The sequence below is a fragment of the Brevibacillus composti genome (assembly GCF_016406105.1).
Classification (GTDB): domain Bacteria; phylum Bacillota; class Bacilli; order Brevibacillales; family Brevibacillaceae; genus Brevibacillus; species Brevibacillus composti.
This window is the reverse complement of sequence record NZ_CP066308.1, coordinates 507,501-738,186: the sequence shown is the minus strand read 5'-3', so window position 1 is coordinate 738,186 and position 230,686 is coordinate 507,501. Positions and strand designations below refer to the sequence as shown.

Sequence of the window (230,686 nt, the reverse complement as noted above, 5' to 3'; positions counted from 1 at the left end):
GATGTAATTCTGGATCGAGCTGATCTCGTGGTCGATAAACAGCTTGTGGCCGTAGATATTCCGGGTAAATCCGCGGACGCGGTAATCGATCGTCATGATATCCGTATCGAAGGAGTGGATCAGGTAATTGAGCGCTTTGAGCGGCGAGATCTCTCCGCAGGTAGAGACGTCAATATCTGCGCGAAACGTGCTGATCCCCTCATCCGGATGGTACTCCGGGTAGGTGTGGACGGTGATGTGGCTCTTGTCCAGCTGCATGACCACCGATTCGGGCAGCGGTCCTGGCGACTCTTCGAAAGACTCGTTCGGAACCTCCACGACCGGCCCCTCGGACACCAGCAGAGTGACGCTCGCCCCCTGCGGGACGTAGTCCTGCTTGGCAATATTCAGGACATGTGCGCCGATAATCTCGGAGACGGCCTTCAAAATCGCGGTCAGCCGCTCTGCGTTGTACTGCTCGTCGATGTAGTCCAGATAGGCTTGCCTCTCCTCTCTGGTCTCGGTGTAGCAGATGTCGTACATATTGAAGCTCAAGGTCTTCGTCAGGTTATTGAAGCCGTGCAGGGTTATTCGCTGCTCCAGTGTCAGGCTCATCACGCACTCTCCTTCCTCTCGGCCGTGGGCAGCACCAGTGTACCGCGTGGCTTGCCCGCGTATCAGGAGTGACTATTTCTGATGGAAACACTGCTTTAGGATGCCCGGTTTCCATGAAAGAAATTCCACCCCTGCACGGATGCGGGGACTGTACGCCCCCATAGCGGCCCAAGGATCGTGGCTGCCGGGTGAAGAATCATGCTCCCCTGCTACGCTCCGGGTTCCCGCCCTGCACGGATGCGGGGACTGTCCGCTCCATAGCGGCCCACGGGGGTGCGCAAAAGGAGTGCCGCTTCGGGGTCATCCCACGTTGCGCCCCTTTATCCCGTGGGCCGCTATTCCGCTGGGCGGGGGCTCCACAGTCGCTCGCACGGGAGCATGATTCTTCTGCGAGCCTTTGTGCTTCTTCTCGCTGCGGCCACGTTCCCAAAAGTAGACAAAAAAAGGGGCTGTCCAATAAGTCCCCAAAATAAAAAGTTGGGCGGAAAAACGTAATGTTTTCCGTCCAACTTTTTTGTGCGGCTGCTTTTGCAGGAAAGTAGCGAGGCGGATGCCTGCCACTTTCAATAGATTGTGGGCCAATGCCACAATCCCAAACTCGACGTGAACCTTGTCCAGCCCCCGTAAGGAGAACCGTCGGAACGACCGGTTGCCCTTGAGGTGACCGAACACGCTTTCTACCTCCACTTTACGCCGAGCATAGATCGCGGACTTCTCGTCATCCTCAAGGGCTCTTTTGGCCTTTGCCTTTAACTCTTCCCATATCGTGTTCCAGTGTACCTGGCGATTCCCTTTTGCTTTGGTGCACGAGAGCTTGAGCGGGCAATCGCTACAATCCTCACATTCATAGATCTTGAAGCTTTGCTCCAGGCCAGAAGCGTTTTTTTTCGTCTGGTATTTCTTAAAGCGAACGTATCGACCATTCGGGCAAACAAAGCGATCATCCTGCTCTTCATACGTCCAGTTGGAAGCGTGCCGGATGTCCTTCTGGTATCGTCGGGTTTTCTCCTTCAAATAGTTGCCGTAGGGTATGAGAAACTCAAATCGCGGCTGTTTTTCTTCGCCCATCGCATACAAGTAGTTTTCCTCGCTGCCATAGCCAGCGTCGGCAATCACGGTTTTGGGCATCGGCAACGAAGACGCCGCCAATCGCTCCATATGCGGAATAAAGCATCGTGTATCCGTAGGACGCTGATGGATGCTGTAGAACAAAACAAACTGGTTTTCCGTGGCCATTTGCACATTGTAGCCTGGCTTCAGTTGGCCATTTTTCATGTGATCTTCCTTCATGCGCATAAACGTGGCGTCCGGATCGGTTTTCGAGTAGCTGTTGCGATCGCCAAAGCAGGCTTTCTGCTGCTCATACTTGGCGAAGCGAGGAAGGAAATCCTTCCGAATCTGTTTCAGCGGCCTCTTCAAGGCACTGCGCGCTTTGCGCAAGGCTTTCCGCTCTTCGCTGCCGCTGGTCTGCGTGAGCTGTTCGGTTAAGCCTTCGACTCTTTCCTCCAGCACGGCCGCTGCTTCTTCGAGCTTGGCAGGGAGCTCTTCCGGGTCTGCCGCTGCATATTCGCCAGCTTCTTGCTGCGTGAGCGTATGAATATGCGCAAGGGTGGCCTGCACCTTTTCCTTGAGCTTTTCCTCGAAGCGAAGCGTGGATTTTTTCCACACAAAAGAGTACTTGTTCGCATCGGCTTCAATCTTTGTGCCATCCAAAAAGTACTGCTCCATCGAAATGTAGTTGTCCGCGATGAGCTTGCGGATCATCGTTTCAAACAGTTCGTCCATGAACGCTTTCATGCGCACGCCGCGAAAATCGTTCAAGGTACGGAAGTCAGGCTGCTGCATCGCCGCCAGCCACATGGCCGGGAGGTTCTCACGCAACAGCTTTTCAATACCGCGGCAGGAATAAACCTTTTGTGAGTAGCCGTAAAGGATCACCTTAAGCATCATTTTGGGATGGTAGGAACTGCGGCCTCCGCCCGTGTAATGAGCAAACAACTGCTGATCCGGAATGGCTTCGATCATTTCATCAATGACACGAGCCACATGATGGGTGGGAACATACATCTCCAAATCCAGAATCATCTGAGCCTGCTTGTTATCGTACGGTTTGAAGGTAGGGGCAAGATGTCGCGTGGGCATCATTTTTTCTTCCACATCCTGTAGAGGAAGAGCCAGTTGCATGGTATAATCATGATTAGTAGTCGTCCGATTACGCAAGAAAATCGTCCTTTCTTGAATTGGTAGTGTGGTAACTTCCATTTTACAAGAAAAGACGGTTTTTTTGTGCTTATTTTTTACATTCAACAAAAACGGGGCGCCCAGAAGTCAGTTTATGCTGACTTTCTGGACAGCCCCTTTTTTTGCAACCACTATTTCGGGTGCTAGGCATTACAGCAGTTCTTTTCTCAGCTCTTCCGCAGACTTAGGCGACAAGTAGACAGGCGCCACCTCAAAGACCGTTTTCGCTCCCGTCTGCCCCTCCAGGTGCAAGCGATACGCAGCGCGAGCATAGGCGACCAGCACGCTGGCGGTAAATTCGGGATTGCTGTCCAGCTTGAGCGAAAACTCGATCACCTGATGATGCGCCTCCCCCGTCTTGCCGCCGCGGATGACGAAACCGCCGTGGGGCAGTTTGGAATGATTGGCTTTCAGCTCTTCTTCGGTGATGAAGTGGACAACCGTGTCATAGTCTGCGAAATAGTTCGGCATGGTCACGATGTCCTGCTCGATCTTAGAGCGGTCATACCCCTCTTCCGCGACGACATAGCAGATCCGCTGATGCTTTTCCGCTGTGGTCAGCTGGGGATTTTCGCCGCTTCTCACCCGCTTGATGGCTTCTTCCATCGGCACCGTGTACTGGACGCCGCCTTTTACTCCCTTCACCCGGCGCACCGCATCCGAATGCCCCTGGCTCAGTCCTTTCCCCCAAAACGTGTAATTCTCCCCGTTGGGCAGGATCGCTTCGGCCATCAGGCGATTGATCGAGAACAAGCCCGGGTCCCAGCCCACGGAGATGATGCTGGTTTTCCCGCCTTCTTTGGCCGCATTGTCTACCACTTGGAAATATTCAGGAATCTTGGCGTGCGTATCGTAGCTGTCCACCGTGTTGAAAAGACGGGCAAAAGCAGGCCCCTGCTCCGGAAGATCGGTCGCGGAACCGCCGCACAGGATCATGACATCAATCTCCCCGGTATACGCCTCCGCCTCGGAAATATGTAAGACCTTTACGCTCGGATTCTGAACGGCGATGCTCTCCGGCTCCCGGCGGGTAAAAATGGCGACCAGCTCCATGTCCGGACATTGCCCGATCGCCGCAACGGTCCCCTTCCCCAGGTTTCCGTACCCGACAATTCCCACTCTGATTTTTCTGTTCATGGTTTCTCCTCCATTACTGCCATGGTCCCGAGGACGCGCGGTCCTCTTTTTTCGCTTATGTAATAATAGACACTCCATCCTATCATAAACGAGGGAATCGTTTTTTGCATCGTGCTTTTCCTTTTTTGCCACCCTCTCCCAGACTACTGCCTGCTCCGCTGGGCAGGGCTGCGCAAGTCCGGTACGTCAAGAAGAGCACGGACGGCAAGCCCGTGCTTTTCCAAGCTGCAGATGATTCGGGGAGACGGCGCTTGTGCGAAGCGCTCGACTATCGGCCCAGATACGCTTTTTTTACATTGTCCTGCTCGCGCAGATTTTGCGCGGAGTCGTGAAGCCTGATCTCGCCGTGCTCCAGCACGTAGCCGCGGTCGGCGACGGAGAGCGCCTTGTTTGGCTCGGCAAAAGAAGCCTTTACCGGAGCCGCCGATCAGACCGGATTGTTCGAGTACGCCCAGGACGGAACGCTGTTTTTGGACGAGATCAACTCCATGCCCATCTCGCTGCAGTCCAAATTGATCCGCGTCCTCGAAGAGCGCGTGGTCAGACGGCTCGGCTCGACGAGCGCAACGCCTGTCCGCTGCGTGGTCATCAGCGCATCCAATGAGGATCCCCAGATGCTGATCGCCAAAAACAAGTTCCGCCTCGTTCTGGAGGAAGCCGGCTAAAACATTACGCGGGCGGCCAAAAACCTCGGTCTGCCGCGGCAAAGTCTGCGATACCACTCGCTGGGCGGCCGGCATCCCGCCCTTTCGTCTACGTCCCGAAGCGCTGGCGGTAGCCGCATTTGCGGCATAGCTCCTCGACCGCTTCCCGGCGGGAAAAGCCTTCGTAGATGTTGTTGGCCCGCTCCCCTTCGACAATTTCCGAAAAGGAGGTCCGGTGAATATTGCCGAGATTGATGACGCCCTCCCCGTCCAGGCAGCAAGGCACCACCGTCCCATCCACCAGAATCGCGGCCTGGGTGCGCAGCCCGTGGCAAAAGCCTTTTCCGTCGTCCTCCGGCGCGTCCAGGCTGGGCCAGCGAAATTCATGATCCTGGTTCAAGTAGATCCGCTCGGCAATCTTGACCCCGCCCCCGGGAACGACTTTTTCTTCGATCCGGTAGTCGAGGCTGTACGCTTTTTCGAGGAGTTCCAGCGTCTCCCGGTTCCTCCTCTTCTCCCCGCTGCTAAGGTCCTCTTTCTGCAAATTCCACAAGCGGTAGGAGATGATGACGCCCTGCTCCGCCGCCTCCTGTACGAACGACAGGATGTTGCGGAGATAGCCTTCTCTGTCCACCGAACCTTCGTGGCCGTCAAAGCTGTGCAGGGAAAAGTTCATCTGGCGAAGCGCCGGTTTCCCCAGGAGCTTGTGTCTGTTTTTCTGAATCAGCGTGCCATTTGTCGTGATATTGACCTTAAAGCCCTTCTCGTGGGCGATGTCCAGGAGCTCGTCTATCCGGGGATGAAGCAGCGGCTCCCCTTTGACATGCAGGTAGATATACTTCGTATGCGGTTTGATCTGATCGAGCGTGGCCGCAAACACATCGGTTTTGAGGAAATTGGCCTGTCGGCCCGTTTGGGGGCAAAAGCTGCAGGCCAGATTGCACACACTGGTAATCTCGATATAGACTTTCTTAAAGGTTTTCAAGGCTTGCTCTCCATTTCCGGCATACGGGGGGGAACCGGCTTTCTCCGCGGCTCCGTTCACCCGTAATATCATGCACCCACATTATCTATAAGAAAGAAAAAAAACTCAAGCGATTTCCCGCCCGAGTTTTCCGCTCTGTCTGCGCTATTTGAACCATCCCTGTTCTTTGAACCGCATGATCGCTTCGATCCGGTTGCTGACGCCCAGCTTGTCGAGAATCGTGGAGATGTAGTTGCGGACGGTTCCGGTGGTCAGAAAGAGCTGGCTGGCAATTTCTTTGGTGTTTTTTCCGTCGGCGATGAGCAGCAGCACTTCTTTTTCCCGCTCGGTCAGCGGATTTTCCTGCCCGTACGCCTCATCCACCAGTTCTGATGCGTAGATGCGCCGCCCCGCCATGATGCTGCGGATGGAGCTGGCCAGCTCTTCGCTCGGGCTGTCTTTCAAGAGGTAGCCGTGGGCTCCCGCTTTCAGCGCCCGCTCAAAATAGCCGGGACGGGCAAAGGTGGTCAGAATCATCACCTTGCAGCCGCAGCCCCTCAATTCCTCTGCGGCTTCGAGTCCGCTCTTCACCGGCATCTCGATATCCATGATGCAAATATCCGGCTTGTGCAGGTGTACGAGCTTGACGGCATCCTCGCCATTGCTGGCCCGCCCGACGACCTCCATATCTTCTTCCAGGTCGAGCAGGGAAGCAAGTGCGCCCAGCAGCATGCGCTGATCCTCGGCAATCACAATGCGAATCATACCCCCGCCTCCTTTTCCATTTGCTTGAAGACATTTGGCACCCGCAACATCACGGTTGTTCCGCTCTCCGAAGAGAGGATTTCCATGCTTCCATTGACGAATTCCAGCCGCTCTCTCATCCCGCGCAACCCGTTTCCTTTGGCCGACAGCGATTCCCCTCCGATGCCGATCCCGTTGTCCTTGACCTGGACGATCAGATCGGTCCGGCCCGGCTCAATCGCGATGGCGCAACAGGTGGCATTGCTGTGCTTGACGATGTTGGTCACGGCTTCCTTCAGGCACATGCTGAGGACATTCTCCGTCATCAGTGCGGTATTGGTCAGATTGGGGTCGCCTTCGAGCGTGAATTCAATCTCCGCCGCTTTCAAGATCTGCCGGATGCGGTAGATTTCATCCTCCAGCCGCGTCCCCCGCATCTGGGTCACCATCTCCCTGACTTCCTTCAGGGCGATTCGCGCCGTCTGCCGGATCTCGCTGATTTCGATCTGTGCCCGGACCGGGTCTTTGTTCCACAGTTTGTTCGCCAAATCGCTCTTCAGGCCGATCAGGGAAAGCTTCTGTCCGAGCGTATCATGCAAATCGCGCGCGATGCGCTGACGCTCTTCCAGCTTGACCAGCTCCGAGATGCGCTTGTTGGCGTCCTCCAGCTGTCCCTCCAGCTTCTCCCGCTTGTTGCGGTTGTACGTCGTAACGGGCAGCAGGATGACAGCGATCATGCTGACCAGCACAAAAGGCAGCTGGGTAATCATCTCCGAATTTTTGAGAATAAAGCCCAGGTTGACCGTGACGACCGTGCTGATCAGATGGATCGTGTACAAGGTAAAAAAGCCGATCTTGTTCTGGATATTGCCGATAAAAAAGGCTAGAAAAAGTGCGAAGTAGACATAGCCGAACAAGAGGGTCATGAGGATGGAGATCACGATCTGCAAACTGGTCCAAAAGTAGATCATCCTGCCTTTGGACAACAGCGAAAACACGTAGCAGATGAAAAAGCCCAGAATCATGACGATTCCGATCACGACCTCATACATGGAGGAGGACCGGAAGATAAAGTAAAACGGAAGAATATAGAAAACGACCCATACGTACGGACTCAGGCCTGTATTTTTATGAAGGATTTGATACCACTTCTGCATGGACCACCCACCTTTTTTGCCGCTTCTCTCTAGTGTAGCGGAATTGCCGGGCTGATGGCAGGTTTATTTCCTTCCAGATGGCTTTATATGCTTTCAGTCGCGGACTTCGCTTTGCGGTAAAACGCGTTCAGTTCCTTAAAGCTGATGAACCGTTTGCCCTGTTCATCCCAGAGGCGGAACCGGAGCGACTTGAGACTGGTCGCCAGCGTGATCGTCGTGGCCTTCTGCAGAGGCGGAGTGGAGTTATGCGCCTGCTCCAAATAGTAGTTCGGCACTTTGGGACTCAAGTGGTGGACGTGGTGAAAGCCGATATTGCCCGTCACCCACTGCAGCGGCTTCGGCAGCTTGTAGTAGGAGCTGCCTTCCACAGCCGCCTTTACGTAGCTCCACTGGTCTTCATTCTCATAATAGGTATCCTCGAACTGATGCTGCACATAGAACAGCCAAATGCCCAAGAAGCCGGAGATGAAAAAGATCGGACCTTGAATCAAGAGAAACGCCTGCCAGCCGATCGCCCAGATCAGGGCGGCATACAAAAGAACGATCAATACATTCGTCAGGTACGTATTCAGTCGCTCTTTTCTTCTCGCGCCTTTGCGGTTAAAGCGGTACTGAATCAAAAACACAAAGATCGGACCGATCCCGAACATGACGAAAGGATTTCGGTAGACCCGGTACGCGAAGCGTTTCCAAAGAGGGGCCGACAAGTACTCGTCTACGGTCAGGATCCAGATGTCGCCCACTCCCCGCTTGTCGAGGTTGCTGCTGGTCGCGTGGTGGATGGAGTGGCTGAGCTTCCATTGTTCATACGGAACGACGGTCAGCACGCCGGTGATGGTGCCCAGGATGTCATTCGCCAGCCGGCTTTTGAAGAAAGACTGGTGGCAGCAGTCGTGAAAGATGATAAACGTGCGGATGACAAATCCAGCCGCAACAATCAGGAGCGGAAAGGTGAGCCAATACGAGACCGACAGTGTCTGATAGGCCGCATACCAGAGGATAATCAAGGGAACCAGGGTGTTGATCAACTGCCAAATGCTCGACATGGTGTTGGTTTTTTCGAAAGGAGCGATGATCTTTTTCAATTGGGAAATCCGGGTATCATGCATCAATTGTTTCCTCCTCGTGTTGACGCGTGGGGGACGTTCAAGAACGTTAGACCTTCACTGACTCTCTCCATTATAGAAATTGTGGACGGCGAGCTGTAGTCATAAACGTCAAGAAGAGGATATGACAATTGTCATGCTTTGGCGGATATTTTTCCAGATGTGATACTTATTGGCAAGAGAGTGCTCCCTATTTCAGCCGGGTTTGTTCAATGGCAACCGCCTCCGCGCCATGGGCAGCGGCGAATGCCTGCAGCGCTTCATGCACCTTTTTCTTCAGCGTTCTCGTGAATTTCACCTGCCGGTCAATTTGCAGCAGCTGTACCGTCAGATGACGGTTCTTTTTATCGAGGCGCGGGTCCATGCGGCCGATCAGGCGGTCTCCGGCCAATATCGGCATGGCGTAATAACCGTACTGACGTTTGACGGCCGGCGTGTAGATTTCCCAGCGGTACTCGAAGGAAAACAGGTCTTCCAACCGCTTGCGGCTCCACAGCAGATTATCCAGAGGCGGCAGGAACCGAATCGCTCCCTCCCCCTCAACATCGCTCTCCCGCTCTTCGGTCCACGCCAGCACATGGTCGCTCTGCATCTGCAGCCGCTCGCGATCCGCCGCGAGGATGTAATAAGGCTTGGGGAGTCCCTCCACTTCCACCGGCATCACTGCTCCCGAAGCAATGCGCCGCTCCAGAGCCGCCCGCCGCTCGCCCGCGCTCATCCGCTGCCAGCCAAAGCGCGGATCGCTCGGCTCAAACACGCGGTACGCCCGAAGGTACTTGTCCAAGAGCGCGTCCAGCGCCTCTTCCGTCCGAATCTCTTTGCCCCGCTGCAACAAATCTGTCGGCACGACGCGGCTGGTGAGATCGAACAGGCGCTGGTTCCCCTCGCGACCGACGATCGTGATCTCCGCCGCATCCAGGAGCAGATTCAGGGCGTGCGAGGTCGCTTTTGTTTTGGCGCTGACATTGTCCCAGTACCCGTGGACCCTGAGATCCGATTCAAATGCTCTGGACGGCAGCGGCCCTTCCTGACGCAGCTTTTCCAGCACGCTGTCCGCAATTGGACGGAGCTGGTCGAGATGCGGCTGGACCCGCTCGCGCATACGCTGCCGCGTCGGCTCAAAGATCGGGTAGTCCTCGATGGGGATGACGCAGGCGGCATTGGCCAGGTACTCGAAGAAATCCCCTTCGGTAAGCAGCTCGCCCAGCACCTGCGGCTCGTATCCGGGAATCCGCGCCGCCAGCACCAGATGCTGGTTGGGACGGACGGCATTTACCGGATCAATCTGCACGCATTCCAGCTGCCGGATCACGCGCCGTACCTGGTCGCGAAGCTGCGGGGCCGGGTCATCCGGGTGCCCATCCAGCAGCAGTTGGGTCTCCAGCAAAAACCGCCGCAGCGCCCGTTTGGTTGTTTTTAATGTCTTCACTGTTTTCATCACGGCACCTCCGAATAGCTCGCCTCTGATCGGGATGGTTCCTGCCTTCCGCTTGGACGGGGCAAGAGGAACAGTGCAGACAGCAATACCAACAGTCCGCTGAGCCCGCCTGCCGCAACCATCCAGGGCAAAGGCAAGATGGATAAGAAAAAGCCTCCGAGTGCAAACCCAATGGTGTGGCTTACATTCATGATACTGAAACCTTCTGCCTTTCGCTCGTCCGGCATTTCCTTTTCCGCCGCGAGGGAACGGACCGTCATCAGCGGCGCCGTGCATACCCCGATCACGATCATCGAGAGGGCGAGCGTCACCCAATGGGTGGAGAGGGCGAACAGGAAACAGCCCAGTGCGGTACAGAAAAGGAGGAGGCAGGCTTGCAGCTTTTCCGAAAGGCGAATGTGATGGGAAAAGAATGCGTAGGCCAGGCCGCTCGCAGCGCTGCTGACAGCCAGTACGGCAATCAGCGCGGCCGCGGCACCGCTGCTGCCTCCGGATTGCTGCACGATCGGCAGCGCTCCCACTTCGGCCGTGCCCAGCGCGTGGCCAAAAGCGATGCTGAGCAGGATCCAAAAGACAAAACGGCGCTGGAGCCACCAAAACGCTCCGGTAGAGGCGGGCTTCTTTTTGGCATGCGGGCCAGAGCCTTGTTCGTCTGCCTGGTCCCCTGACTGATCGGACCATGGAGACTGCGGCTTCCCATCGGCGGATGACTGCGAATCTAGGCTTCCAGCGGCGGATATCCTGCCCTCCGGCTCCCCCAGAGCGGCCAGCCTCCAGGTCAGGAACGAAGCAATTGCGGCGGCTGCGCTCATCGCGAGTACCGCACCCGGCACCCAAAACATGGCGGCTGCCGCAGCGATCAGCGGCGCACTTACGACCACCAGCTCGATGACAGTCGCGTCGAAAGCGATCGCCGAAGGAAGCAGCTGCGGCGGAACCGTCCTGCTGAGCAGGGAACGCATGCCCCCGGGTATCCCGCCCAGGAGCGCTCCGGTCAACCCGGCAAGGGGGATAAACAGCCCGTGTGCGCCTTCGCCCTCTATCGCAGCGGCAATCGCGATCCCGGACAATACCGCAGCCGCCAGCAGCAAAAAGAGCGGGGCTCCCTTTTTTATCCCCATCCGGTCGATCAGCCGCCCGCCCGGGATGGCGAAAAACGTGGAACAGAGGATGTAAGCGGTAATCATCAATCCGCCGACCTTGTTCCCCCCGACCAGCACGAATGAAAATGAGGTCATAATCGACGGCATCCGCATCAGCTGAACCGCCGCTGACCATTGCAAATACTTTCGGTGCGTGAGCAAAAGGCGCAGGGGCGGCCGCCCCTGTTTTCCACTAGACATATCCATGTACCTCCCGGCTTCCTAGATAGGGCCACAGCATCGTCGATGGTTTCCCCCCGCTTACGCACAGATGGTAGAATGAAAGCAACAGAAGGAAGACCTGTCTGGAAGATATTGTTTGGTAACCATTAAATGAATTATAGTGGTTCCGACTGTTAACAGTCAAGGAGTGTTCGCGTTATGAATCCTTACGATGCTTTGGAAGTCCTGGCTGACTTTTGCAATACCCGCGACCAGCGAATGCGCTATGAAAACGATCCCGGCCTCGATCATCTACTGACGCGGGAACAATTGCAGCAATGGCTGCACCAGCATGAGCTGCTCGCCGAAGCCGCGCAGGTTGGCGACGAGGAGCTGCATCTGGCGCGGGAGCTGCGCAGAGGGCTCCGCATGGCGATCGATCCGCGTGCTGACTGGCAGGCGGAGGCGGCCGCTTCTCTCAATGAGGTGGCCTCCCGCTGCCCGATCGGCATTTATTTTGATCCGGCTGTACAGGGGTCTCTTCATGCTGCCGGGACCGATGCGAGACAAGCCATCGGGAAGCTGCTCCTCCTGGTGCTTCAGGTCCAGCAGGCCGGTTACTGGGACCGCCTGAAAATGTGCGCCGCATCGGACTGCCTCTGGGTCTTTATTGACCGTTCTCGCCCGGGAAGCGGCAAATGGTGCTCGATGCAGGCCTGTGGAAACCGGGCGAAAAAGAGGACGTTTCGGCAGCGGCAGAAGGCGGGGAAAGAAGAAATCCCTGAGTAGAGTAAACTCAGGGACTCAACCTAATTCCTTCAAATTCATTCTGGGCTGTTTCTGCTTTTCAGCTATCTGGTCCAAATACCGGGTATATCATCTCTCATGCCTTCAGCAGATGCAGACAAAAATCCAGGTCTGCCTGCAGATGCTCTTGCATCAGGCGCTCCGCTCTATCCCCGTCATGCGCGCTGATTGCATCGTAAATCTCCTGATGCTCATCGATGAGAAAAGGACGCTTGTGATAGACGACGGTTTTGCGAAACAGGTAGATAATGGACGACATGCGGTCGATAATATCGATCATTTGGGGATTGTTGCTCGATTGCACGATGATGTCGTGGAATTCCTTATTGGCCTTCATCGTCTCCTCGATGGTGCCGCTTCTGGCGATGGTGATGCAGTCGTGGAGCCGTCCCAGGGTCTCTTCACTCATATAGGTCGCCGCACAACGGGCCGAGAAGCCTTCGAGCAGGATGCGCACCTGAAAGATGTTTTGCAGGTCCACGCTCGATGGATTCACGACTCTTTTCTGTTTGATCAGGCCCTCCTGCTCCAGCTTGCGGATCGATTCGCGGACAGGCGTCCGGCTGATTCCGATCTCCTCCGCCAATCTCTCCTCGACCAATTTGGTCCCCCGTGGAAGCTCTCCGCTTAAAATCTTGTCCCGAATATATTCATACGCCGTCAGGTACGCTAATTGAAACGGTTGTTTGTTCATTCGTTACCCTTCCTTTTCCTGCCAGTCATCCTGCAAAATGCGGGGTCCTATCTGAAAGTATACGGTGTACGGACACCCATGGGAAGTTTAAATGATACAAGTTGTTTTGTATACAAAATTGAAATAATGTATACAAAATTTATTTTTGTGTGTACAATTACGGTACAGATTTATACAATCACCACAGACGAGGAGGATATACGATGAAAGTCGGCTTTATCGGACTTGGCATCATGGGCAAGCCGATGGCGAAGAATCTCTTGAAAAAGGGATATGACGTCACGGTCTATGACATCAATGAACAGGCGGTAGAAGAGTTGACCATGGACGGCGCGGTCGGCGCATTTTCTCCCCGTGAAGTCGCGATTGCAAGCGCTCTCATCATCACCATGCTGCCCAATAATGAGATCGTCAAGAATGTCATTCTCGGAGAAAACGGGATCATTCACGGTGCCAAGGCTGGCACGATCGTGGTCGACATGAGCTCGATCTCCCCCGTGGTCAGCAAAGAGCTGGCGCTGGCCCTCAGGGAAAAAGGTGTGGAGATGCTGGACGCCCCCGTCAGCGGCGGCGAGCCAAAAGCGGTCGACGGCACGCTGGCGATCATGGCAGGCGGAGATCCGGAAACATTCAAGCGGGCAGAGCCGGTGCTGGCTTGCATGGGCAAAGAGGTGACCTGGGTAGGCGAGAACGGCTGCGGCACGATGACGAAACTGGCCAATCAGATCATCGTCAATGTGAACATTGCCGCCATGTCGGAGGCGCTCGTCCTGGCCGCCAAAGCCGGAATCGATATCGAGAAAATGTATCAGGCCATCCGCAGCGGCCTCGCCGGAAGTGCGGTTCTCGATGCCAAAGTACCGCTCATCCTGGAGCGCAACTTCCAGGCCGGCGGACGCATTGACATCAATCTGAAGGATTTGACCAACGTCAAAGAAGCGGCAGAAGCCATCGCAGCGCCGATCCCGCTGACGCGCCAGGTGCTGGATATCTTCCACGCGCTGCAAGCCGAAGGCAAACAGGCAGACGACCATGCCGGAATCGTCCAATATTATGAAAAACAAGCTGGCGTGATCGTCGAAAAACGCAAATAGAAACCGCCATTCCGAGAAAAAAAGTTGAGGGGGGTCTCCATGGTTACGGGGACGATGTTAATTGTCATTTTTCTGTTATCGTTGGCTGCTTTGTTTTTCCTTATTCTCAAATTGAAGATGGAGCCGTTTCTCTCGCTCATCGGGGTCGCCTTTGTCACGGCACTCGCCATCGGGATGCCGATCAAGGACGTACCTGGCATCGTCACCGCAGGGTTTGGAAATACCCTGGCCGGTGTCGGGATTCTGATCGGTCTGGGCGTGATTTTCGGGCAGTTCCTCGCCGCGTCCGGCGCAGTTGAGAAGATCGCCGAGTCCATCATGAAGGTATTCGGCATGAAGCGCTCGCCTGCCGGACTGGCCCTGACCGGAACCGCCGTCTCCATTCCCGTTTTCTTCGACGCGGCCTTCGTCATTCTGAGCGGACTGGTCAGAAGCCTGGCGACGCGGACCGGCTTTTCCTTTCTCACGTTTGTAACCGCTCTCAGCATCGGACTGATCGTCTCTCACAATATGATCGCACCGACGCCGGGGCCGCTGGTGGTCGCGGAAAATACCGGCTCCGACCTGGGACTGTTTATTCTCTACGGCATTATCTGTTCGATCCCGGCCACGCTGGTCGGCGGCTATCTCTACGGCTTGTTCGTCGGCAAACGGCTGGACACGAGCGTCCACAGCGACGATCCTACTGCCGCTGACACCCCGGCGCAAGCAGCGCCCCGCAAGCAAATCGGCGCCGGCCTGTCGCTGGCCATGCTGGCTTTGCCGATCGTGCTGATTCTGGCCAATACGGTGTCGAAGCTGTTGTTCCCCGATACCGTGATCTCCACGATGTTCGGCTTTATCGGTGAAAAGAATATCGCCCTCTTGATCAGTACCATTGTCGCTATCGTCGTGCTGTCGCCGTACATTTCGACGCCGAAAGCCGAGCTTTTCAACGAAGCGATCAACTCCGCCGGGATTATCATCCTGGTGACCGGTGCGGGCGGCGCATTCGGTGCGGTGATCAACAAGAGCGGCATCGGCGACTACCTGATCCAGACCATGCAGAGCTGGAGCATCCCGGTCCTCATGCTGGCTTTCATCTTCTCGCAAATCCTGCGGGCCTCTCTCGGCTCCGCTACGGTAGCGCTAGTCACCACCTCTAGCATTCTCGGTCCGCTCGCCGGCGAGCTGGGCGTATCTCCCCTGCTCCTCGGCCTGGCGATCTGCGCAGGCGGCATCGGCTTGTCCCTGCCGAATGACTCCGGTTTCTGGGTCGTCAGCAAATTCGGGAATCTGACCATCCCGCAGACGCTCCGCGTATGGACTGTGGGTGGATTTATCGCCGGTCTGACGGCGCTCGGCATGGTCTATGTACTCAGCATATTTGCAGGGATTTTGCCAGGAATATAAGCAAAAAGGATGATGGTTTACGTGAACACCAAAAAACGAGCAGCCCGCGACGTATTCGACAGCTTGCCTCAGGTAGACCGGAGTGCAGTAGATGACCTGCTCGCGCAAGAACTCCGGCAATTGGGTCGAAAAATCATCGTGCTCGACGATGATCCCACCGGCGTACAAACGGTTCACGGTGTATCGGTCTACACCGACTGGTCCCCGGAGAGCATTGAACAGGGATTCGCTGAGGAACATCCGCTCTTTTTCATCCTGACCAACTCCAGAGGCATGATCGCCAGCGAGACAGAAGCGGTTCACCGCCAGATCGCCCGCCAGATCGCCGAGGTCGCGGATAAGCGCAACCAGCCTTTTATGCTCATCAGTCGCGGAGATTCCACGCTGCGCGGGCATTATCCGCTGGAAACCCAGACGCTGCGCGAGACGATCGAGGCTCAGACAGAGATCGTCTTTGATGGCGAAGTGCTGCTTCCCTTCTTTCAGGAAGGCGGCCGCTACACGGTGGACAACATTCATTACGTGCAGTACGGGACGGAACTGGTCCCTGCCGGCGAGACGGAGTTTGCCCGGGATCGGACGTTTGGCTACCGCAGCTCCCATCTGGGCGAATGGGTCGAGGAAAAGTCGGGCGGCGCCTATACGGCGGCGGATACCACCTACATTACGCTGGAGAGCATCCGGGCGCTGAAAATCGACCTGATCGCGGGCCAGCTCCAGCGCGTGACCGACTTCCGAAAAGTCGTCGTCAACGCTGTCGATTACGTCGACGTCAAAATCTTCGCCATCGCCCTGCTCCGCGCACTAAAGGCCGGGAAACAGTTTCTCTTCCGCACCGCGGCCGCTTTCACCAAAGTCATCGGCGGCATCAGCGACAAGCCCTGCCTCACCCGGGAAGAGCTGATCGCGGAAGAGACCGGCACCGGCGGCCTGATCCTCGTCGGTTCACATGTAAAAAAGACGACGGAGCAGCTCGCAGAATTGCAAAACAATCCGGCGATCCGCTTCATCCAGCTGGACAGCCATCTGGTGCTGGAGCCGGCGCGGTTCCAGGCCGAAGTGGATCGGGTCGTTGCTCGCTGCGAGGAGCTGATCGCATCCGGCGAGACCGTGGCGGTATACACGCGGCGGGAAAGACTGGATCTCGGCCCAGACAAACAAGAGGAGGAGCTGCAGCTCTCCGTCAACATCTCGGATGCCGTCACCAGCATCGTGCAGCGGTTGACGGTGCGCCCCCGCTATATCATCGCCAAAGGCGGAATCACCTCCAGCGATATCGGCACCAAAGGCCTTCGCGTGCGCCGCGCGACGGTGGCCGGGCAGATCAAGCCGGGTGTCCCCGTCTGGAAGACAGGAGCCGAAAGCAAGTTCCCGGGAATCGCCTACGTCATCTTCCCTGGCAATGTGGGGACGACGATGACCTTGCGCGAGACCGTGGAGATTTTGGAAGGATGCGGACAGCGATGATCCTGCATGCAGACCCGTCCAATATCAGGGCACGGAGCCGGAGCGCAACGGCCCAGCAGGCATAAAATGGCAGATAAAGAACAGCAAAAGCGCAGACGAGGAGGAACATCCCTGTCTGCGCTTTTTACTTATTGCTTGGCCAAATTCACCTGCCAGGAGACCCCGTACCGATCTTCCACCCAGCCGAATTTTTCACTGAAGGGCGAAGGTTCGAGCGGCATCAGCATCTTCCCTCCCTGCGACAGCTTATCGAAAACCGTGTCGATTTCCTCCTCGCTGTCGCATTGGACAAAGAGAGACAAGGCGGGTGTATACGCATGAGGATGCCCGGTCAGATTGTCGATGCACATAAACGACTGCCCTTTTAAGGCAAAAGTGGCATGCAGCACGCTCCCATTCTCCTGATAGGTAATCTGCTTGATCTCGGACTGGTCAAAGACCGAGAGATAAAAATTCATCGCCTCTTCTGCCTGGCCTGCGAACATGAGGCTAAATCATTTAGCTTGTATCGGATCTATACATCGACCAACCAAAGAGGTGTAGCCATGTCAGGCCAGGGAAGCATGCCCCCATTCGAAGAGGTATACGTCGAATCTTTATCTGGACGCAAACCAGGGTGAAAAGCCCGGTGCTGCCGCTCGGACTGTTTTCAAACAGCATCTTTACCGTCTCCAACTTGGCCGGCTTTTTCCTCAACGCCGGGATGATGGGCGCGATCATTTACGTTCCTTTCTTCGTCCAGGGGGTCAAGGGCATCTCTCCGACTCTGGCTGGCTATGTCGCCATGCCGATGTCTATCGCGCTGCTGCTTACCTCCGCTATTGCAGGGCAGGTCATGACCAAGACCGGCAAGTACAAAAAGATGGCGATCATGGGGCTGATCGTGATGACGCTGGGCATGTCGCTCATGTACTTCATGGATCCCGCCACTCCCATCTACCAGTTGGTGATCTAGGCCGGCTGATCCGGCCCTGGCCGAAAAGCTGGCACTGTTCCAAAATCCGCAGAATCTGCTGGACCAGCCGAAGATCGAAGCCACGCTGCGGAGCTTGCCGCCGGAATCACAGGCTTTGTTTCTCAAGGTTCTCGATCTGGTCAGGGAAGCGATGAGCTACGCCATCACCACCACCTTCCTGACCGGTGCGATCATCGCCGCCGTCGCTGTGGTGATCACGCTGTTCCTCAAGGAGATCCCGCTCCGCTCCGGCAAAAAACCGGAACGAAAGACGGAAAAAATGGAGCTGCGGCGAAAAGGCGCACCGGAGACCAGCTAACGATCGGATGGCCAATGAGAAGGGCAGGAGCGTGGATGCTCCTGCCCTTTTTGCTTATGCCTCCGCGATGCTCGGGGAAATTTTCCTTGCTTCGATGGGAGATGACATGACGATCAATGTCGTAGAATCCCCATGCACCCCGCTCTCATTGATAAACGACTCCAGCGTCTGCATCGAATCCGTCACGACTTTCAGGAGGTAGTTATACTGTCCGCTGATCCTGTGCAATTCGATCACATCAGGGTATTCCCGGCAAAACTCAATAAACTTTTCACAGCGCTTGGTATGAAACAGCAGATAGGCGCTCACCTGTTTATTTGCCTTTTCCGGGGAAACAACCGCGCGATACTCCCTGATGACACCTCTCTCCTCCAGCCTGCGCACCCTCTCCGTGACGGCCGGCTGAGACAAGCCGACCATTTTTCCCAATTCTGTCATGGAGATGCGGGCCTGCTCCTGTAAAATCAGCAGGATTTCCTTATCGACCGAGTCCACTCTTGCCCCTCCTATTATTTTCAAAGAATTGAAAGGGAAATAACTTTTTTTTCTAACTTAATTCAGCATACCGCCTTTATTCTTGTATGTAAAACTTAACTTCCATCCCTTACCATAGAGATGCATCGAGGCTGGCAGACCAAACAGAGCGAGATAGGAGAGAAAGCGATGAAAACCGTAAAGGAAACCCTTTTGCAACCGATTCAAGTGGGCGCGTGGCATCTGCGAAACCGGATCGTGATGGCTCCGATGACACGCTGCTTTGCCGATGCGCATACAGGAGTGGTCGGTCCCGATGTGGTCGAATACTACCGAAAGCGGGCGGCAGATGGCGTCGGCCTGATCATTTCCGAGGGGATCATCATCGATCCGCGCGGCAACCTGTGTCTTAAAATGATGCCCTTAACTATTGCCACATCTTCGGCTTGACCGCTTTGGACAAATGATTTGTCAATTTTTATGTGGTCAATGGGGAAATGCTTCAAATAGTGCAGGGAAGAATAACCGGTGCCAAAATCATCGATGGAAATTTGGATTCCCATCGCCCTAATCTCCTCCAGGTTTCTCGCAGTTAATTCGATATCCTGAATGACGGCGCTCTCTGTCAGGCCAGAGCAGGTCGGTCAGCGTATGCTTGCTCGCCGTTTTTTCCCGGTGAAACAGGAGATAGGCAAATAGCTCCGCTGCCTTCGAAGTCTTCCACGGAGATGTCTGTGCCCTTCCCTCTTTGTCGATATAATGCAGATTTTGCAAACAGCAAAGCATTTCGCCGGTTGAGTCCAGGCCATTACGAGCTACGGCTGACGGAGCAAGTCGGACTCGTTGCAGGCTTTAGCCAGCGCAAGCCACTCATCATCTACAACGATAGCTTTCAATTTTCTCCACCTCTCCATTCCAGCCGCTTTAGCGGGACGGATCGCTCTTTCCATTCACGCATCGCTTGCAAAGATGCGCACCTCTTACAATTCTACTTTTGCGTTCAAATCTTTTCCATACGATTTTGTTTAAACAAAGAGCGGGTTGGTGAACTGACACCCCCGCTCCGCTTTCTATCCATTCCTATGTGCTTCGCTTATTCGGCTGCTCCGAAGTGGATGCGCGCCTTGGCCGCGATGTCCTCCGGTACTTTATAGGACAGCGGCTCCCGATGCAATGCCTGAAAGAAGTTAATGTCGCTGGTATGCAGCATCCCGAGCGTAAATCGCGGGATCAGGCGGGCATGCACAGGCTGCCTGGCTTCCGGCCGGATCGGTATATTCACCGCCGCGTTAAAGCTGGCAAAGCCCTGTTCCGTCAGGACGGCAAAAATCCGGGTCAAGCCTTCCCCGAAGCTGAGCCAATCCTGCTCCCTCAGCTCTTCGAGGGAATGCGCCCGTGAAAAAATGGCCTGAAAATCATTGTGGCCTTTTGGCGCATAGGCATGCATCCAGCCGACATCACCGCACTCCCCGATCCACCTGTCCCCCAGCTTCTTCTCCGTTTCGTACAGGTCGGTGAAATACTCCGTCCCGTACTGTTGTCGATATGCCGCAGCCTTCTCCTGGATCAGCGCTTGGTCATTTGTCGGCTGTTCCGACACGACGACGTGGATATGCGGATGGAGGATGCTTCCGCCGGAATGGGGCAGGTAGTTCCAGTTGATCGAAGCGTAGCGCGCCTGAGGATCGGCGGCCGCGACGCTCGCGATGTACCGCTGGGCGGCCAAAAAGGCGTCTTTGATCATCGCCGCCGTGAATTCTTCCAGCGTGACGTAGTGCTGCGCGGAAAAAATCGCCACGCCATTATGCTTGCTGTAGGGAAACAAGTTGGGGAAAACGACGGCATCCCCTTGAAAAATCCTGCCCTGTTCGGCAATCTCGCTGGGGAAAACGGGAGTAATCTTCAACAGATTTTCCGGACAAAAGGGGCATTTGGCGCCGCTGGTCATCTCGGCGGCCTCTCGCAGGTCAGGAGGCGCAATGGCCAAACCGGCATCATACACCAGCCGGGATGACTCCCCGGTCAGCGGATCGAAGCGAATCTCTGTTTTTCGCTCGATGGCGTTTCCCTGACTGTCGTGGAACGCAAACCATTCTTCGGTCTTTTGAAAAGCAATGGTCATTTTTCGTCTCCCTTTCTTTTCTTGAATATACCATTTTTCTATCAATTTTTCAGTATATTCGCGAAAAGGACCGGGTCATCTCCACGAGGTCCCCGTCTTTCAGCTCGGACTGTCCCCGAACGACCACTAGCTCCCCGGCTTCAATCCCTTCGCCAATCAAGACAGAAGTCGCACGGCTCTCTCTCGTTTCCACTTCCCGTTTGATCGCCCTGCCTTCAGTCACCACGAAGACGAAGCGGCGTCCGTCCTCCTCCATGACGGACTCGACCGGCAGCACGATTCCTTCCTCTGGGCTCTGCCCTGCCACCGTGACATCGGCCCTCATCCCCGGGCGAATCGCATGATCGGGGTTGGCGAGGCGAATTTCTACCGGATAGAGCTTCGTCTCAGGAGAAGCGGCCAGTCCGGCAAAAGAAATCTGCGCTTCTGTAACCAGTCCCAATGCGGGAATCGACACCTGGACGCTCTTTCCTTTGGATAACGCCGGCAGGTGGTCCTCCCCTGCCTGGATGGTCACCACGACGTGATCCAGGGAAATGATCTCGGCAATCGCGGCCTGCGGAGAAGCCGGATCTCCAACCGCCACCGGGAGATGATTGACGATCCCGTCGAGGGGCGCCTTGATTTTGGTGTCACGAAGCGCTTTTTTTGCTTTCTCCCAGGTGATCGTGGCCCCCTCCAGCTGTGCGGACGAGACCGCAATTGCCGCCTGATCCTTGGCTTCTGACACGGTGGCGGCGCGATAATTGCTCTGTGCCCGTATCCACTCCGCTTCTGCCGCATCCAGCTGGGAAGCCGGGAGAGCGCCTGCCTCCACCAATTTTTTCACGCGCTCATAAGTCTCCCGAGCGTTTTCCAGCGCTTGCCGGCTGAGGGCATCGGGTGCGCGGCTCTCGTCGGCCGTTCGGACTGCCTCTGCCTGGGTCAGCCGGGCCCTCGCCTCGGCCAGCCTCGTCTCCGCCTCTTTTAGCTCCAACAGCTTCTGTGTCGGATCGATCTCTCCGATCACCTGTCCTTTTTTGACGGCGTCCCCCTTTTTCACAAGCAGCGAACTGATCGTCCCCGTCACTTGCGGAACCACGCTGCCCGAAGCCTCCGCTGTGACCGTACCGATAAAGGTCTGCCGGCCGGAAAAGGGCTCCACTTTTGCCTCTTGAACGACGACCGGATGCGCCACCGGAGCCGGCTTTTTCTCTATCGGGGGCTCATCCTGCGCGCTGCATCCGGCAAGTGCGAGGCTCAAGACAAGCCATGCCTGAACACTGCCTGCTAAGATCCGTCTATGCTTCATCACGTATACCTCCTCCGATTGCCTCATGAACCGTTTTGCCAGCCTTTCGGCAACGATCGCGGCTTGCCAAGCGGTGCAGGCTTTCATAGCCGACGGGGACGATGACGAGCGTCAGCAGCGTAGACGAGAGAAGTCCGCCAATCACTACGGTGGACAGCCCTTTGGAGAGCAGGCTCCCCTCGGAGAACCCTAACGCCAGCGGAAGCATCGCGGCTATCGTCGCGACGGCTGTCATCATGATCGGACGCAGGCGCACTCTCCCCGCTTCGATCAGGGCTTCACGCACACGCATGCCTGCCTTCATCAGCTGCTGGACCCGATCCATCAGCACGATGGCATTGGTCACGACGATGCCGATCAGCATTAGAAATCCAATCAGCACAGTCATATCCAGCACACCCCCGATCAGCCACAGGCCCAGCATTCCGCCGATCGACGCCAGCGGCAAAGAGAGCAGGACAGCCAGCGGCGACCAGATGTTTCCAAAACTGGCTACCATCACGAGGAGAACCAGCAAGACGGCCGCACCCATCGCGGCAAACATTTCGATGAAGCCCTTTTGCATATCTTGCTGGATACCCTCCGAGCTGATGTTCACGCCTGCGGGAAGCTCCATTTGCTGCAGTGCCTCCGTTTGCTTTTTCGAGATTCCGCCTTTATCCGCTCCGAGAATATCTGCCGTGATCTGGACGTACGGTTCGCCGTCTTTGCGGAGCAGGGCGCTTTGCACCTCTTCCATTTTCAGCGCGGCCAGCTCGGTGAGCGGCACCTGATGGCCCTGCGGGGATTTGATCCAGAGCTCTGCCAACTGCTGCAGGTCCGCCGCATGATCGGTGCCAAAGAGAAGGTCGTACTCCTCGCCGTCCAGATACATGCTCTTCAAGCGGGAAGTGCCCATGGCGACAGCCACTTGCTTCGACACCTGATCCGGCGTCAATCCCCACTGCAAGGCCCGCTCCCGATCCACCTGGATGGTGAGTTGTTCCCGCCTGTCGGAGACATTGTCTTTCACATTGGCGAGCAGCGGGTTTTCCTTCAGCTTTTGCTTGACCGAGATCGCTGCCTCTTTCAAAGTGGCAAAATCGGTACCGTACAGCACCGCCTGGTAGCCTCCCTGTCCTCCGGCGGCGGGCTTGCTGTAGGCAATTTGGGCATCCGCCGGTGCCAGCGGCTCGATGCTTTGACGCAGCCGCTCCAGGACGGCGTCCTCGTCTGTGCCTGCGGTCAGCTTGACGGTTATTTCTGTCGTATGGGTCGCTTTGGCCGCGTCATCGGCTGAGCCTATTTTGCTCTGGACGTACAAGACCTCCGGCTCCCGCAAAATCGCCTCTTCCAGGAGCCTTGCGTATTCGCTGGTACGATCCAGCGCCGTTCCCGCCGGCAGATTCAGCTTGATAAAGAGGAGGTTGGTATTCAGCTCCGGGAGAAAGCCTGACGGCAGCTGAAAAGCAAGGCCCAGGCTTCCCGCAAAGAGCATCAAGGCGATCGCCATCGTCTTGCCTTTGTGCACCAGCGCCCAGCCCAGCAGCTTCGGATACAGCAGGCCCAAACGGCTTTCGCGGTGTCTTTGATCCGTGTCCCGGCCCATGGTGAGACCTGCGAGCAGCGGCACCACGGTTACGGCCACCAGCAGCGACGCCAGGAGAGCCCAGGCGACAGCAGCCGCGAACGGCTTGAAGAAATCGCCCAGGATGCCGCTGACAAACGCAATCGGCAAAAATACCGCCACGGTCGCAAGGGTAGAGGAGGTAATCGCCCCCGCCACCTCCGAAACCGCCTGGATGATTGTCCTGTTGCTGCGGGGCTCGGTCTGAAATCGCCGGTAGATATTTTCGACGACGACGATGCTGTCATCCACGACGCGGCCGATGGCCACAGTCATCCCGAACAGGCTCATCAAATTGATGCTGATCCCGTTCCATTGCAGAAACATCACGCTCACGAGGATGCAGAGCGGAATGGACACCAGCACGATCAGCGTCGATTTCACATGGCGGAGGAAGAGAAAGATGACGGCCGCTGCCATGAGGATGCCCATGGCACCCTCTTTGGCCATCCCTCCGATGGACGTTTTCACGAAGTCAGACCGGTCGGAGACGATTTCAAATGTCAGGTCGGGGTATTCTTTTCGATAATGCTCCAGCTTTTCTCGTATCTGGTTGCTGACCTCCACGATATTGCCGTCCGCAGTCTTGGTGATGTGGACGGCTACGGCTGGCTTCCCATTCAATCGGCTGACAGAAGTGCGCTCCCCTTCCCGCTTGATCTCGGCCACATCGTCCAGCCGCAGAGATGCCCCCAAGCCCTCTCCTCCTGCGGGCAAAAGCAGCCGGGTCTGTCTCAACTGCTCGAAATCAGAGTAGGCGTTGTTGACGCGCGCGATCGCTTCCTTTCCCTCCGATGTGACGCTTCCCACCGAGGCCGACACATGCTGCGCCTCGATTGCCTGCTTCAGATCTGCAGGAGAGAGTCCGTAGTATTGCAGGGTTTGCCGATCCGGCCTGATCCGGATCACTTGCTTCTCCGCCCCGATCATCTCTACAGCATCGACGCCTTCGATCATCTCCAGATCGCGGATCAGCTTGTCTTTGACCAAACGGTAGAAGGCTTCAGAGGACCGGACCTGCTTTTCGTTGCTGATCGCGAGGAAGTACATCGGCTCCGTACCGATTTGGCGGAGCGTTACCTCGGGACGACCTGCCGAAGCGGGCAGCCTGGCGGCGGCGACGCTTTTCTCCACCTCATCCCGCACCCGATCCGGATTCGCCTCCGCCTCGATCGAGACGGTCAAGAGAGAATGATTCTCCTGGGAGCGGGAGATGTATGATTTCACTCCGCTTACCCTGTCCACGGCTTTTTCCAATGGCTTGGTTACATCCTCCAGCACATCTTGGGAAGACGCAGTGGGGTATGTCGTCGAGATGGTCAGCATGCCCAGCTTCGCCTGGGGCTCGCTTTCGATGTTGATTTGCGAAAAGGAAAACATACCGCCCAAGGCGACCAGCAGGGAGATGATGACGACCATCGCCGGGTTTTGCAAGGACTGTTTTGTCAACCACTTCACCAGAACAATGCCTCCTTTGGTTCCTTACGTACCGGATTTACGCGCCTTGCCTTGCCTGCAGGAACCACTATAGAGGATCAATGTGAACGGATGGTTAACAAAGAATGACAATCACAAAGAGAAGTGCTGACAAGTGCACGCCTCCATTCTCAAACGTAATTAACTATCAATGGGGCCTGCCTGATAACACGGATAAAGTGGCCCCGAAAATATCCTACACGGAAGTAAATCCTCATTGGGGCTGGTATATTTCAGCCGGCTCCTACATGGAGGACTACAATAACGGTGCGAATCGGGTGCTCGATATTCTCCTCGTCACCCTTGGTGCTTCCTTGCTCGTCGGCATGGTCATCATTTTGCTCTTTTCCCCATCATCTGGCGAAACCCCTGCAGCTCTTGACCAAGCAGGTGCAACTCGTGTCATCCGGTCATCTGGATGTAAACGAGCTCCGGATTTCCAACAGAGATGAGATCGGCACTCTGGCTTCGAGCGTGAATCAAATCAATGTTTCCCGTTTGGAAATGGAGAAGGTCATTCAGGTTCTGGGACAAAAATCTGAGCAAATCGGGAATGTCATCTCCCTGATCACCAACATCGCCGCACAAACCAATCTTTTGGCGTTAAATGCGGCCATCGAGGCGGCGCGGGCTGGCGAACATGGAAGAGGCTTTGCCGTCGTGGCCGATGAGGTTCGCAAGCTGGCCGAAGAGTCCAGCCGAGCAGGCGGACAGGTACATGACCTGATTTTGGACATTCAACTGGAGGTTGGCAAAACAGTTGAGGCGATGGAGAGAAACGGTCACGCGATAGGACAGGGCCTCAACTTGGTCAATCAGGCAGGAAAAGCATTCGAAGAAATTACAAGCGGAGTGGATCAAGTAAGCGAGCAGATCCAAACCATTTCCGCCGCCATCCAAGAGATGAACGCGAGTACGGATACATTGCTGCACACCGCCTATCACGCCGAACAGGCGACACGGGAATCTGAAGCCCATGCGCAAAATGTAGCAGCATCGGCCGAGGAGCAGCACGCATCCATGGAGGAGATCTCATCGGCAGCCGAGACGTTGGCCAAAATGGCTGAAAATCTCCAGAGCGTCGTGAATCGATTCAAATTGTAAATGAGTAACGTTTGCTGCTTGTACGCAAGCAAGAGGGAACCGGAGAAGATCTGCCGGTTCCCTCTCTTTTTTCGAATCACGTACATATCTGCCACGCTGCCGGGATACCCGCATACCTCAGCGGGCAGCCTCCCCTGTTTATTCTCCGGATGCAGCCGGGCTCGGGATCAATCGCTCCCCTAACTTGTGCCCCAGCAGGACAATCGGCAGCAAGGCGAGCCCAAGCGGAAGGCTGATGAGAATATCGGACAGCTCCACCAGATTTTCGCTGAGCAGCCGGTAAAACAGATAGATACTGTAGGGAAAGGTGATCCCGACAGCCGTCACGACGCCGGGCACCAGCATCTTCAGATACAGCGCCTGCCCGATATGCATAAACACATGGAGCAACAACACCGCGTTGAAGCCGAGGAACCATAAATAGGTCCCTTGGTCCGCAGCCATATAGGTGACGGGGATAAAAACGAGGAACTCAAGGCAGACGGCCACGGCAAATTGGGAAGACGTCATGCGGGAAAAGGCTTGCACGTCCCTGCGAAACCGATGGGGGACTTTTCCGATGATGCGCTCGTAATGTCTGCGGTACCAGGGTTCGATCCGGATGATCTCCTCGAAATCGTGCAGCATGAAAGCAGCGAGGAATAGCCAGATCAACGAATGGGTACTGATCGCAGAATCCAATAATGAGATCATTCGATACAGCTCCCCCTTCCCTGTGTATTTGCGAGGCCAAACAGCAGAAGCTGCGTGAATTCGCAGGCGACTTCCTCCGCCGGGCGCTGTTTTTCAATGAGTTCCTTTACGGTGACCTGGATAAACATGCCGATCATGCTGCTGGCCACCATCGCGGGAGACAAGTCCTTCCGCACGAATCCAGCGGCCCGGTGGTGGAGCAGATTCCCGACGATGGTCTGGTGAATCAGCGTTTCCACGTCGTCGATGCTGCGCTCTTCTGTCAGGAATATTTTTGTCAGCTTGGGATCCGTTTGAAACAAGCGGAATAACGCTGCAATATTTTCCTGTACCCGGATCGGAAACACTTCCGCAGTCACTTCAGCGGGTACAGCCGCGGCCAAAAGATGCTTGACAACGTCTCGCGAGGATTTCGATGAAGGCATCGCGATCCTTTGGCGAGATGAGGACGAAATCGTACTTCCCGTAGGCAATCTCGATTCTCTGCAGGGATAGAGCCGGACTGGACAGCGGATTCCTCGTTTTTTTCACGGAGCGGATCGACTGGAGCGGAATGGTCTTGGAAAAAGGGCCGTACCTGATGACCAAGCTCTCTTCATCCAGGATGTAAAAGGTCGTGCACCAGATCCACAACAGGAACAGGGGGAGAATCACGGAGAGGATCAGGATGACCAAAGCAGGCGCCTCATTCTGCGTGTCTGCCAGAAGTGAAAATACACCGCTGCCGATGGCAAACAGCATCGATCCCCAAACAATGAGCGTGAGCCACCCGTCTTTTTTGGACGCAATCTTCAATAGAACAGCCTCCCGTAAGACTTGTTTTCGCCTTGTCAGATCTTATGGATGGGCGTTACACCCTTTCTCTTTTTTCTACGGTTGGATTGGCGTTTTTGTTTCCCCCTTTTTCTTGAATCTAGAAAAAAGAAAGAAGCTCACGCCGGAATTCAGCTTGAGCTTCTCGGTAAAACCGGTCATCCGCCCATTTTGGCAGGAGCCTTTACCCTCTCTTTTTCAAAATGCCCAAGTATTCGATCCACGGCCCGACGTCTGCACGATACCGGCCCGCCATCACCCGGACGATTTGCGCGGTGTGCGTCAGATCATGAACCACCCACGTCGAGATCACCTCTCTTGCCTTGACCGGACCAAGGGCGGGATGGACGCCCGTCAGCTCCAGATGCTCGGGCCGGATCAGTTCTTTCAATTTCTGCAAATTTTCCGTGCGGAGCGATTGGAATTCCTGCAGCTTTTCTTCCAGTGAGGAATCCGCGCTTTTTTGCAAGTGGGAAAAGCGGTCAAACGGTGGGAAGGAGTTGCTCTCGCCGTCTTGCAGGATCATTTCCAACCGCGGGATCCAGTTCCACTTCTCCGCTTCGACCAGGTGCTCGATGACTTCCCTGGCATTCCAAGTCTCTTCGCCTTCATTGCATTGCAGCCAGCTGTCTGACAAACCCGCCAGCAGATGGGCCAAGGATTGCGGGGTGCGCTCCAAGACCTCGATTGCTTCGCTCATGGAAAAATTCATGGAAAACAGCTCCTTTCGGGACGTTCAGAAATCTTTCTCTTTCAGAAAACCGAGCCTTGCACGCTGGCATGCAAACAGCGGCTGACATTGCAGCGGACCGCAAGCCTCGCCAGACAAGAGAGGACTCGGATCAATCGACATTCCGGTTATTTTGCCCTCGTAGAACCAGCTGGCTTCGTAAATTTTATAGCCGCCGATGTTCCGATATTCCTCTGTTATTGAGATAAGGTTCACCACGCGGCCCATAATTCCTCTCGGAGAATCTCACGTCGCAACGGTTCGGCGTGATCGCATTCCCGGCAAGCGGCGACGCCAGGTTATCGATCGCGATATCTTCCTGAGTGCCTGTCATCTTGCTAGTTAACACAAAAGGAGAGGTTTATCTCCCCCTCCTTTTCTCATAGCTATCCATGCGTCTCCGATTTCATTGTCCTTCCTCACCGCTAGCGTTACACTCTCCGCATGAGTGCACTAGGCAGAAACATTTGGACGCCGGAGAACCAGTTCTTCTCCCAAACGCTCGCCTGTCTCGACAAATCCGACACTTTGGTATAGCCGATAAGCAATCTCGTTATGGGGGTATACCGTAAGCCGGATTTCTTCACACTGAGAAAAACGATTGGTAATATAAGCAATCATCTGCTCCAAAGCAGCCTTTCCATATCCTTTTCCTTGATACTTCGAATCGATCAGGAAACCGTTAATCCAATACATATTTGCAGTTCTTTCTACAAATGCATGCATCATAAACCCGACCATCGTCTCCCCATTGTAGATGGCAAAAGGAAGATACTCCACCTCATCTCCGTCAGGTTTTATATGAACTTTTGCGAGTGAAACAGCGACTGTTGGCACAAAACCGCTCTGCTCCTGATTTACCTGCAATGCCAGTGCCTCAAGCCAATTATCTCTCGTGACCGGTTTTAATGTAATCGTCAATTGATTAGACCTCCTCGGGACTGTGTGTCATTCAGCTTTACCAACAGTGATAAGCGTTTTAAACCACTAGAATCTGTTGATTTCCCCTATAGCCCCTTTGTTCATTCGGACTCCCACTGTTCATTCGGGCGAGCAAAATGGCCATACAAAGAACTTCCCTTTTTTAACGTTAATGGAAGATGAATAGCGTCATGTGAAAATGAAAAAGACCGCTTGATCGTATTTCATCTAAAAAGTAAGCGGCAAACAGCCCCTATCTCTCCAATCGATTAGGGGCTGTTTGCCGCTTGACTTGGATGATCCCGTAACTTCCGCTGCCTTTTTCATTCGACACCAGAGCGTCTGCTCCCCAGTATTTTAGACCCGTAGCGAGCCGCGGAACCCTCTTGCACCATAGTAGGATTCTGCTCCATTGTGGTACACGAAGACCGTGTCGTAGCGGCGATCGCAAAAGATGGCCCCGCCGAGTTTTCGAATGTTAGCGGGTGTTTTCACCCAGCTCGAACTTTTTAAATCGAAGTTTCCCAGTTTCTGCAGCTTCCGGTATTGTTCTTCTGTCAAGATCTCAATGCCCATGTCAGCCGCCATATCCATCGCGCTATTTTGCGGTTTATGTTCTTTCCTGGACTCCAGCGCTTCACGGTCGTAACAAACACTTCTGCGACCTTTGGGACTTTCCGCTGAACAATCGTAAAAAATGTACGCGCCCGTCTTCTCGTCATAATCAACAACATCCGGTTCGCCGCCCGTTCTCTCCATTTCATGGAGCGACCACAGTTTTTCAGGATGCGCTTCGAGCTTTGCTTGTACGTGAGCCCATTCAAGACCTTGGTGGCGGTTCATGTTTTTCTCAAAGCGGGCTTTTACTGTTTGGAGTAGGTCTTCACGTTGTTCGGGCGATAACTCTTTTTTAGTGGTCATGTTCATTTCCCCCTTTCAATGTGCTGCTTCCTCGTGAGCGATACGCAGGCTCTACATGACTCGCGTGTCGGCCACTGTGAGATAACCTGTGCAGGGCGCGTCTTCAGTAATCATTTGCTTATCCCTTGGTGCTTCTTCACGAACTTTTGATGTAACGCTTACTGTTGTCTGCCGCCCTTGAACAAGTCTCCAATATCAGGCGGGTTAGATAAAAATTTCCATACGCGGATATATCCTGAACCTCTCATAGTTACGCAACCCCTTCCCTATGAGAGGTATTGGTTGTTTCCTTCATTGAAATGCCAGAGCACTACTACGACTCTGTCAATCTCCGCTGCTACTAACGGTATGAACAAGTTCAAGAATGAATGGATGCCACCAAAAGTTCGTCCGATTTTCACTGTGTATTTGGCAAGTAGAAAATGTACCGTTTGGCAATTAAAAATGCACACTTGCCAACCAGGGTATCATCGATTCATCAGTGAATCCTTATGACGAAAACTATCACGATTAAAAACAATCAAATGCGAATAGTGAATGAGACGATCAATGAATGCTTCCGTCAGTATTGGATCGCCAAAAACGTGATTCCATTGGCCGAACTGTAAGTTCGTGGTTATGATGACACTACGCTTTTCATAACACAGATTGATCACTTGAAACAGTAATTCTGCTCCTTGCTTGTGAAGGGGTACATAGCCTAATTCATCAAGAATTAATAGATCCAGGCTCTCTATTTGTTTAAACAGCCTACCGAGAGTTCCTTTCTCGTTAACCTCTAACAGGCTGTTCACGAGTTGAGCGACTGTATAGAAGCGCACCCGTTTTTGGCTTTTTTGGATGCAGTTCCAGCCTGCCAAGGCTGCCATAAGCGTTTTCCCGACCCCGACGCCTCCATATAGGATTAAATTCTCTTTTCTCTCTATGAACCTGCCTTGCAAGATTTCTTCCTTTGTAATGTTTCCATTCATATGAATACCGTGCCATTCTAGCTGCTTGCCAGATATATCCGGCAAACAGGATTGACTGAGAAGGAGATTGAGCTTCCGTTCCTCTCGTTGCTGTATTTCCCTTTCGAATAAGCAGAGCAGAAATTCTTCATGTGTTTCAGCTTCCACCGCGTGATAATTCTCCCGTATCCAACTTAATTTCAAACGCTTGGCATGCTCTTCAATGAGGCTTCTCACCGCTGCTCACCTCCTGGCATAATCATCAACCGATCATAATGAGAGAGGCCTCTGCTTGAATTTCTAGTTGATGGCACTGAAGGCGGAAGCGACAGTGTTTCTCGAATGCCTCGTCCATTCACAAGCTGATAATAGACGTGCTTGATGGATTCCGTGGTAGGATGTCCATGTTCGGATGCAATCCGTAGGGCTTGTAGAGATATGTCGAAATCCTGTTCCTTTAATATGACGGATAAAAGTTGGAGAGCATTCCGTTTCTCCTCGACTGTACATTCACCGAAAAAGGCTTTCCATTCCTCCGGCAATTGATCGTAGAATGAGCTGTATTTCAAAGCGGTTGGCCTCTTTGCCATCAAGGTCAGATAAGGTTGCCAGTCCATCGACTTCTTTGTCTCCCCATATAATCTGGGGTGGCGTACGATCACTTCATTTTCCTCGTTCAGAAGCGAGATCGTATCAAATGAGATCTTCGCCAAGACCGCTTGTCCCGCAAAGCGTGGCGAAGTGGAATATTGCTTTTGGTCAATACGGACGATTCCGTATTTATCCGCTTTGACCTGCTCGAACCGAACGCATTCGTACGCTTTACCGGGCAGTTGGAGGAAGCGCTCCTTGTCTTCCAAATATAGTTCGGCAATCAGGGTATCCTTTTCATAGTGGCAACGTTTCCGATCCCCCAGGCTCCAATTCAGGGTCTTCTCATTCAAGACCGACAGGTCTTCATAGTGGATTTCCGGCAACAGATAGTTGTTTCGTATGTATTTGACCATCGCTTCCACGTGCCCTTTCTCGTTTCCGCTTCCCGGATTGCAGAATTCATATTGGAAGCCATAATGGGCAACAAAACGAGCGAATTCCTCTGTTACTTGCCGTTCCCCGTTTGGCAGCACTTTCTTCACCGCAGGTGACAGGTTATCGAAACGGATCGTATGCGGCACGCCTTCTAGAAAGGCGAACATGTTCGTCAGTCCTTGTAGAAAACACTCCCGGTTTTGGGAAGGGAACACTTGAAACAGGAATGAATTGCTGTAAGGGAATGAGAGGACGAGGAAGGGCAAGATGACCTCTTTTCCCCTGTGCTTAAAAGGAGCTTCCCCAAAATCTACCTGTGCTGTGCCGGCCTTCGCCTCTAACGGTAAGGCAGTGTCATTGCTCTCGTCCAATAAGGCGGCTTTCCTTTTCGCCACATAGGCACGAATCGTACGGTCAGAGCCTTGGAATCCATGTTCCGAAACGAGAAGAGTATAGATTCGCTTTGCGGTTCTTCTGAACTTCTTTTTCTTCCCCATATCTTCAAGTAGCCATTGATCAACGATTGGTTTAACCGGATCCATTACATTGGCTTTCCTTGTCTGTACAGACTTCACCTCCTGATTGAAATCCTCCATCTCCGAATACTTCTTGATTGTCCTGCGATCCATATTCATCTGTCTTGCAACAGAAGAGTAGGAGCGACCTTTTGTGTTTGTTTCATGTCTGATATAATTGACTTCAGCCATTGCTAACATCTCCTATATACCTCCCATGAACGTTATGCCCAACGGGGAGTGTATGTTTTTTAATAGATGTTGGCAAGTGGCTCTTTTTAATATGAGCATAAATTAGCTGCCATTTAGTACATTTAAATCATGCCATAAACATTTGGGGATGCATCCCGTGGACCTGTTACCGCAGGCCCACTTCTTGGGAGGCATCCTTTTTCCTTTTCAATGATAAGGTCATTATATTCAGCAACGATTGGACAGGCAATTCCGTCAGCAACTGGGTGTGAGTCAAGCCATAGTGGGCAGGATTTTTTTGTCTCCAAAATAAGACTTCTGGTTTCCTCTTCTTGAAAGCGCTTTATTTTTGTATGATTCCTTTCTTCCACTCGATTTTTGCCTCATCCGCGAAGGGCTTTTAAGGCCAGCCCGGTAGGGCTGCTTTGATATGGCCCGTGCAACAGGCGGATCGTCCCGTTTATATAGCCTTTTGCCTGCTCTTTCACTTCCCGTAGCAAGTCCTTCACTCGGACCATTGGGTTGGGCTGTAACACTTGCTTCTTCGCTATCGCCTGGCCGCTCAAACGACTTCCCTCTTGTCGTGCCATAATGGCTCGCAACATCGCTTGTACTCCCCGTACACTCCAACTGTAGCCGCCTCGTTTGGTCCTTTTTGCCATCACCCGCATTTGCGCTTCCGCACTCCCCATTGGACGCATGCCCGTCGTGTCGATACCAGCTTCACCCAGAACCTTTCGATAGTCGATAAGATGCCTTCGATGCCGCCGTAAATAGGCCACGTATTTCCGCCATTCGTTCCGGTGCTCTTCCAGAATCTTTTCCTCCGGTACGGACTCTACTGTCGCCAGCAAGATATCCGCTTCAAAGGCCGCCAACGCCTGCCTTACCGTCTGCCACGTCTCTGGCAACTGACCCAGGAATCGGCGCAATTCTCGCGCCACATGAAAGCGATCCAGTGTGTAAATACAGCGGTGAAAGTAGGATTCGCATTCTCCAATCCAATTGGCCCCATCCCCATTGACTACGATCCATGTGTTTTCATCCATGTCGTAATGACGAACCAGAAAGTCGCCAAACCCTTCCCAGAACTCTCCCTTCGTCGTATGCAGGTAATGGCGTTTCGACCTAAGCCGCACTCGGTCCCCCTCTTGTTCCCATCCTTCGTGCACAATCGCCATTCGATTTTCCATTCCCCGCTGGCGTTGCCTCTGCAATGAGGTGTAAAGTCCATCCACTTCCACAAACAATACGCGAACCGACCTTCGGGTCGCTTTCGACACGATGGTTGATGCTTGTTCAACCCGCGTGATTAGTTTGTCCCGAATGGCCTCATGGCTCAGTACCCGATACCCCAGTAACGCTTCCAAGCGTTTTGCGCTGTCCCGGTACGAGGGGCCTTGGCTAGCAAATTCGATCGCTATCTCTTCCAAAAACGGGCTTAGCTTCTCCCGCCCGTCAAAGGCCAGCATACGATCCAACAAATACACATGTTGACCCTTCACGCGATCCTGATACAATCGCCGTTTGAATCGAACCGTACCAAAGAGCGTGTCGATCTGGACTTCTCGTTGGTCCTTCAGCCGAAAGCGTGAATGATCCCGTTGATGCATCAGATACTCGTCCAACGCTTCCAAAATATAAGCCATACCGGCAGCGAACTGTTCCTGCAACGTTCGAAACAACAACGTTTCAAGCTCTTTCATTGTGGGAAATTCCGTGGTAAACTTGCTCACAGGGTTTCTCCTCCTTGGTGTGTTTGGTTTTGGCGCTTTACACTTTACCAAGAAGAGAAGCCCTTTTCTATACCCTCCAACTGATTTTTCTTCAAAAATTTCTTTTCGGTTTGCCCACGAACATTTTACTCATACTCATATTCGCCGCGTTGCAAGGGCTGGCCTCTAAACAGATCGACAACCGCCTGAACAGCTTCCAATTGGTGCGGCTGCTGATTGTCAAATTGAATCTTCACAAAAACACACTCCTATACGGTCCGAAATTCGATGTCATGAGACTTCATCTCCAGCACCGCATTCGTTTTTAAAGGATCGTTGCCATGAAATGCCGAGTCAAGACATATGACTGAATCAGGCTCTAGTTCGATCATGCCTCGGACAAGTTCTTCTGTTAGAGTCTCCGCAAGACAGACGAGAAGGCTTCCATCGGCAACGGAATAAACGGTTTCGCCAAGGGCAAGGACAGGAGCAATTCGTTCCGAAAGTTGAAAGCCTGATTTCAGCAGGATTTCATACAGCATATCCAGCTTCGAACGGCCAGGTTGAACATTATCAGCAAAAAGGGTAAGCTGTTCGACCAAAACTTGCGCATTCGGAATGTTCTCGAACGAACCATCCCAAATTTTAAAGTTGCTTGAAGAAAGTTTGAATACTTTAAAGCCGCGATCCTGGGTATGAACATCCGCAAGATCCAGTTCGTTTTCTTCTTCTTGATTGATTTTCGCAATCACGCGGCGGACACGTTCCTTGGTGATTTCAACGATTGTAGGGTAGTCCTGCCGATCTATCGGTTCGGGAAGCTGAACAAGGATAAATTTGCGATTGCCTCCATCCTGACGGTTTAATTCCAGAACGGCTTGAGCCGTTGTTCCGGAACCTGCGAAGAAGTCGAGGACGATGTCGTTTTCTCCCGTACATTGATCAATAAACGTTTTTATTAGTTCTGTAGGTTTTGGGTAAGCAAAGATTCTTTCTCCAAGCAACTCTGTAACTTCCCGTGTTCCGTCAGTAGTAAAACCAACATCTTTTAAAATTGATGAAAAACCCGTAGTGCTACTTTGGAGATCTCTTAAAAACTTCTTCTGCCGCGGCCTTCCATTTGGATTCTTTGGAAAAAGTATTTCATTATTTTGGATCATTTGATCTATTGTTTCTTTTGATTTTGACCATCCTCTGGCTGGATTAGGTGGATAAGCAATGCCCGTCTCTGGATCAATGATATCGAAATGTAAGTTAGGTCGTTGTTCTTTAGTTGCTAAACCTGTTAAATCAATACTTGCCCATGGTCCCCTGGGATCATTATCGGGGTTTTGATATTTCGAAATATCAATATCTTTTCCTCTGAGCGTTCCTTTTTGAGTTTTTTGATACACAACAATATATTCATGATCCGTTGATGCATTTGTCAGGTTTCTATTGTCCGCATTTTGTCGCCTGTGCCAAACAGTAGTGATAACGTGATTTTCTTCCCCGAAAATTTCATCAAGTAACGCTCTTAGGTTTTTGATCTCATGATCGTCAATGGAAATGCATATAATTCCATCTTCTTTGAGCAAGTTTCTCGCCAGAAACAAACGTGGGTACATCATGTTCAGCCAGTTGGAGTGATAGCGGCCATTTGTTTCCGCATTTGTGCTCAACCGGATGCCATTTTCATCAGTCTGTCCCGAGAAACGCAAGTATTCTTCCAAACCCTCTCTGAAGTTATCCGGATAAATGAATTCATTGCCCGTATTGTAAGGCGGGTCGATATAAATCATTTTAATCTTGCCATAATAGCTTTTTTGCAGCAGCTTCAATACTTCCAAATTATCTCCTTCAATAATGGCATTTTCGGATGTATCAAAGTGGATGGATTGTTCCGGAACCGGAAGGAGGGTCCCGACACTAGGAACTTGTATGTTTTGTATCGCCTCACTTTTCCCGGCCCAGGTCAGTACGTAGCGTTCTTTGCGGTTATCCACCAATTCTCCCAAAACTTCTTTAAGATGATTAAATCAACTTTGCCCTCGCGAAAAAACCTCGGGAAAAAGCTGCTTTAATTTTTCTGTCCGGTCGGCAATCATATCTAGTGACGCTATTCTTAATCTTCCACTCATAATGAACTCTCTCCCTGATCTATTCCGATTAGTTTCTTTTCCCATGCTTTCTTGTCAGTTTCATCAGGAACAGCAAGTACAAGCAGTTTTCGCGGCCTAGTAATGCCTACATATACGATTCTTAACTCTTCACAAATTGTTATACTAGTGTTATTTTTTATATACGTACTGTAATAACTTTTTTGGCCAGCTTTCTTTTTCAAAAAAAGTAGCACAGCATCAAAAGTCTCGCCTTTCGCGGTATGCACCGTTCCCAATCTGTACTCAAGATGTTCTGCATATAATTCGGCAGTTTCAAACAATTGTTCGAACGTCAGACCTCCAAAACTAGAATCAACCTCCAGTTTTATTTTGATCCCATTTATTTTGAAATTCTGATTTGCTTGATTAATCCAACTCATAAGATCGGCGTTCGTCTTTGGCAGTAACTGAAGGATATCTAGAATACGTTTTCGATATTTCAAAAAACCTTCCTCTGATATCCTATCAGCAATATCATTTTCTGAACAGTAATTGTTGCCTGACAATGCTTTATGTATTGCACGCTCAATCATTTTATAACCGTCTTTAAAATGTTTACGGTCGTATAAATATTTGCCTTTGGCGAACTCTCTTGTGAACATTTTTCCGGGGAGCCAAGGGTCTTCCTGCTTTATTGCACCGTCGATACCTATGATCTGATTGTAAAAGCCCTTACTTCTGTACAATACAGCAATTTTTTCACGGTTTATATCGATTTGGTGCTGAATGCATAAGCGAAGAAAATCATCGATTGTATGCTGTAAATTGTCCGCATTATAGGTAACAATAGTTGGCTGTAGTTGGCATTCTTTCACATTTTCGTTTACTGCTACTGATGGACTATCTAAAGAAGACAACCGATAAGTAAAATTGCAGATATTACGGGAACTTCTTCTATTTTCGTTTAAAACGACTGAGTTTTCTTTCCAAAGAGCATACTTTTCTATAAATAATTCCGGTTTGGCGTCATTCCATTCATATATTGCCTGATCCGGATCTCCAATCATCAAAATGTGCTCAAGCCCGTGATTCAGGAGACAGTCGATGATTTTCATTTGAACATCCGATGTATCCTGTGCTTCGTCAATCATAAGTTCGGGGAATCTCTGCACAATTGATTTGGCCACTGCAGGATAACTCTCCAATATTTTAGTTGAAATGTAGTTGGCATCTGATTGTGTAGCAAATCCCTGTTTCCAGAAAGCGTACTTCATGTCTTTCAGGTGCTTGACATGACCACTTTCGGAGCCATCTTTATTGAACCATTTAAAATGGTATTGTGTCGGGCTCTTGGTACGTATCGCAATATCCTCAGCATTGAAACTTACTGCATCAAAGTATCGGTTATAATCTCTCTCATATTTTCCACCCGCCCAAGTGCCATGTGGTTCACCAACAAGGATGGGACGCCTACTGCACCCCATAATGAGATGGCCATAAGGCAAAAAAATGAATTTATTAACGAAGCTGTCGATTGTGCCTAAAAAGTGAGGATATTGAACGGGTATTCTAATCTCAAACTTTTCATTAAGTTGTTTTTCAATCTCCTTCCATGCCACATTCGTAAAGGAAATAGCAGCAATACCTTGGCATTTTCGATCCCACTTACTTATTCTATAGGCCAATCTCGCGGCAAGCGAGTATGTTTTCCCACTGCCGGGACATGCTCTGACGACAGATCTTCCGATTTTTTCAAATACAATCTCGCGTTGCTCTGAGGACAGAGAACTAAACATCGGCATCATCCTGAACAACCCATTTGATTGCTTGTGCGATGTACTCAGGGACTTTAAAGTTAATTTTGGTTGCCCCTTGATTTGCATCGTTTGGGTGTGCTTTATTAGCCAATTCCTTTTCGGAGTGACGATAGGCAAACAGTTCGGCTTCAAGTTTCACTGCCAGTCGATAAGCCAATTCCGACTTATCCTTGTTGGTCCCAAGCTTTTTCATAAATTCGCGAGCATGCTGAATATCGGAACTACCTTTTTCAATAACAGTACGCTGATGCATCTCCTGATAGATATCCAGCAACAAATCCCTGTTCGCTTTGTCCTCTAGAAACAGATCATGTTCAAAGGTGACTTTTGCTAACCGCACTTTTAAAAGCCCTTGCTCCAAAGCCGCAGCTTTTACAGCCCTCTCTGAAATTTCTCCAGTTGATTTAGGATCACTATCCGTTATAATAGCTGCTCTTGCATGCAGTCTTTTTCCTTCATCCGTAGAGTTAAACAACTTTCCAAAATGCTCAAAGGCCACGCCGTTCACGTTCACAATTTCAATCCCGTTTTTATCCAGATCATACTTTCCGTCTTTATCCATTAACTTTGCAAAAACAGGGAGAAGCAATGCTTCGGAAATGCCCTCGACAAAGATGACTCCATTTGCGAAAAATAATTGCGATTTCGTTACATCCAGAAACTTGGCTAAAAACGCTTTGTTCTCATCTTTTAAGTCAGAGTTTTTAATAGACAACGCCGAAATATTGTTTTTTTGATTTTGCAGAACGGTAAGTGCATTTAAATCGGCTTTGGCAGTAATAGTCGGAGAATGCGATGTAATAAAAAGCTGGAATCCGATCTTGTCCAATTCATTCAGATATTTGAAGAATACGTTTTGCAACTGTGGGTGCAGATGAGCTTCCGGTTCTTCGATTAACAAGGCAATATAGGTCTCAGGTTCGACTTGCTGTCTATTCTTTAAATCGCCGAGAACAGTTGCAGTATATATCAGGTTATTATACCCTAGTCCGTTCTGATAGAGTTCAAAATACTCTTGCTTTGAAGAATCGGTTTGCAGATTCTCTTGGTTGAAAACAGGAATTTGCATGCGAAGGTTATCGACTATGCCTCTAAACTCGTAAGGAAGAAAGTCGATCTCAACTTCTTGTCCTTTTCCATGAAAGGTTGTTTGCTTTAAATGTTCGTTGACTTTTTCTTTACCTGTGTTAATTAAATCTGTCCATTCTTGATTATTTTTCAAAGCATCCGTTACTTTTCTGGCCAGTTCCTTTCGCTTATCTTCATCAATTCGATTTTTGTTTCTGTCCTCGTTCAGATTCATGTAAAGTTGTCCGATACGATTTCCTCTGGAGGGTCTCAAATACTGTTCGGCATCTCTTAATGCCCCGAGATATACATGCAACAGCAGATCCCATACATCGGGTTCAATTTGCTGGCCTTCATTATGACCGCCCCAAACCCTGTACTTTATTTTTTCTATATTTTTTTGTCGATCTATGTAATATCGATAATGTATTTGCAACTCACTCTGACCATTATCGTTGAGTGCATGCAAATCGTTAAACCAGCCCGTCTCTTCATCTTTCTCTACTTTAAAATTCAAATGAAACTCGATGTCAGGAAGCAGAAAATCAGGGTTCGACCTATCGATGTAAAAATCGCTTTTCCGTACGTAAATGTCACGGGCTTGTTTGCCGTAACTTAAACATATTCTCAAAGCATCGATGATCGCGGATTTGCCAGCGTTATTCTCCCCGACAAGAATATTTAACCCCTTATTAAATTCAAGCTTCAGCTCTTTTATAGCTCTGAAGTTCTTGATAAGGAGATATTTTAAATACATACGCCCATCTCCTCTGCGTTTATGCTAAAACCGAAACTTAGAAGTCCGTAAGCCCAAATAATAAATACGACAAAACTGGACAACATTCCTGCTTTATCATCTTTTGTTGATGTCGGTTGCAACCTGGGAAGAAGTGCTTGTGACGGTTTCCAAAACTGGGATTCTATTCTTTATAGTAGCTGTAGCCGCGACTATGAAACATAATATCATCATCGTATCGTTCTGAGGAAGATTATCTCACGGGCTAACATCGCTCGCCAGATACGGGCCTGCCAAAAAACACCTGCTTTTCCGAATCGAACAGCCCGCGATAAACCACTTGTCCCCGAGTGGAGGAAGCGTCCACTACTTTGCCGTCTCCCGCATAAATGCCGACATGCGTAATATCCATGAATCTGCCATTACGCTCGTAGCTCCAAAATACAAGGTCACCTGGAACCAAGTCGGCCGCGCTTACTGTCAGACCATTCTCCACGCAAAATCTGGCCTGCTCCGCAGCGGTTCGCGGCAAGCTGATACCCAGTTGACGATAAACCCATTGGACGAGATAGCTGCAATCCGTAAAGTGGTCCTGACCGGCCTTTGGTTGGCTGTACGGATCGCCTAGACGAGTCAGCGCCAACTTGACGGCTTCACTGCCCAGTTCCCCTTCGGGCAATTGCTGTTGAACCAAATCAAGCTGCTCCGGCGTCAAGCCAATATCCGCATCTTTTCCAAGTATCGCAAACATAAGCGGGCGGAACTCCTCGGACAGCATTTCCTTCATTAATTCTATCTGTTCATTTGTAAAGCGGTATATATCTGCCTGTTGCTCCGCAGTATGGCTAGTGACGGTAATATGCAAAATGCGCTCATATCGGGTAATCGTCTCTTCGCTGGTGCTCCCGTCCTCATGTTCTACCGTAACCGTTTCCTTATGTTCTACCGTTTCAACACGAGATTCCAGCGAATTCATATCCCAAAACACCGATCGGATGATACCGATTCTTGTTGCATCAAGCGTGGCCACATCCATTCCGTTTTCCGCATCCGTGACGGTCTTCACGGCAAAGACGGCGATAATGTCCATCCAGTTATCAATTCGAGTGTTGTCCGCGCTGCCGGGATAATGAAATTCCACCCGGTCTACATTTCCAGCGGATCGCTGTAATTCTGCCAGCCGGGCGGCAAATTCATCGTCTATTTCCTGAACGATTCGGGTAAGCGGCTTTACATCGGCATCCGTATTTTCAACTGACACAAAGATACCGAAAGGAGAGGAAATAACCGCCGCGCTCACCATGACAATGCACAAAACTACAATTACCGAACCGCTGATCCCCAAAAGCGCCGTCAATCCATTGACAAGCAAGGCGGTGGCTCTTACAACCATTTTAATGATAAGGCGATTCAATCTCGCGATGGCTCGCGCGGTTTGAATGGATCGGTGGGCAGACATCGCCATCTGCGCAGCCCGCTGTGCTTCCTTGACGGCATTCATTTTCCCTTCAGTTTGGGCATCCGAATGATTGTTAACGTGCTCTAGCCGATGCCCATTTTTTATAAATGGCGATAATGTCTTAAAATTTCGTACTTTCCGTTTGATCGTATAACCTGATTGTTTTGATATAGCAGAGGGGACTCGGGTTAACGGTTTCACGCGTCCATTTGCTGAACGAGATACCGCGCCGGAGAATGTTTCCTTCTTCCCGGCCGGTTTTGGATGTCCGATATCCCGTTTTTGCATCCGTTCAGGAAAGCTGCCTGTTCGAGAACAATGCAGAAGCCGGGCATTGACCCGGCTCCGTATAAAACGTTGTTTTCCTGAATGCGAGCCAGAAGACAAGACGTATTTTCCATTAACCGGCTTACGGAGACGTATGCTACGGGCAAGTCGCGGTGTACGCGCAATCGAAGACTCCGCATTAACATCAATCGGGCTCTGACTTGTGACAGAATCACCATCTGGCAACGGCCGCCTTTTTAGAATGTGCCGGATCAATCTCTTGTTGATACGCAGACTCATCCCCATTTGGGCACGAATCGTTTTTTTCGTAGCCGCTGCGGAATGGCGCTGCGCATATTCAACTGGAGACGAGGAAGTCGTCTTGTCATTCTCAACTTGCCGCTTGGCACGATCGCTTGAACGCCTTACACGATGCAACACGTTTGGGAATCTGTCCAGACGTTTGATGTCTTTAACAACACTCCTCGTTTTAATTTCCTTCATCGTCCCATTCCACTCCCGTCGTTGGCAGCCATTCAGCGAATTTGTTCGGCCAGCCGATTGATCGTTCTCTCGTGACTTCGGCAATATTCGGGATAACGAAGACGAATCGCTTCAAAAAAGTAGGGGGCATAGCTGCAATCGAATAATTCGTGGGGAGTGGAGTAACGTTCGCCGCCTGCTTCGGTCCAGCCGTTCCATAAATTAAAGGCGAGCCGACACACTCGAATGGAACTGCCGGTTTGCCAAGGGGCCGAAAGACCTTCGGGCTTAATGCCGCTATTGGAAAAATCATACAAATCGCGGATATAACTTCTGGTTTCCCGGGAAATGCCCAATGTATAGAAAAGTGCCCGATGGTACCCGTCGTTGCATTTCCTTTCATCCAGCATCTGAACATAAAATCTCTCGTGTTCCTCATCTCGAAATCGAATCGAATGCATCGCTACAAACCCCTTTCATGGAAAATGAGCGGCTGGTTGCAACCAGCCGCTGACTGAACATGGTCCTCTATATAACAGTTCATTTTGGCAGGAAAATCGGACCCTCCGACGAAACAATTACATGTTTTTGAGCAAGTATTCCATTTGTTTCAAGCCTCTTTGGATAGATTTACGAACCGCCCGCTCATCGACATGCTCGGCTCTGGCAATAGCGACTTTGCTCATGCCCAAGAAATAATGGGCATAGATCCGTCTGGCGGATTTCACCGGCAATTGGCACATAGCTTCATAAAGTTGCTGCCGTGAAAGTTTGCGCTCGTAATACTCCTCCGGTGAAATCGAAAGAAATAAAACATGCTGCTCAATCCCGTCATTGCGATCAAGCGAAAAATAGGCCCGATGGCGATACGTTCGCAGCCTGTAGGCGCTTTCTTCCAAGTCGAAGCGGCGGATTTCATGGGCAACTTCTTCATCTACATCGACCCATACATCCGTCTTAAAAAAAGGATACATATTCCGCAAATTCATCTTTTTCATTCAAGTCCCTCCATTTTGGTTTGTTGGCAAACCAAAACAGAGGGGGGAGAACGACAGCCAACGTTCCATTTCAAACGTTTGTTTATTTTTCGTGAAAAACAAAAAAGACCTTGCCGCAGAGCATTCCAACACTCCATTGCGACTAAGTCTGAAAATGATATCCATCGTTGATGTGTTAGAAACCGTACTAGTAGGACAGACACATAAAGAGACCGCTGCCTGACATTGCAGGCATCTGAGAGCACATAATATCAGCTCCATCTCACATGGCAACACCGCTGCGAGAAGAAAGATAGTCTGTTTTTATGTTGGTGCTGTCATACGTTTTTTGTCCAAACGCTCCTTTTCATCTCGAACTCAGCCGGTTATAGGTCATTTGTTCGATGAAATTGAACTTACAAAACGACATTTTTTGGCGCCGTGAATAAACTCCTTTCAAAAGGGGACTTAATACCCTTGCATATAATTGTTAGCACCTTTGTTCAAATGATTATCCTCTAAAAAGCATTGGACAATCTCATTAAATCGTTGTGGTTGGCACAAGTTGCTTGGGTTACAGGAATCCTCAATGACTTGTAAACGAGCATTGGACAACAGCCCTGCAGTTTCATTCATTTGCCTGATAACTGGATAGGAATGGTCCCCCGCAATACAAAGCGCGGGCACTTTAATTTGCGGCAAGAACGGGGTGAAATCAATCCCCCTGACCGCCAGACGCTGTTTATACCATTCTCCAGATCTTTTTTGCAGCATTCCTTTTCGAATTGCACGATAAGCCAAGTCCCACTTATAATAAGTGATCTTCATCGAGCGTAAAAAGAATTCACCTGGCAAATAATACGAGAGCGAACTGATGAGATCGATCATGGAGACGAATTTGCCAAGCATAGTTGTCCTGACATTTATACTCAAGCAGTCTGAAATCACGATTGCGCTTACTTGGTTTGGATACAAATTCGAGAATTTCTGAGCAATGATTCCACCATAGGAAACGCCAACAATTACAGCTTTTTTAATTCCCAAATACCCCAGGAGGAGACTTAGATCCTCACACTGGGTTTCTATAACTCTTCCAACCGGAACTTTCAAATTTCCAGACTGTCCGTTTCCTCTCAGATCAAGGAACACAGTTTGATACGATTGTTTAAAATAATTTTTTTGAATTTCAAACATTTCATGTGTTAGTCCAAGACTATGAATAAAGACGAGGGATGTTCCTTGACCACAAACTTCATAATATAGCGAAGTTCCATTCACTTTCCAAAGTGGCAACATTCCCAACTCCTTTTCGTTAACATCTATTAACTTTTTTCCATTAACTATCTGCTAAAACGTAATTATTTTTCATGAGACGATAAGCTATGTTACCCTTCATCTTGATAATAGCAAGCCTCAATATCCGCAATCACCAACACATCCATATGGCGTCCATAACGCAGAATCGGCCTGATTACGGATCGTTTCCATATTTTTTCCCACAAGGTCCGCTTCGATTGCCCGACAATCATCTGCGTACTTTGGATATCGTTGGCTTTATTCAGCAAAAGGTATGGAATCTGCCTTCGGCTCCGGGCAAACAGCATCATAAACTTACCGCCCAACCGCGCTGTCAAGTCTTCCAGCACTTTGATGCGTTTTTTCAACTCATCAGCAACCTCAGCATGATCGTGAACATACGTTACAACCCAGTCAGCCTTCAAACGATAAGCAATTCGAAACCCCCGCCTGATTAAGCGCTCAGCATTGGTGCTTAATGTTACCCCGACGAAGACCGTCTCCTGCTTTCTCAAAGGTCCGCGAAGCGAATCGTTTCTTTCCCAGGCTTCCAATCGTTCGTCCACATCGTCAGCGATTTCCCGTAGCGCCAATTCACGCAAAGCAATCAAATTGCCCGTTCGGAAGAAATGATTCAAGGCCTGATCCACTTTATCTAGCGCATAGATTTTTCCTTCCCGCATTCGTTGCTGCAGCGTTTTTGGATCGACATCAATGAGCTCGACTTCATCGGCCATGCGCAACACGTGGTCGGGGAGGGTTTCCCGAACTCGCACGCCGGTAATCTGTTCAACCGCATCGTTCAAACTTTCCAAATGCTGTACGTTCATCGTCGAAATAACGGAAATGCCTGCGTTCAAAATGTCTACAATATCTTCGAATCTTTTTTTGTTTTTACTGCCGGGCACGTTCGTATGTGCCAGTTCATCCACGAGTACGACTTCCGGATTGCGGCGAATGATGGACTGGACGTCCAGTTCTTCCAGATTCGCTCCACGATACTCCAACTTCGCCCGCGGGATCGTTTGCAGCGAACCGACTTGCGCTAACGTTTCTTTTCGTCCATGCGTTTCGAGAAGTCCGATGACGACGTCAATGCCTTTCTTCTGCAAATCGTTCCCCTCGCGAAGCATCGCATACGTTTTCCCGACCCCGGGGGCGGCGCCGATGAGCACCTTGAATCGTCCTCTCCGGATTTCCCCTATTTTTCGCTCCACTTCCTGATCGCTTAGCCTGCGGTAGCGATCATCCGACCGACCTTCCGTCAGCATTTTGGTCGGCAGTATCCGCTCTCCTTCCTTTTCAGCACGATCCGCAACGAAGTAGATATCCGTATGTCTCGATTTTTTAAGGATGCCGTTTGTAATCGATCCCCGCCACAGCTCCTGCCAGCGATTTAGCTTGGAATGGCCGAGTACAATTCTCGTTACCTGATGCAAGGTTGCGTAACGAGCCAACATGCCGGGAAGCTTCCGTCTACTTGCCAAGGTGAGTTCTTCGAATTTAGCTCCTATTTTATCGGCCAATTTCAAGAGGGAACGCTTAAATGCAGTTGCTTCGCGAGACAGCATTTTTTTCGGATGGACAAATGTGACGATCATCAAATCTCCACCCAAGCGTTTGGCAATTTGTTGGCCGCGGCGGACATGAATGGATCCGTTCCAATGGTATTGCGCCGAGACGAGAATGCGTTCCGCTACTCCGGAAGGCCCGGTTAAACCTTGCTCCATGCGGTATTTTTCGTGGGAATCGTTCACATCTTCCGCCACTAGCCGCAAAGCCAGCTCCCGTAATTTTCCGATGTTGCTTCGCTCAAACAACATGGGCGAGGAGTCACCGTTGACATGCCCCTCCTCCAGCCGTTTCAGTATCGTTTCCGGCGATACGTCGATCAATTGGACTTCATCCGCCATCTCCAATGTGTTTGCCGGGACGGTTTCCTCCACCACGACACCGGTCCATTTTCTCGCCAGTTCCGTCGCGCCGTCGAGTTCGTACACGTTGACGGTTGTGATTACGCTGATGCCATGATTCAGCAAAAATTGGATGTCATCCAGACGTGTCGGAAACTGTGCTCCTTCCCGATTGCGATGGGCAAGCCCGTCAACTAATACCACTTCCGGATTGCGTTTGACCAGCGCCTCGAGGTTCAAGTCCTTACGCTCCATTCCATCCTTGATCCAGTGAATGCTGGGTACACGTTCCAAGTCTCCGAGTTGCTCCACCGTTTCCGGCCGCTGTCTTGTCGAAACCGCACAAATGACGACATCGATTCCCTGCTGCTTCAAATGCTGACCTTCCTGAAGCATGTGGTACGTTTTACCCGAACCGCTGACCGCGCCGATATAGATTTTGAGCCGACCACGGTGCAGCTTGGAAATGGAGTACAGGATTTCTTCCGGCGTCTTCCTGCGAAAACTTCCCACTCTTGTTCCCCCCTTGCGCAAGCTCTTTACTAAAATGCGATAACCCCGCCTATTTGGCCATAGGCAGGGCTCGCAGATGATATTTAACTATTTCATAAGTTCGCGCAGCGCGATGTTCAATTTCAACACATTGACTCTTGGATCCCCGAAAATCCCCAAATCCCGTCCTTCGGTATGTTCTTGTACCAGTTTCTCGAGCTCGCTCGAAGACAAACCGGTCAACTTGCTGATACGCGGAATTTGCACGTTGGCGGATTCTGGCGTAATATGGGGATCCAGCCCTGAACCGGAGTTCGTGATCAAGGCAATCGGCAATTGGCTAACAGGAACGTCCGGATTGTTTGCCTTCCACGCTTCAACGGATTCCTCCGTCCTTTTCAGCAAGTCCGGGTTCGATGGCCCGTAATTGTTGGAACCGGAGGCTTCCGCTTTGTATTCAATGCTGGAGACCCGGCCTTGAAAATATTTTGGATCGGTAAAGTTTTGCCCGATTAATTCGGAACCGATGATTTCTCCGCTGCTGCTTTTGATCAAACTGCCGTTAGCCTGATCTGACATCAAAAGTTGCGCGATGCCGGTGCAAACGAGCGGATACACAATTCCGCATAGCAATATGAACAACAAACTGAGCCGAATCATGGAAAACAAGTAAGATCCGCGGGAAAGTCCCTGAAAATGCTGCTCTGAATGATTCATTCCATTTCAATCCTCTCTGTATTCCGTTTCAACTACACCCATAAGTGAACGACCATGTCGATCAATTTAATCCCGACGAACGGCGCGATGACACCGCCCAATCCATAAATAAGCAGGTTCCGGCTGAGCAATTGGGCGGAACTCATCGGTTTGTAGGCAACGCCCTTCATGGCCAACGGAATAAGCAACGGGATAATGATCGCATTAAACACAAGCGCCGACAAAATGGCCGACATTGGTGATCCGAGTCCCATTACATTCAATACGTTCATTTCCGGAATCGCCTGCATGAACATGGCCGGGATAATGGCAAAATATTTGGCGATGTCGTTCGCCACGCTGAAGGTGGTCAGAGCGCCGCGCGTCATTAGCAGTTGCTTGCCGATCGCTACGACTTCAATGATCTTCGACGGATCGGAGTCAAGATCGACCATGTTGGCCGCTTCCTTGGCTGCCGTCGTGCCGCTGTTCATCGCAAGTCCTACATCCGCCTGCGCGAGTGCCGGGGCATCGTTCGTTCCATCTCCGGTCATGGCTACCAGCTTACCGGCCGCCTGTTCCCGCTTGATCACGGCAATTTTGTCTTCCGGCTTGCTCTCGGCGATAAAGTCATCCACCCCGGCCTCTCGTGCGATTGTCGCTGCTGTCAACGGGTTGTCTCCTGTACACATGATCGTTTTGATTCCCATCTTTCGCAACTGATCGAAACGCTCCCGCATGCCGGGCTTCACCGTATCCTTCAAATAAATGAGTCCGTAAATTCGATTGTCGACGGCAACGGCGAGCGGCGTTCCGCCCTCCGATGCGATCGCGTTCCCTTTTTGTTCCAAATCGGTGGGAATAACCCCTCCTTGTGCACTGACCCAAGCCTTGACTGCGTCAACCGCGCCTTTGCGAACTTTTCGTCCATTCGGCAAATCGATACCGCTCATGCGAGTTTCCGCTTTAAATTCTATGAATTCCGCACCTTCAGCCGCATTCGTTGGATACGTATACCCTTCTTTTTTCATGAGTTCGAGTACGGATCGGCCTTCGGGTGTTTCATCCTTCACTGAACTGACGGCTGCCCATTCGGCTACCGTCTCTACGGTCGTATCCCCAACCGCGATGAACTCGCTGGCCATCCGGTTCCCAAACGTGATTGTACCTGTTTTGTCCAAAATCATCGTATCGATGTCGCCTGCCGCTTCCACCGCTTTCCCTGACATGGCCAGTACATTGAAACGGGTTACTCGGTCCATCCCGGCAATACCGATTGCGGATAATAAACCGCCGATCGTTGTTGGAATGAGACATACCAGCAGCGAAATCAGAACGGGAATCTCCAATTTGATTCCAAGATAATCGGCCATCGGCGCCAATGTCACCACAACGATCAGGAAAATCAGGGTCAGGCTGACAAGCAGGGTATTCAGCGCGATTTCGTTTGGCGTTTTTTGTCTCTTTGCGCCTTCGACTAATGCGATCATCCGATCGATGAACGATTCGCCAGGGTCGCTTGTAATCCGTACGGTTATCCGGTCGCTAACGACCCGCGTGCCGCCGGTTACCGAACTGAAATCGCCGCCTGCTTCTTTGATGACAGGAGCGGATTCGCCGGTAATGGCTGACTCGTCCACGGAAGCGAGCCCATCAATGACCTCCCCGTCACCCGGAATCATCTCCCCTTGCGAGACAATTACAACATCGCCTTTGCGCAGTTCCGTGGACGGAATCACCTTCACACTGTTGCCGATTACTTTATTGGCCATGATTTCTTTTTTCGTCTTCTTGAGAGTGTCGGCCTGCGCTTTTCCTCTGCCCTCAGCCAATGCCTCGGCGAAGTTGGCGAACAGCACGGTAAATAGCAAAATTAGAAAAACCGCCAGATTAAATCCAACTCGTCCTTCGGTACCGAAGTAGCCCGGAAACAACGTCATTAACAACACGACGAACGTTCCTGCTTCGACGACAAACATGACCGGATTTTTCATCATGACAACCGGATTTAATTTGATAAAGCTGTCCAAGATCGCCTTTTTTACGATCTCGGCGGACAACATGTTTTTTTGTTTCGTATTCATGATCTCACCTCTTCTATTTCAGGAGCGTCAAATGCTCTGCGATCGGACCCAGAACAAGGGCGGGCAAAAAGGTCAAAGCTCCGATAATCAGTACGGTACCGACGAGAATACCCGCAAATAATTTGGTGTCCGTGCGGAACGTTCCGATCGTTTCAGGCACCCATTGTTTCGCCGCCAGGGAACCGGCTACGCCGAGCAGTGCCACAATAGAAATGTAACGTCCGAACAGCATGACAAGTCCCGTAGAAACGTTCCAGAACGTCGTATTGTCGCCCAAACCTTCGAAGCCGGAACCGTTGTTCGCGGCGGAAGACGTATATTCATACAGTACCTGCGAGATGCCATGGAAGCCGGGATTGCTGATGGCCCCTTTCCCCAAATCCGTCAAAAAGGCGATTGCCGAGGGCGCCAAAATAATAAGCGGGTGAGCTAAAATAGCGATGGCGACTAGTTTCATTTCCCGGGCTTCGATTTTGCGCCCCATGAATTCCGGCGTACGGCCAACCATTAGTCCGCAAAGGAAGACGCCCAATATCGCATACATAAGCATGTTGACCAGCCCGACGCCGTCACCGCCGAATACACAGTTCAGCATCATTTGCGAAAGCGGCACCAGACCACCCAGCGGCGTCAAGGTATCATGCATATTATTGACCGTACCTGTTGTCGCCGCGGTCGTAACCGTTGTAAACAAGGCCGACTGCGCTATCCCGAACCGGACTTCCTTACCTTCCATGCTTCCTTGCGAAGCGTCGATTCCGAGCGCATTCAGTGCCGGGTTCCCCCGCAGTTCCGACGTGTACACAACCGAGAGGAAGGCGACAAACAAGATAAGCATCGCGCTGAAGATCACCCAGCCTTGTTTTTGATTTCGCGCGAATCTGCCGAATGTATACGTCAATGCGGCCGGAATACACCACATCGACAGCATTTCAATCACGTTCGTGAGCGGACTCGGATTTTCAAACGGATGCGATGAATTGACACCGAAAAATCCGCCCCCATTCGTTCCCAGGTGCTTGATCGATACGAGGGAAGCCACCGGACCGATTGCAATTAGCTGTGTCTCGCCTTCAATCGTTGTCGCTTGAACGGTCGGACTAAGCGTTTGCGGCACCTTTAAAGCCACCAGCGCCAGCGTCACGATGATCGCCATCGGGATAAGCAAACGGGTGTGCGCTTTGACAAAATCGGTGAAGAAGTTGCCGAGCGTTTTCCCTTTGCTTGTCAAACCGCGAATGAACGCGATCGCTACGACGATGCCGGATGCCGCTGATGTAAACATCATCATCATAATAACAGCCATTTGCGAGAAATAGGACAATCCTGTTTCGCCGCTGTAATGCTGCAAGTTCGTATTCGTCATGAAGCTGATGACCGTATTGAAAGAAAGCGTTGACTCCATGTTATCGATGCCGTTCGGGTTGATCGGCAGCCATTTCTGGATGCGTAAAATCAAATAACTGACCGCCACCAAAATAACGTTGGTCAATATCAAGCTGAGCGTGTATCGTTTCCAGCTCATTTCAGCGCGGTTTTTCAAACCGGTCAGTCCGTAGATCAACCTTTCAATCGGTCCGAATATTTTGTCGGTCCGGTTGGGTTCATTGGAAAATACATGAAAGATGTATGCCCCCAAAGGTTTGACCAAAAAAACTAAAATCACAATGACCGCTACCAGTTGCAAAATGGCCATTTCATGCCCTCCTCAAACATATACAGATCATATTAAAATTTTTCGGGATTCACCAAAGCAAAAACGAGATATAAAAAAATCAAAACCGTAAAAACAGCAACTATTATCATGAGCGTTCTCCCCCCGATTCACCTGCAACTCGTCCGCACCAAGCTAAAAATAAGCAAAACAATCCATATACGCCACCTAGTGTTAAAATCATTGCGATATCCATCATGAATGATCATCCCTCCCTTCAAGCATGTACCCGGTACGTTTGCCTGATATGGATTCAGCTTTCGTTATCAAGCAGAAACGAAACATCATCGCTGCGGGTGTAAATGACATAGCTAGCGCCAAGTCCTTTGTAGATGAGTCTTGCATTGTTGCTGCCGGTGATGATATAGATCGGCTTGCCTGTCCAGGATCGGCAGATCTGAATGTATCGGCAAATCAAGGGCAAACTTGACTCAAACAAGTACACCTTCCCTACCGGTAACTCTGGAATGAGCCAGGTTTCCCGGTCTACAGTATCGACCATTAAGATGTGCTTGACGCCCAAATGTGTCAATCTCGACTTCTCTGTTTCATGATTGGTAATCGCTGCATAAGTTATTCCTTTGATTCGCAACGCTTTAATAAACTGCTCCCCGGTTTTGTTGGGCGCAGAGACGAGTACAAACTCATCTTGAGCTTCCATAGCCAATCTCCTCCATCCTGGTACAGGCAACAAAAAAGAAGCTTTCGGAAGAGGAACTCTTCGTCAGCTTCTTAGGCACGAAAAAACACCGTGTCTAATCACGACAATTGTTGCCTCTCTTAAAGACGCTTACGAGGTTAGCTGTCGGATTCGGGCGTAAGAGTCGCCCTACGCCGGATTTACCGGCGATTCACCCCATGAAGCCGACAAGACCGGCTTCGATTGGTTCCCCCGCTCCTTCGTGTTAATTGAAGAATTCAGCGATTGAAACGATGATTATCATGTTCACGAAACACCACAGAGGCATAAGCACTGTGGTCGAAACTTACGATCACAAGCTTCATCATCCTCTCTCTACAAGGGCCACACTTTTGAAAAGAGCTGCTTCCGCATTTACGAGTTTTGCTTATGGATTCGGGCGGTGAGAGTCGCCCTGCCCCTGCTTAAGCTTCGTATAAGCGGGGGAATTCATCCCTTACGGATCCGGTTGACTTGCTCTCACACAAGCACTGATCCGTAGTTGGTTCCCTCTTGTTCCTGAGTCACAATTAAGCAACTGTAAATGAAAAACAATTCAATTCATGGACGTATGTTACTCCGAGACAAAAAAACTGTAAAGTGAAGCATATTGTATATCCGCTTAAAAAGAGTGCTTTATGTTTGGGAATTCATGACCCTGGCAGAAGATCTTCATTTTTCTCGTATTTACTCATTATTTTGAGGTTTTTCAATCATTTTTACGAAATTTTTACGCCCAGTACCGGTTTATTTTACTCTTTTTTTACAGTAACCTAGAGAGGAGAGACACAAAAAAGAGCAGGATGTGTTTTGCTATGCATAAATGGAATGCGGTATGGATTTCGTTGCGATCGTACGTAAGCACGACTTTGCTGATCGCTCTCATGACCATGGTATTAAAACCGTTTGGTCTTGCTTTTGACTTGGTCAATATTGCTCTTATCTATTTACTCCCGGTTCTTTTCAATGCCGTCTTCGGGGGACTGCGTCCTGCTTTCTACGCGGCGATCCTGGGTGTCTTAGCCTTTGATTTCTTCTTCGTGCCTCCTGTACTGAGCTTTACCGTATCAGACTTGCGCTATCTGGTTTCATTTGGCGTCTATTTGGCGGTGGCAGCATTAACGGCCAGCCTAGCGGCCAAGCTGAAGCAGCAGGTCCTCTTTTCCAAGCAAAGGGAAGCTCACACAGCTGCGTTGTACGCGCTTAGCAAGCAGATGAGCGCGATCGCGGACATCCATTCCATGCTGGACAATTTTTCCCGACAAGTTTCGCAGACCCTTGACACAGAAATCGCGATCTATTTGGCGGATGACCAGAATACCCTGAAACTTGCCCATGAGTCTGCCGATCTTCCTGACTGCAGGCAAGAGAATACGGAAATGTCTATCGCAAAGCGAGTGTTTGAGCACGTCGAGACGGCCGGAATGGAAATTTCGCGTTTGAACGAATCTCCGGGTTATTTTATTCCGCTTCGGACCGAAGACCGCACATATGGTATCATCGCGCTCTATCCGAATGAAGCGCGAACCGGGATCACAACCGAGCAAAAGCGGCTCTTCGAGGCTCTCGGAGGCTTGGCGGCCAGCGCAATCGCTCGCCTCAGGCTGGCGGAGGAAGCCCGAATTGCTCATCTAACAGCAGAGTCGGAACGCCTTCGTACTGCAATTTTGGATTCGGTCTCCCATGAACTACGCACCCCTTTGGCAACCATCATCGGCTCGGCAACCGGTCTGATCGAGGGCGGGCATATTTTCTCTGCAGAGGATCGAATGGAGCTTCTTGTCACGATTCGTGACGACGCCCTTCGTATGAATCGCCTAGTGACGAATCTGCTCAGCATGGTGCAGCTGGAGAGCGGGATGCTGCGCCTCAGGAAAAACTGGTGCGATGTGGAGGACTTGATCGGCGTCACGTTATCTCAGGTCAAAGACTTTCAACAACATCGAAAGCTGCGCACCGAGTTGCCGGATGACGGGCCCATTATGGTCCTGGGTGACGAAGTATTGCTAGAGCAAATGTTGGTCAATGTCGTGAGCAATGCGATCAAATACAGTCCGGATTATAGTGAAATCGTCCTGTCAGTGAAAACCGGGGAAGCAGGCGTTGTCATCTCGGTCTCCGATACGGGGATTGGACTGAACGAGGACGAATACGATCGGATATTCGAAAAGTTTTACCGTTCAACCGCTGCGAAGCAAATAACCGGTACGGGATTGGGACTTGCCATATGCAAAGGAATCGTCGAGCTTCATGAAGGAACGATATCGGCGCAGCCGAAGGAACCGCGAGGGACCATTGTAACGATAACCCTTCCCTTAAACAAGCAAGACGACTTGCTTGCAGCAGCTGAAGAAAGGGGAACCACGAATCATGACCATGAATGAACATGGGGCTCGCATTTTGATCATCGATGATGAACCCCAAATTCGAAAGCTTCTGAAGGTAACCCTGCAAGCCCATCAATATGCCATCTACGAAGCCTCGACAGGAGAGGAGGGCCTCCAACAGGCATCCTTGATGTTGCCGGACTTGATCATACTTGATCTCGGGTTGCCGGGCATATCCGGCATGGAAGTGCTCGGCCGCATCCGGGAATGGTCAAATTCGCCGATCATTGTGCTGACGGCAAAAGACAGGGAGGAAGATAAAATCGTCGCGCTCGACAGCGGCGCCGATGATTATGTAACCAAGCCGTTCGGGATGGGAGAGCTCGTCGCTCGAATGCGTGTTGCGCTGCGGCACGTAGCCAAATCGTCGAATGAGCCCATCCTCCAGATCGGCGAGCTGACCATCGACCTGGCACAGCGAAGCGTGGAGTTGAAGGGAGAACGGATCAAGTTGACCCCAACAGAATACGATCTGTTGAAAATTCTCGCCTCCAACGCCGGGAAAGTAGTCACGCAGCGTCAGCTGCTCCAACAAGTATGGGGCAGCCACCACAATGAGACCGACAGCCATTATTTGCGGGTGTACATCGGACATCTACGCAAAAAACTCGAGGAAGACTCGACTCGGCCCAAGTTCATTCTGACGGAGCCGGGGATCGGCTATCGCTTCCTGTCCAGGGAGTAACAGAGTCGCTTACCTCGGCTACGTCCATCCTCCGTTCAAAAACGTAAGAACGGGACCTTCGTGTAGAAATATTGCCGTCTCCGTAAGTTTTTGTCCGATGCATCCGTTTTCGCGCACGAGAAAAGGCTAAAAATCAAAAATAGGCGTTGGATTCGGCTTTTACATTGTCTTGCAAAAAGCGTATGATCTCTATCAACAACTTCAAATTCATTTGAATCGCTGAATTCCCTAAGGGGAAACGGGGGAACCAACAGAAGCCATTAAATGGTTTCACGGGGTGAATTCCTTGTCTGCTTGGCACTTGGAAAGGGTACTCTCAAGCCCTAACCCGACAGCTAACCTCGTAAGCGCATTGAGAGAGAACCGTATCCGAGCTGCGTTTGTCTGATGGACTGACAACAGACTGCCCGAGAGCTTCGTTTCTCTGCTCTTCGGGCTTTTTGTCGTACCCAAAAAAACATTTAGGGAGAGTGGCAAGCATGTTACACGTGCAAGAAGCGGATCCACTGCCGGGTCTTGAATCGCCCGGTTTTCGGTATGAGGAGAGAATCCGTTCCATCGAAGTATTTCGCTTCGATCAAGAGTTGACCCGGCGTTTATTTTTCGAAAACGAAAAAGGTAGCGTGTGCGGATATCTGAAACTATCCGGCAACGGGTTTAGCGGTTGGGGAGAATACCGATTGCCTAATACGAAAAAACCGTTCGACCTCGTCGGATGGGCATCCGTATATATGAATCTGAAAGGTCTTAACATTGCCCAAGCCTTTCAATTGCTACAGGGTAAAGAAGAGAATTGGGGAAGGATTCGAAAAGAGTTGGCCGAATCGGCGTTGATGGACTTGTCATCCACTCTCGAGACCCCTTTTCTTTTGCCACATCACGGTGATTTTCCGATAAAACAACAATATATCATGGAACATGCCGAATCTTACGTCTCATTCTGATCTCGTAACGGAAAGGAGAAATGCATGGTGCAGGAGCTTGTAAATCAACTGAAAGAGGCCTACTTGCAATGATCGGTGAACATCCGCAGGAGGTGGAAGTAAGAGTCATTAAAAACCATATCGTGATCATTGCCAAAGGAACTCCAACAATTGAGCATTCCATCTCTGTCCATACCATACGCGGCAGAAGCATTCATCAGACGATAGTCGAAATGGATCGCGACCGATTGCAAGCGCTGTTGAAACCTAAAGTGGCTGCAATTGTCGGTTGCCGCGTCACTTCCATTCAATCCGACATTTGCATCGGCACCGGGGAAAAAATGGAGCTGATTCATCTGGATTGCGATATCGAGCACAAGTATATGCATGATTAGGTTTGAAGAGACGTTTTATTCCAAGGCCTGTCCGTCAGTTAAGTGGAACAGTATTCGAATTCATAATCGGGAGAGATAATGTTGTCATTATTGGTGATGAAATATGGCGGCAGTTCCGTAGGCGACGCCAAACGGATAAAGCGCGTTGCGCGTCGGATAGCGGACCGAAGGCAGGAAGGCCATCAGTGCGTCGTGGTGGTCTCCGCAATGGGAGATACGACGGACGATTTGATCGAGTTGTCCAAAGAAATCGCGGAGGCAACCCCTTCAGCGCGTGAAATGGACATGCTGCTCAGTACAGGAGAACAAGTTTCGGTTGCCCTGTTGTCGATGGCGCTGCACGCCCTGGGCGAACAAGCGGTCTCTTTAACCGGCTGGCAAGCCGGCATTCGTACAGAAGCCAACCACGGGAAGGCACGGATTATCGACATTCAGGCAGATCGAATAATGAATGCGCTATATCAGGGGCGCATTGTCATTATAGCCGGTTTCCAAGGAGTGACAGAGAATGGCGAGATTACGACGCTTGGACGCGGGGGCTCCGACACGACGGCTGTCGCGCTTGCAGCAGCGATCCGGGCAGATTTGTGCGAAATATACACGGATGTGGACGGTGTTTATTCAACCGATCCGCGCATCGTCAAGCAGGCCAGAAAACTGAAGGAAATCTCTTACGACGAAATGTTGGAAATGGCTCATCTCGGAGCGGCGGTTCTTCACCCCCGTGCGGTGGAATGTGCCAAACAAAATAAAGTGAAGTTGGTCGTTCGATCCAGCTTTACGAACCATGAAGGTACGCAAGTAAAGGAGGAAACGGATATGGAACAAGGAATCGTGGTTCGTGGCATCGCGTTCGACAAGCCTATTGCGCATGTAAGCTTATTGGATATGCCTACAAACCCAAGCCGACTCGCTGCGGTTTTTAATTCGCTTGCGAATGACGACATTGATGTCGATCTTATCGTTCAAGGCGGAATAAGGAATGGCAAGGCTGACCTGTCCTTTACCGTTAGCCTCGCCGATCTGGAGAAGGCAAAAAGTGTGCTTTATCACATCCAGGCAGATGTTGGTTTCAAAAACTTGGAAACCCACTCCGATTTGGTGAAAGTATCTATCGTCGGGGCGGGAAATGTCAGTTCCCCTGGTCTTGCAGCGACGATGTTTCATACCATTGCCGAAACCGGCGTTAGCATTTACACGGTCAGCACGTCTGAAATTAAAATTTCGTGCGTAATCGAAGGGAGAAGGCTCCATGAAGTTATTCGATCCCTGCATACCGTGTTTGGACTCGACGAGCACGAATATGTCTTTGTAACGGACGTAAGTAATGAATGAATGTTACTCAACGGAAAAACACGCTGTATCTTAGTTCAATTAACACTAGAAATTAGCGGTACATTCGAAAACCTAAACCACTTAGAAAGAGTAGCACCATTGGCAGTGAGTTTTACAAGAGTGTTTAAACCGGAAAATGAAAAACAATTTAAAAAAGTAAGCGATTGTTCTCGGTTAAGACCAATCGCTTACTGTTGTTTGTTAATGATCCCCAGGCTTCGTCGTCATCAGGCGATACAGTTTCGTGTTCCGCGGGAACTTGTCGGTAAACGGCACAAGGGAACTGCCTACCTTCATCAATCCATTCCCGGCGTCAACATTGGTAATATAGGAGAGTTGCAGGTCCGAAATATTGAGAAGCCCGGCAAGCTCCATCCGATCGGTGCTGGCCTGATTCAGCATGACGATAAATTCGCTGTTCGCCAGCATAGTCCGGGCCGTATGGCTTTGCAGCAAATCATCCACGTTTTGCGTAATTCCCGTACAAAAAGCGCCATACTTTCGGACGCGCTTCCAAAGCGTGAACAGAAAGTTGGCGCTGTATTCATGCTGAAACAAAAGATAGATTTCGTCAATAATGATAAACGTATTTTTGCCTTTAACCCGATTTTGTGTAATCCGATTCAGGATGCTGTCCAAAACAACAAGCATGCCAATCGGGAGGAGCTGTTTGCCCAAGTCGAGAATGTCGTAGCAGATGAGCCGGTTATGGACATTGACATTGGTCGGCTTGGCGAACGTATTCAAACTGCCAGAAGTAAAAAGTTCAATCGCAAGCGCGATGTCCTGCGCTTCCGGCTCCGATTGCTTGAGCAGCTCCGCGCGAAAGTCCTGAAGCGTCGGCGGCTGCCCCTTATAGTTGCTCTGCAAATACTTCCTGTACACGCTGGCGGTGCAGCGGTCAATGAGCGACTTTTCCTTCGCTCCCAGTTGATATTCGCCAATCAACTGCTCGCATAACGAGAGGACGAATTCCGATTTGAGAATGATCGGATTGGCTCCATCGCCATATTGACGATTCATATCCATCGCATTGATATGGTTGGGCGAAGTGGCGGATATATGAATCGTCTCGCCGCCCAATGCGTTCACCAGTGCGGAGTATTCCCGTTCCGGGTCGATCAAAATAATATCGTCGTCGCTGGCCAGCATCTGGTTGACGATTTCCCGTTTCGCGGTAAAGCTTTTGCCGGAACCGGATACGCCGAGGATAAAGCTGTTTCCGTTCAACAGTTGCTTGCGGTTGGCAATAATCATGTTTTTGCTGATCACATTTTGTCCGTAGTAAATGCCGCCCGGATGCACGATTTCCTGCGCCCGAAACGGAATAAAGACAGCCGTGCTTTCCGTCGTTAACGTCCGCAAAGCGTGAACCTTCCGCAAGCCGTAGGGGAGCACCGTATTCAGACCGTCCATTTGCTGGTAGGTAAGCGTGGAAAACTGGCACAAATGCTTGCGGGCGGTTGTGAGCAGCGCCTCCGTATCGCTGTCGAGCTGCTCCTTGCTGTCCGCGATATGGACCATCGTCAGCAGGCCGAACATCATCCGCTGGTCGCGGGTGGTCAAGTCGTTCAGAAATTCTTTGCTCTCCTTGCGTTGCTGCTCCATATCGTAAGGGACCACGGCAGAAAAATTGTTGTTCCGGTTTTGTCGCCGCTGCCAGTTGGTAATGTTTGTCTCCACGCCGAGCAAACGGCTCTCCACCTCACGAACGGCCTCGTCGGTCGGAATCGGGATGATATCCAGCGACAGCAGCAAATTCCGGTTCAGGTCGCAAAGCTCGGACACCATGCTGTCCTTAATATAGCTGGCGTATTCCCGCAGAAAGATGACGCGGCCAAAAAAGTGGCCCATCCGAAAATGATCTTTTTCAAACTCGAACGTATCCGGGCAAATGTAATCCTTGAAATCATGCCCCTTGCGCATTGTTTCGGACAGATGGAAACGAAAATCCGCTTCCTCGCCAATCCGAAAGAAATCATGGAAAATGCGCAGACGGTCGGTTGCATCCAGTTCGATACATTTGGAACCGAGACGGGAAAAATGCGACATCAATTCGGTTCCGACCCTCGCGAAGTATTGGCGGGCTTCCTCCACATTTTTCTTGGCGACAGAAATGGTAACGTACTTTTCCTGAATCGTTCCGTTCGCGCCGATGGCCTTTGCGAGCAACATCTCGTTGTACTCTTGCCGGTACACATCAAGATGGTCTTGCCGAAGCGGAATCAGAATCGAGCTTTCAAAATCGGTCCGATTCATACGCCGGTTATGGATCGTGATCTTCGTGGTCGCTCCGCTGTCAAGGGAATTGAGCAGCTCGGAATAAGACAAAAACATCGCTTCCTTGTCTTCCCTGGACGCTACGGCGTAGTTGATGTCCTCGAACCGATACGATTTGGAGAACTTGTTGCCGACAAAAAAAATCCCGTCCGGCCAAAGGGCGCGAATCGGGATGACTTGCTGAACGCCTTTCGGGATAACAAATCGTTCCTTGTCCTGCTTGATGATGCGTCTGAGCGTTTTAATCACGGCGCTTCATCCTTTCCTGCTCATGATACTGCATGCTCTTTTTCAGCGCTTCAACATAAATATTGGTCGAATAGAAGACGAATCGCCTTGGCAGCAGAAATTCCGACTTCACATACGCCCAAAGCAACTGCTCGGCCGTCATGCCGTGATAGTTGATGAAACCCAAGGCTGCGCAAGGCGCGGCCCCCATAATGCACATCCAACTGAGCGTTTCCAAACCAAAGCGTCCGCGCAGTCCAAAATAAAGGACGATCGCCACGCCGACAGCCAGCACAGAAAAAAAGAACTGCCGCAAGGACAGTCCAAAGAATAAGCTTTCCGTATAATCCCGGATTTCCCGGTTGATTTTCACTTCCATTTGAAGTCCTCCCATTAACGATGCTCGCTATGGTCTACAGCTCGGCCCCATCCTCCGATTTAACCGTTGTTGGCTCTGTCTTTTTCGATCTTGCCAACAACTCATCGCCGGATGGAAGGGGATCGGCCAAAAGCGCAAATACAAGCTGAGCGCCGTCTCTCATCCCCTGTAAATACAAGCGTTCATTCTCTAATGCCCTTGTGAAATGTTGTTTGTCCTCCCATTCCATAAACGCCGGCAACTGCGTCATCTCCACGCCGGAAAACATCGCTTGAAAAGCCGATCCCTCTTCATCGCGACATCTGCGCAACTCGGGATGGCGTTCGATCCGAGCTGAAACGTGGTCCAGCCGCCGCTGGATCGCATTTTGAAACCATAACGGAAACTCCATTGACATCCCCCTCCTTGTGCGAATGCGATCTAGCGCAGCTGATGCTCTCGTCCGGACTTCCTTTGAAGCCACTGGACGATCCATTCGTCCACCTTCCGGCTTTGAGCCTGAACCGCCTCATTCTCGAACAGAGGAATTCCCTGATCAAGAGATTTTTTCCCGAGTTCGTTCAACTTCCTTCTTTCCTCCTCCAATTGACCAAGCAAACGTGTCATCGGTCGGCCTCCCAGCGTCTTCATTAGATCGGCGTTCCTGGCTGTCTAAATGATAGAGTATCTCTACATTTTATTGCGAAAATCGGTTTATTTCATTTTAATGCGATATTCGCATTAAAACAATGATGCACTCACGTACAATTTTGCTTGTAATGTGAGGTGCATACAAATGAAACATCGAAAAGAACCGCCAGGCGACAAAAATATAATCGGCGTGAGAGTCGTTGCCATCCGCAAGGCAAAGGGGATGAAACAAAAGGAGTTTCTCGCCAGACTGCAAACGGCTGGTCTCGACATCAGTCCTACCAGTCTTTCGCGTCTGGAAGGGCAGTATCGGCTTGTCCAAGACTACGAAGTCGTTGCGATTGCCAAAGCGCTGGATGTTTCCGTCCGGGAATTGTTAGGCGAAGAATCGGAATGAAGCTACAGCCCCATCATCTCCCTCACCACCCGGTCCGCCATTTTGACCGTCCCCACGAGTACCAGCATGTTGAAAATCAACTCGCCAATGTACGTCCACACCATCGTAACCGCGCCTGCGCCTTCATCGACCGCCGGGGGAGCGGAGGCAAAGGCGGAGTAGATGATGCAGGCGAGTACGATAATCGCTCCCTCCAGACAAGCGGCTGCATACCCTTTGAGAAACGATTTGCCGATATTTTGGCTCGGCTCCCCGGCAAAGGCGGATAGCGGAACGGGAGCGATGGCCGTATATAAATAGATGCGAAAAAACCGTCCGTACACCGAGAGTATCATCACAAAAGACAACACCATGATGAACAGACTGCCCAAAAGGGAGACGACCCACAGCGGAATGCTTTGCCAAAAGCCGACGTCTTCAATCGCTTTTGCAATGGTGTTCGGCAAGGTCATGGCCTCCGTCTTTCCAAACCCGGAACGTCCCATCATCGTGGAGATGATTCCCTGAACAATGGTAAACAGCGCCATCATGAGCTCCAGCCCGTAGGTGACGACCGCTTTGGCCAGGACAAAGCGAATAAACAGCTTGACGGCCATCTCCGGCTTTTTCATTTCGGCGAAACTGCCGGTCGTTTTCACCACGCCAATCACAAAAAACAAGACCAGTAGCGCCAATCCCGTCGCCTGCAACGCGCCGTGAATGTCGGTAATGACGCGCCAAACGCCGCCGCCCTTGAAGTCGGCCGGCGACTCGGTGACAAGCTGCCAGATTTCGTTCATTTTCTCGTTCCACGTATCGAGCGCATGTTCGAGATTGTCAATAATCCAACTGTTTTTGGCCATATTCTCACCCCTTTTCTGTAGACGGGGAACGGACAAACCGTCCGTTCCCCTCATTTGCGACTCCCGTTTATCCGGCAATCAGGGTAAGAATTTCCTTCGTGAAAGTAATGATAATCCCGCCGGCGAGCGTCAGGAACCCGTTCGCTCGCTGGGAAGGATCGTGAGACTTGAGCGACAATCCGATCTGGACAATGCCGAAGCCGAGTATGATCATGCCGATGGCCCGGATTAAGCCGAATATGAAAGTGGACAAATTATTGACCGTCGTCATCGGATCGCCCTCGGCATAAGCGGTAGAGACGAATACGGTTCCCGTTAACATCAGCATGATGTACAGCGCCAGCAGCCGTTTCCTTTTGATTTTCAATTTCATCATTCCCTTCGTAAAAATAGCGACTCCATGTCTTCTTCCGATAGAAGCTCATACTCTCCGTTTTCATCAAGCGTCACGGTTCGCCAATCCAAAGCGTGTTCCGTGCCGCCATGCTGGAAGGGAGGACCTTTGCCATCCGTCGTGAGCGCGACATGGGGATGCCTGAGCAAATCGTATTTGTCGTCTTGAACAGGACGCTCGCCGCGAATAAAGAGCAGGGCATAGCGGTTATCGAGAAGCCGCACCTCATCGGGCGTAAGCAAGTCGCGGCCGGACAACTGATAGTTGATCGAATAACTGCCGCTGCGGCCCTTGCTTTGGCCGTATGTGTTCGTGTCGATCGTTTCCTTGCCTAGCAGCTCCGAGACGTATTTGTGGGTGGATTGTTCATTGCCGCCCAGGTACAAAAACACGTCGCAGTTCCCCACGATCGATTCCCACGACTCCTTATACAGCGCTTTGAGCTGCGCCAAATTTTGCAGGATGATGGAAACCGAAATCTCGCGGCTGCGCATGGTGGAGAGCAGCTTGTCGAATTCATCGGGCAAGGCAACGTTGGCGAATTCGTCCATCACGAAATGCACGTGCACCGGCAAGCGTCCGCCGTGCCGGTAGTCGGCCTCATACATCAGGCATTGGAAAAGCTGGGTGTAGAGCATCCCGACGATGAAGTTGAAACTGCTGTCGTTGTCGGGAATGACGGCAAACAGCGCCGTCTTCTTTTCTCCCATGACAGCCAATTCCATTTCATCGACCAGGCTCATCCCGGCGATCGAATGCAAGTTGAACTTCTCCAGCCGAACGCCGAGGCCGATCAAAATCGATTTGGCCGTTTTCCCCGCCGCCAGCTTGAAGATGTTGTACTGTTTGACCGCCAAATGCTCCGGGTCGCGCATGGCCAGCCGTTCAAACAACTCGTCCAGCGGACTCTGGTAGGTTTCGTCTTCTTCCCGCACTTCGGCTGCGGCGATCATCTCCATCACCATCGGAAAATTCTGTTCCTCCGGCGGCGCTTCATAAAGCAAATACAAAACGAGCGCCTCCAGCAACGCCGTTTCGGATCGTTCCCAGAACGGGTCGTTCGTGTTGCTGCCTTTCGGCGTCGTATTGCGAATCAGGTTCGTGACCAGTTTCAATACGTCCTTGTCGTCCTTCAAATAGGCGAAAGGGTTATAGCCATGAGAACGATGGGGATTGATCAGGTCGAGCACCTTGATGTCATATCCTTTGGCCTTGAGCAGATGGCCGGTATCCCGCAAGATTTCGCCTTTAGGGTCGAGAACGACGAACGACGTGTGCGCCTGCATGACGTTCGGTTTGGCATAAAACCTTGTTTTGCCGGATCCGGAACCGCCTACGACAAGCACATTCAAGTTTCTCCGGTGCTTGCGACCGTCCAGACCGATGCACACCTGCTTGGTTAAAATTTTGTTTTGTTTCGACTCTTTACTGCTATATTTGGCGCATATGGTTTTCGCCCGGCCCCAACGGGCGCTGCCATGCTCCTCCCGTCGTCGATAGTTTCGCGGGGAGGCCAGATAGACGCCGACGCCGAGTCCATAGGCCAGCGTAAAAAAGAGCAGACAGCGCGGCGTATCGTCCACCCATCGGATGTCAAAGGGGCGGTGGATCGCCACGCTGAGATGCTCCACCATCGCCGGAAGCCCGCTGGAAAGAGAAGGGGCGGTGAGCAATGCCGCCCAAACGACGGGAATCAAAAAAATCGCAAAGAGTATCAAATGACTCCTTGCGGTTTCAACGCGCCTCATGATGGCTCCGGCGTTTATGTTTTTGATAAGGAGCGTCAATTGTTTTGAGCAACAGATCATCGACGGCATCGGTGGGGCGCTTCTCGCCGATCAAATCGTTTCGCAGCGCATTCAGCGCATGCACCACAATGCCATGCTCGTAATGATCCAAACATAAAATCCGTTCTTCTTCCTTCACAGGCGCTCCCTCCCTAAGCAAAATAGAACTTGACGGCGCTTACCTTGCCGGTTCCGTCCGTAGTTGTTGCCGCTGCTGCGCCAGCATCCGGTTCATCCTGCGGGCCATGTCGTGTGCGGCATCCTTCATCACCGTCAGTTCGGCGCGAACTTGCTGCGGCTCGATGTCCTTCAACTTCTCCTGCATACGATGGAAGCGAAAGGAAGACGTGTCCACGCCGAACTGTTTGCACAGCATGTAAGAGGCGCAATATGCATGGAACGTAAAATCGGAACGGCTGTATCGGCCATCGCCGCGATCCAGTTCCGCATGCGCCAGCTCCTGCGCGAGCGACCGGAAAATATCCCCGGCATCCAGGCCGCGGCGGATGACAATATTTCTCGTGTCCGGCTGGTATAGTGCATGCATTTCCGGCGGCAGCGCATCGTTAATGACGATCGGGACGGGGGCGCGATCCACCAGCGCTTTGATACGCATCCGGTCGTCCGGGTAAGTCGGCTGTTCCCTCTTTTGGCTGGCCGTCGTTTGTGCGATGTCGAACATCTTTTTGGGGTTATAGCTAATGCCGGTGCTGCCGTCTTCCCTCCGGTACTCCTCACCCGGCTCCAAAATGTAAAAGCCGGTTTCCTTGCGACGAATAAATACGCCTTGTTCTTTCCATGTATCAAAATCGGCGATGCGGGTCGCCTCCGGCCGCTGCGCGAGAATCAGAAGCGCATTGGATACGCTGTAGCGATCGAAACGGCTCTGCACATCCAGATAACGCTGAAACTCATCGCCGCTTTGCGCAATGGAGGATGTCGCGGCATCAATCGTCTCATAAGTCCATTGCCTAAGTTCCTGCTTTTTTTGTGCCCAGGCTTCCTTGTCAAACGGTTGCTCGGACGGATTCGTGGATGATCGACTGGCTGCATCCTGACGGAATAAATCGTCCAGATTGTTCATTTGGCTTTCCCTCGCTTTCGAGATCCGTTGGATTTGGTTTTCCCCGTCTTCGCTTTACCGGCATTTCGCTCGCTTCGTTGGGTCAGCGACGGTTCCTTGACCAACTGACGCCGCTCTTTCTCCGCTCTCCTATTTTCTTCCCGAATCTCGCGCAGCAGTTCACGGATCGATGGCCACCGCTGCACGGTCTCGGCTTTCTGTTCAATCGTACCCCTTGCGGATGCTTCGCTGCGCCCGGAGGTAGGCTCGAACGGATGGGGCGGCTCCGTCGTCGCCATCGTGGGGTTTGGGTTGCCGTTCGCCGGGGAAGTTGGCTGCGCCGATTCGGGCCTCTGCATCAGTTCGTCCAAAAAATCGTTGGTGCTCTTCTCCGCAGAAGTTCCCTTGACCGCCGCTCTTTGTTCCTCCATCTGCTGACGGGTTTGGTCCGGTGCTTGTTGCCGGTGTTGCCCGGATGTTGATTGGTCCTGCTGATTCCCGGCGCGGGATTTCTCAATTTCGCTTTTAATGCTGGCCGTATCCACGGTCGCCAGTTTGAAGCGCTCGACAATGCGATTGATTTTGGACGCGTCCTCGGCCCGTACCATCACGTCGCATAACCCATCGACATTCTTTTTGTCCCGCAGGGCACAGTACAGGACGCCGTAACGTTTGGCCTCCTTGCAGAACGTGGGCAAGTCTTCGTTTTTGACGGCAAATACTTTCAATTCCTTGCCGCTGCGAAGCAAGCTTTCCAGACGGATGCTGCCCTTCGTCCGCTTCTGCCCTTGCAGGGCGGCAAACAAATAGGCGGCCAGATGCTTAGCGCCTTCACCGGAAATCTTGGCCATTACCTCGATACCCCGCAGACTCATGTTGACGACCTGATCGGCCGCCTCGGCTCCACTGCTCATGGATGGAATCCTCCCTTCGTAATGGTTGATTTTGCTTGTCGCCATGTAGTTTAGTCATCATTTCACCGGATCGGGCAAGGATGCCCGCACACAGCTTCACCTCCTTTCGGAGCGTGGCAAGCCGCTTGGATAGTACGGCTATTTGCTCTTTGTAAGCGACGATCTGGCTTTTCTCCTTGCAGCGGCGGAGGCGGTTGTATAGCGCTTTGCGTTCGCCGTAAAGCGAGCGCATCTCTTGCCGGGTGACAGATACATAGTCCAAAAGCTGATCCTTGCTGGAAATACGGTGCTGACAGAGCAGCTTGGTCTGCGCGGTAATAACCGCCAAATGCCGCAAGTCTTCACGCAATAAAAAATGCGTCCTTCTCACGGACGCGCGAAAATGAGGCAATATGCCCATCTCATATAAATAGCGCAGGTACAATGCTTGCAAGCCGCTGAACTTCCTGCCGGATCGAAGCGTTCCTTTGCAAACGGCGCGCCTGCTTCGTGGCATTGACAAAGGCTGTGGTTTACGGGGAATGCGGTTTCGCAAAATCCGCTTTTTCAGAGCATCTTCCGTATAGTCGTCCCCCAAGCTGCGCAAACGAACGAAACGTTCCTTTCCGGGTGGACGCACCGCCATATGCTTCACGGTCGTTTTCACTTCATAACCCTGCTTCTGCAAAGCAGCGATAAACTGGGTCCACGTCATGGATGCCGCAATCGCCTGATCCACATCGGTCCGAATCAATCCTCGCCAAGTCGGCTTGCCTTCCTGATCCGCTTTCCATTCTCCGTAGTGCTTGGCCTTGCCCGGCTCGGGCTGCTCAATTACTGACAATGCATGTTCCCGGCATAACCGGTCGGATGTTCTCCGCAGAAGTGCGTAGGAGGCTTTGTTGTCGTAATACCGTCTGCCGTCTATAAAGGAAACGGAGTTGAGCACGAAGTGATTGTGCAAATGCTCCTTGTCCAGATGGGTCGATACCACGACTTCAAAGCGATCTCCCCATAGCTCCTGCGCCAGCTTGACGCCGATGGCATGCGCGATCTCCGGCGTAGCTTCGCCCGGCGCAAACGCCTGATACCCGTGAAAAGCCACAATGCCTTCCGTCTTTTGAAACTGCCGCTTGGTGCGCTGCATTTGCTCGTATGCAGTGAGCGGGTCGCAATTGATGCCGCTCACATAAAGCTGCCTTTCCGTTTTGGCATCCGCTTTTGCATATTCCAGCACCTGCCGCAAACCTTCATTCTTCTCGGCGCGATCTTGCGCTGTTTTGTCGGGATTGGTGGCGTAATCAATCACGCGCTTCAATCGGTCGGTGACATCCCATATTGCCGTCGTCGCCATATGTGACGCCCCCTTTACGGCGGATGCACATTTGGAGTCGCTTGCTCGGTTCTTCGTTCCGGCGCAGTCACGGCCTGTTGAATCTGTTGGACGGCGCGGCGCAACTGATCGGCCTCCCGCTGAAAAGTGGCCCGATCCAGATGGCCTGTCGCATGTGCTTTCGCCGCCAGTTGATTAAGATTGTTGCCAATGGCGTGAAGCTGGCGCATCATCGCGTAATAATCCGGTGGCGGCAGCGCCTTCGGGATATAGCCATTGATCAAGGAACGGAGATAACCTTCCCGTGAAAGTCCGGATTTTTTCGCATTGGTTTGGAGTCTTGCGTCTTCTTCATTGTTCACCCATACCTGAATGCGAATCCCTCGTTTTCTCATCGCTTTCGCTTCTTTCTTCAAAAGAATGGTCTTAATAAAAATGCTAAATGGCTTCTGCCGTCTCTGAAAAATACCGTTCATTGTTGCAACCTTTATTCTTGAAAAACAGCGTGTTGTTTAGATGTGGGGTATTAGGGGCCTGCCCCTAACAAGCCGAATTTGGGAGACCAAATTCAGTGCTTGCTGCAACGCAAGACATTCGTCTCGCGCTGCCATCAATCCACCTGCCGGGAACAAGAGAGGACCCCAAAAACACAAAAAGACGCCGATTCGCTCCGGCGTCTTCCGCAATACTTTTTTATTATCGCACCAACCAGCGGTAATCCTGGCGGCAGTCTACAATGAAATCGACATACACGATTTCATCCTGAATCTGATACAACACCAGATACCACTTATCCACGAACATCTTGTGATACTTGTTTGACGGGATAAATTCCGCTTCGAGAAAAGGATAACGTTCCGGCATTTGCGCTAAGGAACGTATCGCATGCAGCAATTCGTTTTTCGTTTTCCGCGCCGCATCCGGACTTTTCTCCGCAAGAAATCGCACATGAACCGCCAGCATTTGGCGGGCGCGATCGGAAACGACGATCTTATAACGGGGCATCTTTTCCATGTTGGACCTCGTCAATAATGCCCTCCAGGTAAGCGTCCAGTTCATCCGGCGTCACACCAGCACGGCCAGCCAAACGATCCTCTTGCACAGCGAGCAGTTCTTCGCGCAGCTTTAACATCTTCTCGCGACGGGAGAACGTCTCAATGTCCATCACGACGAGATCGCCTTCACCGTTCTTGGTCAGATAAACCGGTTCCCCGGAAGATTTGCATAGATCGGCGATTTCATTATAGTTTTGCCGGATACTGGCGGAAGGTTTGATAATCATCTTGGTCACTCCTTGCATAGCTGTATATTGATTTTATTATACCTATTACATGCTATACAATCAATGCGGTTGCGCTTATCCTCAACCTATTCACATTTTATCCACATGCTGTGAAAAATTTCGCAACCCCAAAAAGACATTGACCGTTCAGCGTCTACCGCTATCGGGATGGTTCACCGCGTCTTCGCCGGAATTCCATCAATTCGTTGTTTACATCCTTTCCGAACTTAGGCGGCTCATCAAATATAAGAAGAGTGGGGGAGAAGAGCCTCTTTATCGTGGCTGCCGCCAATCGCCCCGGTTCATCATTGTCCAGGTGCAGGACAAGTCGATTCACCTGGGGAAAGCACTGCAAGTAATGCGTTAAAGCAGCCGGAGGAGTAGAGTCCTCCCCATTTGTTTTGGGCCTACATATTCCGGCTAATGAAAGCTTATGCGCCTGCCGCCAATTCCGGCCAACGAGATGTTCCAGCGTACAATAAGACAAAAGATCAATAGCGCTCTCAAACAGATGCAATTCCGTACTGTTTTCCGAGGCCGGAATAGAAAACGAATACCGCTTGTCGCTGCCAGCAGCTTCCCCCATATAGCGGGTGCTTGTCGTACCGCGTATCGCCGCATAGCGCGGCGTCCCATCTTGGTCAAAACCGACGAATACCGCGTTGTGGTAACGGCGGCTTTCATACAACCTTCCCGTTTCCAGACAGTAGTCGATCAACGTGCGATGGATACCACGTTTGCTGAGATAGGCCATGACGCGATGCGATGTACGATTCGGTTCGGGAAGCTCAAACCGCGCTGGAGAAGAGCGTTGTTGCAAAAATTGCGAAAATGCAGGTGCGCTGCCCGGATGAACGCCTTCAATTTGCAGCACCGCATTGGGAAAAGACATGCCCCGCACTTTGATCAAATAGTCCAGCGCCGAACGTCCGCCGATCCCCCTTGACCACCAGTACCATTTTCCGTTGGAAATTTTCAAGCTGTCATGTGTCCGGGTGGTGTAGACATTGCGGGAGCAACGTACCAGTTCCGCAGGCTCGTACATTTGCAAATATGTGAGCAGATCCAGTCTTTTGGCACGTTCGATCTGTTCCTTGTTTACGTAGCTCATTGCCGTAGCTCCTTTTGGAAATCCAAGCAGCGTCCGATGGGTATATTGTTCATCGTGCCTTACCCCGCTTTTTGGGGTACAGATAAGCTCTGCCTTCCTTCAACTTCGTAACGCCATTCTTTTTCATGAATGCGTCTAAATCGCCTTCATAAACTTGATTGGTCACCCCGTTTGAGTCGCGGATGTAATAATACGTGTCGCCAAATCCGTTCTTCTCTTTGGATATCAACTCCAATGATGGCACGGTTTCTCCCTCCTCGATCAAGCCGGTTCCGTAACAAAAAGGCGGCAGAATCGGACAAAAGCATCCGCCGGTTGGGATGGCATACAACATGTTCATTCCTCCGGAAATGAGAAAAGGACCCCAAAACCGGAGTCCAATTCATCATGTGATTTATAACTTTAACAAGTGAGCTATCTTCGACCTGTGAAATGCTCGCACCGATACCATGTTCTTTTCCGTAATGGTCAGCATGAAGTTCCCTTTCAGGGGTAGGAACGGCGGTGTCAGACCGTTATCGCTCACGGCCCACCACTCGCCGTTCGGGCGCTTCCGGTTCTTCGTCCGGAACGCTGTCCACGGCTTCATTCTCCCGCTTATCCATATTAAGCAGGGCATTCAGTTCCGCGAGTCGCGCCGATTTCGTTAGCAGCTCCTGTTCTTTCTCGAAAGGAGCTTCGACTTGTTCCTTCGCTGTTTCCATCTGCTGGAGCAGCGTGGAGAGTTGCTGGCGGCTATGTTCCAGTTTGGCTGGCAAATCCGCCAACATATTGTTCAACCGGGTGATGTTGCCGCCTGCATCCATCCCTAGCGAGACGGTATGGCCCAATGCGCCGCGCAGGGTCGCCTTGTATTCTTTATGGAAGCTGTCAAAGGATAACCATAGGGAAAAACCGAGATAACTGCCCGCCTCCTGCGGCTCGGATGAAGTCATTCCCTTGCACGCCTCCAGCAAGGCCGCGCCTGCTGCCGCTCTCTCCGTGTAGGTAAAATCCTTAATGACCATACCTGGGAACTTGGATTCATCCGTTCCCTCCGGCATAGCCGATTTGGAACGCAGATATAGAGCGACATCCTGTTCATACCCGGCAATTCGATCTTCTGTAGATTTGACTTGTTGCGGCAATACTTTCAGCAACCGATCCTCCAATGCGTAGCGTTGGCTCAAGTGATTAGCCTTGAGCAGCTTAAGCTTGGAAACCTGGATATCCAGGTCCATCTTCTCTTTGATATACGGATTACCGGTTGCCAGCGCCTTGACTTCGGCATAAGAAAGGGCTGCTTCATCGATATCCTCAGCAGAACGTACCGGCGATTTACTGGTCATGATTTGCGAGATAAAGCGCTGCTTATTCTCCAGCGTCTGATACAAATAAGCGTCGAACGTGTTCTCCGTCACATACCGAAAAATGTGTACCTCGCTATTCTCATTGCCTTGCCGGATAATGCGTCCGCTTCGCTGCTCCAGGTCGCGCGGGCGCCAAGGGCAATCGAGATCATGAAGCGCAATCAGCTTCGTTTGTACATTCGTTCCCGCGCCCATTTTGAATGTCGATCCAAGCAGTATCCGAACCTGTCCGCTGCGTACTTTGGCGAACAATTCCTTTTTCTTGATCTCGGTATTAGCGTCGTGAATAAAGGCGATTTCGTCAGCCGGGACACCTTTCTCCATCAGCTTGCGCCGCAGCTCGTCGTACACATTGAAGGTACCATCCTGTTTCGGAATGGACAAATCGCAAAACACCAACTGGGTCAACCGCGTCTCCTGATGTTCCTCCCAATACCGGAAGACATTGTCCGCGCAGGCGCTGACTTTGCTGCCTTCGTCGTCGGGAAGCAGGGGATTAGCCAGCCGCTGATCGAGCGCCAGTTTGCGTCCGTCATTGGTGATCGTCAGCATATTGTCCTCATGCGGCTCTACTTCCTTCGCCCGCACCCGCTCGGCGCGGCGGGCAAGATCCGCGACCATATCGCGCTGAAAGTCGCTCGGCGGCACGGCCACATTATGGAAGTGGGCTTTCGGCACGGGAAGCTGGAGCATGTCAGCCGTCTGGATATCGGCCACTTCTTTGAACATATTCATCAGTTCCGGCAAATTGTAAAAACGGGCAAACCGGGTTTTCGCCCGATAGCCCGTTCCTTCCGGAGCCAATTCGATGGCGGTGACGGTTTCCCCGAACGTGGACGCCCAGGCGTCGAAATGCTGCAATCCTTGCCGCTTGAGCCGCTCGTATTGCAAATAGCGCTGCATCGTATACATCTCAGTGATGGAGTTGGAGATCGGCGTACCCGTCGCAAAGATGATACCCCGGCCTCCGGTCAGTTCGTCCAGATAGCGGCATTTGGCAAACATGTCCGACGACTTCTGCGCTTCGGTTTGCGACAGTCCGGCCACATTGCGCATTTTCGTGTAAAGAAACAGGTTTTTGTACGAATCGGCTTCGTCCACGAATAGCCGGTCTACGCCCAGTTCCTCAAAGGTGACGACATCATCCTTCCGGCTGGTGTCGTTCAGCTTCTCCAGCTTGGTTTGTAGCGTCTTTTTCGTTTTTTCAAGCTGCTTGATCGCATAGCGTTCGCCTCTGGCTTCCTTGAGTTCCCGGATGCCGCTTGTAATCTCCGAAATCTGTTCGTACAGTTGCTGCCGCTGCCGCTCCGTCGAAATCGGAATTTTCTCAAACTGCGAATGGCCAATGATGATCGCATCATAATCGCCGGTGGCAATCCGCGCGCAAAACGTTTTGCGGTTTTTCGTTTCAAAGTCCTTCTTGGTCGCCACCAGAATATTCGCCGACGGATATAGCTGCAAAAACTCCGCCGCCCACTGTTCGGTCAGATGGTTCGGAACGACCAGCATGCTCTTGTTGCACAGCCCCAAATGCTTGCTCTCCATCGCCGCGGCGGTCATCGCGAAGGTTTTACCTGCACCGACACAATGCGCGAAAAGGGAGTTGCCGCCGTACAGCGCCCGGGCAACCGCATTGACCTGGTGCTGGCGGAGCCGGATTTCCGGGTTCATCCCGGTGAATCGGATATGACTGCCGTCGTACTCGCGAGGACGGATGGCATTGAACCGGTCATTGTACAGCCTTGTCAGCCGTTCACGCCGCTGCGGATCTCGCCATATCCAGTCGCGGAACGCTTCTTTCATCATCTCCTGCTTTTGCTGAGCGATGGCCGTTTCCTGCTTGTTCAGCACACGCTTTTCCACGCCGTCCTCATACACAGTGTCAAATACGCGCACGTCCCGCAAATTCAGCGTATCTTCAAGAATTTTATACGCATTAACGCGGTTGGTGCCGTACGTGACGTTCGCCTTGATATTGTTGCTGCGGTCATCGCTTTTGCCTTTGACGTTCCAGGCAGCCGTATATTCGGAATACATGACATTGATGTAGGTCTGGTACATCGGCGGCGTGTCCACCAGTTCAAACAGAAATTGCCGAATGTCTTCCGGCGGGAGCCAGGTTGCGCCCAAGCGGACATCGATTTCGGCGGCGTCCAGGTCTTTCGGCTGCACCGCTTCAAGCGCTTTGACGTTTTCGCCGTAACGTTCGGCATCGTATGCGGCAAACTGTCTGGCCACCCGCAGCTTCTCCCGCACATTGCCGGACAAGTACGCATCCGCCGTTTCGTAGATCGGCTTCCCTTCCTCATCCAAATTTTCGGGATTGGGAAAGATGACGCCGCGCAGCTCTTTTATCAATTGTTCTTCCGTCCAGCCGGTTAGCTCCGCCATATACGGCAGATCGACACGGGCTTTTGCGCCGATGGAAACGGCCAGCGCCTCCGAAGCGGTATCCACCTGTTCCACGCGGATGCGCTGCCGGATGGTGCGTTTGGTGAACATATCCGCCTTGCGCAGCAACCGCCCTTCCTCGTCGATGATTTCCAGCGAGCAAAGAAGAAAGTAAGAACTGTCGTCCGAAAAAGCAAGGCTGTTGGCGCGGCTGTTGATCAGGCCGTATTGCGCCGTAAACCGATCATACTGCGTATTCAGCTTGCGCTGTTGCTGCTCTATCATCTCATCGCTGTAGTCTTCGGTTTGATACTCGATCAGCTCGCGCACGGTGTCCCGCAGCAGAATCATTCCCTTGATGCGGCCTGACGCCGTAGCCGAAGTGTCCACGCGCCGCATCCGGCTGTTCTCCCGATAGTAGATTTGTCCATCCACCAACGCAAAGCTGAAATTGCGCACAGTCGGATCAGCAGGGAGAGAAGGGTCTTCTTCCTCCGGCTGGTCTTCCCGTTCCAGCTCCACCCATTCGGCATGGATGCCCGACAACGCTTCGCGCAGCAGCTCATCCAGATTGGCGTCCGGGAATGGCTTGCAGGACGTTTCCTGCCGGTTGCCGTACATCCGGTCGTCAAAAACCATGGTGCCGAGCACCATATCGGGATGTTCTGCGAAATAGCGATTCACCGGAACACCGTCCGCTGTCTCGGAAAGGGATAGCCATGCTTCGGTTTGCTCGCTGACGGCGACCATGCGATCCCGTTTCTGCAAAAAGATAATGTCGGCGGTTACTTCGGTTCCGGCATTGGCCAGAAACGCATTGCTCGGCAGACGCACCGCTCCGAGCAATTCGGCGCGTTCCGCAATATATTTGCGAACCGCCGGGTTCTGCTTGTCCATCGTGCCTTTGGACGTAATAAAGGCGATGATGCCGCCCGGACGCACTTTGTCCAGTGTCTTAGCGAAAAAGTAATCATGGATGAGAAACTTGTGTTTGTCGTAACGTTTATCCGCCACGCCATAACCGCCGAACGGCACGTTCCCGATGGCGAGATCAAAGAAGCTGTCCGGCAAATTCGTCTGTTCATAGCCGCTGACCGCAATCGACGCCTGCGGGTATAGCTGCCGGGCAATACGGCCGGTAATGCTGTCCAGTTCCACGCCAAACAGCCGCGAGCCTTGGAACGACTCCGGCACCAGTCCGAAGAAATTGCCGATGCCGCAGGACGGCTCCAAAATATTGCCGCTGCGAAAGCCCATCGATTCTAGACAGTCGTACATCGCCTTGATGACGGACGCAGACGTATAATGGGCATTCAGCGTTGACGCGCGAGCGGATGCATATTCCTCCGGCTCCAGCACATTTTTCAGTTCCGCATATTCGGCTGCCCATTGCGTGTTCGCTTCGTCAAATGCCTGCGGAATGCCGCCCCATCCGACATAGCGAGCCAGCACCGCCTGCTCTTCCGCTGTCGCTTGCCGCTGCTCCTGCTCCAGCTTGTTCAGCAGCCGAATCGCTTCCATGTTCCATTTGAACTTCGTTTTTGCGCCGCCATGCCCCAGCTCATCATCCGTAATCCGGTAGTTGACAGCCGGGACAGACGGACGGGCTGGCGCGGTGCGGCCGGCCGCACCATCAGAGGAAAGGGAAGTGTCTGGCTGCGATACGGTTTCTGGCCCCTCCGTCACCGGCTCTTCCGGTAAAACCGCATCTTCCGCCGTTTCCCATGCCGTTTCGCCAATCCATTCCGGCTCCTGCTCTCCGGTAATCAGATGATCGTTCAGCGGGTTTTCGCGCAGCATCCGCTCAAAATCCCGGCGATTTACCTCTTTGATGAAGAGCGGGAACTGCCGGTCTTGCAGCACCACCGTTCGCTGCGCCAGTTCAACAATTTCATATTCGTCCGCACCAATCCAGACCATACTGCCAGTATCAAAACCGTAGCGCGCTCGTTCCCGGTTCACCGGCGTTTGTTCCGGTTCCACCTGTGCGTCTCGTGGGGAAAGCCCCGACGATGCATCCGACTGAGGCACATCGTTCCTGGCCATTTCCGCCGCCTGCTGTCTCCGCTTTTCCTCCTGTTCCTCTGCAAAAGCGGGCAATCGCTCGGCTTCCTGCCGGTTCAAGTAACGACCCGCTGCCAGCAGTTCGCCGATACGTTTCTGCACGTTCATCCACGGCAGCACCACCTGCGTATCCGGGTTCATGATGGAGCCGCGGGTCAGCGTGATGCCTTTGCTGTCATAATTCATGTGAATATCCGTGCCGATCAGCGCGGGAAGACGCCCGCCGGTTCCGTATTCCTGTTTCAGGAAATCGGCGTTCTCCTGTGCGGACAGCGACTGCTGGAAATGCAGCGCGATGCGATACTTGCCGTTCTCAAAACCGCTGCCGTTTTGCAAAATGGCGTCAATGACCGCTTGCGGCATGAAAAAAGCGGAGGCTTTTGCGTCCTCCGCTTGTTCCATCCACAGCGTCTGTTGCTCGATGGACGGTTCCAACTTTCGCGTCAAGTCAAATTCGTTCAACAGTATCATGCTGGCGATATGCCCGGCGATGACGCCCCAATCGTAAAAGCTTTGCGCCGTGCGTTCCTCCGCCGTCCCTGTCCACAGATGCAAAACGTTTCGGTACGGTTCAAATCCTGCTCGTACGCCTTCATCCAGCGTCAGTTCGGTGATGCCTGACGGAAACAAACCGCGCACATACAACATGCGCTCGCGCTCGTCTTCATGGGCAAGGAAAAATGCTGCGATGTCCGACTTGCTCTCCCGCAGCGGCGCGGCTCGGAGCATGTCATTAATGAGGGCATGGTCGTGAAAAAACGGAAGACTTCGGTCCTCCGTTTCCCGGTCGTACCATTTTAATGATAAATCAGTTCCGCGAGAATCAGTTCCTCCGCCTGCTGCTTCAGGTTGTTCATGTGTCCCGTCCAGGCCAGCGGATCGCTCGCCTTGTCCGGCGCCGGGTGAGACGCGAGCAGCTCCTGCATCGTCCGGTCGATCTGCTCCCGCGCTGTCCGGTCGACTTCCGCCAGATGTTGGTTCAACTGCCCCGACAACATCAGATGGGCGTACATGCCCTTCCGCTCGGTTTTCAGGAACGTCTTGCGCATCATCCCGTACTTCCCGATGGTCGTCTCCGCTTCGCTCAGCGTCAGGTTGGGCAGCAGATAATCCCCTTGCGGCGAGTACGTCAGTTCCATGTTCATCCTTCCTTTCTTGTCGAGTAGCTTCATTGTGCGGCAAGGAATCGGGTCTTGCAAGGGTATGAAACGATTGCCCCTCATTTGCATGTTGTGCATCCCGACGCAGTGCTCGGACGGTCGATTCCACTTCCCGTAGCATCATCTCGGACACATCGCTGATCGCTGCGCCCAAGTGGGATAATGCTGGAAGCGTATTGAAATAACCAATGGAAGACAAATCCTCGGTGCTAATGTAAAGTTCGGGATTCAACTCGCAGCGGGTTAAGGCCATATAAGCGACGGCTTTTTCAGACGCTTGTTTGAACAACAATTCCACATGCGGAACGTCCAGGTCCTCAAGCAAACTGTTCTCCCGCTCTTTCATCAACTCCGCCACATAATCGGCGCTGTTGTCATCCACCGCATTCCGCGCAGCAGCGAGCAACGCGGCAGGCAGATCCGCACGCCGTTCGCTCTCGTCCGGCGCTCCGAACGCATTTTCCAGCGTTTCGATCACATGAGCCGTGTCGCTGTCCTGCAACCGCCAAAGCGACACCTGCGGCTGGCGTCTGCTTTGGGTATCCGATACGTCAAACACATGGCGCAGGCCCAGGTGGTTGCCTCGGTCTTCAATCAGGGCAATCCCTTTTGCGCCGCGTTTCACCCAGCGATCCAGCCGCTTGTTCCAGACGTCAATCGGCGCGCAGGCCGTTGCGTCCGGACGTTGGGCGTAGATCAACAGTTGATCCTGAAACGGATATTTATAGTTCCAGGCCGCCGTCCGCAAAAAATCCGCCCACCGCTCAGGCTGATTCGTTACCGTGCGAGCCGTGCCGGCAGCCAGTTCGACGATGCGCTGCAACTTGGCTGTCACGAGAGCACCTCCCTTACCGAAACGTTATTTGATTGGTGAGGCGAATGCCTTCCTCCGAATAACGGGCCGTAATCCGAATGAGTCCAATAAGTTGCAGGCGATGCAGATTTCGGCGGACAGTGGAAGGAGAGAGACCCACCTCCAAAGCCAGCTTTTTGCCGGACAACAAGACGCAGCCGTGCCGCCCGCCCGCGCGGTCCATCAGGTAGCTGTACAATAGCTTTGCTGCAGGAGGGACCTTCGCTTTGGCCAGCAGTTGATACCGGGTAAGATCATTCATAAACTTCCTCCTCGGCAGACGCTAACGCTCCGGCGACCGTTCCGACAAACGATCCGGCCGGATGTAGCAGTACAGATAGAAATTGTAGTCTCCCGCATGCGGGAAACAACGCAGGTAGTACCGATGGCGCTCTGTTTGAAAACAAAAGCCGTATACGCCGGAATGCCACGCCCCCGATAATCGGGCCTCCGGATGCGACAGGCAAAAACGGTGCATCTGGCTGCGGCTTTGAAGAAGTCCCTGCTCCGTCAATGCCCGCACAACCGCATCCAGTTCCGCCCGGAAAGCCGGCGTTTTTAGCGCTGGCAAATGCTCGAACCAGTTTGCCCAGAATGTCTCGCCGCTGCTGCCAAAATAACCGCGCAGGTGCCCGATGCAACCCCGTTCCGTATCCTTCTTTATCGAAGCGGAATAAAAATAGGCCGCATCCTCCGACACGGCCGTTTGCAGTCTTTCCAGCATATTCTTTTCCTCCCGGCTGGTAGGTGTTCGCTCTAGGTTGCGACACACATAGAAGGGGAAAGTCCGATATCTGCCACAAGCCGACGGGAGGAAAGCGGCTGTTTTTTCCGCCCGCCAAATTCAGTAAATAGCAGTACACCAACTTGGCCGCAAGCGGAAGCGAGGCTCCGTCCAGCAGCCGATAACGAGTGAGATCGTTCATTGCGTCCTCCTATCGTTGCGTTTCCGTTTTTTTCTTCTGTGCGGCAGGCGTGGAAGGCGCTTGCTGTTGCTGCTCCACCAAGCGCTCCGGCCGGGCATAGCAGTACAAGTAAAAGTTGTAATCCCCGGCAAAGGGAAAGCAGCGCAAATAGTAGCGGAGATCCTGCGTTTGCATGCAAAACCCGTATACATCCGTGCTCCAAGCACCGCCGATGCGCGCCTCCGGGTGCTCGCTGCAAAATCGTAACATATGCTTGCGGCTTTTCAGCACCTTCTGATCGCCGATAGCTTGAAAGACCTTACCCAATTCTTCTTTAAAAGCAGTCGTTTCAAAGGGAGAGCGCCGGGGAAACCAGGTTACCCAGAACTCCTCGCCCGACCGCCCAAAATCGCCGCGCAGGTGGCCGATGCAGCCACGTTCGATCTCCTCTGCGGCAGAAGCGGAATAAAAATAAGCCGTATCCTCTGGCGCGGCACTTTGCAGCTTTTCCAACATGTTTATCCCTCCCGTCTGGTGAATTTAATGGGTGCCTCCCGTCCCAAAGTCGTCGTGGCTGGACAAATTGGCATGATAAAAGACGACGTCGCCGTCCAGCAGGGAGAACGTTGCCCCGTATGGATCGACGAAGCTGGGCTGAAACCCTTCCATCCGCCACTGATTGTCCAGCGGCGCGTTTTTGTATTGCAGATGCGGATGGTTCAAGTCTTGATTGCGGATCGTTTCGATGTTGAAATTGACGATGATGTACCCATCCTTCAGAAATACGGGCGCATGGTCGTCCAGCCGGTGCGTGCGGCCGTACTCCGCCAGATTGAAGCCTTTCGGCACCACGTACGGCGCGGCGGGCAAACTGTAGTCCCCCCGCCATCGCTGAACCGAAGCGTTGGCGCGGGCCGCATCGATGCCGGAGGGCACCTGCGTGCTTCCGACAAACGTCCGAAGCTGAGGCGGCAGCAGCATGATATCGTAACCGCCCACATAGGTCGGCTTCTGCGCATCCTTTACATATTGATCGATAAACGTCTGCCTCGCTCCGGGCGAACCGTTCAGCGACCAAAGCATTGCGGCGGTGCCGGTCAACTCCTGCTTCGGCACATTGCGCAGGCGAGCGTCGAGCGTCACATACCGTTTCTCCACATCGTCGCTGGAGCCAATACGAATAAACCGCTGACTGCCTGAATGATAGTAGAGATCGACTTCCTGCCTGTTCTTCCCCTTGCTGTCCACAAAATAAAACGTCGGTGTAATGAGGATGCCGTCGCCCGAGCCGAACATGTTGCCTTTCGTCATGACTTCGAATTTGACATGGTAACCCGTTTTGACCGCAACATTTTTCTTGCCGCTCTCCGGGTGACTGCCTTGCCGTACCGGCAGCACGTAAGGAGGGGTATTGCCGCGCGGTGCGCCGTCAATGCCTTTCGTGCCGACCCAGTAGGCGTTTCCTGTCGGCGTCGCGCTGCCCTTTTGGGTGCGGAACACCGATTCCCAGGCAAAATCGGCAATGTCGGTGATGCGGAAATCATAGAGACGTCCGATCACTTCCACTGGAACCACCTGCGTAGCCACATGGTTGGACAAGTCCAGATTGGCATTCATCTGGGACGTAAAGGAGGCCGGACTATTCTCGGCAAACGTCCGGAATAATACGTCGTAATAGCCTTCATCCACCCAAACGGGCAAATAGAAGGTCGTCTGTATCTGACCGACCGGGATGGATACCCACGTTTCCTTGGGGACAAACGTCGTGCGATCCGCTTTGTACACATCGAACGGAAACCAAATCTGTTTGTCCCTCACATACTTGGCATAATCCCGATTGCCGTAGCCCTTGATGTCCTTGTGCGGGCCGCTTGTCGGAATCGTTACGGTAAAGGGCCGGTCCAGAATGAGCGCAGCCCGACCGGCGGTTGGCTGCGTTTTCTGATTATGCGCCTGGTCGTCGGATACGGACGCCTGATTGACAACGGGCGTATGCACCGTCACCGGATTGATGCCGCCGATCGGAAAGCTCTTGTTTTCCCCGCCGCCAATGCCCTTGACCAGCGTATAAAAGATGGTGCCGGTGCTCGGTTGATTCGCTTTGTTTGTTTTGAAAGCGTCAATGAGATAACCTTTGCCGTACAGCACATCTTGCCCAATCATCGGCGGGGCCGGTATCGCCCCCGGCGTCGGCGCTTTTTCCTCAACGATTCGGTTGTCCATGATTGTATTTCCGTTAAAAACGAACGAGTCGTTTTTTACCTTGATCTTGCCAATAGCTCTCTCGGCCTCGTTTGTCCAGTCCTCGTTCGGTACGGAAGGCCGGCTGGAACCGCCGGAAATCGTTTGTCCGGGCAGCGTCACATTCGAATAGACCGGATCGGTCATATGCGCGCTGAGCGACGCATCATGCGCAGCGGAAACGGTTGGCGGCGTATAGCCATTCGGCTCCAGCGTAACTGTTCCCGAAGGAAGCGCATAATTGGAGACCGTCGCCTTTTGAATGCCGTACACTTCGAGATTTTGAATCGTCCAGAAGCTGTACTTGCGTTCAATCGAATAGTTTTTGGTGACCGTCTGTGTATCTGAACGCGGAACGGTAATGGTGGTCGGATTCCCGTCCGCATCGGGCGGGCCGGATCGCGTCTCCGTCCAGGTGAGGGTATATGTTTTACTCACCTGAATCGGGTATTGCTTCGTGCCGGTCGTTTCCGTGAACGTGTTGCGATACAAGTACGATTTGGCCAAAGCGTTCACATACAGGTTCTCTGAAGTCGGAATGCCTTGCAGCACATCAAATTTTTCTGCGCCGCGCGCATCCGCCTGAATGACAGCAGAAGCGCTTGGCTCCATCGCTTCGGCCTGCTGGGAAGCGCCGGGCTGCGGTTTTCCGTCGCCGTCGCCTTTGCGTACCGTATGATCGGATGTCGAGTCCCCCGTATTGCCGTCCACATCCTTCACAACGACGGTGATTTGCACGCTCACTTTGTCGCCGGACGTGAACGGGATTTTGATCGGAATCGTTTTACTCGTTGACGTGCCGGAGAGGTTTCCGGTTTTGTCGCCCGTTTGAACGAGCCTGGCATTTCGAATATCCGTGATTTCGTATGACTGCAAATTTTTTAACGACTTGACTTCAAAAACAAAATTCCCGTCCACTTCGGTCACGTTTTGGTCGACCGTTTCCGGCGCTTCAATCCGGGACGCGACCGTTACCGAGGAGGGAATTTTGTAAATGCCGATAAAGTTGGAGCCGCCCGATCCCACCAGAATGGAGCGCTCTTTGAGCTTGGGGTCGCCTTTTTCCTGAATGAACAGCTTCTCGTCGGGTTTGTTATTGTTCGTAATGTAAGAGCGGATGATTTCATACGTCTGACCGCCGGAAGTGATTTGTCCTTCGAACGTATGGTTCGCTTCCTCGCCGGTTGCGAAAACGCCTTTGTCCACTTCTTTGAGTTTGGTGCCGTCTTCTTTTTGATAGATGGCCTTCACCGGATTGTTCTCCGCATATTCGGCAACCGCGTCCGTTCCGCCCAGATGCACCGTAAAGCTTCGCGTTCGCACCTTCGGATTGGTTTCCGGGTCTTCTTGCAGCCAGTCTTTCCGCGTCGGGTCCTGCTTGGGCGATAAATAGGAACGAACGATCGTATACGTTTTTCCGTTGTCCTCAATCGTTTCGGGAAATTCATGATTGATCGTTTCCCCGACTTTGTACTCGCCCTTTAGAAATGTAACTTCCGGTCTTTGAATGACTATGCCGTCTACGGTTTTTGCAATGACATCGACGGGAAATTCCGCGCTTCGATAGGGTACATGAATGCCGAAATAATCGTCCAAGTCGTCCGGGTGCGCCCAAGGTTCGGCTCTCTTGATCTCATCTAACGTATAAAAGGGCCCTTTGCGCACGTTGCCGTTTCCGTCGATGGACACCATGATGGCATACAAATATAAGTCGTCGTTGTCTTTGATGTCGCCCATGCCCGCGTTCCACATGCCTTCCGTGACAAGCGCCTCGCTGACTTCGTAATAGGTCGTGACAGGCTGGCCGGGGATGGGCGGATTCGGTTCCTGTCCTACTTGCCGTACTTGCTGGTCCAAAAAAGAAGCGTGTTGGCCGCTTCTCGGATCGCCGCACTGCTTGGGCGTCGTATTCGAACATAATTGGTCACGGCGCACTGTCCACCCCACGGTTCTGTATTTAATGGACGATGTTGCAGCCGTACTGGTGATCTTAAATTTAATGGTGCCATTTTCAGTTCTGACATCGGGAGGTCCCGCGAAAACAGAGGTTGGAATGGAGAAAAACAAAAATAAGCATGCCAGCAGCATGCTCAACAATCGTTTATGCAATTTGTTCATATCTCTACTCCATCCTTTTAATCGTATGGTTGTAGAATAAACTAGCGCTCGGACTTACTTTCAACGTTGGCCCCCAATCGCCTCCCACATTCGTGGACATCGAGATATCGGTGTAGCCTTCATACCAAATTCCTTTTTCCAAAGATTGTTGGTTAGGGAACCTTTCATCATAGAGCAAGTCTTTACTTTCCTTAAACGAAACAAATTTAATCCTGAATTTGGATCGGATATAATTATCGCCGAATCCGTTCCGATAGATCATAGAAGGCTCGGGATCAAGGTATCCTTCGATCTGAATCTTGTTTTCTTTCACCCACTCCACATACCGCCGGATATATTTCAATTCCGCATTGGAGCTTTGCACTTTCGTGGCGAATACCGCCTGCGCCCACGAATCGTCGATCGTGTTGTAATCCACATTCAGCCACAACGCGCCGAACGTTTTCAGCCGGTTCATCCATATATCCACGTTTTTCTTATTGAATTCCGGTATGGTCGAATAGAGCACCAAAGAAACCTTGCTGTCCGTAGGATGCGAGTAGGGATAGGCCATTTCATAGGCTTCATTCGGCACATCGGCCAGAATGTACGAGTAATCTTTCGCGTTCTTCGGCAAATGGGTTGTGCGAATCAGGCGGCCCCATTCATCGTACTTTGCATTGGCATCTTCTTGTGTGGAAATAAATACGGTCGATGTCGGGCTATCCCAATTCACTTCCGCCCCCAGCGCTTCGCTGACAAAACGCAGCGGGACAAACGTCCGGCCGCCGCTGGTAATCGCCTTCGAATCGAAGACCACTTCTTTACCGTTGACGAGCGCCTTGCTATCGCCAATCGTAAGCACAATATGCAGGTCGTCCCGCTCAATCGGTACGGTCATGGTTTCGGGTTCCCAGCCTACGTTCGCGCCCATCTTTTCCGCGATGAATCGAACCGGCACGAGCGTCCGGTTGTTTTCATCGACAAATGCTTGCGCATCGGGAAACCAGATTTTTTGTCCGTCCATGACGACGCTGACAAAGGACGGAGGGTTGCTCGCCGCGCTTGCCGTTACGGTGAACAAGCTGCAAATCATCGCGGCGACAAGTCCTGCAATTACCCATTTTCTCACGCCATTCGCTCCTCTCTTAATATGGATCATGACAAGTTTGGAAGATTTCGACTGTTAGGTTCATCATAAAGCCGATCTGACGGCGTGTCCACTTTCCGAAATCACCGCCGTCTCGTTAAGATGGCGAGTCAGGACAGCCCAGCGGCATATAGCCTTTTTGCGCGGCCGCTTTTTCGCTGGAAAACGTCTCTTCCACCGGATAAGTAAAGTCGCATGTGCTGCGATAATACACTTTCATGCTTCCTTTCCTGGCTCCGACAATCTCCGGCTTTTTGAGCACGCGGCTTCCGCCGAGCGCATAGTTGTTGTAAAACTTGCCTCCCATCGGAATGCCTTGGATAAAGGCAAGCACCCCGACGTCATCCACGGTATTGTGCCATTCCTCCTGCGAAATGGTCGGCAGCGTGAAGGTGTAAGAAAAGCCGTATCGGGAAACCGATTCGTTGTGTTTGTTGATCCGGTAGGCGAGTTCGTCTTCAATTGCGCGGACGATGGTGCTCCGGCGCACCTGCTCAAATCGCTCCGCATCCTTTAATAGCGCAATATTCGTCTGCTGCCCGACGTCGGCCCGCAAGCCTTCGTGCCAGCTCCGGCTGCCCGCATCGTAAGCGAGGACGAAATCGTCCAGCGTGAACGAAAGGCTGTTACCCGATGAATCGGCGTAGGCATACGGCCTCTTTGCTCCCCAAACCGGTTTTCGTTCCGTGCTCCCGTCGGCTCCCGTCCACTCCTCCTCGGCATAGACGTAGAAACCGTCGTAACCAATCACCGCAATAGCCGGGATATACCGATTGAGTACGCCTTGCGCAACGGGAGCGTCGGCAATGCCGAAGCTTGCGTACAGCGTCCGATAAAAAGCGGCAATCGCTTCGTCCTTGTTCAGCGCCACCCGCTTGGCCGATTCGTATTGCGTCTCCCGCTGCTGATTCGCATTGACGGTCAACATCCGCGCTGCGTCATCCACCGCCGCATCCAGCGCGGTGTTATAGCGCAGCTCGGAGAGTAGCGCCTTCCGCTGCGTTTCGACTTCAATCCGGTTCACGGTCGCAAACGGCAGGAAAATGAGCGCCCCGACAATGGCCCATTCAATCAGCCTCATTGCGCACCACCCCGCCGTAAGGAATGAAGATTTTTTCGTTCGGACTGATGGCCTGGTTCAGGAAATCGAACAGGATCGTGCCGGGAGTCCGGTTCGTATTTTTAACCGTGACCGCAAATGTATCGCCGACCCGCAGTTTGTAGCGTCTCGCCGGATCGTCTTTTGCGGCCGCGCTGTTCGGGAACAGCACAGGCAAAATCTGCGCGTTGTAAAATAGGTCGTAGTGCACTTCGTAGCTGCCCCGAAACGTATCCGGCCTTGTCGGGTCGTCGTAAACCGGCACGTACTTTTTGCTGCCGTGTTCCATTTGCACATCGAAGGTGTTGCCCGTTGCCGCAATCGCCTCCATAAAGTCCGTATACATGGTCGGCGACACAAAGCCTTTGTCCCGCACCGCATCCACAAATGTTGTCGTCGCCCGCAGGACGACCAACTCCGAAATATCGTCCTGCTGGTCGAAGGCTGCGGAAATGGGGTAGAGGTAGAGCAAAAGAACGGCAATGAGCGCCGCGAAAACTTTCGAGAAACTGTTCATGGCATTCTCCTTAGCGTAAAGCGAAAATGAGGCGCAGCAGCCGCCCGGACGCATCCCGCTGGGCGACTGCCGTATACCGGGCATTCAGGCGAATGCCGGCGGGGACGAACGGGTCCCGATCGAGCGGCGGCGCGTATCGAACGCCGTCCACCACAATTTCCGCGTCTCCCGTCTCCAGCCGGGCAACGGACTGCGCTACCTCTGCGCCGGATACGGTGCCGTCGCCGGCAATCGGCGTAAACGTCATCTGCATGTTGCGATCCAGCGTCTTTCCCGACACATAGGCGGTGGCGTTCAGCGCGGCCCCGGTTTGAAAGAGCATGAGTCCGCTCGTTGCGGCCATCAGAAAGAGAAGACAGGCCACGCTCATTTCCAGCATCGTTCTGGGGGCATATTCCATCGGCTTCCTCCTTGAAAACGCAGGGGCGTCCGTCTATACCCGAAAGGACGCCCCATCAGCGTTGTGATGTCAGTACGGACGCTTACTGCTGCCGGAACACGATGCCGCGAATGACGTTGCTGCTGTCGTGCACCAGTTGCGCCCGAAATTTGCCGCTCGGATTGACGTAGTTGATATTCGCTTCATCGAGCGCATGGCTCAGTTGCCCCGGCGCTTCACCAACCACTGAGCCGTAGGTCACACTGTCGATTGGAACCCCCGTGTTGATCACCTTGCCATACCACTGACCTGCCGGATTTTTCCCGGTGACAATCTGGATGCCGAACTGGTCTTGATCGCTGAACTTGCGCAGCGCGTTGACCACCTGACTGCCCGACAACGTCGTGTTGTCGTACACCGTAAACGCCGTTTGCGACAGCTCCGTCTGGATATTGCTGAAATTGCTTTGCGCCGCCTTGGTGGAGTCTTGCGCGGAAATAAACAATACGACGGCGAGGGTAATGAGCGCGATGGCAAGAAAAATGCCTGCCGCCATCACGAGTGCTTTTTGCGCGTTGGACATGAACCGATCTCTCCTTCAAATAAAATTCGAAATAAAAAGACACTTCCCGATTGGAAAGCGCCGCAACATGTCCGTTTACTGAATGCGTTGAATCTGTTCGTAGTAAACGGACATCTGGTGCAAGCTGACGATGACGAGCGGAATGACCAGATAGCCGAAAATGAGGGCCATCATCGGCGCAAACCCGATCCATTTTCCCCAGCCCGCCTTTTGCTCGATCAATTGCTCGTACTCCTGTTTGCGCTGCTCCTGCGCGTAAGCCTGTTCCGACTCCAGGTCGTCGAACGCTTCCCGAATCGGCAAACTTTGCGCCGCCAGTTCCAGCTTTTCGACCGTGCGGACGAACGGCACAAACGGCGCATCCTCTTTCAGCTGCGCCAGCGCCTGATCCGCGCCCTGTTCGAAGTGAAGCAAGCAGGTTTGCAGCGGTTCCTTGAACACGCGGGCAAACTGTTCCATCCAGATGAGCAGATGCTCGACCGACATCCGGTCCATATCCGCCAGCATGGCGATGACGGCATGCAGTTGATCCACTTCATGCTTCATCTCCATCTGCCGCATGCGCCGCTGGAACAACCGAACGCCGACCGGCATGGCGTAGCCGCCCCATCCCGCGAGAGCGGCGAGGAGCGCTTCCCACCACTTCACATACTGATTGTCCAGCTTCGTGAGCTTGACCATAATGCGCCGAGCCGCGGCGCGAAGCTGATCGTCCTGATTCGCCGTCGGCGTTTCGCTGCGGAGCAGGGCCATCACCGTTTCTTCGGTGCGGTGCTTCACCTCCTTTACGCGATCGATGATGCGGCGATCGAGCGCCGCCGCCTCGCGCGCCTTGGCTTCCTCCTCCGGCGAAAGTTGGCCGAACAGGATGCCCGGCTTTACCGGCGCATACAGGATTTGATGCCGGCTTGCGGCATGAAGCGTAATAAACATCCCGAGCACTGCCAGAAAAGCCATGCCCCCCGCCACGATGCGCTGCACATAGAGCCATTCCAGCCGAAGCGGCGACGCGGTGTCTTTAAGCAGCTTGACCATGCGGTCAGCTTCCCGGGAACTGGGGGCGGGACCGAAACGATGCACAACCCAGCGCATCCACGGCCATTCGCAAACCCGTTTCTCCCATCTTTTTCGGCCGGTTGGTTTTGGACTCGCGTCCAGCTCCTGAATGTTCCGCAGCAGGACGTAGGACAGCCATACGACCGCAATCAGGCCGATTTTCACGATCCAGCCGGTCGTGCTCGCATAAAAGGCGTCCATGGCCGGAAAGTAATGGCTGGCCCAAGCTTCGATCGGCCGGGTAAACAAGAGCGGCAACAGCGCGATGGCGGTCAGTCCTTGCAACAGGAAACTGAGGCGCTCGCGGCGCAGCAGTTCCAGATTCAGTTCTGTCGCGAGCTTCCCGAGCGCCTTCAAGTACACGGAACCGGCTGCGGTTCGTTTGTCGCCGTATTCCTTCACCAGATGCGACAGCCCGGCCAAGCCCTGCAAATAGCGGTTCGGCGCGCTCTCGATATACTGCGCCAGCCGCTGCTCGGCGTCGCTTGCCGTGAGCACTTCGTATATTTCGTGTCCGTGCAGCGCCATCTCATACGGCGCGCCGTCCGCCGCTTCATAAATGGCTTCTTCCACCATGCCATGACGATGATAATGATGACGCACATCCGAGAAAAAATGCCGGAGTTGCCGAAGCAGTCGCGTCTCCAGCCGATGGACCAGGTTGTCCGAAAAGATCCCGTGGCCAACCCAGAAGCCGATGCCAATCATGCCGAGCGCGGCCGGGTCGCGCACGCCGAGCGCCAGCGGAACAGCCGCCGCGAGCAGCACGCCCCAAATGAGGAGCGCCGTCCTCATCGTTTCCAGCCGCAGCTTCCATTCGTCGCCAAGCTGGAGAATGGTCATTCGTTTGCGAAGTTGGTACAAATAAGCGCGTAGAATCGGTACGCGTTCGCATAGTCGATACAACTGCTGCAACACGCTGTGCAGCGCTTGCTTCTTGCGGGCTTTGCCCGGTTTGCGCAGCGCTTCATACTGCCGAACGGCCTCCACGTCCGAACCGTGACGGGATACCCATTGAAACGCCGCCACCATCGCGAGAAACAATAACGTCGAGGCGCCCAGCAACAGGGACAGCCATTCAATTTTCATCGCTATCCCCCCAGTGAACCGCCAAAAACGCCTCGAACGCCGCCTGGTCCGGCCCGGCGAGGCATGCAGCGATTTCCTTGCGGCTTCGCTCGGACAACGGATGAACGGCGACATAGCGTCCGTCCCGGTATTCGATGACGTTCCGCGCGACGTAAAGCGGTCGGTCCGTCGATCGGCGGAAATATTCCAGCATCGTCTCCATGAACGCCGTCATTTTCTCCTCGGTCGTCGTTTTGTGGCGGAACGTCTCCGGGTAGCCCTCTTCCTGCTCCACCGGGACGCATTCGGTAATTCGTTCAATGTAGCGATGTCCGTCCGCGTCCCGCCTGAGGTGAATGTCGAAGTTGATGACGCTGACGACCTGCTGCTCGGCCACTTTTTCGTTCGTAAACACCCCTGTCTTCAGCAGCGAGTTGCGCAGCGAATAGACGAGATCGCGGAATGTTTTGGCATGATGCGTAAACAAGGTGAACAGCGAAGCGACCTGCGCCATCTGCACCATCCAGGCGGCAACCGGGTCGGTCGCCACTTCTCCCAAAATATTGACCGAGCCGTCCGTTTTTTTCTGAATGTCCAGCCCGTCCTGCCCGGAGATCGTTTCCGTTTCCCGCAGGCTTAAAATGTTGCGATCCCGGTATATTTTCCGAAGCTGAAGCTCAAAGCTCATTTCCTGCACCCGAATCGGCAAGATGGCCGGAATGTAGCGCACCATCGCCATCAAGAGCGTCGTTTTGCCGCTGCCCTGCGCACCGGTGATGGCCGTAATGCGCTCGCCCATGACCAGATATCGGATCAGCCCGATGGGCAACTCCGCATTGTCGTCCTGAATCAATTGTTCCAGCGCGGCGTTTTGCACATCGAATTTGCGCACAAAAAAAGCCCACGATTCGCTGAACCGGGGGCGCAGCACGACGACGCGGGAGCCGTCGGCCATTTCGTTCACCTTAAAGCCGTTCGCCTCGGACAATTGGCCGGGAAAATTATGTTTGTACACGTTCTGGCACACGCGCCTCAGTTCTTGCTCCGAGCCGAAGGACAGGAAGCTCAAATGAATGGATTTCCCTTTATAAAACAGCCACACGCTGTCATGCGACCTTGGCACCTCGCGCAGCAGCGCTTCTTCCTCCAGGCTCCACTCGCCTTCCCACATCGAGGGCGGGATGCCGGAGACGCCGCCCGATACGCCGTCGATTTTCATGTCGCGGATTTCGTCGATGACGCTGAATCCTTTGTATTGCTGATAGATCCGCTGCACAACGATCTGCATTTTGTCCTCGGCAGACAGCTTGCGCGCTTCCCGCTTGTAAATGTCGCGGATTTCGTCGGCGGTAATCCGATATGACTCGGTTTCTTCGTCTTCCATACTCCGTTTGGGGCGATCCAATTCGTATTTTTGAATCAGTTCGTCCAGTGCTCTCAACCGATGTTGTTTCTTAAACAGATAGAGCAGGATGTCAAACTGATCTTGCGGTGAGAGCGCCTGCGGGTCATCAAACGGCAGAAGCCGATTCAGGTTATTGTCGTCCAGATTGTAGCGCTGTTCGAGCAAATCGGCGATGACCTGCTTCACATACGCCTTGTCCCGCAAATCTCCGGACGTGCAGCCCCGCAGCGCTTTCTTGAGTTCTGCGCGCTTGTTTTTGCGACGGCGGTATTCTTCTTCCGACAAGCCGAAGTCGATCAGGTTGCTGCTTGTCATCTCGTGCAGCGCCTCTTTCACGAACTTGGTCATCGCTTCCAGCGTGTAGACCGGTTTTTCGTCCGGCTGCTCCGGCAAGCGGCGGCTCATACGTAAATAGAGCAAGACGCCAATCGCGATGAGGATGCCCGCCAGAAGCAAAGCGTTCAGCGCGAACATCATCGGTCATCGTCCTCCTTCCCGCCGAAAAGAGGCTTGTTCAGTCCGGCGTTGTTGATGATCGCCTGCGCCAATGCCCGCACTTGTTGCATAAAGGGATAGTTTTCATGGTCGCGCGGCACCTGTCGGTTGCGAAATAAAAAACGGACGGCTTCTCCTTGCTGGGTCGCATCCAGCCAGCCCGTATTATGGACAATCGGGTACGCAGGCTCCCGCCGATGGAACTGGCGCTTGATATTCTTAACGGTCAAAGCGGAGCGAGGATCGTATTTTCCGAATACAAGCAAATGCTTCCGGTTGGACTGAAGCTGCGCCTCCATTAGCGGAAAGACCTGCTCCAGCTTGAGCCCGTTTTGCGGCAGACAGACGACCAGTAAATCCGCCTGACGCAGCAGCGCCTGTGTCCACGCCGACAAACTGCCGCTTCCGCCGTCCAGCAATACCAGATCGTAAGCGCGCCTTGCCAGTTCCAAAAGAGGCGCAAGCCATTCCTGAGCGGCTGAAACAAACGATGCATCCGGCTTGTTCGATCCCGGAAGGATGTCGAGCCGGTCGGCGAGCAGCGGCAGCGTGTAATCCCGCAACCTGTTCGGTTCCAGCTTGCGGTTCTGCAAGAGCCTGAGCAGCGCATCGATACCCGCGTCAGGCGGAGCGTCCGCTTTGCTCATCCAGGTCCGTCTCGGGTAAAAGCTGCGTTCGATGACCGCGTATTCGCTTTGCAAATGCCCAAGCAGCAAAAGACGGGAGGAGTATTCAAGTCCAAGCAGCGCGGCGGAGGCGATCAGGTTGCTCGTCGTACCGGCTTGTCCCGAAACCGGACTCCAAAACACCACGGTAAAACCCATTGCTTCATCTCCTTTCGTGCAACTTTACCGGCCTCACGCACGCTTTCGCGCACGCACCCATGCCCGCCGGGCCGTTTTGGCATCGCATTCAAACAACTGTTGCAGCATGTCCAGCACGTTCCGGCGATACACCCCTGACAGCCGCCTGATATCGATGCGGCCATGATGCTGGTTGTCCAGTTCGACCGACATATCCCGTTCGTCCAGCGGAAAGCGGAACACGGCCTCCTCCCAGCGTACAGCCTGCTGCGGCAGCAGCAAATCGATATACGACTCAGGTATGGCGATCGGCAAGGTAGGGGTAATCAGTTTGTAAAACGAGAGCGGCTGGCCCTCCGCTTCGTGAAGGCACAGCCGCTGCATCAGATTCGCGTTGATTTGCATACCGAGCCGACGATAATTGCTGCACCAAACCCGCTTGTCATAGCCCGGCAACTCCCGTCCTTTCACAAATTCGGTGTGATCGGTGTCGAGCAGCATGACATCGTATGCTGTTTCGCCACCGGCTTGAAGCAGGCAACGCTCCAGTTGCGCTGGCGTGATGAACCCGGTCGCCACATCGATGCCTTCAAACTCCCGCAGCGAATAGCCGAATTCTACTTGCGGCAAATAGCCTTGCATGGACTGGGCAAGGGTGGAATCCACGATCAGCACCTTTCGCTCCATCGCCGTGAGCAGCTTGCCTAGCACGAGAAGCAGATGGCTTTTGTCCGGCGCGCCGAAAAACACGACTTTTTTCATGACAGCCTCCTTCACTGATTAAAAATTTGCTTCAATTTATCCGTGCTGGCAGGCGCTTCCGACGGCGATGCTGGCGTTGATGGCGCTGGCTCCGCGGACGCTTCCGGTTGATCTTCATTCGTCGTTGTCGGAGCGGAAGGGGAAGGCAGCGGTTGCGCGGCTGGCGGTTCGTGATCGACCGTAGCCGTTGCGCCTGCCGGTTGCGGCGATGGAACCGCTTCTTGCATGGCATTGCCTTGCCGCGTGACGATCCGCTCGTTTTGCAGTTGCTGCTGAACCGTCACGCTGCCGCTCGTTACGCGCAGTTTGTCCGACTCGCTCATCGCCTTGAGATTGTCATCAAGTTTCAGGCGAAGCTGGCGGGCAAGCTCGGTTGTCGCTTTTTCGAGCAGGTTCGGATCATGTTCCATCAAATCAAGCACTTTCGGATTTGCGGGATAATTGACCACAGCTGCTTCCTGCAATCCCGGCTCGATATACGGCAGGGCATACAGCCGTGCGCCTTGCAAGTAGGCATCGATAATCGCGCTTGACGTTTGCAAAATATCCTTCTCGTTCATTTCGAGCCAGATGACCGTTCCTGACAACTCCCGCGCTTTCTTCTTCGCTAACAGGACATAATCTTCTCCTGTCGGGAAGTTGATTCGCACGTCGATGTACTGTCCCTTTTGCAGATTGGAGGGAAGCTGAATGACATGAAACTCCTGCACCCGCACATCCTTCGGGATCGGCGTGCTCTCGTACAGCATGGACGACATCAGCGGTGTTCCGGGCTGCAATTCGATTTTGGCGCTTTTGCCGATGGCCGCTTCCCGTTCAGTAATCATCCCGGATGGCACCAGACTCGCGGGCATCGGGACGGACTGGAGATCCTCCGCCGTGACGGTACCTCCGGCCGGAATGGTTCGTGCCACGGTCCAGACGTTCCTGCGCGATTGTTCCTCTATCGTTTTCAGTTCCTTGATCTGCCTTTCGTAGTGTTCCTTCATCTGTTGCTGTTTCTGCTCTTGCTCTGATTGCTTTATCAGAGAATAAATGGCCGCAGCCACAAGTAAACAAACACTTACGGCAATCGCGGCGATAATAAGCGTCTTGCGGTGCCGATACGTCCACGACATCGCTCACGTCTCCTTTCTCCTATATATGGAATTGCATCTCTTACCGGGCCTCGTCACGGCGCTTAGGCTTTTGCCGGGATACAGCCTGATGCTGCTCCAGTTTTTCTTGCGCCCATGCGGGCATATGCTCCGGTTTTATCAGACCCATAAAATCATCCCGATTCCAGCGAGCCTCCTCACCGGTATACAGATTGATCACGTAAACGGCGCGACCTCGGGAATAGGCAGAGGTGCCAAACCCGCTTAGCGCCAGCACAAGCTGGTTAACTGCGGTGCGATATTCGGGTCGCAACCGTTCCGGCCGGATGACAACAACCTGGTTGTCAATGCGCATGTCTTCGCGATTCGGCTGGCATTGGGCTTGGGTAAGGGGAGATAGGGGCACCTTGACACTGGCCCTTTCTTCTTTGAGATCCTCCAGCTCCCATTGCACGCGGGAAACAAAGTCATGCACGGCCTCAAGATAATCCGCGCCGGCCGCAATCGCGTAAAATTGCTCGACACCCAACGAATGGTTTCGGGTGCAGGTACAAACCATGTACGGACGTTCGGCATTGGTTTCGTCTATGCCAAGCAGCACTTCCACCTTCCCGATGGAGATGGCCTGAACGACTTCGTAGTTGTCCACCATTCGCTTCATTTCTTCCATCGTCCGTCCTCTTTTCCTGGAAAGTTGCGGTCTTCCTGCGTTCTCCGGTTTCGTTTTGATTGGCCGGCTTCACGAGATTTCTTGTTTCGCGTGCGCGGCTGCTCGGTCTCATCCTCCAAAACTTCAACGCGGTTGAAACCCGGCTTTTCTTGCATCAGGCGCTCATATTGACGACGCCTCCCTTTCGTGAAATACATCATGAATCGCCTCCCCAAAAATGGGCATAAAAAAGCTCTCCGTCCTAAGGGAGAGTGCCTGCCGAACAGGATACAGGTTAACGTTCCTGTTCCCGTTGCCGTTTTTTATACCAGCTTTCCAACAATTGTACGATCAGATCTTCCTTTTGCTTTTCGGTAAAGTCCCTCGGGAAGAAACGGTCGACCCGCTCGCGCCGAATGGTCATCTTTTCTTTCTGGTTCGGCTTCTCCTCTGTGAGAATCGAGAAGATGACATCCACGTTAAGCCGCCCGTCCTGGCTCAGTTTTTTCATGCGCTGCGCCTGCGCCAGCGAAGGCGTGCAGTCTTCGGACTGCATCGTTTCGTACAGGGCATTCTGTTCTTCTTCGGCCAAGTATGAAAGTTCTACGGCCGGATTGAAGGCGATCCGTTTATCGTCTACCATTTCGAGAATGGTGGGGGTCAGTTCGGTAAGGCGGATATAACGCTGGATTTGATTGCGGCTTTCGCCTGCCTGATCTGCCAAAATTTCAACTGAATATTTGCCTCGTAAATCCTGCCCAACTTGGGTAGAATTTTCTTTACTCGGTCTGCCCGCCTGTCTTTTCATCGCCTCCAACTTCATCTTATAGGCGAATGCTTTCTCGCTTGGCGCAATATTTTCCCGTTGCAGGTTGCTGTCCACCATAATGATCGTCGCCTGATCGTCGTCCAGTTCGCGGACGATGCAGGGCATCGTTACTCTGCCTGCCAATTCGCTCGCTTTTTTACGACGATGCCCGGCTACCATCTCGTAGCCGCCACCTGCCTTCGGACGTACTAGTCCGGGAACAAGTACTCCGTATTGCTTCACGCTGTCCGCCATTTCCAGCATCACTTCGTCCGCCTTCACCTTGAACGGATGGCTGGGAAAATCGCTGATTTCCGATAATGGTATTTCCGTCACCTTTTCCCGCTGCTGATCGGCGCGGCTCTCCTCCGTCGAGAATAAATCAGCGACTGTGGTCAGTTTGATGCTGGCGCGCATGTCGTCTTTCGCTGCCAATACTCTGCACCTCCTTCGTAAAGGCGGCATAAGCCTCCGCAGCTTTCCCATCCGGATCATGGACGTAAATGCTTTTCCCCTTGGCGCTTGTTTCCGCCGCGCGAACGGATAAGGGAATTTCGGTGTTGAACACGCGAAGCTTGTCGCCGTAGTCGCGCCGAAGAATAAAGGAAATGTCTTTGGCAAATTTAGTCCGACTGTCTACCATCGTGAGCAGCACGCCGTCCAAAAGCAACTTCGGATTGATCTGCCTGCGCACACGGGCAATCGTCTGCAACAGTTGGGTCATTCCTTTGGCCGGTAAATAATGCGCCTGTACGGGAATGATGACGCTGTCCGCAGCGGCAAGCGCATTGATGGTCAACATGCCCAAACTCGGCATGCAATCGATCAGCACGTAGTCGTAATCGGCTTTAACCGAATCGATGTACGAACGCAAAATCGTTTCTCTGCTCATCGTATTGACGAGCGATACCTCAACAGCGGACAATTCAATATTGCCTGGCATCAGGTCAACGCCTTCATGGTGATGCAAAATACCTTCCCGCGCTTCATAGGATTCTTCCAGCATCGTTTTCGCCAGCAATGTGGCCAAAGATACCGGCAGATTATCCGGTTCGTGGAACCCTAACGAATCCGTCAGGTTGCCTTGCGCGTCGGCATCGACCAGCAAAACCTTTTTCCCATCGGCTGCCAGACCGATCCCCAGGTTGACCGCCGTTGTGGTCTTGCCCACGCCGCCTTTCTGATTGGCGAGGGCGATCACCTTGGTCATTCTACACTTCTCCTTTCACGCAAAAAGCCGGTTTGCTCTGATATTTCAGGGCAACCGGCTTTTTTAAAGTATCTATAATAAAAGAGAACGCCGCATAAAGGGCGTCCTCTTGAATATTCAAATCCATATCGTATAAGTAGCTTGCCTTAGTGTTTGGAAATGCGAAGCCATTCGGTAAATTGTTAGGAGCCGCAGTGTTAGTGTTCTTCAGCAGACATTGCAATTGCTTTTGTTTCATGAACTGTACCAAATGGATGCTCGGGCGGCGCATAAATGACGTAAATTTTAAGCGGTGTATTTCCTGTATTGGTTACATTGTGCCATTTTCCAGCAGGTATCATGATGGCATAGTCATCATAGGCCATTTCTTGAAAATCTAATTTATCTTTGCTATCACCCATTTGAACAAGTCCTTGGCCTTCTTCAATACGTATGAATTGATCGGTAGTTGGATGGACTTCTAAACCGATGTCATCGCCAACGTTAATGCTCATCAAAGTCACTTGAAAATGTTTCCCTGTCCATAAAGCGGTGCGGAACGTATTGTTTTGTTTAGCGGCTTGGTCAATATTCACTACAAATGGTTTTGATCCGTAATCCATTAATTTAGGGTATCTGTAATATGGATAACGGTTGCTAATGAGCCAGTTGTAGTAATGCGGGTTCCAATTATAGCCCCAATAATTGTTATTCCACTTGTTATGCATAGGATTATGCCACGGACTGTGAGAGCCTGTATTCAGGTACATATTCATTCCTCTCTTCTCAGGATTCATGATTTACCTTTTATCCTATGCGGTTGCCTATTGTTAAGGAATACAAATGTACAATAATGGGCTAGAACCCAAATGGCGACGCTAATCAAGCGTCTGTTCCTATGAATTCAACATATCTACGCATACGACGTCCAAATCCAGGTCCAAAACGACGGAAACCTCAATTTTGTCTTTGAGCACCTTATTTTTGAAGTCGTTGCCGTCCGCCGTGAAAGTCATAAAACGCGCAAAGTGTTGAAAATAAAGGATTTCTACGTATCGATTCGTTGCATTCCTATTACGCACTCCACATGTGTCGAGACCGTGAAAGGAATATATTGCGGTTTCTTTGTCCATCCAAATCGAAAAAATTATATGATACAATACAATTGATCCCTGTAAATGTCAAAGTTTATTTTAATGAGGAAGCTCAAATATGAAAACAAATGTCTTCCAAACAGCAGTAGAATGGATGAAGGAAAATAAATCAAACCTCTTTCCTCCCGTCTCTTTTCAAGATTACCTGAAAAAGAACGGATTGCCAATCGCAAATACCGCAGCATCCATCTCCGTCGATTCAATTGAAAAGTTAAATCCGCTATTACGATTCGAACAAACAATGGTGTTTCGATTGGGGGCTTCGGATTCGGGAACGGGTACTCAGTTCGCTTTGAGAAAAGTGGACGATCTACGAGAGTATTTCTTGATTGACGACGAGATATTTACGGATAAGAGTGGCAGCGAATTTTCAATCGAAGAGTCGTCAGGCCTGTTGGCTTTCAAGGTACTTCCTTATTTGTCCGAAACATCGCTAGTCAATCTAGGTTTAGCGACAGGATTAATTGGCCGGGCTTTAGGTTTATCCGATGAAAAAGTTTCGATTACAACTGCAACTTGTCAGGCTGCATTCTCCTTTTCACTGAAGTTGAATTCTGAGGATACCACGTCGTATTTGCACAACAGAGGACAAGTTGAGATTGATGCTATGTTTGTTGCAGAGAAAAATAATCGTCCGACACTATTCGTAATGGAAGCTAAGAGCGATACAACTCATAGGTCATTAGCAAAGCATAAACTCGTTTACCCGATTCTTGCGATTTCAGAGAGCGTTTCTACTGAAATACCTATTATCCCCGTCTATCTAAAAGTATTCGAAGCTGATAATTTTTGGCATTTTCATATTATTGAGTGTTCATTTCCTGATCCAAGAAATAGTATTCGTGCAATTAACGATTTACGACCAAAATCACATACATATTTCCGAGTGCGGCAATAGCAATGTTTTTGCACGATTATAGAATAGGAGTGAGAATTTATAATGGCAGCCGGAACAATTGAAGCAAACAAAGAGATTCTTCAAAAAATATTCTCAGAAGATTTTTGGTTTCTTATCCCCGAGTATCAGCGCTCATATGTATGGCAAACTGATAATATTACTGAGCTTGTAGATGACTTGTATTTTGCTTTTGAACACAAGCCAGAAAATGATTACTTCCTCGGATCATTAGTTCTGAAGAAGTTAAAGGAAAGTACTTTTCCAGAATACGAAGTACTAGATGGACAACAACGACTAACAACATTTTTTATCATGATGGCTGTGTTAAGAGATACCATTGATAACCCACAATATAAGAAAACACTGCATAAAAAAATATTTCAAGAAGAGAGTCCTCTTGAAAATATCCCCTCCAGAACTAGGCTAACTTACAAAATTCGAGATAGTGTAGAAGACTTCATCCATCAATTTGTTATTAAATTAGAAGGAACAAGCAATATAGATGCGCTGAAATCCTATTTAGAGAGCGACAACGTATCCATCTCAAATATGTCCAACGCCATCCTCGTTTTGCGTGAACAGATGCTAAAAATAAAACAAGAGCATGGTCTGGAAGAATTCGTGAAGTTCATCTTTAACAAAGCACTATTCATTTATGTATCGACAGAAAATACCGAAGATGCATTCCGGTTGTTCACAATTCTGAATAATCGGGGAATCCCACTGACAAATGCAGACATATTGAAATCACAAAATATTGGGGCGCTGCCCACTGAAAAGGAAAAGAATAAGTACGCAAAGATATGGGAAGAAATAGAAGGGAAACATGGTGATGATTTTGATCGTTTCTTACAATTTATTAGAACGATCTTAGTACAGGAAAAAGCCAGAGCAAATTTACTGGAGGAGTTCAATGAGAAAATCTATAGTGTTAAGCCTCCTCAAACTCCTCGGCTCCAATTAGGTAAAGATACAATCGACTTTATTAATCGATATAATGAAATATATGAGGAGATCATTGAATTACAAAGCACAACTTTAAGTAATAGCTTTAAAAACTTACTTACCATCATGAAAATCGGTTTGCGTTCCGAAGACTGGATTCCACCTTTAATGCATTATTATGCGAAGTTTGGAACGAAACAATTGGAAGAATTCCTCAAAAAATTGGAATATAAATTTACGGGAGACTGGGTTTGCGGAATTACTCCGACGATCCGATTAGATGCAATGAATAGTATTCTTAAAATGATCGATCAGACTCCGCAAAGTCAATTAGATAATTTACTTAATAATAGCCAATTATTCGAAATAGACCTTGAGGAATTTAAACGTAATATTCAAGGGAATATTTATAAAAAACAGTATGCTCGACATCTGCTTTTAAAGGTTGAATATTTGTCGGGAGACAATACCGTTCATTTGTCGAATTATGAATATATTACTGTTGAACATGTTCTACCTCAAAATCCACCAGACAACAGCCAGTGGACACGCGATTTTAACGAAGAAGAAAGAACTAATTGGGTTAATAAAATTGCGAATCTAGTCTTGATAAGTCAAAAGAAAAATAGTGCATTAAGCAATCAGGATTTTGAACAGAAAAAGAAAACATATTTATCAAAACGGATTGATGCTTTCCACGCAAATAAAGTGTTTATTGAGCAGAATTCAAAATGGACTCCGAGCGTCTTAAAAGATCGACAAGCCCAATTGATTAATATGCTTTCTGAAATACAATAATCTCATATCAAACCTTGCCATCCCCTCCCATGAGTTAACATCGACACACTTGAATTCGGGAGGGGATTTTGCTTTGCCATATCAACAATGGCCGGATTGGTTGCGGCCAGCATTGGATCAGCGGTTTAATAAACTGGCTGCATTAGCCGGTAAACAGCATCAGGTTCATCATTTGCGGAAAAAACTCGATCAAATCACCTTACAGTTGAAGAATGAACTTGCCATTGAACAATATCAACTCATTCTGGAATGGATGCCGTGAACTATCAGCATGCGGTGGAAAAAGAATGGATGTATGCTGAGGGGACTAAGGATGGTGTCCGGCTGATGTGTTGCGTTGGCGAAATCGCATATATGGATAAAACGCTGGAATGTCATGCCGGAAATAACGAGAGGGTAAAGTAAGGATTTGCAGCGTCAAAATATGCTCAACGGATTGGGCGGGGAAGCTTTGAAGGCCGATATGCGGTTTTTGTATTTATTCCTGTTGCTTCAATTCTTGCCTATATACTGATCCGATAATCCGAATGTATGTTAACAGTAACCGCAGGGACTATAGATTAACGACCTGCGGTTCCGTTTATGTTCATGTGTTATACTTCGTTTACTCAATGTTCTCTTCAATATCCAACCCGCTTTTCAAGGTAAAAACAAAATGCGCTGGCGAGAGAATAGTTATCTTCTCAACCAGCGCATTGAATATGTCATCGTCAAATTGTTCGAGCAAATCTTGACGTAAGCTTAGGACTTGAATAATTTCATCGATTCGATCCTTGATTTGTGCCTTTTGGTCGTTGTCATTTTCCAGCAGGGATTTCTTCTGCCGAAGTTCGTTCAGTTGATTTGAGATTCGAGCATTTTCTTCGACGTACACCGCTTCGTCAAGCTGATCCCGAAGCTTCAGGTTGACCAATCCTTTGAGATCCGATTTTAACTGTTCTATCTGCCGTTCGATTTCCAATAGCGGTTCATGTCCTGCCCGTTTGGAAAGCACCGCTTCAATATTAGCCTTCAGCGTTTGGATGAAACTTTCCTTATCGCCGTGCATCCGATTGAACACTCGTACAAATGCATTCTGCAAAACAACTTCATCGACCGCCTTGGCATCACAAGCATCTTTACCTTGCGTCACGTAGGTTCGGCATTGCCATACCACCTTCTTGGACGGATTATTGCTGTTCCAGGTTCGCCGCTTGAAATTGGCTCCGCAGCATCCACAGAATACTTTGCTGCTAAGTGGATATTTGCTGGAGTATTTCTTGCGGTCGCCCATGACGTTTCCCTTCAATTTTGCACGGCGCTCTTTTTCCCTTTGAACCGCATCGAACATTTCCTTGGAGATAATCGGCTGATGGTTGTCCTCAATCAAATATTGTTGTTCCTGCCCTTTATTCTTGACTCGCTTATGCGTCAGAAAATCGACAGTGACGGTCTTTTGCTGGAGTAAAGCTCCGTAATACTTCTCATTGGTCAGGATCAGCGTTATCGAAGAGTCCCACCATTTTTCTCCACCTGTGACGGTTTTGATTTTATCCTTCATTAATCCATTGGCAATCGCCTGATAGCTTTTACCATCCAGATACTCATCGTATATGCGTCGGACAATCTCAGCTTCCTTCTCATTGATGACCAATTCACCGTTTTCATCCTTATCGTATCCGAGGAAGCGAGTGGTGTTGCAGAATACTTTGCCGTTCTGGAATCCTCGCAAGATTCCCCACCGGCAGTTCTCGGATATATTCCGGCTTTCGTCTTGTGCAAGGGAACTAAGGATGGTGAGTAATACTTCACCTGTCGTATCCAATGTGTTGATGTTTTCCCGTTCAAAAAATACTGCCACACCGAGACTTTTCAGCTCACGCACGTATTTCAATAAATCAAGCGTGTTTCTCGCAAATCTCGAAATCGATTTAACCAGAATCAGATCGATCTTGCCGTTTCGGGCATCCTGTATCATTCGATTAAATTGAACACGATTCTTGGTATTCGTTCCCGTGATTCCCTCATCAGCGTAAATATCGATCATTTCCCATTCCGAGTTACTTTGGATATACCGAGTATAGTGGTTGACTTGGTTTGTGTAACTCTCTTTTTGTTCTTCCGAGTCCGTGCTGACCCTGCAGTATGCTGCGACTTTCTTCTTTTGAATTTGCGGAACCCCATCCACCGACTCCACGGTTTTAACTGGTACGACGACAACCTTTTTCGCTGTTGCTGCTTTTGCCATAGCGTTTCTCCCTTCCCATATATTCTTATTACTGTGTCATGTTATAATTGCCCCCGCACAACATCAACTCATTTCTGCCAAAACTACACGCTGCTAAAGGACTTTTTATTTAGCATATCAATCTCCAAAAATTCCTCTTCGGTAATCAATTTTTGGGATTTCAGTTGTTTCAATAGGCTCAAACTGAGCATGTAATCGATGGATTTTCTTTGCATATGTAGTTGCCTCCTTTTAAATAAAAAATGGCTCACCCAAGAGGGCAAGCCGTATGTTCAGTGGTTAGATTAGACTTTTAAGCTGAATGGTCTTTTCAATGGTAACTGTGGGATCGCTTGATAGCGTGGCTGTCAACACGATGTATTTATTGTAGTAACTGCTGCTACTTCCGGCTTTCACGGTTGCACTATTTCCTGTACTGGCAGTGATGCTTCCCATAACGGGAGTCGAATTATCTTGATTCCGCAAGCTCCAAACGACCGACTGATCAAATACTTCAATGCCATTGTCATAGATGTGGCTAACGTAAGATGCGCTTTGCCCGACTTTAATGGTTGGATTGCCTGTAATCGATATCGTATATGTATGTGTCTGCGTTTCGACGGTTGTAATCTGAATCGTAGCCTGAACAGTCGGATGATATGTCAACGCAGCTGTAATTGTTGCTTGCCCAGCTTCAACCCCCATCACCATACCCTTATTATCCACGCTAACCACATTCGAATCAGATGAGGTAAAGGTAATCGCCGGATTTACCATCGGACTCCCATTATCCGTAGCTGTAACATTCAATTGTAAAATATCATTGATCAGCACATTGGCTGTTGTCCTGTTATCTATGGTTAAAGCGTATGTATGAGCAATTTCATATTTCCAACGATCTACAATATTATTTTCGACATCATCATAAGCGGTAGAGATAGAATCCAGCGAACAACTGAGCTTGATGATTCCATTAACAGTGCGATCAATGCCTTTGACTTTAAATGGCTGATGGGTATTGTAAAATCGCTGGCTTAAAGCAATATCTCTTGTATCCGCATTGTCTTGGAGGATAACGGTTATCGTTCCATCCGGCATCGAAATGATATTACCAGCGTCAATGGAAAAGGTTTTACCTTCCACAATCCCATCAAACCATTTCACGTTGCCATTAAAGTTAAACGCTATGCTATAATTGCATGTACGCATTCTGCCGCGACACGAATTGTTATTCTGATCAATCTGACTTGTGAGTAAGTATCGTTCATTTCGATAATCAATAAAATCACCTGTTTGAAGCGGTGTTGCTGATCGGATGATTTTTTCATCTGTTGATTGTATTTTATCTGTCGCATCCCGAATGAGAGCCATCAACTGCACACCGTTAACAGATACTGATTCCCCTTTCTCCCGAAGGAAAAAGTCCATTAGCGGTTCTATACTTCGTGTCATTAATTCATCTCCTATGCAAAATCCGGCTTACAACGGTATAAAAACAATTCTAGATAATCGCTCCATTCCTTCAAGTCCAAGATGATGTAAATGTACTCGTTGATTCGGACGTAACGGTACAGTTGCAAACTGGAATCCTTGGGACAAAAGACGCGATGGGTCATTTCCAATGTATATCCATCTTCAAAAGTAATGCTTTTATGATAAGCTTGGACATCCGCATCTACTTCTTTCAGCGTTGTAAAATCTGCCGAATTTACAATTTCCATTCTCGTATCGTAGAACATTCTCAGTACCCCACCTTAATTTTCGGAAGAGGAAGAGCGAGTCGGATGCTTGAAGGGATACCTGGTTCATAAGCGGCTGATCGTTCGCCTTCCTGCTTTTGAGTGAATCCGACCGAATCCCGATTTTTATACAGGTAGACAGCATAATCGACCACAACACTGTCGTAAACAGAGGGAAGATCATCAATGTTGCAGTAACCGAGGATGTTGCTTCTGGCTTTATCGAGATAATGGGTTAAGATATCGTCGAACGTGTTGTCTGATATATCCATACTTAATAATCGCTTTAACAAATCCAATTGGTCGCTCATGATGTCGGCCTCTTAACATTCGATGTGGATTTGGGTTCAGTTGTTTCTTCTTTCGACGGCGATTGATCCTCGGCCTGAGGTCGTTTCGTTTCTTCATAGCGCTCATTTGCGGTGAGTCGACGGATGAGTTCGTTATCCGTTACTTCCCAAACTAGTCCTGTATCCTTGTTCAAAAGCCACATGGCTTAGCCACCTCCAAAAAAAATGAAAATGGGGCATCCCAAACGGATACCCCGAACGTATTTCGTCTATAAATAATGTATTTTCGATTAGGACTTGTTTGCCGTAAGCACAGCCAATCCTTCAGGCTTGATGCACTTGGCTCCGAACACTTGCAAACCTTTGATCGCATCGGAGAATTGCTTCTCTGGACGATACGCTTCAACTGAGTCTACTTGTCCAGCAAAAGCAATGGCACTCTTATGACCCGCCATGATTTTATACTTGGCTCCTGCGTTATTTGGCACATTATTGGATTTGTAGACCGCCATGTTATCGATATTGCCGACAAAGCCCGTTCTCATCACATTGACATCCTTTGTAAATCGAGGATCTTTGACGAGCAATCCGTAAAAGAACGCCGGAACGACGACAAATCGGTCGGTTTCAGGCACATCGTTTTCATCCAGAATCACGCCCAAATCCACCAACAGGTCATAAGCCGTGTCTTTGGTTGGAACAACGGGCGTAGTATCACTGCCAATCACGTTTTCGGCTTTCACTTCGGTGTAAAATCCCGCAATATATTGGTCAACGACATTCGCAAGTCCGTAAGCGGCTTCTTGAATTCCGCCATCGAGTAAATCAACATTGGCTTGCGCGGCATCCACATCATCGACCTGAAAATTGAAAAACTTGGCTTGATCGATGACCAGATTCTTTTGCGTAGAGTCGAGTTCTTCCGGATTGCCGATACCAATTGACTTATCATAATTGCCGATGGTTACAGCTCCAATCGAGTTTATTTTAACGGTGGAGCCTTGACCTTTGATCTCACCTTCATAATCGGTATTGACCACATTTCCATAAACCAGATTTTTCTTAAAGTTCTCATTGAGCCTTGCGCTCCAGATTGTAGGAATAAAATTAGTAACTGACATATTCTAATCACCTTGTCCTTTCGCGTTTTATTTGTTTTGTAATGCCTGTTTCACTTGCTCCCAATTCTTGTTGATTTCATCTTGGGACATTCCCTTGAGGGCATCCAGCGTAAATGTCTTTCTTGTTGAATCAGCAGGAGGCGTATAACCTTCACCTTTCAGCCGTTGTTCCACTTGTTGCTGTACTGCCGATTGAAATGATTGTTCGAGTGCAGTCAGATTGGCAGTCGTGGTTGCCTCATCTGCGCCAATAAAAAAATCCACTAACGAGAGTGGAAGTTTCTTTTCACTGGCTATTTTGATGGCTTGACTGGTCAATCGTTCACGGAGTTTTTCCTGCTTCATGTTTTCAATTTCTGCCCGTAAACGTTCGACTTCGATCTCCTTTTCATCTTTGGCGGGGAAACGTTTCTTGATTTCTTCGGAAATCAGGCTTTCCAAATGATTCGCTTTCCATGTTTCCAGCGATTTCGCTAACCGCTTATCGACTGTGCTGTCGAACCAACTTTTGGCTTCTTTGTTCGATTGAATAAACCGTTCGATACCTTCGACGCTGTAAGGATTCAAGCCCTGAAGATACGATTGCAATTCCTCATTCGTTTTGTTTTCCTCAATAAATTGCTTCACTTGTTCCAAATTCATTATCATTAGTCTCCTTTATAGCCCATTCGACTCCGTAGAACCGAACACGCATCAATTTTTTTGGAGCAGTTTAATGTCTTACTCAGGACAGTCAAGTTACGCATTAGAAAGTAAAAAAGTGAGGAATAGGTACAAACATACCAGCCCCTCTATTTTGGGTATTTGCCATCCTTGATTTATATAGCTTTTTTGAACCCCTAAAGCGTAACATCAAGCCTGTTTTTTCTCATCTGCTGCATCCGTAATTTTGACTTTTCATTATGATTCTTTTTCCTGCATTTTTCACAATACAGCTGCCGGTTAGAATTAGCCGAAAATGTCTCCCCACATTTCTGACAGTTCACTTTCGGCTTGGCTGTCTTTCTCTCAACGTCCATACTTCGCTCTGATTTATATTCTCGTTCCAGCTTGTCGTCTGTTGGCAACACTCCATTTTCAAAGTACCCGCAATGAGGAAGAGGTTCTTCTTGTCCGAAAAATTCGCACGATCCATCCTTCCAACAGCAATAATTCGAAATGCCATGCTTATCACCAAGATAGCAAGCACAATTGTTTTTAACGAGTTGCTTGATTTTATTTTTATTCTGCATTCGGAACTACCTCAGTCATATCGGTTAATCGTTGCTGTTCGGCTTTAAACTTGTTCAATTCCAGTTTTGGATTCTCTACAAAAGGTAAGAGGGAAAGCAAACTTTCTTGAGATACAACCTGTTGCAACTTCACAATGATATCAGCAAGCCCCGTCAAATCGGTTGGCAAATTGCGGGTAAACTTGACTGCAATATCCCGATAGTCGTACTGTACTCCTTCTTTTTTCAGGAGATAGGTGAAGAAATTGCGTAACCGTTGCTTGATTGTTTTTTCCATGAAGGCTTCTCTCATAGCCACTCGATTTTCGAGATTGAGCAGTTTATTCCGAAGAGCTAGGGAGGAGGTATTGCTTGCCCAATTCTCGTTAAAATTGACTTGATCCATCATGTCGAAAATTTTTCGTTCGATGTTATCGAGTTCATTTTTAACGAAGGAATCATTGATCTCCTTGGTCAACCATGAAACCTTACCACCAGCCGGAACCTGGATGATGCCCATTTTCTTCATATTCAATAAATCCTCGGCTTCCAGCTTTGCGTTCTCGATGACCAAATAGGCGTTGCGATGATCGGCAATTTCGTTGACGAGATCCGAGTTCAGAGCATTATAGGCATCAAAAAGAGAAATCACATCTTGGAAGCCGCTTTTTCTCTCCGTATTCGCTGGACAGGAGATAAGGGGGACTCTTCCAAAGATGTGATTGTGCTTATCGATATATTTTAGCTCTGGTGATTTACTGTGATTATCGCTGCCGTTGACAATTTCATAATGTAAGATTTCATTGCCGGTATAAATGTCCAAGTAAACTTTATCGTCAAATCTGCGGGTAAATTTATGTAGCCCAAGCAGTACATTTCGATCTGCGGTTCCGTCTTCCAAGACGTAAGCATTGAGTGGGGTGAGTACCATGGCCGAAAACTGCCCATCGGAATCGACGTAATTCAGTTCGTAACTCTCACCGAAGATTTCACTTTGCTTCCGAAGATTAATGTTATGCTCCTTATCCCAATGGTTCGTATGTAAATCGATTTTATGGATGACGGTATCATTGTCCGACTTTGAAACGTAATTCACTGGCTTGCCAAGCAGATAGCCTACCTCATTGTCCACGAACTTGCGGGGAAAGTTAAAGATAAGCTTCCGGTTACTTCGGCTCTCCTGCATGGCGTAATCCTTCAAGATAGCGTGATTGCCGTTGTAGTAATCCAAATATTTCTGTTTGGTTAGCGCGGCTTGATTGAGTTCGTTTAGACACTCTAATATGATTGATTCGGTTATTTGCATTGCATCATTTCCTTTCAGAAATATAAAAAACCTGCATCCATAGGACACAGGCACAAGACACTTGCTACTAAATACACAATCAGTTAATCCATTCGCGATCCACATTCTTTGCAAAATCTACCTTCTGGTACTTTCTGACCACAATTTGGGCAAAATACCTTTCTTGATTCAGAATTTGATGTATATCCCGGAGTATAATCATTTGAAACAGGAGTTGATGGTTGCAATCTCTCCAAAGCACTCATCATAGCTCGTTCTGATCCCCATGCTCTTCTAATATTACTAGGATCGATTAGTCTACAATGATCGGTTAATTTATTTTTTTGAAGCTTCCAGCCACCTGACTCAGCTAAGGTATCCCAAAACACCTTGCCACCCATTGTCGGAAAGTCAATATTAGGCATCGAACCAATAAGATCACATAGTTTCCCAACTAATTTGGGATTTGCAGCGATCATAGCTATTTTGTTTTGATACATGGTTATTCCCCCAATAGCTTAGTGAATAATATTTCGATATAGTGATAGGAAATCCTTCATTAGCTCCATAATTTTACCTAAATATATACCGTTTCACTAGCGTTGCATAAAAAATGCGTTCGTAATTTGTCAAAGTATTCTGAATGACATTTTCAGCTACACAACCAAAAACGGCAGCAACCAAGCAAAAGGTAGCCACTGTCCATTTGGTAGTTTTATACATTTATTACAATCGTGATAACAGCAACCAATACCTAATTCCTTTTCTGTCGCCCTCTGGATGTTCGTTTGGACTGGTAATTCATTCTACCTATCCATTGTTCGAACGTTTGCCAAAGAAACACTTTTAGCCATCTCCTGATCTGCAACAAGCTGTGCTGACTGTTTTGTTCCAGTTTGACAAGGAGCAACAGGCAGTAGGCAATGAGTGCGAGTAATACTTGGTTTCGTACCGCATTTTCACTCGTTCCATAGAAGTTCTTGATCTTTACATGCTGCTTTATCCACTTGAAAAACAGCTCAATTTGCCAACGCCAACGATAGATGTCGCTGAGTTCTTCTGCTTCCAGGTCGAACCGATTCGTAATGATTCGAATGAGATTTCCCTTCGAATCAAGCGTTTCAATGAGTCGCAGCACGTTATCTACCCGCTTTTGAGGCGTTCCAAGAAGGATCATGGAATCCGATAAAACGGAGCTTTCCAAGGGGATTTTGAATTCATAAAGATGACGGATTTCGGCGTTATCTTTTAGACGAGAAGCGAAAAAGATGCCTTTGTCCGTGTATTCATCAAATTTTTCATAATCCACATACCCTCGATCAAAGACGTACATCATACCGATCTCATCAATCAACGATTCCATTTGAGTGCGGTCATTGGACTTGGCACCCGTGATGGTTATTTTTTCAGGATACACATCCCCCTAGTCGGCAAAGACGAGACGAAGATGAAGTTTGATGCCAGCCTTGGTTTTACGGAAAGTTGCCCATTTGTACTTCTGCAAACACAGCCCAATCGTTGTAGAATCAATGATTTTCATGTCTTTTCGAAGGGAATACGTGTTGCCCGAGTGTCTCTGAATTTGCCCTACAAGGTCAACAAATATTTCTTCAAGCAAAGCTGGATCTACTCGATTGTTTTTGCGACTAAGCTGAGCGGGACTAATCGACGACAGTCCTAACTCTCGCTGGAATTTCTTTGATAAAACATCATCTGCAATGGCTCGGAGTCCTTCTCGTTGCTGAAGTTGAGCATGCAAAAACAGGAGTAGATATGCTTTGGTCGTTAACTTTTTCACGTACTTGTCCTGATCCGTTTCGTCTATCCGTTGTTGAAATTTCACAATATTAATGGGTGAAATGTATTTACCAAATGAAGAAAATAGGGTATTCTTGTCCATGGTCTATCCTTTGCGTTGGATTTGGACAGGAACTACCTGACCTTTCCAGTGTAAAGGATTTTTTTATGCCTGAGAACACTTGAACGCTGAAAGTTATGATGATTTTGAATGGTATGAAAAGATTAATGCAACGCTAGTGATACCGTTTTTAATTTTCAAAAAAGCAAACTCCGATCATAAAACTTCAGACTTTTTACCGATTGAATCAACTGTACAGCCCCATACAAACTATCTGGCGCATCATCAAATTTACAATTTCGGTTATAGTCCTTGATCTGATTGTTATATCGGATATTCGCAGAATTGAATAGAATATGCCCTTTCTTCACATCCGGCTCCAAGCTGATGATTCTCTCATGTTTCTGGCCTTTGGAGTTTATACTCTCAACAGGCGTGTATATCTTAGCCTTCCATAGCTGCTCTTCAAATTTTTGCTTCATATAGCTCTGAGCCTGATTTACTTCAAATCCAATTTTATCCACAGGATATGTGAATAACTTGTGAATAGCCTGTTGAAAAAGATCATCCGGCAACAGTTTATAAACATTACCGTCAATCACATATATCTGCTTTGTCTTTCGATGCTGACCAATTATTGATATGGCAGAGTAGTCATTCTTTTTACCCGCTTTGATCGCAGGGTCAATGTACATGACTACTTCCATTTCTTCAAATTCCGGAAGACGATCCCAATACATAATGTTCTGGAATATATAATCGTCCGTTGATCGCGGATTGTTTTGAAGTTCCTTGTAAAACGATTTTTCGCCCATCGCTTGTTTCTTGCACATGAGATAGTAGTAGTCCAGATATTCTGGCCACAATATTTCGGTTCCTTCGAGCATTTCATCTTTATGGGCAATAAAAAAAGACCGAGCCGTGTTGACTCTGTCCTCGTCTTGTAAATTGTTATATTTGACTTCCCATTCTGACCATAAATCATCTCGTTCCGAAAATTGAATTACAGCCGACTTTCGGATACTTCTGACACCAGGTATTTTACCTTTGAGTAGATCAGCCATCAGGTCTTCTTCGTTTAAAATTGTACCGCAAATAAGAATATTCGTGTCCCTTGTTCCGATGGGGAGGATGACATCTGTGAATGTATTTTTGATCTGTTCTCGCTTGGCTTCAGATCGTGCTGTATCTTCCTTAAGTAGGTCATCCATAAGTACCAGTTGAGGCCTCAGGTGTTTGTAATGAATTCCTCTCAAACTTCCATCTATACCCCTGATGGCGATACAGGAATCAATACCACTTTTACTTCGAATCCATATTTCGTTATTGTTCCAGCGGTTTCCTTTTCGAACTCCAAAATCCTCTGTCAGCAATTGGTTGGTTTCAAATTCGTCTTTTATCATATCGAGGAAAGGCAAACAGCCCTGCTCCGTACTTGAGACAATCAACGTAAACTGCGATTTATCGTACAGAGTCGCATATAGTGGAAATAAAAAAGAACTGATCGTTGACTTTCCGTGTTCCCGAGGAAGTCCGAAAGCCGTAATCAGTCCTGTATTAGCCAGCATATGTTTTAACTCTGCGAATAATTCTTTATGAAACTTGCCAAACTGGCGATCAAAGTATTTTGGGAAGTAGCATAGCGCAAAGAATTCGATGTCCATCTCTCCGATTAATTTGCGAAGCTCGGAAAAGGAGAAGGTTTCCACCAGTTGCTTGATTTTCGGTGGCTTGAAATACTTCTCCATGTATTGTTTGAGCAGTTCAGTTTGGCGTTGTTGTTCTTGGTTTATTGTTTCAATGGTAGAGGCTCCTTTCTTAGTACAAACAAAAAAGCCGAGAACAGCAACATTACGAAGTGTTCATCGGCTTATTCAAGTATATAGTTAAAATCGTTCTTCATATTCAACAGTTCTTGGCAAAGTACCTTTTCGCATCTCATCTGCCAGAATTGATACATTGATTTGCACACCAGAGGAGGTATATTCCTCATAACAACCAATCTTATTGCAACAGAGAGTTGGAACATTACGTATGGTATACTTGTTTCCATTGGAATCGCTCCAAGATATGTCCTTTACAATTTCTTGCATTGGAGTTCCACATCTGCAACGAATTTTCTCAGCTACAATACCCATCGTAACCCCTCCCTACCTCGATATCGTTATTATAACACATCTGAACAGTGTATAAACATCATCAATCAAGACCAAGCAAACTGCGTTTAAATTCTCGAAGCTTATCGCTAATTTCTGGAAGTTCCATTAGAGAAGCCGTCAGTTCACTAATATGCTCATTACTCACTGTAATCACTTTTATATGTTCTTGATCGACCATTTCAAAGGAAACTGTAATTTTGAATTTTTCACCATATCCAGTATGTACTAAGGTGTAAGCGAGCTTCGGATATCCTTTCCATTCAGCATGATCATCAACAAAATCACTTTCAATAACCAATTGAACAACAAGTAAAATACTTTCAAATGTAGGTGGAGCTTCTTTCGAAAATTTATCTACACGAACAGCAATTCTTTCTCTTGCGTGTCGGGTAAAAATAATTGTGTCACCCTTAACCAATTCACGTTTATCTTTCGCGGCTACTAAGCCATTCTTCAATCTCAATACCGTTTCTCGCTGTTCAGGATGCAATGGAATTTTCACACCCGATTCAATGTCAATCCACTGTTCAAATGTTTTGTTTTTTGAAACTTCAAGTATAATCGCTCGTTGTTCATCGGTTAATTCAATGATATCTTGAAAAGATATTATCTGATCGAGCAGAGGAATTTCAAAACCCACTCTTTACACCCTTTCCAAAATCCCAATATGATTCTATCTTTTTCGACTCTATTATACACCAAATAAGAGTTTCCACCGTAAAATCACCACAAAAATTTCCACTCCCTTTGCTGTCGGCTCAATTTTCACCGTTCGAAGTGCCCCTGCCCATACAACGACAAAAAGAGTGGCTCATCACCACTCAATATTCGTCAATGCCAATTCCATATCTTGTTGTGTAGTAAGGGTGTAAATATTCGTTGTGGATACATGATCGTGGCCGAAAATTTGCTGAATCGTCGTCAGCGGTGTCGTTTTTACCAGTCTATACCCAAGCGTATGCCGAAGCATATGAGGAGTAACTTCAACTTTAACCCGATCACCGTACTTTTTCAGGATTAAATTGATCGCATTCCGTTCCAATGCTCCTCGCTGTCCAATCAGCAAGTATTCGGATTCCGTAGTCGGTCGAACCTCTATATATCGCTGAATTGCTTTTCGAACATCCTTATTGATCGGAAGGGTTCGCTGGGCATTTCCTTTGCCTTGTATCCTCAATGATCCTTTACGTTCGCTGATTTCGATATCCTGTAGCCGGATTCCAACCAATTCGCTTACCCTGATGCCGGTTCCGATCAATATTTCGATAATTGCAATGTGCATTCGGTTGCCGTGTCGGTGAATCTCATTCCGCAGCTTCCATAAATCCTTATCCTCAATTCCTTTGTACTGGCGAACATCTCGGTTCCGTACCGCTTCGATCCGTATTTCTTCCTTTATATGGCCTTGTTTCAGCATCCACCGGCAAAATACGTTGATACTGGCGAGCTTTCGGTTAATGGAAACGATATACAAAATTGCTGGCTTGCAAATGCTTTTTGTACTCCACACCGTCGAGTTCAATCAACTTGTCCAATCCATATTCCGTTTTGCCCCGATACCAAGCGTTAAACTGCATTACGTCCCGAATGTAGCAGAAAATCGTATTCTCGCTCCGGTCTTTGCTACGTAAATGCGCCTCAAACGCCTGTAAATACGGCATATCGCCCCCACCTTTCGCTTCATTGTGTGACATGATACCGTTGGCGGGGGAGACAGTCAACTCAATACATAACCTCTTTTATGCGGTCAGTTCGGGCGATTTTGGGGCTGTTTTGGCGACGATTTTGGCATTTATCTATTGAATTACTGACGACATAACCTTATGGAGTCTCGTCCTCCGGCTCCTCGAATCCTTCCTCTGTATGGCAGGACTCTTCAATAGCCTCGTATTCAGCGTCGAGCACATCGGCTTCGATCATTTCGAGGAACAGCTTCTTGCGTTCCTGCTCCAGCGCCTTCGTATCCACAACAAGTTCGCGGCGATCATTCCATTCATCCGGCGAACGATTCTTGAGCCAGAACACAATGGCAGTTGGGTTCGGAGGCATATGTCTCTTTACTTTTTCAATCCGGGTGCGTTTTTTTCCATTTTTGTCCTCTTCTACAATCGTCTTGATTTCCTCGTATTCGTAACCCATTGCTGCTTTCAAAAGTGAATTTTCCACCCGAGAATTAGTAACAGACCGGCTCCAATCAATTAAGTTTTTCAGTACAGGATGCTTGTTTACATATTCGAACCAAGATGACGGTGCAATACCGATTCTTTCACATATTTGATCAATCGTAACACCGGCTTCGATCCATTTTTGAATGTCCGATAAATTGGGCAGTATGACCGTTTCCCATTTGGTTGGTCGCTCCATCATTTTTGCAAATTGAGGGTACTGCTTTCTGTATTCTCTCAATGTCCATGAGGTCATGTCCAAACGTGACGCAATCTCTTCATCGGTCAGGCCTTCTTTGACCCATTGCTTAATCTCATCCCAGCGTGGCAAAATAACTGTATCGTATAAGGTTATCCTTTTCTTATTCTCTTTTCCTTTCCTCATTACCACATCACCTCCAGTCAAACGAAAAAGGGAGAGCCGATAAATCAGCCATCCCTTCAATCATCACGCCATTTTAATCTTCCAACTCCGCTTCATAAAACAACTCAATATCTTCGATCACCTTTTGAATTTGCTCAACATCAGCCTTGGCTTCATCTTCCCCAAGCACGTTGACCTTCTCGGCTTGCATTCCCTTGAGGAACCGTATAACCATTTTCACTTTTGCCTTGCCCATAGGTTCACCCTTTCGGTTTAGTCAGCACATAATACCTCTGATCTTGTCGACTCAGCAACCACTTCTTGATACGGAATCTTCACGCCATCCCGAATCAAAAATACGCCGCTATCCCTGCCAACATGAGCGATATAGCGATTTACGATGACATCTGCATATTTGGGGTCAAGTTCCATCGTATAGCAAATCCGATCCGTTTCTTCACAAGCGATAAGCGTTGAGCCTGAACCGCCAAATGGATCGAGGACTATATCGCTAATTTTGCTTGAGTTTTTGATCGGGTAGGAGATGAGCGGAATCGGTTTCATAGTCGGATGGTATTCATTCCGAAACGGACGATCAAACTGCCAGAGTGTCGTCTGCTTTCGATCAGCATTCCAGTAATGCGCGGCTGTTGGTTTCCAACCGTATAGAATAGGTTCATGCTGCCAGTGATAATCTTGCCTTCCCATTACCATCGTTTGCTTCGTCCAAATACAACATTGTGCCAATTTGAATCCAGACTCGATAAACGCCTTCCTGAAATTCAAGCCTTCGCTATCAGCGTGGAAAACATATATACTCGCTCCGTCATCAGCGTTCTCATACATTCGACTATAAGCTGCCAATAGGAAATAATAAAACTGGTCATTATCCATCTTGTCATTTTCAATTTTCAGTGCATCTTTCGTCTTGCCGGTATAATCTACATTGTAGGGAGGATCGGTGACAATCAACCTTGCCTTCCTACCGTCCATCAACAACGCCATATCTTGCTCATTGGTCGAGTCTCCACAAAGCAGCCGATGCTTCCCCAACAACCACACATCACCTTTGCGTGTAAGCGGTTCATCCGGCAAAGCTTCGTCAACATCAAAATCATCTTCTTCATCCGGCTCATCACTCTTAATAAACTCATCCATCAATCGCTCCGCTTCAGAAAAATCAAAGCCAGTAAGTTCAATATTGTAATCCTCAGACTTCAATTCATCGAGTAGGGAGGAGAGAGCTTCAAAATCCCATTCACCTGTAATTTTATTAAGCGCAATGTTAAGTGCTTTTTCTTTCGTCTTGTCCACGTCAATTAGCACACAGTCCACTTCATCGTATCCGAGAGCCTTTAACACCTTAGCACGTTGATGGCCACCCACGATTGTATAATCCTGATTGACAATAATCGGTTCCACATAGCCAAATTCCGATATACTCTTCCGAATCTTCTCAAACTCAGCATCACCCGGTTTTAAATCCTTTCTTGGATTATACTCTGCATGTTTCAATTGATCGATTTTTACTTTTACAAATTGCAATGGATAGTCTCCTTTCAAAAAAGAGAACCCTGGTCGAATGATCAGAGTTCCCGTTGATAGTTGCCATTTTAAATTTTGGATGGTTTGAATCGATATTTACCTTGATGATTTTGAATATGAAAAAGGAAAAATTTCAAGTCGCTGTACAGGTTATGGCATTATTTGCGTAGGGAATCAGAGCTTCGATTTCCAAAAATATTATTTCCAATCCAATTCACCAGCCCTTCAAGTCCTTCACTTAAAACTTTCACAACAAAAACTACTACACAAAAACCATATAACCCAACACAGAATCGCAATGTTTCCTTTGCAAGCAATAGTAATAATTCCATCTTGTGTTCTCCTTTCAATATAAAAAAGAGAACCCTAGTCGAATGACCAAAGTTCCCTTACTAAATTAATTTTTAGTTGCATCAATTACATTCTTTATTGTTTTTTAGCCTTTCATAACAATTCGAGCATTTTGCATAATTCCGATTTTAGTTACAGAAAGTCAAAATCTGAAGGCTCTTTGGTTATGAAATAGGTTCATTTCCAAAAATGGGCATACCTGCAGAATTTTCGTTTTTCCGTTTTTAAGCAGCTATTTGCTTTTGCTTGCAAGCGGCGGCAAGGGCGGATATAAGTAGTACGATAGCGTTCAAATACTGATGTGTCGTCACTTTCTGGATGCCCCAGACATGCAGGTCATTCGCTGTGAGATACGATTTTAATCTGGAGTTGCAACGTTCCACACTTGTCCGTTCGTTGTATAGCTCCTTCCAGCGCTTCGTATCCCGATGCGGGCTGCTAAATCGCCGTAGGTCATCCTTTATGTCAATTTTGACCACCATGCCATAGTTGGAAGACGAGCATGCAGCCATGCCTAGCGGGCATTCGACTTTGCCTGTTGCGTGCGGGCAACGAAACTTCAAATCATCTCCGTCGGCTCCCCAATAGGTCATCGCGAATCCCATCGAGCAGCAAGGCGTTCCGTTCGATGTGAACCCGGCAGGCGGTTCCTTCTCGCCGCGTGGGTTAAGCGGAATGATCGCTTGCGCTCTCACATTGCGGGCAGCTTCGTACACTTTCAGTTGATCATAGCCCGCATCAAGCATGAAAAATCGCGTATTGGCTTTGGAGGCGATTTTTCGAATCAAACCAGGTGCCTTTTCGCCGTCGTTTACATGCGCCGGCGTGATCTCCAGCGCTAACGGCAGCTCGCTTTTCGTATCGACAGCAAGATGGAGCTTATAGCCGAACCAGGTGATCTTGTTGCCAAAAGAATCGAACTTCGCGCCCCAATTTGCATTGCCGGTTTGCTCGCTTTTGCGTTTGGGCTGCTTCTTTTCGTAAGCATGGATGGCGGCGCTGTCGATCGCCACGTGACTGCCGTCGATGACTCCGTCTTCCTGGCAGCGTTTGACCAAATCCTCAAACAGTTGCTGAGCTAAGTTTTTCTTTGTAAGTTCGGCAAACACTCGGCTTAATGTGGAGACAGACGGTGCTTCACGATCAAGCGAAAGTCCGCATTGGTAGCGAAAACGAAGGTCGGTTTCCAAGCGATGATGCAGGGCGGTAAACGTATGAATGTGCTCAATTGGTGCCGCCAAAAGCGCCCGCAAAATACCTTCCCTGCAATGACCGTCAGCGCCTCGGGGTGAACGACTTCTTAGTTCCTTGGCGTAAGGACGAAGATCCAGCACACCAAAAAAGATCGGCAATCGCTCTTTGGATTGCATTTTTAGTAGTTCTTCGAAGGAAAACAGACTTTCTTGGAGAATATACAAGGTGACTTCCCCCCCTTGGGTTTTCTGGTTTGATCACTTGAAAACTTCTCCAAGTCGGGGTGAAGTCCCTTTTTTATGTTTGAAAATCCTTGCCTATCAAGGGCTTAGATTTATGCAAAATGCTCATTCAACAGAGTATCCAGTTCTTGACTTATCTCTAACACATCAGAACTGGTTAAAGAACCATACAATATATAGGTAGTAATCATTTTTTGGCGAAGTGATTCAATTTTGGACTCTAAGTCAACAATATCCAACAGTAGTACCCCAAATAAATGTCATTTTGGGGCTATTTTACTATTGTTCTTTTATCAACACAATTGCTTGTTTCAATATTTCGCAAATATGTCACATATCAGGAAATAAAAATGCCATCTGATAAAATGATCAGATAGATTATTTCCTTGCCCTCGGTTTTATATGTTTCTTCTTTCTAAGTAATCTTTTTAGCCAACTCTGACTCTTTCTCTCATGTAGAGTCTCATCAATTAACTTGAAAAGCAAGTTTTCTCTCATCTCATCTTTACGATCTAATTGGTGCAACTGTCTAAGTAGATTGTCATCCATTAGCATCACCTCATAGTACTATTGTACTACTTGATGCCGAATAATGTCAAAAAATGTCGGTGCTATCATACACAGATAATACGTTCGTATATTTGACTTCTACCGTATCTTTCTGCATGGAGTAAAGTGGAACGCCGTCTTGTATTATTGCCATCATTCATATCCACATATATTTCATATCTCGTCGAGTGACCAAAGTTCCCATAGATATTTGCCATTTTAAAAATTCGGCAATTTGAATCGATATTTAACTTGATGATTTTATAACTGAAATCAATAGCGTTGCATAAACATTGCTTTTCTATCGTTTATAGAATTTTCTGAAAACGGACCTGCCGCCGTATAGGCTAAAAAGTTAAGGGGGCTATGCATGCAAGGCAGTCATTGTCCATTTGGTAATATATAGGATTTCAAGGTGCTGATTACCTTTTCTTGCTTTGCGTTGCCTTAGCTCTTCACGACCTTCTGCCGACCTTTCGAAGTGCGTGCTGGTTTTCGAAATACAGCCGCTTTAAAAACTTCCCACGACTTGGTGAGATTCGATTTTAGTAGTCGGCTTAGATCAAGCAGCGACTTAGTTGTCGAGAGCTCCAGTTTCATCAGGAGCAGAAGGCAGTAACTAATCAGGCAAATCAGGATCTGGTTCCATACGGCGTTTTCATCTTCACCGTAGAATCGCGTCAACTTCAGATGCTGCTTCAACCATCGGAAGAAGGTTTCAATCTTCCAGCGATTGCGGTACAAGTCGCCGATTTCTTCAGCGGTCAGATCGAATCGGTTCGTTATGATTCGGATGGGATTTCCTTTTAAATCGACGGTTTCGATGAGGCGAAGAACATGCTTCATCTGTTTGGCCCCTTTGCCGATCTTCACCATGCGATCCCGAGTCATGACCGAGCCTTCCGCTGTTGGAAATTCATCCATCACTTCGACAATAGCATTGTCTTTCAACCGAGTAACGAAGAAGACTCCATCCCAGCAGTACTGGTCGTATTTCTCGTAGTCCACGTAGCCGCGGTCAAATACATAAGTAGCGCCGGTTTCATCGATGAGCGCATCCATTTGGGTGCGATCTGACGGCTTGGCCGGAGTGAGCACGGCCTTCTCCGGATAGACCGTATCCGGATCACAGAAGGTCACGCGTAAGTGGAGTTTCACGCCGGCTTTCGTTTTCCGGTACGTTGCCCACTTGTACTTGCTAAGACACAGACTCATGGTCGTGGAATCCAGCAGTTTAACCGTACCGACTCGCCCAGCGGCAGGCGTGCGAATGCGAGTGACCTGAGCGACCAGATCGACAAATAGCTGCTGTAAAAGTTCCGGCGACAGCTTGTTGTTCTTCCTGGAAAGCTGCGAAATACTGATGGAGGTGATGCCGAGTTCTTTCTGGAAGGCTTCGTTATTCTCAATTTCGGTGACAATGTCCCGCAAAGCCTTGCGCTGATTCAGCTGAGCGTCCATGAAGATGAGAAGGTACGCTAGAGTGGTAAGCTTCTTCACATACTTGTCTTCGCCGGTTTCTGTGGTCCAGTCGGAAATTATTTTTGCATTTAAGGGTGCAACCCATTTACCAAATGACGAAAGTAGTGTATCCTTGTCCATGCGTGATCTCCTATGATTAGGGATTTGGACAGGACTACCTGCTACCCTAATTATGGAGATTTTTTCTTGCAATGGACGTCTTTAATTTAACATTTTTAGCACAATTTAGAATAACAGAGAAGGGTTCGAATTTAATGCAACGCTATTGATTAAAAATAAAAAACTGAAGGAATAAACCTCCAGTTACAATTTTACAGCAAAATTATTTGTTATTGTAGTATTTTGGAAAATGGTGTCGTTTGCTTATTCTTTCAATAAATCATTCAACCGCTCATATCCATTTTCAGTGAACAAATAATCATAATATCTATTTTCATCTTTTATTAAAACCCTGCAATGACCAATTAAACAGTTAGCATTCTTTTTAAATGTCATTGGTAAATCACCATAATATTTGGAATCAAGGCTGACGGAATAAAAGTCTTGTTTGTTCAGATGAATGGTACGAATAAAATTAAGGATATCGACCTGTATCCTTTCTTCAATTGTAAGAGCATTAAAATCTTTTTTCATCAGCTTTTTTAATTCGAGTTCGTTAAATTTCATTTTGAATTCCTTTACACCAGCCCATTCAATAAATCCCGCAACGCTACAATCTCTTCCTTCGACAAAGTGACACCCTTTCCCATTTTCTCATGCTCTGGTGACCATTCACGGATATCGAACTTCGGTTCACGGTCGTTCCAGCTTATGAGATTAAGTTCTTTTTTCCATCCTTTTGATGATTCGGATAGAATGCCAATGTGCTGGGTAATCGTGTATTTGATATCGGCCATCATGCCTACTCCTTTCATCATCATTCTGTGACTCAATATGTTGCCTTATTTTCAGCAGCCATTGAATGGTTATAGTTGTCCATATGTGAATCATACAAATTGTACTTCATTTGCAACTCAGCTTGTTTGATAACCAATTCAGTCGCATCTGGAATCTCATCCGGCGGGTACTTGTACCTCTTCAACATTCGCTTGATGAGAGAACGCATATTGGCTCGGGCGTCGTTGCGTTTGTACCAGTCCGGCGTCTTGTTTTCGTTGATCAACTTAATGAGTTCCTTCGCCATCTCCCGAAGCACATCCGATTGGTAATGCACTTTCACAAGTTCAGGCTTGGCAAGAGCATCATAGAAGGCTTGTTCTTCGGGTGACAACTGCATATCTATGCCTTCGTTAATCGAGGATTCGATTTCTTTGGCTATATCGATCATCTCGGTAATCAGGACATTGATATCTTCTGCTTGATTGTACCGTTCAACAATGTTCTTTAGCTTCTCGGAGAAAAACCCGGCACGCACGATATTGGTCTGCTCGAACCATTTGATTTTATCGTCGATCAGTTTCTTAAGAATGGCCGCAGCGACATTTTTTCGCTTCATCGCCATGATTTTTTGCAGGTTTTCAACCGAAAGAAGGCTTTTTTCTTTCTTTGCTGATATTGACACTACTTCATCGCCATCTTTAATGATCGCTTGTTCAATCATGGCGGTAATCTTTTTCTTGAATTCCTCGACATTCGGCATGCCGTCACGTTCCACTTTTACGATGAACGATTTAACCGCAATAAAGAAGCTGACCTGAACTCGCACAGTGAAATCCAGCGAAGTTGCACAGATATTGTAGGCGCTTTGCAGCCTTGCCACGTGCTTTAGAAATGTTTCCTTTGCTCTTTCCTTTAGGACATGCTCAACGCCGTCTTGAATCAATTCAAATCGATCCTTCGGTGTTGCATTCATATATGCGCTGAAATCGAAGCCGTGGAACATTCCTTCCAGAATCTCCACTTCGGTCATGAGAATTTCCTTGGCTTTTTCAATCTCAGGAATGCTGTTTCGGTCACGGTTGGTGTAGGTGTTGAGCGCCTCTTTGAGATATTTGCTCAGTCCGATATAATCAACGATCAATCCGGCTTGTTTGTTTTTGTAGACACGGTTTACTCTTGCAATAGCTTGCATCAGGTTGTGTTCTTTCATGATCTTGTCAATGTACATGGTATCAAGGCAGGGGACATCAAAGCCAGTCAGCCACATATCGACAACAATGGCGATTTTGAAGTCACTGTGTTCATCTTTAAACTGATTGGCGAGTGCTTGCCGATGCTGTTTATTGCCGACAATATCTCGCATCTCCTGTGTATCTTTATTGCTGTCGGTCATGACCAACCCGATATGTGGGGCAAGATGAGGTGCCTTCTCTTTGATCAACTGGTACACACGATAAGCAATCTTGCGAGAGTAGGCGACAATCATCGCTTTGCCTTTGAGCATATCTTTGCGTATTTCGTAGTGAGCGAGAATATCGTCTACAACTAGATTGAGGCGGTCTTCATCGCCAATGACTGCCTCCATTGTGACAAGATCTTTTTTCAGCTTCTCAATTTTCTCAGGAGTCAGTCCTTGCGCCTGAATGTTGGCGACCTCTTGGTCAATCTGATCGAGGATACCCTCATCAAGATGCACCTTAGCCAAGCGATTTTCATAATGCAGATCGACGGTTGCTCCGTCCAGCTTCGCTTGCGTCATGTCATACACGTCAATCAGTTCGCCGAATACACCGATGGTCGATTTATCGTTCGAGTTGATCGGCGTACCGGTAAAACCGATAAAAGTCGCATTCGGCAATGCGTCACGCAAATATTTGGCATAGCCATAAACAAGCTCGGCTTCGAGCGTTTTTTTGTCAATCTTGATATCGGGGTCGATGCCGTATTGGGAACGGTGCGCCTCGTCCGCAATGACGATGATGTCATGACGATTCGAGAGTAAGCCTGTTTCTTCGGTGAATTTCTGTATCGTCGTGAAAAAGATACCGCCAACAGAACGGTTCTCCAGCAATTCAATCAAGTTCTCCCGAGACTCGGCACGAACTGGCGCTTGGCGTAGGAAATCCGCTGCACTACTGAATGTGCCATGAATTTGCTCATCGAGGTCAATGCGATCCGTCACCACTACAATCGTGGGATTATTCAAATGATGAATCAGTCCGGCAGACAAAAAGACCATCGAAAAAGATTTCCCTGAGCCTTGCGTATGCCAAACGACACCGCCGCGCTTATCTCCATCAATCGCACGAATAACACTTTCAATGGCTTTTTTCATACCGAAATACTGATGATAACCTGCTATGATCTTGGCTTTGCCGCCAGCGAAGAAAGTAAAGTTGCGAATGATATCCAGCAATCGCTCTTTATGCAGCATGCCTTTGATCAGCGTACCGATCTGAGCAATATGCGGTTCATCGACAATAGGGGAATGAAGATCCACTTGCTTCCACTGCATGTAACGGTCGTAGTCAGCCGTAATGGAACCAAATCGCGCATTCACACCATCGCTGATGATGCTGAAGGCATTATAATGAAACAATGGCTTGATGATGTCCTGATACGTCTTGATCTGAAGATAGCCATCATGAATCGTCGCATCTTCCCGAACCGCTGATTTTAGCTCAATGACGACGAGCGGCAAGCCGTTTACAAACACAACAACGTCCGGTCGCTTCTCTGCTTTGTGAATGACTGTGAACTGGTTGATCGCCTTGAATGTGTTGTTGTGCGGATGGTCAAAGTCGATAACCTTCACAATGCAGGAGGGGATGTCCTCGCCGTAAACTTCAATACTTACACCTTCAATGAGATATTTGTAGAATTGTTGATTGGCAGCTACAAGACTAGCATCATCAATATATAAAAGTTTGCGAAGTGTAGCTTCAATTATTTCTTCGGGATGATCAGGATTCAGCATAAATAGTGCTTCGCGCAAGTCATCTTCCAGCACAACGGAATGATAGTCGCGCACGAAGTCATAGCCGTTCTGTATGGTATAGTTCAGATCGTCTTGCAACAGTTCGAGTACGACCGATTCTAGGCTATCTTCGGTAAACATGGAATCACCGCCAATCTATAGTTCAATTTCGGATACATCGATTTCTCCGGACATCAGTTTTGGGAGAAGGATATCGCGGAGAGAGGATAAATAATCGATTTGTTTTTCGTTATTTTTAATCTTATCATTGTGAATTTTGACGATCTCAGAGAACTGCTTTATTAAATTAGGTTCAGGTAACAGTGCAGGTATATTTTTGAGCACATTTCCTGAAACCTCTTTAAAGGTTGAACCAGTCGCCATATTTTCTATTGCTGAAAGATTTTCTTTTAAAAAACAATATACAAATTCAGTCCCTACTTCGTCATCCGGTATAATAGATTTGAATCCCTGATTAGTTGTTACTGAATTTCCAGCAATTGCAATATATCCAATAGGAGCTCTGGAAGTAAATAATACCGTACCCTCCGGCATTAATTTAGCTGCACTATTTTTGAGACCTGCTTCCGTAATATCACGAGATCCTCTATAAATAAATTTATTTTTATTCATGGATAGGTCTTTCGGGGTAATCCATGGAATTCCTAAGTCAGCATAAAACTCTTCTTTTGATGAAGAAGGTGTACCACCTCCAACAACTGTTCCAAGATTTGATACCGTTCCAACTCGCCATCCCCTTGGTATCTCTTTCCCAAGTTCCTCGCACCATTCCATCTCGCCGCCGCTAGACTTATAAGGTTCACCGTTCTCATTCGGGAACTCGAAATCAACAAACCATTGCTTGAAGATCACCTGAGCCATTTGCTCCAGAACTTTGTTCATGCGGTTGTTAAGTTCGATTTTGTCGTCGAGAGCGGAGAGGATGGATGCTATTTTTTGCTGGGTTGATTTATTTGGAATCTGGGTAACAATTTCTTTTAAGATTGATTGTGTAAGTAGCGGCTGAGAGCTACCTATTCTCATACTAGATAAATTCAAATTGATTAATTTATAATATAGAAATTTCCCTACATTATTATCTTTAGGTCTAGCGAGAATTGCATTATCTGAAATCCAACAAGGTTGATTCTCGTAGTATACATTTCCACAATAAGCTCCAACCCGACCGATAATAATATTTTCTCCTTCAGCATTACTTTGACTGCAATAATCCATAACACCATTTCCACCATAGACAGGAATTGAACCATCGTTTTTTGGTCGTTTCTTTCCATTAGAAAACTCTAATACAGCATCTAATGTCTGTTCTTTCCATCCATCAAAACTCATACCCGATAGCCCCCAGACTTTTCTTGATCTTCTCGTCCAACACAGAAGACTCAGACATCAAATCTGCAAGCTCGGAAACCAGCTTTTCCATCTTTTCCTCAAACGGCTCATCGTCCGTAATTTTTTTCACGCCTACATATCGACCGGGAGTGAGGACATTATCATGCTTCTGGATATCTGCCAGTGTAGCTGATTTGCAGAAACCCACTTCATCTTGATAGCCATCATTATTCAGCCACTTGTGGTACGTATCCGCAATAGTTTTGATTTCATTATCTTCAAGTTCACGCAGTTTACGACTGATCATCGTTCCTTTATCACGAGCGTCGATAAAGAGGACTTCGCCTTTCCGTTTCTTGCCGCGACGAAGGAACCACAAGCAAACGGGAATGCCTGTGGTAAAGAAGAGTTTATCCGGCAATGCCACAATGCAATCGACCAAATCTTCTTCGATGAATTTCGCCCGAATATTGCCTTCACCTGAAGTTTGGGACGACAAAGAACCGTTCGCCAGAACAACACCAGCGACACCTTTTGAAGGTTTCAATTTCGTGAGGATATGAGATAGCCAAGCATAGTTGGCGTTTCCTTTAGCCGGAATACCCCACTTCCAACGAGGGTCATTCAACAGGCTTTCTTGTCCCCAATCGCTGATGTTGAAAGGGGGATTGGCTAGAATATAATCAAATTTTTCATCTTTGAATTGATCGTCGTGAAATGTATCCGCATGAATTTTGCCAAGATTTGCTTCGATCCCACGAATGGCAAGGTTCATTGTTGCAAGTCTGCGAGTCTCCGCATTGAGTTCTTGACCATAGACGGATAACTTGTAGGCATTGCCGCCATGCGCTTTCACGAACTTCTGTGCCTGAACAAACATGCCGCCTGAACCGCAACATGGGTCATAGATTGTTCCTTCGTATGGTTCGATCATTTCGACAAGCAGTTTTACTACGCTGCTTGGCGTATAGAATTCGCCGCCGCCTTGCCCGAGCATGAATGCGAATTTGCCAAGGAAGTATTCATAGACACGACCGAGCGCGTCTTCTTCAATCAGCAAGGTATCAGCGTTTTCAAATACCATGACCACTTCGCCAACTCTGCGTTGGTCAACATCTGCGCCAGAATAAATCTTGGGCAGAACTCCGGCAAGCTTTTTGTTTTCTTTTTCAATCGCGATAAAGGCTTCATCAATGATTTGACCGATATTCGGCTTTGTTGCGTTTTCAATGATATGCTTCCAGCGAGCTTTCTCAGGTACATAAAATACATTGAAACGCTCGTATTCATCGCGGTCGTCTTCAAATCCGTCACCTTCTGCAACAAGTTCTTTGTAGCGCTGGTCGAAGCGATCAGAGATATACTTAAGAAAAATGATGCCAAGTACGACATCTTTATATTTGGAAGCGGCAATACTGCCTCTTAGTTTATCGGCTGCTGCCCATAGTTTGTCTTCTAAACTAGTAACAAGGTTCTCTTTTGCCATGATCATATTGCTCCTATCGTAATGTATAGTTCAATAGTCTTATTCCACAATCCAACGGAACTCCCTTTTTTCGACAGTCTCTCAACTATTATACACTATCAACGCGGCACATTCCTGTCAGCGAGTATATGTTCGTATGAAAAAACCTCCGCCACGTGTGAGGGGAGGTTAGCTAGACACGATTATCCAATAGTACACCATACTCTTTCAAATTGTCTGTTACCCTTTAGTTTAAGATCATTCTCAATTTGATTTAATATTTCATCTTCGTCTTGAAAACAGCGTTGCTCAGAGGACTTTTCTGTTTCGTCGTTGGTAATTGTCAATATTAATATTTCTTCAATAGATTGATCTGGGTCTTTCCTATTGTGTGCAAACCCGCCTTCACTAATTTTTATCCGATATTTCGGAAAGTCAGTGTGGCGGTATATTGTAGATTTTTTCGTTTCTTTAATCACTTGAAATCCCATGAGGAATCATCCTCCTTTGAAATACTAAGCTCACATTCTATCCAAGTATAGCATGTTTCATCTCGAATTTAAATCTCCCCTTATTCCCTCCGATATATCCTTACCACGCACTCCACATGCCCCGTATGCGGAAACATATCCACCGGCTGCACTTCCTTCACCTCATACAACTCCGCCAGCACCTTCAAATCCCGCGCCAGCGTCGACGGGTTGCAGGACACATACACCACCCGCTCCGGCTTCATCTGCAAAATCGTCGCGAGCAGCGCCTCGTCGCAGCCTTTGCGCGGCGGATCGACGACGATCACATCGGCGCGTATCCCCTGCTCCTTCCACGCCGGGATAACCACCTCGGCCGGCCCCGTCTCGAAGGTCACGTTCTCGATCCCGTTCAGCTCCGCATTCCGATTGGCATCCGCAATCGCTTCAGGCACGATTTCCACGCCGTACACATGGCGGGACTTCTGCGCCAAGAAAAGCGAGATCGTCCCGATCCCGCAGTAAGCGTCGATGACGGTCTCCATCCCCGTAGCCCCCGCGTACTCCAGCGTCTTGTTGTACAGCACCTCGGTCTGCGCCGGATTCACCTGATAAAAGGAGCGCGCGGAGATCGCAAAGCGGATCGGGCCGATCGTGTCATAGATGACGTCGCTCCCCCACAGTGTCACGGTCTTCTCGCCGAAAATCACATTGGTCCGGGCCGGATTGATATTTTGCACGATGCTCTTCACGCCCGGCAGCCGCGTGCGGATGGCTTCCATCAGCTTGTCCCGCTGCGGAATGTTCTCCTCTGTCGTCACCAGCACGACCATCACCTCACCGGTGCGGGCGCCTACCTTGACGACGACGTGCCGCAGCAGCCCGGAATGGCTCGCCTCATCGTAAGGACGGATGCACAGCTCCGACGCGATGGCTTTGACGGCGTTTACCGCCTCGTCACCTGCGGGATGCTGGATCAGGCATTCGTTCATATCGATAATCTCATGGGATTTCTCCGCGTAAAAGCCGCCCACCAGCGCGCCGTCCTGCTCGCCGATTGGCACCTGGGCCTTGTTGCGGTATCTCCACGGGTCGCTCATCCCCAGCGTCGGATGAACCGTGATCGCCTTATCTCCCTCGACGTCAAAGCCGCCGATGCGGCGCAGGTTGTCCTTGACGATCTGCTGCTTGTGGACGAGCTGCTCCTCATAGGCGAGATGCTGCAGCGAGCAGCCGCCGCAGCGGTCGTATAGCGGACAGGGCGGCAGCGCCCGGCTCGCACTCTGCTCCACGACTTCCGCCAGTCCGGCAAAGCCGAAATTCTTTTTGAGATGCTCGACACGGGCGCGGACGCGCTCACCGGGCAATGCTCCCGCCACAAACAGGGTGTAGCCCTCCACCCGTCCGACACCGGCTCCTTCGTGACTGAGGCCGGTGATCTCTATCTCTACGATTTGTCCCAGACGCACGGGCAAATCAAGCGGCTGTTTGGCAGCCGCCTGCGCTCCGCGTCGTTTCTTCGCTGTTTTCGCCACTCGTGTTACTCCTTTTTCTGTTGCCTGTATGGTATGCCAATGGTCTGGCTGCCCCGCTGCGCAGGGCGAATCCTTTTCCTCGGGTTCATTGTAATGCAAATTTGTGCCTGACCGCAAACCCCGCCTGTTCCCGTGGGGCAAGAGGCTGGGCTGGGGCCGCTTTGCCGACGGATCCGCCGACTTTTCTGTGGTCATCTGTCTGCCATCATATATCTGTGGCTACGGTTGCCCGACACTGCGGTCATATGTCTGCGTATACGGTTGCCCGACACTGCGGTCACATATCTGCGGCCATGTTTGCCCGACTCCCTCGCTCCCAAGCCGAGCCGCCTACGGCACAAACAGCTCCAATTGGCCCGGCAGCGCCTTGATTTCGCATGGCAGCTGACCGCCCAATTCTCCGTCCAGGTTGAGCTGCACCCTTTCCCCGCCCTGCGTGGTCGCTTTCAGATAATCCGTTTGGACGTACATGATCAAGGGGTCTTTTATATGCTCGCCTCGGATCGCCTGCGTAGCCAGTCGGATAATGTCGCCCAGATTGGCCTTTTTGACGACGATCAAATCCAGCTTGCCGTCGCTCAAATCTGCATTTGGCGCCAGTCGCTCGAAACCGCCTACCGAACGGCTGTTGGCGATCAGAAAGATCATGATTTCCTCGTCGATCAGCACCTCATTTTTGGTTTCCAGCCGCACGTGGATGGGATGCAGGGACGGGATCTTTTCCAGTCCCTTCACATAGTAGGCGAGCTGCCCCATGACGGTCTTCAGCTTGCTCGGCACCTCATACGTCAGGTTGGTCAGGGAGCCTCCTCCGGCAATATTGATAAAATACCGTTGATTTATCCGGCCGACGTCTACTTTTTTCTTTTTGCCCGCCGCGATGATCCGGCATGCCCTTTTTACCGAACGGGGGATACCGAGAGCCCGGGCCAAGTCATTGCTGGTGCCGCAGGGGATGATTCCGAGGGCGGGGCGGGCCTTTTTCTCCGCGATGCCGTTGACCACCTCGTAGATCGTGCCGTCCCCTCCCGCGGCGATGATGACGTCAAAACCGCGAGAAACTGCGCGGGACGCTTCTTCGGTCGCGTCGTGTTCGCCCCTGGTCGCGTAGCAGGATGCCTCGTATCCGGCCAATTCCAGTGAATCCAGGATTTCCGGCAGACGGCGCCGAACGATCTCCCGCCCCGAGGTGGGATTGTATATCAATCTGGCTCGTTTCAACGCTTTCCCTTCTTCCTCTTTACGCACTTTTCGTTCTCTCTACTCATCATATCCTGTATAGCCATTTTTGGGAATCGCTATGCCGGCGCCCGGCATGATAAGATAGGAAAAGATTCCCTGATGAACGAAATGGAGGTGCGTGAAGCTGCGTACAGTCATGGTGGGTGTGGATATCGGCGGCACCGCTATTAAAATGGCGCTGTTCACCACAGAGGGCAGCCTGCTCGTCAAGTCCCAGGACGCGACTCCCGTAGGGGACGGCGAGGACGGCATCGTGAAAAAAATAGGCGAGATGATGGATGGCCTGCTGGCCGCGCACGGGCTCCACCGGACAGACGCAGCCGGAATCGGCGTAGGCGTGCCCGGGACCGTAGACGCGAAAAACGGCGTTGTCCGCGAAGCCGTGAACCTCAACTGGCGAAGCCCGGTGCGGCTGCGGGACAAGCTGGCCGCACAGACCGGACTTTTGGTCGCGGTCGAGAATGATGCCAATACGGCGGCCCTCGGCGAAATGTGGCAGGGCGCCGGGCAGGGAGCGCGGGATATGGTGATGATCACCCTGGGAACGGGTGTCGGCGGAGGCATTATTCTCAATGGCCAGATCGTCGATGGAGTACATGGCATCGCCGGAGAGATCGGCCATATGTCCATGGCCCCCGAGGGCGGCCCCCTCTGCAACTGCGGCAAGACAGGCTGCCTGGAGACCTACGCCTCCGCGACAGGCATCATCCGGGCGGGGCAGGAGGCGGTCCGCGCGGGCACAAGCCCACTCCTCGCCGAGACGCTTGCCCGCACCGGGGAGATCCGGGCGCGGGATGTATGGGATGCAGCCGCAGCGGGCGACGCGGGGGCGCTGGCCATCGCGGACAGGGCAGGGCTCTACCTCGGCCTCGCCCTCTCCCATCTGACGCTGCTGTTGAATCCGGAGAAGCTGATTATCGGCGGAGGCATTGCCGCCGCCGGTGAATTCCTCTTTTCACGTGTACGCGAATCGTTTCACCGCTATGTGCCATTTCCCTATATCGCCGGCGCGACCGAGATCGTCCCCGCCGCTCTGGGAAATGACGCAGGCATGATCGGCGCCGCTTGGCTGATTCGTTCGCGGCTCACCTGATGACTCCGGCAAGCCGGGCCACCTGAAACCAGCAAAGAGGCACAGCCTTTTCTCCAAACAGAGAACGGCTGTGCCCGCTTGAACGAATTTGCGCTCCCCTTCCTACGCCTCCACGGAGTCCTCCGCCTGTTTCCCCTGGCTCCTCACAATCCATACAGCCCCCAGCAGCACCGCACAGCCGCCCAGGAGCTGGAGCATGCCCAATCTCTCCCCGAACAGCAAGGCGGAAAAGCCGATCGTCACCACCGGCTCCAACGTGCTTAATACCGAAGCCCGCGTGGAGCCGATCAGTTGAATGCCCCGGAACAAGCAAGCCATCGCCAGAATCGTGGAAAAGAGAACGATCCCTCCCAGCGCCAGCCAGCCTTGCATGCCGAAGCCGAAGTCAGGACCGCCGTCCCGCAGTGCCAGTCCAAAAGTCGAACAGGCCGCAAACAAAGAGACATAGGCGCTCGTGACATACGGCGAAAGCCCGCTGACGACGCGGTTGCCGACGATGAAGTAGATGGCGTAAAACGCCGCCGCGGCGAGAGCCAGAACAACGCCGAGCGGCTGCACCCCGTCGAACGAGAGGCCCAGCACCATCACCAGCCCCGCCAGCGACAGCAGAATCGCCCCGATCGTCTGCTTTCGCAGCGCCTCTTTATTGACGAAATAATTGAGCACGGTCACATAGACGGGAAACGTGTACAAGAGCAGTCCCGCCAGCGAGGCCGGAATGTATTGCACGGACGAGAAAAAGGAGAGAGACTGGAGCGTATACAAGACTCCGCCCAGGCAAAAGAGCGCAATCCCCTGCTTTTTCGTAATGCCCAGCGGTTCTCGTTTCAGAGCCATCCAGCCAAAGAAGAGCAGCGCCGCCAGCAGGAAGCGCAGAAACAACAGCGTGGAGACAGAGGCCCCTGCTCCGTAAGCGTATATCGCAAAAATAGACATGACGCCAAAGCCCGCTGCCGATAAAAACACGTAGAGCACCCCGGTATAGAGCTTGTTCATGGAAAAATCACCATCCTCTGGTACGATCTCGATCATCGCCCTGCCGTTTGCATGTCAATCTCATGCATGCAGGACATTGTCAGAACCACTGATCCCTACCCTTTGATCACGGCCCCTTCCCGGCGAAACAGCTTGGCGGACAACACCAGAATGCCGATCACATACAAGAGCGAGGTGCCCAGCCCCACACAGACATGCCAGGGTTGGATCGCCCCGTAAAACACCTCTTTGCACAAAGCGACACCGTTGAAGACGGGAATAAAATAATACCAATCGGGGATGTCCGTGGGATTGAGCGGCATCATCATGTAGGAGGGAATCATCGCCAGGACGACCACGCCTGTCATGTAGGTCTGCCCTTCCTTGAACGATTTGGCGACGGTGCTAAGCGTCAGCTCCAGCCCGGCGAACATCGCCGCCAGCAGGAGGATCGTCCCGGCCAGGACGATGAGCGAGCCCGGCTCCAGGATTCGCAGCGAAACCCCCGCCGCCTCCGCAAACGGCCCCATCCGATAGACAAACGACAGGGACAAGAGGGAAGCCGTCGCGCTGATACAGCTGATCACCATGACGGTCATCAGCTTGGCCGTCAGCAGTTGATTGGCGGAGATCGGCGCCGAGAGCAGCGATTCCAGCGTCCCCCGCTCCTTTTCACCTGCTACCAGATCGGTTGCCACGGCGATGCCGCCGGAAGCGAGCGACAGGACCAGCATCAACGGGATGATGCTGGCCAGCATGCCGCCCGTCTGCCGATCCTTTGACGCCGTATTGTCGAAGACCGTCTCGATCGGATAGATCGCCCGCGGGGACAAGCCCGCCTGGCGCAGCCGATTATTGACGATCTCGCTGCTGTACGCTGCAACCGCTTCTTCGATCACAGATTTGGCGTACACCGATTTCTGATTGGTGGAATCATAGGCCACTTGTACCTTTGCCGTGCCCCCGGCCTTCAACTGCTGGTCGAAGCCCGCGGGGATGGTGATAATCGCCCGCAGCTTCCCCTGCTCCAGCTCGCTTTCCGGCTGTGCAGCGGCGATCAGCTCGACGCCAGGCATCTTTTTCAGGTAGTCGATGAGGAGGGACTGGCCGCTGACCGCGATCGGTATATATGCGCGAGCTTCCTTTTCCACATGGGTGTAGGACATGGTCAATAAAAAAAAGACAAACGGAATAATGACAATCGGTATGAGGAATGTCCCGACCAAGGTCTTGCGGTCCCGCAGCAAATCGGTCAGCTCTTTGCGAAATACCGTCCAGACGATGTTATGCCCCACCGCCTCCTCCTCCTTCCACCATCGTCATGAAGATGTCATCCAGGTCGCTCATGCCGACCTTCCGGCGCAAATCCCCGACCGTCCCTGCGTAGCTGAGCTCTCCTTTGTGCATGATGGCGATCCGGTTGCACAGACGCTCGATTTCCCCCATATTGTGACTGGAAAAAAGGATCGTCTTTCCCTCCTCCTGCAGCCTGGCCACCATCCGGCGAAACAGGTTGGCTGCGGTTACATCCAAACCGGTCGTCGGCTCATCCAGCAGGATGACATCCGGGTCATGCACCAGTGTCCGGGCGATAGCCACCTTTTGCCTCATTCCCCGGGAAAATCCGCCGACCCTGCGATCCATGTATTCGCACATGTCCAGCATCTCGCTGAGCTGCTGGATCCGCCGCTCCAGCTCACCGTCGCGCAGACCGTAGAGCTTGCCAAAATAGGCGATATTCTCGCGGGCCGTCAATCTGCTGTATAGGCCGACATCTCCGCCGAACAGGATGCCGATTCGGCGGCGCACCTCTACCGGCTCCCTCTGTACGGAAAACCCGCGAATCCGGATGTCTCCCGATGTCGGCTGAAGGATGGTGGCCATCATCCGCATCGTCGTCGTTTTGCCTGCTCCGTTTTCTCCGACGAGGCCGTATACCTCGCCTTCTTCGACAAAAAAGGAAACATCCTCGACTGCCGTCAGCTTGCCGAAGCGCTTGCTGACCCGCTCAACTTCAATCATGGGCATCCCTCTCTTTATTCCTTAAAAAAGGCTTCACACTATGAAGCCCTCCTGATAGGCTATGCAACTTGTGGACCTGACTTCACTCTATCTTGGCGACCGGCCGCCACATTGCGCATAGAAAGAAAGATCTCGCTCCCGAAAGAGGAGATCCGTCCCGTATCGTCTATCTGCCCGAGATCGAATCAGAATCTTCCGAATCCTTTCGCCAGCTCTCTCCCCTGCTAGGATAGGGAGAGGTGCGGATATTTGGCTTTCAGTTGACCCAGTGAGAAGCCGTCAAACAATTTGACGAAGTCTTCCGTATCGTTGATGTAATGGCGATTTTCCCGCGTCTCGCCATGATGCTCCAGATAGAGCAGCCCCACCAGGCGATTGACCGGCACTCCTTCTGCTTCCTGATCGTAGATGCCCTCACTCGCCAGCACTTTTTCAAAATAGCGGACGTAGGTGACGGTCACTGTCTTTTGCTGCCCCTCTTTTTCATAGGTAACCAGCGAACGCTCAAACGTATCAGCCGGAGAACCACCCTTGCTCGGCGGCACGCTCTCCCCTGCTACGGACAGGATTTTCATGCTGATCAAAACCCCCTCTATACAATCTCCCTTCCATTATAGGGGAGCATTTCCATTCTTACAAACGAAACCGCCTCATCCGTTGAGACGCCGTGCCGGGTCCGTCTCTTCCCCCTGCAGGCGCTTCTGAAAGGTATGGCGCCAGTTGGCTGACAGCTCGGCTACCGCCAGGATGCCCTTCACCGCCTCCAGATCACCCTTGTCATGATGCATGATGCGATTCGCCTCGGCCACGGTGATGCCGGCGGCGTGGCGCTCGATCAGGGTCAACTCGCTGTCCGGCGACACATTCCCCTCCTGCAGGACGCGGAAGTAATAGCCGGTATAGCCCTTCTCCTGTACCCACAATGCCATCTCGGGCAGATCGTAGCGCTTCGCCAGCTTGTGGCAGGGCTGTCTGGGCTGGCTGACTTGCACAACGGCGTCCCCCAGCTGATAGATGTCGCCGATGCACACGTCTCTTTCGAGCAGGCCTGCAGTGGTGAGATTTTCACCGAAAGCCGCCGGCGGGAGCTTTCGATTCAGCCGCTCCTCCCAGTAGGCATAATGCTCGTGCGGGTATACGCAGACCGCTTTGTCCGGTCCGCCGTGGTGGACGAGATCCGCTTGACCGTCCCCGCTCAGATTCACATGGGAGAGATAAAGCGTCTCTGTCGTCGGCTGTTTGAAAATGCCTGTTTCCAATTCTTTTCCCCGGTAAGAAAAACGGACAGGCTTCCCTACGTTCAGTGAAACCAATCTGATTGGCGCATGACCCATATGGCAGTTTCCCTCCAGTTTCCTTCTATGACGAATTCTTCTACAATCATGTCAGATGGAAAAGCCGAAGTAAATGAAAAAAAAGTGTCTGTATCATGTCAGAATCGTGAGCGGTTGCCAGTCTATGTCATAGGTCAATCTGCAAAAGAGGTGTGTTCATTGCTGGATAAGTTCGTCCCGACAAAAGATGTGACAGAAGAGCAGGAAGATTGGCGATTGGTTGAAAAGGCGCGCACCGGAGACAGGGAAGCGTTTGGCGAATTGGTCAGGCGGCATCGGGCCAAGGTGTATGGATATGCCCGTTCTTTTGCCCCGGAGCCGTTTATGGCGGAGGATATTGTGCAGGAGGCGCTGATCCGAGCCTTTCTCCACCTTGGCACCCTGGTGGACAGCCGGCGTTTTTTGCCCTGGCTGCACCGGATCGTGCGCAATCAGGCGTATACGCGGCTGAAGGCTGCCCCTTTTGCCATGGAACAGGTCTTTTCCAGCTGGAGCGCGACGGGTGACGCCGAAGCGGACACCGACTGGGAGAGTCTCGACAGCATCCTCTACCGGCTGGGCAAACAGCAGGCACGGGCCGGGAGCGAGGAGTTCGCGTCGCCGGAAGAAGCCCTGATGCGCCGGGAGCTGCTGGAGACGATTACGCAGATGCTTCGCTGCCTGAATCCGAGGGAGCGGAAAATCGTCGAGTCTCATTTCTTCGATCACCTGTCGCCGCAAGAAATCGCCGAACTGTTCCGCATGTCGCAACCCAACGTCTATCAGATTCTCTCGCGTTCACGCAAAAAATTGGGGCAAGAGAGGATTCGTCTCGCGGTTGACCACTACATCTGCAACCGAAAGGATGAGGGATTGATGAAACAAGTGACGCTCAAAAAGCCGGAAGCCTTTTCCCAGCCTGTATGGACCACGGCCGCTGTGGCGATGTACGGACTGACCGAGTATACACAGCGCCGTTTTTCCATGCCGATGGTGATGGGCTTGACCGGCCATGCGTTTCGGATCAGCGTCGTTCCGGGCGATGTGCACATCGCAGGGCCGACCATGTTCGATTTTGCCCGATTGCTGCCGGAAGGGATGCGCAATCTCGGCTACGAGACCAAGGTGGTCAGCCAGTTTACGAGGGCAGAGCACGGTCCCAATGCCAACCAGGTCGCCCCGACTCTGCTTGCTCCGGGCGCGCGTGAAAAGAGAAAGCTGCCGGACAAACTGCCGGAAGCGCTGTCGCTGATCCACGAGGCAATCGACCGCGGGCAGGCGGTGCTCTGCTGGGATCTGTTTATCCCTGAATTCGGCCTGATCTACGGCTATGACACCGAAAAGCGCGAATTCCAGGCGGGAGACAACTGTGGGCATGACAAGCCGATTTCTTACGAACACCTCGGTCGCGGTCTCTTGGAGGATCTATTCGTCATGGCCATCGAGAAGCCGTTGGAGACAGATCAAAAAAGCATGCTGACGGGCGCACTCCAGACAATCCTGAAACATTACCGCGCGGAGGCGGAGGAAGCCGACTGTTCGTCCTGCGCCTACGGGCTGGCTGCGTACGATGCCTGGCGCCAGGCTTTTGAGCAAAAAAGCGTCGAACCAAACGGAAATGCCTACACGACCGCAGTCGCTCAGGATGCCCGCCGCCATGCTTCCCTGTTCTGGACAGAGATCGCCGAGACCTGGACAGACGCCTCCTTCGACTCGATCCGCCCGCTGGTGCGAGAGTCATCCCGGCTGTACGAGCAAATCGCCGATGAATTTGCCCTCCTGGCGAAGATGTTCCCCTTCCCCGCCGGCGGCCAGCCCAATGATCCGCCCCACGCCCAGGAAGCGATCGCGGCGATTGGCCGGATTCAGGAGAAAGAGCGAGACGCAGTCGCCTTGCTGGAAGAGATGCAAAAGAAGCTGCTGGCCTGAGGAGAAATGCCGCATCGCCGGGATTTGCCAAACAGAAAGCCCGCCTGCCAAATCATTTGGCAGCGCGGGCTCTTTTCATTTCTTAGAGGTTTTTCAATACGTCTTGAAGCAGCTTGTTTACCATCGGCGGGTTGGCCTTTCCGCGCGTCTGCTTCATCACCTGTCCGACGAAGAAGCCAATCGCCTTGTCGTTGCCGGCTTTGTAGTCAGCCACAGCTTGCGGGCTGTTGCTCACGACTTCCTGAACGATCTGAAGCAGAGCGCCCTCATCGCTGATCTGGACGAGGCCCTGCTCCTCTACGATCTTCTGCGGCTCCTTGCCGGTCTCCACCATCTCCTTGAAGACGGTTTTGGCGATCTTGGAGGAAATCGTGCCGTTCTCGATCAGCTTGATCATCTCGCCGAGACCGTGCGGCGTGATTTTTACATCCGCCAGCGTCAGGTTGCCGGCATTGAGATAGCCGAGCAGCTCGACCATCAGCCAGTTAGCCGCTGCTTTTGGATCGGCGCCTGTTTTGACCGTCTCGTCGAAGAAATCGGCGGTGTCTTTGGAGATGGTGATGACGCCCGCATCGCTCTCCGGCAGGCCGTATTCATTCACATAGCGGGCCCGGCGCGCATCCGGCAGCTCCGGAATCGATGCGCGGACAGCTTCGATCCACTCCTCGGATATTTGCATCCGCACCAGGTCCGGATCCGGGAAGTAGCGGTAGTCATGGGCTTCTTCCTTGGAGCGCATGGAAATGGTCTTTTTGTTGTTCTCATCCCAGCGGCGGGTTTCCTGCACGATTTTGCCGCCGGAGGTGACCACTTCCTTCTGCCGCTCCACTTCATACTCCAGGGCGACCTGCACGTTGCGGAAGGAGTTCATGTTTTTCAGCTCGGTTTTGGTGCCGAACTCCGCTTGTCCTACGGGACGGATCGAGACGTTGGCATCGCAGCGCAGCGATCCTTGCTCCATGCGGACGTCGGATACGCCTGTGTACTGGATGATCGCCTTCAGCTTTTCCAGATACGCTCTGGCCTCTTCAGGCGAGCGCAGGTCCGGCTCGGAGACGATCTCGATCAGGGGCACGCCGACCCGGTTGAAGTCTACCAGGGAGTCGCCGCCAAAATCGCTGTGCGTCAGCTTGCCCGCATCCTCCTCCAGATGCAGACGGGTGATGCCGATGCGCTTGGTGACGCCGTTTACCTCGATATCGATCCAGCCGTTGTAGCCGATCGGCTGGTCGTACTGAGAGATTTGATACGCTTTGGGGGAATCGGGATAAAAGTAGTTTTTCCGGTCGAACTTGGTCTCGCGGGAAATTTCGCAGTTCAGCGCGAGCGCGGCTTTCATCGCGAATTCTACGGCCTGTTTGTTGGTCACAGGCAAAACGCCCGGATGCCCCAGACAAATCGGGCAGGTATGCGTATTCGGCGGCGCTCCGAACTCCGTCGGGCAACCGCAGAAGATTTTGCTATTCGTCGCCAGCTCGGCGTGAACTTCCAGGCCGATGACGGTTTCAAACTGGCTCATGCTCTTACCCCCTCACCCATTCCGGCTTGCGCTCGGAAAATCCGGCCGCCTGCTCATACGCATGGGCGACACGCAACACCGTGGATTCGTCAAACGCCTTCCCGACGATTTGCAGACCGATCGGCATGCCGTTTGCGGCAAAACCGCAAGGCACGCTGATGGCAGGCAGACCCGCCAGGTTCACCGGGACCGTGCAAATGTCCTCCAGGTACATTTTCACCGGATCATCCGTATTCTGCCCGATCTTGAAGGCCGTGGTCGGGGTGGTCGGATGCAGGATGACATCGAAGTTCGCAAAGACGTCATTGAAGTCCTGAATGATCAGCGTGCGGACCTGCTGCGCTTTTTTGTAGTAGGCATCGTAATAGCCGGACGACAGCGCGTAGGTGCCCAGCATGATGCGGCGCTTGACCTCTGGACCGAAGCCTTGGCTGCGGGACTCCTTGTACATCTCGATCAGATTGGCCGCATTGTCGGCGCGCACACCGTAGCGGACCCCGTCAAAGCGGGCCAGATTGGAGGACGCCTCCGAAGACGCCAGCAGGTAGTAGGCCGGCACGGCATATTCTGTATGCGGCATGGAGACCTCGCTCCAGGTAGCTCCCATGCTCTCCAGCTGTTTCAGCGCAGCCAGCACGGCATCGCGCACCTCGCTGTCGATGCCCTCGCCGATCAGCTCTTTGGGGACGCCAATGCGAAGCCCCTTCACGTCGCCTGTCAGGGCGGACAGGTAATCCGGCACCTCGACATTGGCAGACGTGGAGTCGTACTCGTCATAGCCGGCGATCGCCTGCAGCACATAGGCGGCGTCCTCCACATTTTTCGTGATCGGACCGATCTGGTCCAGCGAGGAGGCAAACGCCACCAGGCCAAAGCGGGATACGCGGCCATAGGTCGGCTTCAAGCCCACGACGCCGCAAAAAGCGGCCGGCTGACGGATCGATCCGCCGGTGTCCGAGCCGAGCGTAAAAAAGAAGTGACGGGACGCCATCGCAGCAGCGGAACCGCCGCTGGAACCGCCCGGCACATACTCCGTATTCCACGGGTTTTTGGTCGGGAAAAATCCGGAATTCTCATTGGAGCCGCCCATGGCGAACTCGTCCATGTTCAGCTTGGCGACGACGACCGCATCCGCTTCCTTCAGCTTTGCCGAGACAGTCGCATCGTAGATCGGATCGTAGTTGCTCAAGAATTTGCTTGCGCAGGTCGTGCGGATCCCATGAGTGACGATATTGTCCTTGAGGCCGACAGGCAGTCCGTACAACAGCCCCAATTCCTCGCCCGCCGCGGCCAGACGCTCGTCCAGCTCCTTTGCTTTGGAAAGCGCCCCTTCTTCATCCACATGCAGGACGGATTTGATCTCCTCGTCACGCTCCTTGATGCTGGTGATGGATGCTTGCACCAGATCGGATACGGACAGCTCTTTTTTGCGCAGCGCGCCATGTATTTCCGATAATCGCTTGTCAAATAGCGACACGTAGGTGTCCTCCCTTCCTCTGCTTCCGCTTCTTGCAAAATGAGCACGCTCTCCTTGCTCTCCTTCCCACAACGAGAGCAGCGCCCCAATTCAAATGGCCCGATCCCTTATTCAAAAACGGCAGGCACCTTAAACTGTCCTTCGTCGTGCTCAGGCGCATTTTTCAGCGCTTCTTCATTAGAGAGGCTCGGACGATTTGCGTCTTCGCGCATCACGTTCTTCACGTCGGTTGCGTGGCTCGTCGGAGCGACATGGGACGTATCCAGCTCGCTCAGTTTGGCGGCGAATTGCAGGATCGCATTCAAATCCTTGGTGTAGCGCTCCGCTTCCTCTTCGGTCAGCTGCAAGCGAGCCAGGTCGGCGACATGCTCCACTTCCTTGCGGGTAATTCCACTCATGCTTCCACCTCCGAATCTATCACATAATTTTGATCTTACTTGAAAAGAACCAGTTCAGTCAATTTTCACGAGGATTTCTACCCGAATAAACAAAGATCTTGATTGGCCAAGATTTTTCGATAGGTTTCGCCGCATGAAAAAGAGAGGCTCCTCGCCCCTCTGGTACATTTCCTATTTGACTTGCGCCAGCTTTTGGCCCATCAATACCGAACTGCCAATCTTGACATCCTCGGCCCACTCCAGCTGCTTGGATTCGAACAATAAGATCACCGTCGATCCAAACTCGAACCAGCCCAGTTCGTCCCCCTTTTGATAGTAGGGGGTTCCAGGGATGCTCTCGCTCATCCTGCGGCCCCGCTTTACATTGGTCGTCGCCCGGTTGTACATCACTTTGACGCTGCCGACAAACAGCGCGCCTACCTTTACGACAGCGACACAGCCCAGCTCCTTGGTTTCGACCTGCGTCACAAGCCGCTCATTGCGGGCGAACAGCTTATCGACGTTCTCGATGCCCAGTTGATTGACGGGGTACAGTCTCCCCGGTACGTAGGTGTATCGGGTCAGCCTTCCCTCCACCGGCATGTGAATCCGGTGGTAATCGCGGGGACTTAAATAAATCGTGATAAATTTCCCCCCGTAGAACCGCTGTGCGATTTCCTCGTTCTCTCCCAAGAGATCCGTCAGGCTGTACTGTTTGCCTTTGGCCTGAATCAGCGTACCCTCATGGATATCTCCCATTTGCGATACGGTGCCGTCGACGGGACTTGCGACCACATCATCGCCGGGAGCGATCGGGCGTACGCCCGGTTTCAATCTGCGGGCAAAGAACTCCTTGAGCGTGCGGTATTCACGAACAGGCTTTTCAATGATCGTAGGGTCGATGTTGTAGTGGCGAATATAATGGCGGATCGCAAGCCGGCTGAATCGAGACGCCGTGATCTTGCCCATGGTGCGGGACATCACGTTCTGCGGCAGACGATGAATCAATCCGGGAAGGAGTTTCTTGTTCATAAACATCCCCTTGTTCTTTCCGTTCAAAATCTACCCATACTGTACCATCTTCTGGTGCCGACAGTAAACCCCACTCCGACCATGGTCTCATCATTTTCTTGCTCATCATTTGCTATACTAAGAAGGTCATACCAGCATGACTAACAGGAGAGACCATGATGAGACCGTTCGATGTCGAGAACCTGATCAATAAATACGGAGATGTCGTATCCTCCTTTTTTCAATATATGCCCGATATGGTCTTTCTCATGTCGGTTGAGGAAGGTACACGTTTTCGCTATGTCCTGATGAACCCATCCGCCATGCAAGCATCCGGACTTACAGAAGCAGCTTACGGCAAGCTGATCGAGGAAGTGAATCTCCCGGAAAAAGCGGAGAACCTCAATAGCATGTACCGAAAAGCTATCAAGGAAGGCAAACCCTGTTACCACACCAATTACGGCGAAGTGATCGGGGAATCCCTGCTGACGCCAATCTACAACAGCGAGGGTGTCTGTACGCATGTCCTGACGGTGGCTCGCGACATCACCGAACGGAAGCTGCTGGAAGACAAGCTCGAATACCTGGCGTACCACGACGTTCTGACAGGACTGCCCAACCGGCGGCTGCTGCAGGATCGGATGAAGCAGGCGATGTCCCAGGCGAGGCGGACAGGCTCTCTGGCGGCTGTCCTCTACCTGGATTGCGACTATTTTAAGGATATCAACGATACGTGGGGGCATGAAGTGGGAGATGAGTTCCTCCGCAGCCTGGCCAAGCGGCTCTCCTCCTGTGTGCGGGATAACGATACCGTGGCCAGGCTGGGTGGAGATGAGTTCGTGCTGCTGCTCACCGCGCTGGAGTCACCCGAGGAAGCCTCCAAGGTGGCCAAGCGCGTGCTTGCGACTCTGCAAAAGCCGTGGGAGATCGGACAACACCATTTTAGCCTGACGATGAGCATCGGCATTGCCCTCTATCCAAAAGACGGTGCGGATTCCGCCTCTCTGCTGCGAAACGCCGATGCCGCCCTGTACCAATCCAAAAAGTCCGGCCGCAATCAATACCGCTTTTACTCGCCTACGGAATAATCCAAAAAAACAGCAGGAGAGACAGCGCAGAGAAGAAAAAGCTGACCAGATACAAAATGACGACGGTTTGCCTGGCGGTCAAGCCCCGCGACATCAACCGGTGATGAACATGGCGGCGGTCAGCCTGGTACATCGGCGAGCCGGCCAGCATCCTGCTGATCATCACCTGGAGCGTGTCCATCACGGGCAGGCCCAATGCGAGGACGGTTACCACCAGGGTTATCAGGGTAGCCCCCTTCATCGCTCCCTCCAGCGAGACAAGCGCGAGGGCATATCCGAGAAACATGGAGCCCATGTCCCCCATAAACACCTCCGCCGGAAAAAAGTTAAACCGCAAGAACGCCAGTGCAGCTCCGGCCAGTACGATGGCGATCAGGGCGGTCAGTCCCTGTCCTTTTACGTACGCCAGGAAAAACAGGGTGATCGCGGAAAAGACGGTTGCCCCCGCAGCAAGTCCGTCCACGCCATCCAAAAAATTGATCATATTGATCAGGCCGGCGATCCAGATAATCGTCGCCAAGCATGATAGCCAGTCGGGGAAGAGATAATAGTCCCCGCCGTCCCCACCCAGCCACGACAACCCGATCCCGCGAAAACGAAATCCGCATGCAAACGCAAGGAGACCCGCCAGTATCTGCATCAACAGCTTGGGAAGGACCGGAAAGTCTTTTTTCCTCGCTTTGAAAGCATCGTCCGCCCAGCCGACCGCCATCAAAAGCAAGCTCCCCCCCAGCAAAACAGCCACCAATTTTTGCACCCCTGCAAAGAAAATAGACACGACGGCCACACCCGCGAACATAGCCAGTCCGCCGGAGAGAGGCATCGGCCTCGCATGCCCCTTCCTTCCTCTGGGGACATCCAGCAGCTTGGTTTTCCACGCCAGCCTCCTCGCTGCCGGCATAAAGAGCAAGACGAGAAAAAAAGCCGATAAACCCGGCACCAAATAGGAGAGCATCCCTCTCACCCGCCTTTGACTGCTTTTCTATAGTGTGAACAATAGCGGGGAGAAAATCGCGGATCGTGCACCTTGCAGCCGAAGGTAAAAAAAGCCACCTGGAATCCAGGCGGCTTTTTCTGTCTTACTGTTGTGCAGTGGCTTACAGTTTTTCAGAAACCAGTTTTGCTTGGGTGAACAGCAGCAGATAGTCTGGTCCGCCCGCTTTGGAGTCGGTACCGGACATGTTAAAGCCGCCGAACGGATGGACGCCGACCAGAGCGCCTGTACATTTGCGGTTGAAGTACAGGTTGCCCACGTGGAATTCCATGCGCGCCTTTTCCAGATGCGCACGGTTGCGGCTGAATACGGAACCGGTCAAGCCGTACTCCGTGTTGTTGGCAATTTCCAGTGCATGATCGAAGTCTTTGGCTTTGCAGAAACCGACGACAGGGCCAAAGATTTCTTCTTGCATCAGGCGAGCTTGCGGGTCCAGATCAGCAAATACAGTCGGCATGACGTAGTAGCCATTGTCCGGGCCTTTTTCGCCGCCAACCATCAGCTTGCCTTCTTTCTTTCCGATCTCGATGTATTCGAGAATTTTCTTTTGCGCTTTATCGTCAACGACAGGACCTGTGTAGAATTCCGGATTCACCACATCGCCCACGGTCAGCTGCTTGGTCAGTTCTACTACGCGGTTCAGCACTTGATCGTACACATCCTGGTGAACGATCGCACGGGAGCAAGCGGAGCATTTTTGACCGGAGAAGCCGAATGCGGAAGCCACGATCGCTTGCGCAGCCGCTTCCAGATCGCAGTCATTGTCGACGATGATGGAGTCTTTTCCGCCCATCTCGGCAACCAGGCGCTTCATCCATTTTTGGCCCGGACGATGCTTGGCAGCCAGCTCATTGATGCGCAGGCCCACATCGCGGGAACCGGTGAAGCTGATGAAGCGGGTTTGCGTATGCTCAACCAGGTAGTCCCCGATTTCGCCGCCGGAGCCTGGCACGAAGTTGACGACGCCTGCTGGTACACCCGCGTCTTCCAGGATTTCCATGAATTTCGCAGCGATGACCGGCGTGGTGGAAGCAGGCTTCAGTACTACGGTATTCCCTGCCACCAGCGCCGCAGTAGTCATCCCGACCATGATCGCGAGCGGGAAGTTCCACGGAGGAATCACGACGCCTACGCCCAGCGGAACATAGTACAGCTCATTGTCCTCGTCCGGGATGCGCGTCAGCGGATGGCGATCTGCCAATTTGTCCATCTGACGGCCGTAGTATTCCATGAAGTCGATTGCTTCTGCCGTATCGGCATCCGCTTCGGACCAGCTTTTTCCTGCTTCTTTTACCAGCCAAGCCGAGAATTCATGCTTGCGGCGGCGCAGGATGGCAGCCGCTTTGTAGAGATAGCGGGAACGAGCCTGCGGCGGCACTGCTTTCCAGGTCTCAAAGGTTTGCGCAGCAGCTTGGATCGCCTTTTCGGCCAGATCCTTGTCAGCCTGCGAAACAATCCCGACCACTTGCTCGATATTGGAAGGATTGATGGAGCGGGATTTCTTCTCGGTTTTGATGCGTTCGCCACCGATGATGAGATCGTATTCGCGTCCCAGTTCGCTCTCTACTTTGGCAAGAGCTTCTTCAAACGCTTTTCTATTCTCCGGCAAGCTAAAATTGGTAAATGGTTCGTTTTTGAATTCCACTTGCATGTGGCAAAACCTCCCTATCGTTTTCTTCCATACTTCTCATCCAAATTTATATGCAAGGATCATACCAATTTGGCTGGATGGCAGGGATTCTTGTTCCCGGGTTAGTGTTTGCATTTTTCGCGGAAAACAACAGCATTTCATTGGGGTGTGTATTTTGGACACTTTTGTTTATCGATGCGCAAAACTTGAACGAAAGTGTCTAACTTGATTATGGAATCGAGGTACGGGGCCGCGGGGGGAAGAATCATGTTTCCCTGCTCTGCTCCGGGCTCCACCTGCGAAGAAGCGGGGACTGTCCGCTCCGGAGCGATTCGCGGGGGTACGCAAAAGCCGTATCGCTCCGCTGTCCATTCAGAGGTTGCGCCCCTGTATCCCGCGAATCACTCCTCCGCTGGGCAGGCTTCACAGTCGCGCCGCAGGGAAACATGATTCTTCGCGGAGCCGTTGCTGGAAAGATTCGTTCTCCGTGGCTGTTGGCAATCACGGTTTTTATCCCGTATTTAGAATATGGGTTAGGCGCTTTGTCCCGTGGAAGAAGCATGTTCCCATGCGCAGCGACTTTGCGGAGCCCTACTCAGCTCCGCAGCGGTTTGCGGGAAAAAGGGCTGCAACGTGGGATGACCTCGAAGCCGATCTCCTTTTGCAGACCCCCGCAAACCGCTGCGGAGCGGCCAGTCAATCACCCTGGCAGGGCGGAGAACGGAGCTTAGCATGGGAACATGCTTCTTCCTGGCCCCAGCCCCTTTCCCCCACCCTCTTGTTAAAAAGGAGAAACGCCCTGTCAAACAAACTACACCGTTGCCTGACAGGACGTTCTCTTATACGAGCTATTTTCTGTAAATGTGCATATACGGCTCGCCATTAGCCGGGCGGATGTAGATGCCGAGCGGCTGATTGATGGTCTGTACGTAGAGATTGACATGGACGCTTTTTTCAAAGGCCTGTTCGATCCCGGCGGCGGCAAATTGCGTAAACTGCAGCACTTCCGTGCGGGAATCGTATTCGGCGGTCGCCGTGATCGTCATCTCCGTCAGCTTGCCTCCCATAAAGCGGCCCACTCCGGTGATGCCGATGTATTCCTTGAAGGCGGATTGGATATGCCGCTTCAGCTTGTCATACTGCAAGGATTGCTGCGGGTAGGCTTTCTCTGCTTCTCCGCTGGGGAACAGGAAAAACGCTTCATCGATCGGCACCCATTTGGAAACCGACGCTTCATTCGCATTGACCGTCCCGGACATGATAAAGCGGCCCGGCACGAGCGAAGAGTTGGGCTCCGGCACCTGGTACAGCGCCACGACGATGGGAACCTCCGTCGAGTTGGCCCGAACCGATTGCACGATTTTGGCGGCCAGCTGCTGGCCCTTGGCACGCAGCTCGTCGATGGTGTAGATCTTATTCTGTCCGGTCGCGTCCTGATACTCCGGCGTCAGCGAGAGGCCCAGCACCATCCCGGCGAGCTGCTGATCGTCTTTTCGCAGATAATCATGCTCCAGGACGTGCACGAGGCTGCTCGTCTTTTGCTTGCCGTTGGGGGCACCCGCTTTTTCCTCGGCAATCCAGTCCCGCACCTGGTCGCGCGTGATCAGCTGTCCCTCTTGAAACAGATAGTCGGCCGTCGGAAACGTCTCTCGCGCAATTTCCATCAGCCCCAGCTCCAAATGGCTGAAATCGATGCGGTAGCCCATTGAGGAGAGCATGCCGCGAGTCTGGTTTTGCTGGTACGGCTGTATGCTCCCGTAGTAGTCCTCCGATACCTCGACGACCGGCGACAGGGAAGGAATGGCGGGCTGTGTTTCGCCCTCCCCTTTTCCCCCCGGCAAAAGGGAGCAGCCGGCCGAAGCCACCGCCAGAGCCACTGTCAGCGGAATCACGTATTTCCATTGTTTTGCGTTCATCATCCATACTCCTTACAAGGTTGAAGGCACTGGGCTTTGCCATCAGGCGAGACAGCCCCTCGATTTCCTTAATTCCACTTCATCCACTTATCGCCTGAGAGGGCGTACACAAAGGCCGATTCGCCGATGCCCACCCATTTGTAGTCACCGGCGCCCGGAGCGATCACGATCAGCTTTTCCGGGGCTTTCGCGCGTAGCTCCTGCCACTCGCCATCCACCTTTTCCAAAATCCCCTGATCGGTCGCAACCGCCAATACACCGTTGGCCCGGTCCACGGTCAGCGAGTACACCTGCTGGCCGTGCGGCACCGCTTCGGTCTTCCATTGCCCCTCCTCATGATACAGGAGGCTAAACTGGGCCGCGACGTACAGACGATGCTCTACGGGGTCGTAGTCCATCGCGTAGACCTCCTGATCGAGCGGCAGCCACAGCTTCCACTCCTTGCCCGCATTGGAAGACTGATAGATCCCTTCCCCTGCTACAAACGCGAACAGACGGAGCTGTTCGCCCTCGCGAATCCCTGCAAAGCTGCGGATTTCAGCAGGTTGAGGCAGGCCTTTTCCCAGCCGGATCCACTTCTTTCCGCCGTCCTTGGAGGAGATGACGCCGCTTTGGCCTGCCGCAAAAATATGTTCCGGATTGTCCGGATCGACGAACCAGCCTGTCACGTCTTCCCGCTCCAGCTCCGGGGAGAGCGCGCCCCACAATCCTCCCCCGGCAGAGCTGTACAGCCCGGCATGTGTCCCTACCCAGATACGCTGGGCATCTGGCGTCATCGACAGATTGTGGACGACCTCCCCTTTTTGGAGAACATCCTGGTAGGTCAGATCACCCGGCGTAGCCGCAGCCGTGACCGGAGGCGGAACAGATGTGTTCCGCCCGCTTTCGCCGCACCCTGCCAAGAGCGCCCAGGTCATCATGATCATTCCCCATTGCAGCAAGCTTCTCATGCCCACTACACCCCTTCCCGTTCTCTTCCAAAGCCGGTTCAAGCCGTCTCTATTCTCTCTACTCCTGCTGCTCAAGCAATTGGCGAAAGCCTTCCTCATCCATGACGGCGACGCCCAGCTTCTCTGCTTTCTCCAGTTTGGAGCCTGCCTTTTCACCGGCGATGACGAGATCCGTTTTCTTGCTCACGCTGCCCGTCACTTTCCCCCCGAGCCGGGCGATGGCCTCTTCTGCCTCCGTCCTGGTCATCGTGGTCAGGGTGCCCGTGAGGACGATCGTCTTGCCGGAGAGCGGCAAATCGGCTCCACTCTCTACTCGAATGCCTTTATAACGCATATTGACGCCGGCGGCCTTCAGCCGCTCGATCACCGCTTGGGCCTGCGGCTGCTCGAAGTAGTTGACGATGCTGCTCGCCATCTTGGGCCCGATCTCGTCGATCTGCGTCAATTCTTCTTCTTTTGCTTGCATGATCGCGTCCATCTCGCCAAAATGCTCGGCGAGCACGCGCGCCGCCTTGGCCCCCACGAGCCGGATGCCAAGTCCAAACAACAGCTTCTCCAGGGAGTTCTCCTTGCTCGCTTCGATCGCGGCCAGGAGGTTGTCAACCGATTTTTCTCCCATGCGCTCCATCCCGAGCAGGATATCGCGCTGCTCATGCAGGTAGTACAGGTCAGCCACGCTGCGGATGATTTCGAATTGAAAGAGCTGGGCCACGACCTTTTCACCCAGGCCTTCGATATTCATCGCCCCGCGGGAGACAAAGTGAATGATCCCCTCGCGGATTTGGGCCGGACACATCGGATTGATGCAGCGAAGCGCTACCTCTTCGTCGAGGCGCACCAGCTCGCTGCCGCACTCTGGACAGTGTGTGGGCATCGCAAACGGCGTCTCGCTTCCGTCGCGCCGCTCCGGCAGGACTGCCACGATCTCGGGAATGATGTCTCCCGCTTTTCTGACCATGACGTGGTCGCCGATCATAATGCCTTTTTCCCGTATCATGTCTTCATTGTGAAGCGATGCCCGTTTGACGGTCGTCCCCGCCAGGCTGACCGGGTCCAGGATCGCCGTCGGCGTCACCGTGCCGGTGCGCCCCACGGACACTTCGATGCCGCGCAGCACCGTCACCGCTTCCTCTGCCGGAAACTTGTACGCCACCGCCCAGCGCGGGCTTTTGGCCGTAAAGCCCAGTTCCGCCTGCTGGCTGTAGCTGTCCACTTTGATGACGATGCCGTCGATGTCATAGGAGAGCTGCGGACGCTTCTCCACCCAACTGTTTACGAAGGAAATCACGTCCTCGATGCTGTCGAACGTCCGCCGCTCCTGATTAACCTTGAAGCCGAGCGACTCCAGCAGCTCCAGTCCTTCGCTGTGCGATTCCACAGCGATACCCTGCAGGTCGCCGATTGCGTAGATAAAGGTATCCAACTGGCGGGACGCGGCGATCTTGGGATCGAGCTGGCGCAGCGAGCCTGCGGCGGAGTTACGCGGGTTGGCAAACAGAGCCTCCCCCCGCTCTTCCCGCTCCTTGTTCAGTTTCTCAAAAGCAGGACGCGGCATGTACGCCTCTCCGCGCACTTCCAGCGTGAGCGGACGCTTCAGCCGGAGCGGAATGGAGCGGATCGTCCGCAGGTTTTGCGTGATGTCCTCGCCGACCTGTCCATCGCCCCGCGTCGCCCCTCTCACGAATATTCCGTTCTCATAGTGAAGGGAAATGGCCAAACCGTCAATCTTTAATTCGCAGACATAGCGCACTTCCTGATTGCCGACAGCCTGACGCACGCGCCGGTCAAAATCGCGCAGCTCTTCCTCGCCGAAGGCATTGCCCAGGCTGAGCATCGGCGTATGGTGGACCACCTTTTCAAACGCAGCCAAAGGGGCCCCGCCCACCCGCTGCGTCGGCGAATCGGGCGTGACCATGTCAGGAAAAAGATCCTCCAGATTTTGCAGCTCCCGCATGAGCTGATCGTACTCCTGGTCGGTAATTTCCGGACGGTCTTCTATATAATAGAGACGGTTGTGATGCTCGATTTGTTCCCGCAGTTCACTGATTCTGGCTTCTGCCGTCAATCGATCCATATCGTTCATCCTTTGCTATTCAGGTTATCCCCGCTCGATCGGAGCAAATTTGGCGAGCAGCTTCTTGATCCCGGTCGGGCTCGGAAAAGCGATGTCCAACTCTGTATCGTCCCCGGAGCCTTTTACCTTGACGACCGTACCGACTCCCCACTTGCCATGCTTCACCTTGTCTCCTACCTTCCAGTCGATGCCGGCACCGCCGCCGTGACCTTGCAGCTTGGCTGGAGCCGTCTGGGCCGGACGGGAAAAGGGAGAGGCCCCCGACGAGCCTGCAGCGACTGGGCGCTCGCCAAAAGCGGATCGGCCACTGCCCGCAGATTGGGCTCCGCCATAGGAGCGGCCAAAGCCATCCCGCTGGCCGTAGCCCCGCGCTCCAAAGGAGGCGCCCCCCTGCATCCCGCCGGAATCTTGGACCAGATTGCCCTCCAGCAGCTCGGCCGGAATCTCTTTCAGGAAGCGCGAGGGCGCATTCACATTGGTCCGCCCAAACAAGGTGCGCATCCGCGCTGAAGTGAGGTAGAGCCGTTCTTCGGCGCGTGTAATCCCCACGTAGGCGAGCCGCCGCTCCTCTTCCATCTCGGTGTTGTCAAACAAAGAACGGCTGTGCGGAAAGACGCCTTCCTCCATGCCGGCCAGAAAGACGACCGGGAACTCCAGCCCCTTGGCGCTGTGCAGCGTCATCAGGACGACCTGCCCCTCTGCCGATATCTCTTCCTCGGTCTGTCCGTCATCCGTCAGGGTGTCAATGTCGGCCACCAGCGCGAGATCGGTCAGGAAGGCCAGCAGGCTCTTGTCCTCGTTCTTCCGCTCGAACTCCTGGGTAACGGACAAAAGCTCCTCGATGTTTTCCAGGCGAGCTGCCGATTCCAGCGTCTTCTCTTCCTTCAGCATCTCGCGGTATCCGGTGCGCTTCAATACTTCCTCTACCAGCTCCGTCACCGAGAGATAGTCGGTCATCTGCATCAAATTGCTGATCAGATCGTGAAAGCCGAGGATGGCATTCGTCGTCCGGGCGGGCAAGCCCATGAATCCGGCTTCCTGAACGGCCCCGTAGAGGGTTTTCCCGTGCGCCAGCGCGTAGGCTTGCAGCTTTTCTACGGTAGTATCTCCGATATTGCGCTTGGGCACATTGATAATCCGGGTCAGGCTGATGTCGTCATCGGGATTGGAGATCACCCTGAGATAGGCCAGGATGTCCTTGATCTCTTTGCGATCGTAGAACTTCGTGCCGCCCACGATGGTATACGGAATATTGGACTTGATGAACACTTCCTCGATCACGCGGGACTGCGCATTCGTCCGGTAGAGGACGGCGAATTTGTCGTACCGCTTGTAGGCGGCCATTTGCTGGCGGATCGTCTCGACGATGAAGTACGCTTCGTCATGCTCGGAATCAGCCAGAAAACAGGTAATTTTCTCGCCGCCCGGATTCTCGGTCCAGAGCTTTTTCTCCTTGCGCATGACATTGTTCTGGATCACCTGATTGGCAGCCTGCAGAATCGTCTTCGTGGAGCGGTAATTCTGCTCCAGCTTGATGAGCTTGGCCTCCGGGTAGTCCTTTTCAAAGTTCAAGATAATCGAAATATCGGCTCCGCGCCATTTGTAGATGCTCTGGTCGGCATCGCCCACGCAGCAGACGTTGCGAGACCGGTCGGCCAGCATCGAGATCAGCATGTACTGGGCGCGGTTGGTGTCCTGATACTCGTCTACGTGGATGTAGCGGAATTTTTTCTGGTAGTATTCGAGCACTTCCGGCACTTCCTTAAACAGCCGGACGGTGGTCATGATCAGATCGTCAAAGTCAAGCGACTGGTTGTTCCGCAGCTTCTTCTGGTACAGCTCATACACTTTGGCGACCACCATGGAAAAGGCGTCGCCTGCGGTCTGTCCGTAGCGGAGCGGGTCGATCAATTCGTTTTTGGCACCGCTGATCGCAGCCAAAAGTCCGCGCGGCTCGTACTGCTTGGGATCGATGTTCAGCTCCTTCAAGCACTGCTTGACGACGGAGAGCTGATCCCCCGCATCCAGAATGGAAAAGCTCCGGTTAATCCCCAGACGGTCGATGTCTTTGCGCAGGATGCGGACACAGAGCGAGTGGAACGTGGAAATCCAGGCATCCTCCGCCGCTCGGCCGATGATGGCGGCCACGCGATTCTGCATCTCACGGGCAGCTTTGTTGGTAAAGGTAATCGCCAGGATGCTCCAGGGCGCCACCCGCTTTTCCTGGATCAGATAGGCGATCCGCTGGGTCAGCACCTTGGTCTTGCCGCTGCCGGCTCCGGCGAGGATCAGGACCGGCCCTTCCGTGGTGAGAACGGCTTCCCGCTGCTGCGGATTCAGTCCGGCTAAAATGCGATCAACTGTAGACATATGTAAACTTCCACCTTTCCTGCCTCTCAAAAAACGCTCCCGAACGAAAGCATATGTTCCTATTTTCTCACAGATCGCGGGAGAGTGCCAGTGCAAGCCGGTGTCTCAGAACTGGCAAACCAAGTAAACGATTGGCTGCAGGAGCCGGGTGGAAAAAGCAGAACGCCAACACAAAACCTTACTGCTGCGAACTGCCCGGCAAAAGCGGCTCATACATCATATAGGCGTGGTTTTCCGTGATAAACTCATCCCCGATATACGCGCCCTCCAGATCGTAGACGCGGCGGTACAGCAGATTGTGCCGCTCGTAGCCGCCCCATATCGCCGGGGTGATCCAATGCTCTTTTTCATAGACCTCGTAGCGTCTCGTCGGCGGAAGCTCCGCTCGCCACTCTCCGACGAGGTCGCTGTCCGTCAGCCAGAGACATAGCTGAAACGCCTGGTTCGTCCGATTGGCGATCTGCAGATCGAGGTAGTTGTAAAAGCAGGTGGCCCCGCTGCCAAAGGGCTGTGTCCGCCGCGAGTCCGGAAAGACGTCGTAGCTGTGCCGGTGGCGCTCTGTCACCGTCAGCGGCGTAAACAGCGTCATCCAGTAGATCAGGTTGGAGAGCTGACAGAGTCCGCCGCCGACGCCGGAGAGCACCCTCCCGTGCGAGAGCAGCATGCCTTCCAGGTATCCCTTTCGCCGGGTCGGCTTCCCGATCAGCTTCCAGTAGGAAAAGGTCTCCCCCGGACGAATCACGATGCCGTTGATCCGCTCGATAGCCAGCCGCAGATTGGTTACCTTGTTGTGCTGCATCCACATCTCCACATCTTTCAGCTGGCGCAGCAGCGGCGTCTGGTGCCGCTTGTGAAGATGCGGCAGCGGACTTGCGCTGCGCACGCTGGCAAAATGTCTTCCATTGACCACCCAGCTCGCGTACCGCTTCATGCGGTAATAGCTGATGCCCGCCGCCAGCCGCAAGCGTCCGCGCTTGATCGGTTTCACTTCCCTCTCCTCCTCCATGCCAGCCATCCCCCTGCGATGATCGCGGAAAGGATGAGTTTCACGACCGGATCGCTTTGCAACCCTTCCTTTATCAGCGCCGCCGCTTTTTGCCCGAACGTTGCGTCTTCCACAAAGTCGATGGTCACTCCCCAGCCGAACATGACGGGGATACTCGCCAGGACGTAAGTCAAAACGCTTATACTGAAAAAGACGAAAATGGCTTGCACAGGGTCACCCTCCTTTTCCACGCCAAAACATGTCAGTTCATCCCAGATTACCATATAACAAGCAAACAGGGAGTATGAGCCTTTTACCATCCGTGCGTCCTGCCCCAATAAAAAAGGCTGCCGATTCGTATCGACAGCCGTAATCCAGCCATAAGCGGAGGAGTCATACCCCGCTCCGCTTCTTCGCTTCTATTTCCTTTATACATGATCCCGCGGAATTTCACGCGTCCATGTCTTGGTAAAGACCTGGGTCTCTCCCTCGTATGCGGTCAGCTCATTTTTCAGATAAAACTGCTTCGCATCGGCCGACATGGTGCTGACGCTCTCCAGCCGCGTCTGCCACTCGCCGCGTCCGACGTGGAGCGTCCATTCGCAGCGGACCTGCGCGGACAGCGGATTGCCCTCCTCGATCGTGTAGATATTGCGGTTCACGCTGCCGTACTCGATGCCATTCGGCAGCAGGCGTCGCGCTCCCTCATCGGAGTAATCCTCCAGCGTCCAGACCCCGTTGATCAGGTCATGTCTCACCTCGCGAGTCCGTCTCTCCTCTCGCAAAATCTCCCGCTCCATCACAGCAGCTGTCTCCGGCATTCCGAAATCGGGCAGCTCGTCGTCGATGGCCTGCGGCGGCCGCACCGGCAGCGTCAGACGGGTCTTTTCTCCGGTGTACACCGTCAGCGTCACCGGTTCGGGAGACGGCCAGGCATGCGGCCAATAATTCGGCGAGAGAGCGACCTGCCAGCGATGGCCGGCGGGCAAGACGTGGCCAACCGCATTGAGGCGAACGCTTACCGTGTAACGCTCTCCCACCGCGAGAGGCGCCGGATGCTCGTGACTTTCGCGATGCGTCAGGTTCAGCATCCCCCAGCTTACCAGCGTCGAGGCTCCGTCCGGTGCGACGTCGCAGAGACGCACGGCCAACAGCGCGTTTGGACGATCCGCGGAAAGCTCTACCGTCACTTCGGGAAAGCCGAGAATTTCTACCGGTTCCTCCAGCGGCTCCGAAGTAAAGCAGACAGCCAGCCCATTCTCCAAGCGCTGATCCGATGCCAGATCGCCCGGCTGGCCGAACGGGCAGAAGACACCCGCATACAGGCCGTGTGCCTGCATGCTCGGCACGGCCACCTCCCGCTCGGAGGCAGGCGCTTTGCCAGAGAGGCTCTGATTTTCACCCAGCCACATATCGGTCGGCTGGATCGCCGGGGACGGCCAGGCGGTTTCGGCTACCCAGCGGCCCGGCCGCTCCGCATAATCCACCTGCGGCGGCACGCTATCCTGCATCCACGCCCGCAGCATCGGCTCCTCCATGATCCCGGTGTCGATGCCTTTCAGCCAATGATCCCACCAGCGGAGACATTCCTGCAAAAAGCCGATCGCCGGCCCTGGCACCGCTACCTCCGGGTACTCGTGGGCCCACGGTCCGATCAGACCCTTGCGCGGACCGGGCAAGCCCTCCAGCAAGCGCAGGATCGCATTGGTATAGCCGTCCGCCCAGCCGCCTACGGCAAAGACGGGAATTTCGATGTCGGCGTAGTTTTCGCACACGGAGCCGTGCTTCCAGTAGGCATCGCGCCGCTGATGGCTCATCCACTCCTCGACGAAAGGCGGCGTCTTCTCCAGCCGCTGCAGCCACGTCGACCGCCACTCGTCCCCGACGATCCGCGGATCAGCCGGACGCGCATTGTAGACCAGCATCGTGGAGGCCCACCAGAGCATGTCGGAAGCCAGCACGCAGCCCCCCAGATAATGGACATCATCCGCATAGCGGTCATCCGTCGAGCAGAGCGTAATGATCGTCTTCAGGGCAGGAGGACGGCGCGCCGCCACCTGCAGTCCGTTGAAGCCGCCCCATGACTTCCCGATCATCCCGACCGCGCCGGTGCACCAGGGCTGGGACGCGATCCATTCGATCACTTCAATCGCATCGTCCTGCTCCTGCGGCAGATACTCATCGTAGAGGATGCCGTCCGAATCGCCGCACCCCCGCATGTCGACGCGGATGCTGGCGTAGCCGTGACCCGCAAAATACGGGTGGCGAATCGAATCGCGCAGCGCGGTAAAGTCATTCTTGCGATAAGGGATGTACTCCAGGATCGCGGGCACCGGACTTTCGCCGGCATCCTCCGGGAGCCAGATGCGGGCAGCCAGCCGGGTCCCGTCGGACATCGGTATCCAGACGTGCTCTATCTCGCGAACCTTCCGTGGAAATTCGGTTTTGATCGACCGCTGTGACTCTCGAACATTAAAAACCAAGATGCATCCTCCTCATTCCTCATCAAACTTATGCGTGTATGCAATTACGAACTCTGTTTTTGACGCGATTCTTCATCTGCGACCACGAGGCTCTCCGACACCAGATGGGCCTGGTCCTTTTTCAGCCATTTGATCAGCGACATGGCCAGCAGCACATACATGATGATCACCGGTACAGATACGATGACAGTCGAGGTTTGGACGACCTGCAAGCCCCCGATCAAGAGGAGCGAGACGGCCAGCACGGCCTGCACCACACCCCACAGCAGCCTGTGCCAGCGGGCCGGTTCTTCTCTGCCCTTCAGTTCCTTGGTTGCGATGGCGGACAGGATATAGGTAGCGGAGTCGAGCGACGTCGCCAGGAAGATAAAGCCGAGCACCAGGAAAAACGGCAATACGATGTAGCTGAGCGGCAGAGATTTCAGAATGGCTACGACCGCAGCCTGTCCGCCCTGGTCATTGAGAATGTCCGAAACCGGCAGAATGCTGTTCATTTCCAGATGCAAGGCATAGCTGCCAAACACCGCGAAGTAGAGCCAGCCGCCCAAGGAGCCCCAGAGCAAAATGCCTCCGATCAGCTCGCGGATGGTGCGGCCCCGGGAAATCCGCGCCACAAACAGACCCATGAACGGAGAAGTCGCAGCGAACCATGCCCAGTAGAAGACTGTCCAGGATTGCGGGAAGCCGCCTTTTTCAATCGGATCGGTAAAGAAGCTCATCCGCGCGAAGTTTTGCAGCATCATGCCGAAGCTGTTGGTGAAATTGGACAAAATGAACAGCGTCGGCCCTACCAAAAAGGCGAAGATGACCAGTGCCAGCGCCATGTACACATTGAAGTCGCTCAGCTTTTGAATGCCTTTGTACAAGCCCATGTACGCGCTGGCGCAGTAGAGAATCGTCCAGATCACAATGATGATGATGCTCAGGAAAAGTCCTTGCTCGATTCCAAAAACTTCTCCAATAACCGAAGAGATCATCGGGACTCCCAGGCCAAGCGAGGTGCCCAGGCCGCCCACCAAACTCCAGATGACCAGGATGTCGATTACTTTCCCCAGCCAGCCGTCGGCGTGCTTGCCCAGCACACCGCTGCACGCGGTGCTGATTTTCAGCGATGGCTGTTTCCGCACGAAGAACGAATAGGCAATCGTGACCGTAGGAAGTGCATACAAAGCCCAGGCTGACAAGCCCCAGTGGAACATGCCATAGGTCAATGCCCACTCGGCGGCCTCAGGCGATTTCGGCTCAATGCCAAACGGCGGTCCGGCGTAGTAGTAAATCGGCTCCATCATGGACCAGTACATGATGCTGGTCCCCATCCCGGCACAAAACAGCATGGCGCCCCAGCTGAAGTTGGAGAACTCCGGCTGGTCGCCGGGTCCGCCGAGCTTGATCTTGCCATAGCGGCCAAATCCCAGCCAGATCAGGATGGCAAAGATGCCCGCCGTGAGGAACTGAAAGGCCCAGTCCAGCTTGTAGGTTATCGAGGTCAAGAGCTCACCCAGCACCGGCTCAATCGTTTGATGGTTGACGCCCAGATAAGCAGTGACAATCAATATAACTGCTAATGATGGCCAAAAAATCCATGGATCAATCTGCGGTTTGTTCATTCGGTTACCCCCAAAGATCGAAAATTTAAAAGTATTTAAAAAATAATCGTGATTATATTATCATGCTAGGTTATTTTCTCGCAATGGTTTATTTTTTGTGCCTTTCATAGTAAAATGAGAGGACTGTCAGCCGAACGGCTCCTCTGCACAAAACCGAGTGAAAGGTGATGTGATTTGAGTAAAAAGAAAGCGATCCAACTCAGCCGCATGTGGAAGTATTTTGTAGAGGCGACCGCCCAGATAATTCGGGAGGAAGGTATCGAGAACGTCACGATCCGCAAAATTGCCGATATCGCTGGTTACAACAGCGCTACGATTTATAACTACTTTAGCGAAATTTCCCATCTCGTCTTTTTTGCCTCGCTGAAATTCATGAAACAATACACCGAAGAGGTAGCCCAGGTATACAAAAGAAATGATCTGGCTCCCATGGAAAAGTACCTCCGGGCCTGGGAGCTGTTTTGCCAGCACTCCTTCCAAAACCCGAGCGTCTTTCATGCCGTTTTCATTGCCGATCTGGGCAGCCATCCGGAAGACTTGCTGAAGCATTACTACAGCGTCTACCCCTCCGAGATCATCGGCATTCCCGAAGAGATCAAACCGGTGATTCTCGAACATAACATCTCGAAGCGAGGACGGGTGATTCTGGAGTTTCTCGTCAAGGAAGGGCTCATGAAGGAAGAGAATGTAGATGCCATCAACGAGCTGACCATCATGATTTGGCAGGGGATGTTCACCACCTTCCTGAACAACCGCAGCACGTATGACCCCGAGGAAGCGACGCGAAAAATCATGCTCTACATTCGGGAAATTATGCGAAATGCCAATCATTTTTCATTTGCGGACGAGCCGCAGAGCGCCGACCTCTCCAGTTAAGCAAAAACAGCCAGCCGCCCACCCTCCATTGACGGTGTGCCGACTGGCTGTATCTCGTTTTGGATGATTAGCCGCGCAGGCGGTTTACCCAGAATCCGCCCTTCAACTGCTTCGGTTCAAAGGAAATGACAAAAGCCTTGGGAGCGATGCTGTAGATCAGCTTCCACAGCTTTTGCTCATTGCTCCGCTTGGTCAAGACCTGCATCACATGGCGATGGCCGTCTCTCCCCTCTGCCACCCACGAGGTTACCCCAAAGCCCTGTTCTCTCAATTTTATCTGCAAATCGCTGTTTACCGAATCGACGATCACCTGCAAAGTGACGTAACCGAGTGCCAGACGCTCCTCGATCTTGCTTCCCAGATAGACGCCCGTCCCCCATCCGAAGCAATAGGCTGCCAGATTGATCGGATTGTCCAGATTGTCCAGCACGATGGCCAAGCCCTTCAAGTAGACGAATACCTCCACCATCGCCAGCAAAGACGCGAGTACGCGATACCCCTTTATCACCATCAACATTCGCAGCGTAAAAAATGACACGTACAAAATGTTGATTCCGATGATGATCAAGATGATTTCATATCCCATGATTCTACCTCCACCCATAATGGATGCATGTTTATTTTTTAATCATGATTATAATATAATTCAACTTACTGGCAAAATCTATAATCGCGCCAACATAAATTTTTTCATAAAAAAATGATCAACACCGGTCTGGGACGATACGCAGTGTTGATCATCGGGTTGCAGATGAAACGAGATATCTACTTGTGCAAACGGCTCATTCGCCTGGCCGCTCCCTATCCACGGCTCCGCTTCGCAGCGTCCACGGTAGCAAGAGCGGCCTCTAGGTCTTCATAAATGACATTGCCGACGACGATCGTATCTGCGAGCGCCGCCATCTCCTCCGCCTGCGCTGCCGTGCGAATGCCGCCTCCGTAAAAGAGATGCGCTTCGCCCGCGCCGCTGCGGCAGGCCCGCACGATGTCCGGGTCGCCGTACATCCCGCTGTACTCCAGATAGACGATAGGCAGGCGGCAGATTTTCGCTGCTACCTGGGCATATGCCTTGGCCTCGGCCGGTCCTTCGATCGGGCGGGCGCGGGTGAGCTTGGCTACGCCTGCATCCGGATTGGCGATTAGATAGCCTTCCGTGATGATCTCGTCCCAATGGATGTACGATCCATAGGCCATCAGACCGCTCACGTGAGGGGTAAACAGCCAGTCCGCATCGCCTGCATTGATCACCAGCGGGACCAGATACGCATCGAAGCCAGGCACGACGGCCTCCAGCGAGGAGATCTCGAGAAGGGCCGGCACCGCAAAACGGCGGATACGGGACATCAGTTCCAGCGTATTGTCATAAGTCACGCCGTAGGTTCCGCCCACGATGATCGCATCCGTCCCCGATTCGCACAGGGCTTCCAGGGCGTCGTCATCGATGGTTTTGTCCGGATCCAGTTTGAAGGTATGACGCCAACTGCGATAGTCAATCAAGACGGTAAGCCTCCTGCCTATTTCCCGATCCGCTCAAGCGCCAGTTGGTATCCGTCATTGCCGTAGTTGAGGCAGCGCTTGACGCGCGAGATGGTCGCTGTGCTGGCTCCCGTCTCTGCTTCGATCTGATTATACGTAAAGCCTTTGCGCAGCATGCGCGCAACTTCCAGACGCTGTGCCAGCGACTGCATTTCATTCACGGTGCAGAGGTCGTCGAAGAAGCGGTAGCACTCCTCCATCGTCTCCAGGGAAAGCACGGCCTCGAACAGCTGCTCAATTCCTTTGCCTTTTAACTTTTCCAATTGCATCAGGATCACCCCATCGGCTCTTATAGGGAAATTTTCTTGAAGTTTTTTCGCTGTAAAATTTTCAAGCGTTAAAGCTAACAAGATAATCTTAGGTGAAACGCGGTCTCCCTGCAAGCCCTTTCTTTCTCTCTTTTATTCAAAATGGAGATATTTGGTCATCTCTGGCGCGTTTGGAACGATGGCTACCCAGGTGTTCCCCCGAAGCAGCGGCAATTCTTTGGTAAGCGCGGCATCTTCGTAGGCGCGGATCACACCGTTGCTCCGCTTCCATTTGATCTTTTTGGCCTTGCCCTGCTGGAACAGGTAGCCGTCCCCTGGTCCGACGACGTCCACTTGTCTGCGGCCCACATTATCCAGGACGCGGTGTCTGGATGCGATCACCAGCAGATTGGTGGCCGACAGCTGTTCGTTGGTCGTCAGATCGAGATGGGGTTTGCCTGCAGTGGTGCGCATGTATTTTTTCTGTTCCGGATCGTAGACGTACCCGGCTTTATTCAGGGGATGAAACGACAGATCGATTTTGGTTGCCGGCTCGCCTTCCGTGATGACGGCATCCTCCGGCAAGAACGGGAAATACGGCAATTCGCCTGTCATGCGGATGCCCTTGTCCAGCATCGCCTGTTCGATCAGCTCCGGCTTGGTATAGAGGTTGTGCGGGGCCACGCGGAATTTTTCCCGCCAGAAATATTTGCCGTTGGGGATTTCGTCCAAGTGGCTGTAATCGGAGCGGGCCAAGGTGCTCAAGGCATCAGGGCTGCCTCCTGCGTGCACCAGCATGGCGTCCAGACCTGCGCCAATCTGGATGAAATAGGGGCGTATGCTGCGAACCGGACCGATCACCTCGGGCTTTTGGCTGTGGAAAATCGCGAGAAAGCGGGTCATCTCCCCTTCTGACAGCACTTCGTACACCAGGTCTGCCTTGTTGAGGCCGGACTGAGGGCGGGCTTCCGGCGCGTTGTTGATCATGACCATGATCGGCCGCTGGTCCAGTCTCTCCTGACTGCCCAGGCCGGTAAAAGGTGCCGTATACGGGTATTGCGGCGGCTGTTCTGCCACAGGAGGGGTCTCGACGATGGGAGCGGGCGGCTGCTCGGGCTGCGGCATGGTGTCGGCAGGCTTGGGCGAGCAGGCTGCGAGCAGCGCCAAGGTTAGCAACATCAGAGTTCGGGTTATGCGTCTTTGCATGAAAGCGCTCCTTTCCGTTTTTCTTCCGCACCCTCTTTTTTTCTCTGAAAAGGAAAGAGAATCCTGCTTCCACATCTTTTCCACGATTCTCATACCCTGCTGCCACACATCCCCCGCTCGCGTGTGCTACAATTTACGTAAACACAGATGAAAAGCGAGGAATGCTGTATGCAAACGCCCTACCTCGTCTATCTGGTAGATGACGAAACCTCTCTTTTGGAGCTTTTGCAATCATATCTGCAAAACGCCGGCTTCCAGGTCCGCGCCTTTCGCAGCGGCGCGGAGGTGCTTCCCGTCCTGGAAGAGCCGGAGCAACCACATATATGGATACTGGACATCATGCTCCCGGACATCGACGGCTACGAGCTGCTCCGGCTGATCCGCAGCAAGTCGGACGTACCGATCGTCTTCATCTCGGCCCGGGATCAGGATATGGACAAAATCATCGGATTGGAGCTGGGTAGCGACGACTACCTGGCCAAGCCGTTTTTGCCCCGCGAGCTGGTCATCCGCGTACAGAAGCTGCTGCAGCGCACCTACGAAAAAGGCGGGATGCTCTCGCCCGCACCGGCTCCGTCCTCCTATCAGGATTGGGTGACGGTCGGGCCGTACCAGATCTCGGAAAAAGGACGGCAGGTTAAGGAAGGCGAGCAGCAGATCGAGCTGACCACTAAAGAGTTCGAGCTGATCGTCTATCTCCTCCACAATCAGGGATTGGCCCTGAACCGGGAGCAGATCCTGACCGCCATCTGGGGAGAAGATTACATCGGATCAGACCGGGCGGTGGATGATCTGGTGAAGCGCATTCGGAAAAAAATGCCCAAATTTCCGCTGGAAACAGTCTACGGATTTGGCTACAGGATGACCCGCACATGAACCGATTCCGCCTGAAAAACCTGCCGCTCTCCCGGCAGATCCTGATTCTGTTCATGCTCCTGACCAGCGTGCTCGGTATTGGTGTCGGGATTGTCTTTCCGCTCGCGGTCAAGCAGTACCTGGTCAACAATACCTACCAGCTGTTGGAGCAGGAATTCTACACCTTGTCCGACCACATCTCGTTTAATGAACATAACGAGCTGCTTCCGGTCCCGGCCGCCGCGCCTTACTTTTTGCAGGTGCTCCTGTCGCGGTATCAGTACTCCTTTGACATGATCGTCTATTCGGCTGACGGCGTACCGCTGGGCAGCCGCATCACGGAGCGCATCTCCTATAAGGACGAGGCCGCTCTCTACCGCCTCGCCTCCTCCTACAATCGCGGCCAGGTGCAGCATGGCACGCTGGAGCGCGGCGGCGAGGACTATCTCTTCGTCAGCAAGCTGATGGACTACCACGGCTTTCCCTACTATCTGGTCCTCTTTTCCAAGGAGCGGGAGCTGAACCAGATCGGTGCGCTTCTCACCCGGCAATTCCTGTTGATCTTCGTCGTTCTGCTGGCGAGCAGCTGGCTGCTCGCCGTCTGGTTCAGCCGCTATCTAAGCAAACCGCTCCGCTCGCTGGATGAGTCCTGCCAGAAAATCGCCAAGCGCCAGTTCGACACGCCGCTCACGCTGGACCGCGAGGATGAGATCGGCCAGCTGGCCCGCTCCTTCGAGTCGATGAAGCACCAGCTCAAAGATCATGACGAATCGCAGCGCCGCTTCGTGCAAAACATCTCCCATGAGCTGAAGACCCCGATCATGGCGATACAGGGCTACACCCAAGGCTTGCTCGAAGGCGTCTTCCAAGGTCCGCAGGCGGAGAAAGGCTTGCAGATTATCATGCAGGAGAGCAAACGGCTGGAAAAAGTAGTGGGGCAGCTCCTCTATCTGACCAAGATCGAATCCGTCTCCGAAATGATGCAGATGGGGAGAGTCGATCTGACGGAGCTGTTTCACCTGCTGGAGCAGCGGCTCTCCGTGCTCAACCCGGAGATCGCCTGGGATATGGCCCTCCCCGACCATCTGATCCTGGAGGGCGACGGCGAACAGCTGAGCACGGCTTTTGTCAATATCCTGGAAAATCAACTGCGCTATGCCGAGAGCCGCCTGGCGGTGACTGCTTCCGAGGGGCAGGACAAAGCGGTCATTACCATCGCCAATGACGGTCCGCCGATCGAGGAAGCGCTCCTCCCCCATCTGTTCCAGCGCTTCCGCAAAGGAAAATCGGGCAAGCACGGACTTGGCCTCGCGATTGCACGCGCTGTCTTTGAGGCGCACGGAGGGAGTATCTCCGTACGCAATGAACCGGATGGCCCTTCCTTTACCATCACCCTCCCGCTCAAGCGATAGCGCATTCCAAACGGCCCTGGACTTTGTTTCCAGGGCCGTTCCCTTTCCGCCCCAAAAGAAGTTCATCTATTCTGAAAATAGCCCCGCGGGGATCTTTTCATTTCCATGTGACCGTACGAAAAAGAGCGGCTGTCTCTAGATAAACAGACGATGCAAGGCAACTGCGATTCCAAAAGCGGGAAGAAAAGGAACAAAATATTTTATCGTTCTAAATTTATTTATATTCATACTAAAAAGAATATTCATTGACGCAACCGCCCTCAATTGATATGTTAATAGCAAAAATATTATCAATAAAATTGTGGGGGTCATCATGAACAAAAAGAACAAGCTTTTTTTCCTGTCCACCCTGCTGGTTGGCGCTCTGGTCACAGGTTGCGGCGCAGGCAACAGCAGCAGCACTGGCGGCGGAAGTTCCACACCGGCGCCTTCTGCCAACAGCGGCTCTGAAAGCGCTGCCACTACCGTGATTAAGATCGCGACCCAAAGCCCGCTCTCCGGTCCGCAATCCCTTGAAGGCGAAGGCATCAAGCTGGGTGCGCAAATGGCTGTCGCCGACCGTGCCGAGGACTTCAAAAAACTGGGCTTTGAGATCCAGCTCTTCCCGCAGGACGACCAGGCTGACCCGAAAATCGGCGTCTCCAATGCGGAAATGCTGATTTCCGATCAAGACGTAATGGCCGTCATCGGTCACTACAACACAGGCGTCGCCATCCCCTCTTCCGTCAAATACGAAGAAGGACAGCTGGCCATGATCTCTCCGGCCAATACAGGCGTCGAACTGACTGAGGCCGGCAAAAAGACCGTAAACCGCCTCGTGGCACGCAACGACCAAATCGCTCCAGCTGCGGCGAAATACGCCAAGGAAAAGATGGGCGTGACATCCGTATACCTCGCGCATGACAAGACCGCCTACGGCCAAGGTCTGACGGACGAAGTGCGCAAAGCCTTCCAGGACCTGGGCGTGACGGAGCTGGGATACGAAGGGATCACCGCTGGCGAAAAAGATTACAGCGCCATCGTCAACCAGTTGGTAGCGAAGAAGCCTGACCTCGTCTTCTTCGGCGGCATGTACGCCGAGATGGGCATTATCGCCAAGCAGGCTCGCGACAAAGGTTTCGCCGGCAAATTTATGGGCGGTGAAGGTCTGGAGTCGGCCGACATCTACAAAATCGCCGGCCCTGCTGCAGAAGGAATCGTCTATGCTACCGTGGTTAGCGACATCCGCTCCCAGGAGCAAGGCCAAAAATGGATCGAAAAGTTCAAGGAGTCCTTTAAAAAGGATCCGGGCGCATTCTCTCCTTTCGCTTATGACGCCACGCTGGTCGCCCTGAATGGACTGGAAAAAGCGATCCAGGAAAACGGCGGCAAGAAGCCGACGCGCGAGCAAGTGATGAATGCGATCCGCGCGACAAACGAATTCAGCGGTCTGTTTACCAAGGTCACTTTTGACGAAAAGGGTGACAACAAGCACTCCCAAGTCTACATCTACCAATACGGCAAGGATAAAGCCGAGTTCATGGGCGATGCCGGAAATTAAAGATACAGATGGAAAAGCACCTCTCTTTTGCATAAAAGATGAGGTGCTTTTCTGATGGTTCCGACTATATTACGATGTTTCAGAACTGATTTTCCCTGTCAACACTCTTCGATTAACCGAGCGAGCAATGCCCCGCGAACGGCCAGCTGGTCGAGCTCGATAAACTCCTGCGGCGAGTGAGCAAAACCGCCTTTTGCCCCCATCCCGTCCAAAGTCGGAACACCGCAGGCTGCGGCAAAATTGCCGTCGCTCACCCCGCCGGTTCCCGATTCCTCCAGGTCGAACCCCAGCTCCTCCCGCGCGATGCCTTGGGCGAGCGTGAAGAGAGTGCCAATTTTCTCGGTTCGCTCCATCGGCGGACGGCGGATGCCTCCGGTCACGGTCATGCTAGTGCCGGGCAGGCTCGGCTGAAGCGAGTGGAAAAGCTGTTCGATCCGGTGCGCCTCGCCCAGTGTCATCACCCGCACATCGACTTCTGCCTCGGCGTAGTCCGCTACGACATTGGAGCCGATTCCTCCTTTGACCAGACCGACATTCACCGTCGTCCCCGCCTGGTAATCCGTCAGGGTGTGCAGATATTGAATGAGCCGGGACATCTCCTCGATCGCCGACACGCCCTTTTTATGATCGACACCAGCGTGGGAAGAGACGCCGTGCACGCAAATCCGAAAGTGGGCGCTCCCCTTTCGCCAGGTCTTCAAGGCGCCGTTCGGCTCCGTCGGCGGCTCCAGGACGAAGCAGGCCTTGGCCTCTCGGGCTTCGCGCTCCACCAGCCAGCGTGAGGAGGGACTGCCGATCTCCTCGTCGCTGTTTAAGAGGAGCACGACCTGCTTATCCTCTGGAAAACGACCCAGCTCCCGCAAAGCTCGTAGTCCCCAAATCGCTTGCAGGACACCTGCCTTCATGTCGTAGACACCAGGCCCGTAGGCTCTGCCGTCCCGCACCGCAAAGGGCCTCCGCGCCGATTCTCCTTCCGGCCAGACGGTATCGTAGTGACCGATCATCAGCACGCGGCGATGCCCCGTACCGAGGACACAGCGCACCTGATCGCCATACTGCTCATTGGCGATGCGCTCGGCCTGTCCCCCGGTCAGCTGGACGAACCGTTCCATGAACCAGTCAGCCATCCGGTTCCCCAGTTCTCTGTGACGTGAAGGCGAATCCATATTGACACACTGCTCCAAATCCTTGAGCAGTTGTGGTTGATGCTGTAGCAAATAAGTGTGAATGAACATTGTGCCTCTTCCTTAGTGGGATTGAGAATTTAGTCCGAACAACCGATCCAGCCCGTATACCTTTTCGAGTAGGACAATAAACACAAGACTCAGCAGGATAACCACCGCCGAGATCGAAGCGACTAGCGGGTCAAGCGTCTCCTGCATGTAAGTGAAAATAGCCAACGGCAGCGTCGTGGTATCGGGCGCCACTAAAAAGAGGGATACCGTCACGTTGTCAAAGGAGGTCAAAAAGGAAAAGATCATCCCTGACACGATGGCGGGCCGAAGCAGCGGCAAGGTAATATCCCAAAATACGCGGAGCGGACTTGCTCCCAGCATGTACCCTGCCTTTTCGAGTGTATAGTCAAACGTGCTGAGACCCGTCAAAACCAGTCGCACCACATACGGTATCGAAATCAGGATGTGTGCCAGGAGCAGCCCGGTAAACGTGCCGGCGATCCCGATCCGGGTAAAGAACAACAATGCTGCAATCCCGATAATCAGCGAAGGGACAGTCAGCGGGGACAGCAGCAGGCCGTTGACGATGCCGCTGCCGCGAAACTTGTACTTGTGCAAGGCCATCGCCGCCAGTGTGCCCACCAGTGTTGCCAGAACCGCCGTAATCGTCGCCAGCTTGACGCTAAACCAGAAAGATTCAATAAATTCCGGCCGGTCGAGGATCATTGTGTACCATTGCCAGGAAAAACCTTCTGGCGGGAAAGACAGGTAGCCGGCTGCCGTAAACGAACTGGGGATGATGACCAGAAACGGCAGGTTGACCAGGATCAGTACGAGAAAGGTGACGAGACCGAGGGGATGTAATTTTCTCATGACGCAAACACCTCTTTGTACCGCTTGGTTTCAATCAACCTCGAGTAGAGGGTCACCAGCAGAATCGTGCTGCCCAACAGCAGGAAGGCCAGTGCCGCCCCGAGCGGCCAATTTAATGTAGACATGATCTGTTCATAGGCGATCACCGGCATCACTTTCACCGAGGTTCCCCCCATTAGCGCCGGCGTGACAAAGGCGCTCATCGACAAGCTGAACACCAAAGTGGTCCCGGCGATGATCCCCGGCAAACTCAGCGGAAGTGTCACCGTTAAAAAGATGCGCGTCCGGGATGCGCCCAAAATGGAAGCCGCTTTGGAAAGAGACGGATCGATGGCATACAGGCTGGTCGCAATCGCCAGCACCATGTAGGCGATAAACGCATCAGTCAGGCCGATCACCACGCCCAGTTCGTTGTACAGTAGCCGCAGCGGCTCCTGGATCCATCCAATTTTGAGCAGCAATTCGTTGATCCAGCCTTTGTCCCCCAGTACGACCACCCAGCCAAAATTGCGAATGACGACGCTGATCAGATGAGGAGCCAAGATCAGCATCGTGACGATGCCCCTCATCTTTCCGCTCGCTTGGGCCATGTACATTGCTACCGGAAAACCAAGCACCAGTGTACAAAGAACGGTCCAGAGGCTGACGCGAATGGTTCGCCACATGATTTCGGCGTAAAACGGGTCTTTGACAAACAGCAGGTAGTTTTCCAGGCTGAAGGCTTGCGCGTCGTTTTGAAAGCTCAGCAGAAGCATCATCAGCATCGGCAGGATAAAGACACCGAGCAGCACGATCATACTCGGAGCCGTGAGCAGGATAACAGGCAGCTTCTTGTTCATCGTCATCCCCTCTCTACCGGCATGACCAGTACATCTTCCGGCTCCCAGCTGCACGAAATGGCCTTTTCCGGAGAAAACGACATGCCTTTTTCCAGTTTTTGCACTTTGACGGACATGCTGTGACCTTTGAGCGTCACATCACACTCCGTGTACGAGCCCAAAAACGAGCTGATTCGCAGCTTGCCGTTTGCCCGATTGGCTCCCTCCTCCACCGGTTGGTCCGAGAGCCCGATTTTTTCCGGACGGATAAAGACGACGGTCTTTTGCCCGGGAGCAAATGCATAGCGGCCCCCTCCTCTTGCTTCGATGAGCAGACCGCCATCTGTTTTAACAAACAAAGCGTCTCCCTCGATGCCGGCCACTTCTCCCTCCAGCCGGTTGGTCTTCCCGATAAAGGTATGGACAAATTCAGAAGCGGGCCGATTGTAGATATCCTCGGGTGTGCCGATCTGCTCCACGAAGCCATGATTCAACACAACAATCCGATCCGACAGGGACAGCGCCTCTTCCTGATCATGGGTGACAAAAATCGTCGTGACGCCAATCTCCTGATGCAGCCGCTTCAGCTCATCGCGCAGCTCTTCCCGCAGCTTCGCGTCGAGGTTGCTCAGCGGCTCGTCCAACAGCAGCAGCGACGGCTCGATCACGAGCGCGCGGGCGATGGCGATCCGTTGACGCTGCCCGCCGGAGAGCTGCTTCGGGTAGCGGTCGGCCACGTGCGGCAGCTTCACGAGCTCCAGCACCCGTTTTACCCGCTCCTGGATTTCCGCTTTGCTGAGCTTTCTGAGCTTCAGCCCGTAAGCGACGTTCTCCGCGACGGTCATGTGCGGGAAAAGGGAGTAGGTCTGGAACACCATCCCCAGCTCCCGTTTGTAAGGAGGGACGCCATTCATGCGTTGTCCCTTGATGAGCAGATCGCCGCCGTCCGGCTCCAGAAAACCGGCGATCATGTTCAGCGTGGTCGTTTTCCCGCAACCCGACGGCCCTAGAAACGAGACGAACTCTCCCTGCTCGACCTGCAGGTTGAAGTCTTGAACCACGATATTGTTCTGAAACTTCTTCATGATGCTGCGCAGTTCGACATCAATCACCTTGCTCAATGGGTCACCTACTTTCCTGTGATGGGTGCGATTTCCTTGTTGAAGCGATCCAGCCATCCGGCCATTTCCTTGCCGATGACATCGTAATCGAAGTTGACGACCTTGCTGCGATCAAACTCCAGCGTCTTCGCTACATCGTCAGGCAGTTTCACCGATGTGGCCGGGTTGTAGTACAGCTTGGTCGCATACATGGTCTGCACTTCATCGCTCAGCAAAAAGTCGATGAAAGCCTTGGCCGCATTCGGATGCTTGGCTCCTTTGACCAGGGTCGCTACGTTTGGCACGATATTTCCGCCCTCTTCCGGGAAGACGAACTCCAGCGGCAAGCCGGCTTCTTTTTGGGTCAGGCTGCGAGCCATGGTCCAGGTGGTGTAAGCAGCGCTCTTGCTTTGCAGATTTTGCTGCAGCTGTGCGGCGCTCTTGGCAAAGGTAGGCATGTAGCCCGCAATCGTTTTCATTTTCTCAAAACCAGGCTCGATGTTTTTCTCGGAACCTCCGTTAGCGTACGCCAGCATGATCATCGCGGAACGTCCGAAGTTGCTCGCTACGTCCGTCATCGTGATGTTTCCTTTCACCTCAGGCTTGGCCAGGTCATTCCAAGATGTCGGAACGGGCAGGTTCCTCTCTTTTACCAACTCGCTGTTATAGGAGATCCCCATCGGCGTAAAGTTTACGGTGACACCGCTGTCATCCGTCACTTTCAAGTCATCCGGAACATTTTTCATATTCGGGATATCACTCTCAGATAACGTCTCCCAAAGGCCTTCTTGACGGCCTTTGTCCTGTTCTCCGCCCTCAATGACCGTCAAATCGATCTGGGGGGAATTTTTTTGTGCTTTCACTTTGGCGACAATCTCCGTCGAAACGCCAGAGACATAGGTCAGCTTTACATTGGGGTACTTTTCATTGAACTTCTTAAAAATCTCATCCTTCATCAGCTTTTCAACCGTCGCCCCATTGCCGGCGATAACCAGGCTGTCCTCCAGCTGTGCGGCAGCTTGTCCGCCATCTTTGTTCTCTGCCGGCTGGCTCGGTGCCGATGGCTGCGGCGCGGAACTGGACGATCCACAGCCCGCGAGCAGTGATCCTGTCAAAGCGAGAATTGAGAGTACAGATAGGGCTTTCTTTTTCACTTTTCTTCATCCCCCGTATCACACATTATTGTTCACGAATAGAGAACGATGTTTACTATTCGAGAACGATGGTGTTATAATAGCACAAAGAAACTGACTATTCAAGGTAGTTGCACTAGATAAATGATTCCCTCATATTTCTTTTCGATCGCCGCTATTTGTGGTAGACTACATCGGATGCCTGTTACGGAGGAGTGCATATGGATCAGTATTTGTCTTCCGTTCGAAACGGATGCAAGCTCTTAAAAATCTTCCTGGACTCACCGCAGGAGATCGGGGTTACCGAGTTAAGCAAAAAGCTGCAGCTATCCAAAGGAGCTGTGCATAAGCTCCTGATGACGCTGGAGTCGGAGGGGTTTATTCGGAAAAATGAAAAAACCAAACAGTATACGCTTGGATACACTTTATTGGAGTTGGGCAACAAGGTGTTGCAAAATCACGACATCGTGGACTTTTCCAATCCCTACCTCCATCGCTTGCTAGCCCGCACTCAGGAGCTGGTCGTCCTCTGCTTGCAAGACGCCAAAGACGCCATCTATGTCAGCAAGCTGGATTCCCCTCATCCGATACGCTTTACGATTGGAACCTATCGCCGTTTCCCCCTGTATTCCACCTCTGCCTCCCGCGTACTTCTGGCTTATCGCTCGGCAGCGTTTCAGGATGAAATCCTGCAGCAAGAGATCAAAACGTATACCCCGCATTCCTTTACGACGGTCGAGGAGATTAAGCAAAATCTGCGTCTTATTCGCGAGCGCGGCTATGAATTCAGCTCCAACCGCCGTAACGAGGGCGTGACCGGCATGGCCGCACCGATCTTTGATTCTACGGGAGAAGTCGTCGCCTCCGTCGGGGTGATCGGGCCATCCGATCGCGTGCTTCCTCAGCAGAAGATGATTTTGGAGGAATTGCTACAGACCGTCCAAGAGATGTCGACAGAGCTCGGCTACCGGAACCAAGCAGATAAACCAGTCTAATATTGGGGCTGGTTTTTTTGCTGTCCGTTTTCTCCTGGAGAGATACTAGGAGTATGCAATGGCAAGATAGCGCATGGCTGATTTATTTGACGGCAGTTAGGAGCATCATGTACCGAACCGAGGAGGTGTGAAGATAACGAAAAAGCAGGTGTTACAAAAGGTTTCCCCCTGTAACACCTGCTTATTCTGCTTTTCGTCTACAGACCAAAGAGATACCGCCAGCCAATCAGCACGGCAACTCCCGCGAGCAGCGCCCAGACGATCTGCTTCCTCCACACTCCCACGGATAAGGCAATGACACCGGCTACCAGATACTCAGGACTCCACTGTCCCTCTCTTAGATGAAACAGAATCGGCGGCACCGTAAGCGAACTGAAAACGCCCACGGGAACCATCGCCAGCCCTCTTTTCAACCAATCGGGAACCGACCAGCGGGAGCTGATCAGCAGCATGGGGAACCGGGTCAGATAGGTAATCAGCGCCATCAGCAAAATGATGATGATCATATTATCCATCCCGCTTCACCGCCCCGATGATGACAGCTGTAAGCGTCCCCGCAATGACCCCGGCCGTTCCGCCGCCGAGCCAATAGGCCAGACAAGCGGCGACAGAGGCGGCAACTGCTACTTTACCATGAAAAGACGAGAGGAGGTTGACCGCCAAAAACCCCAAAAACGTCGCGATAAAGGCAAAATCGAGGCCAAATGCCTCCGTCTGAGTAAATACCGCCCCAAACCACGCGCCGGCCAGTGTGCTCGCATTCCAAATGAGATAATCCACGATGCTGGCTCCCGCAAAGAAAGGAAGACTCGGCTTGTTTCCGGAGGCGAGGTAGGTCACTTTTAAGGCGTAGGTCTCGTCATTCAGGGTAGCGCCCATCAGCGAGAGCTTCCACGGGGGAGTCTGGCGAAAATACGGCCCGAGCGACAGCCCGTACAACAGATGCCGGGCGTTCAACAAAGCCGTGGAGAGCAAAATCGGCCAGCCCACGATGCCTTGTGAAATCAAGCCCACGGCAGCAAATTGCGAGGAACCTGCGTTTACGAGCAGTGAAAATAATAGCGCTTCTGTGATCCCAAGTCCTGCCTGACGGGCCAGAATGCCAAATACTAGGCCGTCGATGATGCCCGCCGACGCAACGGGAATGATCTGTTTCATCCCTTGAATAAACGAATATTTTGATGAGTGCAAAGATTCTCCCTCCTGACCATTCCCACTCTATCGCTGTCGGTCCCTTTTTGTCAATCGCCGTGAACGACTGCCCGATCCAGCATTACCCAGACCCCAGATACGGCGTCCACACCTGGGCCAACAGCCGAATCCCCTCCTCGATTTCTGCTAGCGAGAGGCCGCCAAAACCGAATTGAAACGCCGGAGGCTGTTCCGCGGGAGAGGTGAGCCATTTTTTCGTCGTCGGGTAGACGCGGATACCTGCCGACAGCGCACGGCTGGCCAGCTCCTCTGGGGTGAGTGCTGACGGGACCTCCACGGTCATCGAGAGACCCGCATTCTGCCCCTTGATGCGGACTCGCTGCCCGAAAGCGGCCTGCAGGCTGCTCAGCATCGCTTGATGCTTTCTGCCGTATATCGTGCGCATTCTGCGGATATGCCGCTCCCATTGGCCGCTTTTCATAAACAGAGCGAGCGTCTCTTGATGGATGCGCGAGCAGGATTGATCGTACTCGCTTAGCTGCTCCTGGTAGACCCGAAGCAGTTCGGGGGGCAGCACCATATAGCTGATCCGAATGGAAGGCAAGAGAGATTTGGAGAAGGTGCCCAGATAAATCACCCTGCCAGCCTGATCCATGCCTTGCAGGGAGGGAATCGGTTTGCTCTGATAGCGAAACTCGCCGTCATAATCGTCCTCGATGATGTACGCCCCTGTTCGGGCCGCCCATTGCAGCAGTCTCGTTCGCTTTGCATAAGGCATGACGGCCCCCGTCGGCTCCTGATGAGAGGGCGTGATGTAGACCAGCGGTGCCTCGCTCTCCTCCAGGGCATCCAAGCGGATCCCGTCTTCCTCCAAGGGAATCGGGATGATGGGAAAGCCATGCTGCTGAAAAACGACCCGCACACCGTTATACCCCGGCTCCTCCATGGCGACCACAGGCCGATCCAGGCGAAATAGGCAGCATAGCAGATGGATCAGAAGCTGGGTACCTGCGCCCAGGACGACCGCGTCCGTACTCGCATGCACCCCCCGGGCTTTTTGCAAGTAGGCAGCGATCTGTTCACGCAGCACCGGCTCTCCCTGCGGGTCCCCGTAGTAGAGAATCTCCCGGTTCTCCAGCTGCATGCACTGGTTGCTGTACCTGCGCCAGAGGTCATAGGGAAAGTGCCGGGCGTCGACACGGGCTTGGTGAAAATCATAGCGGATCGGCACAATCTGCTCTCCGTGGGCGTCCGGTTTTGTACCGGCCCGCTGTGTCGATGGGAGAAACGGTACCGACCGTGCACGCGGTTCCGCCCCGACGATCTCCTCCTCCCACTCCACCACATAAAAACCGCTTCGCTCCCTGCTTTCGATATACCCTTCGGCCAGAAGCTGGTGATAAGCAGTCTCCACGGTTGTTTTACTCAGCAGCAGGCTTTGGCTCAACGCCCGGACTGCCGGCAGTCTTGTCCCCGGCGGTATGCGCCTGCTTTGGATTTCTTCGCGAAAATACTGGTAGAGCTGCTGATAGAGCGGACCCGCTCCGTCTCTCATCCAATGGGGGTGAATGTCCATCCTGCCCTCCCTTTTGACCTGTTCGTTTTTTAGAAATATGCATATATTCTCGTGGTCAAACATTCGTTCTTTCTCCCCATCCTAGCAAAAAAGATGACATTGCCCAAGAGGAGTCCTCGAATCCTCCTCGAGCCCTGTCTGTCGTCCGGGGCCGCTATTCCGCTGGGCGGGGGCTCCCCAGTCGCTCGCAGGGGAGCATGATTCTTCTGCGAGCCTTTGTGTTTCTGCCCGTTTTTGGGATAAAGATTTGCTCGAAAGATACGCTTTTGAGTGTTAAAGGAAGAAATTAATTGTATCGAGAGGGGCGATTCGCGGGACCCAGGAGCGCAATGTGGGATGACCCCAAAGCGGTACTCCTTTTGCGTCTCCCCCGCGAATCGCCCCGGAGCGGACAGTGTAAACATCCATGCAGGCGGAACCCGGAGCCAAGCAGGGAGACAGGCTTCTTCCCACTACGGCACCGTTTGCACATTTTTTCAAACCTATCGACGAAAAAAAACCGACGGAGTCTCCCCCATCGGTTTCTGCTGCTCTTCTTATTACGCCAGGTAGGCCTCGCGTACCTGCGGATTGGTAAGCAGGTTTTGCGCGCTGTCCTGCAAAATGATCTCACCGGTCTGGATGACGTATCCGCGATTGGCCACCGAAAGCGCTTGGTTCGCGTTTTGCTCGACGAGCAGGATCGTCATGCCTTCGCGGTTCAGCTCCGTCACGATGTCAAAGATCTGCTCCACGAGGATCGGGGCGAGGCCCATCGACGGCTCATCCAGCATCAAAATTTTCGGCTTCATCATCAACCCGCGGGCGATCGCCAGCATTTGCTGCTCCCCACCGGACATTGTGCCGCCTTTTTGGTCAATCCGCTCTTTCAACCGGGGAAAGTAACGAAAAGCCCGCTCGATGCCTTCCTCGATGAGCTGCTTGTCTTTGACCGAAAACGCCCCCATCTCCAGGTTTTCCCGCACCGTCAGCTTGGGGAAAATCCGGCGGCCTTCCGGTACGTGGGCAATCCCCAAAAGTGCGATATCATGCGTACGCATCTGGGTGATGTCCTTGCCGTCGAAAATGATTCGGCCTTCGCGTGCGCGCGTCTGCCCACAGATGGTTTTCAAGGTAGTGGACTTCCCGGCGCCGTTGGAACCGATCAGCGTCACGACTTCCCCTTCGTTTACTTCAATGCTCATGCCTTTCAACGCGTGGATCCCGCCGTAATAGGTGTGAATGTGTTGCAACTCAAGCAATGGCATGATTTTTCCTCCCCCTCTTACGACACTTCCGTCGCGCTTTTACCCAGGTACGCTTCGATGACGTTCGGGTTGTTGCGGATTTGCTCCGGCGTCCCCTCGGCAATTTTGCGTCCGTAGTCCAGCACGTGAATGTACTCGCTCAGGCCCATGACCAGCTTCATGTCATGCTCGATTAGAATGATCGTCAGGCCCAGTTCGCTCTTCAACTTGCGGATAAATTCGGTCATCTCGACGGTCTCGCGCGGGTTCATCCCGGCAGCCGGCTCATCGAGCAGAATAATTTTCGGATTGGTGGCCAGCGCGCGGGCAATCTCCAGCCGCCGCTGCAAACCGTAAGGCAAGCCGCCCGCCGCTTCGTTGGCGATATCGGCAATGCCCACGTACTCCATCAATTGGTAAGCTTCTACCTTTGCCCGCTCTTCTTCTTCGCGAACGCGCTTGGTATTGAACATGATGCCAAGCACACCTGCGGACAGTCTGCTGTGCGTGCCGACCATGACATTTTCCAGCGCTGTCATCTGTTTGAACAGACGAATATTTTGAAAGGTCCGCGTAATCCCCCGCTCCGCGATTTGGTCAGGGCGCAGTCCCTTAATGCTCTTTCCATCGAGCAAAACGTCTCCTTCATCCGGCTCGTAAAAACCCGTCACCATATTGAAGAAGGTTGTTTTGCCCGCACCGTTTGGACCGATGACGGCCGTGATGGTTCCCTGTTCGATTTGTACCGTTACATCCTGATTGGCAACCAGACCTCCAAAGCGTTTGGTTAGCCCATTGGCTTCCAATAATGCCATCGTGCTCCCTCCTCCTTCCCTACGATTCTTTTCCCTGCAGCTTGCTCAAAATGCCGAGCTTTCCTTCTGCGTACTTGCTGCCTTTGATCGCATCCAGATCGTTCTTCTTCCGCTTGGCCGGAATCAAACCGTTCGGCCTGTACAGCGCGACCAGGATGAGCATGATCCCGAAGATCAGCCGTTGGAATTTGGAAGGATCGAGCTGGTTCGGCAGGTTGATGATTCCCGATTGCTGCAGCGAATGCAGGAAGTTGGAGAACTCCTTCAAGAGCTGAACCTGAAGCACGGTAACAAAGGCTGCCCCCAGAATTACGCCGGGGATGCTGCCGCTGCCGCCGAGAATAACCATGACGAGAATCCCGATCGACTCCATCAGCGTAAAGGATGTCGGGTCGATAAAGGTCTGCTTGGCGGCAAAGATGACGCCGACCACGCCCGCAAAAGAGGCGCCCGTCGCAAAAGCGGCCAGCTTGGCATTCAAGAGGGAAATCCCCATGGACTGCGCGGCCAGCTCGTCTTCGCGCACCGCTACCCAGGCACGGCCCAGACGGGAGTGCTCAAAGCGGATATTGGCGATAACGATGAAAATGATCACGATCAATACGATGAAATAGAAGTAAAAAGGCGTACTCATTTTGATGCCGAACAGCTCCGGCTGCGGGATTGGCGTAATCCCCTGCGGACCGTTGGTAATATTGATCGGTTTGTCCAGGTTGTTAAAGATAATCCGGATAATTTCACCAAAGCCCAGCGTAACGATGGCCAGGTAGTCCCCTTTTACCCGCAGAACCGGCAACCCGAGCAATATCCCGAATATCGCGGCGACGATCAATCCGATAATCAGGAACGGCCAGAACGCTTCGCCAGAAAGCGGGAAAAGCTCACCCGGAATGAACTGGTTTGCCTGGGAGGTGGAGAAGATCGCATAGGCATACGCACCTGCCGCGAAAAACGCAACGTATCCCAGGTCAAGCAGTCCCGCAAAGCCCACGACGATATTCAATCCCAGCGCCATCGCTACGTAAATGCCCACTTGCGAGGCTACTTCCATGTAGTAGCGGTTGTCCCCGGCCACCAGCGGGATGATCAGGAGCAAGACCGCCGCTCCGAGGATGATGCGCATATTTTTGCTGGTGTTGGTATAGTAGATGAGAATAATCGAGAACAGGATCCCTAAAAAGGCGATAACCGATTTGTCCATAAAATGAAGTGCTGCTGCAAAGCCAGCGATCCAGATCAAGGTAAAAATGAGCGGAATTCCTTTGATCGATTTCCATCCGATGTTTGCCATATCTCTCACCTACACTTTCTCTTTCACGGCTTCGCCAAACAGCCCTTCTGGCTTGAACAGAAGCACTAGAATCAAAATACTGAAAGCAAATACGTCTTTGTACTCAGCACCGAATGCGCCTCCGGTCAGCGGCCCCATATAAGCGCCGGAGAGGGATTCCAAGAGACCGAGCAGCACGCCGCCCACCATCGCGCCCCGCAGATTTCCAATCCCGCCGAGAACGGCTGCTGTAAACGCCTTCAATCCGAGGATAAAGCCAATATAGGGGTCGATTGTCCCGTAGTTTTGCGAGAACAGAACCCCAGTAGCTCCGCCCAGGCTGGAACCGATCAAGAAGGTCAGCATGATGACCTTGTCCACATTGATCGTCATCAGGGAAGCCGTAGATTGATCCTGCGCCACCGCGCGCATGGCGATTCCCCACTTGGTCTTGCTAATAAACAGCGTCAGCGCGATCATCATGATGATAGCGAGAACGATAACGATAAAGCCTTTCGTCGGGATCGAAGCCACTCCGAGCGAAATACTGCCCGAGAAAAGCATCGGGGTGTTGAGGTAAAACTCATTGCGGGCGATCGCTTCTGTAAAGCGGACCAGGTCTTGCAGCAGGAAGGAAACCCCAATCGCTGAAATCAACGGAACCAGACGAGGTGCACCGCGCAGCGGCCGATAGGCTATCCGTTCGATCAGAACGCCCAATCCGCCCGTCAGCGCCATCGCAATCACCAGCGTCAGGACAAAGGCTACGTACGGATTCATGCCCTCCAGCGCACCCAACGAATCGGAGATCAACAATACCTCTGTTCCGACAAATGCGCCTACCATGAAAATTTCCCCGTGGGCAAAGTTAATAAATTCAAGAATGCCGTAAACCATGGTGTAGCCGAGAGCGACGACAGCGTACATGAATCCCAGTGTCAACCCGTCAACCAACACCTGAGGCAAAATGCTGAGCATCATGCTTCTCATCCCTCATTCCTTCGTAAACTTGTGTGGTAATTCCAATTTGGTGCATTCGGCAAGAAGAGAGGGCTTATGTACGCCCCTTTGGCTGAATGAGGACTTCCTGACTACTACCAACTTCCTGCTATGCCTAAAAAGACAGAAAAATCAGCCATTCCTATCATATCAAAACATTCAGGAATACCGCTACCGAGAAAATTGCGGGCGATTGTCTGTTTTTATCGTATTCGCCTGGTTTGTGCCGCCTTATTTATCCCATCCTGTCTCCTTCTCATGCAGAATTGAATCCCCCTTTTATTTCTTTTTATGCAATTACAAAAAGAAATCCGGCTGCACGGCTGGCTGATTTCAACCTGTCCGATTACAAGTTTTCCCAGCGCCTATGATAGATGCAGCCTGATTCTTTTTCATTTTAAAATAAATTAGAAAATTTACAAGAGAAAAAAATATTTTTTTATATCACATATCCTGCCATCACATAATCATGAAGTTCATTCTCGGAAAGAATATATCAATACTGCGGTTCACTAAAGAATGGAAACGGGCTCAATCCGACAAGACTCGCGCGGGATGTAAAATTTCGCCGCTTTTGACGTCGACGATTCCTTCCCACGTCAGCCGGACATAAGGCAGATGCGTCGCTGTGAAAAACAGCAGAGAATACAGCGGATCCAGATGGGGATGCCCCTTTTGCCGCAGCCAGTCTGTCAATTGCTCTGCCCTCACGATCACGTCCGCCATCGATGCGGGAGAAAATCGCCCCGCCAGAGGAAGCGGATTTTCACTTGCGGCCCGCCCACATTCCCAGGCGACCACGCCGCCGCCAAGCTCCAACACGCGCTGCAATGCCTGCTGCATGGAGCGGGGACAACGGCCCAACACCAGCCAGCCGTCAGCAGCGGTATAGGTGCTGGCCAAGCCCTCCAAGTCGGCGCAAAACCCACGCACAACCGCCTGTGCGAGACGTTTTTTCCGCGGGTGGATCAGGCAGAGGAGAGCCAGCTCCGGGTCCTGCTCGAAAGACACATAGCCGTGATCGTCGACGGGAAGCCTCTCCCACTCCAACCGGGTAATGACGGCATTCAGCATGTGGATGACGGGGACGGCCTCTCCCTCGCTTCTGATCCGGAACCACTCTTCTTTTCCTCCGTGCCCGCCATGGGCCACCTGGGGAAAATCATAGTCGCTCCAATCGGGCTTCACCGTCGGGACGAGCAGTTCTCCCTGTCTGGCCGAGAGCCGTCCGTTTGCGATCACGAGCTCCGGGGTTGGCTCCTCGGGACTTTGCAAAAGCAGGATATCGCCCAAGCGTCCCGGAGCGATCCCTCCCACTTCGCTGTCGATTCCGTAATAGACGGCGGGGTTAAGCGTCGCCATCACATACGCTTCCTCGGGAGGCATCCCCGCTTCGATCGCCACGCGGATCGTGCCATCCATCAGCCCCTGGCGGTAGATGGGCGGTGTGGAGCCGTCCGAGGTCAGCATCATTCGGGATGACCAGGGAATTCCCGCTTCGAGCAGTCCTTTGACCAGGATCGGCAAATCGGGACGGATGGAGGAATGCCGCAGCGTGACGTACATCCCCAGCCGCAGGCGGCGCAGCACATCCTCAGCTGTTATGCTTTCATGACAGGCGGTTATTCCGGCTGCGGCAGCCAGATTCAACGTCTGCTCGGAGGCCCCCGGATGATGTCCTTCCATCCGCTTTCCGAGGTCGAGCGTCCGTTTGATGCCGTACAGCAGGGTCTCGTCCTCCCGCAGCACACCCTGCCAGTCCGTCAGCTCTCCTCCTTGTACGACACGGGGGTGCTCCAGCATCCGGCTGATGCTCTCCCGGTCAAAAGGCGGTTCGGCTTTGTCCCGCCTCATCTGCGGATCCAGCCGCCCCCAGAAATACTGCTTGACCGGATGCTCCGCGAGCTGATCCATGATCCGGGACACTTGCTCGAAAGGCAAGCTCATCAGCATCAGACTGTCCGAGATGAGCGTCGTCGTTCCCCGCTCAAGCGCAAAATCTGCCAGCGAAAAGGGATTGTACCATTGGAAGGGGTGCGCATGAGGCTCGATATACCCGGGCACGGCGAAGCTGCCTGCAGCATCGATGATCTCCGTCTGCTCCCCCGCCAGAGGTTCCCTCTCCCCCACATAGGCGATTCTCTCCCCGGAGATGGCGATATGGACCTCGCGCCATTCCTTTGTATAGACATGCAAGACCTTGGCGCCTCGAATCCACAAATCGGCAGGTTCCTCCCGTTTGGACACCCGCAGCAGTTTCACATAGGCAGCTTCATCTATTGTACGAACACGCAAGTCCAATCCCTCCCGTCTTTTACGATCAATCAACCCTTGCTTCCTTAAATGCTTTCGCCGTATTAGAAACATTTTCCTTGGCTGTTTTTCAACCGGGCGCACAAACTAGCCACTAAAGACAAATTGGACAGGAGGAATCCTCATGCAAAGAAACGTCGGCCGTGTAGATGCCATGATCCGCATTACAGCCGGTCTCGTCGGGCTGGCGTACGGCATCGGCAAAATGAACCGTCGTCCCCATCGCACCCCCTGGGTACTCTTAACCATGTCCGCCATGAAAGTGGCAGAAGGAGCCACGCGCTTCTGCCCGATGCTCTACGCCATGGACATGGATACGGTCACCAAAAAAGGGATGACCAAGGTGGCGGACAAATTGACGCAAGCCGGCGTGCGGGCAGCGTTGAACCGGATGACCGGGACCAGCGGCACCTCTGCGAAGACAGACGAATCCGGCTTGGCCTCCGCTATGGCCGCAAGCGTCACATCTCCGCAAGAGGGCGAGAAGAAAGAGCTCTCACCCGAAGACAAAATGCTGGAGGCTGCCGTACGCGAGTTTGTATCTGTCCCTGAAGCCGATCGGGACAAACGGCCCTCGGAACGATACAGCACGGACGAGCATCTCTACCCCACCTATTCTTAACAGGAGGACTGTCGCATGTCTTTTGTCGGCCCCCCCTTGTACGAATGGATTTCCCACAATCTGTTTGTCATTGCCATCATCATCGGGTGCGTGGCCGTGATGGGGTACTTTTTTTACAACACGCGCAGAAATAAAGGGAGATACCGCCAATGACCGGGGTATCTCTTTTTTTATATGCTCGTTTCTTGCAGATTTTTCGTTTTACAAACAAACTTGTCGTGCTTATAATTGTTATGACAATTATTTGTGGAGGGGAGCTGTCTTTTTTGGATGCTGCATCGCCATACGAGTCGATTGGCTTTATGCTCGGCCTGACGTACCGGCGCATGAGCCATTTCGTCGCGCTACGCCTGAGGGAGCTGGATATTACGCCCGAACAGTTTTCCGTGCTGATGCGCCTGTGCGAGCAGGACGGCATCAATCAGAAGGAGATTGCCGCCCGGACGGCCAAAGACCAGCCTACGACTGCCCGTATTCTCGACGTCCTTTTGCGCAAGGAATTGATCGAGAAAAAAGTAAGTGAAACAGACCGCCGCGCTTTTCTGATCTTTCTCACGGAAAAAGGAAAGCAATTTGCCGAGCAAGCAATCCCGCTGGAAAAAAAGGCGCTCGCAGAGATGCTGGCGGGAATCCCCCCGCAGCAGCTGCAGCTTTTTACAGAGACGCTTTTAACCATTCAAACCAACATCAAACAAGTCATCAAAGAATAGGAGTGGAAAAGTGGAGGAACGCCTAGAGAGACATACTGTGGTCCACGAAGAACGTACAGAGAAACTATGGACAAAGAAGTTTGTATTGCTGACGCTTTGCAATTTGCTGTTATTTTTAAACTTGCAGATGATGACCCCCTCTTTCCCGGCTTACGTCACAGAACGCTTTTACGCCAGCGACTTTACCGTCAGCCTGGTGATTAGCCTGTTTGCCGTTTCTGCCGTGATTGCCCGGATTTTTACGGGGAAAGCCCTGGAGACGAAAAAGAGCATGACGATCCTGCTCATCGGGCTGGGCCTCGTCACCCTCTCCACGATCGGTTACGTCTGGTCGGGATCGATCGCGATGCTGCTGTTGATGAGGGTTGTCTTCGGCGCCGGCTTCGGGATGACCAGCACCACTTTTCCCACGCTGGCTTCCAATATCGTACCCGCCAAGCGAATGGGTGAAGGCATGGGGTACTTTGGGCTCTCATCCAGTCTGGCTATGTCGATTGCGCCGGTCATCGGCCTGTGGATCCTGGGCCAACATGGATTTGTTACTCTTTCGGTATCAGCGATCGCGCTGGTCGTGGTGATACTCCCTCTGCTGCGGCTCATTCAGTCGGATGCGGCCGGCCGGGAGATGCGGATCCGTCAGATAGGCGCGGAGGAAGACGGAGCGGATGCCCTCATCCCTGCTGTCTCGTCCAACCAGCATCCTGCCGAACCGGACAGAGGCCTTCCCCGCATCGTCTGGCTGCCGGCCTTTCTCAATTTTTTGCTGGGGATTACGTACGGCGGGTTGATCAGCTTTCTCGCCCTGTTCGGCAAGGAAGTGAACATCGACAACGTCGGCTGGTTCTTCCTCTGCAATGCGGGAGCCATGCTGCTCGGCCTGATTGCTTCCGCCACCAGCTACGCGGTCATGTATACCTGGTCCTCTGGTTGCATGATTCTCTTTCTGGTTATCTATCTGTCTTATCAGCTTTTGTTCAGACGGGTCAGACGGCCGGCCGCCAAAAAAGAGATCGGGGCCTAGACCGCCTGCTGGTTCATCCTGCCGCCATTTGAAAAAACAAATGCGTCAAGCTGTATGCGAAAAAACCTCCTGTCCGCTCGCTCAATTGGCGATGGCCAGGAGGTTTTTCTGCTGTTGCATGCAGGCGCAGGGATTGCGGCTAGACGTTGGAGTGGCCCAATGCCCGCGCTGCGATGTCTTTGCGATAGTGGGCTCCCTCGAAACGGATCGATTCGACGGCTGCGTATGCGGCTTCTCTCGCCGCTTTCAGATCCTCGCCGATGCCAGTCACCCCGAGCACCCGTCCCCCGCTGGTGACAGTCCCCTCAGGTGTCTTCTCAGTCCCGGCATGGAAGACGGCGACGCCGGAGGGGACGCGATCCAGTCCGTAAATCGGCAAGCCCTTCGGATACTCATCCGGGTAGCCCGGTGAAGCCATGACGACGCAGACGGCACCGCCCTGCTTCCACTTGACATCGAGGGAGTCCAGCTCGCCATTTACTGTCGCCAAGCAGATGTCCACCAGATCCGTCTCCAGCAGCGGCAAAATCACTTGCGTCTCCGGATCGCCGAAGCGCGCATTGAACTCGACGACTTTCGGCCCCTGCTGGGTAATCATCAACCCGGTGTACAGCACGCCGCGAAACGGAATGCCGTCCCGGGCCATGCCCGCCGCCATCGGCTTTACGATGGTGGCGACGATGTTCTCGACCAGTTCGGCTGACATATGCGGCACGGGAGCGTACGTGCCCATGCCGCCCGTATTGGGGCCCTGGTCTCCGTCAAACACCCGCTTGTGGTCTTGCGAGGTGACCATCGGTTTGACCGACTCCCCGTCGACAAAGGAAAGCAGGGAAAGCTCCTCGCCTTGCATGAACTCCTCTACGACCACACGTGCCCCCGCCTGGCCGAAGACCTGGTCCTCCATGATCGCATACAGCGCCCGCTCCGCTACTTCCAGCGTCTCCGCGACGATGACGCCCTTGCCCGCCGCCAGACCGTCCGCCTTTATCACGATCGGCGCTCCCTGCTCACGCACGTAAGCCAGAGCAGATTCATAATCGATAAACGATTCGTAAGCTGCTGTCGGAATGCCGTAGCGCTTCATCAGGTACTTGGCAAAGGATTTGCTGCCTTCGATTTTGGCCGCCTGCCCGCTCGGTCCGAAGATCGGCAGGCTGCGCTCCGCAAAGAAATCAACGATACCGCCCAAGAGCGGGTCCTCAGGACCTACTATCGTCAGATCCACACCCTCATCCTTGGCAAACTGCGCCAGAGCGGCAAAATCATGAACGGGAATCGGCACGTTCTTTGCGAGCAGGGCCGTTCCTCCATTGCCAGGGGCACAAAAAATCTTGCTTACCTTGGGGCTTTGCGCCAGCTTCCAGACAATCGCGTGTTCACGGCCGCCGCTGCCGATTACCAATACGTTCATCGTATTCCCCTCCTGAGAAGACCTTTTCAAAATCTCTATCAATGCTTAAAGTGTCGCACACTCGTAAAGACCATGGCAATCCCAAAACGGTTACATGCGTCGATCGAATCCTGATCGCGAACAGAGCCCCCCGGTTGAATGATCGCCGTAATTCCTGCCTTTGCGGCCGCTTCCACCGTGTCCGGCATCGGGAAGAAGGCGTCGGAGGCAAGCACAGCCCCCTGCGCTTTGTCGCCCGCTTGCTCGATGGCGATTTTGGCTGCCCCGACCCGGTTCATCTGGCCTGCACCTACGCCAATCGTCATATTGTCGCGGGCGAGGACGATCGCATTCGACTTCACATGCTTGACGACTTTCCACGCGAATTTCAGCTGGGCCAGTTCGCCCTCGGTCGGCTCGCGGTCCGTCACTACGCGAATCTCTTCGTCTGTCAGCTGCTTGAGATCACAGTCCTGGACCAATGCCCCTCCGGCAACCGGAGCGACACGCAGCACGGCCGTTTTTTGCGGCTGGGCCTCCGCGATGCTCGGCAGACGGAGCAGGCGAAGATTTTTCTTTTCTTTCAGGATATCCAGCGCCTCCTGGGTAAAATCAGGAGCCAGAATGATTTCCAAAAAGGTTTCCTTCATCAAAAGAGCGGTCGCTTCGTCAATGGGACGGTTCGCCGCGACGATCCCCCCGAAAATCGAGACGGGGTCGGCGTCATACGCCTTTTGATACGCCTCGCGAATATCCGTGCCGATCCCCACGCCGCAGGGATTGGAGTGCTTGATGGCCACCACGGCCGGCTCCGCGTATTCGCGCACGATGGCAAGCGCTGCATCGGCGTCATTGATGTTATTGTAGGAGAGCTCTTTTCCATGCAGCTGTTCCGCGCGGGAGACGGCGGCCCGTCCATGCAGCGGCTCCTGGTAGAAAGCGGCCCGCTGGTGCGGGTTTTCCCCGTAGCGGAGGTCCTGCACCTTTTCATAGGTCACGGTCAGGTTCTCTGGAAACACCTCGCCCACCGTTTCGTTCAGGTAACCGGCGATCAAAGCGTCGTAAGCGGCTGTATGGCGGAATACCTTGGCTGCCAGACGGCGACGCGTTTCCAGCGTGGTGTCGCCTGCCGCCTCGATCTCGCCGGCGACCTGCTCGTAATCAGCCGGATCTACCACGACGGAGACGAACTGATGGTTCTTCGCCGCCGAGCGGAGCATCGTCGGTCCGCCGATATCAATATTCTCGATCGCTTCGGCATAGGTGACACCCGGCTTCGCAATCGTTTCTTTAAACGGATAGAGGTTGACGACCACCAGATCGATGGTCCCGATATTCAGTTCTTTCAGCTGCCTCATGTGCGACTCGTTGTCGCGCACAGCCAAGAGGCCTCCATGGATATTCGGGTGAAGCGTCTTTACACGTCCGTCCATGATCTCTGGAAAACCGGTTACGTCGGAAATGCCTATCACAGAAATGCCCGCTTCCTTGAGAGAAGCTGCTGTTCCACCTGTCGAAATAATCTCCACTCCTGCGGCTGCCAAACGGCGCGCAAAAGGAACCAATCCAGTCTTGTCCGAAACGCTGATTAGAGCTTTTTTCACACTCACGAATAGAACCTCCTGACTTTTTTCAAAACCCTTTTGAAAACACGAACATTACTCATATATTAAAACATAATTGTACGTAATTATCAAGTTTACCAGAGAAAACAAAGCGCAGCCCCTCCGCACCTGGGCACGGTTGACTGCGCTCGTTTATCACGGTTCGGCATCCCTTTCTCGTTCGAAGGATTGGAAAGCCTTCATGACCGTTTCTTATTCCTGCTTTGCATTTTTTTGATGCGCTCCCGAAGCGACGCATTTTTCGGCGCCTTCGCCTTTCCGCTCGCTTTGCTCCCGCTATCGTTGGATGAGATTTTCCGCTTTTCGCTCTTCCCTGATGTGGGCTGGGCGATGAGCTCCTCAATTTGATCAGGTGAAAACGACTTTCCGTCCTTCACCTGCTGGCGTACTTTATTCTTGGTTTCGTCCGATAAATTCAGTCCCATGCCGGACAACTCGCTCAGTACGGAATCGATGTTTCCCGACCCGTTTTTCGGCAGTTTCTCCGCCAGCTTCATGATGTCAGCCAGCGTCCATTCCCGCCCTGTTCGCTTGCTCAGCTTGCCCAGCAGATCGGCTACGAAATCTCCGTTCATTTTGCTCCCCCTTCCATCCAGCCTCCTTTTACTCTATGTCAGGGGAAGCAAAAAGTTTTGCCTCGGGAGCCATCCCGTTTCAATTTTTGTCAGAGAGGAATCGGTCTGCCCGTCTTATTCACAGCATTTATCAACGGCCTGCGCGCTCGCGTATTTCACGAGACCCGCCAGCGCCATATTCCACGCCTGTTCAAACCAGCCTCGTGCAGCCTCCCACTCCGGTGAATCTCCCCAACCGTTGTGGATCAACTGAATGTTTGTCCCGTCTCCCTCGGAAATAAAAGAGACCACGACGTGCGTGAGCGGACGCACCTCGTTCATCAGCGAAGCAAACTGCCGGGAGCCTTTCCACTCAAACACCAGCAGCTTGCCCGGTTCTACCGCCAATACCTTGCACCCGATGGTACTGTCATTTTCACGGTCTTGCGGATTCCAGAACAGTTCGTATTTTCCCCCGACGACCGGCTCCACCTCGGCGGCATTGGTGAACCAGCTGGCCAGATGCTCGCTTTTGGTAAAATACTCGAAGGCTTTTTCTGGCCCACAGGGAAGGCTTGCACTCTTATGTATGAGCTTGTCCATATTTTTCCTCTCCTTTTGTGTACATAGTGTCATTATAACGGTATGAAAAGGAGAAGAAATCTCCTTTTGGTAATTTTTTGGGAAATTCCTTCGCTCCTCCGATCAGCCAGTCTACAAAGCCCGGATTGTTTTCCTCGCCGCCGCGGGGGTTCACACCATCGCATCTTTTGAATCAAAAAAGTCCTTACCGTCTCACATTCAGACGGTAAGGACTTTGTCCATGGCTATTCCGTTACCCGCACACGCCGTCCATCCACATGGACGCGTCCGCTGAGCAGCTTGTCGATCACGTCGACGAGCAAGCCGTGCTCTACCTGATGGATCCGGGCACTCAGGCTCTCCGCCGTGTCCTGCTCTCTCACCTCTACGGGAATCTGCGCGATGATCGGGCCCGTATCCAGCCCCGCATCGACCAGATGCACCGTTACCCCCGTTATCTTTACCCCGCAGGCGAGAGCTTGCCCCACCGCATCCTTGCCGGGAAACGCGGGGAGCAGCGACGGATGGAGATTGATCATGCGGCCTTCGAAAGCTTGCAGCAGCGTATCCCCGACCAGCCGCATGTAGCCGGCCAATACCACCAGGGAAATCTCCCTTTTCTGCAGCTCAGCGACGATCTCCCGCTCAAAAGCCGCCTTGTCCGGGTAGGCTTTCGGATCGAAGACAAACGCCTCGACACCGAGCTTCTCCGCTCTGCCGAGCACACCAGCACCCGGCTTGTCGCAAACGAGCAGGGACACTTCCGCCCCAGCCAGCCTTCCGCTTTTCACCGCTTCCACTACAGCCTGGAAGTTGGAGCCGCTTCCCGAGGCAAACAGGGCTATCCGTTTCACCATGCCACCCCGTTGTATGCGACTTTTCGTTCTCCCTCGCGGACGGAGCCAATCCGGTACACCTGTTCACCCAGCTGTTTCAGAGTCTCCGTCGCCCGCTCGGCATCTGCTTGCGATACGACGACGATCATCCCGATGCCCATGTTGAAGGTGCGGTACATGTCGTCCCAGGAGATGCCGCCCGCCTCCTGCACCAGCGTGAAGATCGGCAGAATCGGCCAAGTGCCGACATCGACGACAGCCTGTGTGCCCTCTGGGAGGACGCGCGGGATGTTCTCGGTGAATCCGCCGCCCGTGATGTGGGCCATGGCCTTCACCTCTACTGTGTCCAGCAGGGAGAGGATCTGCTTCACGTAAATCCGCGTCGGCGTGAGCAGCTCCTCGCCCAGCGTCTTGCCCAGCGCATCCACATGCTCCGTGAGCGAAAGTCCGCGATCCGCGAGCAGCACCTTGCGCACCAGCGAGAAGCCGTTGCTGTGTACGCCGCTGGAAGCGAGGCCGAGCAGCACGTCTCCTGGCTTCACGGCAGCGCCGGTGATCAGCTTGTCTTCGTCTGCCACCCCGACCGTAAAGCCGGCGATGTCATACTCCCCTTCGGCGTACATGCCCGGCATCTCTGCCGTCTCTCCGCCGATCAGGGAGCAGCCCGCCTGTGCGCAGCCGTCGGCGATCCCCTTTACGATGGCCTCGATCTTTTCCGGGATGACTTTGTCGCAAGCCAGGTAATCGAGGAAAAAGAGCGGCTCCGCCCCCTGCACGACGACATCATTGACGCACATGGCGACCGCATCGATGCCGATCGTGTCGTGTTTGTCCAGCGCAAAGGCGAGCTTCAGCTTGGTACCGACACCATCCGTCCCGGAGACGAGCACCGGTTTTTTGTACTTGCTGGTATCCAGGCGAAACAGGGCGCCGAATCCCCCCAGATCGGTCAGCACCTCTGGGCGGAAGGTCCGCTTGACGTGCTTTTTCATCCGTTCGACGGCCTGATTGCCCGCCTCAATATCGACTCCTGCTTGCTTGTATGCATCACTCATGGTTTCTCCTCCATTGGTAGAGGTTATCTGCTTTGCTTTTTGTCTGTCCCATCAGCACTTGGCTGCGGGCAGCGCCGCCTCGAATTCCACTTCTGTCGGATACTTGCCGGTAAAGCAAGCCAGACAATGCCCGCGGTCCGGAGAGTCATCCCGGCGTCCGATCGCATCCAGCATGCCTTCCACACTCAGGTAGCTGAGCGAGTCGGCTCCGATAAAGCGGCGGATCTCCTCCACCGTTTGCGAGGAAGCGATCAATTCGTCTCTCGTAGACGTGTCGATCCCGTAAAAACACGGGTTCATGACCGGCGGCGAGCTGATGCGGACGTGGACTTCCTTGGCTCCGGCCTCGCGGAGCATCTGTACGATCCGGCTGCTCGTGGTTCCGCGCACGATGGAGTCGTCGATCATGACGACCCGCTTGCCCTCGACCACCTTGCGGACAGCGGACAGCTTCATGTAGACGCCGCGCTCCCGCAATTCCTGCGTCGGCTGGATAAAGGTCCGGCCGACGTAGCGGTTTTTGATCAGACCGAGCTCATAGGGAATGCCCGTCGCTTCGGCGAAGCCGATCGCAGCGGAGATGCTGGAGTCCGGGACACCGGTGACGACATCGGCTTCCACCGGGGCTTCCAGCGCGAGCTGCTTGCCCAGCCGCTTGCGGGCCATGTGGACGTTGATGCCGTCGATGTCGCTGTCCGGACGGGCGAAGTAAATGTATTCAAAGGTGCAGATGGAACGCTGCGTGTTCGCGGAAAAAGTGGATTCGTGAACGCCGTCCTGATCGACGACAATCAGCTCGCCCGGGCGAACATCGCGCCAATACTCGGCGCCAATGATGTCAAAGGCGCAGGTCTCGGACGCTACGCAGATGGCATCGCCGAGGCGGCCCAGGGAAAGCGGACGCAGCCCGTTGGGATCCAGCGCAATGATCAGCTGCCGCTCGTTCATCACCAACAGCGCGTAGGCCCCCTTGATATGCTGCAGCGCCTCGCGAACCGCTTCCGTCAAATCGCTGCTCTGGGAGCGGGCGATCAGATGGGCGATCACTTCGGTGTCGCTGGTCGTCTGAAAAATGGAGCCTTTGGCCTCCAGCTCTTTGCGCAGGACCGAAGCATTGACCAGATTGCCGTTGTGGGCAACAGCCATGCTGCCGTGTGCGTAGCGAAAAAAGAGCGGCTGCGCATTTTCAATCTTGCTGGAGCCTGCTGTCGTGTAGCGGGTATGGCCGATGGCAATGTCGCCGCGAAACGTGTTCAGATCCACCCCTGCAAAGGCCTCCGCCACCAATCCCATCCCGCGGTGTTTGTACCAGCGCTCGCCGTCGGAGGCGCAGATGCCTGCGCTCTCCTGACCGCGATGCTGCAAGGCATGCAGTCCCAGATAGGTGAGAGGGGACGCTTCCTTGTGATTGTAGATGCCAAAGACACCGCACTCTTCGTTCAGTTTATCCCAGATTATCCGATCAAACATGGAATCGCATCCTTCCACGCGGCCTTCAAAGCTGCGAGCGGTGCACGTACAGCTTCGGTTCCGTTGATGTTCACCACCAGTTGCTCCGTGCCTGTCTCCCCGATTGCCTGAGCGGGAACCCCCTGCTCACGGGCCAGTGCCAGTACCGTATTCGCATGCTCTTTTGCCACGCTGATCAGGATACGAGATTGCGATTCGCTAAATAACAGCACATCTGCGCGCAGTTCGGTGTCCAGCGACACCGTCGCGCCGATATTGTGACCGAAGCAGGCTTCTGCGAGGGCTACGCCCAGCCCGCCTTCGGAGAGATCGTGAGCGGATTTGACCAGCCCTTTGCGGATGGCGTCCAGCACCAGTTTCTGCAGCGCTGCCTCCTTGGCCAGGTCGATTTGCGGCGGACGGCCGGAGATCGAGCCGGTCACATACTTCTGATACTCGCTTCCGCCCAGCTCGGCAAATGTTTCCCCGAGCAGGATAATTACATCGCCTGCGTCTTTGAAGTTCTGCTTGGTGATGTGATCCACATCGGCGATCAGCCCGACCATGCCAATTGTCGGCGTCGGGTAAATCGCATCGCCGCTCCGCTCATTGTAGAACGAGACGTTGCCGCCGATGACCGGCGTGCTCAGTGCGCGGCAAGCCGCACTCATGCCGTCTACGGACTTCTCAAATTGCCAGAACACTTCCGGCTTTTCCGGGTTGCCGAAGTTGAGGCAGTCGGTGACCGCCAGCGGCTCCGCTCCGGAGCAGACCACGTTTCGCGCCGATTCCGCGATCGCGATTGCGCCCCCTACCTCAGGGTCGAGGTACACATAGCGTCCGTTGCAGTCCGTGCTCATCGCCAGCGCTTTGCGGGTGCCGCGCACCATCACCACGGCCGCGTCGGAGCCGGGCCCTGCCGCTGTGTTGGCGCGGACGATGTGGTCGTACTGTTCATAGACCCACGCTTTGCTCGCGACAGTCGGCTGGGCGAGCAGCGCCTGCAGCGTTTCGTTCAAGTCCTTTGGCTCAGGGATAGCTGCTACCGGATCTACCTTGGCATTCTCTTCGTAGTAGGCAGGGACAGCCGATGGGCGATGGTACACGGGCGCGTCATCCGCCAGCGTTTTCACCGGCACCTCGGCCACGACCTCACCGTGGTGAATCAGCCGAAGCATGCTGTCGTCCGTCACTTTGCCGACGACGGCAGAAGCCAGCCCCCATTTATCGAAAATCGCGATCGCTTCCGCTTCCTTGCCCTTTTCCACGACGACCAGCATGCGCTCCTGCGATTCGGACAGCATCATTTCATAAGCGGACATGCCCGGCTCACGCTGCGGCACCAGATTGAGGTCCATCTCGATACCATTGCCCGCCTTGGAGGCCATCTCCGCGCTGGAGCAGGTCAAGCCTGCCGCCCCCATGTCTTGAATGCCGACGACGATGCCGGTATCGATCAGCTCCAGGCACGCTTCGAGGAGCAGTTTTTCCATGAACGGGTCGCCCACCTGGACAGCCGGACGCTTGCTCTCCGATTCCTCGCTCAGTTCCTCGGAAGCAAAGGTCGCGCCGTGAATCCCGTCGCGGCCCGTGCTGGCCCCGACATAGATGACCGGATTGCCGATCCCGCTGGCGACGCCTTTTTGGATTTTGTCGTGATCGATCAGCCCGACGCACATCGCATTGACGAGCGGGTTTCCTTCGTAGGTGGCGTCAAAATTGACCTCGCCGCCCACGGTCGGGATGCCGATGCAGTTGCCATAGCCGGCGATTCCGGCTACCACATTTTCAAACAGGTATTTCACCCGCGGATTGGTCAGTTCGCCAAAACGGAGCGAATTGAGCAGAGCGACAGGGCGAGCGCCCATGGAGAAGACGTCACGGATGATGCCGCCCACTCCGGTAGCCGCTCCCTGGTACGGCTCAATCGCCGAAGGGTGGTTGTGGCTCTCGATCTTGAAGACCACCGCTTGATTGTCCCCGATGTCTACGATGCCGGCACCTTCCCCCGGACCTTGCAGCACGCGCGGGCCGCTTGTCGGGAAGCGTCCCAGCACGGGTCGGGAGTTCTTGTAGGAGCAGTGCTCGGACCACATGACACTGTACAGCCCCGTCTCGGTCCAGTTGGGCTGGCGTCCGAGGATGCTGACGACGAGCTGGTACTCCTCATCGGTCAATCCCATGTCGCGGTAAAGACGCTGGTCGGCAATTTGCTGGGCAGTCGGTTCATTGCGAGTGAGCTGTGACACTGTTTCGTTCCTCCCATGTCCGTAGTATCGAGGTAAACATGCGGCGTCCGTCGGCGGAAGCCATCCATTCGTGCACGGCACGCTCCGGGTGCGGCATCATACCGAGTACGTTTCCTCGTTCATTGCAGATACCGGCGATGTCTTCCAGCGAGCCGTTCGGATTTTCTCCGTAGTAGCGGAAGACGATCTGGTTGCCATCTTTCAGCTTCTGCAGGGTCTCTTCATCACAGTAATAGTTGCCCTCGCCATGGGCGATGGGGATCTGGATCACTTCTCCCGCCGCGTAGTCCCGGGTGAAGGCGGTCTCGTTATTTTCGACGCGCAGCCCGGAGAGCTTGCAGCGGAACTTCAGCGAGCGGTTTCGCAGCAGCGCCCCTGGCAAAAGTCCCGCTTCGGTCAGGATCTGGAAGCCGTTGCAAATGCCGACGATCAGCTTGCCAGCTTCGGCGGCCTTGCCCACCGCTTCCATGATCGGCGAAAAGCGGGCGACTGCGCCACAGCGCAGGTAATCTCCGTAGGAGAAACCGCCCGGCAGAAGAATCACATCATAGCCAGAAAGGTTATCGTCAGAGTGCCAGACGTAATCGACGGGCACTTTCATCACGTCTTCCACTGCTTGGTACAAATCGACGTCGGCATTGGAACCGGGGAAAACGATTACGGCTACTCGCATCGCTCAGCCCTCCACAATCTCAAAGCGGTAATCTTCAATCACCGTATTGGCGAGCAGCTTTTCGCACATCGCAGAGATTCGCTCCTCCGCCTGACTGCGGTCAGCGGTGTCCAGCTCGACCTCCATGTACTTTCCGATGCGCACATCTTTCACCTCGTCGAAACCAAGTGAGTGCAGCGCCCCTTTTACGGCATGTCCTTGCGGGTCCAAAACGCTTTGACGCAGTGTGACGTAAACGACAGCTTTATACATGTGCTTCTCCTCCCAATCGTTTGAGCATTTCCTGATAGGCTTCTTCTACGCCGCCGAGATCGCGGCGAAAACGGTCCTTGTCCAGCTTCACTTTGGTCCGGGCATCCCAAAATCGGCAGGTGTCCGGTGATATTTCATCGGCGAGGAGAATCTCCCCGTCCGGCGTACGGCCAAATTCCAATTTAAAATCGACGAGCAGGATATTTCTCTCCTGCAAATACGCTTGCAGCACTTCATTTACGGCCAGCCCCAGCTTTTCCAGACGGGCCTGGTCTTCCTCACTGGCAATTCCCAAGATGTTGATATGGGAAGGATTGACGAGCGGATCGCCCAGGGCATCGTCCTTGTAGTAGAATTCGACGACGGGCTGAGGGAGTACAGTGCCTTCCTCCATCCCCAAGCGCTTGGCCAGAGAACCTGCGGCGATATTGCGCACGACGACCTCAAGCGGGATGATTTCCACCCGTTTGACCAGTTGTTCCGTCGGCGACAACAGCCGGATGAAGTGATTGTCGATCCCCCGCTCCTTCAGCATCGTGAAAAAGATGGCCGTGATGCGGTTGTTCAGTTCGCCTTTGCCGGTAATCGTAGCCTTCTTCTCACCGTTAAAAGCCGTGGCTTCATCCTTGTACTCGACCCAATACTGATTTTCCGAAGACGTACGATAAATCCGTTTCGCCTTACCTTCGTAGAGTTGTTCTCGTTTTTCCACTTGCGAAGTCACCTTCCCACGATAATATGGGTAATGCCAACACCTATTTACGAACGATTCAATTCAATTAAAACATAATTATACGTTTTTATCAACGAATGAAAATGAAAATTGCTTCGACAAATGTTCGTTATTTAATGTTCGTTTTCCAGCGAACGACCAGATTTATTCGTTTTTTCGGCGAATCTATTCCCTCATCATACGGCTATTTCATGCTGTCCGGCTGCTGGCCCCGCCTCTCTTACGATCACATTTACAAGACCTCCATACTGGCTTTACATTTCTTCCTTACAATGGCAGTGGGACTATCTGACTATTTTTCAGGGGGGACGAATACGATGAAAGCAAATGCTGTTTTTGGGCCGCTGTTTGCACCATTTGCCCGTTTGCACAGGAATGTACGGCTCCAGACAAAGATAACCGTTCCGCTCCTGTGCCTCTTGCTGGTTTCATCCTCAATCGTAGGGGGCGTGTTTTACTATCAGGCCAAACAGGTGATCATCTCGCAAATGGAAGCCCGGCTGGAATCAGAGACAGAGAAAATTCGGGAAAAAATTGCATTGATGAAATTTACATTCGCTGCTGACGAAAAAACATACAAAAAAAGGCTGCAGTACGAACTGCGCCAGCAGCAAGCCGCATTGGCCCAAAAAGGGCTGGCGATTCAACAATTCATGGTGCGGGAAGGCCGCTTTGAACCCCTCGAAAATATCACCAAGCAATCGATCGATTTTCCGGCGGAGCTGGGCATCGAGATCCAGGAACAGCGCTTTGGCGTCACCCATGTCGATGTCGGCGGCACGGTACATACATTGGCTTACACCCACTCGCCTGAGGAGAATTTCATCTACGTCATCGCCGTGAAGCAGGAGCAATATCTCGCGCCGCTGGTCCAGACGGGCAGGTTCATCGCGTTTACGATTACGGCCAGCCTGCTGCTTTCGCTCATGCTCTGCTGGCTGATCGTCCGCGGCATCACGGCTCCGTTTCAGGCCCTGATCGGCAAGATGCGCCAGGTGAGTGCCGGAGACCTGACGCAGCGGACCGACCTGGATCACGAGGGTCCGGAGATCCGTTCCATTGCCGACAGCTTTAATCACATGGTGGCGCAAATGGCCGAGATCGTGAACCAGATCAAGCAGATGATCACCCAGCTGAACCGCGACGGCTACGACATTCGGCATGCCGCCGAAGAAGCCGGCGAACGCTCCTCCCTCCTGGCTCTCCGGCTGGAGACGGTCAATCGCGGTGTAGAAGAAACGGCCAGCTCCACCGCGACGGCCTCCTCCTCTTTCCAACGGATGAAAGCCGATATGGACGAAATGCTTTCCGCCATCACCTCGGTGCTCTCTTCGGGTCAGGACATGGAAAAGGTAGCCCAGCACGGCCAGGAACGGATTGACGAGCTGACCGCGATGATCCGCCGTTTCTCGCAAACATACGAGCAGCTGGATATGCGGATGACCGCCCTGCATGATCAATCGGAGTCGATCGGCAGCGTAGTCTCCCTGATCCAGAACATCGCCAAACAGACGAAAATGCTGGCGCTCAATGCGACGATCGAAGCCGCCCGGGCCGGACAGTACGGGCGAGGCTTCGCCGTCGTCGCTGATGAAGTGGCCAAGCTGGCCGGAGAATCAGAAAAGGCCACGGTCGAGATCGCCAAAATCGTGAGAAGCATCCAGGCGGAAACCTATTCCGTCTCGGCCGAAACCACGCAAGCCTCCGAGCAGCTGCAAGAGAGCATGACAAAGCTCTCGGAAGCAGAAAATGCCTTTCTCCAGCTCCGCCGCGCCATCGACCGGACGGCAACCGAGCTGGAAGCGGCCAGCTCTGATTTGTCCAACATTTCCCGGGATCTGGGAGAGGTCGACGCTGCATTGGAGACCTTCGTCGCCATTTCCCAAGAGACGAAGACCAGCACGGAAGAGATGCTGCATACCTCTCGTGAGCAGCTCTCTTCCATTGAGAAGTCCCGGAAGCTGGCCAATGAATTGCTGGCGCAGTCAGGCCGCCTGCATGAACTAAGCAATCAATTTCACGTGGGGTAGCCGGAAGGCCGCTCCCGCCCGGAACATAAAATCTCCCGCTATGGCAAACATAATGGAGAAGATGGACATTTCAGGGAGGGAGTTAAGATTAGATGCGGGATTCGTTTATTCCAGTGACATCCATCGCCAGCGGACTGGGCCAGGAGGTTGCCCCCGATGTGTACGCCTTGTGCGTCCAGGTGGTCAATCTCTGTTTTGTTGGCGATCCATTGACCAAGAAATGGGTTCTCGTCGATGCCGGGATGCCCAGGTCCACACCTGATATTCTCGCACATGTGGGGGATCGGTTCGGGCAGGACGCTCGTCCCGAGGCCATTATTTTGACCCACGGCCACTTTGACCATATTGGAGCCGTACAGGAGCTGTCCTCGCTCTGGGATGTGCCGGTCTACGCCCACGAGCTGGAGAAGCCTTACCTGGACGGCACGGCGAATTATCCCGAACCGGACAGCACAGTCGAGGGCGGGATGGTCGCCAAAATGTCCCCGATGTTTCCAAATGGGGGCATTGATCTGGGGCATCGCCTCCGGGTTCTGCCGCCGGACGGCACTGTCCCCCATATGCCGGGCTGGCGCTGGATTCATACGCCCGGACATGCTCCCGGCCACATCTCCCTGTTCCGCGAAGAGGATCGCACCTTGATTGCCGGGGATGCCTTTGTTACCGTCAGACAGGACTCTCTCTACCAGGTGTTGACCCAGACCGTCGAGATCTCCGGGCCTCCCCGCTACCTGACCACGGATTGGGAAGCCGCCAAAGAGTCTGTGATCAAGCTGGAAGCTCTCCGCCCCGCATGTGCCATCACCGGGCACGGATTTCCTGTCTACGGCGAACAGCTCTCCTCCGGTCTGGCCAGGCTGGTGCGCGACTTTGACAGCATCGCCGTTCCCGACTATGGCCGCTATGTAGAACCTCCCAGCGATGCCGCCCAGCCAGACGCTCCTCTTTACTAGCCCCGCCTTCTCCGAGAAACTCAGCCAGCCTGCCCGTTTGCGGGCGGGCTCTTTTTTTTGCAGTAGCTGCTCGTTCCGGTCGCATCCAAAGCACTAGCCCAGCTGAGTCGGCTATGCGATAATGGGGACAGAAAAAATTTTTTTATCTATAGGAGGTTACATACAATGGCAGATCCGCGCATCAATGAACTGGCCAGTCGCCTCATCCGTTATTCCCTCAATTTGCAAAAAGGCGAAAAGGTGCTGATCGAAAACACCGGCATTCAGGTGCCGCTGGTACGGGCACTTGTACGGGAAGCCTTTGCCGTAGGAGCTCTCCCGCTCGTCACCCTGAAAGACCAGGAGATCATGCGAGCCCTGATGCAAGGCACCAGCCAGGAGCATATGGAGCTGATGGCCAAGCATGAACTGGCCCGCATGAAAGATGTAGATGCCTATATCGCCATCCGCGCTTTTGACAACATCAACGAATACGCGGACATCTCCGAAGAGAAAATGGGACTGTACGCCCGTCATTTCTACCAGCCGGTCCACACCAACGAACGTGTCCCGAACAAGCGCTGGGTCGTGCTCCGCTACCCCAACAAATCGATGGCGCAGCTCTCCAACATGAGCCTGGAGGGTTTTGAAGATTTCTATTTTGATGTATGCAATCTCGACTATTCCAAAATGTCCCGGGCGATGGACCCGCTGGTGGAATTGATGGAGCGCACAGACCGCGTCCGTCTCGTCGGCACGAAAACCGACCTGACCTTCTCGATCAAGGGCATCCCGGCGATCAAGTGCGACGGAAAGCGCAACATTCCCGACGGCGAAGTCTACACCGCACCGATCCGCGATTCGGTGGAAGGCACGATTTTCTACAATACGGCCTCCAATTATAACGGCATCTCCTTTACCGATGTGCAGTTTACCTTCTCCCAGGGGAAAATCGTCGAGGCGACCAGCTCCAATACCAAGGCCCTGAACGATATCCTGGACACGGATGAGGGCGCCCGCTACATCGGCGAGTTCGCCATCGGCTTTAACCCGCACATCAAGCATCCGATGCTGGACATCCTGTTTGACGAAAAGATCGCCGGCAGCTTCCACTTCACGCCGGGCAATGCGTATACAGTGGCAGACAACGGAAACCGCTCCTCCGTTCACTGGGATCTGGTGCAAATCCAGCGTCCCGAGTACGGCGGCGGGGAAATCTGGTTCGACGATGTGCTGATCCGCAAAGACGGACGCTTTGTCTTGCCTGAGCTGGAAGGTTTGAACCCGGAAAATTTGGTGTAGGATGACCCCAAGCCGGTTACGAGTATGATTTCCAGCGAGGTTTTGAAGAAGCTGCTGAAGGAAAAAATGGACTAGCCGATTCATTTGTCCATCCGTTGCGGGCCGCCGAGCGGTTTGGATGCGAGTTGGCCTGTAGTAGAGTAGAGAACTGAAACTTTTGGGCGACCATATGGTCGCCTTACTCATTTCAGCTCCCCCTCATCAAACCGTACGTGAGGTTTTCCCTCATACGGCTTTCCGATGCTCTTCTTTCTTTGGCATTCGGTAGTCCTCTCCGGCAAGTTTCACCAATGATCCCCGTGTGGCTTTCATTACCTCCCCGACCCTGGAATGCTTGTTTCGCACATTCCTTTTCTTGTTAACGAATAGCGTCAGCCTTTCTATTACATACCAATCAATTCTGTTTAACCATCTTGCTGCTATAGTTGAAATTGAATAGTAGTTCTTGAATCCCTTAAGCTTTCGATTAAGCCCTTGTACCACCTCATGCAGCGGCCAGTACAACTTGCTGCGCGGTTCGGTGTACATCTTAATTTTCCGTCTCATTTCTTTCATTGCTTTCTTGCTTGGAATATGTGACATGACATATATCCTTTTTCCACCTTTAATGAGAACGGGAAATTTTCGATGATGAAAACCGAGGAAGTCAAAGCCTGCGGTGTTGTCCCAGATATTGATCAATCGAGACTTTTCCTTGCTAAGAGTCAGGTCAAGTTTGCTCATAATGGCCTTTATAACCTGAATGCTTTCCAAGGCATCCTTTTTCGTCTTGCACATGACCACGAAATCATCGGCGTATCGAACTAATTTGCCAAGATGAGAAAATTGTTTCTCCCAGATTGTATCCATGTAGTTGAGGTAAATGTTCGCAAGCAGCGGCGAAATTACTCCTCCTTGCGGAGTTCCCCAATCCGTTTCATGGAACTGTACACCTTCCATGACACCTGCTTGCAGCCATTTTCGAATCAGTTTTAGTACTCTGCGGTCCGAAATCCTTTGCTCAACCAGTTTCATCAGCTTCTCCTGATTGATGTTGTCAAAGTACCCCTTGATGTCTACATCAACTACCCAATATGCCTGTTTGCTCGCTTTTCTGATTTGTGCAATCGCCTGGTGGGCATTTCGTTTCGGTCGGAATCCATATGAGCAATCTTTAAAGTCCGCCTCGAAAATTGGCTCAATGACCATTTTGGTTGCCATTTGGACAACTCGATCTCGTATCGTCGGGATGCCAAGCGGTCTTTGCTTCCCATCCGCTTTTGGAATGTACGTGCGTCGAACTGGTGCCGGATGGTACCGTTTTCTCTTTAGGTCGAGGTAGATTTCATTGAGGAATTTACTCTCTCCGTATTCATGTACAATTCTTTCGATTGTCTGTCCGTCCACTCCGCCGCTTCCTTTGTTGGCACGCACTCTGCGCCATGCTTCGGCGAGGATGTCAGGACGATACACCTTGTCATACAGAGCATGAAATCGCCGTTTTGGATTTTCCTTGGCACAAAGATATAGGGTTGTCCAAAGTTGTCGAGCTTTTGCATCGGTGTAGTTAGCAAGTTTACTTGCATTCACTCACTCTTACCTCCTTTCAACCCGTGAACAAAGCAGGGCTCCTTTCCTCCATGGAGTTTTGTTGTCTCCACTTCTCTGGTACTATGAGCCCCTCCGACTCCCTCTCTGCCGTCCACCACTTCCCTTACGGTTATAGGTTTCCGCTTTACACTCCGACGGAGTGTGCAAAGTAGGGTCTCCCCAGTTCCGTTCCTTACTTTCTCAGCATACCGTTCCCCTTACCCCGAGAGGTTCTTGAGTGCTGCGATCCAAGTTCTACACACCTTCCGTGGCCTTCGCCCACTTCCCCCAGGCTCGGCTCCTCCTTGTCCATCTTACAATGGTCTTTCTTAACGAGGCGGCAGGATTCACTTTATGTTACGGTCTGCTGATTTGCTTGCACCCTTTCGGGTTACTTTGTCACAGGGCTTCAACCTTAGGATCACTCCACCAGTTGCCTGTCAGCTACGAGGCGACTTGGCTCTTACCTCGGTTGGACTTTCACCAACTAGCAATTAACGGCTTGCTGGGCACGCGAATAGAAAAAAACTGCCCCGGTATGATCTCCGGGGCAGTTTTGCGTGCACACCGACTTTTCCCTCGCTCGGCATGATCCTGCACTTCGTTCCTGGTTGCTACTGCTTAAAAGCAATTTGCGATTCCAAAATATGGTGAACCAACACATCAGCCAAGGCTTCTGCTCCCTTTCAGAATGATTCCGCGCGACAAGCCAGGGTAAGCCGTTTCCAATCGCATCGCGGGATCATCTACGGAATTGCCGTTTGTGTGGCTGGCGACATTGCGCCAGGACTCCCGGTTATGCGTGTGGTAAATATAGACGGTCTCGCTGCCGGTCATCCCGTGGCCCCAGTCGATCCCAAGGCTGTCGGCTCCGCCCAGCATCTGGCTTCCGTCCGGCAGCACCCGGTCCACAATCCAGCTCGCGATATAGGCGAAGGACTGGTCGGGAAACTGAATCAGATACCAGTCTCCCTCGGTTTGGACGATCGGAAACATGTGGCCCGGCTGCACAATGCCCACGACCGGATAATTGGTCTTCGGATCGCTGCGCAGATTGGTATCGGGATTTTTTACGCGAATAAAGGTTTCAATCGGTGTATTTGCTGTGGACCCAGCCCTCCTGTCCATTTGCCAGCTTCACTTTTGTCCAATCCTTTTGCTGTGCGAGGATCGAGAGCCGCATTCCTTTGGCAAGGGTGCCGATAATCGGGTTATCGGTACCGGGAGTGCTGCGAATATTCAATTGATCAACCGCGATCTCGACGTGGGTGGCCGCCTGTGCAGGCGAGGCGGGCACCAGCAAAAAGACAAACAGGGTACAAACAGCGACCGACATGGTACGAATAGTCACGAACAACCGTCTCGTTCCTCTCTTTGATTCTCTCTTCTATAAGAAATACGTATTCGTAGAATTTTCGTAACAATATTGCATGATTCTCCACTTTTTTACAAATTTTTAATCAAATTTCGCCGCCCTGTCCCTGCCTTTTCCCAGGATGGAATCTGTGGACTAGGGGCAAGCCAAAAAAAGACTGCCGCCTGTAGTGGGGAGCAGTCCTCTCTCCCTTCTTGCCTCGGCTTCTAGCGATGTTTCCGTTCCTGATCCTGCTTCGTTTTTCATCCTTCTTGCTTTTCGTTCCTTTACATCCTTCATCCCGATTGTTTTTGCATGGCATTCTTTTTTCACGCCCGTCCTTCAGCCATGCTCTTGGTGAATTGAGGTTTGATCACCGCCAGGGATAAGCGCTGTCTACCCGCCGCTCCATTTTTCCAACAGGATGTTGACAGCATTATGCTCGTCTGTCGAAAAAGGCCCCGGACTGTCTGCCCCGATGATTTGCATGGTGACCCCCTCAACCGCCCTGTCCTTTCCTTTCGCAAAAGGGAGCGGCCGAATCTCTGTTTCCGCAAGCGCATAATACGTCCCGGGCAGAGCCACGGAAGCCGGTATGCCCTCGCTAACAGCAAGATAGTAGGAAAACCCCTCCCGATGCCAAAATCGATCCCGGAACACGGTATCCAGCATCGTAAAAAAACGGTCCGCCTCTATATTTTGGGGATGGTCTACCCCTTCGAGCTTTTGCTTGGCGGTTGAAACGATGCTTTTCTCTTGATCTTCGCATGCCCTGCAGGTATGGTACGTGTGTTTCAGATAGCCGCTGTCCATCGGGTCCAGGACCGAAAAGCGCAATGACTCGATCTGTCCCTGCTGGTCGTAAACCAGCTTGTAGTCTTGTATTCGCGCGTCTTCAGAGATGCCCGCCTTTTGGCGAAACGACTCCCACAACTGCCGGAAGTTGACCTGATCCAGCGCTTGCTTTTCGAAAAAGGGGATATGCCGAATCTGACTCGCCTCTTGGTTGAACCAGTACATCCCGGCTGACAAGAGAACCGCGAACAAACCGATTAGCACAGAGCGGCTTTTGGTCCCCAAGACCCGTCTCATTCCTCCGCACTTCCCTTGGCAGCCGCACCGGGAAACATAGCCGCCAGCTTCTGATACGTCGGCGGGAACTCCGCCTGGTAGCGCAGATAGGTCGGGATGGGATAGCGGATTCCTCCCTTGTTGGTTCCTTCCAAACCCTCGATCAGTTCTTCAGCGTCGCGATAGTGAAAGCTGAAGGCCATCTCGTGATCCTGCGTCTGGGCAAAAAGCCGGTCGCCATAGCAAGGGACGATCACTTGCGGCTCCCCGGTCTGCAGCGGCTTGATCGCGATATCGGCACAGTCCGCCCGGCTGGAGAAGGTAGAGGGAATCGAACCTCCCCGCTTGTACAGCATCCCCGCGACCAGTCTCATGATTTGCGCGGAATTTCCGTAGATCACGACCACATCCGGTTCGACCGTCGCCCGCTCCAGCGGAAAGGAGACGTAGTACCCGCTCTCTTCCGGCGAAAATTTGGGCACATCCTGCTCGCTTTTCGCTCCGGCCTCCAGAGAATCCGTGTACATCCCGCAGGCAAGATGCCCTTCGGAGTAAAAGGGCAGCTGCTCCTCGTAACCAAACGCCACCTGTGCGATGGGACAGGAGAGATCGGCTCCGTTCATGGCGATGGTCCAGCCGTAGCGCCGGGAAAAGCTGACGGCCTGGCAGATGGTGATCAGATACCCCAAATCGCGCGACGGACGCTTCGCTTTGGCTGGGAGATCGCTATCGTTTTTGACGATTTTGACCCCGACCGGAAAGGTGTCGGGTCGGATATAGGCTTGAATGGCTTCGCTCAACTTTTGCAGGCTCATGCTTTCCCTCCGATGGCTTGTTTTTTGAATGTTTCTTCATTTTATGCTTCAATTCCTGTCTGTTTTTACCTTGGAGACATGTAGATTACGTTGAATTTCCTAAACGAGTAACGGAACTGTTGCGAGAAGAAGCATGTTCCCATGCTTGGCTCCGTTCTCCGCCCTGCGAGGATGATTCACTGTCCGCTCCACAGCGGCCCGCGGGGGTGCTCAAAAGCGGTAGCGCTCCGAGGTCATCCCACGTTTCGCCCCTTTTTCCCGCGGGCCGCTGTTCCGCTTAGATGGGCTCCGCAAAGTCGCTGCGCATGGGAACATGCTTCTTCTTCGGGACAGCCTGCTTTCTTCGGGGTGGATTTTTAGCACTTCCTGTCTAAGGCATATGGCGTTCTAGCCAGGCGTACTACCTCAAAGCTGTTCATTCTTCTGAACTTCGACGCCAGCTTTACCCACAGAATTTTAACCCATGGTTACATGAAGAAGCATGTTTCCCTGCGGTGCGACTGTGGAGCCCTGCCGAGCGGAGTGGCGATTTTCGGGAAAAAGGAGCGCAACCCTGGGATGACCGCGGAGCGAGACTACTTTTGCGTCTCCCCCGAAAATCGCCACGGAGCGGACAGCTGCATCAAAGTGGTTCATTCGAAGGTCCTCCGTTCACTGTAATGTTTAGCCGATAAAGAAAAATCCGTATCCCATCGCCATCACGATCACAAGAGCAGGGTGCAGCTTCCACTTTTCCAACAAGAGAAACGATGCGGCTGTGAGGATGCCCGTCTGCATCCAGCCAATTCCTTCAACCGCACCTTTTAGAAATTCATACGTCATTACGCCCAGCAGCACCGTGACGATCGGGCGGACAGACTGTGTCATCGCCTTCACCTGGGGAGAATTGCGAAAGAGATTGAGAAAACCCAGCAGCAGAATCATGGCGATTGCTGTCGGTGCGATCGTAGCCAGCAGGGCGACTGCGGCACCGGGAACGCCTGCCACCTGGTAGCCGATGTAACCCGCCAGCTTGGTCGCAATCGGACTGGGAAGCGCGTTGCCGACAGCGAGAATTTCGCCGAATTCTTGCATCGACAGCCAGCCGTAATGGTCGACGACCTCATTTTGAATCAGAGGGATACTAGGCGGTCCGCCTCCATACCCGAGAATATTGGAGATAAAAAAGGCCCAAAACAATTGCAGGTATATCATACGGCTCCCCCCTCATCGCCTCTGCTCCTGCGCTGCTTGTAAATGGCCCAGGTGGCATAGCCAAAAGACAGGACCAGTGCAATCCCGACGACAATGCCGGGATGCCAGTCCAAAAAGAGCAGCATCACCAGAGAGAGCGCGAGCATGGCCACGGCACCGCTCTTCTTTTTGCTCCCCTGCCAGCCTTTTTGCAGGAACTCCCACGTGAGGACAGCCGTCATCACGGCGATCACTGGCTGAATCGCCTGGATCATCCCGTAGACGCCTGGCGCATCCTTCCACCGGTAGATGACTTGAAGCAGGCCGATCATGACCAGCACCGTAGGGAGCACCATCGCGCAGTTGGCGATGAGCGCCCCCGTCCAGCCTTTTACGTGATAGCCGACATAGGCTGCCAGTTTGGTGCCGATGGGTCCGGGAAGGGCGTTGGCCATCGCCAGATTATCAGTAAAGTCCTCTTCCTTCACCCATTTGTACTTCTTTACACACTCGGTATAAAACAAGGGGACCATCGTCGGTCCTCCTCCATATCCAAAAAGGCCGATTCGAAAAAAGGCCAAAAACAACTGCCAATAGATCATCGGAAGCCTCCCCCGCTGTTTCATTTCCTGATATCGGCCTGTATTCTCTCAAAATTCATCGCTGTTCGGCCGGAAAATGAGGATTTGGTACGAATTTCATTCATTGGTTGAAACTATAAAACGGTATTCTGTCAATTGCAACCCGCTTTTCGAAAGAATGACGCAATTGCGGAATCGGTATGCACAAAAAAAGCAGATTCTCCGCCAGACCGACAAGGGTCCCTTGCAGGGAATCTGCTTTTTCCTATGGTTCGACCCGCTACTTTACCCGAGTGACTGCTTTAAATTAAACAGATAGCGGTTGCGAATGATCCAGAAATAGATGAACTGCACGAGCACGAAGCTGGCCAGGACGATCGCGGTCGGTTTTGCCACAGAAGCGATCAGCATCAGCTTCAGCAGGCTCTGCAGTGAGAAGAAAGCCACCGCGCTGTGGACGATCGCGACCAGAATCGGGACGAAGAACAGGAGAGCCACCTGTGTCGTGACGATTCGGGAGAGCTCCCGCTCCGACAGTCCGATCTTCGTAATCGCCCCGTACTGTCTGCGGTCGTTTTCCAGATCGGTATAGAGCCGGAAATAGAGGAAGCTCCCTGCCGCGACGAAAAACAGCAACCCGACAAACAAGCCGATAAAGAGGCTGGTATTGGCCATTTGCTTCAGTTCGTGATAGATCGGAGCGCGGGCGCGGAAGGAATACGGCCCCGTGTCGCCCTCGCTCAGTTCTGTCATCAGCTTTTCGCTGAGCTCATTGGTTTGCTTCCAATCCTCTACGCTGTACAAATAGTTGTTTTCCAAACCATCTGCCGTCGTTTGGGCAAACACCTGATCCGGCACCACGACGATGCGCGAGGCGTTTAACGACGACAGCACAGGCATCATCGTCACTACTTTTGGCTGCAAGGACTGACCGCCTGTGACAAACGGCTGAAGATCGATCTTTTCGCCCGGCCAGAGCTGGAAAAAGACGGCCTCTCCTTCCCCTGCCTCCACTTCCTCCTGGTTGGCGGCACGCGCTGCCCGGTTGTACTCGGACAAGCCGATGATGGCGACGTCTTCGAATTCCTCTCCTCTGGACAGGTACTTCGTCGTCGTTTCCAGCTTTTCAAAGGCAAAGCCCCCGGCCTGCAAAGCCTGATCGATCTTGGCCACCTGCTCGGCATTCCGCTTCTCGTCCGCGACGGCGCGGTAGCTGAAAGCAAACGGATTGGTCTTTACGGTCGTTTCCGTGATCGAGGAGGCCAGGGCGGCGAGGGTGCCGATCGCGCAAAACGCCACGGTCGAGACGATACAGACGAGGAAGAACATCCGCGCATTGTCCTTCATCCGGTAAGCCAGATCAGACAGCGTGACGATATTGGTCCGGTTCCAGTAAAAATGCCGGTTTCGTTTGAGCAGCCTGATCAAAAAGACGCTGAGCTGGGTAAACAGCAGATACGTCCCGGCGATCGTCAAGGCGCTCACCGGAATCAGCATCACCACGACCAGCGGTCCTTCGACCCAGAATGCCAGCGTATAGGCAAGGCCCAGCAAGACGGCAGCCAAGAGGGACAAAAAGACGGACGCCTTGGGCTCCTGCTTGGGACGCTGGCTTCCCTGCAGCAGCTCCAGGAGGCTTTTTCGCTTCAAAAACAGCAGGGTGAACACGGAGATCGCCACAAACAGGAATAAAAAGCAGCCGATCGTCAGCAGCATCGCTTCCCAGGGCAGATAGAAGGGGAGCGGCTCCACATCCAGCAGGAATCCGGCAAATTGGAAGAACAGCTTGCCCAGCACCATGCCGAGGCCAATCCCGAACAGGAGTGAGAGCGCGCCGATCATCATGTTTTCCATGAAAATCAGCACATTTTGCTGACCACGTGTCATACCGTGCATCATCAAGATCCCGAATTCCTTCTCCCGCCGCTTCAGAAAGGCTCCGACACAGTAGAACAGGAAGAAAAACGCGAACAGGAAAATGATGTACTCCGCCGCCACCATTCCCGACGCGACGAAGCGGTGTACTTTGCCGTCCTCGACACCGGGATGGAAGATAAACATCGCGTAGATGAAAAAGATCAACACCGAGAAGACGCTGCTGAGAAAGAAAGCCGCATAGGTCCGCTTGTTCCGGGAGACGTTGTTAAACGCGAATTGACGAAAGGTCATGCAGGTTCCCTCCCAAAAGCGACAAGGCATCGATGATCTTCTGGAAAAATGCCTGTCTGCTGTCTCCGCGGTACATTTCATTGTGCAGCTGCCCGTCCTTGATGAACAGGACGCGGTGGCAATAGCTCGCCGCGAGCGGGTCATGCGTCACCATCATCATCGTCGCCCCGTCGGTCTTGTTGATCGCCTCCAGGGTTTCCATCACATTGCGCGATGCTTTGGAGTCGAGATTGCCGGTCGGCTCATCCGCCAGCAGGAGCGACGGCGTATGGATAATCGCGCGGGCGATGGCCGCCCGTTGCCGCTGCCCTCCCGAGACCTCGTAGGTCCGCTTTTCCAAAATGTCCGTGATTCCCAGTTTTTCCGCGACCGCACTCAGCTTCTCGTCCATTTCGGCTACGCTTTTGCCGTCCAGCGTCAGGGGCAGGACGATGTTCTCGCCGATGGTCAGCGTATCCAGGAGGTTGAAGTCCTGAAAGACAAAGCCGAGCTCTCTTCTGCGGAACAAGGCCAGCTCGGCCCGCTTCAACTGGTGCGGGTTGGTGCCGTTCAGCAGAACTTCCCCGGATGTCGGCGAGTCGATCGTCGAGATCATATTGAGCAGCGTCGTCTTTCCGCTTCCCGACGGCCCCATGATTCCGACGAACTCCCCTTTTTTAATCGTAAAATCAATATCGGTCAATGCCCGATAGGTTACCCTGCCTCCATATATTTTGCTGAGGCGCTTCACATGCAGCATATCCATGTGCGCTTCTCCCTTCCTTTCTCGCATCCTTGTAAATGGTCAGCATCCTTTTCCACTTCCCACTATAAAGAAGCGCGCATCCGCAAGCCATCGAATTAGCTTTCATCCGGCTTACGTTCTTGTAAGGTTGGGACGACTGAGTAAAAGACGATGCGCACCTTCGTCCCGGCGCCCACGGTGGAATCCAGCTCCACGTCATGATGGAGACGCTGGCAGATCTCTTTCACCAAATACAGGCCCATCCCGGTCGATTCGGCATAGCGGCGTCCATTTTCTCCGGTAAAATACGGCTGAAAGACGCGCTGCACATCCTCCGGCGGAATGCCGATGCCGCTGTCCTCTACTTCCAGGACGGCGTGTTTCCCGCGCGCATACGAGCGAATCGTCACTTTGCTCCCCTTTTTGTCCGAATACCGGACGGCGTTGGTCAACAGTTGATTCAACACAAAAGAGAGCCACTTTTCATCCGATTCGACTACCCAGCCCTCGCCCACGGCCAGCTCGGGGTAGACCTGATTGCGGATGAACAGACGCTTGTTCTCTGACACGGCGCTTTGCGCCAGTTTTCGCAGCGAGACCGGCTCGATGAGGAAATCCTGTTCAAATCGGTCCAGACGGGCGCTGTAGAGCACGGTTTCCAAGCCCCGCTTGAGGCGGTCCACCTCTTCCCGCACGCTTTCCAGCCGGGCGTCGTCTTCATCCTGCAGCAGCAGGTGGATCACGGAAATGGGCGTCTTCATCTGGTGCACCCATTGCTGGATAAATGTCGTGTGATCGCGCTGCTTGGTTTCGTAGGCGTGCAGCTGATCCTTGAACAGCCGGTAATGATGCTGAAAGGTATGGTCCATCGCCCGTCCCAGCGGCGAATGGCCGTGGGAAAGCGTCAGCTCCTCCAGCGACTTCACCGGGTTGCTCAGCCGTTGGTAAACCAGCCGGTTGGTCAGGTAGCGGATCACCAGAAAACAGCCGCCGCAAAATAGGCACAGGAAGACGGCATAGCGAATCAGCGAGGGATTCCAGTACCCGTCCAGAGCAAAGGTGAGCACCAGAATAAAGAGCTGGATAAAAAACATCAGCAGAAAGGACCATTGATCGCGCAGGAAAAGCTTCATGCTTTCTCCTCCCAGGTGACCTTCAGCCGATAGCCGGAGCCGCGCACGGTTTCAATCGCCCCGTCCAGTCCCAGCTCTTTCAGCTTGCCGCGCACACGGGTGATGTAGACATTCAGCGTATTTTCATCGACGAACTGCTCGTCCCACAGCTTTTCCAAGAGCCGCTCCCGGCTGACCACGCGCGGGTACTGATTGAACAGCGCCTCCAGCAGCAGCGCCTCTTTTTTGCTGAGCTCCGTCTTCTCTCCCTCCATGGTCAGTTCCATCCGCTCCAAAAACAGGCGCAAGCCGGCTACCTCCAGCGTCCGCTCCGTCTCCTGCGCCGCGTATATGCCGTAAGCCCGCCGAAGCTGGCTGCGGATTTTCGCCAGCACCACGTCGTAGTCAAACGGCTTGGTGATGTAGTCGTCCGCCCCGTTTTCCAGCGCCATCACCTGATCCATCTTGCTCTCGCGGGCCGAGATGAACAGGATCGGGCAATTGGAGACCTGGCGGATCTGCCGGCACCAGTAAAACCCGTCGAATTTGGGCAGATTGACGTCCAGCAAGACGAGGTCCGGCTGTGCCTGGGAAAAGACATCCATTACCTGATCAAAATGAATCACATTTACCGTATGATACCCATATTTTTCCAATTGACCCTGCAGCAGTTGATTGATTTTCGGATCGTCCTCCACGATCATAATCTTCGACATCGATCATACTCCTCGCTATCTGAATCTCTCTATCTACTATACCAAAAAACCGGATACGCCCCACCATGGGAGAACGTTCCGGTTTCTGGATGAGAGGGCTATCCTTGCGGCACCATCATCTTTTGCAGTTTTTTGATTCCGCGAAAATGCAGGATTTTGACGGAGGCTTCCGACTTGCCCAGAATCTCTGCGATTTCGTTCATGCGCAGATCGGCCAGGTAGCGGAGGGAGATGACATTGCGCTGATCGACAGTCAGCGTTTTGACGTTTCTCCAGAGGTCTTCATCCGACTCCTGCTTCAACACCCGCTCCTCCGGCAGCTTTTCACTGGCGACCAGGCTGGCGAACATCTCCTGCTCCGCCGGATACTCCCGCTTCTTCCGCAGATAGTCGATCAGCGTATTGTGCGCGATCCGGAAGATCCACGCCCCAAACGGATGGCGCCCGTCGTACTGGTCCAGCTTGGCGTACACCTTGATAAAAACCGTCGTGGTCAAATCCTCCACATCCCAGCTGTTGCGGATGCGGTAGCGAAAGTAGCGGGTGATCCTCGCCGCATATTCTTCGTAGATGCGTTTGTGGTCGGTTGATTGCAATGCTCTCACAGTATTCATGGTCCTTGCTCCCGTTCGTTCTTTTTTTCTGTATGAATGGAATTTCGTATGAATTGACTTTATTGTAAAAGTCCCGGGAGCATTGAACCATCGAGTTACATTTCATCTAGCTTACAGTTTTGTAAGGTGGGGGCTGCCTCTTCCCATTAAGGGCTGCGGGGGGAAGAAGCCGCGGTTCCAGCACCCATGATAAACGTAAAAAACCCGCATGCACACCGACACCTCAGGGGTTTGTCGATGGACATGCGGGAAATCCTTTTTGCAAATCGATGCGGAATCGATGCGAATCGTATGGATGCTACAGCAAGCCCAGCCGCTGAAAAATCGTATCCACATGCTTCAAGTGATAGCGATGATCGAAGCAGTCGTCCAGCTCCGCCGGGCTGAGGGCCGCGGTTACGGCCGGATCGCTCTCCAAGATCTCGCGGAAGGAGCGCTGTTCTTCCCAGGCCTGCATGGCGCGCGGCTGTACGATGTCGTAAGCCTGCTCGCGGCTCATGCCTTTTTCGATCAGCTTCAGCATTACTTGCTGGGAGAAGATCAGGCCGAAGGTGCGATCCATATTCCGCTTCATGTTCTCGGGGAAGACGGTCAGGTTTTTCACGATATTCATAAACCGGCGCAGCATGTAGTTCAAGAGCTGCGTCGCATCCGGCAGGATGACCCGCTCCACCGAGGAGTGCGAGATGTCGCGCTCATGCCAGAGCGGCACGTTCTCGTAAGCGGACAGCATATGGCCGCGGATCACGCGGGCCAGACCGGAGATATTCTCGGAGCCGATCGGGTTGCGCTTGTGCGGCATGGCGGAAGAACCCTTCTGCCCTTTGGCAAAGGCCTCCTCCACTTCGCGAATCTCGCTCTTTTGCAAGCCGCGGATCTCCGTGGCAAACTTGTCCAGCGAGGTGGCGATCAGCGCCAGCGTAGCCATGTACTCGGCATGGCGGTCGCGCTGCAGCGTCTGCGTGGAGATCGGGGCCGGTTCCAGTCCCAGTTTTTCGCATACGTATTTTTCCACGAACGGATCGATATTGGCATACGTACCGACAGCCCCGGAGATTTTGCCATACGCGACCTCTTTTTTGGCTGCGCGGAAACGGGCCAGATTCCGCTTCATTTCTTCGTACCAGAGGGCCAGCTTCAGGCCGAAAGTGGTCGGCTCCGCGTGCACACCGTGCGTCCGTCCCATCATGACGGTATCCTTGTGCTCCCGCGCCTTGTCGGCGAGAATCGCGAGGAAATCCTCCAGATCCTTTTCCAAAATCTCATTTGCCTGACGCAGCAGGTAGGACAGCGCCGTATCGACCACATCTGTCGAGGTGAGTCCGTAGTGCACCCATTTCTTCTCTTCGCCGAGCGCCGGCGTCTCCGATACCGCACGGGTAAAGGCGACGACGTCGTGGCGCGTCTCTTCCTCGATCTCATAGATCCGGTTGATGTCAAAGCTGGCATGCTGGCGCAGCTTTTTCACGTCTTCCTCCGGGATGACGCCCAGCTTGGACCATGCTTCGCACGCCAGTATCTCTACTTCCAGCCAGGCCTTGAATTTGTTTTCCTCCGTCCAGATGGCACGCATCTCCGGTCTTGTATATCGTTCAATCATGCTTGTCCCTCCGCTTTGTTCCAGATTTCCAGTCGTTCGATATCTCGCAGCGCCTCTTCGACAGAGGGCGCCAGAATGTTGATGTGACCCATTTTTCGCTTGGCCTTGCTCTCCGCCTTGCCGTACAGGTGCAGCTTGGCCGACGGCGGCAGGCTCCCGATCTTCGCAAGCACCGGCTCCAGATGCTCGCCCAGGATATTCACCATGACGACTGGAGACGTAAGCTCCGTCGATCCCAGCGGCAGATTGCAAACAGCCCGGACATGCTGCTCAAACTGGGAGGTGACGCAGGCATCCATGGTGTAGTGGCCGGAGTTGTGAGGGCGAGGCGCCAGCTCATTTACATAGAGTTCCCCGTTTTTGCCAAGAAACATCTCCACGGCGACCAGCCCGACCACGTCCAGCTTTTCGGCGATGGTCCGGGCCATCTCCTCCGCCCGTTTCCGCACCTCGTCCGGTACGCGGGCAGGCACGATGGAGAGGTGGAGAATGTTGTCCACATGCACATTTTCCGCAGCCGGAAAGACAGCCAGCTCGCCTGCCGGATTGCGGGCGGCGATCACGGACAGCTCCATGACAAACGGAACGAATTGCTCGACGATCAGCTCAGTACCTGCCCGGGCCAATGTTTCATAGGCTTCCGCCAGCTCATCCTCGGTGCGCAGCACCCACTGTCCCTTGCCGTCGTAGCCGCCCGTCGCCGTCTTCATCACAGCGGGCAAACCCAGCTCTGCCACGGCCTCCCGCAGGCTGTCCACACTGTCTACTACCCGAAAAGGCGCAACTGGTATACCTAAATCCCGGATGGCGGTCTTTTCGCGAATCCGGTGCTGGGTGATACGCAAAAGGCGGCTTCCCTGCGGCACGTAAGAACGGCTTTCCAGCACCTCTGCCACCCGAGCGTCTACATTTTCAAATTCATAGCTGATGACGTCGCTCGCTTCCGCCAGCTTGAGGGCGGCATCCACGTCATCGTAGCGGGCCACGATTTGGCGATCGGCCGTCTGTCCGCACGGGGCGTCCTCTGTCGGATCCAGGGTGACAAACCGGTAGCCCATGGCTCTCCCCGCCAGGGCGATCATCCGTCCCAGCTGTCCCCCGCCCAGAATGCCGATTGTCGCTCCCGGTTTGATCTGCTTGTCGCGTTTCGCGATCTCTTTATTCTCCATCATGCCAGTTCACTGTCCGCCAGCACTTTCTCGCGGACGACCTTTCTTCTGGCCACAAAGCGCTCCTGTATCTCCGGGTATTTGATCCCCAGGATTTGCGCCGCCAGCAAGCCTGCATTGACAGCCCCGGCCTTGCCGATCGCCACCGTCGCGACCGGAACGCCCCCCGGCATCTGCACGATCGACAGGAGCGAATCGAGCCCGTTCAGGGTGGATGATTTCACAGGGACGCCAATGACGGGCAGCTCTGTCTTCGCTGCCACCATGCCCGGCAGATGAGCGGCTCCGCCCGCTCCGGCGATAATGACCTCCAGGCCGCGCTGCTTCGCCCCCTCCGCATAATCAAACATCAAATCCGGCGTTCTGTGTGCGGATACGACTCTCTTTTCATACGGCACCTGCAATTCGTCCAAGATCGTGCAAGCCGCCTGCATTGTCTCCCAGTCAGATGTGCTGCCCATGATGACTCCTACCAATGGTTTGACCATATCATCTATTGCCCCTCTTTCGTCAATATCTTTTTCAAAAAAATAGAGCTGATGACGCTCGCATAGGAGGGTTATCTGGCCGTACCGAATGATCCCGTTACAACCCTTAACCAACGACAAAACCCAACCGACCCCCTTTTCGCATAAAGGATAATCGCCTGGGCTTGCTATTGTTTTTTCCATTCATAGTGTAACAGGGCGGCCGAAAAGATGTCAATCCACAAACCGAACGTTAATTTCGTAAATCTCGACAAATATTCGTATTTTGACAGAACCCCTTTTCTATCTTCGCTGATTTTGCAGCACCGGCTTCCTTTTTCCCCGTGCCCGTGAATTCTCCTTTTCCGCCGGGACCTTTCCTTTCCCTGTCATAGATCCCTGCGGCAAACGAACAGGGACTGTCACCCATCAGCGGGCATTCCCGGCGGAATCTCTCCCTACCCGGGCCTCTCGCTGACGATCCAGCCATTCCTGTGCCGCCTGCTCCTGCTCCTTGTCGAGGAGCAGCCAGTAGCGGATAAACGGAGCCGCATCCTCCCCCGCTTCCGCCGTCAAGGCTGCCACCCATTCCCGTCCTGTCGCGACCTGATGGCGGTGTTCCGCCAGGAAGTGCTGCAGCATCGCATGAAGCCGCTCTTCCCCCCATACGTCCTCCAGCAGGAGCAGCATGGTCGCCGTGCGGGAATAGACGAGATCGCTGTAGCTCTGGTTGTCAGGGTAGCGGGAGGTCGGCAGCCAGGCGTTCAGACCCGCCTCTGCGTAAGCATCTGCGGTGGTGCCCCGGATCAGGCGCCCCTGGACGCGCATTTGGCCGATCTGCGGATAGGCAGCCCGGAGAAAAGAGAGGGAGGCGTACTCGGCCAGTCCCTCGTCCAGCCAGGCTTCCTCGACTTGATTATTGCCCATCAGGCCGTAAAACCACTGATGGGCCGTCTCATGGACGACGGTCGGGATCGAAGCGAGATGATCGCCCTGATAGTGAGAGCCGTCCAGAAAAACAATGCCGGGATATTCCATGCCGTTGATGCGGCCGCCAATTCGGACCACATCGTACTCGTCATAGGGATAAGCGCCAAACCGGCTCTGAAAGTAGGAAAACGACCGCTCGGCAGCCTGATGGTTCCGGGCCGCCTGTACAGGCGAATCCCCCTTCCGCCACCAGCTCCGCACCTTCGTCCTGCCCACCGTCGTCTCTCGCCGCTGGTAGGTCTCGTCCATCACGACCAGCGAGAAGTCACGCACGTCCTTGGCTTCGAGATGGTATACGCGCTGGCCGGGCGTCGCCTCCTCGCCCCGCTGCGTCCCATCCGCCGCCGTGCTGGCGACTTGGTAGCCGGCGGGAACGTTCAGCTCTACCTGGTAGTCGGCCGTCTCCGAATAAAACGGGTCGCCGACCGGGCCGTACGGATCGAGATGCCATCCGGACGAATCGCGTACGGCCAGGATGGGCAGCCAGTTTCCCAGCCAGATCGCATGGTCGTCATACGACATCCGGCCCATGTTGCGGGGGAGCGTCATGGAAAATTGGAGCTCCAGATCCAGGGCTGCCCCGCTTTCCACCACCCTTTTTTCGAGGGGAATCTCGACGAGCGTCCCCGTTCGCTGATAGGCCGCCGGCTTCCCCTGAATGCGGAGCTGATGAATTTGGTACGTCCCGGGTGTCGGGTTTTTCCCCAGCAAATCCGCCCAGAGGGGGCCTTTCTTTTTGTCGGTAAACGCATAGGGATATACGTGCAAATAGGCAAAGGCCGGGTCTTGCGGCACGAACTGAATATGCACGCTGCCTGTCAATTCCTTGGCAGCCGGATCGATCTGTACGCTGGCCGTGTACGCGGTCCTGTCGGTGACAGCCTGCTCGGCCGCTCGATTTGCTGGTTGCTCAGCTGTCTGATCCGCGGCTTGACCGGCTGCCGGGCTGCCTGGCGCTTGACTTGCTGCTTGGCCGCCCGGCGCTTGACCTGTTGCTTGACCCGCTCCTTGGCCGCCCGGAGCTTGACCCGCTTCTTGGCCAGCTGCTTGGAAGCCTGGCGCTTTGGCAAAGGCCGCGTGTCCGCCCGGGAAGGCGGTTGCCAGCACAAAGACGAAGAGGCTTCCCGTCCACTTCCGGACAGCTCCTTGGGCCGCTTTGGCTAAAAGTCTGCGCGTGGCATTCTGGCTTGCAGCATTCCGTCCCGCATCACTTCGTCCTCCATCATCCCGTCCCGCAGCAGCAGTCCTCATTTTCAGGCAATCTGCCTGTAACCGAATCCCTTTCTGCTGCGCCTCCCACCACTTTCCCACAGCCATCCCGCCTTCCCCCTTTTCCATTCGGCAGATCCCCGGACAGCCCGCCCCGTCACTGCTGATCACGGCTGAAGATCCGGTCGTACCTTCCCCCGCTCCCGATACTGGAGGTGATCCGTCCATCCTGCAGGAAAATCTCGTACACCGTCCCCGTGTATATGCTAAGCCCGCGTGCCAAAAAGGGGGCAAACCGAACTTCAGCAGAGATGCCCGCCCCCTCTACCAGAGCAAACAGCTCGGACAGTTCACGGGCCCCTTCCTGTACCAGCGGTTCCTCATACCGCTGTGCAAGTGATGCCAATGACCGTTCGCCGTCTTGCAAAAAAGCGGCGATGCGTTCGATGACCGCCTCCTCTACCTGACGCTCCCGCAAGTCTGCACAAACCCCCTTCAAGCCGATTTTCTCCAGCTTGTCGAGCGAGAGCATCACATCTTCTGCCTGCTCCTCCCCGATGCCCATCACCTTCAGCAGACCGGTGAGCAGCTTGCGGTTATTGAGATGAATCGCGACAGCGAGGCCGAGCCGGTCAAACGCCTCAGACGCCATGCTGATCAATTCCGCTTCGGCCAGCATCGAGCTCGCACCCACGATATCGACGTCGCACTGGATAAATTCCCGGAATCGGCCCGTCTTTACCAGGCCGTCCCGAAAGACCTTTCCGATCTCGTAGCGTTTGAACGGCATCCGCATGTCGGGGTTTCCAAGGGCTTGCAGCCGTATGTGGCAAACACCTCTTCGAACGTCTGTCGGATCCGGTTGCGCAGCCCTTGCTCCTGCGGCATGTAATCTTTGGTTCCTTTCACGTTCCGCAACATGTGTTCCATCTCTCTTCCTCCTTGTTTTCCCGCCGTCCTGCTGGATGTCCTGCCGCACGGCCCGAAATGGTCTGAGGAAACCAAAAAAAGCCATGCGGGAGACATGACATGCCCGCATGGCTTCGTACTCCACCGCAGGCATCAAGCACAAACAGCGCTTGCACCTGCGGAAAAAATCCCCTCTTCGGGTGACAGCCGGTTTGCAGATGGTTTTGCGAGAGTATGGGCAGCGAAACCGCCGGATCTATTCTCTGAGGAAGATGAAGTACGCCAGGAAGACAAAGAACAGCACGTACATGACCGGGTGAACTTCTTTTCCTTTTCCTTTGAGCACTTTGATCACCGGGTAGACGATAAAGCCTGCCGCGATACCGGATGCGATGCTGTACGTCAGCGGCATCATCAGGATGGTCAGGAAAGCCGGGAATGCCTCGTCCATTTCCTTCCATGCGATGTTGGCCATATGGGAGGCCATCAGCACGCCGACCATAACCAGCGCTGGCGCAGTAACGGCTGGTGTCACCACTGCAAGCAGCGGAGAGAAGAACAGCGCGAAGATAAACATAAGTCCGGTCACGACGGAAGCAAAGCCTGTCCGACCGCCAGCAGCAACACCGGCCGCAGACTCGACGTAGCTGGTCGTCGTCGAAGTGCCCAGGACCGCCCCTGCCATCCCCGCGATCGCATCGGAAGCCAGAGCGCTTCCCGGACGAGGCAGCTTGCCGTCTTTCAAAAGACCGGCCTGGTTCGCCACGCCGAGCAGCGTACCTGTGGCATCGAAGAAGTCCACGAACAGGAAGGTAAAGATCACGATCAGCATTTTGGCGCTGAACAGCGTCGAAAAGTCACCCAGGTAGGTGAAGGCCGCCCCAAAGGTGGGAGCCAGGCTCGGCGGAGCCGAGACGATTTTTTCCGGGAGATTCACGATCCCAAAAATCATGCCGACGATCGCTGTGCCCACCATGCCGACGAAGATCGCCGCATTGATCCGGCGCGCCATCAGTACAGCGGTCAGCACCAAGCCAAATACGGCCAGCAGTGCATTTTTCACAGCCGTTACCTGAGCCGGATCCATATCGGGATGGAACGTCAGATGTCCCAGAGCAACGGTAGTGGCCTCATTGGAAATAATAATGCCTGCATTTTTCAAGCCGATAAACGCGACAAACAGACCGATACCCGCCGACACCGCATACTTCAAGCCCTGCGGGATCGAGTTGATGATCGCTTCCCGGATACCGGTGAGCGACATGAGCAAGAAAATTGTACAAGAGACAAAGACGCCCGCCAATGCCTGCTGCCACGGAATTCCCATGGTCAGGACGACGGTGTAGGTAAAGAAGGCGTTCAGCCCCATCCCCGGCGCCTGCGCAATGGGCAAACGACCCACGAAAGCCATGACCAGCGTACCGATGGCGGCTGCCAGAGCCGTCGCGGTGAAGATCGCACCGAACTCAGGGTAATTGGCCTTCAGCTCGGGCGGCAAATCAGCGCCGCTCAGAATGAACGGATTGACAGCCAAAATATAGGCCATCGCGAGAAATGTGGTGATCCCTGCAATTGTTTCACGTCTGTAATTGGTGCCAAGCTTGTCAAACTCAAAGTAGTTCCGCACTGGATGTCCCCCCAGATTCGTTTCGGTAAATAAAAAGCCGAGGCGCAATGTATACACCTCGACTACCGAACAAAACAGACGGAAATTCACAAAATAAAATAAGAGCTGTCCCTTTTTCCGTTGCTGTCTGTTCGTAGCCAGGCCGTTTGCGGCGACCTCGTAGAAACTCCCGGGCCAATTCCCAGGACTATACGAACCTTCCTATTTACCTAATTACACCGAGAAGTGTAACAGGTATAACAGAAGATGTCAACGGAAAAAACGAACGTTAAAAAATATTAACCGATTAATATCCGGTTTTCTTCCCTTTTTACTCCCACTCGATCGTAGCCGGCGGCTTGGAGGTGATATCGTAGACGACGCGGTTTACGTTTTCCACCTCATTTACGATCCGGACCGAGATTTTCTCCAGCACATCCCACGGAATTCGTGCCCAGTCTGCAGTCATGCCGTCAATGGAGGTAACCGCGCGAATCCCCACCGTGTAGGAGTAGGTCCGCATATCGCCCATGACCCCGACGCTTTTCATGTCCGGCAGAGCGGTGAAGTATTGCCAAATCTCGCGGTCCAGACCGGCCTTGGCAATTTCTTCACGCAGGATCGCATCCGATTCCCGAACGATCTCCAGCTTTTCCTCCGTAACCTCGCCCAATACCCGAATGCCCAGACCCGGACCCGGGAAAGGCTGACGCCATACGATCTCATCCGGCAAGCCCAATTCGGATCCCAGCTTGCGCACCTCATCCTTGAACAAGGTTTTGAGCGGTTCGATCAGCGTAAAGGTCATGTCTTCCGGCAGCCCGCCTACGTTGTGGTGCGATTTGATCGTCTGGGCCGTCGCGGTGCCGCTCTCGATGATGTCTGTATATAGTGTGCCCTGCGCCAGGAAATCCATGTCTTTCAATTTGCTTGCTTCTTCATCAAATACGTAAATAAATTCGTTCCCGATGATTTTCCGCTTTTGCTCCGGATCGGTCACGCCTTTCAGCTTGTCCAGGAAACGTTTGCGCGCGTCAATCTTGATCACTTTCATGGAGAACTTGTCGCCGAACGTCTCCATGACGCTATCCGCTTCCCCTTTGCGTAGCAGGCCGTGATCCACGAACATGCAGGTCAGCTGATCGCCAATCGCCCGGTGAATCAGAGCCGCTACGACGGAAGAGTCCACTCCCCCGCTCAATGCGCAAAGCACTTTTTTATCCCCGACGGTTTCACGGATTTTCTTGATTTCATCCTCGATGAAGGAGGACATGCTCCAGTTTCCTTCGCAGCCGCAGATTTGGAACAGGAAGTTGGCGATAAATTCATTCCCTTTCGCGGTATGGCGCACTTCCGGGTGGAATTGTACGCCGTACAGCTTGCGCTCCGGATGGCTGATCGCAGCTACTGGACAGCTGTCGCTGACGGCATCGATGCGGAATCCGGCCGGCAGTTCCACGACTTTATCGGAGTGGCTCATCCACACGATTTCCGCTTCCGTCCATTTTTCATACAGGCTGTGCGGCTGCTGAAGGCGAAGCTCCGCTTTTCCGTATTCACGCTTGCCCGCGCGCTCCACTTTTCCTTCCAGCATGTAGCTCATCAGCTGCATCCCGTAGCAGATGCCCAGTACCGGCAAGCCCAGCTCGAAGATGGCCGGATCTACTTTTGGCGCTCCCTCTTCATAGACACTTGCAGGTCCACCGGAGAAGATGATCCCCTTTGGCTGCATTTCCTTGATTTTTTCGACTGGCGTGTTGTACGGCAAAAGTTCGCTGTATACCCCCAGATCCCGTACGCGACGGGCAATCAGCTGGTTGTATTGACCTCCGAAATCCAGTACGACGACCATTTCCAATGGCTTGCTCATGTAATCCTCCTTCTCCTGTTTCCGTCAGGTTGCTACCGGAAGTTTCCACCTTGTTTTCCTCGGTTGTTGAATCACCATCAGGACGGATTTCCTCAAAAACCGAACGTCCCGTAGCTGCAAAAAAACCGGGACCGTCGCCTCCGGCTGAAACGACGCGGAGGCAGAGTCCCAGTTTGTGTACACTTTTGCAGTTGCATGTACAAAAATCCGAAGTCCTCTCCTCGTAGTCGCTCGATTTACGGTCGAGCGGTAGAAACTGTCAGGCCAATTCCTGAGACTATACGAGTATTCGAAGGAAATTCTAGCAGACTGCCGATCATAGATCAAGGCTTCAATTGCTGGCTAAGCCTTTCCATAATTTTATGGGCGATCTCCTTCGCCTTTTCTTCCATTTCCCGGCATCCGTAGTAGACGCGTTCGTACAGATGGGTCAGGTACTGCAGATCCTGCCGCTTGTCACCTGGCAGGGAGAGCCGCTTCACGTACTCCCTTAGCGTTTCCCCTGGTTCCCGTTTGGAGTGGACGTGTTGAATCAGCACCAGCAGCAAGTGATAGCGATCCGGGTATAGCTCGGCAGGATGTTTTCGCATTTTTCGCTGCAGCCACCACAGTGTGATTTCCTTTCTCCGTCTCCAGCTCACGTAGGCGCCGGCAAGCAGCAATCCCGCCCCGATCGCTTTCAACTGCCAAGGCATGGACCGGCTGGTCGTAACGGGTCTGTCCGCTTCTTCCAGTTCGTCCAGTCGGCCGTCACCGCGGTCGGGCACCACATGCTCGCTCAGATCCGGCACCGGAACGGGGAGCTGCGTATCCTCCGTCGTGCGGTCATAGTTGATCCGGACCGGAGAGGTGAAGGTGCTGGTAGCTTCGAAGGGAATCCAGCCCTGTCCGGGGAAGTACACTTCTACCCAGGAGTGGGCATCCTTGTTTTTCACTTCCATGATATCGTTGCCCAAACCGTCTTTTCCGACGGCCGTACCGGGCGCAAATCCTTTTACCCACCGTGCGGGTATGTCGAGGGTACGGAGCATCACCGCCATCGAGGTGGAGAAATGATCGCAATACCCCCGGCGGCTGTCAAACAGGAAGTGGTCCACGAAGTCCTGGTCGGGAGCCGGGACTGGCACATCCTTGGTTTCGTATTTATAGTCTCCCCCCGTGCGAAGGTAATTCTCAATCGCCCTCACTTTTTCATACGGGGTCGCCGCATTTTTCGTGATCGAGAGCGCCAGTTCCTTGACCCGCTCCGGCATTTCGGCAGGCAGCTGCAAATAGCGCTCCTTGATTTCTTCCGGATAATTCATGTCTGCCTGCATGATCGCCTTTTCACTGATCACCGGTACTTCCGCTTCCAGCTGGTACGATTCCGGCCGAACCGGCGCGATGCGGGTTCTCTCCCTGCTCGACTGCAGTTCGACCTGCTGATGATTTCGGTCGTAGACGAGCATGGTCTGTGCCGGCTCGATACTTGCCACCTTTTTCAGCTGCCCCGGGAAAAAGAGCGTCGAAAATCTTGCTCCTCTCGAGAAGTCCAGCGTGGCCGTCACGTCCTTTGTCTCCGTACCCTGATAGAGCATCTGGCTCCACTCATAGGAGGCCGGATCCGGGATCAGCAGGTACTCCCGATCTCCTTTTGTCCATCCGCGGCCGGTATAGACATCTTTGGAGTCGCCCCGCCAATACGTGCGCTCATTGGTCACCCCGACAAAGACCAGCGTGTCATCCTGCTGAAAGGGACCGCCCAAATTCTCGTCATTATTGTCGTACCCGACCTTCTTCATCGTGCCCACGCCAGCCCCGTTATTCCCCGTGAGAAAAGCCACGGGATCGGGCCAGATCGGCTCTTTTTTCGGTCCGGCATAGGCGACCCCCACCGCAAATGTGACGATCAGCACAGGAGCCAGCAGGGCCCTCCAGATCGTCCAGCGGCTCTTTCCGACGACGGGTGCCCGCCTGGACATGGTGTGAAGATGGGCCACCGCCAGCATCAGGAATCCGTAGATGAGCGTTCGGATAATGGCGCCGTCCGCCTCGTACGGAAGGAAGGTATCCAGCACAGCCAGATATAGCTCGGTTAAAAAGACAAACCACAAGCCCTGCCGCTGCTCCAGCACAAGATACGTCACCATCGAGATCAACAGGACCAGCATTAGGTCAAACAGCAGGTTCCGGGATAGCGGCAGCATCGTGGTCCAGTCCTGTTGCATCGCCAAGGGTAGATCCCGCAGCAGGCTCGTGTACACCTGGATCAGCCAGTCTTTGCTGAAAAAGGCCGTATCCGAAAAATCCCGATGGACCACCCAGAAGATGCCCGCCAGCTTGAGCGGAAACGTCAGCCAGCGGTAGGGAACGACCAGATCGATCAGCAGAATGCCCGCGACGATTACGTAGAACGGCCAGAGGGTCCCTGTGTCTGTCAGCTCGCCCAAAGGCAGCAGCCACTCCCTGAGCATGAGAAACAGGCATAGCGCTGCCGCCCACTCCAGTCCCTGCGGACGTCTCCATATGCTCATCACGAGACACCTCCTATCCTGCCCGCATCCAGCATCTCATTCAGATGGACCGTTTTGCAGGTCACTTTGCCAGCCGCCAGCATCTGCATCGCCTGTTTTTCTTCCGGCGTCGGGATCGCAGCGGCGGTGATCCGCAGCAGATGAATATGCCGCCCTTTTTGCGAGAGATGGAGAAGGCGCGCGATCATCTCTTTGTCGATCTTGGGGGTGACGAGGACCAGCGTCACTCCCGGCGGTTGCTCCAATGCCTCGCGTCCCAGCATGCGCGAAAAGGAATCCGTCCCCTCCGGCATGACGCGGGCCAGGTGATCAAATACGCGGATAAATTGCGTATGCGAGCAAGCGGGCTGAATCACCACCCGCTCTCTCTGCTTGTAGGCAAGGCCATAATGATACAGGTTCCGATTGGCATAAGCGACCAGGCTCGCGGTCAGCTTCACGGCTGCTTCAAACAGCTGCGTGCTTTGCTCGCGGTAGTGCTCCTTTTCCACATCCAGAAAAAAGAGCACTTGGTTCATCGCCTGGTGCTCAAACTCCTTGGTTTTGAGTCCTGTGCCCCGCGCAGAGGCCCGCCAATGAATTTGGCTGAGCCGATCGCCGCGGTGATACTCCCGCACGCCCCGCACGGCAGCTACATCGTCGGAGCGGCGATGGGCAATATGCACAGTCCCGCTAAAGCTCCCGTCCCCCAGCGCCCAATGGGTCATCTCCTGATAGGACGGGTAGACCAGAAAATCATTCGCCAGCGGCATGCTGATTTTCCGTTCGATAAATCCAAAAAAGTCTCCGCCGCTAATGACGCACTCGCTCATGCGGTAGTGGCCGCGGGGCAGACTGGGGATCACGTACTTAAATGAGGTCTCTTTTTTAAACCAGGGAAAAATCAACTGCCGGTGAGGCTCGTAAACTCCTGCCAAGCGATCCGGCAGCGGCTCGGTGACCATGTTCCAGCCCAGCGGGAACCAGAAACGGCGGCGCAACCGTACTGTGACGATCACATCCTCGCCCTCCTGGAGACGGGCACGGTCTACCTCCCGGGTGACCTCCAGCGCGTGAAACATCAAGAAATAGGCACAAATTTCATAGACGAGAAACACAAGGCTGCTGTAGAACAAAAACCAACTGGCAAACCCGCCCTGAAACATGGCAAACACATACGCAACCAGAACAAGAAGTGCGGTTTTGATTTTCCCAAAGCGGCGTTGTTTCATATCGGTTCACCCACCTCAACTGACCGGAACACGCGTTTCCGCAAGTATCGCGGAGAGAATTCGCTCAGTCGTGGCTCCTTCCAGGCGCGCTTCCGGTTTGAGAATGATGCGGTGCGCAAAGGTGACCGGTACCAGCTCTTTCACATCGTCGGGAATGACATAGTCTCTCCCGCGTACAAAGGCCAGTGCCTGGGTGGCACGGAAGAGTGCGAGGGATCCCCTCGGGCTGACTCCCAAGTATACGTTGTGATGCTCTCGGGTACGCTGGCAGAGGCGGACGATGTACTCCTGGATTCCTTCGGAGACCCTGACCGTGGCTACCTGCTTCTGGATGTCTGACAGCTCTTCTGCCGTAATCACCGTCTCCAGTGTTTCGAGCGGATTGCTCTGCGATAAGCGGGTTAGCATTTCCATTTCTTCTTTTAAAGTGGGATAGCCCAAACTGAGCTGCATCAAAAAGCGGTCCAGCTGTGCCTCGGGGAGCGGAAAAGTCCCCTCGTACTCCAGCGGATTTTGCGTAGCCATGACGAAAAAGGGGCTGGAAAGCTGGTAGGTATGTCCATCAATCGTGACGGAGCGCTCTTCCATTGCTTCCAGCAATGAAGACTGGGTTTTGGGGGAAGTCCGGTTAATCTCGTCCGCGAGAATGACATTGGCGAAGATCGGGCCCGGTCTAAATTCGAATTCCATTGTTTTTTGGTTAAAGATGGCCACACCTGTTACATCGGTTGGCAACAGGTCAGGGGTAAACTGGATCCGTTTGAACTCCGCGCCGATCGATTTGGACAAGGAGCGCACCAGCATCGTTTTGCCGACGCCCGGGACGTCTTCCAATAAGACATGGCCGTTTGCCAAGATGGCCGCGACACAAAACTCAATAATCGAACGCTTGCCAATCAATACTTTTTCAATATTATGAATCAATTTTTCTACGGAAGGATGAGGGTGATCCAGTTTTATTACGTTCACGAGATACAACTCCTGTTCCAGCGTAATTAAGCTGTTTTGCACGCTCACGAAATGCCGATGTGATCGAGTCACTCGATCAATGCGGACACAGCTTCTACTCTTTTCTTATTTTACTTGATTTTCTTGGAAAGAGAGATGGAAACCTATACCTAAGGTAAGATAACCTGCCGTAAGTTACAAGGAAAAAACCGTTAATCTTTGTAAAATTGAGAAAGTGGCTATGAAAAAAAGAGTAGGATGTTTTCCTACCCTGATTGTTTCTTGTAAAAGTATGGCGTGCCCTGAGAGATTCGAACTCCCGACCTTTTGATTCGTAGTCAAACGCTCTATCCAGCTGAGCTAAGGGCACAGGTTAACCCGGAGTGGGGCATTTTTGCAATAAATGGAGCGGACGACGGGTCTCGAACCCGCGACCTTCGCCTTGGCAAGGCGACGCTCTACCAATTGAGCTACGTCCGCATAACATGAGATAGTACAATTTTCGTCAAATCCCAATCACTATGGTGCGGGTGAAGGGACTTGAACCCCCACGGTTGCCCGCCAGAACCTAAATCTGGTGCGTCTGCCAATTCCGCCACACCCGCATGTTTCATTGGGAACCGCTAGAAGGAATAAACTGGTGAGCCATGAAGGACTCGAACCTTCGACCCTCTGATTAAAAGTCAGATGCTCTACCAACTGAGCTAATGGCTCAAAACAAGTGGCTGGGGTACTAGGATTCGAACCTAGGAATGACGGAGTCAAAGTCCGTTGCCTTACCGCTTGGCTATACCCCAACGTGGTGCCGGCGATAGGACTTGAACCCACAACCCCCTGATTACAAGTCAGGTGCTCTACCAATTGAGCTACACCGGCATGATTCAATTTACATGGAATTGATGGTGGCTCGGGACGGAATCGAACCGCCGACACGAGGATTTTCAGTCCTCTGCTCTACCGACTGAGCTACCGAGCCAAAGTGATAACAAATCATCATTGCCATCTGTACCAAAGGACAAGATGGCGGAGCTGACGGGACTCGAACCCGCGACCTCCGGTGTGACAGACCGGCGTGAACTCCAACTTCACCACAGCTCCATATGTAGTTTTGGTTGCCCCCTGCGGGGACTAAGATTTTACTTGACCGAAGAGGATTATCTCGACGTAGTACAAGTAAATTTGGTTGCGGGAGCAGGATTTGAACCTGCGACCTTCGGGTTATGAGCCCGACGAGCTGCCAGACTGCTCCATCCCGCGATGATCAGAACGATCGAGTGTCAGCGTTGCCACAGGACGTGGCGCTTTTAGCTGACCATCCTTTTAAATGGTGGAGGCTGACGGGATCGAACCGCCGACCCTCTGCTTGTAAGGCAGATGCTCTCCCAGCTGAGCTAAGCCTCCAGATACCCCTCAACAGTTGTTTTTGGGGTCCCCGTAAAGTACTCGGTGTCGCTACAAAGCATTCACTTCACTTTACGGGGTAGTATGGTGACCCGTAGGGGATTCGAACCCCTGTATGACAGCGTGAAAGGCTGCTGTGTTAAACCGCTTCACCAACGGGCCATCTGTAAAAGAACTGTTATGGTGCGGTCGGCGAGACTCGAACTCGCACGGGTCGCCCCGCCACCCCCTCAAGATGGTGTGTCTGCCAATTCCACCACGACCGCAACTTAGGATGGTAGCGGCGGAGGGGATCGAACCCCCGACCTTTCGGGTATGAACCGAACGCTCTAGCCAGCTGAGCTACACCGCCACTGTCTTTGAAGTTATTAAAATGGCGGAGAGTGAGGGATTCGAACCCTCGCTACGCTTACGCATACTAACGGTTTAGCAAACCGTCCCCTTCGGCCTCTTGGGTAACTCTCCATGTTATGGCTCCTCGGGAGGGACTCGAACCCCCGACCGATCGGTTAACAGCCGATTGCTCTACCAACTGAGCTACCGAGGAACATTTTGAAGGAACCAGCTTGTGCTGTTTCGCACCTTCAAAACTGGATATGCATGCTTTGCTAAGCGATTGGTTGTGGATAAGTCCTCGACCGATTAGTATTCGTCAGCTCCACGCGTTGCCGCGCTTCCACACCGAACCTATCAACCTCATCGTCTATGAGGGGTCTTACCAGCTTAACGCTGTGGGAAGTCTCATCTTGGAGGGGGCTTCACGCTTAGATGCTTTCAGCGCTTATCCCTTCCGCACATAGCTACCCAGCTGTGCCACTGGCGTGACAACTGGTGCACCAGCGGTGCGTCCATCCCGGTCCTCTCGTACTAAGGACAGCTCTCCTCAAACTTCCTACGCCCGCGACAGATAGGGACCGAACTGTCTCACGACGTTCTGAACCCAGCTCGCGTACCGCTTTAATGGGCGAACAGCCCAACCCTTGGGACCTACTTCAGCCCCAGGATGCGATGAGCCGACATCGAGGTGCCAAACCTCCCCGTCGATGTGGACTCTTGGGGGAGATAAGCCTGTTATCCCCAGGGTAGCTTTTATCCGTTGAGCGATGGCCCTTCCATGCGGAACCACCGGATCACTAAGCCCGACTTTCGTCCCTGCTCGACTTGTAGGTCTCGCAGTCAAGCTCCCTTCTGCCTTTACACTCTACGAATGATTTCCGACCATTCTGAGGGAACCTTTGGGCGCCTCCGTTACCTTTTAGGAGGCGACCGCCCCAGTCAAACTGCCCACCTGGCATGGTCCTCTCGCCCGATCAGGGCGACGAGTTAGAAACTCCGTACATCAAGGGTGGTATCCCACCGACAGCTCCACAGAGGCTGGCGCCCCTGCTTCTCAGCTTCCCACCTATCCTGTACATGATGCACAAAGTTCCAATACCAGGCTACAGTAAAGCTCCATGGGGTCTTTCCGTCTTGTCGCGGGTAACCTGCATCTTCACAGGTATTATGATTTCACCGGGTCTCTTGCCGAGACAGCGCCCAAGTCGTTACGCCTTTCGTGCGGGTCGGAACTTACCCGACAAGGAATTTCGCTACCTTAGGACCGTTATAGTTACGGCCGCCGTTTACTGGGGCTTCGGTTCAAAGCTTCGCCTCGGCCCGCCGAACCCAAGCTTACGCTCGCGTTCGGCAGGGTCCCAAAGCTAACCCATCCCCTTAACCTTCCAGCACCGGGCAGGCGTCAGCCCCTATACTTCGCCTTGCGGCTTCGCAGAGACCTGTGTTTTTGCTAAACAGTCGCTTGGGCCTTTTCACTGCGGCCCCCTCGGGCTCGGCCCACCTGACACAAGCTTACGCTCGCATCAGGCGGGGACCCTCACCCTACCGGGGCGCCCCTTCTCCCGAAGTTACGGGGCCATTTTGCCGAGTTCCTTAGCAAGAGTTATCCCGCGCACCTTAGGATTCTCTCCTCGCCTACCTGTGTCGGTTTGCGGTACGGGCACCTTGTTCCTCGCTAGACGCTTTTCTTGGCAGTGTGAAATCAGGGACTTCGGTACTGTAATTTCCCTCGCCATCACAGCTTGCCCTTGATAGTGTGCGGATTTGCCTACACACCAGGCTTGCTGCTTGGACGGCCATCCAGTAGGCCGCTCACCCTATCCTCCTGCGTCACGCCATCGCTCAAGCGGAACAGAGGTGGTACAGGAATATCAACCTGTTGTCCATCGCCTACGCCTTTCGGCCTCAGCTTAGGTCCCGACTAACCCTGGGAGGACGAGCCTTCCCCAGGAAACCTTAGGCTTTCGGTGGACAAGATTCTCACTTGTCTTTTCGCTACTTACACCGGCATTCTCACTTCCAAGCGCTCCACCGCTCCTTCCGGTACGGCTTCACCGCTGCTTGGAACGCTCCCCTACCCAGTCCGTAAGGACTGCCATAGCTTCGGTGGTATGTTTAGCCCCGTTACATTTTCCGCGCAGAGTCACTCGACCAGTGAGCTATTACGCACTCTTTAAATGGTGGCTGCTTCTAAGCCAACATCCTGGTTGTCTGGGCAACTCCACATCGTTTCCCACTTAACATACACTTGGGGACCTTAGCTGATGGTCTGGGCTGTTTCCCTCTTGACGATGGATCTTAGCACTCATCGTCTGACTCCCGGACATAAGTCATTGGCATTCGGAGTTTGACTGAGTTCGGTAACCCGATGAGGGCCCCTAGCCCAATCAGTGCTCTACCTCCAAGACTCTAAGGGTCCCACCGGACACAAGCTTACGCTCGCGTCCGGCGGGGTCCCAATCCGAGGCTAGCCCTAAAGCTATTTCGGGGAGAACCAGCTATCTCCGAGTTCGATTGGAATTTCACCGCTAGCCACACCTCATCCCCGCACTTTTCAACGTGCGTGGGTTCGGGCCTCCAGTAGGTGTTACCCTACCTTCACCCTGGACATGGCTAGATCACACGGTTTCGGGTCTACGGCAACGTACTTGCGCCCTATTCAGACTCGCTTTCGCTGCGGCTCCGTCTCTTCGACTTAACCTCGCACGCTACCGTAACTCGCCGGTTCATTCTACAAAAGGCACGCCGTCACCCATTTCCGGGCCCCGCGAAAGTAATACTTTCGTGGGTGGATTATCGGGCTCCGACTATTTGTAAGCACACGGTTTCAGGTACTATTTCACTCCCCTCCCGGGGTGCTTTTCACCTTTCCCTCACGGTACTGGTTCACTATCGGTCGCTAGGGAGTATTTAGCCTTAGCAGATGGTCCTGCCAGATTCACACGGGATTTCACGTGTCCCGCGCTACTCGGGGTGGGTCTCGGAGAGACGCGCGTTTGGGCTACGCGACTGTCACGCTCTATGGTCAGCCTTCCCAAACTGTTCGCCTACGCGCGTCTTTTGTAACTCCATGTGAGACGCCCCACAACCCCGCCAGGTAAACCTGACGGTTTAGGCTAATCCGCGTTCGCTCGCCGCTACTGACGGAATCACTATTGTTTTCTCTTCCTCCGGCTACTTAGATGTTTCAGTTCACCGGGTATGCCTTCTCGCCACCTATGGATTCAGTGACGGATACCATCCCATTACGGATGGTGGGTTCCCCCATTCGGAGATCCCCGGATCAAAGCGTGCTTACCGC

205 protein-coding genes, 16 tRNA genes, 1 rRNA gene, 4 pseudogenes and 4 riboswitches (2 of these 230 only partly in view) are annotated in these 230,686 nt (G+C 52.6%); of the genes and pseudogenes, 34 read left to right on the top strand and 192 right to left on the bottom strand.

Going from position 1 to position 230,686, the window contains the following annotated elements:
* The 3 genes from speD to JD108_RS03830 all read right to left on the bottom strand — a co-directional run.
* Window positions 1-594, bottom strand: the 5' portion of a protein-coding gene (gene speD, locus JD108_RS03840; protein ID WP_198828616.1) for an adenosylmethionine decarboxylase. Its footprint begins 249 nt before the window's first position; only the first 594 of its 843 coding nucleotides appear in the window; the start codon lies at window positions 592-594; its stop codon lies beyond the left edge, outside the window.
* Between the two features lie 300 nt (window positions 595-894).
* Window positions 895-2,739 (bottom strand): IS1182 family transposase, encoded by a 1,845-nt coding sequence (locus JD108_RS03835; protein WP_228728296.1) that lies wholly within the window; start codon window positions 2,737-2,739, stop codon window positions 895-897.
* A 246-nt stretch (window positions 2,740-2,985) separates the two neighbouring features.
* Window positions 2,986-3,972 (bottom strand): diaminopimelate dehydrogenase, encoded by a 987-nt coding sequence (locus JD108_RS03830; protein ID WP_198828615.1) that lies wholly within the window; start codon window positions 3,970-3,972, stop codon window positions 2,986-2,988.
* A gap of 386 nt (window positions 3,973-4,358) precedes the next feature.
* Here JD108_RS03830 and JD108_RS03825 point away from each other — a divergent pair, with 386 nt between their 5' ends.
* Complete coding sequence (locus JD108_RS03825; protein ID WP_198828614.1) at window positions 4,359-4,637, top strand: sigma 54-interacting transcriptional regulator; 279 nt, start codon at window positions 4,359-4,361, stop codon at window positions 4,635-4,637.
* A gap of 88 nt (window positions 4,638-4,725) precedes the next feature.
* Here JD108_RS03825 and JD108_RS03820 read toward each other — a convergent pair whose 3' ends face one another.
* The 6 genes from JD108_RS03820 to JD108_RS03795 form a co-directional block, all read right to left on the bottom strand.
* Window positions 4,726-5,601, bottom strand: coding sequence for a radical SAM/SPASM domain-containing protein (locus JD108_RS03820; RefSeq protein ID WP_198828613.1), 876 nt, complete (start codon window positions 5,599-5,601; stop codon window positions 4,726-4,728).
* A gap of 144 nt (window positions 5,602-5,745) precedes the next feature.
* Window positions 5,746-6,345 carry a response regulator transcription factor gene (locus tag JD108_RS03815; protein ID WP_198828612.1) on the bottom strand — a complete coding sequence of 200 codons (600 nt, stop codon included), beginning with the start codon at window positions 6,343-6,345 and terminating at the stop codon, window positions 5,746-5,748.
* Window positions 6,342-7,481: a sensor histidine kinase gene (locus JD108_RS03810; protein ID WP_198828611.1), complete on the bottom strand. Its 1,140-nt coding sequence runs from the start codon at window positions 7,479-7,481 to the stop codon at window positions 6,342-6,344. The genes JD108_RS03815 and JD108_RS03810 overlap by 4 nt, the downstream gene beginning before the upstream one ends.
* An 83-nt stretch (window positions 7,482-7,564) precedes the next feature.
* On the bottom strand, window positions 7,565-8,590 hold the full coding sequence (locus tag JD108_RS03805; protein WP_198828610.1) for a Delta(5) desaturase DesA: 1,026 nt from the start codon (window positions 8,588-8,590) through the stop codon (window positions 7,565-7,567).
* 187 nt (window positions 8,591-8,777) lie between these two features.
* The gene (locus tag JD108_RS03800) at window positions 8,778-10,025 is read right to left on the bottom strand and encodes a winged helix-turn-helix domain-containing protein (RefSeq protein ID WP_228728295.1); all 1,248 of its coding nucleotides are present in this window, start codon (window positions 10,023-10,025) and stop codon (window positions 8,778-8,780) included.
* The gene (locus JD108_RS03795; RefSeq protein WP_198828609.1) at window positions 10,025-11,368 is read right to left on the bottom strand and encodes an MFS transporter; all 1,344 of its coding nucleotides are present in this window, start codon (window positions 11,366-11,368) and stop codon (window positions 10,025-10,027) included. Before JD108_RS03795 ends, JD108_RS03800 begins: the two co-directional genes overlap by 1 nt.
* 180 nt (window positions 11,369-11,548) lie before the next feature.
* Between JD108_RS03795 and JD108_RS03790 the strand changes: the two genes are divergently transcribed.
* Window positions 11,549-12,118, top strand: coding sequence for a CGNR zinc finger domain-containing protein (locus JD108_RS03790; RefSeq protein WP_198828608.1), 570 nt, complete (start codon window positions 11,549-11,551; stop codon window positions 12,116-12,118).
* Window positions 12,119-12,212: 94 nt separating this feature from the next.
* Here JD108_RS03790 and JD108_RS03785 read toward each other — a convergent pair whose 3' ends face one another.
* Window positions 12,213-12,830: a GntR family transcriptional regulator gene (locus JD108_RS03785; RefSeq protein WP_198828607.1), complete on the bottom strand. Its 618-nt coding sequence runs from the start codon at window positions 12,828-12,830 to the stop codon at window positions 12,213-12,215.
* 203 nt (window positions 12,831-13,033) lie between these two features.
* On the opposite strand from JD108_RS03785, the gene garR reads away from it, so the two are divergent.
* The 3 genes from garR to JD108_RS03770 are packed head-to-tail and all read left to right on the top strand — an operon-like array spanning window position 13,034 to window position 16,783.
* A complete protein-coding gene (gene garR / locus JD108_RS03780) occupies window positions 13,034-13,924 on the top strand; it encodes a 2-hydroxy-3-oxopropionate reductase (RefSeq protein WP_198828606.1) in 891 nt (296 codons plus the stop codon).
* Between the two features lie 39 nt (window positions 13,925-13,963).
* Window positions 13,964-15,316, top strand: a complete 1,353-nt coding sequence (locus tag JD108_RS03775) for a GntP family permease (protein ID WP_198828605.1) — start codon at window positions 13,964-13,966, stop codon at window positions 15,314-15,316.
* Window positions 15,317-15,337: 21 nt separating this feature from the next.
* On the top strand, window positions 15,338-16,783 hold the full coding sequence (locus JD108_RS03770) for a four-carbon acid sugar kinase family protein (protein ID WP_228728294.1): 1,446 nt from the start codon (window positions 15,338-15,340) through the stop codon (window positions 16,781-16,783).
* A gap of 128 nt (window positions 16,784-16,911) precedes the next feature.
* Here JD108_RS03770 and JD108_RS03765 read toward each other — a convergent pair whose 3' ends face one another.
* Window positions 16,912-17,268, bottom strand: a complete 357-nt coding sequence (locus JD108_RS03765) for a VOC family protein (protein WP_198828604.1) — start codon at window positions 17,266-17,268, stop codon at window positions 16,912-16,914.
* Between the two features lie 107 nt (window positions 17,269-17,375).
* On the opposite strand from JD108_RS03765, the pseudogene JD108_RS22915 reads away from it, so the two are divergent.
* Window positions 17,376-18,057 (top strand): annotated as a pseudogene (locus tag JD108_RS22915) (hypothetical protein); the annotation flags it as partial.
* A gap of 54 nt (window positions 18,058-18,111) precedes the next feature.
* Here the strand turns inward: JD108_RS22915 and JD108_RS03755 are convergent.
* Window positions 18,112-18,552: an Lrp/AsnC family transcriptional regulator gene (locus JD108_RS03755; RefSeq protein WP_198828603.1), complete on the bottom strand. Its 441-nt coding sequence runs from the start codon at window positions 18,550-18,552 to the stop codon at window positions 18,112-18,114.
* A gap of 171 nt (window positions 18,553-18,723) precedes the next feature.
* Between JD108_RS03755 and JD108_RS03750 the strand changes: the two are divergent.
* Window positions 18,724-18,927 (top strand): annotated as a pseudogene (locus JD108_RS03750) (oxidoreductase); the annotation flags it as partial.
* Here JD108_RS03750 and JD108_RS03745 read toward each other — a convergent pair.
* The 4 genes from JD108_RS03745 to JD108_RS03730 form a co-directional block, all read right to left on the bottom strand.
* A complete protein-coding gene (locus JD108_RS03745; protein ID WP_267459344.1) occupies window positions 18,861-19,103 on the bottom strand; it encodes an EAL domain-containing protein in 243 nt (80 codons plus the stop codon). The pseudogene JD108_RS03750 and the gene JD108_RS03745 sit on opposite strands and share 67 nt — an antisense overlap.
* A 521-nt stretch (window positions 19,104-19,624) precedes the next feature.
* Entirely contained in the window at window positions 19,625-20,653 is a 1,029-nt protein-coding gene (locus JD108_RS03740; protein ID WP_198828602.1) for a hypothetical protein, read from the bottom strand.
* A 49-nt stretch (window positions 20,654-20,702) separates the two neighbouring features.
* A complete protein-coding gene (locus JD108_RS03735) occupies window positions 20,703-21,944 on the bottom strand; it encodes an efflux RND transporter periplasmic adaptor subunit (RefSeq protein ID WP_198828601.1) in 1,242 nt (413 codons plus the stop codon).
* The gene (locus JD108_RS03730) at window positions 21,934-25,008 is read right to left on the bottom strand and encodes an efflux RND transporter permease subunit (protein WP_198828600.1); all 3,075 of its coding nucleotides are present in this window, start codon (window positions 25,006-25,008) and stop codon (window positions 21,934-21,936) included. Before JD108_RS03730 ends, JD108_RS03735 begins: the two co-directional genes overlap by 11 nt.
* Before the next feature lie 104 nt (window positions 25,009-25,112).
* On the opposite strand from JD108_RS03730, the gene JD108_RS22760 reads away from it, so the two are divergent.
* On the top strand, window positions 25,113-25,478 hold the full coding sequence (locus JD108_RS22760; protein WP_198828599.1) for a cache domain-containing protein: 366 nt from the start codon (window positions 25,113-25,115) through the stop codon (window positions 25,476-25,478).
* Window positions 25,384-26,130 (top strand): methyl-accepting chemotaxis protein, encoded by a 747-nt coding sequence (locus JD108_RS03720; RefSeq protein ID WP_407649417.1) that lies wholly within the window; start codon window positions 25,384-25,386, stop codon window positions 26,128-26,130. The genes JD108_RS22760 and JD108_RS03720 overlap by 95 nt, the downstream gene beginning before the upstream one ends.
* A 138-nt stretch (window positions 26,131-26,268) precedes the next feature.
* Here the strand turns inward: JD108_RS03720 and JD108_RS03715 are convergent, their stop codons facing one another.
* The 24 genes from JD108_RS03715 to JD108_RS03600 form a co-directional block, all read right to left on the bottom strand.
* A complete protein-coding gene (locus JD108_RS03715; RefSeq protein WP_198828597.1) occupies window positions 26,269-26,823 on the bottom strand; it encodes an HXXEE domain-containing protein in 555 nt (184 codons plus the stop codon).
* Window positions 26,820-27,170: a hypothetical protein gene (locus tag JD108_RS03710; protein ID WP_198828596.1), complete on the bottom strand. Its 351-nt coding sequence runs from the start codon at window positions 27,168-27,170 to the stop codon at window positions 26,820-26,822. Before JD108_RS03710 ends, JD108_RS03715 begins: the two co-directional genes overlap by 4 nt.
* Window positions 27,171-27,183: 13 nt before the next feature.
* On the bottom strand, window positions 27,184-27,618 hold the full coding sequence (locus tag JD108_RS03705) for a PH domain-containing protein (RefSeq protein WP_198828595.1): 435 nt from the start codon (window positions 27,616-27,618) through the stop codon (window positions 27,184-27,186).
* A gap of 202 nt (window positions 27,619-27,820) precedes the next feature.
* Window positions 27,821-28,348 (bottom strand): DinB family protein, encoded by a 528-nt coding sequence (locus JD108_RS03700; RefSeq protein WP_198828594.1) that lies wholly within the window; start codon window positions 28,346-28,348, stop codon window positions 27,821-27,823.
* A 24-nt stretch (window positions 28,349-28,372) separates the two neighbouring features.
* Entirely contained in the window at window positions 28,373-28,594 is a 222-nt protein-coding gene (locus JD108_RS03695; RefSeq protein ID WP_198828593.1) for a hypothetical protein, read from the bottom strand.
* Between the two features lie 225 nt (window positions 28,595-28,819).
* Complete coding sequence (locus JD108_RS03690) at window positions 28,820-29,287, bottom strand: GNAT family N-acetyltransferase (RefSeq protein ID WP_198828592.1); 468 nt, start codon at window positions 29,285-29,287, stop codon at window positions 28,820-28,822.
* A gap of 357 nt (window positions 29,288-29,644) precedes the next feature.
* Window positions 29,645-30,208, bottom strand: coding sequence for a DUF4256 domain-containing protein (locus JD108_RS03685; protein ID WP_198828591.1), 564 nt, complete (start codon window positions 30,206-30,208; stop codon window positions 29,645-29,647).
* 467 nt (window positions 30,209-30,675) lie between these two features.
* Window positions 30,676-31,395, bottom strand: a complete 720-nt coding sequence (gene istB, locus JD108_RS03680) for an IS21-like element helper ATPase IstB (RefSeq protein ID WP_007780154.1) — start codon at window positions 31,393-31,395, stop codon at window positions 30,676-30,678.
* Window positions 31,392-32,903, bottom strand: coding sequence for an IS21 family transposase (gene istA / locus JD108_RS03675; RefSeq protein WP_007780157.1), 1,512 nt, complete (start codon window positions 32,901-32,903; stop codon window positions 31,392-31,394). The genes istB and istA overlap by 4 nt, the downstream gene beginning before the upstream one ends.
* Before the next feature lie 113 nt (window positions 32,904-33,016).
* A complete protein-coding gene (locus JD108_RS03670) occupies window positions 33,017-33,265 on the bottom strand; it encodes a hypothetical protein (RefSeq protein ID WP_198828590.1) in 249 nt (82 codons plus the stop codon).
* Between the two features lie 12 nt (window positions 33,266-33,277).
* Window positions 33,278-34,630 (bottom strand): ISLre2 family transposase, encoded by a 1,353-nt coding sequence (locus JD108_RS03665; protein WP_198826639.1) that lies wholly within the window; start codon window positions 34,628-34,630, stop codon window positions 33,278-33,280.
* A 248-nt stretch (window positions 34,631-34,878) separates the two neighbouring features.
* Window positions 34,879-36,594 carry a site-specific DNA-methyltransferase gene (locus JD108_RS03660; protein WP_198828589.1) on the bottom strand — a complete coding sequence of 572 codons (1,716 nt, stop codon included), beginning with the start codon at window positions 36,592-36,594 and terminating at the stop codon, window positions 34,879-34,881.
* 131 nt (window positions 36,595-36,725) lie between these two features.
* Window positions 36,726-38,486 carry an ATP-dependent helicase gene (locus JD108_RS03655; protein WP_186311126.1) on the bottom strand — a complete coding sequence of 587 codons (1,761 nt, stop codon included), beginning with the start codon at window positions 38,484-38,486 and terminating at the stop codon, window positions 36,726-36,728.
* Window positions 38,479-40,332: an ATP-dependent nuclease gene (locus tag JD108_RS03650; RefSeq protein ID WP_054819105.1), complete on the bottom strand. Its 1,854-nt coding sequence runs from the start codon at window positions 40,330-40,332 to the stop codon at window positions 38,479-38,481. The genes JD108_RS03655 and JD108_RS03650 overlap by 8 nt, the downstream gene beginning before the upstream one ends.
* 244 nt (window positions 40,333-40,576) lie before the next feature.
* Window positions 40,577-42,541: a C40 family peptidase gene (locus JD108_RS03645; protein WP_198828588.1), complete on the bottom strand. Its 1,965-nt coding sequence runs from the start codon at window positions 42,539-42,541 to the stop codon at window positions 40,577-40,579.
* A 32-nt stretch (window positions 42,542-42,573) separates the two neighbouring features.
* Window positions 42,574-42,981 (bottom strand): DUF6075 family protein, encoded by a 408-nt coding sequence (locus tag JD108_RS03640; protein WP_081105551.1) that lies wholly within the window; start codon window positions 42,979-42,981, stop codon window positions 42,574-42,576.
* A gap of 117 nt (window positions 42,982-43,098) precedes the next feature.
* Window positions 43,099-43,518 carry a sigma factor-like helix-turn-helix DNA-binding protein gene (locus JD108_RS03635; protein ID WP_120117243.1) on the bottom strand — a complete coding sequence of 140 codons (420 nt, stop codon included), beginning with the start codon at window positions 43,516-43,518 and terminating at the stop codon, window positions 43,099-43,101.
* A 447-nt stretch (window positions 43,519-43,965) separates the two neighbouring features.
* Window positions 43,966-44,793 carry an alpha/beta fold hydrolase gene (locus JD108_RS03630; RefSeq protein ID WP_061574125.1) on the bottom strand — a complete coding sequence of 276 codons (828 nt, stop codon included), beginning with the start codon at window positions 44,791-44,793 and terminating at the stop codon, window positions 43,966-43,968.
* Window positions 44,794-44,882: 89 nt separating this feature from the next.
* Entirely contained in the window at window positions 44,883-47,219 is a 2,337-nt protein-coding gene (locus tag JD108_RS03625; RefSeq protein WP_198828587.1) for a histidine kinase, read from the bottom strand.
* Between the two features lie 87 nt (window positions 47,220-47,306).
* On the bottom strand, window positions 47,307-47,915 hold the full coding sequence (gene kdpC / locus JD108_RS03620) for a potassium-transporting ATPase subunit KdpC (protein WP_144878483.1): 609 nt from the start codon (window positions 47,913-47,915) through the stop codon (window positions 47,307-47,309).
* 32 nt (window positions 47,916-47,947) lie between these two features.
* Entirely contained in the window at window positions 47,948-49,978 is a 2,031-nt protein-coding gene (gene kdpB, locus JD108_RS03615; protein ID WP_198828586.1) for a potassium-transporting ATPase subunit KdpB, read from the bottom strand.
* A 13-nt stretch (window positions 49,979-49,991) separates the two neighbouring features.
* A complete protein-coding gene (gene kdpA, locus JD108_RS03610; protein ID WP_198828585.1) occupies window positions 49,992-51,674 on the bottom strand; it encodes a potassium-transporting ATPase subunit KdpA in 1,683 nt (560 codons plus the stop codon).
* A gap of 32 nt (window positions 51,675-51,706) precedes the next feature.
* The gene (locus JD108_RS22755; RefSeq protein WP_080612102.1) at window positions 51,707-51,784 is read right to left on the bottom strand and encodes a potassium-transporting ATPase subunit F; all 78 of its coding nucleotides are present in this window, start codon (window positions 51,782-51,784) and stop codon (window positions 51,707-51,709) included.
* 161 nt (window positions 51,785-51,945) lie between these two features.
* Window positions 51,946-52,353: a hypothetical protein gene (locus JD108_RS03600; RefSeq protein ID WP_198828584.1), complete on the bottom strand. Its 408-nt coding sequence runs from the start codon at window positions 52,351-52,353 to the stop codon at window positions 51,946-51,948.
* A 111-nt stretch (window positions 52,354-52,464) separates the two neighbouring features.
* Window positions 52,465-52,626, bottom strand: a riboswitch (cyclic di-AMP (ydaO/yuaA leader).
* A gap of 560 nt (window positions 52,627-53,186) precedes the next feature.
* Between JD108_RS03600 and JD108_RS03595 the strand changes: the two genes are divergently transcribed.
* The 5 genes from JD108_RS03595 to JD108_RS03575 all read left to right on the top strand — a co-directional run bounded on the left by JD108_RS03595 (window position 53,187) and on the right by JD108_RS03575 (window position 58,096).
* On the top strand, window positions 53,187-54,755 hold the full coding sequence (locus JD108_RS03595; RefSeq protein WP_120117236.1) for an ATP-binding protein: 1,569 nt from the start codon (window positions 53,187-53,189) through the stop codon (window positions 54,753-54,755).
* On the top strand, window positions 54,742-55,443 hold the full coding sequence (locus JD108_RS03590) for a response regulator (RefSeq protein WP_120460066.1): 702 nt from the start codon (window positions 54,742-54,744) through the stop codon (window positions 55,441-55,443). Before JD108_RS03595 ends, JD108_RS03590 begins: the two co-directional genes overlap by 14 nt.
* A gap of 207 nt (window positions 55,444-55,650) precedes the next feature.
* A riboswitch (cyclic di-AMP (ydaO/yuaA leader) is annotated at window positions 55,651-55,809 on the top strand.
* 113 nt (window positions 55,810-55,922) lie between these two features.
* Window positions 55,923-56,387, top strand: a complete 465-nt coding sequence (locus JD108_RS03585) for a hypothetical protein (RefSeq protein ID WP_061575815.1) — start codon at window positions 55,923-55,925, stop codon at window positions 56,385-56,387.
* A 68-nt stretch (window positions 56,388-56,455) separates the two neighbouring features.
* On the top strand, window positions 56,456-56,761 hold the full coding sequence (locus JD108_RS03580) for a Na-translocating system protein MpsC family protein (protein WP_161655355.1): 306 nt from the start codon (window positions 56,456-56,458) through the stop codon (window positions 56,759-56,761).
* Window positions 56,762-56,842: 81 nt separating this feature from the next.
* Window positions 56,843-58,096, top strand: a complete 1,254-nt coding sequence (locus tag JD108_RS03575; RefSeq protein ID WP_198829973.1) for an aspartate kinase — start codon at window positions 56,843-56,845, stop codon at window positions 58,094-58,096.
* Between the two features lie 201 nt (window positions 58,097-58,297).
* Here JD108_RS03575 and JD108_RS03570 read toward each other — a convergent pair whose 3' ends face one another.
* The 4 genes from JD108_RS03570 to JD108_RS03555 are packed head-to-tail and all read right to left on the bottom strand — an operon-like array spanning window position 58,298 to window position 61,589.
* On the bottom strand, window positions 58,298-60,625 hold the full coding sequence (locus JD108_RS03570) for a VirB4-like conjugal transfer ATPase, CD1110 family (protein ID WP_198828583.1): 2,328 nt from the start codon (window positions 60,623-60,625) through the stop codon (window positions 58,298-58,300).
* Window positions 60,618-60,983, bottom strand: a complete 366-nt coding sequence (locus JD108_RS03565; RefSeq protein ID WP_198828582.1) for a PrgI family protein — start codon at window positions 60,981-60,983, stop codon at window positions 60,618-60,620. Before JD108_RS03565 ends, JD108_RS03570 begins: the two co-directional genes overlap by 8 nt.
* 34 nt (window positions 60,984-61,017) lie before the next feature.
* Window positions 61,018-61,374: a hypothetical protein gene (locus JD108_RS03560; RefSeq protein ID WP_144871737.1), complete on the bottom strand. Its 357-nt coding sequence runs from the start codon at window positions 61,372-61,374 to the stop codon at window positions 61,018-61,020.
* A 29-nt stretch (window positions 61,375-61,403) separates the two neighbouring features.
* A complete protein-coding gene (locus tag JD108_RS03555) occupies window positions 61,404-61,589 on the bottom strand; it encodes an aspartyl-phosphate phosphatase Spo0E family protein (RefSeq protein WP_127486765.1) in 186 nt (61 codons plus the stop codon).
* Window positions 61,590-61,758: 169 nt separating this feature from the next.
* On the opposite strand from JD108_RS03555, the gene JD108_RS03550 reads away from it, so the two are divergent.
* Window positions 61,759-62,010 (top strand): helix-turn-helix domain-containing protein, encoded by a 252-nt coding sequence (locus JD108_RS03550; RefSeq protein ID WP_054819090.1) that lies wholly within the window; start codon window positions 61,759-61,761, stop codon window positions 62,008-62,010.
* Between the two features lie 2 nt (window positions 62,011-62,012).
* Here the strand turns inward: JD108_RS03550 and JD108_RS03545 are convergent, their stop codons facing one another.
* The 14 genes from JD108_RS03545 to JD108_RS22235 all read right to left on the bottom strand — a co-directional run bounded on the left by JD108_RS03545 (window position 62,013) and on the right by JD108_RS22235 (window position 77,658).
* On the bottom strand, window positions 62,013-62,852 hold the full coding sequence (locus JD108_RS03545) for a VirB6/TrbL-like conjugal transfer protein, CD1112 family (protein ID WP_198828581.1): 840 nt from the start codon (window positions 62,850-62,852) through the stop codon (window positions 62,013-62,015).
* Between the two features lie 67 nt (window positions 62,853-62,919).
* On the bottom strand, window positions 62,920-63,225 hold the full coding sequence (locus tag JD108_RS03540; protein ID WP_144871767.1) for a glutamyl-tRNA amidotransferase: 306 nt from the start codon (window positions 63,223-63,225) through the stop codon (window positions 62,920-62,922).
* Complete coding sequence (locus tag JD108_RS03535) at window positions 63,225-64,964, bottom strand: VirD4-like conjugal transfer protein, CD1115 family (protein WP_228728292.1); 1,740 nt, start codon at window positions 64,962-64,964, stop codon at window positions 63,225-63,227. Before JD108_RS03535 ends, JD108_RS03540 begins: the two co-directional genes overlap by 1 nt.
* 16 nt (window positions 64,965-64,980) lie before the next feature.
* Entirely contained in the window at window positions 64,981-65,172 is a 192-nt protein-coding gene (locus JD108_RS03530; RefSeq protein WP_054819089.1) for a hypothetical protein, read from the bottom strand.
* A 39-nt stretch (window positions 65,173-65,211) separates the two neighbouring features.
* Window positions 65,212-66,117 carry an ArdC-like ssDNA-binding domain-containing protein gene (locus JD108_RS03525; RefSeq protein ID WP_144933642.1) on the bottom strand — a complete coding sequence of 302 codons (906 nt, stop codon included), beginning with the start codon at window positions 66,115-66,117 and terminating at the stop codon, window positions 65,212-65,214.
* Window positions 66,114-67,010, bottom strand: coding sequence for a PcfB family protein (locus JD108_RS03520; protein WP_144878494.1), 897 nt, complete (start codon window positions 67,008-67,010; stop codon window positions 66,114-66,116). The genes JD108_RS03525 and JD108_RS03520 overlap by 4 nt, the downstream gene beginning before the upstream one ends.
* Complete coding sequence (locus tag JD108_RS03515) at window positions 66,928-68,343, bottom strand: relaxase/mobilization nuclease domain-containing protein (protein WP_144878495.1); 1,416 nt, start codon at window positions 68,341-68,343, stop codon at window positions 66,928-66,930. Before JD108_RS03515 ends, JD108_RS03520 begins: the two co-directional genes overlap by 83 nt.
* 14 nt (window positions 68,344-68,357) lie before the next feature.
* A complete protein-coding gene (locus tag JD108_RS03510) occupies window positions 68,358-68,717 on the bottom strand; it encodes a plasmid mobilization protein (RefSeq protein ID WP_054819116.1) in 360 nt (119 codons plus the stop codon).
* Between the two features lie 301 nt (window positions 68,718-69,018).
* Entirely contained in the window at window positions 69,019-69,336 is a 318-nt protein-coding gene (locus tag JD108_RS03505) for a type II toxin-antitoxin system RelE/ParE family toxin (protein WP_054819088.1), read from the bottom strand.
* Entirely contained in the window at window positions 69,314-69,604 is a 291-nt protein-coding gene (locus JD108_RS03500) for a type II toxin-antitoxin system Phd/YefM family antitoxin (protein ID WP_127486748.1), read from the bottom strand. Before JD108_RS03500 ends, JD108_RS03505 begins: the two co-directional genes overlap by 23 nt.
* Before the next feature lie 160 nt (window positions 69,605-69,764).
* On the bottom strand, window positions 69,765-70,715 hold the full coding sequence (locus JD108_RS03495) for a DUF3991 and TOPRIM domain-containing protein (RefSeq protein WP_144871755.1): 951 nt from the start codon (window positions 70,713-70,715) through the stop codon (window positions 69,765-69,767).
* Between the two features lie 49 nt (window positions 70,716-70,764).
* Window positions 70,765-71,049 (bottom strand): hypothetical protein, encoded by a 285-nt coding sequence (locus JD108_RS03490; protein WP_144871757.1) that lies wholly within the window; start codon window positions 71,047-71,049, stop codon window positions 70,765-70,767.
* A 181-nt stretch (window positions 71,050-71,230) separates the two neighbouring features.
* Window positions 71,231-73,735, bottom strand: a complete 2,505-nt coding sequence (locus JD108_RS22240) for a DEAD/DEAH box helicase family protein (RefSeq protein ID WP_228728400.1) — start codon at window positions 73,733-73,735, stop codon at window positions 71,231-71,233.
* A 3,581-nt stretch (window positions 73,736-77,316) separates the two neighbouring features.
* On the bottom strand, window positions 77,317-77,658 hold the full coding sequence (locus JD108_RS22235; RefSeq protein ID WP_227872724.1) for a TnpV protein: 342 nt from the start codon (window positions 77,656-77,658) through the stop codon (window positions 77,317-77,319).
* A 298-nt stretch (window positions 77,659-77,956) separates the two neighbouring features.
* On the opposite strand from JD108_RS22235, the gene JD108_RS22230 reads away from it, so the two are divergent.
* Window positions 77,957-78,553, top strand: coding sequence for a hypothetical protein (locus tag JD108_RS22230; protein ID WP_174719587.1), 597 nt, complete (start codon window positions 77,957-77,959; stop codon window positions 78,551-78,553).
* Here JD108_RS22230 and JD108_RS03480 read toward each other — a convergent pair.
* The 18 genes from JD108_RS03480 to JD108_RS03395 form a co-directional block, all read right to left on the bottom strand.
* Window positions 78,528-78,794 carry a helix-turn-helix domain-containing protein gene (locus JD108_RS03480; protein ID WP_124331901.1) on the bottom strand — a complete coding sequence of 89 codons (267 nt, stop codon included), beginning with the start codon at window positions 78,792-78,794 and terminating at the stop codon, window positions 78,528-78,530. The genes JD108_RS22230 and JD108_RS03480 overlap by 26 nt on opposite strands.
* Window positions 78,795-78,815: 21 nt before the next feature.
* A complete protein-coding gene (locus tag JD108_RS03475; RefSeq protein WP_080835134.1) occupies window positions 78,816-79,256 on the bottom strand; it encodes a hypothetical protein in 441 nt (146 codons plus the stop codon).
* 211 nt (window positions 79,257-79,467) lie between these two features.
* Window positions 79,468-79,953: a hypothetical protein gene (locus tag JD108_RS03470; protein WP_198828577.1), complete on the bottom strand. Its 486-nt coding sequence runs from the start codon at window positions 79,951-79,953 to the stop codon at window positions 79,468-79,470.
* Between the two features lie 24 nt (window positions 79,954-79,977).
* On the bottom strand, window positions 79,978-83,796 hold the full coding sequence (locus JD108_RS03465) for a DUF5704 domain-containing protein (protein WP_228728291.1): 3,819 nt from the start codon (window positions 83,794-83,796) through the stop codon (window positions 79,978-79,980).
* A 4-nt stretch (window positions 83,797-83,800) separates the two neighbouring features.
* Complete coding sequence (locus tag JD108_RS03460; protein ID WP_228728290.1) at window positions 83,801-84,907, bottom strand: copper amine oxidase N-terminal domain-containing protein; 1,107 nt, start codon at window positions 84,905-84,907, stop codon at window positions 83,801-83,803.
* Window positions 84,908-85,022: 115 nt separating this feature from the next.
* Window positions 85,023-86,006 (bottom strand): hypothetical protein, encoded by a 984-nt coding sequence (locus tag JD108_RS03455; protein WP_198828575.1) that lies wholly within the window; start codon window positions 86,004-86,006, stop codon window positions 85,023-85,025.
* Window positions 85,993-86,541, bottom strand: coding sequence for a hypothetical protein (locus JD108_RS03450; RefSeq protein WP_148456355.1), 549 nt, complete (start codon window positions 86,539-86,541; stop codon window positions 85,993-85,995). Before JD108_RS03450 ends, JD108_RS03455 begins: the two co-directional genes overlap by 14 nt.
* A gap of 10 nt (window positions 86,542-86,551) precedes the next feature.
* Entirely contained in the window at window positions 86,552-86,941 is a 390-nt protein-coding gene (locus JD108_RS03445) for a hypothetical protein (protein ID WP_198828574.1), read from the bottom strand.
* Between the two features lie 82 nt (window positions 86,942-87,023).
* Window positions 87,024-87,503: a hypothetical protein gene (locus tag JD108_RS03440; protein WP_027093301.1), complete on the bottom strand. Its 480-nt coding sequence runs from the start codon at window positions 87,501-87,503 to the stop codon at window positions 87,024-87,026.
* 75 nt (window positions 87,504-87,578) lie between these two features.
* On the bottom strand, window positions 87,579-89,648 hold the full coding sequence (locus tag JD108_RS03435; protein WP_198828573.1) for a hypothetical protein: 2,070 nt from the start codon (window positions 89,646-89,648) through the stop codon (window positions 87,579-87,581).
* Window positions 89,638-91,509: an ATPase, T2SS/T4P/T4SS family gene (locus tag JD108_RS03430; RefSeq protein ID WP_198828572.1), complete on the bottom strand. Its 1,872-nt coding sequence runs from the start codon at window positions 91,507-91,509 to the stop codon at window positions 89,638-89,640. Before JD108_RS03430 ends, JD108_RS03435 begins: the two co-directional genes overlap by 11 nt.
* Window positions 91,506-92,351 (bottom strand): CpaE/TadZ family protein, encoded by an 846-nt coding sequence (locus JD108_RS03425; RefSeq protein WP_198828571.1) that lies wholly within the window; start codon window positions 92,349-92,351, stop codon window positions 91,506-91,508. Before JD108_RS03425 ends, JD108_RS03430 begins: the two co-directional genes overlap by 4 nt.
* A gap of 33 nt (window positions 92,352-92,384) precedes the next feature.
* Window positions 92,385-93,092 (bottom strand): hypothetical protein, encoded by a 708-nt coding sequence (locus JD108_RS03420; RefSeq protein WP_124331908.1) that lies wholly within the window; start codon window positions 93,090-93,092, stop codon window positions 92,385-92,387.
* An 11-nt stretch (window positions 93,093-93,103) separates the two neighbouring features.
* Window positions 93,104-94,210: an SAF domain-containing protein gene (locus tag JD108_RS03415; RefSeq protein ID WP_124331909.1), complete on the bottom strand. Its 1,107-nt coding sequence runs from the start codon at window positions 94,208-94,210 to the stop codon at window positions 93,104-93,106.
* Window positions 94,211-94,250: 40 nt separating this feature from the next.
* Entirely contained in the window at window positions 94,251-94,859 is a 609-nt protein-coding gene (locus JD108_RS03410) for a hypothetical protein (RefSeq protein WP_198828570.1), read from the bottom strand.
* A gap of 274 nt (window positions 94,860-95,133) precedes the next feature.
* Window positions 95,134-96,081, bottom strand: coding sequence for a ParB/RepB/Spo0J family partition protein (locus JD108_RS03405; RefSeq protein ID WP_429847922.1), 948 nt, complete (start codon window positions 96,079-96,081; stop codon window positions 95,134-95,136).
* A complete protein-coding gene (locus tag JD108_RS03400; protein ID WP_198828569.1) occupies window positions 96,029-96,856 on the bottom strand; it encodes a ParA family protein in 828 nt (275 codons plus the stop codon). Before JD108_RS03400 ends, JD108_RS03405 begins: the two co-directional genes overlap by 53 nt.
* Window positions 96,857-97,053: 197 nt before the next feature.
* Window positions 97,054-97,605, bottom strand: a complete 552-nt coding sequence (locus JD108_RS03395; RefSeq protein WP_198829970.1) for a cupin domain-containing protein — start codon at window positions 97,603-97,605, stop codon at window positions 97,054-97,056.
* A 442-nt stretch (window positions 97,606-98,047) separates the two neighbouring features.
* Between JD108_RS03395 and JD108_RS03390 the strand changes: the two genes are divergently transcribed.
* The 3 genes from JD108_RS03390 to JD108_RS03380 all read left to right on the top strand — a co-directional run bounded on the left by JD108_RS03390 (window position 98,048) and on the right by JD108_RS03380 (window position 100,892).
* Window positions 98,048-98,887, top strand: a complete 840-nt coding sequence (locus JD108_RS03390) for a DUF6997 domain-containing protein (protein WP_198828568.1) — start codon at window positions 98,048-98,050, stop codon at window positions 98,885-98,887.
* 42 nt (window positions 98,888-98,929) lie between these two features.
* Window positions 98,930-100,630, top strand: a complete 1,701-nt coding sequence (locus tag JD108_RS03385) for a DUF262 domain-containing protein (RefSeq protein ID WP_198828567.1) — start codon at window positions 98,930-98,932, stop codon at window positions 100,628-100,630.
* 73 nt (window positions 100,631-100,703) lie between these two features.
* On the top strand, window positions 100,704-100,892 hold the full coding sequence (locus JD108_RS03380) for a hypothetical protein (protein WP_198828566.1): 189 nt from the start codon (window positions 100,704-100,706) through the stop codon (window positions 100,890-100,892).
* 342 nt (window positions 100,893-101,234) lie between these two features.
* On the opposite strand, the gene JD108_RS03375 is transcribed toward JD108_RS03380, so the two are convergent.
* From JD108_RS03375 to JD108_RS03235, 30 genes and pseudogenes are all read right to left on the bottom strand, one after another.
* Complete coding sequence (locus JD108_RS03375; protein WP_198828565.1) at window positions 101,235-102,857, bottom strand: recombinase family protein; 1,623 nt, start codon at window positions 102,855-102,857, stop codon at window positions 101,235-101,237.
* Window positions 102,858-102,940: 83 nt separating this feature from the next.
* Window positions 102,941-103,072, bottom strand: coding sequence for an SHOCT domain-containing protein (locus JD108_RS22650; protein WP_323958397.1), 132 nt, complete (start codon window positions 103,070-103,072; stop codon window positions 102,941-102,943).
* Between the two features lie 64 nt (window positions 103,073-103,136).
* Window positions 103,137-104,288 (bottom strand): Ig-like domain-containing protein, encoded by a 1,152-nt coding sequence (locus JD108_RS03370; protein ID WP_198828564.1) that lies wholly within the window; start codon window positions 104,286-104,288, stop codon window positions 103,137-103,139.
* Between the two features lie 11 nt (window positions 104,289-104,299).
* Window positions 104,300-104,575: a hypothetical protein gene (locus tag JD108_RS03365; protein ID WP_198828563.1), complete on the bottom strand. Its 276-nt coding sequence runs from the start codon at window positions 104,573-104,575 to the stop codon at window positions 104,300-104,302.
* A 2-nt stretch (window positions 104,576-104,577) separates the two neighbouring features.
* The gene (locus JD108_RS03360; RefSeq protein ID WP_198828562.1) at window positions 104,578-104,886 is read right to left on the bottom strand and encodes a phage head-tail connector protein; all 309 of its coding nucleotides are present in this window, start codon (window positions 104,884-104,886) and stop codon (window positions 104,578-104,580) included.
* Between the two features lie 269 nt (window positions 104,887-105,155).
* Complete coding sequence (locus JD108_RS03355; RefSeq protein WP_198828561.1) at window positions 105,156-105,986, bottom strand: phage major capsid protein; 831 nt, start codon at window positions 105,984-105,986, stop codon at window positions 105,156-105,158.
* A gap of 27 nt (window positions 105,987-106,013) precedes the next feature.
* Entirely contained in the window at window positions 106,014-106,628 is a 615-nt protein-coding gene (locus JD108_RS03350; protein WP_198828560.1) for a DUF4355 domain-containing protein, read from the bottom strand.
* Between the two features lie 197 nt (window positions 106,629-106,825).
* Window positions 106,826-107,218: a hypothetical protein gene (locus tag JD108_RS03345; RefSeq protein WP_198828559.1), complete on the bottom strand. Its 393-nt coding sequence runs from the start codon at window positions 107,216-107,218 to the stop codon at window positions 106,826-106,828.
* On the bottom strand, window positions 107,208-108,503 hold the full coding sequence (locus tag JD108_RS03340) for a phage portal protein (protein WP_198828558.1): 1,296 nt from the start codon (window positions 108,501-108,503) through the stop codon (window positions 107,208-107,210). The genes JD108_RS03345 and JD108_RS03340 overlap by 11 nt, the downstream gene beginning before the upstream one ends.
* Window positions 108,504-108,586: 83 nt before the next feature.
* Window positions 108,587-108,982 (bottom strand): zinc ribbon domain-containing protein, encoded by a 396-nt coding sequence (locus JD108_RS03335; protein ID WP_198828557.1) that lies wholly within the window; start codon window positions 108,980-108,982, stop codon window positions 108,587-108,589.
* A gap of 254 nt (window positions 108,983-109,236) precedes the next feature.
* Window positions 109,237-110,382, bottom strand: a pseudogene (locus JD108_RS03330) (IS4 family transposase).
* 155 nt (window positions 110,383-110,537) lie between these two features.
* Complete coding sequence (terL, locus tag JD108_RS03325; RefSeq protein ID WP_198828556.1) at window positions 110,538-112,088, bottom strand: phage terminase large subunit; 1,551 nt, start codon at window positions 112,086-112,088, stop codon at window positions 110,538-110,540.
* A gap of 138 nt (window positions 112,089-112,226) precedes the next feature.
* Window positions 112,227-112,478 (bottom strand): hypothetical protein, encoded by a 252-nt coding sequence (locus JD108_RS03320; protein ID WP_198828555.1) that lies wholly within the window; start codon window positions 112,476-112,478, stop codon window positions 112,227-112,229.
* Window positions 112,479-112,539: 61 nt separating this feature from the next.
* Window positions 112,540-113,139, bottom strand: coding sequence for a hypothetical protein (locus JD108_RS03315; RefSeq protein ID WP_198828554.1), 600 nt, complete (start codon window positions 113,137-113,139; stop codon window positions 112,540-112,542).
* Window positions 113,140-113,313: 174 nt separating this feature from the next.
* Window positions 113,314-113,916, bottom strand: coding sequence for a tyrosine-type recombinase/integrase (locus JD108_RS03310; protein WP_228728289.1), 603 nt, complete (start codon window positions 113,914-113,916; stop codon window positions 113,314-113,316).
* A 404-nt stretch (window positions 113,917-114,320) separates the two neighbouring features.
* A complete protein-coding gene (locus tag JD108_RS03305) occupies window positions 114,321-115,049 on the bottom strand; it encodes a transposase (protein WP_198828553.1) in 729 nt (242 codons plus the stop codon).
* A gap of 73 nt (window positions 115,050-115,122) precedes the next feature.
* A complete protein-coding gene (locus JD108_RS03300) occupies window positions 115,123-115,284 on the bottom strand; it encodes a hypothetical protein (protein WP_198828552.1) in 162 nt (53 codons plus the stop codon).
* 17 nt (window positions 115,285-115,301) lie between these two features.
* Window positions 115,302-116,573: a site-specific DNA-methyltransferase gene (locus JD108_RS03295; RefSeq protein WP_198828551.1), complete on the bottom strand. Its 1,272-nt coding sequence runs from the start codon at window positions 116,571-116,573 to the stop codon at window positions 115,302-115,304.
* 158 nt (window positions 116,574-116,731) lie between these two features.
* Complete coding sequence (locus JD108_RS03290; RefSeq protein WP_198828550.1) at window positions 116,732-116,905, bottom strand: hypothetical protein; 174 nt, start codon at window positions 116,903-116,905, stop codon at window positions 116,732-116,734.
* A gap of 243 nt (window positions 116,906-117,148) precedes the next feature.
* A complete protein-coding gene (locus JD108_RS03285; protein WP_198826671.1) occupies window positions 117,149-118,342 on the bottom strand; it encodes a transposase in 1,194 nt (397 codons plus the stop codon).
* A 110-nt stretch (window positions 118,343-118,452) separates the two neighbouring features.
* On the bottom strand, window positions 118,453-118,599 hold the full coding sequence (locus JD108_RS03280) for an aspartyl-phosphate phosphatase Spo0E family protein (RefSeq protein WP_228728288.1): 147 nt from the start codon (window positions 118,597-118,599) through the stop codon (window positions 118,453-118,455).
* A gap of 757 nt (window positions 118,600-119,356) precedes the next feature.
* Window positions 119,357-120,511, bottom strand: a complete 1,155-nt coding sequence (locus tag JD108_RS03275) for an IS4 family transposase (protein WP_198826839.1) — start codon at window positions 120,509-120,511, stop codon at window positions 119,357-119,359.
* Between the two features lie 243 nt (window positions 120,512-120,754).
* Window positions 120,755-121,057, bottom strand: coding sequence for a hypothetical protein (locus tag JD108_RS03270; RefSeq protein ID WP_198828549.1), 303 nt, complete (start codon window positions 121,055-121,057; stop codon window positions 120,755-120,757).
* A gap of 11 nt (window positions 121,058-121,068) precedes the next feature.
* Window positions 121,069-121,287, bottom strand: a complete 219-nt coding sequence (locus JD108_RS03265; protein ID WP_198828548.1) for a YdbC family protein — start codon at window positions 121,285-121,287, stop codon at window positions 121,069-121,071.
* Window positions 121,288-121,319: 32 nt separating this feature from the next.
* Window positions 121,320-124,388 carry a type I restriction endonuclease subunit R gene (locus JD108_RS03260; protein ID WP_198828547.1) on the bottom strand — a complete coding sequence of 1,023 codons (3,069 nt, stop codon included), beginning with the start codon at window positions 124,386-124,388 and terminating at the stop codon, window positions 121,320-121,322.
* A 15-nt stretch (window positions 124,389-124,403) separates the two neighbouring features.
* Window positions 124,404-125,597 carry a restriction endonuclease subunit S gene (locus tag JD108_RS03255; RefSeq protein WP_198828546.1) on the bottom strand — a complete coding sequence of 398 codons (1,194 nt, stop codon included), beginning with the start codon at window positions 125,595-125,597 and terminating at the stop codon, window positions 124,404-124,406.
* A complete protein-coding gene (locus JD108_RS03250; protein ID WP_198828545.1) occupies window positions 125,587-127,083 on the bottom strand; it encodes a type I restriction-modification system subunit M in 1,497 nt (498 codons plus the stop codon). The genes JD108_RS03255 and JD108_RS03250 overlap by 11 nt, the downstream gene beginning before the upstream one ends.
* A 182-nt stretch (window positions 127,084-127,265) precedes the next feature.
* Window positions 127,266-127,553, bottom strand: coding sequence for a hypothetical protein (locus JD108_RS03245; RefSeq protein ID WP_198828544.1), 288 nt, complete (start codon window positions 127,551-127,553; stop codon window positions 127,266-127,268).
* Between the two features lie 80 nt (window positions 127,554-127,633).
* Window positions 127,634-129,067 (bottom strand): 23S rRNA (uracil(1939)-C(5))-methyltransferase RlmD, encoded by a 1,434-nt coding sequence (rlmD, locus tag JD108_RS03240; RefSeq protein ID WP_198828543.1) that lies wholly within the window; start codon window positions 129,065-129,067, stop codon window positions 127,634-127,636.
* A gap of 330 nt (window positions 129,068-129,397) precedes the next feature.
* A complete protein-coding gene (locus tag JD108_RS03235) occupies window positions 129,398-130,288 on the bottom strand; it encodes a diacylglycerol kinase (RefSeq protein WP_198828542.1) in 891 nt (296 codons plus the stop codon).
* A 145-nt stretch (window positions 130,289-130,433) separates the two neighbouring features.
* Between JD108_RS03235 and JD108_RS03230 the strand changes: the two genes are divergently transcribed.
* On the top strand, window positions 130,434-131,402 hold the full coding sequence (locus JD108_RS03230) for an ROK family glucokinase (RefSeq protein WP_228728398.1): 969 nt from the start codon (window positions 130,434-130,436) through the stop codon (window positions 131,400-131,402).
* Window positions 131,403-131,504: 102 nt separating this feature from the next.
* On the opposite strand, the gene JD108_RS03225 is transcribed toward JD108_RS03230, so the two are convergent.
* The 5 genes from JD108_RS03225 to JD108_RS03205 form a co-directional block, all read right to left on the bottom strand.
* Window positions 131,505-132,398 (bottom strand): DMT family transporter, encoded by an 894-nt coding sequence (locus JD108_RS03225; protein ID WP_198828541.1) that lies wholly within the window; start codon window positions 132,396-132,398, stop codon window positions 131,505-131,507.
* Window positions 132,399-132,493: 95 nt separating this feature from the next.
* A complete protein-coding gene (locus JD108_RS03220; protein ID WP_198828540.1) occupies window positions 132,494-133,672 on the bottom strand; it encodes an ABC transporter permease in 1,179 nt (392 codons plus the stop codon).
* On the bottom strand, window positions 133,662-134,399 hold the full coding sequence (locus tag JD108_RS03215) for an ABC transporter ATP-binding protein (protein ID WP_198828539.1): 738 nt from the start codon (window positions 134,397-134,399) through the stop codon (window positions 133,662-133,664). The genes JD108_RS03220 and JD108_RS03215 overlap by 11 nt, the downstream gene beginning before the upstream one ends.
* Before the next feature lie 224 nt (window positions 134,400-134,623).
* Complete coding sequence (locus tag JD108_RS03210; RefSeq protein ID WP_198828538.1) at window positions 134,624-134,974, bottom strand: hypothetical protein; 351 nt, start codon at window positions 134,972-134,974, stop codon at window positions 134,624-134,626.
* Between the two features lie 75 nt (window positions 134,975-135,049).
* The gene (locus JD108_RS03205; RefSeq protein ID WP_198828537.1) at window positions 135,050-135,733 is read right to left on the bottom strand and encodes an MOSC domain-containing protein; all 684 of its coding nucleotides are present in this window, start codon (window positions 135,731-135,733) and stop codon (window positions 135,050-135,052) included.
* A 159-nt stretch (window positions 135,734-135,892) separates the two neighbouring features.
* Between JD108_RS03205 and JD108_RS03200 the strand changes: the two genes are divergently transcribed.
* Window positions 135,893-137,641, top strand: coding sequence for an RNA polymerase sigma factor (locus JD108_RS03200; protein WP_228728287.1), 1,749 nt, complete (start codon window positions 135,893-135,895; stop codon window positions 137,639-137,641).
* Window positions 137,642-137,723: 82 nt separating this feature from the next.
* Here JD108_RS03200 and gatB read toward each other — a convergent pair whose 3' ends face one another.
* From gatB to asd, 4 genes are all read right to left on the bottom strand, one after another.
* Window positions 137,724-139,160, bottom strand: a complete 1,437-nt coding sequence (gatB, locus tag JD108_RS03195; protein ID WP_198828535.1) for an Asp-tRNA(Asn)/Glu-tRNA(Gln) amidotransferase subunit GatB — start codon at window positions 139,158-139,160, stop codon at window positions 137,724-137,726.
* Between the two features lie 4 nt (window positions 139,161-139,164).
* Window positions 139,165-140,637 carry an Asp-tRNA(Asn)/Glu-tRNA(Gln) amidotransferase subunit GatA gene (gatA, locus tag JD108_RS03190; RefSeq protein ID WP_198828534.1) on the bottom strand — a complete coding sequence of 491 codons (1,473 nt, stop codon included), beginning with the start codon at window positions 140,635-140,637 and terminating at the stop codon, window positions 139,165-139,167.
* Between the two features lie 107 nt (window positions 140,638-140,744).
* Window positions 140,745-141,035 (bottom strand): Asp-tRNA(Asn)/Glu-tRNA(Gln) amidotransferase subunit GatC, encoded by a 291-nt coding sequence (gatC, locus tag JD108_RS03185; RefSeq protein ID WP_198828533.1) that lies wholly within the window; start codon window positions 141,033-141,035, stop codon window positions 140,745-140,747.
* A gap of 171 nt (window positions 141,036-141,206) precedes the next feature.
* Window positions 141,207-142,046, bottom strand: a complete 840-nt coding sequence (gene asd / locus JD108_RS03180; protein ID WP_198828532.1) for an archaetidylserine decarboxylase — start codon at window positions 142,044-142,046, stop codon at window positions 141,207-141,209.
* A gap of 155 nt (window positions 142,047-142,201) precedes the next feature.
* Between asd and JD108_RS03175 the strand changes: the two genes are divergently transcribed.
* Window positions 142,202-143,113 carry a diguanylate cyclase domain-containing protein gene (locus JD108_RS03175; RefSeq protein ID WP_228728286.1) on the top strand — a complete coding sequence of 304 codons (912 nt, stop codon included), beginning with the start codon at window positions 142,202-142,204 and terminating at the stop codon, window positions 143,111-143,113.
* Here JD108_RS03175 and JD108_RS03170 read toward each other — a convergent pair.
* The 10 genes from JD108_RS03170 to JD108_RS03125 form a co-directional block, all read right to left on the bottom strand.
* A complete protein-coding gene (locus tag JD108_RS03170; RefSeq protein ID WP_228728285.1) occupies window positions 143,103-144,068 on the bottom strand; it encodes an MraY family glycosyltransferase in 966 nt (321 codons plus the stop codon). The genes JD108_RS03175 and JD108_RS03170 overlap by 11 nt on opposite strands.
* A 142-nt stretch (window positions 144,069-144,210) precedes the next feature.
* Window positions 144,211-145,758 (bottom strand): L-glutamate gamma-semialdehyde dehydrogenase, encoded by a 1,548-nt coding sequence (gene pruA, locus JD108_RS03165; protein WP_198828531.1) that lies wholly within the window; start codon window positions 145,756-145,758, stop codon window positions 144,211-144,213.
* An 827-nt stretch (window positions 145,759-146,585) separates the two neighbouring features.
* Window positions 146,586-147,656, bottom strand: a complete 1,071-nt coding sequence (locus JD108_RS03160) for a CamS family sex pheromone protein (RefSeq protein WP_228728284.1) — start codon at window positions 147,654-147,656, stop codon at window positions 146,586-146,588.
* Window positions 147,657-147,721: 65 nt separating this feature from the next.
* Window positions 147,722-148,603, bottom strand: coding sequence for a WD40/YVTN/BNR-like repeat-containing protein (locus JD108_RS03155; RefSeq protein WP_198828529.1), 882 nt, complete (start codon window positions 148,601-148,603; stop codon window positions 147,722-147,724).
* Between the two features lie 58 nt (window positions 148,604-148,661).
* Window positions 148,662-150,677 carry an NAD-dependent DNA ligase LigA gene (ligA, locus tag JD108_RS03150; protein ID WP_198828528.1) on the bottom strand — a complete coding sequence of 672 codons (2,016 nt, stop codon included), beginning with the start codon at window positions 150,675-150,677 and terminating at the stop codon, window positions 148,662-148,664.
* A 24-nt stretch (window positions 150,678-150,701) separates the two neighbouring features.
* Entirely contained in the window at window positions 150,702-153,047 is a 2,346-nt protein-coding gene (gene pcrA / locus JD108_RS03145; protein WP_198828527.1) for a DNA helicase PcrA, read from the bottom strand.
* Window positions 153,048-153,225: 178 nt separating this feature from the next.
* Window positions 153,226-154,035 carry a VanW family protein gene (locus JD108_RS03140; RefSeq protein ID WP_228728283.1) on the bottom strand — a complete coding sequence of 270 codons (810 nt, stop codon included), beginning with the start codon at window positions 154,033-154,035 and terminating at the stop codon, window positions 153,226-153,228.
* Window positions 154,032-154,262: a hypothetical protein gene (locus tag JD108_RS03135; protein WP_198828525.1), complete on the bottom strand. Its 231-nt coding sequence runs from the start codon at window positions 154,260-154,262 to the stop codon at window positions 154,032-154,034. Before JD108_RS03135 ends, JD108_RS03140 begins: the two co-directional genes overlap by 4 nt.
* 198 nt (window positions 154,263-154,460) lie before the next feature.
* Window positions 154,461-156,515: a CocE/NonD family hydrolase gene (locus JD108_RS03130; RefSeq protein ID WP_198828524.1), complete on the bottom strand. Its 2,055-nt coding sequence runs from the start codon at window positions 156,513-156,515 to the stop codon at window positions 154,461-154,463.
* Between the two features lie 44 nt (window positions 156,516-156,559).
* Window positions 156,560-158,122, bottom strand: coding sequence for a BCCT family transporter (locus tag JD108_RS03125; RefSeq protein ID WP_198828523.1), 1,563 nt, complete (start codon window positions 158,120-158,122; stop codon window positions 156,560-156,562).
* 174 nt (window positions 158,123-158,296) lie between these two features.
* Here JD108_RS03125 and JD108_RS03120 point away from each other — a divergent pair, with 174 nt between their 5' ends.
* A complete protein-coding gene (locus JD108_RS03120) occupies window positions 158,297-158,998 on the top strand; it encodes a TetR/AcrR family transcriptional regulator (protein ID WP_228728282.1) in 702 nt (233 codons plus the stop codon).
* A 67-nt stretch (window positions 158,999-159,065) separates the two neighbouring features.
* On the opposite strand, the gene JD108_RS03115 is transcribed toward JD108_RS03120, so the two are convergent.
* From JD108_RS03115 to JD108_RS03100, 4 genes are all read right to left on the bottom strand, one after another.
* Window positions 159,066-159,584, bottom strand: coding sequence for a DUF2179 domain-containing protein (locus JD108_RS03115; RefSeq protein ID WP_198828522.1), 519 nt, complete (start codon window positions 159,582-159,584; stop codon window positions 159,066-159,068).
* A 215-nt stretch (window positions 159,585-159,799) separates the two neighbouring features.
* Complete coding sequence (gene pcrB / locus JD108_RS03110; RefSeq protein WP_198828521.1) at window positions 159,800-160,495, bottom strand: heptaprenylglyceryl phosphate synthase; 696 nt, start codon at window positions 160,493-160,495, stop codon at window positions 159,800-159,802.
* Window positions 160,496-160,512: 17 nt separating this feature from the next.
* Entirely contained in the window at window positions 160,513-160,803 is a 291-nt protein-coding gene (locus JD108_RS03105; protein WP_198828520.1) for a YerC/YecD family TrpR-related protein, read from the bottom strand.
* A 132-nt stretch (window positions 160,804-160,935) separates the two neighbouring features.
* Window positions 160,936-161,988, bottom strand: coding sequence for a DUF3048 domain-containing protein (locus JD108_RS03100; protein ID WP_228728281.1), 1,053 nt, complete (start codon window positions 161,986-161,988; stop codon window positions 160,936-160,938).
* A gap of 168 nt (window positions 161,989-162,156) precedes the next feature.
* Between JD108_RS03100 and JD108_RS03095 the strand changes: the two genes are divergently transcribed.
* From JD108_RS03095 to JD108_RS03085, 3 genes are all read left to right on the top strand, one after another.
* Entirely contained in the window at window positions 162,157-162,864 is a 708-nt protein-coding gene (locus tag JD108_RS03095) for a response regulator transcription factor (RefSeq protein WP_198828518.1), read from the top strand.
* Window positions 162,861-164,255 carry a sensor histidine kinase gene (locus JD108_RS03090; RefSeq protein ID WP_198828517.1) on the top strand — a complete coding sequence of 465 codons (1,395 nt, stop codon included), beginning with the start codon at window positions 162,861-162,863 and terminating at the stop codon, window positions 164,253-164,255. The genes JD108_RS03095 and JD108_RS03090 overlap by 4 nt, the downstream gene beginning before the upstream one ends.
* Window positions 164,256-164,568: 313 nt before the next feature.
* Window positions 164,569-165,795, top strand: a complete 1,227-nt coding sequence (locus JD108_RS03085; RefSeq protein ID WP_198828516.1) for a branched-chain amino acid ABC transporter substrate-binding protein — start codon at window positions 164,569-164,571, stop codon at window positions 165,793-165,795.
* 98 nt (window positions 165,796-165,893) lie between these two features.
* Here JD108_RS03085 and JD108_RS03080 read toward each other — a convergent pair whose 3' ends face one another.
* Genes JD108_RS03080 through JD108_RS03060 form a run of 5 tightly spaced genes read right to left on the bottom strand, consistent with a single transcriptional unit; the run spans window position 165,894 to window position 170,915 of the window.
* Window positions 165,894-167,030, bottom strand: coding sequence for a M20 family metallopeptidase (locus JD108_RS03080; RefSeq protein WP_198828515.1), 1,137 nt, complete (start codon window positions 167,028-167,030; stop codon window positions 165,894-165,896).
* A 12-nt stretch (window positions 167,031-167,042) separates the two neighbouring features.
* The gene (locus JD108_RS03075; RefSeq protein WP_198828514.1) at window positions 167,043-167,843 is read right to left on the bottom strand and encodes an ABC transporter permease; all 801 of its coding nucleotides are present in this window, start codon (window positions 167,841-167,843) and stop codon (window positions 167,043-167,045) included.
* Window positions 167,840-168,682: an ABC transporter permease gene (locus tag JD108_RS03070; protein ID WP_198828513.1), complete on the bottom strand. Its 843-nt coding sequence runs from the start codon at window positions 168,680-168,682 to the stop codon at window positions 167,840-167,842. Before JD108_RS03070 ends, JD108_RS03075 begins: the two co-directional genes overlap by 4 nt.
* Window positions 168,683-168,684: 2 nt before the next feature.
* Complete coding sequence (locus JD108_RS03065; protein ID WP_198828512.1) at window positions 168,685-169,782, bottom strand: ABC transporter ATP-binding protein; 1,098 nt, start codon at window positions 169,780-169,782, stop codon at window positions 168,685-168,687.
* A gap of 8 nt (window positions 169,783-169,790) precedes the next feature.
* Window positions 169,791-170,915, bottom strand: a complete 1,125-nt coding sequence (locus tag JD108_RS03060; RefSeq protein WP_198828511.1) for an ABC transporter substrate-binding protein — start codon at window positions 170,913-170,915, stop codon at window positions 169,791-169,793.
* A gap of 200 nt (window positions 170,916-171,115) precedes the next feature.
* Here JD108_RS03060 and JD108_RS03055 point away from each other — a divergent pair, with 200 nt between their 5' ends.
* The gene (locus tag JD108_RS03055) at window positions 171,116-171,889 is read left to right on the top strand and encodes an IclR family transcriptional regulator (RefSeq protein ID WP_198828510.1); all 774 of its coding nucleotides are present in this window, start codon (window positions 171,116-171,118) and stop codon (window positions 171,887-171,889) included.
* Window positions 171,890-172,086: 197 nt separating this feature from the next.
* Here the strand turns inward: JD108_RS03055 and JD108_RS03050 are convergent, their stop codons facing one another.
* The 8 genes from JD108_RS03050 to JD108_RS03015 form a co-directional block, all read right to left on the bottom strand.
* The gene (locus JD108_RS03050; RefSeq protein ID WP_228728280.1) at window positions 172,087-172,404 is read right to left on the bottom strand and encodes an AzlD domain-containing protein; all 318 of its coding nucleotides are present in this window, start codon (window positions 172,402-172,404) and stop codon (window positions 172,087-172,089) included.
* The gene (locus JD108_RS03045) at window positions 172,397-173,080 is read right to left on the bottom strand and encodes an AzlC family ABC transporter permease (protein ID WP_198828509.1); all 684 of its coding nucleotides are present in this window, start codon (window positions 173,078-173,080) and stop codon (window positions 172,397-172,399) included. Before JD108_RS03045 ends, JD108_RS03050 begins: the two co-directional genes overlap by 8 nt.
* An 82-nt stretch (window positions 173,081-173,162) precedes the next feature.
* The gene (gene pdxR, locus JD108_RS03040; protein WP_198828508.1) at window positions 173,163-174,617 is read right to left on the bottom strand and encodes a MocR-like pyridoxine biosynthesis transcription factor PdxR; all 1,455 of its coding nucleotides are present in this window, start codon (window positions 174,615-174,617) and stop codon (window positions 173,163-173,165) included.
* 539 nt (window positions 174,618-175,156) lie between these two features.
* Window positions 175,157-175,864: an ABC transporter ATP-binding protein gene (locus JD108_RS03035; protein ID WP_198828507.1), complete on the bottom strand. Its 708-nt coding sequence runs from the start codon at window positions 175,862-175,864 to the stop codon at window positions 175,157-175,159.
* A 17-nt stretch (window positions 175,865-175,881) separates the two neighbouring features.
* Complete coding sequence (locus JD108_RS03030) at window positions 175,882-176,658, bottom strand: ABC transporter ATP-binding protein (protein ID WP_198828506.1); 777 nt, start codon at window positions 176,656-176,658, stop codon at window positions 175,882-175,884.
* Window positions 176,659-176,677: 19 nt separating this feature from the next.
* Window positions 176,678-177,949, bottom strand: coding sequence for a branched-chain amino acid ABC transporter permease (locus JD108_RS03025; RefSeq protein WP_198828505.1), 1,272 nt, complete (start codon window positions 177,947-177,949; stop codon window positions 176,678-176,680).
* A gap of 9 nt (window positions 177,950-177,958) precedes the next feature.
* Window positions 177,959-178,906, bottom strand: a complete 948-nt coding sequence (locus JD108_RS03020; protein ID WP_198829963.1) for a branched-chain amino acid ABC transporter permease — start codon at window positions 178,904-178,906, stop codon at window positions 177,959-177,961.
* A gap of 552 nt (window positions 178,907-179,458) precedes the next feature.
* A complete protein-coding gene (locus JD108_RS03015; protein WP_198828504.1) occupies window positions 179,459-181,222 on the bottom strand; it encodes an adenine deaminase C-terminal domain-containing protein in 1,764 nt (587 codons plus the stop codon).
* Between the two features lie 142 nt (window positions 181,223-181,364).
* Between JD108_RS03015 and JD108_RS03010 the strand changes: the two genes are divergently transcribed.
* The 3 genes and pseudogenes from JD108_RS03010 to JD108_RS22750 form a co-directional block, all read left to right on the top strand.
* Window positions 181,365-181,862: a YgaP family membrane protein gene (locus JD108_RS03010; RefSeq protein WP_198828503.1), complete on the top strand. Its 498-nt coding sequence runs from the start codon at window positions 181,365-181,367 to the stop codon at window positions 181,860-181,862.
* Window positions 181,863-181,877: 15 nt separating this feature from the next.
* The gene (locus JD108_RS03005; RefSeq protein WP_198828502.1) at window positions 181,878-182,015 is read left to right on the top strand and encodes an EYxxD motif small membrane protein; all 138 of its coding nucleotides are present in this window, start codon (window positions 181,878-181,880) and stop codon (window positions 182,013-182,015) included.
* Window positions 182,012-182,377: pseudogene (locus tag JD108_RS22750) on the top strand (MarR family winged helix-turn-helix transcriptional regulator); the annotation flags it as partial. The gene JD108_RS03005 and the pseudogene JD108_RS22750, both read left to right, overlap by 4 nt.
* Before the next feature lie 100 nt (window positions 182,378-182,477).
* Here JD108_RS22750 and JD108_RS02995 read toward each other — a convergent pair.
* Window positions 182,478-182,551 (bottom strand) — tRNA-OTHER (locus tag JD108_RS02995).
* Between the two features lie 31 nt (window positions 182,552-182,582).
* On the opposite strand from JD108_RS02995, the gene JD108_RS02990 reads away from it, so the two are divergent.
* The gene (locus tag JD108_RS02990) at window positions 182,583-183,593 is read left to right on the top strand and encodes an MFS transporter (protein WP_228728278.1); all 1,011 of its coding nucleotides are present in this window, start codon (window positions 182,583-182,585) and stop codon (window positions 183,591-183,593) included.
* Between the two features lie 139 nt (window positions 183,594-183,732).
* Here JD108_RS02990 and purD read toward each other — a convergent pair whose 3' ends face one another.
* From purD to purC, 11 genes are all read right to left on the bottom strand, one after another.
* A complete protein-coding gene (gene purD, locus JD108_RS02985) occupies window positions 183,733-185,007 on the bottom strand; it encodes a phosphoribosylamine--glycine ligase (RefSeq protein ID WP_198828501.1) in 1,275 nt (424 codons plus the stop codon).
* 38 nt (window positions 185,008-185,045) lie between these two features.
* On the bottom strand, window positions 185,046-186,596 hold the full coding sequence (purH, locus tag JD108_RS02980) for a bifunctional phosphoribosylaminoimidazolecarboxamide formyltransferase/IMP cyclohydrolase (protein ID WP_198828500.1): 1,551 nt from the start codon (window positions 186,594-186,596) through the stop codon (window positions 185,046-185,048).
* A 194-nt stretch (window positions 186,597-186,790) separates the two neighbouring features.
* Window positions 186,791-187,186, bottom strand: a complete 396-nt coding sequence (locus JD108_RS02975; RefSeq protein WP_198828499.1) for a hypothetical protein — start codon at window positions 187,184-187,186, stop codon at window positions 186,791-186,793.
* A gap of 114 nt (window positions 187,187-187,300) precedes the next feature.
* A complete protein-coding gene (locus JD108_RS02970) occupies window positions 187,301-187,768 on the bottom strand; it encodes an SRPBCC family protein (RefSeq protein WP_198828498.1) in 468 nt (155 codons plus the stop codon).
* A gap of 224 nt (window positions 187,769-187,992) precedes the next feature.
* Complete coding sequence (gene purN / locus JD108_RS02965) at window positions 187,993-188,604, bottom strand: phosphoribosylglycinamide formyltransferase (RefSeq protein WP_198828497.1); 612 nt, start codon at window positions 188,602-188,604, stop codon at window positions 187,993-187,995.
* Entirely contained in the window at window positions 188,598-189,638 is a 1,041-nt protein-coding gene (gene purM / locus JD108_RS02960; RefSeq protein ID WP_198828496.1) for a phosphoribosylformylglycinamidine cyclo-ligase, read from the bottom strand. Before purM ends, purN begins: the two co-directional genes overlap by 7 nt.
* Window positions 189,639-189,689: 51 nt before the next feature.
* Window positions 189,690-191,108: an amidophosphoribosyltransferase gene (gene purF / locus JD108_RS02955; RefSeq protein WP_198828495.1), complete on the bottom strand. Its 1,419-nt coding sequence runs from the start codon at window positions 191,106-191,108 to the stop codon at window positions 189,690-189,692.
* The gene (gene purL, locus JD108_RS02950) at window positions 191,093-193,336 is read right to left on the bottom strand and encodes a phosphoribosylformylglycinamidine synthase subunit PurL (protein ID WP_198828494.1); all 2,244 of its coding nucleotides are present in this window, start codon (window positions 193,334-193,336) and stop codon (window positions 191,093-191,095) included. Before purL ends, purF begins: the two co-directional genes overlap by 16 nt.
* Window positions 193,314-194,009: a phosphoribosylformylglycinamidine synthase subunit PurQ gene (purQ, locus tag JD108_RS02945; RefSeq protein WP_198828493.1), complete on the bottom strand. Its 696-nt coding sequence runs from the start codon at window positions 194,007-194,009 to the stop codon at window positions 193,314-193,316. The genes purL and purQ overlap by 23 nt, the downstream gene beginning before the upstream one ends.
* Window positions 194,010-194,012: 3 nt before the next feature.
* Window positions 194,013-194,261 carry a phosphoribosylformylglycinamidine synthase subunit PurS gene (purS, locus tag JD108_RS02940; RefSeq protein WP_198828492.1) on the bottom strand — a complete coding sequence of 83 codons (249 nt, stop codon included), beginning with the start codon at window positions 194,259-194,261 and terminating at the stop codon, window positions 194,013-194,015.
* A complete protein-coding gene (purC, locus tag JD108_RS02935; protein ID WP_198828491.1) occupies window positions 194,254-194,973 on the bottom strand; it encodes a phosphoribosylaminoimidazolesuccinocarboxamide synthase in 720 nt (239 codons plus the stop codon). The genes purS and purC overlap by 8 nt, the downstream gene beginning before the upstream one ends.
* A 338-nt stretch (window positions 194,974-195,311) precedes the next feature.
* Between purC and JD108_RS02930 the strand changes: the two genes are divergently transcribed.
* From JD108_RS02930 to JD108_RS02920, 3 genes are all read left to right on the top strand, one after another.
* Window positions 195,312-197,024: a methyl-accepting chemotaxis protein gene (locus JD108_RS02930; protein ID WP_198828490.1), complete on the top strand. Its 1,713-nt coding sequence runs from the start codon at window positions 195,312-195,314 to the stop codon at window positions 197,022-197,024.
* 92 nt (window positions 197,025-197,116) lie between these two features.
* A complete protein-coding gene (locus JD108_RS02925) occupies window positions 197,117-197,977 on the top strand; it encodes an MBL fold metallo-hydrolase (RefSeq protein WP_198828489.1) in 861 nt (286 codons plus the stop codon).
* A gap of 165 nt (window positions 197,978-198,142) precedes the next feature.
* Window positions 198,143-199,258, top strand: a complete 1,116-nt coding sequence (locus JD108_RS02920; protein WP_198828488.1) for an aminopeptidase — start codon at window positions 198,143-198,145, stop codon at window positions 199,256-199,258.
* A gap of 225 nt (window positions 199,259-199,483) precedes the next feature.
* On the opposite strand, the gene ltrA is transcribed toward JD108_RS02920, so the two are convergent.
* The 38 genes from ltrA to JD108_RS02735 form a co-directional block, all read right to left on the bottom strand.
* Window positions 199,484-200,827: a group II intron reverse transcriptase/maturase gene (gene ltrA, locus JD108_RS02915; protein WP_198826945.1), complete on the bottom strand. Its 1,344-nt coding sequence runs from the start codon at window positions 200,825-200,827 to the stop codon at window positions 199,484-199,486.
* 663 nt (window positions 200,828-201,490) lie between these two features.
* Complete coding sequence (locus JD108_RS02910) at window positions 201,491-201,955, bottom strand: SH3 domain-containing protein (RefSeq protein WP_228728277.1); 465 nt, start codon at window positions 201,953-201,955, stop codon at window positions 201,491-201,493.
* Window positions 201,915-202,178 carry an SH3 domain-containing protein gene (locus tag JD108_RS22220; RefSeq protein ID WP_228728276.1) on the bottom strand — a complete coding sequence of 88 codons (264 nt, stop codon included), beginning with the start codon at window positions 202,176-202,178 and terminating at the stop codon, window positions 201,915-201,917. The genes JD108_RS02910 and JD108_RS22220 overlap by 41 nt, the downstream gene beginning before the upstream one ends.
* A 399-nt stretch (window positions 202,179-202,577) precedes the next feature.
* Window positions 202,578-203,273, bottom strand: coding sequence for a hypothetical protein (locus JD108_RS02905; protein ID WP_198828487.1), 696 nt, complete (start codon window positions 203,271-203,273; stop codon window positions 202,578-202,580).
* Window positions 203,270-204,067 carry a DUF169 domain-containing protein gene (locus JD108_RS02900; RefSeq protein ID WP_198828486.1) on the bottom strand — a complete coding sequence of 266 codons (798 nt, stop codon included), beginning with the start codon at window positions 204,065-204,067 and terminating at the stop codon, window positions 203,270-203,272. Before JD108_RS02900 ends, JD108_RS02905 begins: the two co-directional genes overlap by 4 nt.
* A 663-nt stretch (window positions 204,068-204,730) precedes the next feature.
* Window positions 204,731-205,261, bottom strand: a complete 531-nt coding sequence (locus tag JD108_RS02895; protein ID WP_198828485.1) for a chromate transporter — start codon at window positions 205,259-205,261, stop codon at window positions 204,731-204,733.
* Complete coding sequence (locus tag JD108_RS02890) at window positions 205,258-205,842, bottom strand: chromate transporter (protein ID WP_198828484.1); 585 nt, start codon at window positions 205,840-205,842, stop codon at window positions 205,258-205,260. The genes JD108_RS02895 and JD108_RS02890 overlap by 4 nt, the downstream gene beginning before the upstream one ends.
* 264 nt (window positions 205,843-206,106) lie before the next feature.
* Entirely contained in the window at window positions 206,107-207,990 is a 1,884-nt protein-coding gene (locus JD108_RS02885) for an FtsX-like permease family protein (protein WP_198828483.1), read from the bottom strand.
* The gene (locus tag JD108_RS02880; RefSeq protein ID WP_198828482.1) at window positions 207,965-208,735 is read right to left on the bottom strand and encodes an ABC transporter ATP-binding protein; all 771 of its coding nucleotides are present in this window, start codon (window positions 208,733-208,735) and stop codon (window positions 207,965-207,967) included. Before JD108_RS02880 ends, JD108_RS02885 begins: the two co-directional genes overlap by 26 nt.
* 95 nt (window positions 208,736-208,830) lie before the next feature.
* Window positions 208,831-209,847: a HAMP domain-containing histidine kinase gene (locus JD108_RS02875; protein WP_198828481.1), complete on the bottom strand. Its 1,017-nt coding sequence runs from the start codon at window positions 209,845-209,847 to the stop codon at window positions 208,831-208,833.
* A complete protein-coding gene (locus tag JD108_RS02870; protein ID WP_198828480.1) occupies window positions 209,844-210,542 on the bottom strand; it encodes a response regulator transcription factor in 699 nt (232 codons plus the stop codon). The genes JD108_RS02875 and JD108_RS02870 overlap by 4 nt, the downstream gene beginning before the upstream one ends.
* A 98-nt stretch (window positions 210,543-210,640) precedes the next feature.
* Complete coding sequence (locus JD108_RS02865; protein WP_198828479.1) at window positions 210,641-211,156, bottom strand: sigma-70 family RNA polymerase sigma factor; 516 nt, start codon at window positions 211,154-211,156, stop codon at window positions 210,641-210,643.
* A gap of 298 nt (window positions 211,157-211,454) precedes the next feature.
* On the bottom strand, window positions 211,455-212,756 hold the full coding sequence (gene purB, locus JD108_RS02860) for an adenylosuccinate lyase (protein ID WP_198828478.1): 1,302 nt from the start codon (window positions 212,754-212,756) through the stop codon (window positions 211,455-211,457).
* Window positions 212,753-213,928 (bottom strand): 5-(carboxyamino)imidazole ribonucleotide synthase, encoded by a 1,176-nt coding sequence (gene purK, locus JD108_RS02855; protein WP_198828477.1) that lies wholly within the window; start codon window positions 213,926-213,928, stop codon window positions 212,753-212,755. The genes purB and purK overlap by 4 nt, the downstream gene beginning before the upstream one ends.
* On the bottom strand, window positions 213,925-214,413 hold the full coding sequence (gene purE / locus JD108_RS02850; RefSeq protein ID WP_198828476.1) for a 5-(carboxyamino)imidazole ribonucleotide mutase: 489 nt from the start codon (window positions 214,411-214,413) through the stop codon (window positions 213,925-213,927). The genes purK and purE overlap by 4 nt, the downstream gene beginning before the upstream one ends.
* A 408-nt stretch (window positions 214,414-214,821) precedes the next feature.
* A complete protein-coding gene (locus JD108_RS02845) occupies window positions 214,822-216,699 on the bottom strand; it encodes a M1 family metallopeptidase (protein WP_228728275.1) in 1,878 nt (625 codons plus the stop codon).
* A 49-nt stretch (window positions 216,700-216,748) separates the two neighbouring features.
* Complete coding sequence (locus JD108_RS02840) at window positions 216,749-217,387, bottom strand: ATP phosphoribosyltransferase regulatory subunit (RefSeq protein WP_228728274.1); 639 nt, start codon at window positions 217,385-217,387, stop codon at window positions 216,749-216,751.
* A 369-nt stretch (window positions 217,388-217,756) separates the two neighbouring features.
* On the bottom strand, window positions 217,757-219,127 hold the full coding sequence (locus JD108_RS02835) for an NCS2 family permease (RefSeq protein ID WP_198828475.1): 1,371 nt from the start codon (window positions 219,125-219,127) through the stop codon (window positions 217,757-217,759).
* 114 nt (window positions 219,128-219,241) lie between these two features.
* Window positions 219,242-219,342, bottom strand: a riboswitch (purine riboswitch).
* A gap of 95 nt (window positions 219,343-219,437) precedes the next feature.
* Window positions 219,438-220,976, bottom strand: a complete 1,539-nt coding sequence (gene guaA, locus JD108_RS02830; RefSeq protein ID WP_198828474.1) for a glutamine-hydrolyzing GMP synthase — start codon at window positions 220,974-220,976, stop codon at window positions 219,438-219,440.
* 204 nt (window positions 220,977-221,180) lie between these two features.
* A riboswitch (purine riboswitch) is annotated at window positions 221,181-221,281 on the bottom strand.
* Window positions 221,282-221,299: 18 nt separating this feature from the next.
* Window positions 221,300-223,489, bottom strand: coding sequence for a transglutaminase TgpA family protein (locus JD108_RS02825; protein ID WP_198828473.1), 2,190 nt, complete (start codon window positions 223,487-223,489; stop codon window positions 221,300-221,302).
* Complete coding sequence (locus JD108_RS02820; protein ID WP_198828472.1) at window positions 223,489-224,700, bottom strand: DUF58 domain-containing protein; 1,212 nt, start codon at window positions 224,698-224,700, stop codon at window positions 223,489-223,491. The genes JD108_RS02825 and JD108_RS02820 overlap by 1 nt, the downstream gene beginning before the upstream one ends.
* A gap of 15 nt (window positions 224,701-224,715) precedes the next feature.
* The gene (locus tag JD108_RS02815) at window positions 224,716-225,669 is read right to left on the bottom strand and encodes an AAA family ATPase (protein ID WP_198828471.1); all 954 of its coding nucleotides are present in this window, start codon (window positions 225,667-225,669) and stop codon (window positions 224,716-224,718) included.
* A 272-nt stretch (window positions 225,670-225,941) separates the two neighbouring features.
* A tRNA-Arg gene (locus tag JD108_RS02810) sits at window positions 225,942-226,018 on the bottom strand.
* Window positions 226,019-226,052: 34 nt separating this feature from the next.
* Window positions 226,053-226,128, bottom strand: a tRNA-Gly gene (locus JD108_RS02805).
* A 42-nt stretch (window positions 226,129-226,170) separates the two neighbouring features.
* A tRNA-Leu gene (locus JD108_RS02800) sits at window positions 226,171-226,253 on the bottom strand.
* A gap of 33 nt (window positions 226,254-226,286) precedes the next feature.
* Window positions 226,287-226,362 (bottom strand) — tRNA-Lys (locus JD108_RS02795).
* Between the two features lie 8 nt (window positions 226,363-226,370).
* A tRNA-Gln gene (locus tag JD108_RS02790) sits at window positions 226,371-226,445 on the bottom strand.
* Between the two features lie 3 nt (window positions 226,446-226,448).
* Window positions 226,449-226,524, bottom strand: a tRNA-Thr gene (locus tag JD108_RS02785).
* Between the two features lie 24 nt (window positions 226,525-226,548).
* Window positions 226,549-226,624 (bottom strand) — tRNA-Phe (locus tag JD108_RS02780).
* Window positions 226,625-226,669: 45 nt separating this feature from the next.
* Window positions 226,670-226,746: transfer RNA gene (locus JD108_RS02775), tRNA-Asp, on the bottom strand.
* A gap of 82 nt (window positions 226,747-226,828) precedes the next feature.
* Window positions 226,829-226,905: transfer RNA gene (locus JD108_RS02770), tRNA-Met, on the bottom strand.
* 68 nt (window positions 226,906-226,973) lie between these two features.
* Window positions 226,974-227,049: transfer RNA gene (locus JD108_RS02765), tRNA-Val, on the bottom strand.
* A gap of 85 nt (window positions 227,050-227,134) precedes the next feature.
* A tRNA-Glu gene (locus JD108_RS02760) sits at window positions 227,135-227,211 on the bottom strand.
* A 19-nt stretch (window positions 227,212-227,230) separates the two neighbouring features.
* Window positions 227,231-227,315 (bottom strand) — tRNA-Leu (locus JD108_RS02755).
* 9 nt (window positions 227,316-227,324) lie between these two features.
* Window positions 227,325-227,401: transfer RNA gene (locus tag JD108_RS02750), tRNA-Met, on the bottom strand.
* 22 nt (window positions 227,402-227,423) lie between these two features.
* Window positions 227,424-227,514, bottom strand: a tRNA-Ser gene (locus tag JD108_RS02745).
* A gap of 6 nt (window positions 227,515-227,520) precedes the next feature.
* Window positions 227,521-227,596: transfer RNA gene (locus JD108_RS02740), tRNA-Asn, on the bottom strand.
* A gap of 75 nt (window positions 227,597-227,671) precedes the next feature.
* Window positions 227,672-230,686 (bottom strand): 23S ribosomal RNA (locus tag JD108_RS02735) (it continues 84 nt past the right edge of the window).

Bases quoted from the DNA above. Each gene is read 5' to 3' on its own strand.
- JD108_RS03835 (WP_228728296.1), bottom strand. From the start codon at position 2,739: ATGATGCCCACGCGACATCTTGCCCCTACCTTCAAACCGTACGATAAC.
- JD108_RS03830 (WP_198828615.1), bottom strand. From the start codon at position 3,972: ATGAACAGAAAAATCAGAGTGGGAATTGTCGGGTACGGAAACCTGGGG.
- JD108_RS03815 (WP_198828612.1), bottom strand. From the start codon at position 6,345: ATGATTCGCATTGTGATTGCCGAGGATCAGCGCATGCTGCTGGGCGCA.
- JD108_RS03810 (WP_198828611.1), bottom strand. From the start codon at position 7,481: ATGCAGAAGTGGTATCAAATCCTTCATAAAAATACAGGCCTGAGTCCG.
- JD108_RS03805 (WP_198828610.1), bottom strand. From the start codon at position 8,590: ATGCATGATACCCGGATTTCCCAATTGAAAAAGATCATCGCTCCTTTC.
- JD108_RS03800 (WP_228728295.1), bottom strand. From the start codon at position 10,025: ATGAAAACAGTGAAGACATTAAAAACAACCAAACGGGCGCTGCGGCGG.
- JD108_RS03795 (WP_198828609.1), bottom strand. From the start codon at position 11,368: ATGTCTAGTGGAAAACAGGGGCGGCCGCCCCTGCGCCTTTTGCTCACG.
- JD108_RS03790 (WP_198828608.1), top strand. From the start codon at position 11,549: ATGAATCCTTACGATGCTTTGGAAGTCCTGGCTGACTTTTGCAATACC.
- JD108_RS03785 (WP_198828607.1), bottom strand. From the start codon at position 12,830: ATGAACAAACAACCGTTTCAATTAGCGTACCTGACGGCGTATGAATAT.
- garR (WP_198828606.1), top strand. From the start codon at position 13,034: ATGAAAGTCGGCTTTATCGGACTTGGCATCATGGGCAAGCCGATGGCG.
- JD108_RS03775 (WP_198828605.1), top strand. From the start codon at position 13,964: ATGGTTACGGGGACGATGTTAATTGTCATTTTTCTGTTATCGTTGGCT.
- JD108_RS03765 (WP_198828604.1), bottom strand. From the start codon at position 17,268: ATGTTCGCAGGCCAGGCAGAAGAGGCGATGAATTTTTATCTCTCGGTC.
- JD108_RS03740 (WP_198828602.1), bottom strand. From the start codon at position 20,653: ATGACCATTGCTTTTCAAAAGACCGAAGAATGGTTTGCGTTCCACGAC.
- JD108_RS03735 (WP_198828601.1), bottom strand. From the start codon at position 21,944: ATGAAGCATAGACGGATCTTAGCAGGCAGTGTTCAGGCATGGCTTGTC.
- JD108_RS22760 (WP_198828599.1), top strand. From the start codon at position 25,113: ATGACAATCACAAAGAGAAGTGCTGACAAGTGCACGCCTCCATTCTCA.
- JD108_RS03715 (WP_198828597.1), bottom strand. From the start codon at position 26,823: ATGATCTCATTATTGGATTCTGCGATCAGTACCCATTCGTTGATCTGG.
- JD108_RS03700 (WP_198828594.1), bottom strand. From the start codon at position 28,348: ATGAATTTTTCCATGAGCGAAGCAATCGAGGTCTTGGAGCGCACCCCG.
- JD108_RS03695 (WP_198828593.1), bottom strand. From the start codon at position 28,594: ATGGGCCGCGTGGTGAACCTTATCTCAATAACAGAGGAATATCGGAAC.
- JD108_RS03685 (WP_198828591.1), bottom strand. From the start codon at position 30,208: ATGACCACTAAAAAAGAGTTATCGCCCGAACAACGTGAAGACCTACTC.
- istA (WP_007780157.1), bottom strand. From the start codon at position 32,903: ATGTTAGCAATGGCTGAAGTCAATTATATCAGACATGAAACAAACACA.
- JD108_RS03655 (WP_186311126.1), bottom strand. From the start codon at position 38,486: ATGTTTAGTTCTCTGTCCTCAGAGCAACGCGAGATTGTATTTGAAAAA.
- JD108_RS03650 (WP_054819105.1), bottom strand. From the start codon at position 40,332: ATGTATTTAAAATATCTCCTTATCAAGAACTTCAGAGCTATAAAAGAG.
- JD108_RS03645 (WP_198828588.1), bottom strand. From the start codon at position 42,541: ATGAAGGAAATTAAAACGAGGAGTGTTGTTAAAGACATCAAACGTCTG.
- JD108_RS03640 (WP_081105551.1), bottom strand. From the start codon at position 42,981: ATGCATTCGATTCGATTTCGAGATGAGGAACACGAGAGATTTTATGTT.
- JD108_RS03635 (WP_120117243.1), bottom strand. From the start codon at position 43,518: ATGAAAAAGATGAATTTGCGGAATATGTATCCTTTTTTTAAGACGGAT.
- JD108_RS03630 (WP_061574125.1), bottom strand. From the start codon at position 44,793: ATGTTGCCACTTTGGAAAGTGAATGGAACTTCGCTATATTATGAAGTT.
- kdpC (WP_144878483.1), bottom strand. From the start codon at position 47,915: ATGAATCATTCAGAGCAGCATTTTCAGGGACTTTCCCGCGGATCTTAC.
- kdpB (WP_198828586.1), bottom strand. From the start codon at position 49,978: ATGAATACGAAACAAAAAAACATGTTGTCCGCCGAGATCGTAAAAAAG.
- kdpA (WP_198828585.1), bottom strand. From the start codon at position 51,674: ATGGCCATTTTGCAACTGGTAGCGGTCATTGTGATTTTAGTTTTTTTG.
- JD108_RS22755 (WP_080612102.1), bottom strand. From the start codon at position 51,784: ATGATAATAGTTGCTGTTTTTACGGTTTTGATTTTTTTATATCTCGTT.
- JD108_RS03600 (WP_198828584.1), bottom strand. From the start codon at position 52,353: ATGGAAGCTCAAGATGAGTTTGTACTCGTCTCTGCGCCCAACAAAACC.
- JD108_RS03595 (WP_120117236.1), top strand. From the start codon at position 53,187: ATGCATAAATGGAATGCGGTATGGATTTCGTTGCGATCGTACGTAAGC.
- JD108_RS03590 (WP_120460066.1), top strand. From the start codon at position 54,742: ATGACCATGAATGAACATGGGGCTCGCATTTTGATCATCGATGATGAA.
- JD108_RS03585 (WP_061575815.1), top strand. From the start codon at position 55,923: ATGTTACACGTGCAAGAAGCGGATCCACTGCCGGGTCTTGAATCGCCC.
- JD108_RS03580 (WP_161655355.1), top strand. From the start codon at position 56,456: ATGATCGGTGAACATCCGCAGGAGGTGGAAGTAAGAGTCATTAAAAAC.
- JD108_RS03565 (WP_198828582.1), bottom strand. From the start codon at position 60,983: ATGGAAGTGAAAATCAACCGGGAAATCCGGGATTATACGGAAAGCTTA.
- JD108_RS03560 (WP_144871737.1), bottom strand. From the start codon at position 61,374: ATGGAGTTTCCGTTATGGTTTCAAAATGCGATCCAGCGGCGGCTGGAC.
- JD108_RS03555 (WP_127486765.1), bottom strand. From the start codon at position 61,589: ATGACACGTTTGCTTGGTCAATTGGAGGAGGAAAGAAGGAAGTTGAAC.
- JD108_RS03550 (WP_054819090.1), top strand. From the start codon at position 61,759: ATGAAACATCGAAAAGAACCGCCAGGCGACAAAAATATAATCGGCGTG.
- JD108_RS03545 (WP_198828581.1), bottom strand. From the start codon at position 62,852: ATGGCCAAAAACAGTTGGATTATTGACAATCTCGAACATGCGCTCGAT.
- JD108_RS03540 (WP_144871767.1), bottom strand. From the start codon at position 63,225: ATGAAATTGAAAATCAAAAGGAAACGGCTGCTGGCGCTGTACATCATG.
- JD108_RS03525 (WP_144933642.1), bottom strand. From the start codon at position 66,117: ATGAACAATCTGGACGATTTATTCCGTCAGGATGCAGCCAGTCGATCA.
- JD108_RS03520 (WP_144878494.1), bottom strand. From the start codon at position 67,010: ATGAGCAGTGGAGCCGAGGCGGCCGATCAGGTCGTCAACATGAGTCTG.
- JD108_RS03515 (WP_144878495.1), bottom strand. From the start codon at position 68,343: ATGGCGACGACGGCAATATGGGATGTCACCGACCGATTGAAGCGCGTG.
- JD108_RS03510 (WP_054819116.1), bottom strand. From the start codon at position 68,717: ATGAGAAAACGAGGGATTCGCATTCAGGTATGGGTGAACAATGAAGAA.
- JD108_RS03505 (WP_054819088.1), bottom strand. From the start codon at position 69,336: ATGGAAAAGATGCCCCGTTATAAGATCGTCGTTTCCGATCGCGCCCGC.
- JD108_RS03500 (WP_127486748.1), bottom strand. From the start codon at position 69,604: ATGATTATCAAACCTTCCGCCAGTATCCGGCAAAACTATAATGAAATC.
- JD108_RS03495 (WP_144871755.1), bottom strand. From the start codon at position 70,715: ATGAGCTACGTAAACAAGGAACAGATCGAACGTGCCAAAAGACTGGAT.
- JD108_RS03490 (WP_144871757.1), bottom strand. From the start codon at position 71,049: ATGTTGTATGCCATCCCAACCGGCGGATGCTTTTGTCCGATTCTGCCG.
- JD108_RS22240 (WP_228728400.1), bottom strand. From the start codon at position 73,735: ATGAACCCGGAAATCCGGCTCCGCCAGCACCAGGTCAATGCGGTTGCC.
- JD108_RS22235 (WP_227872724.1), bottom strand. From the start codon at position 77,658: ATGGAACTGACGTACTCGCCGCAAGGGGATTATCTGCTGCCCAACCTG.
- JD108_RS03480 (WP_124331901.1), bottom strand. From the start codon at position 78,794: ATGAATGATCTTACCCGGTATCAACTGCTGGCCAAAGCGAAGGTCCCT.
- JD108_RS03475 (WP_080835134.1), bottom strand. From the start codon at position 79,256: ATGCTGGAAAGACTGCAAACGGCCGTGTCGGAGGATGCGGCCTATTTT.
- JD108_RS03470 (WP_198828577.1), bottom strand. From the start codon at position 79,953: ATGTTGGAAAAGCTGCAAAGTGCCGCGCCAGAGGATACGGCTTATTTT.
- JD108_RS03465 (WP_228728291.1), bottom strand. From the start codon at position 83,796: ATGAACAAATTGCATAAACGATTGTTGAGCATGCTGCTGGCATGCTTA.
- JD108_RS03455 (WP_198828575.1), bottom strand. From the start codon at position 86,006: ATGAGGCTGATTGAATGGGCCATTGTCGGGGCGCTCATTTTCCTGCCG.
- JD108_RS03450 (WP_148456355.1), bottom strand. From the start codon at position 86,541: ATGAACAGTTTCTCGAAAGTTTTCGCGGCGCTCATTGCCGTTCTTTTG.
- JD108_RS03445 (WP_198828574.1), bottom strand. From the start codon at position 86,941: ATGGAATATGCCCCCAGAACGATGCTGGAAATGAGCGTGGCCTGTCTT.
- JD108_RS03440 (WP_027093301.1), bottom strand. From the start codon at position 87,503: ATGTCCAACGCGCAAAAAGCACTCGTGATGGCGGCAGGCATTTTTCTT.
- JD108_RS03435 (WP_198828573.1), bottom strand. From the start codon at position 89,648: ATGAAAATTGAATGGCTGTCCCTGTTGCTGGGCGCCTCGACGTTATTG.
- JD108_RS03430 (WP_198828572.1), bottom strand. From the start codon at position 91,509: ATGATGTTCGCGCTGAACGCTTTGCTTCTGGCGGGCATCCTCATCGCG.
- JD108_RS03425 (WP_198828571.1), bottom strand. From the start codon at position 92,351: ATGGGTTTTACCGTGGTGTTTTGGAGTCCGGTTTCGGGACAAGCCGGT.
- JD108_RS03420 (WP_124331908.1), bottom strand. From the start codon at position 93,092: ATGAAAAAAGTCGTGTTTTTCGGCGCGCCGGACAAAAGCCATCTGCTT.
- JD108_RS03415 (WP_124331909.1), bottom strand. From the start codon at position 94,210: ATGTCGTGGACGTATCGGCACCGCAAGACGCTTATTATCGCCGCGATT.
- JD108_RS03410 (WP_198828570.1), bottom strand. From the start codon at position 94,859: ATGGAAGAAATGAAGCGAATGGTGGACAACTACGAAGTCGTTCAGGCC.
- JD108_RS03400 (WP_198828569.1), bottom strand. From the start codon at position 96,856: ATGACCAAGGTGATCGCCCTCGCCAATCAGAAAGGCGGCGTGGGCAAG.
- JD108_RS03395 (WP_198829970.1), bottom strand. From the start codon at position 97,605: ATGTACCTGAATACAGGCTCTCACAGTCCGTGGCATAATCCTATGCAT.
- JD108_RS03390 (WP_198828568.1), top strand. From the start codon at position 98,048: ATGAAAACAAATGTCTTCCAAACAGCAGTAGAATGGATGAAGGAAAAT.
- JD108_RS03385 (WP_198828567.1), top strand. From the start codon at position 98,930: ATGGCAGCCGGAACAATTGAAGCAAACAAAGAGATTCTTCAAAAAATA.
- JD108_RS03375 (WP_198828565.1), bottom strand. From the start codon at position 102,857: ATGGCAAAAGCAGCAACAGCGAAAAAGGTTGTCGTCGTACCAGTTAAA.
- JD108_RS22650 (WP_323958397.1), bottom strand. From the start codon at position 103,072: ATGCAAAGAAAATCCATCGATTACATGCTCAGTTTGAGCCTATTGAAA.
- JD108_RS03370 (WP_198828564.1), bottom strand. From the start codon at position 104,288: ATGACACGAAGTATAGAACCGCTAATGGACTTTTTCCTTCGGGAGAAA.
- JD108_RS03365 (WP_198828563.1), bottom strand. From the start codon at position 104,575: ATGTTCTACGATACGAGAATGGAAATTGTAAATTCGGCAGATTTTACA.
- JD108_RS03360 (WP_198828562.1), bottom strand. From the start codon at position 104,886: ATGAGCGACCAATTGGATTTGTTAAAGCGATTATTAAGTATGGATATA.
- JD108_RS03355 (WP_198828561.1), bottom strand. From the start codon at position 105,986: ATGTCAGTTACTAATTTTATTCCTACAATCTGGAGCGCAAGGCTCAAT.
- JD108_RS03350 (WP_198828560.1), bottom strand. From the start codon at position 106,628: ATGAATTTGGAACAAGTGAAGCAATTTATTGAGGAAAACAAAACGAAT.
- JD108_RS03345 (WP_198828559.1), bottom strand. From the start codon at position 107,218: ATGCAGAATAAAAATAAAATCAAGCAACTCGTTAAAAACAATTGTGCT.
- JD108_RS03340 (WP_198828558.1), bottom strand. From the start codon at position 108,503: ATGCAAATAACCGAATCAATCATATTAGAGTGTCTAAACGAACTCAAT.
- JD108_RS03335 (WP_198828557.1), bottom strand. From the start codon at position 108,982: ATGTATCAAAACAAAATAGCTATGATCGCTGCAAATCCCAAATTAGTT.
- terL (WP_198828556.1), bottom strand. From the start codon at position 112,088: ATGGAGAAGTATTTCAAGCCACCGAAAATCAAGCAACTGGTGGAAACC.
- JD108_RS03320 (WP_198828555.1), bottom strand. From the start codon at position 112,478: ATGGGTATTGTAGCTGAGAAAATTCGTTGCAGATGTGGAACTCCAATG.
- JD108_RS03310 (WP_228728289.1), bottom strand. From the start codon at position 113,916: ATGCTGAAACAAGGCCATATAAAGGAAGAAATACGGATCGAAGCGGTA.
- JD108_RS03305 (WP_198828553.1), bottom strand. From the start codon at position 115,049: ATGAGGAAAGGAAAAGAGAATAAGAAAAGGATAACCTTATACGATACA.
- JD108_RS03300 (WP_198828552.1), bottom strand. From the start codon at position 115,284: ATGGGCAAGGCAAAAGTGAAAATGGTTATACGGTTCCTCAAGGGAATG.
- JD108_RS03290 (WP_198828550.1), bottom strand. From the start codon at position 116,905: ATGGAATTATTACTATTGCTTGCAAAGGAAACATTGCGATTCTGTGTT.
- JD108_RS03275 (WP_198826839.1), bottom strand. From the start codon at position 120,511: ATGGACAAGGATACACTACTTTCGTCATTTGGTAAATGGGTTGCACCC.
- JD108_RS03270 (WP_198828549.1), bottom strand. From the start codon at position 121,057: ATGAAATTTAACGAACTCGAATTAAAAAAGCTGATGAAAAAAGATTTT.
- JD108_RS03265 (WP_198828548.1), bottom strand. From the start codon at position 121,287: ATGGCCGATATCAAATACACGATTACCCAGCACATTGGCATTCTATCC.
- JD108_RS03260 (WP_198828547.1), bottom strand. From the start codon at position 124,388: ATGTTTACCGAAGATAGCCTAGAATCGGTCGTACTCGAACTGTTGCAA.
- JD108_RS03255 (WP_198828546.1), bottom strand. From the start codon at position 125,597: ATGAGTTTTGATGGATGGAAAGAACAGACATTAGATGCTGTATTAGAG.
- JD108_RS03250 (WP_198828545.1), bottom strand. From the start codon at position 127,083: ATGGCAAAAGAGAACCTTGTTACTAGTTTAGAAGACAAACTATGGGCA.
- JD108_RS03245 (WP_198828544.1), bottom strand. From the start codon at position 127,553: ATGGGATTTCAAGTGATTAAAGAAACGAAAAAATCTACAATATACCGC.
- JD108_RS03225 (WP_198828541.1), bottom strand. From the start codon at position 132,398: ATGAACAAGCTCTATACCGGGGTGCTCTACGTGTTTTTATCGGCAGCG.
- JD108_RS03215 (WP_198828539.1), bottom strand. From the start codon at position 134,399: ATGATTGAAGTTGAGCGGGTCAGCAAGCGCTTCGGCAAGCTGACGGCA.
- JD108_RS03210 (WP_198828538.1), bottom strand. From the start codon at position 134,974: ATGAAAATCCTGTCCGTAGCAGGGGAGAGCGTGCCGCCGAGCAAGGGT.
- JD108_RS03205 (WP_198828537.1), bottom strand. From the start codon at position 135,733: ATGGGTCATGCGCCAATCAGATTGGTTTCACTGAACGTAGGGAAGCCT.
- gatB (WP_198828535.1), bottom strand. From the start codon at position 139,160: ATGAGCCAGTTTGAAACCGTCATCGGCCTGGAAGTTCACGCCGAGCTG.
- gatC (WP_198828533.1), bottom strand. From the start codon at position 141,035: ATGAGTGGAATTACCCGCAAGGAAGTGGAGCATGTCGCCGACCTGGCT.
- asd (WP_198828532.1), bottom strand. From the start codon at position 142,046: ATGAACAAGAAACTCCTTCCCGGATTGATTCATCGTCTGCCGCAGAAC.
- JD108_RS03175 (WP_228728286.1), top strand. From the start codon at position 142,202: ATGATGAGACCGTTCGATGTCGAGAACCTGATCAATAAATACGGAGAT.
- JD108_RS03170 (WP_228728285.1), bottom strand. From the start codon at position 144,068: ATGCTCTCCTATTTGGTGCCGGGTTTATCGGCTTTTTTTCTCGTCTTG.
- pruA (WP_198828531.1), bottom strand. From the start codon at position 145,758: ATGCAAGTGGAATTCAAAAACGAACCATTTACCAATTTTAGCTTGCCG.
- JD108_RS03160 (WP_228728284.1), bottom strand. From the start codon at position 147,656: ATGATGAACGCAAAACAATGGAAATACGTGATTCCGCTGACAGTGGCT.
- JD108_RS03155 (WP_198828529.1), bottom strand. From the start codon at position 148,603: ATGAGAAGCTTGCTGCAATGGGGAATGATCATGATGACCTGGGCGCTC.
- ligA (WP_198828528.1), bottom strand. From the start codon at position 150,677: ATGGATCGATTGACGGCAGAAGCCAGAATCAGTGAACTGCGGGAACAA.
- pcrA (WP_198828527.1), bottom strand. From the start codon at position 153,047: ATGTCTACAGTTGATCGCATTTTAGCCGGACTGAATCCGCAGCAGCGG.
- JD108_RS03125 (WP_198828523.1), bottom strand. From the start codon at position 158,122: ATGAACAAACCGCAGATTGATCCATGGATTTTTTGGCCATCATTAGCA.
- JD108_RS03115 (WP_198828522.1), bottom strand. From the start codon at position 159,584: ATGGGATATGAAATCATCTTGATCATCATCGGAATCAACATTTTGTAC.
- JD108_RS03105 (WP_198828520.1), bottom strand. From the start codon at position 160,803: ATGCAATTGGAAAAGTTAAAAGGCAAAGGAATTGAGCAGCTGTTCGAG.
- JD108_RS03100 (WP_228728281.1), bottom strand. From the start codon at position 161,988: ATGCAAAGACGCATAACCCGAACTCTGATGTTGCTAACCTTGGCGCTG.
- JD108_RS03095 (WP_198828518.1), top strand. From the start codon at position 162,157: ATGCAAACGCCCTACCTCGTCTATCTGGTAGATGACGAAACCTCTCTT.
- JD108_RS03090 (WP_198828517.1), top strand. From the start codon at position 162,861: ATGAACCGATTCCGCCTGAAAAACCTGCCGCTCTCCCGGCAGATCCTG.
- JD108_RS03085 (WP_198828516.1), top strand. From the start codon at position 164,569: ATGAACAAAAAGAACAAGCTTTTTTTCCTGTCCACCCTGCTGGTTGGC.
- JD108_RS03080 (WP_198828515.1), bottom strand. From the start codon at position 167,030: ATGTTCATTCACACTTATTTGCTACAGCATCAACCACAACTGCTCAAG.
- JD108_RS03075 (WP_198828514.1), bottom strand. From the start codon at position 167,843: ATGAGAAAATTACATCCCCTCGGTCTCGTCACCTTTCTCGTACTGATC.
- JD108_RS03070 (WP_198828513.1), bottom strand. From the start codon at position 168,682: ATGAACAAGAAGCTGCCTGTTATCCTGCTCACGGCTCCGAGTATGATC.
- JD108_RS03055 (WP_198828510.1), top strand. From the start codon at position 171,116: ATGGATCAGTATTTGTCTTCCGTTCGAAACGGATGCAAGCTCTTAAAA.
- JD108_RS03050 (WP_228728280.1), bottom strand. From the start codon at position 172,404: ATGGATAATATGATCATCATCATTTTGCTGATGGCGCTGATTACCTAT.
- pdxR (WP_198828508.1), bottom strand. From the start codon at position 174,617: ATGGACATTCACCCCCATTGGATGAGAGACGGAGCGGGTCCGCTCTAT.
- JD108_RS03035 (WP_198828507.1), bottom strand. From the start codon at position 175,864: ATGCCATTGCTTGAGTTGCAACACATTCACACCTATTACGGCGGGATC.
- JD108_RS03030 (WP_198828506.1), bottom strand. From the start codon at position 176,658: ATGGCATTATTGGAAGCCAATGGGCTAACCAAACGCTTTGGAGGTCTG.
- JD108_RS03025 (WP_198828505.1), bottom strand. From the start codon at position 177,949: ATGGCAAACATCGGATGGAAATCGATCAAAGGAATTCCGCTCATTTTT.
- JD108_RS03020 (WP_198829963.1), bottom strand. From the start codon at position 178,906: ATGCTCAGCATTTTGCCTCAGGTGTTGGTTGACGGGTTGACACTGGGA.
- JD108_RS03010 (WP_198828503.1), top strand. From the start codon at position 181,365: ATGCAAAGAAACGTCGGCCGTGTAGATGCCATGATCCGCATTACAGCC.
- JD108_RS03005 (WP_198828502.1), top strand. From the start codon at position 181,878: ATGTCTTTTGTCGGCCCCCCCTTGTACGAATGGATTTCCCACAATCTG.
- purD (WP_198828501.1), bottom strand. From the start codon at position 185,007: ATGAACGTATTGGTAATCGGCAGCGGCGGCCGTGAACACGCGATTGTC.
- JD108_RS02975 (WP_198828499.1), bottom strand. From the start codon at position 187,186: ATGAACGGAGATTTCGTAGCCGATCTGCTGGGCAAGCTGAGCAAGCGA.
- JD108_RS02970 (WP_198828498.1), bottom strand. From the start codon at position 187,768: ATGGACAAGCTCATACATAAGAGTGCAAGCCTTCCCTGTGGGCCAGAA.
- purN (WP_198828497.1), bottom strand. From the start codon at position 188,604: ATGGTGAAACGGATAGCCCTGTTTGCCTCGGGAAGCGGCTCCAACTTC.
- purM (WP_198828496.1), bottom strand. From the start codon at position 189,638: ATGAGTGATGCATACAAGCAAGCAGGAGTCGATATTGAGGCGGGCAAT.
- purF (WP_198828495.1), bottom strand. From the start codon at position 191,108: ATGTTTGATCGGATAATCTGGGATAAACTGAACGAAGAGTGCGGTGTC.
- purQ (WP_198828493.1), bottom strand. From the start codon at position 194,009: ATGCGAGTAGCCGTAATCGTTTTCCCCGGTTCCAATGCCGACGTCGAT.
- purS (WP_198828492.1), bottom strand. From the start codon at position 194,261: ATGTATAAAGCTGTCGTTTACGTCACACTGCGTCAAAGCGTTTTGGAC.
- JD108_RS02930 (WP_198828490.1), top strand. From the start codon at position 195,312: ATGAAAGCAAATGCTGTTTTTGGGCCGCTGTTTGCACCATTTGCCCGT.
- JD108_RS02925 (WP_198828489.1), top strand. From the start codon at position 197,117: ATGCGGGATTCGTTTATTCCAGTGACATCCATCGCCAGCGGACTGGGC.
- JD108_RS02920 (WP_198828488.1), top strand. From the start codon at position 198,143: ATGGCAGATCCGCGCATCAATGAACTGGCCAGTCGCCTCATCCGTTAT.
- JD108_RS02910 (WP_228728277.1), bottom strand. From the start codon at position 201,955: ATGGACAGGAGGGCTGGGTCCACAGCAAATACACCGATTGAAACCTTT.
- JD108_RS02905 (WP_198828487.1), bottom strand. From the start codon at position 203,273: ATGAGACGGGTCTTGGGGACCAAAAGCCGCTCTGTGCTAATCGGTTTG.
- JD108_RS02900 (WP_198828486.1), bottom strand. From the start codon at position 204,067: ATGAGCCTGCAAAAGTTGAGCGAAGCCATTCAAGCCTATATCCGACCC.
- JD108_RS02895 (WP_198828485.1), bottom strand. From the start codon at position 205,261: ATGATATACCTGCAATTGTTTTGGGCCTTTTTTATCTCCAATATTCTC.
- JD108_RS02890 (WP_198828484.1), bottom strand. From the start codon at position 205,842: ATGATCTATTGGCAGTTGTTTTTGGCCTTTTTTCGAATCGGCCTTTTT.
- JD108_RS02885 (WP_198828483.1), bottom strand. From the start codon at position 207,990: ATGACCTTTCGTCAATTCGCGTTTAACAACGTCTCCCGGAACAAGCGG.
- JD108_RS02880 (WP_198828482.1), bottom strand. From the start codon at position 208,735: ATGGATATGCTGCATGTGAAGCGCCTCAGCAAAATATATGGAGGCAGG.
- JD108_RS02875 (WP_198828481.1), bottom strand. From the start codon at position 209,847: ATGAAGCTTTTCCTGCGCGATCAATGGTCCTTTCTGCTGATGTTTTTT.
- JD108_RS02870 (WP_198828480.1), bottom strand. From the start codon at position 210,542: ATGTCGAAGATTATGATCGTGGAGGACGATCCGAAAATCAATCAACTG.
- JD108_RS02865 (WP_198828479.1), bottom strand. From the start codon at position 211,156: ATGAATACTGTGAGAGCATTGCAATCAACCGACCACAAACGCATCTAC.
- purB (WP_198828478.1), bottom strand. From the start codon at position 212,756: ATGATTGAACGATATACAAGACCGGAGATGCGTGCCATCTGGACGGAG.
- purK (WP_198828477.1), bottom strand. From the start codon at position 213,928: ATGATGGAGAATAAAGAGATCGCGAAACGCGACAAGCAGATCAAACCG.
- purE (WP_198828476.1), bottom strand. From the start codon at position 214,413: ATGGTCAAACCATTGGTAGGAGTCATCATGGGCAGCACATCTGACTGG.
- JD108_RS02845 (WP_228728275.1), bottom strand. From the start codon at position 216,699: ATGGCTGTGGGAAAGTGGTGGGAGGCGCAGCAGAAAGGGATTCGGTTA.
- JD108_RS02840 (WP_228728274.1), bottom strand. From the start codon at position 217,387: ATGCGGATGCCGTTCAAACGCTACGAGATCGGAAAGGTCTTTCGGGAC.
- guaA (WP_198828474.1), bottom strand. From the start codon at position 220,976: ATGAGCAAGCCATTGGAAATGGTCGTCGTACTGGATTTCGGAGGTCAA.
- JD108_RS02825 (WP_198828473.1), bottom strand. From the start codon at position 223,489: ATGAGCATATGGAGACGTCCGCAGGGACTGGAGTGGGCGGCAGCGCTA.
- JD108_RS02820 (WP_198828472.1), bottom strand. From the start codon at position 224,700: ATGAAACAACGCCGCTTTGGGAAAATCAAAACCGCACTTCTTGTTCTG.